The organism is Schaalia sp. JY-X169 (assembly GCF_014069575.1).
Taxonomy (GTDB): domain Bacteria; phylum Actinomycetota; class Actinomycetes; order Actinomycetales; family Actinomycetaceae; genus Scrofimicrobium.
The window spans coordinates 230,687-461,372 of the sequence record NZ_CP059675.1 but is presented as its reverse complement, the minus strand read 5'-3'; the positions used below and the strand labels follow the sequence as shown (position 1 = coordinate 461,372).

The following is a 230,686-nucleotide window of genomic DNA, read 5'->3' as shown; positions in this document are numbered from 1 at the left end:
CCGGGAACCGACCTTCTGCCCGACGAGGCCGTCATCCCAACCCGCTATCACCATTCCAACACCGATAGCGAAGTCCAGCGGTGCACCGCGATCATAAGAGTTGTCGAAGACGTTCCCGCTCCACACCTTGCCCAAGTAGTTGCAGACAATCGTGTCACCCACCTCGACAACGGGTCCATCGCCCTCTTCGAGAACTTCCACCACGAGGTCCTCAGGAGGAGTGGGTGAAGTGAAGGTAATGAGTGGCTTATCTCCGAACTGTCCGGATACTGTCACGTTTTCCAAAGGTTTTCCTTGTCTTTTGGGGCGGCCTCACCGCCTGGGAGGGTCGAGTAATTTCTGTCTTTCTAGCGGGACTGCAAACGGGAGAGAATGTTGAGAATCTCCACGTACAGCCACACCAGTGTCACCATCATGCCGAATGCGCACATCCATGAGTACTTCGCGGGAGCGCCCTGAGCGACACCGACTTTGACCTGGTCAAAGTCAGAGATCAGGCAAATCGCCCCGATCAGCACTGCGAACATTGAGAGGACAACACTAAGTGGGAATCCCATGATCATTGGCCCGTCGACGCCACCGATCGGCGCACCCATCATCCCGAGTACCCAGATGAGGACGCGGGAGAGGATCAAACCGATAATGGAGATCAGGGCAAACTTCTGCATCTTTGGGGAGTTGCGAACCTTGCCCGACGCGAACAGCGCAAGCGTGACACCAAAGACCGCGAATGTTGCAACCACGGCCTGAAGAACTACGCCTGGGGCCCACATTTCCGTCACCAGGCTCAGCGCGCCAAGAGCAACGCCCTCGAGCGCAGAGTAAGCCAGGATCAGACCCGGACGAATCGTCTTGGAGAAGATGTTGACCATTGCGAGGACGAACCCAAGCAGCAGGCCGCCCATCATGAGCGGCATTGCCAAACTAAAGTTCGAGGCCACCACAAACCACGTAGCCGCAGCAGCAGCAATCAGCACACCCAGGTTGAGGGCTGTCTTCACGATGACGTCGTCGTACGTCATCCGTCCCATATCAACTGCATCAGCCGAGGGCGCTTCATACGAACGCCGCGCTTCCTCAAATGCTTTCTGATCATAAACAGGGGGGTGTGTCGCCTGAGCCGTTGCGGCCGTCGACTGGTTAGCCCACTGGCCTTCCATGCGGTTGAAAACCGGGTTCGACATTCTCTCTCCAAGTTCTAGGTAGTTCTAATCCAAGATTTCCATACTTAGCTACCTCTGCGCCAGCGTTCCGCCCTCGGCTTGATGATCGCGATCGCTCCGGCGCCTGGTTGGATTAAAGTGAGTCAATGGATGTGCACAGACTTGGGAATGTCGTCATTGAGGGCGACAACCTCGCGGTGATTCGCGAGATGCCAGATGCTGCATTTCGCCTCATCTACCTCGACCCGCCATTCAACACGGGTCGCACCCAGACCCGCCGAACGTCAACTTCGACTCGGGTCACAGACTCGGGCCGCGTCGGGTTCAAAGGGGCGCGTTACGAGCAGGTCGTAGAGAAGGTGACGTCCTATGATGACCGTTTCGCCGACTACTGGGAGTTCCTAGAGCCCCGCCTTGAGGAAGCCTGGCGGCTCTTGTCCGAGGACGGAACTCTCTACCTCCACCTCGACTTCCGCGAGGTGCACTACGCAAAGGTCCTACTCGACGCCCTGTTCGGGCGGGAGTGCTTCCTCAACGAGATCGTCTGGGCCTACGACTACGGGGCGCGATCTAAGAAGAAATGGCCGGCTAAACACGACACAATCTTGGTTTACGTCAAGGACCCGTCCTCGTACTACTTCAATTCTGAAGACGTCGACCGCGAACCCTACATGGCTCCCGGCCTCGTCACACCTGAGAAGGCGGCTCGCGGCAAGTTACCCACGGACGTGTGGTGGCACACCATCGTCTCCCCCACCGGGAAAGAGAAAACCGGATACGCCACTCAGAAGCCCCTGGGAATCCTGCGACGCATTATTCAAGCCTCCAGCCGTCCGGGCGACACCGTCCTCGACTTCTTCGCGGGCTCTGGCACAACCGGGGTTGCAGCCTCGCAGCTGGGTCGGTCATTCGTCCTCGTCGATCAGAACCCACAAGCCATCGAAGTGATGCGTTCCAGGCTTCCCGAGGCCGAGTTCATCAACTGGCCCGATCGCTAACCCTGGGATGCGAGCTGCGCTATTGCGTACTCAGCCTGGGCGGGGGTGAAGAGTTCGCCGTGTTCACTGGTGAGCAGGTCGTAAATGTCCTCCGCAGTAAGGTCTGGATCCTCACTGAGCAACCGCGCCTTCTCAACAGCGTTGGCACCCCAGTCCCAATCCAGTCGTTCAATCGCGCACGATGTCGCATCGGCGCTAAACCCATCACCATCAGGAGTGGTCAAGAGAGACTTGGCCATTGCTTCACTGACATAGAGGGTTCCCGCGTAGTACTCGGCCTGCGCGAAGGCAGCGTCACAGTCCTCTGAATCATTGGTCGTCGCGGAATCGCCCTCGGACCCACCGCTACTCTCCGGATCTTGGACTTGGGCGCCCTCGTCACTTTGCTGCGGATCAACCACTGACTCCCCAACTTCGCCTGACTGCTCACCACTCTGCGAAGGTGCGACCTGGCGGGCATTGTTGACGAGGACGACCGCGGTGACCACAGCCACCACCGCAAGCGCCACGACAACCCAGACCCACAACTTCTTGAACCAGGGTTGACGTGGGGCACCATGGTGCAGTTGTGCACGCGAAGGTAAGGAATGCTCCGGTTGTGACGTCATGGTCGCCATGCTACCCCGGTCACGCGGCCGACTGACGGACGCGGGATCATAGCGATGCTTCTCGGCGTATCTTGGGATGCGCGGCGCCATGAAGAGACCGTTCTATGCCTTACGCCGCCGGTCACACGGAGGACGCCATGTCGAAGAGCAAGCACAACCTCAAATGCGACATTGTCGGGTCATTCCTTAGGCCGGAGGAAGTGAAGCGGGCCCGTGCATCCTTCAAAGCTGGCGACATTTCCCTGGCGGAACTGCGCGAAGTTGAAGATGACGCAATCGCTGACCTTGTTGCCCAGCAGGTGGAGCATGGTTTGACCGTTGTAACTGATGGCGAGTTCCGCCGCCGCTGGTGGCACGTCGACTGGCTCAAAGAGTTCGATGGTTTCTCAACACACCACCTTGTGAAGGAGCTCAATGGGGTCAGCAATGAGATTGAGTTGGGGTACATAGACGGCAAGGTTTCTTACGATTCGGATCGTTCGCACCCAGAGGTGGAGGCGTTTGAGTTCCTCGCTAACGAGGCCGCCAAGTATCCGGGTGTGACAGCGAAGAAGTGCATTTCTGGACCGAACATGATCCTGGTCGACAACTATCTGCAGCTTGGTAAGAGGGATGTCCCCTACTACGGTGACGATGTCGACCTGCTCATCGAGGATATCGGCCTCGCTTACCAGGACGCCATCAGGGATCTTTGTGATCACGGGTGCCGTTTCCTGCAGATTGACGACACTTCGTGGACGTACCTGATTGACGACAACTTCAACCAGCGCATTGAGGCAATGGGTTACGACAAGGACACGGTCCTAGAGTGGTTCCGCCACGTGTCGACGCTGGCGCTAGAGAACAAGCCTGAGGACATGACGATCGCCACTCACTTCTGCAAGGGCAACTTCAAGGGGCACCCGCTTTTCTCAGGGTTCTACGACTCGGTCGCACCGATCATTGCGCAACTGCCGTTTGACCGCTTCTACGTGGAGTACGACGATGACCGCTCGGGATCATTCGAACCGTGGGCGGTACTCAAAGATACTGGGACGACGTTTGTCGCCGGCCTCATCTCTACCAAGAACCCAGCAATGGAGACACCCGCCGATATCGAAGCCCGCCTTGCACAGGCCCGCGCCATCATCGGCGACAACGTCACGCTGTCTCCCCAGTGTGGCTTTGCCTCAGTTGAGGAGGGCAACTCCATAGACGAAGCAACGCAGTGGAAGAAGATTGACCTCCTGGTTTCGTGTGAGTCCCTAGTCTGATCCCGAGGCGCCGTCTGGCGCCGAACGCGCGAGTTTCAAGGCTCTTCACCTGGCGACTAGCCGCAGCGCCCTGTCGCCCTCTATGACTCTGTATCCAGGCGTTGGGAGACCCGGTCCACTAGGAACTGCATCTCTCATAGAGGTAGCTCGGCGAACCAAAAGGCACAAGGTCATGGTCACGCAGGATCGTCAACGGCGCGCGACTCGGCAGGGAGCAGACGTCCTCGAACGTCATCCCAGCCTCAGCGAGCTCGTCGTCATACTCAATCTGCAGAACGTGCGGGCCATAGGTTTCCCGGTATGAGGAGCACTCGTCATACACCGCACAGGACTCAGTAATAGCAAAGTCAAACCCAATTTGATCCTTGCCAATACGACCGAGTTCCAAGGTGTTCTTTTGGCCAATCGCCAGACCCGCGTCATGGGCGCGAGTCGCGTAAGAGGTTGCCAAGGCAATGGTACCGGCGCGGTCGATCTGTCCAAATCTGGTGAAAGTATCGAGGTTATCGATCTCAACTGCATCGAAACCCTTTGCCGCACAGGCATCTATTTTTGGTCCAATAACCGCGAGTATCCCCTCACGTTGGCTTTCTGTTGAAGGATCAAGAATCTGCTCATCTGGCCAATCGGGGTCAGTTATCGGTGTCCCAGAGGAATCGGTGAGAACTAACTCGTTAGCGAACTCCGCTTCCTTGAGAGGTTGTGTCTGGAAGCCGTTGATATAGCAGATGCTGTACGCACGAGGCTCGGGAGAGTCCGTCACATCCCTGACAACAACATTCGGTCTCTGTCCGTCAACTGGGGAGTATCCTCCTCCGAGCTGATAGTCGAAGACACCACTAGTCGGGAGAGTTTGCAAGTCTTTGCCGCTACTGCAGGCCCCAAGAACCCCTCCTCCGGCAAGGGTCAGACAAAGTCCTACCAATACACTCGTTCGCAGCGATCGCTCCCAGTTTATGCTGCAACGTATCAGGACTCTCATTGCACTGCTCTCCTTCTCTCCGATAAAACTCGCCACAATTTGACTCTCACGTAATAGCACGGCACAACCACGAATGTCGCAATCAAAACGTTAGATTCATTCGCCTGCCTGCCTGTCCGTGATCCGGAAAGATTGAGATAAGTCAACTCAAGGAGGAGCCATGACGCGGACACGCAAACTACTTACAACCGTGCTGTCACTACTAGGAACCACACTGTTTGTTGCATGTTCAAGTGGCGCCCCGACCTCGCAGACATCGGGTGATGCGGTGCAGTCCGGGGAGGACACAGCGGGCGACACCGTGGTGTCGCAGTCAGTGGACTTCCCCGGCACCTGGATCATGGTCGAAATGGAGATGGACGGTGTTGCAATTGGCTCCGAAGAGTTGGCCGCACTTCAAGAGGACGGGTTCACCGTGTCCCTGACTTTGGCGGTTGACGGCAGCGGGGCGTTCAGTGACGGCGAAACGGACACATCACTTACATGGGAAAAGATCGACGATTCTCACATCAAGCTGCTAACTGACGACGGCGCAGAAATAATCGGCACCGTTGAAGGGAACCAGCTATCCGTTGACGATGGGGAAGAGACTCGGATGGTTCTGGAGAAGGATAGTTAGGGCCGAAACTGCGGAATCATCATAAGGCCAGTTGATCTACAAGTCGGAGGTGGGTGCTGTGAAACGTTCGAGTATTACACCAATTGTGATCACGGTAGTGCTCGGTGTGGTTGCCTTGTTGGCATGGGCGGGCGGAGCACTGCTTTGACTCACCAGGTCCAACGCAACAGAGGGCGCAACTATCAGTGTTGCTCCTCCGGCAATTGTAGAACTGGGTGGTGCAGCGGCTGGGCAAGCGGACGAATCTGACCCCGTCGAGGGCGGTGACACAGCCGACGTGAAGACAGACTTCGTCTTCTCAGACATCGCCGGAACGTGGGATATGACGTTTACTCGCGGGTACTTCGATAGCGAGGACGCAGCCGGGAATCCCATGGCTGAAGAGCTGGTCACCGGCGTACTTACCATCCCCGCAGATCAGAGTGAAGCTGGCTTTGAGGCATTTCTCAGTTCCCTCACCGCAACCATCAACGGGGATGCAGACCCAGGTTACGTGGCTACGGGGGACGTGCTAGTGACCGGAGAGCTGCATGGATCTGAGCTCCTCTTGTATCTAGATATTGATTCTTTCTATCTTGACCTCACTGCCGAAGTTCTGGAAACAGTCGAGCCAGCCTATTTCCCTGTGGTTGTGCAGGATGTTGAAGGGCTCATGGTTGGCTACGGCCAACAGGCAAATGAGATCGAGGTCGGTGGTGCCACTGTCTACTCAGTTGCAACCATAGAGCTAATCAGAAGGGCAGGAAGCTAGTCATGTCAGTCGCTCCCGACCAGGCCCCATCTGTACGCCGCCCAGTCAACTTGCTGCCCGCTCAAATCGTTCTGGCCGTGCTGGCTGTGTGTGGCCTCGTGTTCGCAGGACTGGGCTTTCGCGCCCACATCAGCGCCCCAATTCCCACCACGGACACGCAGGTGGTTGAGCCGGTCCAGTTTATTTACCCAGAGCCATCCGAAGAAGTCGAAGCCGCAAACGTCGCAGCAACGCTTGCCATGCAACAGTACGTTGACGCACGCTTGGTGACGGAGCGGTTCTTAGTGGTGGATTTTGCCGAGGAACCAAACATAGACGAGGTCGCAACGATAATCGACGAAGCCCTAGCTTCGCTAGCGGATGCAGACCTAATCATCAGTCAGGGCCTTCAAATCATCGACGCGGCCGTAGGAGAGGAAGCAACAGCCCCGTCGGAGAATGCTGGTTCAGATTCAACAGATTCAGATGCGGCCAGCTCAAACGCGCCACCGTCGGATGTTTTTTGGGGTCAGCCGACAGCGTACCAAGCGACTTCGCTACCCAAGCTCCTTCCTGCTACGCCCGGGGACCAACAGCAATGGGCCGAAGAGTTCACCAAAGCGTACGACCAGACCAAGGGCCCTAAAAAGTTGCAGACACTCGCTCGACAATTGGGTCAAGACGTAAAGGACATCAAAGCCCAATTGGATGCAGCGCAAGAGATCATTCATTCTGGGGCCACCAAAGATGCCTCGTTCTGGGACAAGATGACCAAGGCTGCGATGGCCACCAAGACAGTCGCGAAAGTCGGGTTATTTGTGGGCGCCACAATCGCCACTGCCGGCGGAGCTGCAGCGCTGGCAGCCCCAACAGCGGCTGGTTCCCTGGCGGCCGCTGCCTCCACCGGGGGTGTTGGGCTTGCCGGAGCGGCCTCAATCGTGATCAACGGCGCCGACGTGATGGTGGAAATAGGGGAAACTACCAGTGCGATAACGTTAGGCGAAGACCATAAACTCACCGCCGCGTTCGGTTCCATGCAGGACACCACGGGACCGTTGTCCGGAGCTACCTTCGTCGCTTTCCCGAACCCGACCGACACCGTAGGCCTGATTGCCGACCTTTCAGGCAACATCATGGACTACTTTGCTGACGGTCGCCTCTGGGGCTTCAAAATGGAACGCTATCAGGAAGGCGAAGTCGCCCTCGACAAACTCCTTGCTGGGGATAACTCCCCCGTCCTCACTGTCACACCCCTAACGGAGGCTAACACGGAGGCGGAACTCGAATCGAACCTAGCTGCCGCTGGCCTGAGCCTTCCACCACAACAGGTTGAGAGCCTCGATGAGGCAATAGCCCAAGTGGATGTAATGGAACTGAGCAAAGCGTTGGAGGTCCTCGACGCGCTGGCACAACAACTAGAAATAGAACTGGCAAGCCCCGATCAACCGGGAGAACCCGAGGCCGAACAACAGGCATCCGACTCTCCGGTGGTAGGCGTCTACCAGTATCGTGGGACCTATTCTGCACACCCCTTCGACCCCGGGGATGAACCGATGGTGACTGAGTTCGACCCGCACCAAGCGGTCATCACTCTGGACGAGAACAAAATGACAATCACAATTGATGATGGCAGACCAACGGTCCTGCAAGGTACTTTTGATTCGCAGACAAACACCTTCACGGGAATCGACAACTCACCGGCATCCGGGGAAGCGTGGGACATTCCCCTATACCAGCGAGCGCAGACAACTGTTACTTTCGACATTGGTGCCGAACCCGTGGTGGGAATAGGGTACGCGGGAGACGAAATAGAGAATATCTCGATGGTTTTCACCCGGACCGGGGACCTACCCTAGAAGCACCAATACTTCGACCGTGCACGAGGTCTGTATGGTGCCGGACCAGCATTTTTTGCTCTAGGGCGTTTGCCGTGGCATTGGTCTGGTAGTGGTCTACTTCGAACTCTTGGGGTTGCGTCCAATCGACAACACCTCGACAAGCTGTGTTTGTCATGTCGGATCTGATAATCCGATGATGTGAGAGCAAGCAGAAATGTTCCCTCTGGTGGAGGGAACTCGGATCGGCTCGGAGAGCATCCCCGCTCGGCCGCCCAAGAGTCCAACGTCGACTCTGCCATCGACACCTCCACGCTTCACCCTGTGCTGCGAGAGGTTGGGAATGACATCTTAATTCGGTCTTTTCCTCCACCACAGGTACCAACAAATTACCACGAGCTGAATAAGGATAAGAAAGCCTAGATAGAGCCAACCCAACAAGCCTCCCCACAGCCCCGGCAGTACAAGAAGTCCGCCAAAGAAGACCAACACTTGGGCAGCAATGACGACACCCTTGTCTCCACGGTTCATGGACAAGAGCCCTTAATGCCGATTGCTCCTAAGAGAGCAATCGATGCCTTCAAAATCAGCCTCCAACGGACGCGGGTTGACCAGGAAGGCTCAACACGAAAGATGCCCCGGAGGCCACACAATACCAGTTGACGTTCGCGGGCGCTGCTGGCGAATTGGGTATGAACATACGAGAGGCTTCTTTTTTCAGCGTCTTATCCCAGATAACCAGCGTCCCGCCTCTACACTTCGACATTGAAGTTACGTCGTATTGCAGATAGCAAATCCATTGGTATCTGGAGCCATAGTCGTGCCATGTCGGCGCAGCTCGAGGCTTTAATGGAGGGACGGTTGTTGCCTCATTTGCTTGCTGCGTTGCCTCGACTCGTTGAGCTTCTTCGGGGTGTACGGCACTCGCAAACCCGCTCAGCGAAACGGTAAGTGTCGGAGCAAGAAACACAGCTGCAAGAACGTTAGTTACGGACCGCATAGTGCCAGCCTTCCCTCTGATAAACACGTTTCGCCGGCGCCAATCGTTGCTTGTCTAGTGCCACGATATCATTCGATTTGTGACACATGTTGTTTTTTGGATGTAGTTCTGTCGAGACTGCGTCATGCGCACCCTATGCCGTCAACGGCTGGAATGGGGACTATGCAAGGAAGTGTGTGACTGGCCTGGTTCGCTGACTGGTTGTCGGCACGGCAGGTGGGCATGAGAAATGCCTGTTGCAACACTGGTGCCTGTGGCATCGAAAACAAAGAAAACGCAGGATGAAGATCGAAGTGCGGAGATGGATGCTGCGGTGGAGTTGGTCCGTCAGGCTATTGGGGGCCTTGACCCTCGATCGTGGACACGGTGTCGTTTCGGTTATGCCGCTTCCGCGAGGGTAGCAGACGTGGTTGCCGTGTAGGCGATCTCGTAGGTGTTCGGTGCGATCTGGCCGATCGCGGAGTGCCGCCTTCGGGTGTTGTAGCGGTTCGCCCACCGGAACACGGCCCGGTAGGCGGTGGCCTGGTCCGGGAACGCGGACGCGCCTTCGAGGAGCTCGCGCTTGAGCGTGGCGTTGACGCTCTCCGCCAAGGAGTTGTCGGCGCTCGTGCCCACCGCCCCCATGGACTGGGTCACCTTGAGCTGCTCGCAGAGCGCGGCGTAAGCCTTCGACGTATAGACGCTTCCGTGGTCGCTGTGGAACACCGCCCCGGCCAATGACCCACGGTCGCGATGCGCGGCACGGAGGGCGTCCTCGACGAGTTCAGTGCGCATGTGGTCGGCGACCTGCCAGCCCGCGAGCTTCCGGGAGCCGAGGTCGATACAGGTCGGTAGGATGCCGCGAACCCGTGGGATCATTCCCCCCAGCGATGCGCCCGTGGTTCTACAAGGCGATTTCCACTAACGTCGTCTCAATTGCTAACTCCGCGTCCTCCACCGCTCTCACTGCCCGCCCCGGGGCCGCCGCGAGCCAGGCGTAGAACGACGACCTGGCGACCTCGACGACCTCACACAACCGCTTCACGCCGTAGGCGTCCTTGTGGTCCTCGACGAACTGGAAGCGGTTCACCAGTTCGTCTCCCCCGCGAAATACTTCGCCGCCTGACGGAGGATATCCCGCTCCGTCTCAAGCTTGACCCGCTCCGCCTTCGACTCGGCCAGTTCGGCTTCCAGCCGCACAATCCTCGCCGACTGCGACTCCGGCCGACCCGCCGGCGGTGCCACTGTCAACTTCGTCGTCGTCCCGGAGCCCAGCCGCTCAACCCACTCCTTCAACGCGCCCCGGGAGATCCCCAGGTCCGCCGCGATGCCCTTCAGCGTCGCCCCCGGCGTGGACTCGTACAAGTCCACCGCCCGCTGCCGGAACTCGTCCGTGTAGTTCTTCCTTGCCATCCCTAGATTCTCGCTTCCCCAGCCCAGTGCTGGAATCAGCGTGTCCAAGATCAGGGGTCAAGTCCCGGCGTACTACTCTTCGTCGCCGGTCTAACGATCTGCACTTTCTCCCCATCCATGCAGATCTTTGTGTTGGGGAGGGCAATACAGGGATTCGGCGGCGGTCTCTCTATGGTTCCGCTCTACACCATCATCGGCAACCACGTACACCCGCTTCGACAACCACCATTCTTCGCCGCTTTCGCGGCCGCCTGGGTCCTGCCTGCGCTAATCGGTCCGGGAATTGCGGGCCTGGTTGTTCAGTATGAGAGCTGGCGGTGGATTTTTGGTTTTGTCCCTGTCGTCTTCCTGATCGCGTTTCCGGTTCTGGTCAAAGTCACGGCCGCGCTTCCCCGGACAGAACCAGCGGACTCAGATGGTTCAACTAAGCGCAGAGTGTTACTTGCGGTCGGCGCCGGCGTATCGGTGGCGCTTCTCCAGGTGATGTCCGGGACAGAGCCAGACGAGTTCACCCCCTTGATCCTCCTCATAATCGCGGTATCGGCGATCCTCACTTTCGTGTTCATGAAGCCGCTACTCCCCGCGGGAACCTTCACCGCAAAACGAGGGCTCCCCTCCACCGTCCTACTGCGCGGACTGGCCAACGGGACTTTTATCGGGGTAGAGACCTTTCTCCCGCTCTTACTTCAACTGGTACACGGGTGGGATCCCGCCAGCGCCGGCCTCGTGCTAACAGTTGGTTCCATTACCTGGGCTATCGGATCAGCCGTTTCCGGGCGTATCACCGACCAAGCGAAGCGCGCGCAACTCCCAGTGATCGGCACGCTGGTGCAACTTGTCGGTACCGCGATCACCTTCGCAGGCGTGTTCGAGGGCGTACCCGGCGCAGCAATCATCATCGGCTGGACCATAACCGGACTTGGCATCGGCCTCATCTACCCCACCATGACTGTTCATGCGCTCGCCATGACCAAGACACGAAACAAAGGGAAGACCTCATCCGCTCTGCAGATGGCCGACACTCTTGGCGGCGCATTCTGTGTGGCAGCAGCGGGAATCGCCTACGCCCTGGTACTACCGAGCCTATCCCCCGCCTTCGCGGCCGCAGTCGGACTGATGGTTGTCCTCCTGGTGATGGCAATGCCAATTGCCAGGCGGATCAGTCCGGTCCCAGACTCCGACGAGGCACTCCAGTTACAACAGACCCAACAACTGTAAGAGGAGACGACAGCGTCGCGAAATGTATACGTTGGGAACCGATGCGGCCGTGGGGTACCTACCCCAGACGCAGTTTGGTTCCCAACGTAAACACTTCAGGGCTGTGGAGGGCGTGCACGCCCAGTCGCTTAGAAAAGTACTAAGAATGTCATCCAACACAGGACAACGGCTCCTTCAGGGGCGGAAGCTACTCAAAAACAATGAGAAACGTCCAGAACCTGCCGAACCTCGTGAAACTGCACGTTCTACACCTAGAACTTCTCGATTGCCTCAGCGCCCTCCCCGCTACAACCGCCACATTACCAAGCCTATGCTTGAAGCAATGGCGTCGGAGTATCGTGCTGGGGCTACTGCGGTTGATCTATCCAAGAAATATGGATTCCACCGGGTGACGATCATGAATCATCTAGAAACCGTAGGTATCAAGCCCAGAGCGATGAAACCAACCGAAGCTGAAGTTAGTCACTGGCGAAAACTCCACGCAGATGGATTAAGCGGTTCGAAAATAGCTGAGCAGGTCGGATGGAGTCCATCGACAGTGCGTAGGTACGTTCGCGCCACTACCTCCCCACGCCAGTGATTAAGGCTCGGGTACTACTGGAAATTGCTTCCAGAAAAATTGTTCTTGGTGCAAGCCAGGCGCGACAGCGTACCTGACCACGCCCTATTATATGTGACGTAGCTCACTTTGTCGAGTGTTTTCTAAAGGCCTAGGTCCAGCACCCCAGTAGCCTGAAGCAGACGGATTGCGTGCGTCCAGGACACGGCCTTGCACGTGTTCACGCTTATGGAGGTGCACCATCGCTAAATCAGTGGAAGGCCTCGAGCCCTCGCGACCCGGACAAACAAAGGCCCTGACGGAAGCGTCCAAGCGCTGGATGCAAAAGGCCATCGCGGCTTGGCACGAAGATGACTGGGAAGCAGTCTGCCTAATGGCACCGCAGTCGATCGAACTCCTTTCTAAGGCTGTTCTCTGGGAAGTAAATCCAGCGCTGCTCGCCCCCATGGGCGCGCAAGACGGTGAAGCTTCCCTACTCAAGCTGGTGCGCGGCGACCCGCTCTCCAGCAGCGGTATGAAAACAATCGGACTCGGAGCAGCTCTCAAGCGCCTGGCCACGTTGGACGACTCCTTTCCAATACCGAAAGCCCGCTACGCGCGAATCGCGGACGTTAGAAACGGGCTGGTCCACATTGCCCAGGGAGCAACGGAACCAAGAGCAATCCTCGTAGATTGCCTACGTGTCGCCGACTACTTGATTCCAAAGCTCTCAACTGACCGCAGCGACTTCTACGGCTCTGGGTTCAACACTGCGGAGGCACTGCTAATCCAGCATCAAGAATCCGTCGAAGCAACCGTGAAGCTGAAACGCGCCAAGTCCAGCAAGGAACTTGCGGATCTCAGAAGCAACCTAGACTCCTCAGAGTTCGAGGAGGTCGTCGCCATGCGTGAGAGCGAAAAGTTCAGCGTCGCCCAAGACCACTTCACGTCAGCAGATGCGACAAGCGTCGACCAAGACTGCCCAGAGTGTGGCTTCACCGGACGCCTCATTGGAACTCCTCAGGTTGAAGGAGCAGTTGACTGGGACGTCGAGAAGCTCGGCGATGGATCGTGGATTCCCGTACCGATGGGCTACTGGGAGATCTACTTTGACCCAAGCGCCTTCGCATGCCCGGTCTGTCGCTTGAAGCTCCTAGGCAGAGACGAACTCGCTGCCGCGCATCTGCCGTCAAGCACACTCGAGGTGGACCGCCCGGACCTGGATGACCCCGACTTCTCACTTGACGAACTTATCGAAGCCGAATCTCACTACGACGTCCACGGCGTCTAACGCTGCAAAGCGACCCCCAGCTTGTTGTAGTTTTCGCAACGATGACCTCTGGAGAGCGCCCCAAGATGGCTTTTCAGGTCTTGACTTCACACCCAAATGCTTCATAGTCAGTAGCAAAAGTGCTTGCGCTTACACCCAAGCAACAAACCGGTGAAACCGGGTCAAACAAAAATAACAAAAGCAAACAGGAGAAAGCAGGTGATGCAAAGAAAACAAACCCACAAACCAAAACCAAATGGTCTAAACCAAGGATTCACAATCATTGAGCTACTTATCGTCATCGTGATCATTGCCATCTTGGTAGCAATAGTGACCGTTAGCTACAACGGAATCACAAGACAAGCCAAAATAGCCTCATTGAAGAGCGACCTGAAGAATGCCTCAACTCAGATTGAACTGACCAATGCCAAGTCGGGCTCGTACCCAACGAGCGAGGCCGCCATCGACGGAGGTCTCAAGGCCTCGCCGAACAACACTCTAAGCTACGCAGGAAGCGAAAGTGCATTCTGTGTGACGGCCACGAACTCTCAGGCGAACCTAACATTCAGTATCACGCAGGATGGCACGATCAGTGAGGGTGCGTGTCCTCTGCAGTTCTTCACTTCAGCTAGTTGCCCTAGCGAAAGAACGCTCGCCGTGGATGCTAGGGATAACCGTACCTACTGGATTCAGAAGCTAGCTGACGGCAACTGCTGGATGCTAACCAACCTGGCCTACGGAAGCGGGGGCAACAACATCTATGGCGATACAAAAGAGATATCAAATGGTACAGCAGACACCGTCGGAACCAATATTGAAGCCAAATACTATGTACACCCAAACGCAAACTTCACCGCCTACCCTAAACCCCCGTCAGTCGCCATGGATGGGGGTATGAGCACCTCAACTAGACAGTACGGATACTTATATAACTGGTGCGCCGCTATGGGTAACCAACAAGGAACGAGTGCCTGTACGAGCTCTACCACGCCAGCTGCAAATACCGCCATATCCATTTGTCCCGCAGGTTGGCGCTTACCCACAGGGCAAGGAGGTTCTCCAGTCAACGAATTCAAAGCACTGAACGATGCCGTAAACGGTGGCCTAACTAGTACGGATGCGGGACTAAGAGGAATATGGCTGGGACAATATAGCGGTAGCTGGTATGGCGGAAGCTTCAGTAACTCAGATTTAGGGTATTATTGGACTTCCAGAAAGGTGGCTGGGAGCACCGCTTATAGCTTGAGCTTCCGCAGTACTGGCATCATCGGATTAGGTAGCAATAACAGTAGTTCGGAAGGCGGACTAGCAGTTCGTTGCGTATCAAATCAATAAATCGATCCACGGATTGACAGCGGCCATGGGACTTTTGTGCTGAGGCGCACGTCACATGGGCTTACTGTCCGTACCCCAAGAGTCGTAGCTTGGTCCATCTGATGCCGGTGGCGATGCAGGCTTCTGGATTCGCACACTAACTGGCACCGGAAAGTCCACGCCCATCAGAATCGCTTCACCAGGTACCAATCCCGGGAGTAGTTTCGTTGCCGAATGGTCGAGTTCAGCTGCTGCCTGCTCCACTCTTTGACGGTCGCGGCTATCGGCCAAGCGGTGAACAATAGTCATGCCAACCTGACTGAGAACGCCTGCAGGGAGATCACCAGGCCGCTGCGTGGCCATACATACAGTCAACCCATACTTACGACCCTCTTTGGCAATCGCATCGAAAGCGTTTAAGTGCGTGCTGGAAAGTTCGTCCCCCACTGTCACGTCGAAGAACTGATGAGCCTCGTCTAAGGCCACCACGAGTGGTCCCGTTTGGAAGGATCCCGCCCTGGCCCAACTAAGAAGAGTCTGTCCGAGAATATTTACAACGATCTCCCGCAGGTGATTGGCGAATGTCAGATTCCTCAGGGATACGCGAAGGATATGGCTGTCCGAGTTCTGAACCCAGTTGAACATTTCGCCTACAACGTTGGTCGTTCCAGGTTGTGGGTCGATTACATTCATAATTTCTGGTGTTTGGAGCAAGTCGTTGATACGGCTAATCAGAGAAGAGACATAACCGACCTCGGTGTCATTGGATTTCCCAAACAAGTGGCTATTCTGCCCGAACCCCGTCGGCCAGATACACTCACACTGCACTTGTTCCGCAAGCGCCCTGATATTGAACGGAGCGAACGGATGCTCTATCGCTTTGGTGTACCTTGATGTCGCAGTTTGGTACTCCGCCATTGGTTTCCCGGCCTTAATGATGGGACCGTTCGTAACCGCGAATTGCTGGTGCGCAGGATCTCGATTCTGATCAGAATACACCGCATGAGCCAAGCGTAATGTTCGCACTGCTTCACGGAGTTTCGGCAGTTGAGCGCCTGAGGACGGGCTTAGGAAAGCGTTGCGATCTGTCTCCCGCATCATGTAATGCGGAATACCCACGAGTTTGGTGTTAGATGGCTCGTTGGCCGTGGACCCGAAGGCCAAGTGCGTTGCACGATCCCCAAGGGTTCGAAATTCCCCTGTTGCATCGATCAGAATCATTTTTCCCTTTAGCGATGAAACGCTCTCGGCGATATGGCCAAGAGTCCAGCTCTTGCCCGAGCCGGTCGCTCCGACTATCGCCATGTGTCGACCGAACAGACGAGACAATGGCACATCCACAGGAATAGAGTCATCGAGAGACAACCGTCCCAGACGGAGGGTGCGAATGCTCGGATCAGGAAGTGCGCCAATGATTGCTAGGACAACCTCTGAGCTGGCCGCGAAGACAACGTCCCCTATTCTTGGATACCTAGCGATTCCCCTTTCAGCGCGCCCATTGAGCTCAAGCGTAGAAAGTAGCTGTACGCGCCCTTCAGCCGAGATCCTTGTGTACGGTTCATCCGCAAGTGTTTCGGCTCGTCCGGCTGGCACCCCAACCCGCAACATGCGCCCGAACACTGCGACGCCGCCGACGTCTATAACGACAAACTCACCAACCTCGCCTCTGCCGAGCTTCTCCCCATAGTGAGCTCGAGGAAGCTGATTGGCTGCCGACAGCGCCACGTCAACAAACGACCCATCAACCTGGTGAACGCGCCCGATCTGGCGGTCGGGACTAAACGGGTGCGCCTCCATCACGGCCTCCGACCGGGAGTAGAGAACCGTTCGGCATGAACCTCTCGTTCCTCACGAGGAGGTACGTCCGGGAGCAACTCGACAAGTTGATCGAACGTTGCCTCCAGCAAGGTCAGTCGCCTGTCTCCCTTCATGATCAACTGCTCGATCTCCTTGAAGGTTCCCGAGGCTCCGGAAGTACGAATTCCGGGAGAGACAAAGGCTGCACGAAGTCCTATGTTGGCGCGGAGTGCTGCTTTGATGGGAGCAGTCAGATGGTCGTCGTTGAAACCGAACCCCACCACGAGCAGCCCAACGTCTGGCTGCCGTAGAGCCATTTGAAATCGCGACATGAACTCCAGATATGGCTGCTGGTAGGACAATTGGTATTTGGTAGCTGATGGGTAGATCAGCACGGGATTATCTGGCTTCATGGAGCCGCAAACCTTCTGGACCTCCTCGTCCTCGAGGTTCCAGTTGACTGATCCATGAAGCTTCAGGAGATGGAAGACGCTCGGGTCCAAAGTGAGTGGCTCGTGCGGACGGCGCTGCACGTAATCCAGATCGAACGAGCCACCGTCGAATGTCTCTCCCCCAAACCCAAACCCGTCGATGACATTAAAACGGGCATTCTTGGCCGCAGCCTCAAAGGCCAAGTCGTAATTGGTTGTGAAAACCTGGGCACGCTGAAGGCGGGTAGACCGCCTCGCCACCTTCCGAAGGAAGAGTTCGTGACTGACTAGGTCAGTGTTTCTATCGACAAAGCTGCATTTGGTCCAGATGATGCCCTCTGCTTCAGAAACGAACTCACTCAGGGCCGTGTTGACAGGATCAAGAGCTAGTCTGGCTTGAGCGTCGGACAAGACATGCTCGAGATTCTTCGAAGCCACCGGTCCGGGAGTGAGAGTCTCCTCGACTTTGCCAAAAGATTGAAGCATATAGACATCAGTCCAAAGGTCACCCATGCTTGGTGCTAGGCGTTTCCCCTTGTTATCAACAATGCCTAATGAAGTCCCAGAACCCGCTAGAACCACAAGGCTCTCACAATTAGTTATGGATGACAGCTCCTCCGTAAGTGAGGTCAGAGCTGCCTCTCGACGAGCCTTCTCGTCTTCGTTATTCGGCGAAATGCTATCGATCTCTTGCCAGCCCCTAGCGAAACCACCAAGAACTGCTCGGTCACCCACACCCACCGCTCCTCCTCAGGATCTAAGCAATACGTCGACTCCACAGATGAAGCAGCTGCGATTTCCCATTCGCTCCACAAAGCACTCAAACAACGCCTCACTTTTCATGTGCCAATGGCACCACATGGAGCTAGACGTCAACGCGAATTGGGCAGACCATCTAACCACCGTGACCTAGAGTGAATTAGCACTAGCGATAGCAAAGTGAGACTCACAAAGCTCTATGTCCTATGCCAACAACCACCAATCTACACGCACGTCACCGCTTCCGCTTCATGTGGACCCGAAGATATTCTCCCTCCGAGTTGACGGACGCAACCGTCCCGAGTGTCTTGAGTTTCTCAAAGAGCTCCTGGTTCGACTGAGTATCTGCAAACTTGGGGCTCGCGTGGCCTATGACCGTCAATTTCGCATAGTTACCACCGAGGTACTGCAAGATCGGGAACAGCTCACCTTGGTCGATGTCCTCTAGGTGAGTGCTCAGCAGTGGCACAACGACTTCAGGATGTTTACCAGCTCTCGCAAGTCGCCGAACCACTGTAAGTGGCACGTCAAAATTATGTGATTCCGCGTATTTTCCAATCTCAGCTAAGCCCGCGTCTCCGGAAGCTGACAGGTATAACTCAACGCCATCGACTACCCGCTCCTTAACCACATCGCTGACTCTCTGACTTTCAAAGAGATTCGCCAAATCGGTGCCTACCAGTGCGGGAGTCATGTACTCGTGGAACTTCCTCGACTTGGATATGTATGCCTCCCGACTAGACCAGTCGAGGCCCAGCAAGCGCTTGTAGCTAGCTTCGTCATCTTCGATCTGGTCCTCCTCCAAGAGAAGTGCGTAGAGGTAACCATTCTCAAGAGGAATGCTCCCGACTGGAATCCAATCATCTAGCGCCAGGCTCTCTACTAGATCCACGCGGACATCCGCTTCAGGTAGCGTGGTGCTGGCATTAAGAATTATGGCTGCCAGTGCCGTTTTTCCTTCTTCATCTAGTCCGTCTATCTCGCTAAGTGTCTTGTTGGCTTTGAGCAGCGTGGCGATGGACTGGTCTAGAAATCCGACTTTTTCGATGTATTTATCGACATTTTCGGCAGTGGTGAGGAACCGCTTTTCAAAGGCTAGAGGCTCCCACACCTCTTGAGGAACGTCTTCCAAACTCTCAATGACGCAATCAGGAGATGCGTTAGCGATCATTCGCTGGACGTGCTCCAAGTCGGCCTTGCCCAACACCTCGCCTATTGCAGATGCATACTCGTCAGGGCGACGAACGGTCGGCGACAAGCCCTGAATGGTGTTCAGGTACTCCTCAAGACTTAGAACCAAATAGGTGAACGCATCTGGTCGCGCATCCTTGATCGTGTCCAGCGCCAGGTCCTCTTCGTCCCCCGAGATAACCTTCAAATTGTCAGCGTTAATGTCAAAGAGTCCCCTTTCGATGAACGCTGACTGCACATTGGTCCCGAGGAGCCTAAGCTCAGCAGCCTTGAAAGTCCCTTCTTCAAGCCAGGAAGCGATTCTCTTCGCTTGGGTTTTGCTTGTCGAGTCAGACGTCATAACCTCTAGCTCAGCGTAGTGGTCTTTTAGATAGTCATCGATCTCGTCATAGTCCATATCGTCCGCGAAGTTACTTAGAGCAACTCCCACCAACTTCAGCCGGGTCGAGTCATCAAGTTTGGCTGTTGAAACTAGGTACGAAGTCACTCCCTCGGAGACCTTTGTCAGGCGTTCTATAAGCTCTTCGGAACGGCTCCCATTATCCAGATAAGCCTGCAACATCTTAAGTTGCTCATCTTTGTAGACACCAAAGGAACGGATCATAGCGTCTGCCTTAGATAGGTCCTTCCTTAGGAGGTAATCAAGGATGTGGATGTTGTAGTAGACCGACTCCCTCATGGCATCATCGGGCTTTCCCTTTATCAGGGCAGCCACGTCGGCTGGGCTGAGCTCGAAATACTCGTCCATAAGATTGCGCTTTATGTGATGAATAGTGAAGTTCGTAGCAGCAGGCCCAAATGTCGTGCCATGGAACATGGACGTGTATAGCGTAAAGTTGCTGTCAATATAGCCTGCCCTAACGAGGTTGTGAGCTAGCCCTTTCGCCTCCAAGACATCCTCGGCGACTGCAGCGAGGGACTGGGACTCGCCATCATAGCTAACCTTGAACGTCTCCTCCTTTATCAGGTCTCCCATGTCGGCGCTCTTGAGGAAGTCCAGGTCATTCTGCTTTTCACGAATTCTCGAACGTACGCGCGCGCGTTCTTCTTCGTGCCACACTGCACGATCGATCGTGACCCCCAGTGCGGCCTCAATACTGTCCCAGCCAAACGTGAGTTGGCCCCCTCGATAAGCGGCATTCCTCCATGTCAAGCTCGTGTCTTCAGGGGCGCTAATTAGCGCTGCCCAAAACTCTCTGGTCGTCAATGCCCCTTCATCATAGAGAACACCTTTCACGATGAAATCAGGGGTGCCCCAAGCGTACGGCACCTGTCGCGTGGAACGCTTTATATATTCGAGCAACGTAGCACCAGATCGAGCACTCCAGCCCGCATCGGGTCGAACCGAACGTAGGTCGTCACGAAGCCCCCGTATTTCATCTTGGATCGACCGGGTGTTCTCGCGAATCAGTTCCCTTTGCTTCTCGTAGAGCTTGTCAAGATTGCTTTGCTGGTATCGAATGGATTCAAAGTCCGCCAGATGCGTGCTCTTGTAGATCATCATCGCGAAAAGCTGGGGATCTTTCAGTTCAAGCCTCTCTCCGTCCCCAGAGAAAATCCGCTCCCTAAAGACGACAAACTCATTACGAATATTTGTAAGCAGACGCATTTCGGGGATGGTTTGAACAGCTATGTCAAGCAATCCCTCGAAACTAAGGGTCTCGTCATCCTTGTAGTCGACATCTTTCAACACTCGGAGTGTTAGGTCTCCTGCGCTCTGGTGGCTTATGAACGGAACGACTGGGATGACCAGGTCGAAGAACTTGGTGCGGTTGGCTCTGATGGCTTCTATCTGGGCTGGATCCTTCAGGTCTTTGACGGCTTGATCAGAATCACGGTCTTGCTTCTCTAGGCTCTTGTGGTCAAAGATACTGTCCCGCGTCGCGTAGATGAATCGAACTGGGTCATCGCGACTTCTTAGCTTGGGGGAGGCGTTAATCAGGATGTTAAGTTCACGAAGAGTCTCGAAGATTCGAGCGTCGTCAAATCTATCAATATCCTCAAAAACAACTATATTCCGCTTTTTGTGAGCTTGGAAAAAGTAAACAATTTCGTCGAGATACTGGTCAAAATACGAGGCGACACCATCTCCGAGGGTGACAGTGGCTGGACCAGTTGAGAACTGCTTGATGTGGATCCGTCCGAAAGTTAGGTATTGAAGCAGACTCGAGCCAAGTAATGTGATGACGAAAAACCAGAATGGAAGCCAGTTGCCGAGGTCTACGAACGGCGCAGCAGCTACCGCAAGCTTTTCCATCCAGCCTGTTATTACAAACAAGATCGTCAAGACAACTGCTGAGATCAGAGATATCCCCGCCACTCTCCAGAATCTCAGAGGCTCAATTCTTCTGAACCTAGAGGCTGGCATCTTGGAGGGGTCTTCGCGGTACAGGAGTTGCTTAACGATCTCTTGTTGAATCTGGTTCGTTTTACTGTCAGTACGACCGTCAAGTGACGTCCCGGCCTCACCTTTCTTGATCGGGGCCAGCGTAGGCAAAGAGAGCATCACTGCTCGTTTGGGATACTCTTTCAGCAGCCCGTCGAGGATACTGCTCTTACCCACGCCATAGCTGCCCGATAGGGCAATGTTTCGGACGCGCTTATCCTTGTCCTGGTCGATTACCTTCCGCAGCGTGTCAACATAGACCTTATGCTCTCCCTCTTTATATTCGGGCGTAAGCAAAAGCAGGTTCCAACCTGAACCTTCAGCAGAGTCATCTTCAGTGCTGCGAGGCTCCGTCATTCCAGATTCCATTCCTCATCCGCCAGTGGCGCTCCGTTGAGTTCGTCTCTACGGAGCCTCCAATCAGGGAGGTACTCGTCCATCAGCTCAGTAAACCTTGCGTTATGTCCGCGTTCAAGCAGATGAATCAGTTCGTGAACAACGATGTATTCGAGGGAGCGCGGGTCTTTCTTGGCGAGTTCTGGATTCACGGCAATCGTTGCCGACTCAGGGATACAGCTCCCCCACTTAGTTTTCATGCGTCTTACTACGACCTTATCGGCTTCGACACCGATAACTGATTGCCACTTTTCGACTAGGTCAGGCAGCACGGCCTTTAGTTCTCTGCGGTACCAGCGGTCGAGTGCAGCCCGCTTACCGTCAGCGTTCGCGGTTTCAGGTGCGATAAGCCAAAGCGTCTTGCCTTTTACTCTCACCTGATAGCGGCCTGATGTTTCCGAAGCATTCAAGCGGTAGCGCTGCCCCCAGACATAGTGAGTCTCCCCGGTTTGCATTTCGCGCTTGGTCTGGCGTTCGGCATGTTGTAGACGGTTTCGTTGATCCTTGATCCAAGAGAGTCGCTCAATAATCGCTAGCCGGATCGTGTCCTCACTGATGCTTTTTGGAGCTGCAACCCTGATTCTTCCTGCTGGCGGGTAGACGGAGATATGTAGGTTCTTGATGTCCTTATAGAAGACATCAACTCCGAGTCCGGAAACGGTCAAAATGGCGTTAGCGGTACTCATCGTGCTCCTTGAGAAGATTCACGAGATCATCGAGCTGTTCGTTAGAGAACTCGTTGGGAAGCTCGCGGCGCAGGACTCGTTTCAAAGCCCGCTCCTTCATTGGATTGCCAACCCAACCGTGGTCTTTGTTGCTCTGGATGAAATCAGAGATGTGCTCAAGCTGAGCTTCGTAGCCCTCGGGCCAGTCAAAATCAGCGAAGGCGCGCTGGGCAGGACTGGTCACCCATGCCGGGTAGACCCTGTCAGACTCCTTGTTGCCTACCTTGGTTGTTAGATCTAGGAGATCCTGCAGGTAGTCGGCATACTCGTCGGCCTGTTCGCGTCGCTTCTCGATGATCGCGTCAAGCAGGGCTGACATTTGGTCGTAATACTTGGGATTGAGCGCTCGCTCATCAACGATGGTCTTACGGACGTTGTTGATAATCGTTTCGGCGACGGCTTCCTTGTTGTCCTTGATGCCTTTGGGAAGAGTATCGATTGCTTCGTCGCCGCGCTCGACGATCAGCTCAACGAGCCCCTTCTGGAGGGTTGCAACGTTCTCCGACGGTTCGGCCAGGATGTAGGTGTCAAGCAGGGAGCGCATGCCGGCCTCGAACTGCTTCATGTCAATGTTCTCGCCCGCGCCACGCTCCACTTCATTGCGAACGGCAACGAAGTGCGCCACTTCTTTCTTGATTGAAAGTGCTTCGGAGGCGCTGTAGCCAGCTTCTTCCATGTCGTTGGCGAGTGTCGCGTAGGAGCGAACCAACGATGCAACAGATTTGTAGAGCTGGATACGTTTCGGTTCGTTCTCTTTGATTTGCTCAGCGTCACCCGGCACCTTGGAAACGAAGTAGTGCTGGTACTCAACAGTGCCCTTGGGTGGCGCAACTGGCTCACAGAGTGCCCGAACTTTTTCTAGAGCTTCGTCTAGGTCTTTGCGATCCTGCTCGGTTCTGTCTTTCAAAAGACCGTCGATGTCCTCTTTGGCGTAGCCGTCCAGGGCTCCAGCGGTGTAGTCGTGAATGGCTTTATCTAGGGATTTGAAGAGGTCGCGGTAGTCGACAACATAGCCATAGGTCTTGTCCTCCCCATCGAGGCGGTTGACTCGGCAGATGGCCTGGAACAGACCGTGATCCTGCATCGACTTATCTATATAAAGGTAGGTGGCACTTGGGGCGTCAAACCCGGTCAGGAGCTTGTCGACGACAATCAGCAGGCGCATCTGACCCGGCTCTTTAACGAAGCGACGCTTGACCTCGGTCTCGAACTCATCGATTCGTAAAACTGCTTTATCAGCTGGCTCCTGGAAATAGTCCGACAGCATTTGGCGGTAGATGTCGTACTTCATCAGTTCTTCATTAGCACCGGCTCCCGCATCTTCTTTGGAGATCGCAGTAGCGCTCGGCACGTAGCTGGAGACAATCGCGACCTTGTCCTTGAACCCAGCCTGAGCGAACATCTCGTAGAACTTGCAGGCTTGATAGACGCTTTCGCTGACCAACATGGCGTTGCCGCGACCAGAAACCAGACGAGGTTCGCGCTCAAAGTCCATCAGGATGTCTTGAACAATCATGGAGGCGCGAGAGCGAGCCGAAACGACCTTCTGAATCGTTCCCCACTTCCGCTTCAACCGAGCTTTAGAAAGATCAGTCAGCCCCTTGGTCTTAACGTCGAACCATTTATCCACTGCCTCTCGGCCGACTAGTTGCTGGTCGATGTTACGAGCGGTGTAGCGCAGATCCAGGACGACACCATCGCGAACTGCCTCATCGAACTTGTAGGTGTGGATGAAGGAGCCGAACGTCTCGATGCTCGTCATCTTGTCCGCCTTAAGAAGCGGAGTGCCGGTGAAACCAATGAACATGGCGTTCGGCAGAAGGGTTGTCATTGCCTTATGGAGCTTGCCACTCTGGGTGCGATGAGCCTCGTCAACAAAGACAAAGAGATTTCCTTTCGCCTTCCAGTCTGCTGGAATGCTCGAACCGAGCTCAGCAATAAAGGCATCCGTCTCGCCATCATCCGACTCATCATCTCGCTCCGCAGCGCGAAACTTATGAACTAAAGATGCCACCAGCCAAGGTTGACTCTTGCCAAGAGTTTCAATCAGGTCAGCGCCGGAAGAGGCTCGGTAGATCGACTCGTTGACGCCGCCGAAGACCTCTTCAATCTGATCGTCCAGTTCGGTACGGTCAGTGATGATTAGGACGCGGGCATCGTCTTGGTTCTCTCGAATCCACTTGGCAAGCCAAACCATCGTCAGGCTCTTGCCGGAACCCTGCGTGTGCCAAATGATTCCGCCATCGTGGGACCTAACCCGTTCCTGGGCGGCTTTCACTCCGAAGTACTGGTTGTGGCGGGCAACCTTCTTGACGCCAGAATCAAAAACAATGAAATCGTGGATTAGTTCAAGGAAGCGCTCCTTAGAGCACATCTGCAGTAGCGCTTGATCAAGAGGGTTCGGCTCATCGCCTGGTTCGCGCCACTCCAGCCAGTACTTCTCCGGTGTATCGATGACGCCATAACGCAGACCTTCAACATCGTTGCCTGCGAAGAGGAGCTGGACAGTGGTGAAGAACGGACGGACAAAGTGTTGCTTCTGGTTGCCAATGTTCTGGCGGATGCCCTCACTGACGCTAACCCAAGAGCGCTTCAACTCAGTGACCCCAAGAGCCATGCCGTTGACGTAGATGACGACGTCTGGGCGCTTGGTGTGCTCACCCTTGATCGTCACCTCTTCAGCCACCATGAAATGGTTCGCTCCAGGATTGCTCCAGTCGATAGGCCAGACGGTCTCTGTGGTCTCGCCAACGTCACGCTTGATCTTCACGCCATAGCGAAGCAACTCGTAGAACTTGCGGTTGGCATCGTAGAGGTTCTGTCCCGCACCCAAAGAAGCAGCCGCTGTTAGCTGCTTGACGGCTCGGCGAACCAGTTCATCGTCGTAACCACGAGCCTTGAGGTTCTGTTCCAAGACCGGGACGTCGATGTTCCGGTTGTCCCAGTCCTCCCGATTTCCGCCATAGTCATAAGCAAGGCGCGACGGGTCACGAAAGAGGTCGACAGCGCGATTTTGAGTCTTGCGTTCAATCTGGCCGACGTCACTCATGAAGCCACCTCCGGAACCAGCCGAGTCCGACCCGTCAACAGCTCCTGCATCATGCCTTCTTTGATCGCACGAGCAGACTCAAGCTGACGCTCCAGAGCCGAGATCTCCTTATCGGCATCAAGCAAAACCTCAGCGATAGCTTGCTGCTCAACAACACCCGGAAGAGAAAGAGTCATCTTCTCGACATCGCTGTGAGAAAGATGCTTTACCGTGGTCGCTCCGGTCGAAGCTTGTAGCTCCTTCAACGGGGACCAGAGTGCATAGGCAAGATAAGCTGAACTAACCTGAGAAGAGGCTCTGAGCCGACCGACTCGTTGGTTTAGTAATGCGCCTTCGGAACGCCATATCACCGGCTCAAAGTCCCCATCCATACCGACCAGAACGTCGCCGCTTCGCAAGACATAATCTGCAGAGTATGGCCCCTCGTAAAAAGTGATCGAGTCGTCCGCGCGCAAATCTCTATTGCGGACAAGGCGCACTCCTCGTGGCGTCGTTGCGAAATATCTTGATTCAAATGGAAAGCCAGCCTGAAACTTCAGAACACTACCCAGCTGGGTATCAACCCACTCCCCTGCGAAACCTGGCAAGCGCGTTCTACCGGACAACAACTCCTGCATCAGACCCTGCTTGATATCACGTTGCTTTCGGAGAACCGCATCCAAGCTAGAGATAAGATCGTCTGTCTCCCAGAGAGTCGTTCCAATGCGTTTCTGCTCTTCTTTGGAAGCAGGTATCCGGACTTCAAACTCACGCACAATGTCCGAGTTGATATTGGTCTGCGAGCCTGACTGCCCTGCTTCTCGGAGCAAATGCTCAGACGATTTCAGTAGGTAGAGCAAGAATTGCTGATCGGCCTGGAGCCTTTGGAGACTTACAAACCCGTCGTGGATGCATGACTGAACAGCTGTAATCACCGGGACTCCGACGGTTGCGGCGATACTCATAATGAGAGTGCCAGGCTCCAAGTATCTGCTTCTCACTACTCCGTCTGGAGACAGCGCCTGCGTAGTTGACGTCAACAACCTTCCGTCTGACCGATTCACGTCAGCTATCCGTACCCAGCGAACCTCACTACTGGCGTCGAACCATCTCGGCGAGGCGATCGGGCGAGGCGACGCTCCGCGCCTGACCGTAGCTAAGTCCCCTAGGGTAGTCTCGATCCAGCGGCTATTACTCATTGTCGAATCCCATCCTGCCCAAATGCATCAAGACTTTGCCGGTTAGAGACTCGACATCAGCTCGAAGCTGGTTGAGCGTCGATTCGTACCGAGTAGCAAGTCGCTCTAACCGCGCGGTGAACCGTCGAAGCGTCCCGGCTGTCTCGGACTGAATTGCGGTTTCGACTGCATACGACCACTTGTCATCAATGACCAACGATTGGATCTCGTCCGTCGTTAGCTGGCCATATTTGGCCAATACGCGCTCGTCGAGCTCTGTTTGTGCTGTCTTGAGATTCCGCTTCGTAGCCGCCTGATCTGTAAAGAGCAGAAGAACGGTGTTCAGCGCTGTGATCTCGTCTTGTCCTGCACCGTCAGCCTTTGCCACTTTCAGCCGGTCTTGGATGGATTTCTTCGTTATCTTCTCGTCGACAATTGCTTCCCAAAGGAGTCCGTCCTCGATTGAGTTTTCCTCGATGAACTCCTCGAGCTGCTGAGACACCACCTCTACCCGCGATTGAAGTTCATCAACCCGGTCTTGCTCGTTGCTGAAGAAGCGCTTGACCAGGAGTGTTGGTGGAATGAGGTCCATAACCCATCGTCTGGCCTTGGCTCCGGAGCCAAGGATAAGGTCAGCATCCTCGTACTTAGTCTTGTTGCTCCTGTCTTTCCATGTTCGCGCAACGCGAGGTGTGGCTGCTTCGTTCCATCCCTCGCCGACGATGAGCGTGACATCGTCATGCATCGTGGTGTTCCAGTAACTCATAAGTTGTTCGTAGACGGCGTACTCGTCGAGAAGCCTGTGGGATCGGAACTGCTCAAGTAGTGACTCACTGAGTTCAGCGATCAATTCATTCGGTCGAGTCTGCGTCGAGATACCTTCAAGTAGGTGCCTGTTGCTGTCCCACCACGTTTTGACGAGGTCTGTGGTTCCAGCGACAACAGATTTGTATGGTTCGAACTCTGTTAGCGTCTTCTCAATGTCACTCTTGCTAACCCTGAGCTCCGAGTAGCCGTCCCTAAGCGGTGAAAATAGTTCTTCCCTAAGACCCGGAAAGGCCTCCCAATAAAGGTCTAGCGCGTCGAGATCTCGATTGGGAATCCCACCCTGTAGGTGAGCTCGTAGGTCTTGGACATCTTCGGGTTCAGATGTATCTATGTAGCGCGGAATGTTGAGGTTGCAGTCGTTCTTCGGATCTTCGATCTCGCTGAGAGGCACAAACCGGGAGTAGTGATCGATGCTCGCCTGCTTTGTGTAAGCATCGACGATCTTGTGCATGTCGCGAGGGCGAAGACGGTTCTTGTCGCCGTCTTTTTCGAAACCCTTCGACGCATCGATCATGAATATGCCAGAGCGGTCTTTGGCGTTCTTCTTGTCAAGCACGAGGATGCAGGCAGGGATGCCGGTGCCGTAGAAAAGGTTTGGTGGCAACCCTATGATCGCTTCGATATAACCACGCTTGACAAGCTCCTTCCGGATTCGTCCCTCAGCGTTTCCCCTGAATAAGATTCCGTGCGGCAGAATCACAGCGCCACGTCCGGTCGACTTGAGTGACTTGATCATGTGGAGCAAGAAGGCGTAGTCACCGTTCTTAGCTGGTGGTGTTGGAAACCCGTCGAATCGCCCGTAATCCTTCTTGACGCCGTTGGTCCAGGTCTTGACCGAGAAAGGCGGGTTAGCGACAAGGTAGTCAAAGGTCTTGAGGTTGTCGCCTGTTCGGAACTTGGGATCAGAGAGTGTGTTCCCTAGAGCGATCTCATGGGTCTCGTTGCCGTGGAGAATCATGTTCATGCGAGCGAGCGCCCAGGTCGCGTTGTCGTTCTCTTGCCCGTAGATGGACAGACCATTCGGTGCTGCGTCAGCCACCTTGATCAGTAATGAACCAGAGCCGCAGGTTGGATCGTAAACAGTAGTGGATTTCGGAGTGCCTGCCGGAATCTTGAGTAGCTGCGCCATTACTCTCGAAACTTCTGCAGGAGTGTAGAACTGTCCCTTGCTCTTACCGGACTGGGTGGCGAAGTGGCGCATCAGGTATTCGTAGGCATCACCTAAGAGATCATCGCCTTGTGCGCCAGAACGGGAGAAATCGAGGTCTTGAAAGATGCCAATCAAGTTCGTCACGGTATCTTGTAGATCTTGACCTGAACCGAGTTTTGTCGGGTCATCAAAGTCCGCGTTGTTGATTACGCCTTGGAGTCCATTGGCTTCAGCGAGCTTACTAATGGCGACATTTACCTTCTCGCCAACATCTGGTTTTCCTTTTAGAGAGATCAAATGGTCGAAGGAGCCGTCTTCGGGAACCTCGATAAGAGAATATGGATCAGCCTTAGCCTTGTCCGACACATACTTAACAAAGAGGAGTGTAAGGACATAATCCTTGTATTGGCTGGCATCCATCGAGCCACGGAGCTCATCGGCGCTACTCCAAAGCGAACTGTAGAGATCAGATTTCTTGAGTGCCAATGTCACGCCACCACCCTCGTCAGCGCTTCTTGCGCCTTGTTCGTTCCCCGCTCGGTATGACTCATCGCGATATATTCTCCTTTGCGCGGCAGCGCAAGTTAGTGCTTGTCTTCATTGCTCTACCGTCTACAGTACCGGCGACCTCCGACACATAGGCGATTACTCAGTAACCGGGAGCTTGTGGCTCGAACCTGACGCTACTTTCTAGGTTCCATTATCGCACGAACGGCAATTTTCGTGAAGCATAGAGTGAGGCTAAAAGAGCAGGTCAGCATTTGTTTAGACGAATAGCTGGGGGTTAATCTGTTTCCCAGCGGAGCCGCCAAGCTGCTTCAAGCATTGCTAGATCATCGGAGATACTCCGTACGGCATCAACCGCATCCACGAGCTCAGCACGAGTCACCTTGATGTCGTGCTCCAACATCTGACGTTCATCGGGTTCTGGCTCCACAATATTCACCTTCCCAGCTCAAGCTTGCTCAAGCATCGCACTCGGCGCATTGACTGCTTCTAGCGCCATTTGTGCCTCTGATGGTAAGCCCATGACCGGTCAGTTAGACCCCATGGGTTCGACGTCTTCGGCATAGGCGGAGCGTTGTATGGTGTCCACTCGCCGTCGCCACTGTTTCTTTCTCGGTACATGGTTGTTTGCGCTTCGCTGAAGGACATTCCGACGTCTTCCATCAGGAACTTGAAGCGCTGCAGGGACTTCCAGGGCACACGATAATGGTGGCCACCATCCGTGTAGTAAATCCTCCCCAGGCTGTAGCAAAGCTGCTGGGCTTTCCAAATTTGGATGTCTAGTTCTTTAGCAACCCGCCGAGCACTTACCAGTAGCTTGGGAGGGTCTGGTGGTTCCCAGTGTTCGGCACGAATTGGCTTGTTCATCGCCACCACAGCTTTGAAACGCCCGGCTCGCGAGGCATCGAATCAACCCAAGCAAGCAGCGAACCGTAAACGACCCTATAGTTCATGGTGCCGCGTCCAATGAAAACCCGTTGAAGATCTCCGTCTTTGACAGCTTCGCGGATTGCTCCTTCCGTCAGACTGAGCATCCAAGCGGCTTCCTTTACCGTAATTAGGATCTTCTCGTCCCAAGGATCGACAGTCCCTCCGGTTAGGCGGTCACCTCGCGGTTTTCCTCCACGGCGGCGAGCCTCGGCTGGAGAAACGACTGTAAACTCGGGCTCCGGAACTGACTTGACCACTGCTTTTCGTCGACGCGTCCCAGCAGATTGCTTATCAGCTCCACCGCGAGGCAATGTCCTGCCCGAACGAGCCTTTTGTTGCGCTTTCTCGGCCCGTTCAGCGTCCTCCTTGGCCTTTGCCGCAAGCCTTTGCTGTTCGGCCTGCACGCGCGCAGCTGTGCGCTCACGCTCCAATCTGATTAAGTCGTGATCCGCCGCTTCTGGCCAAGCCTTGCCGCGTTCTGTCAGCGCAGCAGACCAAGTAGAACCCTGTCCAGATATTCGAACCAGACCACGGTTATGCAGTGCCCGTGCTGTGGTCTTATGCCCGAGCTCTTCTGGAAGGTAGACCCCTTCAGGACATCCATCCTTGATCCAATTCAAGACTTCTTGCTGTCTTTCGGTGAGCTTCATCGTGCTCTGAGCTGTATCGTTCATAGCCTCATCGCTACCTCTCCGAGACTCCCAAACCGTGGCTGTCTGCGGCCATGATGGCTGCGCACAGCGCAACTAGTCAAGTGAGGCAGTTTGTGAAGCTGTCGTTGTAGTTTTTGCAACGTCGACCCCATGACGAGACCGGAACTTCACCAAAAGCCTATTGACAGAAAAACCAAATGCTTCATAGTCAGTAGCAAAAGTGCTTGCGCTTACACCCAAGCAGTCAGCCGGTGAAACCGGGTCAAACAAAAATAACAAAAGCAAACAGGAGAAAGCAGGTGATGCAAAGAAAACAAACCCATAAACCAAGACCAAATGGTCTAAGCCAAGGATTCACAATCGTTGAGCTTCTGATCGTCATCGTGATCATTGCAATCCTGGTAGCAATAGTGACCGTTAGCTACAACGGGATCACAAGACAAGTCAAAATAGCCTCATTGAAGAGCGACCTGAAGAATGCCTCAACTCAGATTGAACTGACCAATGCCAAGTCTGGCTCTTACCCAACAAATGAGGGTCAGATTGATGGCGACATCAAGTCCTCACCAAACAACACCTTGAGCTACAAGGGGGGAGGCACCGCGTACTGTGTTACGGCTACCAATACCCAAGCTAACCTGTCCTTCAGCATTACCCACGACGGCGAGATCACGGAGGGGGATTGTCCGTTCATGTCTGGAGGACCCATGCAACTAGTCACCTCAGACAATTGTCCGACCACCAGGACCCTTGCCGTTGACGCCAGAGACAATCACACCTACTGGATCCAAAAACTAGCTGATGGCAAATGTTGGATGCTAACTAACCTGGCTTATGCAGGTGCTGGCGATAATACCTACGAGGATGTCATCCCAACTGGCGACGGAATAACCGGACTGCACGGTCCCGATAACGACGGCATAAGAACCTACACCGAAGCCAAATACTACATACCGCCGGACGCGAACCCAACAACTATCCCACAAACCCCCTCAGTCAATTCGGATGGTGGAGTTAGTGAATCAACCAGACAATTTGGCTACCTGTACAACTGGTGCGCGGCGATGGGGAACCAGCAGATACCGGCGCAGTCAATCAATTTGCCAATCTTAACAACGCAGTCAATAGCGCTAAGTGGTACACGGATACCGGCCTAATAGACAGCCCATGGCTCGGGCAGCGTGGTGGCTACTGGAATAACGGCTTCAGCTACCAGGGTGATTATGGCTACTACTGGGCTCCTTTTCAAGACAGCGGAATGTTCACAGCCAAGTATTTGAGCTTCGGCGCCAGCCACGTCTACCCGATCAATTATTCCATCAACAAGAGCTTCGGGCTTGCGGTTCGTTGCCTCTTGAAGTGATCAGGAAGATGGACCAAACCAGCCCGTGGCCCAGCCAAACGCAGTGTTCAAGGTGTTGCTCGGATTGGTTTGTCGCCCTTGCCACTGAAGGAAAGTAACAGATTCCAAGCACGCTTGTTCTTGAACAATTTTCGGTTTACTTCGCGACAATATCAATGGTTGCTAGGGTGCGGTAGGCCGTGAACTGGAGGCCGATGTCAGGGTCTGGCTGGCTACTATCAGCGAAGGTAACCGTTCTCATTGGGGCGTCTCGTCCTTCAATCGAAATGCTGTAAAAGACAGTTCCTGCGGTCACCTGCTGTGCATCACGCACGTCCTGGGGTAGTTCGATGTGCACGAGGTGCCGTGCCGATCGGTATTGCTGGTTGCTTGCTACGGTCGCCGGAACCTTCTCAAGGTCAACGCTGATCTTTTTCTCTTGGATCTCGTCGCTGTCGCGGGCGTGTTTCCAAAGACGAATTAGTGGTGCTGTTTCATCGAGGTTCTTGGTCGTTAGTTGGTAGATACTCAAGAAGAGCCCCTCGTCGAAGCCCCCATCGATCTCTATAGTGAGCATTTCTGTGCCGAGTCGTCCCTTGACTTCGGCTATGTAGACCAAGTCTTTTGCAATGGTGGAGATTCCATTGTCTGACCAGCGCCTACCGGTGCGTTGGTCACGGATCTGTCCGCGCTCTTCAAACACTCCGACTACGTATTCGAGCCGGTCTAGGACTGTTTCGGCTGGTGCCGTGATAGATAGCGCTGCGGCGGCTTCGTTGCGGTTACCTTCGCTGGCATAGCGACGCATCTCGCGTCCAAACATCAAGAAGGCTTCTAGCAGGTCACCACCCCCGCAGACTCGAACCAGGTTGGGGTAGTTGTTGAATTTTTGGGCATCTAGGATGCCTTGGGCTCCTCGAATGGCTGTCAGCTCCTTTTTCACGGTGGCGATGAGGGCGTCAGATTCGTCCCCTAGATCACTTTGTTTGCCCAACTCTCACCTCCGGCACGAGGCGTTTTCTTCCGTGCACTTTTTTGTCATGACCAACGCTATCCCACCCAAAGAAACTAGAGGCACTAAAAGACAACGACACGAACGGAGTAGAAAATGTCTAGCGAGGTTTCTTTGTTTGGGGGTAATTCCCTGACAACACAGCAAGGCAGGCGGGTTAGCGGCGCGGTTGCTCGGGCCACTCAGCGTGAAGTTGAGCAGGTCTCGGCGCGTGCTGAGATCCGGGCGGTCGAGGAAGCGGGTCATGCGTTCCTGACATCTTTGGCGATGACTAATGTGGCAGTTTTGGTTGGTCAGGCTGAGATGCATGTTCGCACAAACCCGGGGGTTGCCCCTTTGATGGAGCAACTAGTGGGTACCTACGCGCTGGGCGCTGCCCAACGCTTGAATCAGGGTTTCTGATGCCTGTACGGATATCGGAGTTCATCAAGGCTTTTGGGTACATCTTCCCAAGGATCCTACTTGTCCTTGTCATTGCAGCTTCTGTGGTTTGGCTTGTTCTGACTGTCATTGCTAAGGCGCGAGATACGTTCCAGTGGTGGCAAGAAGAGCAAGCCATAGCCGACGTTCGTGAGCACACAGTCAGGATGGCATTCGACCTGATGTTGGAGCGTCAGCGGATACTTCGTCAGATGGCAGAAATTGCTTCGCGAGCGCCACGTTCGGTAACAGATTAGCCCCTTGTTTTGTCGGTGTTGTGTATTTGTCAACGGTTACTTTCACAGCCCCATTTATGCCCTGTAACCCCGGTCATTTGCTTGGATCTTCGAGCAAATGACGGGTGTTACCGGATATTTATCTTCCGTCGTTTCTGACGTATAACCATTAGCAGAAGCCAGACCGCCTGCCGCCCAGTTTTTTGGGGCATCAAAACAGTGCAGGATCTGTTGGTTTGGCTGACATCAACTTACTAGCCCAGGACTTTTGGGCGATTGAAGGGAGCATTTGTCATGCCAGAAAACGAGCAGATTAGGAGCAGGACGCCACGGACTGGAACCTACCAGGTGGTTTTAGCTGACCCACCTTGGGGTTTACACCAGACCCGCAGAGGGAAAAAGAAGGGTTATGCCGCCGCTGAGGACCATTATCCGGTGATGAGTGATGAGCGCATCCTCGGTCTTGGCGAGCCAGTCAAAGAAATCATGGGCGAGAACAGTTTCTGTTTCTTGTGGGTCACCGCTGGGACGGTGCCGCTGGGGATCAAGGTTCTGGAGGCCTGGGGGTATCGGTACGTGAACTTCTTTTTCTGGGCCAAGCCACGCTTCACCCTCGGTAATACCTTCCGTAATGCTGGAGAGCTAATGCTACTTGGCGTGCGCGGTAAGGGAACCAAGGTTGCTTTTCATTCTCAACCGAACTGGAGCTTCTACCCCTTGCAGGAACACTCTCGCAAACCAGAAGAGATCCACCTGATGATCGAGCGCCTCACGGGTGCTGATCAGTCGACACGGATGTTGGAGTTGTTTGCTAGGCGTCCGGCACCGAGCCGGTTGAACTGGGATATCTGGGGCGACGAAATACCCCCAACCGAACCGTCACGGATCTCACTAGCGAAGTGGGGGTACCCGATCCCCGGAGACCCAACCACAGAAGAAACGGCTACTGGCCCTGCAACCGGGGTTACTGGCAAGGAGGCATCGTGATGAGGGGTGTAAAGCATGTCGGAAGATTCCAAGCCGAACTCTTTAGCGGCGAGGCTGCTACGTTCGAGCGCTTACCTGTTTCTCGCCGTCGTTCTGCTTCATCTGACCTGGATGTTAGTCAAGCAGATCTGGTGGATGTTCCTCATCCTCGCCGTCATCGCTCTCATCATCGGGGGCCTGCGGTTGTGGGTTTGGTGGAGGAACCCTTGGCGTTGACGGGGCGGGACTATGCCAGGCGGAGGCGCAAGTGAGTGCGGCCCGTCCACGCAAGAAACGGAATGTTGGGCAGTCACGGTTCCGTTTGATCCCAGTGTGGAACCAGGAGTTCGACCAGTCAGAATACGCCCGCATCCTGCTGCTACTGGCCATGCACATGAGCGAGCAGGCAACTAAGAAACCTGAGAAACGTCAAACCAAGAAAACGAAGGGAGGAAAAGACGATGAGTAGCAACCAAATAACCGATGGACCGAAGCAGGTGTTGGAGTGGAAGGAACTGGTGTGGCAAGACACGATCGCCACCGAGCAACTCACCGATGTCTTAGAAAGGTTCGCGACCGCGCCGGAGCTTGGACGCATCGTCCTGGAGTTTCGCGTAGATAAGAAAGGCGCCCAGTGGCTCATCGGGAGTGAACCGCACCGGCTGCCAGCGATCAAAGACGCTTTGGTTTCGCATCTGCCAGTGCGGATGGTGAGAGCCAGACGCACCAGAAAAGAAATGAATGATGCTGCTGCCATTCAAATAGTTGGTGGTCACTCGTTATCGAGTAACAAGGATCGGATCACTGCTGGAATTCGAGCTCTATACGGTACCGTGTCTAGGCTCCAGGACGGTGAGCAGGTTGCCCTGCAGTTGATGCTCGGCCCTCGCCTCTCACCTGCACACTGGAGTCCTAACGCCAGCCCTTGGCTGGAGCTGTTACTGGCTGGTGGCAATACGCCACGGTCTCGCCCCAACAAAGTCCCGGTTGAATCTCGTGAACGTCATGGCTTCAAGGTACATATTCGCTTAGGTGCTACAGGGAGTCCGGCACGTAGCGCCTTCCTAGTTCGTCAAGTCTTTGGCTCATTTCGCACGGTTGAGACCGGTGAAGCCAAGCTACGTCTAGGTGTGGACAGCCCGACTCGCCTACATGAGGGGCGTTCTCCCTGGCGCTGGCAACAAAGCCTGCGCTCCAGCGAGCTGCCGGTCTTCGCCGCCTGGCCTGCGGGTGAGCCACCACTTCCACTCATTGGGTCACTCCACCCCAAGATCCTGGCCCCTAAAACTGGACTGGTGCGTGACCCACGGAACTTGGGAGTAACCGCCAGTGTCGGCACGGAGGAGAAATTCGCTTTACCGATCCAAGATGCGCTTTTCCATACGGTGCTTGTCGGGCCAACTGGTTCAGCTAAGTCAACGGTCATGCTGGGCCTAATCGAGGACGCCATGACGGCCGGTAGGGGCCTAATTGTTTTTGACCCTAAAGGAGATCTAGCCACTGACGTGCTCGCCAGAGTCCCAACAAGTCGCCGTGACGACGTGGTCGTTATCGATCCGACCAGCACGGCTCCTGTCGGGTTCAACCCGCTCAGTGGGCCACAACGGCTCGCTCACGTCACCGCTGACTCCCTCCTCGGCATCTTCGAGTCCCTGTTCAAGGACTACTGGGGAATCCGCACCGCCGACGTCCTTACGGCCGCTTTTCTGACCTTGTCTAGGGTTCCGGAAGCGAACCTATTGTGGCTCCAGCCCTTGCTAACCAATCCCGCGTTCCGGAAGAAAGTCTTGAAAGGCCAGTCCGACCCTCTGGGGACGGATGTTTTCTGGCGGCAGTACGACGCTAAACGACCCGAAGCGCAAGCCGTGGAGATAGCGCCCGTCTCAAACAAGCTCCGGCAAATCATTTTGCGTCCCAACCTCCGAGCCACCCTCGGACAGTCCAAACCTCGCTTCGACATCGGCGATGTAATCACCAAGCGTCGCATCGTTGTTGTAAACCTTAACCGGGGACTACTTGGCGGTGACGCTGCCAAACTTGTTGGCACGCTCCTACTTGGGCAGCTCTGGTCAAGGCTGCTGGCGCGCCAGGGCGTACCAGTTGAGCGCCGCCACACCATTGAAGTCTTCATTGATGAAGTACACGACTTTATAGCTGGCATTCCAGGAGACCTTTCCGATGCCTTAGCCCAAGCCAGATCGTTAGGCGGAGCCTTCACAATGGCCCACCAATACTTTTCTCAGCTCGACCCCGCTATGCGTGAAGCAATGAATGCGAACGCCCGCAACAAAATCTACTTCGGCATGAACGGACTTGACGCTGCCATCGCTGCTAAGCAAGCACCTGGCCTAGAACCACAGGACTTCATGCAACTACCCAAGTTCCATGCCTACGCCAACATCTTACAAAAAGGAAACAGTACCGACTGGGTGACGATACGGACGAGGCCACCAAGCCCCGCACGAACCGATGCTGGCTTAATCTACGCCCACTCCCACGCCCGCTACGGAACCCCCGCCGAACAAACCGAAAAAGAGCTCCTTGAGCTAACCGACCTAAGCGCCGAACCAGAATTTGAGGGCGCAACTAGTGGCATCGGAAGAGTCAAACGATGACAACCCCTACCACGCACCCAAAAACGCCAAGACGTTTCGGTAGACGTTTCGCTTTAGTAAACAAAGGCTTCATTGCCGGACCGGCAGCCAGTCGTGCCGCACGGGTGGCGGTGACTGACCCCCAGTTAGGGGTCACCGGTAAGGCCGAAGGACGGGAGCCCACTCATGGATAACTCGTTGCAACCAACTGAACAACTATTCCTAGACCTGCTTCGTGATCATCGTTTCTTGACCACGCACCAACTAGGACGCTTAGCCCGACACCAATTTGGCAACCGTCGATCAGCTAAGCGACAGACCCTCCGCCACCTAGATTCCCTACGAGAGCAAAGACTCATCACTGCACTAGAGCGTCGGGTCGGTGGCTGGCAAGGCGGCTCGGCTGTGACGATCTGGACGCTTACCACTAAAGGCCTGCGCCTCTTGACTGGCAAACGCACCGGTCGAATTCGTCCGCACCACTACTCGACAACGTTCCTAGAGCATCTCCTAGCCGTCGCTGAGGTGCGGGTCTTGCTCGAAGAAACCACTCACCAAACGCCCGGGCTGGAAGCGCTGGTTGAAACAGAACCGGGTTGCTGGCGCACCTACCTAGGCAGTGCAGGCATGGCCACGACTTTGAAGCCCGACCTAGCCCTGGGGGTTACCACCACAGATTTTGTTGACTACTACTTTATTGAGGTTGATCGAGCGACCGAGAACCCCGGCCGGGTGATCCGGAAGTGCTGGCAATACGAAACATACCGGCGCACCGGAGCGGAGCAGAAACAGCTCGGGGTGTTCCCACTTGTGGTCTGGGTCGTTCCCAACCTTGGCCGGGCCCAGCAACTGAGCCAAGCAATCTCTACAGAGCCGAAATTACCTGGCCAGCTGTTCATCGTCATCACCCACGAGCACTTGAGCTCCCTGATTCGTGACGGACCAAGCCCGCACGAGTAGCTCGACGAGAGCTTCCCCAGACCGGTGCTTGACGGGGAATACCTGTCAGCCGGAGATCAATAATCAGCCCTGAAAGGAGGGAGATCATGTACAAACACACCAACGAACAATGGCGAGAGGAAATCGACAAGGCAACGCGCGTTTCCATCGATGTCCTCGAAACGCTGATGTGCAAGGAGAAGTGGCTTAGCCAAGTCAAGACCGGCTACGAGCAGCACGGTACCGCTTTCCTAGCGTTCCTTCACCTGCCCGTCGTCAAAGAATTAAGCGCAGACCAACTGCTTGAGCAGTACGAAAACGCCTACATCCTCGAAGATCGTGACAGAGAAGAAGCACAGAAGAAGCTACTGACGCTCAACAACTGGGAAAAGATCAGGCAATCCGCTAACGCCAAGCTCGAGTTCGAGGATCTCCTGCAATGGGATGAGGACGAACTCCACGCAGCTATCGAGGATCGCTACGAGTTGGTTGTCGCCTACGACCGTTGCGTCGTTTTTGATCACACCGCCATCGAAACCGATTCGGCGAGCTAAGCACCAGCGGGACAAGCCCCGGGGCCAATACCCCAAGGGTTTGTCCCGCAGCTAAGGCTTCCCTGCAACCAGCCGGGAGGAACAAATAAGTAAATAGCGCCACGTAACCAATCGTGGGCATCGCTGAAAGGAGGCGACAACTATGACCGATTACCAATCTGTCTATAACAACCATTACGGAGGCGAAACATACCGTTTCGGGGTCGCTTACCTGCGCCAAGAAAAAGAGGACTACGAGCCAGACTTCTACGCAGGCAGGTACCCCAGCCTCGATGAACAACGGAAAATCATTGCGGATCTGGCCACTAAGGCGCAGACCATCGTGATCGCGGAGTTTGTCGACAACTGTGGGCCAATCGCGGTCGAAGACAGGCTCGGACTGCTCCGGCTCTTGGAGTTCTGGAGAGAAACTCACCCGCAAGTCATGTTCGCGGCCACAGACGAAGTGCTCAGTTTCAACACGAAAGACAACTTCGCTGTGGAAGCAAAACTGGAACTTGACGAGTGTCCGGTCATCATGACCGACCGCTAGAACCAGCACTAGGTGTCGGCCAGCCTCCTCCGTGACGTTGGTCGACACCACTAAACGGCCCCAAAGAAAGGAGCAACAAAACCAAGTAACCAGAAAAGGAGAACACACTATGAACCCAGAAAAACCATCCAGGCATCCAGATATGCCCAGACTTCCAGAAGAAGAACTAGCAGGAAACGACCCCAGAGATGAAGAACTCTTCATCGAAGATGCCGTCAAGGTTTACAAGAAATACCTGTCCAAAAGCGCCGATGAGCAGAGAACTGCTGACATGAAAGAGACCTGCCCACTCCAACGCTTCTTTGACACTTATGAAGGCAGCTACGAAACACGTAGGGACTTCGTAAGTGAAAAAGCTGCCGACCTCGGTTGGTATGAAGCCTTGAACTTCGCCTGCCAAGCAGGCAACGTACCTGCAGCCGTGGTCGCCCTAGATATCAATAACGCCTTCGAGTATCTCGCCCGCTACTACCACGTGTTTGAAGGCATCGACTCTGACCGCCTACACACATTCCTAAGACCTGGCGTCATCGCGCCCGAGAGTCAATTACACCAAATATTAGAAGGAGGTGAATACGATGATGAATAACAACCCAGAAACCTACCAACCCCGCCACCAAACCCCAGAAACCCAAGCACGCCCCGCGCGAGTGCGGGAAGTGCCGAACTGGCGACGCTTCGACGTTGCCTCCGAAATAAACGCCGACATCATCATCGCCGGAATCGACCACGCCTTAGAAAGCAAGAAACAAATCGATGAGGACACCGCACTGCGCATCGCGGGCGTGCTCGGGCGAGCCATCGGCCCGGACAGTCACCTCAGTACTTACGCCAGGACTAACACCGGCAACTACGAGGAAATCCGCGAAGAATACCTCTCTCTTTACAACCACCCGGAAGCACCACCCAGAGCCACCGACCTCATCAACTGGCTCGGCTACTACGCAGTGCGTCAAAGGTTCCGCTTCGCCGAGAGCATCCAAGACCCCGAACCATACCCACCAAAGCTTGAGAACATTCTTGTCCCCACAGAAGTTGAGATCCGCGACCAACCCGGCACAGTACACGTCCCCGGTATCTACGGCAATGAAGACATCGAAGACCTGAAACGGACCCTTCGAACCCTGCGCTACGACGAAGACGCTGCCCTGCAAGCTTTCCTATCGCTACCAAACGTCAACGCTATGAGCGGAGACATCATGGGCGACTTCCACGACTCTTACATCGGGTCGTGGCACAACCACGAAGACGCAATCAGCGAGATCTGCGACCTTGATGACAAAGAACGCGAAGTCTTGGAATTCGCCAGCGAGCGAGGCTTCTACTTCGACTACCTAACACCCGACTACGACTTCCTCGAAGACGAAGCCCGAGAAGCCTACGACATAGTTCGACTCGACGATGAAACCTACGTATTCGCAAAATAAGAGCGACGCAAAATACACAACCAAAACCCTCAGAAGCGAGAGGAGTCTGCCATGAATAACCAACCAAGCACACACCCAGAAAACATCAGAGAACCTGTGGAAAACCCTGCTATCACACCAAAAAATACACTGGACTCTCCAGCGAAAAGAAGCATCAATGGGAGTATGAATACATCAACAATGCCATCTAATGTGGCGACCCCAGCAGCCTCCATAACTGACCCGTTCGCGGCCATGACCGCCGGTCTAACCCCCAAACGCGCCGTCTCGTACATCCGCGTATCGACCAAAGAGCAAGCCGAACGAGGAGGCGAAGAAGGCTTCTCTATCCCGGCCCAAAGAGATGCCAATAAACGTAAAGCGCAGTCCATGGGCGCGATGGTTGTAAAAGAATTCGTCGAACGAGGTGTCTCCGGAACGACAACCAACCGGCCAGCGCTTCAAGAGATGCTTCGCTACCTTGAAGAAGAATCCGGAAACATCGACTACGTGATCGTCCACAAAATAGACCGCCTAGCTCGCAACCGAGCCGACGACGTGGAGATCAACCAGCGCTTTGCCGAGTATGGCGTTCGGCTGGTTTCCACTAGCGAAAACATCGACCAAACGCCTGGTGGATTACTCCTCCACGGCATCATGTCCTCCATCGCTGAGTTCTACTCCAAAAACCTCTCAAATGAGGTCAAGAAAGGCATGGCAGAGAAAGTGCGCCAGGGCGGGACTCACGGCAAGGCGCCACTCGGGTACAAGAATATTCGTGAGCTAAAGGATGGCAGAGAGCACCGCACTGTCGAGGTCGACAGTCAACGTGCTCCTATCATCACTTGGGCTTTTGAGCAGTACGCAACCGGCGAGTACTCGCTACGATCCCTGTGCCAAGAACTAGTCAGCCGAGGGCTGACCATGCCCCAGACTGCGCGCCTACCCGAGAAACCAATAGAAACAAGGCAAGTCCATCAAATATTGACCAACGACTACTACCTCGGCGTGGTTACCTTCAATGGCACCAAGTATCCGGGCAACCACGAACCACTCATCACCAGTGACCTTTTCGACCGAGTTCAGCAAATCCTCCGAAGCAAGGTCAATGGCGAGCGAAGCATCAAACATGACCACTACCTGAAGTCCACCCTTTGGTGCGGACAATGCGGTTACAGGATGATGGTTCAAGTTGCTAAGACACGAAGCGACATGCCTTACCCGTACTACTCGTGCACTGGACGTCACTCCAAGAGAACCAACTGCGACCTTCGATCCATCACCTTTGATCGGGCTGAGGAGCTCATCCAAGAGCTCTACGACAGACTGGCAATGAAGCCCACCGAAGCATCGCAATTGGAGAAACTGCTAAAGCAAAGTCTGCGCGACTTGACAAAAGACACCTCCGAAAAACATGAGGCCCTGACCTCCCAGAAGCTCCAGATCGAACGCAAGCAACGAAAACTACTTGAGGCCCACTACAACGACGCCATACCAATGGACATGCTTAGACGCGAGCAAAAAGAACTGGACTCCCAGCTCCTATCCGTCATGCGGGATCTTGATGCCCTGAACACGGATCTAGCAAAAACTGATGGCCTGATTGACACGGCGATGGAACTGAGTGTTGAAAGTGCCAAAGCATACAAGCAGTCCCCAGACCACATACGCCGGATGTTCAACCGCCTCTTCTTCAAAGAACTGAGGGTTGTCATGGACAAAGACGACAACCACCAGCTTCAGGCAATCCTCGCTGCCCCATTCGATGATATCTACAGCCCTAATTGGCGACACCTTCCAGCAGGCGTACTTTTGGGACCAACACAAGTCCCCGCCAATTCTGACGGGGACTTGCTACTAATGAATTTTCGTTCTGATGTCGATGTTTCGGGTAAGACCAACGAAGTCCAATGTCCATCACTAGAAACGGGGCAAGCACATGATCGCGCCGACCTACAGGGGTCAGGGCATGCTCCAGCTGTCGTTGTTTCGAGTAAGAGCACCGTGGTACCCCCGGTCGGACTCGAACCGACACTGTACCGGAGGTTCCAAGCCCCTCCCAGGGAGCAGCCAATCGGTGCCATGTGGTGTCAGACCTGCATGTTTACTTACGCTTTACCGCCTCCATGACGCCACCAAACGAAGGAAAACGCCAGAGAATGGAGACTCCAGGGCCGTGCGGATCCGATGGCACCCCGAAGTTTCGTAATTCTTCGAGTGTCAGTCTCGGCCGAGCTCACCTCTGTCGTACTGGGCATCTCCACCTGCCATCTCTTCGGCTTTCACTAGCGTTGGCAGCGGCGCGTTTGATCGTTGTCGAACAGTGTCTTTGCCTCCAACAGCATTTCCACGAACACTCCAGCGATCTTCTCATCGGTGTCCGTCCACGTGAGCCCGAGCTTCTCTCGACTGAATCCTGCTGTGGGACCCCAGAAACGGAGTGTAATCAAGTCTCCAGGCGGAACAAGACTGAAGTCCATGTCGACGTCAGTACCACGCAGACCTCCACGGACCTGCCCGAACCGATACATGCTGCGCGCTCCATGTTTCGTCTCGGCAATATCCACCTTGAACTCGGTCAGCTCTCCGGGTGTCTGGTGTGTCCGCGTGAACCCATGCTCCAAGAGGAGATCAGTTACCATGGGCTCGACCCGAGCACACCGGATCCTCAACTCCTCGACCGATGGTTCATAAAAGTCCCGGCGTGACTCCCGGGCGGAGTCAGGTGATATTGCCTCCGACTCTTCCGGGGTCATCGCGAGAAGCTCGAGTCCTGCGGTGTGCTCACGAAGAGTCGTGCACGCGAACTTACACAGTGGCCTTGCAAGGCGGTCGGCAACCGGCACCCGCTCGTCATGACGCCCTAGTTCCTTGAGTCTCCCGCAGATCCTTCGCACCAACTCATTGGTCGCATCGTCAACATCAGTACTTGAATACCCCCGTGCCACAACCGAGTCGCGAACCAGTCGCTGATGTGGTTCACCCGCCAAATCGCCGGTATCATCATGAAAAACTCCGGATTGGTTTAAGAACTTGACCACATCCCAACGGTGATACAAGAATTCCTTCCCCCGCGCGTTATCCCCACACAAATCGATGTAATCGTCAACCGGGAATGCCTCAATATCAATGTTCATGCCGCCCACCTCCACTCACCGCCGAATCAGTTCACAGAGACTACAAGCAGGCTCCGACAAATAGGCGCCGCACAGTAGGAGCTCCTCACACGGAGCGCTCCACCCAGACCGAGTCCCTCTCCGCAAGCTTGTTCTTGCCAGATCCGACAAGCCAAGCAATTACATCAAAGGCACGGATGGTCGTGATTGAGCCCGCCACGGTCGAGGACTCCAAGACACTGTCAAGCCTCTTGTGCCAAGAGAAGTTATCAGCGCTAAGCCATTCACTCAGTGGTGCCCAATATGGTCGGGTGCCACGTACGGTGACGGCTCGCACCTTAGTGTCAACTATCGGAAACAGACCCGGGCGCTTGCGCGCCATGAGCTTAGTAGCACGGGTCGGGCCAATCCCGGGGATCTCTGTGAGAGACCTATAGAGGTCCCGGCCTGGGTAGCCTTTTTTCTTGGCCCATTCTGAAGGTGGCCTGTCGACGAATCTTTCGTCAACGTCAAACTCATGCAAGAACTCATTGTAATACTCCGGCCGTCTAACTAAGATCTCGTAGACGCCGCGGGCCTCAATCGGCGCGCCTAGGAAACTACAGGCCAGAAGATCGGAGGGGGTAAAGCAGTAGGCCGCGCTACTCAACTCCTTGTCGAAAGGGTTGAAGAATTGGCCCTCGAATCGCCCACCCGAATCTAATGGCTTGAAGTACCCATTTACCAAACTGACACACAGGCCTTTATCTACCAATGCCTCTGCCAAGTCCGTGCTCGAAATGAAATCCATGTCGCGCCTACCTCCAACAACTACGCCTATGTGACCCCTTCCAAGAAGGGTATCGCTTGGCAAGCGGCCAATTGCCGAGATTCGCACGCTCCTTGTTGATGCTGCGCCCGCCTCGAAGCAAACTCAGGTATCCCCGGTTCTATCGAGCTACGCCTAACGCAATCCCCTCCACATGGGGTGTCGGCGGGGGCGGAGTCGGAAGATGATCATTGTGTCGAGGCCGGCGTCCTCGATGCGAATGGGGATTTGGCCGCGCGTGAGGGTCTGTAGTCGTGTTTGACGCAGGGCCCGGTTGATTCGTCTAACCAGTTGTGGGGAGCGTTTCTTGTAGCCGAGGTCGCGCAGTAGTGTACGTAGTTTCATGACGCGTTGCACCCGTCCAGGCACGTGGAGTAGCTCTAAGCGGATTAGTTGGAAGTAGCGCAGGACAGGGTCCGCGCCGGCTTGGCGAACTGTGGTTTCAAGCGCGTCGCTTTCTCCGGCTAGTAGTGCTTGGTCTTCCGCGTCCCGGGTCCGTTCCTGTTTGAGCGTCTCGCGGCGGATGGCGCGCGCAAATAACGACTCGTCATCTTGGTAGCGCCTCTCAACGTGGCGGTGGTTCTTCCATAGCGTGGCGATGAGTTGTCGCTCTTTCGTCAAGGGTAGGTCAGCCCGTATCAGGACCACTGCCGCATCGGCTGGTGTGATCCTGTAGGTCACGTTCGGTCACCCTTAGCCAGATTGCAGGGCCGGCACAGCAGTTGCAGGTTCACTTCCGTGGTCTTCCCACCCCTCGACCTCGGATAGACATGGTCAATATGGAACAAGGCCCTGTACGGGCTGCGTTTCCCACAGCCAGCACACACGTATTCTGACCCTTGCTTGGCCCGGTTGAAGACCGCGTCTTTGGTTTGGTTGTACAACTGGGGTGCATACTCAGCCCAGTCGCTCAGGGCTAGGTCTTCTAACGCCACTTGATCTGGGACCACGGTGCTTTCAACCAGGGTTGGGGAGTCGCCTTGAAGCTTGGCGATCTCGGTGTCTAACTGGCTCCGGAAATACGGTTTCCGCCCGTAGTAGACCTTGAGGAGACTGGCGGGATCTTCCCAGAGTCTGTCTCTGTATCGCTTCTGCTCACTGGGACGCATGTCCTCATCAAAGATCTTGCGAGCCATCCGTGACAGGTCAACTTTGCTTCGTTCTATCTCATCGAAAGTGACAAAAACTGGCTGGGCTACCTTTTGCGCGTAGTACCTGAGTAGATACTCGATGTCCCGCTCCCGAAGCGGAGGAATCATGCCCTCATCAAAGTAGGCTTCCCGACAATGGTCGACCAGGAGTTCCAACACGTCCTCGGGAATGGTTTCCTCCTCCAATCCCCAATCTGTAAACAGGGCGGGGAGAGAATCGATGAGCGCCTGGTACATGTGCTTCGAGTTGTCGTAAACCAGGATCTGGTGGTTGTGTTCCAGCTCGCCCTCGTTAGCGTCGCCTTCACCATTGGTGGGGATGGTCAGGGAGAAGATGTACATGCCCAACGGCACACGCTTGATGAACTCGATGCCTTCCAACGCGGTGGTGTCTACCGCCTCGTTAAGGATGCTGGCGAACTCTTCCATCTTCTCGATCGACACCAGCCGCATGTCATAGTCCCGGCGCTGCGCGACACTCTCCTGCAAAATACCGTTGGCTGCTGCGATGACGGATTCCGGGCTTTCCCAAGCCACTTTCCCGTGCCAGTCATCAATGAAACTGACAATATGGGCATCACGAGTCCCCCCGGCTTTCTCCCCGCGAAGAGCGCGCCCAATCATTTGAGTCATCAAAACCGAAGAAACAGTGGGTCTAGTCAAGAACACAGTCTTGGTTCTGGGTAGGTCAGCCCCCTCAGTGAGGATGCCAACGTTGATCAACACATCCAAATCACCGCGCTCGTACTTCCTGATTTCTTCTGCGTTGTCATGGTTGGACACGTCAATGTTGGTGAACTCAGTCCTCTTGCCACTAAAGATCGCGCCCGCCCGGACGCCCTCTTCCTCAAAGACCCTGCGAAGAGCGATAGCGTGAGGAATATTCACCGCAAACACGATCGTCGGCCCGTACCTATCAACATGCTTCGCGTAAGTCTGCGCAATAAACCTGTTCCTACGCGAATGCTCCACCATCATGTCTTGCATGTCTTGAGGAATGTAGTCGCTGCGCTCGATGGTCCTAACATTCTTGGGGACCAGGCTCCCGCCGAAGTCAACCTTTGTCTCTAGGCTTTCAGGATGTGGGGTAGCCAGAATCCCCTTGGTAATCAGGTCTTGAAGGTCAGCCTTGTAAACGACATCGTTCTTAAAAATCTCTCCCAGCAAGCCCTGCTCTTGCTCCAAGGTGCGGAAAGGGGTCGCGGTCAACCCTAGGAGCTTCACCCTGGGGACCCGAGAGTGAACGCGATCCAAAATCCTTCGATAGGAACGCGCCGGAGCATGGTGAGCTTCGTCCACCACCACGAACACTTCGTCCTCGCCCGCCAACCAAGCATCCAACGCGGCTAAACCCGCACTGGAAGCCAGACTGTCCTTACTAGCGATCACCACGTCGTCATCACGCGTAATCCTCACCGGCTGATCATGACGACCAGAAACAATCCGATACCGGAAAGGCGTCAAGTTCGGGGCATCATCAGAAAACACGTTCCGCTCAAAAGCATCAGCCGCCTGCTCCAACAATAAGTGCCGGTGGGCCAACCACAACACCTTCCGCCGCGGCCCCACCCCGCCCCCATCAGCGTCACCTTCCTGCAAAGCGTTAGCAATCAGCCACTGCACCGCCGTCCTCGTCTTACCCCCACCCGTTGGTAACACCAACAAAGAACTAAAAGAAGAAGCCCGATTCAACTCATCCAACCGCCCCATCGCCGCCACCTGATGAGGGAACAGTTCCTGAGGATTGCTTCTAGGCCTTGCCTGAACCGTGTTCGCATTCTTCGACACCACTGATTCACCCGACACGTAAAGCCCCTTTGCAAACACTGTCCTATCCCTGTCTTCGAGTCTAACAAGAGGGGGTTATCGATGCAGAAGACGATACCGGCGACGCAGTGACGCACAGGTGGCCCCCACTATTGACCCAGCGGTGCGACACCATCTGCGACGCTTCAGAACAGGTACAAGGGCTCACGGCCCATTAGGCGCCAGAGACGGAAGCGACTTCCCGTACGCGGGTGGCATCTAGAATGCGTCATTCGCTCGCGAATGTGTCGAGCACTATGGCATCGGCTTGGGTAGCCTGTAACCTTTCATGCGACTCGCGAAAGGGGCACCGCAGAATGAAGACTTTGCTCAATATCATCTGGGTTGTGTTTGCGGGGTTTGAGCTGTTCCTTGCATACGTCCTAGCCGGCGTGATTGCCTGCATCTTCATAGTCACTATCCCCGTTGGGGTTGCCTCGTTTCGCATCGCTGGATATATCATTTGGCCATTCGGGCGTGAAGTAGTGAAACAACCGGGAGCAGGTGTCGGTTCGTCACTCATGAACGGACTCTGGTTCATCATTGCTGGCTGGTGGTTGGCGCTAGGCCACGTGGTCACAGGTATCGGCCTGGCCATCACCATTATTGGAATTCCCCTGGCCATAGCCAATTTCAAGCTGATCCCCGTGACGTGTTTCCCCTACGGGAAGATGGTGGTGGATCAGTCTCGGAACGGGACCTTCCCGAACTAGCTGGGACCTGCTTTTCCGGCAATAATGGGCACTTGTGGATAGCGAACGCATATTTCTCGAGGGGTCACAGGAGCGTCTGCTGAAGTGGCTTGCAGTCGGTCTTATTTCCTTAGTCGCATTTGAGACGTTGGCTGTGGCAACTGCTATGCCGACGGTGGTTCGTTCATTGGAGGGCGCGAACCTCTACGCACTGGCGATGGGCATAACCATGGCCACTCAGTTGATCGCGACAGCTCTGGCTGGGCCATGGTCTGATAATCGCAGCCCACAGTCATGCCTATACACAGGCGTACTACTCTTCGTCGCCGGGCTAACGATCTGCACTTTCTCCCCATCCATGCAGATCTTTGTGTTGGGGAGGGCAATACAGGGATTCGGCGGCGGTCTCTCTATGGTTCCGCTCTACACCATCATCGGCAACCACGTACACCCGCTTCGACAACCACCATTCTTCGCCGCTTTCGCGGCCGCCTGGGTCCTGCCAGCGCTAATCGGCCCGGGAATTGCGGGCCTGGTTGTTCAGTATGCGAGCTGGCGGTGGATTTTTGGTTTTGTCCCTGTCGTTTTCCTGATGGCGTTTCCAGTTCTGGTCAAAGTCACGGCCGCGCTTCCCCGGACAGAACCAGCGGACTCAGATGGTTCAACTAAGCGCAGAGTGTTACTTGCGGTCGGCGCTGGCGTATCGGTGGCGCTACTCCAGGTCATGTCCGGGACAGAGCCAGACGAGTTCACCCCCTTGATCCTCCTCATAATCGCGGTATCGGCAATCCTCACTTTCGTGTTCATGAAGCCGCTACTCCCCGCGGGAACGTTCACCGCAAAACGAGGGCTCCCCTCCACCGTCCTACTGCGCGGACTGGCCAACGGAACTTTTATCGGGGTGGAGACCTTTCTCCCGCTCTTACTCCAACTGGTACACGGGTGGGATCCCGCCAGCGCCGGCCTCGTGCTAACAGTCGGTTCCATTACCTGGGCTATTGGATCAGCCGTTTCCGGGCGTATCACCGACCAAGCGAAGCGAGCACAACTCCCCGTGATCGGCACGCTGGTGCAACTTGTCGGCACCGCGATCACCTTCGCAGGCGTGTTCGAGGGCGTACCCGGCGCAGCAATCATCATCGGCTGGACCATAACCGGACTTGGCATCGGCCTCATCTACCCCACCATGACTGTTCATGCGCTCGCCATGACCAAGACACGAAACAAAGGGAAGACCTCATCCGCTCTGCAGATGGCCGACACTCTTGGCGGCGCATTCTGTGTGGCAGCAGCGGGAATCGCCTACGCCCTGGTACTACCGAGCCTATCCCCCGCCTTCGCGGCCGCAGTCGGACTGATGGTTGTCCTCCTGGTGATGGCAATGCCAATTGCCAGGCGGATCAGTCCGGCCCCAGACTCCGACGAGGCACTCCAGTTACAAGAGACCCAACAACTGTAAGAGGAGACGACAGCGTCGCGAAATGTTTATGTGGGGAACCGATGCGGCCGTGGGGTACCTACCCCAGACGCAGTTTGGTTCCCCACGTATACATTTCAGGGCTGTGGAGGGCGGGCGCGCGCTGCTCCGACGGCTTGCCAGTCACTTTGAATGTCCCGCATGCGACAGTCTTACACCGTCACAAGCTGCATCAGTTCGCCGTAGTCGGTTACCACGTCGTAGGTGACGTCGTTGCCGTTCTTCTCGGTGAGCGACGCAAAGAACTTCCGAGCACACTCGATCCTGGCATCCTCGACGCCCTTGAGCTGTAGCGTGGACAGCGACCCTTTGGTCTCGGCTACAAAGTAGACGTGCTTGACGCTCCCCTCGGTGAACGCAATCGCCCAGTCCGGGTTGTAGTCACCAACCGGGGTGGGAATGAAGAACCCTCGCGGAAGTTTCGCGTAAACGGCGACCTCCTGGCTGGTGTCGAGCTCAGTAACGAAATCACGCTCAACATCGGAATCGGTGACTACATAGTCGTAGACGTGCTTCTTGAGCTTCGATCCGGCCTTTGAGAAGTCTTGGGTGGTCTGGTTCTCGGTGAAGATCGCAGAGTCAAAGCGGTCTTCGAGCGCGTCGTAGGCGAGGTGCTCAACGATGACCGTGGCCTTCTGCTCGTTGATGAGCCGGGCTGCCTCGGTTATGAACTGCTCGGGGTTGAGACGGAACTTAGCAAATGTTGCGGGCGTGACGCCGGTAAGGACCGCTGCGACCGTGCGGCGGGTGAGTTGGGTCTTCTCGGTGATTTCACCCAACAGGTCGTACTTGACTTGCGAACGTGCACTCACGGCCTCGGTATGCGTCTGCGTGGCCTGCACGGCGAAGCCGCTACCGCTCGTCAAATCGTCGGTTTCTAGCAGTTCCTTTTGCTTACCGGCTTGCACAACGTACTGTAGCGACGCAACTTTGAGGTGCTGGTCTAGGTGGCGGACGGCCTTGCGGATCAGCTCATCAGAGTCGAATTCAACCTGATACACGGCGCGGTGATTGATCCTACCCCACAGGGCTTGGAACTCCTTGCGCGCGAAGTTGGCTTCATTCAGAGGTATCTTCTTCAGCTTCTTACCATCTGGCGGCAATGGGATTTCCGCATTCAGTGAGTCAACGATTTCTGCAACCTGGTAGTGGAAGGGCCGAAGAGACTCGGGAAGTTCCGGCATTTCATCCAAGGCCCCGCGATTGAGCCACTTTTCGCTGAGGTGTTCATCGATGTCGATGAACCCGTGCTGGATCAGCCAGAAATGCAGTTCTTTGGATTCACGCTCCGTGATCGCGTGCCTGGTCTCATCAATGTCGTTGAACAGAACTTTCCCCTCGAAGAACTTGGCACTGGCTTTGCGGGGTCGTGCCGCAAGCGATTCGGAGATTTCGCGTTGCAGACCAGTCACGAAGTCGGTGTAGGACTCGTCAGTGACAACAGTTAGCTCGTTGATGTCATGCACCGTGACGGGGTTGTCCATACGTTCACCGCGCTGGTCGACGGCCAGGCGTAGCCCGCGACCGATCTCCTGGCGACGTGAGACGGTATTGTCGCTTTTCTTGAGAATGCCCATTACGAACACGTTGGGGTTATCCCAGCCTTCGCGCAACGCAGAGTGGGAGAAGATGAACCGGACGGGCTCAGCAAACGACAGCAGACGTTCCTTGTCTTTCAGAATCAAGTCGTATGCGCCGATGTCCGTCGACTGGCCCTTGTCATCGCCACGGCGAGAAATCTTGCCATCAACCTGCTGCTTAGTCTTCTTATCGATTGAGAAGTACCCTTCGTGAACCTCCCCAACAGGGTCGCGGCGCAGGTATTCCTGATACTGCCCCGCTACGGAGTCGAGGGCGAGTTCGCCCAGGACCTCGTCGCGAATTGCAGCGTACTCCTCCTCAAAGATGCGCGCGTAGTCCCCCAGCGTGTCCTCGCGACTGTAGTCGCGGTACTTGGCGACCTCATCGATAAAGAACAGCGACAGCACCTTGATGCCCTGTCCGAACAGCTCGCGCTCCTTGTCCAGATGCGCGCGAACGACCTCACGAATCTGGATGCGCCGTTTCACATCCTCTGTGACGTCCTCGGTAATCTGCCCCGCCACGACAACGTCGCCGTTACTCAGCTCGATCACATCGCGATTGGCATCCACCTCGGTAATGAAGAGGCCCTTGTATGCCTCGATCCCGTTTGAAACATCGTGGAGGTTGGCGCCCATATCGAGGCGTTTGACCTGCCGTTTGATGCCCGAGGCCGTCTGCACCTCAATCTCGACCCGCGCTCGAGGTCTAGCACCCTTGGAAATTTCTATGGCGTCCAAGTATAGGTAGGCCGTCGACCCGGCGAGTCCCTTCACGGTAATGCCACGCACGGCAATCTTCTTCACGAGCTTCTGGTTGTAGGCATCAAGCGCATCGAGGCGGTGCACCTTGGTGTGGTCAACCTTGTGGGTGGCGGAGTACCGCAACAGCATCAACGCGTTGAACCGTGACAGCGCTTCCAGCGACTTGGGAGCTCCAATCTTCTGTGGCTCGTCGATGATCACGATCGGACGATTCGCACTGATCACGTCGATTGGACGACGCGACTGGAAGTCATCAAGCTCGTCGTAGATGCGCCTGTTGTCCTTGCCGGTGGCGTTGAACGCCTGGATGTTGATGATCATCACCTGCACGCCAGCATCCGAACTGAACCGTTCCAACTCGTGCAGCTGGGATGAGTTGTAGATGAACGACCGCGGCTTTGTGCCGTACTGCTGTTGGAAGTGCTCGGCCGTCACGTCGAACGATTTCTTCACGCCCTCGCGGATCGCGACCGATGGCACCACAATGATGTACTTCGACCACCCGTACCGCTTGTGCAACTCCATGATCGTCTTGATGTAAACGTAGGTCTTACCCGTGCCCGTTTCCATCTCAATGTCTAGGTTGGGAGCCGCAGGAGCTGCAGCACTGAAAGTGAGTTTCTCTGACAACGGAAGGTTTTGCGCTCGCTGAATGGCTCGCACATTGTCAAGCAGCTGTTCCCGTGACAAGACAATCTCAGCATTACGCAGCCCTGCGTCATGCGCGTCGTCGCCTTCAGTGAGCATCCCTTGCTTGTACCCCAACACCTGCCTACCAGGATCAACCCGGTAGGAGATGCCATCAATCTTTGGTTGCCCCGCGAACACGTCAACAACGGAATCCACGGCGTCCGTCTGGTACTGCTGGACCTTGAACTGAAGCTTCATACGTTGCGTTCCTTTCTGTGTTCTTTCTGCATGGGTGAAGTCGCCACTCCGTTGAGAATCGGCCATTCTCTGAGACCTGGCGCGTCGCATAACGCCACCCCCCTCACCCTTCCTATCTGCAACCCTCCAGTCCTTTCTGCCCGGTCAGGCACGTTCCCATGTACCTTGAACTGAAGCTTCATTCGTTACGTTCACTCCTTGCGTACATGTTGGCCCCTAAACGCAAGGCACGCGTTGGAAATTAGCCGCGAACGCATCATTTGGCACGCGGACGCTTACGTTAGTCAGCTCCAATTGAGTTCCCATTTACGTAAGCTCCCACCGTGGTTGAGGTCAGTCATCGCAGAGACTGGCACCGGGTTACGGCAACCCAGTGGAACTTGCTCACTCAGCGTGTACTCATCTGTATTGTCGGCCGAGAACCGGTGTGCGGCCTCCTTGAACTCAACAACCTCGTTCTCCCCGCCGGCCAGCAGGCGGTCGAGGACCTCAGTGAGTTCGTCGTTCGTCAAGGTCATGGCGTTCCTCAGATGGTCCTTACCTCAGTCGCAGGTGACACCTCACGAAACACCTGCTCGGTATTGATACGCGCAGCATCAGACTCGAAAGCATCATCACGGAACACCGCGCGCAGCGGCTCACGGTCAGCAATAACTCTCACAACCTCGGGAGTCACAGACTCCGCAAAGCAAGCTATCAGCGCGCCATCGTCGACCGAGAACACGTCCCGGTCGTCCACCATCTCACGCACAATCGGAAGCGACAGTTCAAGGCCCCAGTCGAGGAGAACTTGGAACAGCAGGTCTTCTCCGGAGCGGTCGGGCTTGATGCTTGGTGTCAGGTCGTCGAGTTCAAGCTGCTCTGTGTCATCCCCTGTTCTCAGCACATCGGCTTTGTTGCTGCTATCAACACGAAGCGAACGGAAGCCGAGATCGAGCCCGGCACGGACAAGTCCAGAGTTGCTGCCGATCTCTGAGGCTGTACGCCGGATGCGCTCCCGCGAAAGGTCGGCGATGTTCTTTAACCCAAAGCGACCGGCAGCCCCTTGGTCGGAAATCGACTCAGCTAGCTGGACCATTACGAAGCGACGATCGCCACTGTCCTCTGCGTTCAACTTCATCGTCGCAGCACCAGAGGACCCGGATCCAGCAAATAAATCCATAACCAGATCTTTGTCGTGGACCGAAGTCGCCTGACGAATCAAGAACATCAACAGCTCCAGCGGCTTGGGAAAGTCAAATACTTTCTCGCCATCAAAGAGGGCCATCAACGACTTCGTTGCATTCTCAGTCGAGTGCCAACCCAAGCCAGTCACGAACGCTTTGCGGTCATTCACATAAGAATCAATAAACTTCTTCTGCCGAGGAGTTCCCTCCGCAGAAGCCGGGAAAAGGACCAAGCCATCCGCAACCATCTCGGTGACTCGGCTGGACGAGAAGGCCCAGTTCGCATGGAACTCGTTCCCCGTCTCGGGGTCACGGATCGCGAAGAAATTATCTTGGGCGCCGGTTGCTTTCATACTCTCTGAACGCCAGAGACCTCGTGGGTCACCATCCGGGTTGGAGAAATCGGCTTCATCGCGATCCAGACCCTGGAACCGCACATTCTCCACTGCCCGCGCATATACGACGATATACTCATGGTTCGACATTAGGAGCGTCTTGGGAGGAACTCCGCGTGCGGCGTTCTTGGTCATCCATACAAACTGTGCAACGAAGTTCTGTCTGCCAAACACCTCGTCACAGACAAACCGGAGATTCGATACCTCGTTGTCATCGATTGAGATTGCAATGATGCCTGCCTCCCTCAGCAGGTTTCGTGCCAGCTTCAGCCGCGGGTACATCATGGTCAGCCAGTCCGAATGGAAGCGACCGTTCGCCTCAGAGTTAGCGAGTAGCCGGTCACCAGACTCAGACACCTGGCCGGAGCGTTCAAGATATTCAACACTGGTTTCGGCGAAGTCATCGTTGTAAACGAAGTCATTCCCCGTGTTGTAGGGCGGGTCGATGTAGATCAGCTTCACCTTGCCGAGGTACGACTCCTGAAGCAGCTTAAGGGCGTCAAGGTTGTCCCCCTCGATGAAGAGGTTCTCAGTGCTATCGAAGTCCACCGACTCTTCACGCACTGGACGAAGCGTCTTAGCGATCGGCGCGTTCGCCGCGAAGGCGGCGGCGCGTTTGCCTGGCCAATCCAGGCGGTACCGCTCCTGAGGCCCCTCAACGATGTGATCGGATAGCTCCTGCCGCAGCAGGTCGAAATCGACCGCGGGGATGACGTTGCCGTCTGAGTCGCGAGACTCAGTCATGACCTGCGGGAACAGGTCGGCGATTCTCTCGATGTTTTGACCGATGAGGTCGGGTGTGTGCAGTGTGCGTTTCTCCATCACGCCACCCAGCCCGATAATGAGGCACACTGCAACGACTTGCGTGAGTACTGCTCGCCCAAGTCTCCAGAGTGCTCGGCAATGACGCATTTAGATCGTTCTGACCTCAGTGTGTGGTGAGAGTTCACTGAACACCTGCCCAACGTTGATGCGCTCCGCATCGTCCGCGAAGTCTTCGTCGAGGAACACGGCACGGAGGGGATGTCGCTGCGCGATAGCACGGCCGACATCCGACAGAGTTTGGAGTGGTCTGTCTGTCTGTCTGTCTGTCTGTCTGTCTGTCTGTCTGACTGACTGACTGACTGACTGACTGCGGTCCCTGACGCACATGATCAAAGCCCCTTCCTCAACGTCGTACACCTCAAAGCCATTGATAGTCTCCTTCTGAATCGGCAACGTGAGCTCCAGTCCCAAGTCGAGCAGCACTTGGAACAGCAGGTCTTCGCCCGTGCGGTCTGGCTTCACGCTTTCCGTCAGCCCAATGAGTGCCCCTTGACTGAACGAATCGGCCGTCGCCATGGTGTCTGTCAGGTTCGTTGAGTCAATCTGAAGCGTACGGAAGCCGATGTCGAATGACGATGACGCGAGACCGGCGTCAGCGGAAGCCTTCTTGCCTGCGCGACAGATTCGGTCGCGGCAGACATCAGCGATGGTGCTGTAGCGCCCGACGGCTTCTGTGCCGTTGCCTCCGAACTGCTCAGGCAGCTGGACCAGGATGAAGCGTCGGGAGCCGCCATCTGAAGCATTTACTTGCAAAACGGCGTCTGCACTCGTACCTGAGCCCGCGAAGAAATCGAGAATAATGGAGTCCGGGTCGGATGCAATCTTGAGCAGGCGATACAACAAACCGACAGGCTTTGGGGTAACGAACAGGTTCTCGCCGGACGATGCCTCCATTAGCTTGTGGAGCGCCTGCTTGGCGTTGCGGGTGCTACCAACGTCACGCCAACTCCAATACGTCTGCGGAATAACGCCATCTCGGACCTCAGAGAGAAAGCGTTTGATGCCCGGTCGTACCGACCCATCACCCCACCAGATGCGCCCATCTGCGTCCAATTCATCGAATTTCACCTTGTTGACGCGCCAGTAGCTGCCAGGTGGCGGGCCGTCAATCACCCTGCCTGCTGGGGTGACGATCGGGAAGCGGCCGTCATCATACCGATTTCGAGCTGCGAGGTCGCCGAGCAGCCATGGGCCACGCGGGTCATTGTCTGGGTTCTTGTACCGAGAAATCATGTCCTCCGTGCGCGGGAGGAGATTCGGTCGCCAGACGTCCGCGTTCCTCGCATAGAGGACGATATACTCGTGATCCTCGCTGAGGTGTCGCGCAGAGTTCTTCGGGCTATCCATCTTGTGCCAGACAACAACAGCAATGAAGTTCTGCCTCCCGAAGACTTCATCCATCACTCCACGAAGTCTTGGTAGCTCATGGTCATCAATGGAAATACTGATCAGCCCATCCTCGGTCAGCAATGATCGAGCCAACTTCAGCCTTGGGTACATCATGCTGAGCCAGTCCGAATGGAAGCGGCCGTTGGACTCGGTGTTGGCGACGAGGCGGTCACCGCTCTCAGACACCTGACCGGATCGTTCAAGGTACTCGGCACTGGTCTCTGCGAAGTCATCGTTGTAAACGAAGTCATTCCCGGTGTTGTACGGCGGGTCGATGTAGATCAGCTTGACCTTGCCGAGATACGACTCCTGAAGGAGCTTGAGCGCCTCCAGGTTGTCGCCTTCGATGAAGAGATTCTTCGTTGTGTCGAAGTCCACCGACTCCTCACGCACCGGACGCAGCGTCTTGGCGATCGGCGTGTTGGCGGCGAAGGCGGCGGCACGCTTGCCGGGCCAGTCGAGTCGGTACCGCTCTTGCGGACCCTCGACCATGTGGTCGGAAAGCTCTTGGCGTAGCAGGTCGAAGTCAACTGTGCGTACTAGGTTGCCCTCTGCGTCCTGCGACTCAGTAACGACGCTGGGGAACAGTTCGGCGATTTTGTCGATGTTGGCCTGCGTGAGGTCGGGGGACGTCATACGTAGTTTCTCCATCGGTTACCTTCTGCCCTTCATCTGACCAACTCAGTGAGTTCGTGTTGCTTCGTCTTTAGTGCGCGGCGGAAATCAACCTTGCGGTTAAACTGCGGCTCGGTTCGGAGCTTTCGCTCCAAGCTCGCGACCTCGCGTTCCAACTTCCGCACTACAGTCAGTCTCTCAGCAACCTCCGACAAGTTCTCGCCAGGGCGGACAGTGAGAGGTGTCAGTGGTTCTAGGAGTGCTGCGTAAAGCGCAGGCAAACTGATCGCTGTTGGCAGGGCCTGCCGTATCGTGTCCTCTGACTGCCAGCCGGTTGAGTAGTAGTCGCTGAGTTTCGGCGCTCCGGTTCCGAGCTGTTTGTGTGCAGCCACCATCCTGACTTCGCGGCTCTCAGTGGGGTATCGCAGAATCTCGAAGATGATGGGGAACGGGATCGCCTTGTCGATGGCGCCAAGCACGTCCTCGCCGACATCCTTGGTCTTGGCGTCTATCGTGAAGACCTGCACCTCCGGGACTGCGGGTGTGCCGGGCAGATTGACGGTGGACTCGGCAAGCTTGTACGCCCAAGTGATGCGCTGGACTTCGCTGACGAGCTTCTCACGCACGACGGTGGTTACGGCGCCACGTTCGTAGAACTTCTCTTTTGGCACGCGTCTGCCGAACTTCGCGGCCTCAGGCCACCGGTAAAGAATGTCAGTCATCGGCACCTCCCTCGCTGGGATCTACGACGGCGATGAACGCGGTCAACTCAAAGTCGTCAAGGCCGGCGATGGTTTGGGTGAGAGCTGTTGTGTGCCCGCCCGTGAAAAGACTGTCGATGTCGCGCTCCTCGGTAACATCGATCATGGAGTGAATCGCGTCTGTGAGTAGCGCCGAATATTTGTCCATCCTGGCGCCCTCGCTGGTTGCGGTGTTGAACAGGCGGACAACTTCAGTGACCGGATCCTCGTAGGGTCGGCAACCGACGCGGAGCAGGTCTAGGAGGTGCTTGGCTTCGGTGTGGTCCGCGACGACATTTCCCTGATCGTCGAGGTAGACAAGGTAGTGGGGGTGGAGCCGGTTGCCTCGGTTGCCGCCTTTGTCGCTGAACAGATCCTCGTGTGCGTCGACGTTGCGAAGCGCGAAAATCACACCGGGTACAAGACCCTTATCCGGTGCCGACGGAATCACAGCATGGAGGCCCTTGGGGACAGCCGCAAGATCACCGTGATTCTTGATGTAGCCGAGCAGGTCCATGCGGAAGTCGTTGAGGCCCAAGTCCATGATCGAGACCCCCGTTCGGACATCCTCGAGCTCGATGACCTCGTCCTGAAGCTTGCGGAGCTGCTCCTTGCGGAAGGCCGCGTCGGAGTCTTCGAGGGTAAGGACGTTGTCGTCGGCGGTACTGGCAAGGTCGGCGATGACCATGCGGTTCTCGACGCGTTCCTTGAGGTTGATGTACTCATCAAGGGAGATGTCCGGCCAGAAGTTCACCAGCTGAATCTGGCTGTTGGTGGAGCCGATGCGGTCGATGCGCCCGAAGCGCTGGATGATGCGCACCGGGTTCCAGTGGATGTCGTAGTTGATCAGGTAGTCGCAGTCCTGGAGGTTCTGGCCCTCGCTGATCACGTCGGTGCCGATGAGGACGTCCAGTTCGCGGGTCTCGCGTGGCATCGTGAGGTGGCGCTGCTTGGAGCGGGGCGAGAACAGCGACATGACCTGCTGGAAGTCGAAGCCCGTGCCGAGGGTCGTTTTCGCTCCGTGGCTGCCGCCGGTGATGACGGCAGTGTCCAGTCCTGCCGCAGTGAGGGTGGGCGCCAGCTCTCGATAGAGATAGTTGGCCGTGTCAGCGAAGGCAGAGAACACCAGCACTTTGCGGTTGCCGTCGTTGATCGGGTGCCCGGCCTTGTCCTCGATGAGCTGCTTGAGCTTGCGAAGTTTGAGGTCGTGCTCGGGGGTGACCTTGCGCATCTCGTCGAGGAGCTCGCGCAGGGTCTCGCGGTCGTTCCACAGGTCGCGTTGCCAGGACTCGATGTCGAGGTCGTCGAGGTCGATCTTGATCTTCTCACCGAAGGACAGTGCCTCGATGTTGGCGTCGTCTTCGTCATCGAGATCGAAGTCGAGGTCGGCAAGTTCGGGGCTCAGATCAGCGAGATTACCCGCGTGGTTGCTGATGCGCCTAAGCGTCTGGGTGACGGAGCCTTCTATCTTCATCAGGGTGAGGCGGAAAGCGTCAACCGAGCTCTCCAACCGCTTCAGCAAGTTCACGGTCATCAGCTTCTTCAAGCCCTCTTCGCGGCCAGCCTGCCCAATGCTGGACTGCACTCCACCTGCAGTGATGTTGTAAAGATCCTCATATTTCGAGCGCCGGCTCTTGAACACATATCCGAGCGGGGTGTAGACCGCAAGGGTCAGTGCCTGAAGTTGCTCGAAGATGTCATTAAAGTCGGGTACGTCCGGGAGGTCTGTTAGTGGCTCCCGGATCGAAAGAGGTGGGCGCCGTTCTGGGAAAGCACCGATCTCGGTGGTGTCGTAGAACGCTTGGATGTGCTTGCGTGAACGCGCGATAGTGACTGAATCGAGCAGCTCGAAGAAGTCGAAGTCGAGCATCTGGAGGATGCGCTCGGTGGTGCGCAGCTCGGGAGCGAGTTTGGACCACTCGTTGAACACGTGCTGCGCATCAGAGAACACCTTCTCAACCGTCGTGGACAGGTTGAGGTGTTTAGCGAGGTTCTCTGACTCACCCTCGTAGGCGAGCTGAAGCTGGTTCTTAAGGTCATTGAAACGGTTGTTGACCGGGGTCGCTGAGAGCATCAACACCTTGGTCTTCACGCCCTCGCGGATGACCTGGCGCATGAGGCGCTGGTAGCGCGACTCCTTTTCTTCTGCGTAGTCGGCGTTGCGGAAGTTGTGGGACTCATCAATTACGACGAGGTCGTAATTGCCCCAGTTGATCCGATCCAGCCGCAGGCCGAGCGACTCGCCCTTAGTTCGGGAAAGATCAGTGTGAGCCAGCACGTCGTAGTTGAACCGATCGGAGGCGAAAATGTTGGTCGTCAGGTTGGCGTTGTAGTTCGTCCAGTTCTCAGAGAGCTTCTTCGGGCAGAGCACCAGCACCGACTTATTGCGCAACTCGTAGTACTTGATGACCGCAAGCGCCGTGAACGTCTTACCGAGGCCCACGGAATCAGCAAGAATACAGCCGTTATAGGTCTCCAACTTGTTGATGATGCCGGTGGCCGCGTCGCGCTGGAAGTTGTAGAGGCTCTGCCAGACCTTCGTCTCCTGGTAGCCGGTGAGATCGTTGGGTAGCACGTCCTCGTTGATGTCATCAAGGAACTCAGCGAACAGGTTATAGAGGATCAGGAAGTAGATTCGGGCCGGGGAGTTCTCGGTGTACACGGTGGCGATGTGGTCGTGGACGGCCTGGGTGACATCACTGACCTGATCAGGGTTATTCCAAATCTGGTCAAACAGCTGCATATACTGCGCAGTCATTGGAGCTTCATCGATCCTGTTCACGAAGCTCGACACCGCATTACCGCGCTCGTAACCAAGATCGGCGGTGGTGAACCCTTGCAGCTGCGCATAAGCAGCCTTATCGTCGACCACGGCGAACTGCTGCATCTCGTTTCCCGTGGCATTCGAACGGAAGGTGACCTTGCGGCGAACCCAATCCGCGCACTCACGCGCGATCGCACGCTGAGTGAGTTTGTTGCGTAGCCTAATCTCGAACTCCGACCCCGCGAGGCTCGACTCGGCGCGGGCGCCCGGGATGAAGAACTCGCGACGCTCCTTACAAAGCTTATCTGTCACCTTCTCAGTCACGAATGACGGCGAAGTGAAGATGAATTCCAGCGCGCTGACGTTCTCGAGCTCATCGCGGAGCGCTTCAAACGCGAAGATTGAGAACGTCGACGCAGCGATGCGCACCTTCGAGCCCGGCGCGATCTCGGACTTAAGGTCGTCTCCCAAGAGATCGGAGACATTATTGATGATCCGCATGCGACTACCCGGCGTCCCTATCTGCAGTCAGCCCCGGCACAGTCACGTTGGTCGTCTCCCTCTTGTTGGTCCGTGTGGACCAACATCCACGATAATACCGGTGGAGGTACGGTTTGAGGGCTGTTTCTAAGGGCGTTGCTGGGCTCCAAGAGCGGTCCAGGTGTGGTTGCGCGAAGAAAAAGTACCCCCGGTCGGACTCGAACCGACACTGTACCGATTTTAAGTCGGTTGCCTCTGCCATTGGGCTACGGGGGCGTGTGCGCCAGATGCGGCCCTCCGATTGTAATTCACAACCGCTGGGACCGTGAAACCGGGATCAAGGCGACGGGACCGTGAAAACCGGGATTAGTCCCGCAGCGCCACCGCAACGCTCAACGCCAGCCCGTCCAGGATGTCATGCTCGGAAACGACCACTGTGGGAGCCGCGGTAGTGGGGCCCGCCGCGTGATCCGGGATGACCCCCAGTCGAACCAAAATCCTCTCCCAAATCAGCGCACCCCCCGCAATGACATCAGCACGCCCAGGTGGCATGGCAGGCTGTCGGGACTTCTCCTCCACCGAATCGTTGACCATGTGGTCGAGGGCGGAGGCCCACTGTTCGACCGTTGGGATCAAGCCGTGGGTGGCGTCCGGGGAATACTCCGGGACCTGCGCGATCAGCGCCGCCAACGAAGTCACTGTGCCTGCCACTCCCACGACGGTCCGGGCAGCCGCGAAGTCCACGGAACCCTCAGCCACGTCGAGTTGGGTATCGATCCAAGCCCTGGCGGCCGCCTGTTTGTCCGGCGTCCATGGTTCCGGACCAAATCTCTCCGTGACTCGAACCGACCCCATATTCACCGACACGGCCTGTTCTACTTCTGAGTGGCCGAGGACGAACTCCGTTGATCCCCCACCAATATCCACAACCAGGTAGGGCGTCTTGAGGTCACGCGGCAACGAAGAAATGGCGCCAACAAATGACAATGCGGCCTCTTCCGCGCCTGTGATGACCCTCGGTTCAATCCCCGTGATCGCGCGAATACCTTCAACAAAGTCGGCCCGGTTGGACGCATCTCGACTCGCAGAGGTCGCCGCGATGATCACGTCCGCCACGCCGGCATCCTCAATACGCTCCTGGTATAGGCGCGCAGCGTCCAAGGTTCGCTGGATTGCTGCGGGATCAAGCATTCCGGTGCGGTCAACACCCTGACCCAACCTGGTGATGATCATGTCGCGCTCAACATCTGCGAGGTCGCGCGCGTCCTCGGCCCCCTGCGGCACATCGGCAATCAGGAGGCGGATCGAGTTTGTCCCGCAATCGATTGCGGCGACGCGGACCACGTCAGTCGTCATTGCCGACGCCCTCAGCAAGTTCTTGTGCCGAGACTGCCCTGAAACCCGCGGGAATCAAGCCCCGACACTTCATCTCTGCCAGAGAGGCGTCCCCCGCAGGGTTAACTCCCGGTCCTGCCACGAGGGCGTGTCCGACGAGGGCGTGCAGGCACTTCACGCGGTTCGGTAACCCACCGGCACTGATACCCGCAACTTCGGGGACCTCCCCGGTTCCCGTGGCGGCACCGACCTCGGCCCTGCGGGAAAGGTAGTCCTGGTGAGCGGCTTCATGGAGGGTGGCAAAGCCGGCATCTTCTTCCAAAGATGCGTTGAGCTGCTCCATGAAGTGCTCTGCCTCCAGCCGTGAGCATGCGGCTGTGAGCGTCGCGTCTGTCAGGTAGAAGGTGGTCGGGAACGGCGTTCCATCGGGCAGCCTCGGGGAAGTGACGAGGACGAGAGGGTGTCCGTCCGTGCCTCGCGCCCCCACTCCGACGACGCCCCGCGGTTCGCGACCCAGGTCCGAAATGACTGCCTCTCGGTCCGCTTCGTCCCACCGAACTCCCTGCAACCACGTCATCTCTCATCCATCCTTCCGCATCGTCGTAACTATCCGCCCTCGCCGTTCCTAGAAGAGTCAACGAGGCCTGCTGAGGCCGGTGGCTGATCAGCATTCTTGAGGGACTCCAACACAGTCCAGGCCCACGGCTTCTCCGGCCCCGTCGCATTGTTATGTGCGACCGCGTGCTCCTTGTCCTCTTCAGGTTCTGGCGCATCGGTAATCACATACTGGGTTTCGCCGGGTCTAACGTATCCCAGTCTCTCCCGAGCCTGAGCAGCTATGTAGTCCTCTTGATTCCACTGCTCCAACTCGCCTTGTAGCTCTTCGACTCGCGCCTGGGCAGTCGCCACCTCGTTAACGGCAGAATGATATGCCTGCTCCTGTTTCACCCACTGCAAACCCAAGGGTACGAGTGTCACAACGAGGACCCCAACGACCGCTAGTACTACCAACAACCTCACCGAAATGGTCAGTCCCCCAAAAGTCCATTTCATTGGCGCGCGCTTGGTGTGAATCTTGATCGGGCGCCGGGGTGCTTTCGCAGCATCCGCAGGCCTCTGAGCTGCTGGTTTGGAATGGTTTTTCGTCCCACTGCTTCCGGGACGCCCCGTGCCGCCCTTTCGACCACCCCAAGTGAAGGAGGTTTCCTTCCAGGGGGTAGAGGAGCGAAGAGACGCGGTAGTGGGCTTCCTGGCCCGGGTTGCAATCCCACTTGAGGTCGTCCGCGGCGAGGTCGCGGTCTTCAGTGTCGAGGACGAAGGCGCCCTTCGTGATACTTCTCGTTCCGGGGCCCCCACCGTCTGCTTCTCCGACGCATCCAGCATGGCGCGCGCACGAGGGCGCTGCGGGGGGCCGGATGTGGAACTCATAGTGTCCATCTTGTCGGAAGTCGGGTCATTGCCAAATCCACCACGCCAAGGGCCCCCGGTAAAAACCGGGGGCCCTGACGACTACGCGTTAGTTCACGCGCAACGAGACACTAGAACGAAGCGCGAGGAAATGCGCTGCGGCCTGCGTAAACAGCATCCTGGCCCAGTTCCTGCTCGATGCGGAGCAAACGGTTGTACTTCTCAACACGCTCTGAGCGGGCAGGTGCACCAGTCTTGATCTGACCGGAGTTGGTAGCAACTGCTAGGTCAGCAATAGTGGTGTCGCCTGTCTCACCACTGCGGTGGGAGGTCATGGTGCGGTAGCCATTGCGGTGAGCATCCTCAACAGCCTCAAGGGTCTCAGTCAAGGTACCAATCTGGTTGACCTTCACAAGGAGGGCGTTTGCAGTACCGGTTTCGATACCGCGTGCCAGACGGGTCGGGTTGGTGACAAACAGGTCGTCACCAACGATCTGGACACGGTCACCAATGGCGTCGGTCAGTGCCTTCCACGCATCCCACTCATCTTCTGACAGCGGATCCTCAATGGAAACCAGCGGGTAGTCGGTGATTAGCTTCTCGTAGTAGTCGACCATGTACTCGGTCGAGCGCGGCTCGCCCTCGAACTGGTAGGCGCCGTCCTTGAAGAACTCGGTAGCGGCAACATCCAGTGCCAGCGCAACATCTTCGCCCGGCTTGTAACCAGCGCGCTCAATCGCTTCAACGATGAGGTCAAGGGCTGCCTGGTTGGAAGGAAGATCGGGAGCAAAACCGCCCTCGTCACCCAAACCGGTGGAGAGTCCACGCTCCTTGATGACAGCCTTCAGCGTGTGGTAGACCTCTGCACCCATGCGCAGGGCCTCACGGAATGTGGGGGCGCCAACGGGAGCGATCATGAACTCCTGAATGTCAACGTTGGTGTCCGCGTGGGAGCCACCGTTGAGGATGTTCATCATCGGTACCGGCAGGACGTGTGCGTTCGGGCCGCCCAGGTACTCGTAGAGAGGTAGCTCAGCGGACTCAGCAGCGGCGCGTGCAACTGCAAGTGAGACGCCGAGAATGGCGTTTGCGCCAATCTTTCCCTTATTGGGGGTGCCATCGATTTCCAGCATGACACGATCAATTTCGCGCTGATCGCGAGCATCAAGTCCGATGATTTCGGGGGCGAGGACTTCACCAACAGCGTCAACGGCGTCCTGGACACCCTTACCCTGGTAGCGGTTCTCATCACCATCGCGACGCTCTACTGCCTCAAATGCGCCGGTGGAGGCACCGGAGGGAACACCTGCGGTGCCCTCTGCACCGTCTTCAAGGTAGACGGTAACTTCGATGGTCGGGTTGCCGCGGGAGTCCAGAATCTCGCGTGCTTCAATGTCTTCGATCATTGCCACGGTGTTTCTCCTTATTTAGCAGTGGATTGTCGAACAGGTTTAGTAGGAACAGCTTAGTTGGCCTTAGCCGACAGGGATCTCTTCAAGCAGATTTCCCGTTACCGTTCCCGGCAGGGCACCGGGAGCTTGAATCTGCCCGTCGGTGAAAGTGCCGTAACGCGGGTTTAGTGTGATGGATGCATCCGAAATCAGGGTGTTCATCTCAGTGATCTGCTCTTCACTCACAGCGCCACTTTGCACGGTGTTGACCAGTAGCAGGTCGCGGAACATTTCACGAACAGGGGGAATAATCTGACTGGCTGACAAGTCACTGTTCGCCTGCGCCAGCGTACCCTCTAGGGTCTGCTGTACATCTTCCTCACTCAGCCCAACCCCAACTTCATCTGCTGCCTGAAGTCGGACAGTGGTCTCAACAAGAAACCCAGCCATCTGATCACGAGGAACCTCAACCCCGGACAATTCAGCCCACTGCGTAACAGTGTCTGTCAGGTCCGTTTCTGAGAAGCTTTCACCATTCACAATGAACGCAGTTCCCGGACTACCTGATGTGCCACAGGCAGAAAGTCCTAGTGCAACCGCCGAAGCGAGTGCCGCTGCGGCCAGTGTCTTACCAATGGATCGAAATTTGTAGGCTCGAGCCACTTCGCCCCCTTCGTGGAAATCTCCGCTTCCCAGTGTACGACAAACTTGGGCCCCTAACTCCGCGCTATTGGAGCACTGAGGACTTTCAACAGGTTCTCAACCCACTCTAGAAGCTCCTCATCGGCCGGGGATGACTCTGAAGCCATGCTCGGTCGTGAGATCGGCACAAGGATTTGGCGAACCGCCGGCTTGATGGTGGTACCAGGATAGAGACGTTGCAGTCGAAGTGCCTTCGATTCGGGGAGCTGCACCGGTCCGAGCCGCAGGTAACGCCCCTGTGTCAGGGCCTCCGTTATACCGGCCTGCCGCAGCTTCTCTCGCAGTCTCGCTACGGCAATCATTAGATCAACCTCGCGGGGAATCGGACCAAATCGGTCGGTAAGCTCCTCGCGCAGTTCGGCCTCGGTGCCATCACTCGTCACCGCCGCGATGCGCCCGTAGGTTTCTAGGCGCAAGCGTTCGCCCGGCACGTACTCTTCCGGAAGGTGAGCATCCACCGCCAGTTCAACTCGCACATCCGTCGTGTCCTCTACCTTTTCCCCCTTGAAGGCCGCAACAGCTTCGGAAACCATGCGTATGTACAGGTCAAAGCCCACCCCTTCAATGTGACCCGACTGAGCGCCACCCAGCAGGTTTCCTGCCCCACGGATCTCCAGGTCCTTTTGTGCGATGGCAAGCCCTGCACCCAGATCGGTGTTGGAAGCGATTGTTCGCAGTCGTTCGAGGGCAGTCTCAGAGAGCGTCTTGTTGGTGCCGTAGAGGAAGTAGGCATACGCCCGCTCCCGTCCTCGTCCAACGCGACCCCTCAACTGGTGCAGCTGTGACAGTCCAAACGTGTCTGCCCGATCAACGATCAGGGTGTTGGCGTTAGAGATGTCGAGGCCGGTCTCAATGATGGTCGTGGAAACTAGTACGTCAAACTCGTGATTCCAGAAATCGATGATTGTCTTCTCAAGTTCGGCCTCGGACAGCTTTCCATGCGCCACCCGAATCCTGGCTTCCGGCACCAGCTCCTGAAGTCCTGCCGCGACCTTATTGATCGAATCGACTCGGTTGTGAACGAAGAAGACCTGGCCGTCCCGCAGTAGTTCCCTACGCACTGCCGCGGCGACCTGGGCGTTCGAGTATGGTCCCACGAAAGTGAGGACCGGTTGCCTCTCTTCTGGAGGGGTCTGCAACACCGACATCTCGCGGATGCCAGAGATCGCCATCTCCAGGGTCCTGGGGATTGGCGTGGCGGACATGGACAGCACATCTACGTTGGTTCGCAACGCTTTCAGGGTCTCCTTGTGTTCCACCCCGAATCGCTGTTCCTCATCAACCACAACCAGCCCCAAATCCTTGAACTGGACTGACCCTGTCAACAGGGTGTGGGTGCCAATAACGACGTCAACGGTGCCGTCGGCAAGGCCCGCCTTGACCTTGGTGGCGTCCGAGGGCGAAGTGAAGCGGGACAGTTGTGCAACCTTGATGGGGTATCCGGCATAGCGTTCAGCAAAGGTGTCGTAGTGCTGCTGGGCAAGCAGCGTTGTGGGTACGAGGATCGCAACCTGTTTCCCATCCTGAACGGCCTTAAATGCAGCACGCACAGCGACCTCGGTCTTGCCGTAGCCAACGTCGCCGGTCAGAAGCCGGTCCATCGGGACCCGCTTCTCCATATCCGCCTTCACCTCATCAATTGTCGCCAACTGATCGGGGGTTTCCGTGTACTCAAAGGCATCTTCAAGCTCGCGCTGCCACGGCGTGTCAGGAGCGAAAGCGTACCCTTCCGCCTTTGCGCGTTCCGCGTAGAGGCGCACGAGCTCCGCGGCGATCTCCATAACCGCCTTGCGGGCCTTCTGCTTAGTCTTCGCCCAGTCAGCCCCGCCCATCTTGGATAGCTTGGGAGCGTCCGACCCGGAGTAGGCCGAAACCTGGTCCAACGAAGTTGTCGGAACATAGAGGTTATCCCCCGGCTGACCGCGCCGCGCGGCCTGGTACTCAATCACCAGGTAGTCGCGCTGGACCCGATCCTCACCCTTACCCGTCGTTCTGGTCTCTATACCGAGGAACTTCCCGATGCCGTGTTGGGAATGGACGACAAAGTCACCGATTCGCAGCGTCAGAGGATCGATGCCCTTCTTTCGTTTAGCGGCAAGTTTGCGCATGTCCCGAGTGTTCGCGCCAGCACGCCCCGTCAGATCCTGCTCGGTGAGAATGGCGAGGTTCTCGGAGTGCATGACAAACCCGGTGTTACCCGGAGCGGGAATAACCGCAACCACACCCACCGGATCATCAGCGGTGACATCTTCAACCAGTCGGGCAACAACGTCACGTTCGCGCAGCACCTCAACAATGCGGCGACCAGCCCCAGGAGCTGGCACCGTAACGATGAGGCGCCACCCACGCCCTGCCAATGAACGCAAGTCATCTGTCGCGCGATCGAACTCACCGCGGTAGGGCTGCACGTCGCGCCCTCCGACGCGCGCGAGTCTGGGGCTAACCACCACTGCTTCCACCGACGCACCGGAAGCATCACCACTGTCACCCTGATCTGGAATGGTGGTGTCTTGCTCATCCACCATGGCGTCGGCGAGGGCGGGTGGCGGCAACGCCGTGAACTCCCACCACGCCCTTGAGGGACCGCGCCCCCATATGTCCTCAAAAGGCACAAAAGAAGCATCCTGGGCCAAGAGAGGAATCGCCCCACCGGCGGCAGCGCTACCCCAGGCAGCAGAGAGAAACTCGTCGGCCGTGCGCAGGAGGTCGGTGCCCCTGGCCAGCGTTTTTTCCGGCTCATCAAGGATGAAAAGTGAGTCCTGCGGAATCAGGTCGCTGAGCATCTCCATACCGGACACCAACGAGGGCGCCAACGCTTCAAGACCAGGCGCATAAATTCCCTCAGCTGCCAACTCGAGTATCTCTCGCGCTCCCGGCAGGTCGGACTGCGCCGCAAGCGCTTTCGCCCGAGCCTGCTGGGTGAGGAGGAACTCTCGGGCGGGGGGCGCCCACAGTCCGCCCTCGGCGTCCCCAACGGTCCTTTGGTCGGACAGGTTGAAGTGGCGGATTTCCTCAACTTCGTCGCCAAAGAGCTCCAGGCGGAGCGGGTGGGGGCTGGTGGGAACAAACACGTCGACGATAGATCCACGCACAGCCACCTGTCCGCGCTTCTCCACCATATCCACTGCTTCATATCCCAGTGCGACCAGCTGCTCCTGGAGTAAACCTGGATCGATCCAGTCTCCAACGTGTGCGGTCACCGGAGTGATCTCACCGATTCCGGCAATGAGGGGCTGCATCAGGGTTCGAACTGGGAGCACAAGAACCGAGATGGGACCCGCGCCTGGGACATCATCCTGCGGATGGGTCAGGCGACGAAGAATAGTGGCGCGTCGAGCCATTGTGTCGACCTGGGGTGAAAGTCGCTCGTGCGGCAGGGTCTCCCAAGAGGGCATCATGGCCACCCCGGTTGTCCAGGCGGATGCTGCCTGGGCGAACTTCGCGCCTTGGCGCCCCGAGGACGTCACCACGACCACGGGTGACTTCACGCCCCGAGAGACTCTCTCTTGAACCGCAAGCGCAACCGCTGCCGGGCGCAGTCCATCGGGGATAACTAGAGTGCCAAACCCTGGTTGCGCCATAGTTGGCAGGGTCGCGGCAAGGGCACCGTCATTTTGGACGACCTCTAGTAGCGCAGAGAGCTCCATGCTGTGTTCGTCGCTCATTCGTCCCTACCTTGCCGAGTGTAGAAGTTGCTGGGTTGGGATGAACCCGCGTGTCACGACATCACAAGCCACATCCGCCGCCATTTCCTCAGTCACCGTCCACTCGGTTCGCTCTGCCTTTGGGATTGGCGCGAGGACGAAGCCTGCCGCATCTTGGCGACCCTGCGGACGTCCAATGCCGATGCGTAACCTCAAGTAGTCTTTGGTGCCCAGAGCAGCTGATATGGACCGCAGTCCATTGTGTCCACCTTCTCCCCCATCTCTCTTGAGTCTGAGGGTGTGGGGTTCGAGGTCGAGGTCGTCGTGGATTACTAGGATCTGCTCGATTGGAATGCTGAACCTGCGGGCAAACGCAGCCACGGGAGGGCCCGTAACGTTCATGTAGGTGGTCGAGTAGGCGAGGTAGGTGCGGCCGTTGCCCGGACCCGGCCCGAGAAATGCGTCAGCCACCATCAATCCGCTCCTGTCCCTTGAGAAGCTGCTGGCCTCCCTAGCGGCAAGTATCGTCACAGCGTCCCTACCGACGTTGTGACGGGTGAACTGATAGGTGGAACCGGGGTTGCCAAGGCCGACAATCAGCCACGGCGACTGCTTATCCAACGTATGCTCCGTTCATTTACCTGCGGTTTGGGACCTCTACGCCAGGATCCACCACGGCAAAGCTTACCGATTCTCCCCCATCGACCCCTAGGTCCCACAAGTGGGGATGAACCATCCCACTGCGCCGGGGTAGACTCAATCAGTCCCCTGCAAACCGTTCCCACCATAGTCTTGAGGTTCGATGTTCCTCCCCACACGCGATGAATCAGAAGACTGGCTTGGTGTAGTCATAGCGGTCCCTGAACCATGGCTATCGCGCATTAGTGAAGCACGTTTGGCACTGGGGGACGAGGCCGGGGCAAGCGTTCCCGCTCACATCACAATCATGCCGCCACTCGCGGTTCCCATTGATCAGCGCGAGGCCGTTTTTGAGCACCTCGCTCTTGTCGCGAAGCGCCACCATCCATTTCGGATTACCGTTAGAAGCACCGGAACATTCCTCCCGGTCAGCCCCGTTGTCTTCCTCTCTGTAGAGGAAGGATCGCGCCAATGTGAAGACCTCGCAGACGACGTCCGTTCGGGGCCCCTGCAGTATGACTTACGGTTCCCCTATCATGCACACATCACACTTGCTCAGGGTCTAGACGAACCTCAGCTCGAGACAGCCCTTGCCCTGGGGCAAGAATTCGAAGCCACGTGGATGGTTCCTGGCTTCCGACTGGACCGCCTTGATGCAAGCGGCTCCTACAACTCGGCGGCGCTGTTCGACTTCTCCTCCTAGAAACGGATTTGCCTATGTCAAACCCCGACTCCGATGCGCAGTCACCTGACAGCAAGGTTGCTCAATCTGGGGACGTCTCGTACGTCCTCGTGCACGCCAAGCAGTGGAAGTCAGGGGTGCGGGACATTGGGCCAGCATTGCGACAGCAAGGCCTCAAGTCGAAGATCGCCTCGCTAATTGATGTCTACCAGCACAGCAGAATTGGACGCGGTCTGGCGCGGTATTCCATGCAGAAGGGGAGAATTGCCGCGGGTGCAATCTCCTATATGGCAATCTTCTCGCTCAGTGCCGTGGTCACGGTCGCGTGGGTGATCTTTACTCACTTCTTCTCCGCAAGCGCTGCGTTCCAGTCTCTGGTTATCGATACGGTCAACAGGTTTGTTCCCGGACTGATTGCAAACCCGGCGACGGGCACGAGCGGGATTGTTGATCTCTCCGACATATCTCTGGGCAATGGGACCCTTGTCGCGGGCATCATTGCATTCGTTGCTGCGTTCTGGACGGCGATGCAGATTATCCGCTACATCGTGGACGGACTCCGATCCATGTTCGGCCTTCTTGACTACCCTGGCACGGCAGTGACCGCATACCCCCGGTACTTTGCCGGGTTGATACTGCTCTTCCTAGGAGTGATCACGACCGCTGTCCTGACGGTTATGACCGGACGCTTCGAAGAATGGGTCGTGTCGGTCTTCCCGGGAGTCCGCGAGATCCTCGAAACGCACACCTTTGGGGCCATACGTCTCGGAGTTCCCTCACTGGTTGACTTCCTCATGTTCATGGTGATGGTGACATTTGTGGCGCGCATCGCGGTGCCTCGCCGCACCCTCCTTGTTGGGGCCGTCATGTTTGCAGTTGCTTCCACCACCCTCCGTTTTGGTGGTGAGGCACTGATGGGCGCGTCTAACGACCCCGTCATCGCTACCATCGCTACGGCGGCAGCACTGCTCCTCTGGGTCAACTTTGTGGCACGAGCTGCACTAATGGTCTCGGCGTGGATGGCGGATCCGCCTGCCGTGGTCATGAAGGTTAAGAAGGACTCAGTCCACGCTGACAAACGGCCGAACTACGTCACACTCAGCCGACCCGCGACGCTGGCGTGGCCACACAACCCGGTGACGGGGGACCTTATTCCGGCACATCCATTAGATGCGGATGGGCACGCAGATCCTGATGAACTCGAAGCGAGCGAGGACGATCAGGCTTCAAACTGAACAACTACCGGCGCGTGATCTGAGAACCGCGTGTCCCAGGAAATTGCGCGATCCACCCTCGCTGCGAGCGCACGTACCGCCAGTCCTGGTGTTGCATAGTGGTAGTCGATGCGCCAACCAGTATCATTGTCAAACGCCTTGCCGCGCCAGGACCACCAGGAGTAGGGCCCCGGAGTTGGCCCGGTGAGTGTTCGCACCACATCGCACCAACCAGCGTCGACCCAGCCATTCAAGTAGGCCATCTCTTCATCAAGGACACCGGAGGTCTTGTTGTAGTTGGCCTTCCAGTTCTTGATATCCATCTCTGAGCGAACAACATTGAAGTCCCCGGCCACCAGCGTCTGCGGACCGCCCTCACCACTGCGGGACAGCAGGTCCCGAACGCGGGCATCAATGCTCGCCAGGTGCCGCATCTTGAAATCTTGCTTCGGGTCGTTGATTTGGCCCGAATGGAAGTATGCGGACACCATTCGCAGCGGAAGCCCGCTCGCGGTCACAAGGTCGACCTCTATCCAACGACCTGAATCAACCAGCTCTTCTTGCTGTGCCAGACCAATGGTGTGCTGTGCGCCGGGAGCCAGCCCAATCTTGGTGGAGTCTTTGGCAACGGCAACCCCCACTCCCGCGCGTCCCTTGATCAGTGAGGGCGCAATGAAAGTATCAAACTGGTCGCCAAGAAGATCAGCCGCGATTTTCTCCTCGGCACGCACTTCCTGGAGCAGGAGCACATCGGGTTGTGCTTCTTCAATCCACTGCCCCATCCCTTTCCGGTATGCGGCGCGAATGCCGTTGACGTTTACAGAGGCTACAGAAAAACTGGTAGAAGTCACCGCCCCAGTATGCCAGGTGGTGCAGGTAGCCCAGGAACCAAATATGGGATAGCTTGAATCACTATGAGCAACACCCCGGGAGATCTGCCGGCCCCAAGCCATGGTCACTCTCACACCCACGCAACCGCCACCATGTCACGGAAGCGCCTTGCTTGGGCCCTAGGTGTCACAGCATCCATTCTCTTTGTCGAGATAGTCGGAGCCATCTGGAGCGGCTCCCTAGCGCTCCTCGCTGATGCCGGCCACATGGCAACCGATTCAATCGGCCTCGTTGTTGCGCTCTTCGCAGCTCACCTGATGACCCGCCCTCGAACAGACAAGTGGACCTGGGGGTTTGCGCGGCTAGAGATACTGGCGGCTGGCCTCCAGGCTGGTCTTCTCATTGTTCTCTGCGGGTTCATTGGGTGGGAAGCGGTCGGACGCTTTATGAACCCCACGGCCGTCGAGGCCGGGCCCATGCTCCTAGTTGGTGTCATCGGGCTGGTGGCCAACGTGATCTCCATGTCGATCCTTTTTGGAGGACGCGGAGCTTCCCTTAACATGAAGGCAGCTTTCCTTGAGGTGAGCGCGGATGCCCTGGGTTCCGTGGCTGTCATCGTAGCTGCCCTGGTACTGATGTGGACAGGGTGGCCTTACGCCGATTCTCTGGCTTCCCTTCTAATAGCCATCATGATTGCGGCGCGCGCCGTGGCTATCCTGCGACAGTCAGTCGACATCCTCCTGGAAAAAACACCAAGCGGGCTTGACCTCAACGAGGTCCGCAAGAGGATCTGTGAGAATCCGGCTGTGCGCCAGGTTCACGACCTCCACGTCTCCAGCATCGGCACAGGACTGAACATCCTCACTGCACACGTCATCGTCTCCGAAGAGTGCGTGTCATCTGGTCAAACAGTAGAAGTACTCCACGACCTGCAGGAAGCACTCAAGTCCGGGTTTGATGTCGATCTGAACCACGTCACGCTTCAGATCGACTCAGACCTGCACGCCTCACACGAGGATCTGGCCCACTAACGTTCTGCTCTATGCTTGCAGCTCCGCCTGGTGGACCACATTCTCAAGAAGCATGACGCGCGTCATCGGTCCGACTCCACCCGGATTGGGTGACAGCCAGCCCGCAACGAACTGAACACCGTCTGCCACATCCCCGGCAATCTTCCCGTCCCGCCTTGATACCCCCACGTCAACAACTGCAGCACCTGGCTTCACGTCCTCGGCAGTGACCAGGTCGGGAACCCCTGCCGCGGCGATAATGACATCAGCTGCTCGCATCTCAGCCCGGAGGTCACGGGTTCCGGTGTGGCAAAGAACCGCAGTGGCACCAACGCTACGCTGTCCCAGCATCAAACCTAGAGGGCGACCCGTCGTCAGACCACGCCCAACAACGCAGACTCGCGCCCCGCGCAGTTCCACTCCATTGTCACGGAGGAGTTCCACAACGCCTCTGGGCGTACATGGTTGAGGGGCCTGTGAAGTCCCCGCAATATCTTCAACCAGGAGACCCAGGTTGTACGGGTGGAGGCCATCCGCATCCTTCGCGGGGTCCATGAGGTGCAAGATCGCCGACTCGTCAATGTGATCCGGCAAAGGGAGCTGCACGATGAAGGCGGTACAGGATGGATCTGCGTTCAGTCTGCGAACCGCAGCCTCCACATCTGCCTGCGTTGCATCTGCCGGGAGGCGGACGTCGATAGAGCGGATCCCCACCTCTTCACAGTCGCGGTGCTTCGCGCCAACATAGATGTGCGAGGCCGGGTCTTCCCCAACCAGGATCGTCCCCAGCCCGGGCGTCACGCCCTTGGACTTGAGGATCGCCACTCGATCTCGGAGCTGTTGCTTCTTCCTTGCAGCGAGCGACGACCCGTCAAGCGGTAAGGCAACATCTCCCCCTTCGCCTGCGGAACCTGTCAGCCAAGGAAACCTCATGCCATGACCTTGAGATCAGCGATGTCTTCATAGAGCGGGTGCGTTGAAGCGAGAGCTGCAACTCGGTCACGCAGTCCGGCCTCGTCGACCTCTCCGCGAGCACCCTGACGAAGCGCGGTGGCAACGATGTCGGAAACCTCCACAAAGTCTCCCACTTGGAATCCGCGGGTAGCCAAGGCGGGGGTGCCGATCCGCAAGCCCGATGTGACCCTGGGCGGGCGAGGATCGAACGGAACAGCATTGCGGTTAATCGTCACGCCGACGCGGTGAAGCAAATCTTCCCCATCCGCACCACTCAGGGGACTGGCCTGCAGGTCAACCAGCACCAGGTGAACATCCGTGCCGCCTGTGAGAACCGAGATCCCCTCCGCAGTCACATCATCTTGTAGCAGGCGGTCAGCAAGGATCTTGGCGCCCGCAAGGGTACGGGTCTGCCTCTCACGGAACTCCTCCGAGGCCGCGATCTTCATTGCGACGGCCTTCGCCGCAACAGCCTGCATCAGCGGACCACCCTGCTGTCCCGGGAACACAGCCGAGTCGATCTTCCGCCCCCACTGCTCACCCCGTGAAGTGAGGATCATTCCTGACCGAGGTCCTCCCAGTGTCTTATGCACAGTGGTGGTGACGAGGTCGGCGTACGGCAGGGGGTTTGGATGCAGCCCCGCAGCGACTAGGCCGGCAAAATGTGCCATATCCACCATTAGTGCTGCCCCGACCTCGTCCGCAATTGAGCGGAACGCTTCAAAGTCCAGCTGCCTCGGATAGGCAGACCATCCGGCAATAAGGACGCTAGGACGGACCTCAAGAGCGCGGTCACGTACCACGTCCATGTCGATCAGATAGGTGATGGGGTCAACGCCGTATGAGTGCGACTCGTAGAAACGCCCTGAGAAGTTGATCTTCATTCCATGCGTGAGGTGACCACCGTGTGCCAGTTCGAGGCCGAGCAAACGATCGCCGGGTGCTGCAAGAGCCTGAATGGCAGCAGCGTTGGCTTGGGCTCCAGCGTGGGGTTGAACATTGACATGATCGGCACCAAACAGCTCTTTGGCTCGACTAATCGCCAGTTCTTCGGCAATGTCTACCCATTCGCAACCGCCATAGTAACGGCGTCCTGGGTAGCCTTCCGCGTACTTGTTCGTCAGAACGGAGCCCTGCGCTTCCAAGACTGCATACGGCACAAAGTTCTCTGATGCGATCATCTCAAGGGTTCCGCGTTGGCGCCCTAGTTCGCCCTCGACGACGGCATGGATCTCTGGATCTACGATTGACAGCGGCTGGTAGAGACTAGAAGACAAAACGATACTTCCCCTCGATACTTGCGTGGCTCCCGAACAATGGAACGTCCCTACCCTACTGCCCAAACAAGTGCGGGCGGCGCCAAGGTTTGCAGTGGAAGACAGTTAGTCGAGGAGGGCCGTCGCGGTCTGCGAATCAGTGATCAGCACGGTTGCTAAACGGCCTTTCAGCGTAGCTGCCAGCGGAGTAACTTTGTCTGGACCCGTGCAAACGGCTATGGACCACTGCGCCTGCGCTAGTGATCGCAGCGACATTGCGGGAATGCGCTCCTCAAGCCTGTCTGACACCGGCTGAGCCTCCGCATCAACCAACCTGCCGAGGACGTTCGCCCTCGCGCCAAGCTCCCACAGTTCCTTAAGCTCCACGTGGGACAGGAACCCCGACTTGACGATAATCGATGATGAAGGAATAGATCCGGGTGAGAAGATGACGACGTCAGCACTCTCAGCCTCGTCCACAACGCGTCGTGCTGCGGGTGAGATATCGCTACTCGCTCCCCGCAACGAATTCTCCAAAACCTCGTCAAATAGGGAGACTGTGCCGGGGGCTTTGCGGGCCAGGAGTCGGGTAGCTCCAGAACCAAGCAGCTCATCAACCCCTCCGGGTGCAGCATTTGCTTGAACGACGCGGGTACCTGGGGACCATCGTGGTGCTGCGGCGCGTGCCACCGCCGAAGTTGTTCGACCCCATGCGAGGGCTACCGCCGTCGGACGAGGGCGAATGTCAGCAAGATAATCAGCAGCAGTTTGGGCAACCAGTGCCAGGGTTTGTCCGGTGGTCTCCTGGGTGCCAACAACCTGAACGTCAGCCAGGCCGAAACGTGATTCCAGTTCAATCTCGAGTGAACGGACCCGGGCCTGTGCATGACGAATACGAATGTCGACAACTCCGGAGTCCTCACCTTCTTTGAGGAGGCGTCCCACGGTCCAACGAGTGCACCCCATTCTCTCCGCAACAGCTGCTTGGGTAAGGCCATCGAGAAAGTAAAGTTGGGCGGCACGAAGTACAGCCCGCTGGCGCTCACTTGTTGGAAGCTTTGCCACGGGTGCAGCGCTATCTGCTGGTGTTGTCACGGCTCCTCACCCAAAACTCAATGTCGTTGGTCGAGTGTACGCAGGTGGCCCCCACTCGACGCAAGGCAATTTGTTGCCGCTAACATCATAGGCGCAAAGCTGCAGGTCAGAACACGTGAGGAGATGACAGGTCGGGCGCCGGCCCACCCGGTCCACTGCCCTACCCAACCTCTCTATCCTGCCCGGCCAAGCGCCCAGCCCAGCCTCGGCCCCGACCACGGACGCCTGCCCAGCCTCGGCCCCGGACGCCTGCCTCGAACCCCCGCCCCGGCCAAGCGCCCAGCCTTTCGCGAAATGTATACGTGGGGGCGAAATGTTCGTCTGGGGTACGTACCCCAGGGGCGCTTTTCATCCCCACGTATACATTTGGCGGCGTCCGCCTCTCAACTCATGAGAATCCTGTACGTGTCGCACTGCCTGTGGGTTTGGGTTGGGAGCTGGGGCTGGTACGCCATAGCGAGCCGGTTAGGCTCGCATAACGGTGTCATCCCTGGCTGCGCTGGGCCTATCGGGCTCCCTATGGCTTAGGCGGCTCCGCATTGCTGGGGAACCCCGCGGGCGCCTTGCACCTGGGCCGCCCCACGCACACCCGCGGCACCCACACCGGCCTCCGCCTCCGCCTCCGCGAGATCGAATAGTATCGACAGTTCCGGGCCCAATAACAGTGTAATGTATCGATACTATTCGATCTCGCGGTTTGGGGCGGGTAGTGGCGGCAACGGTGAACGGTCGTCGAGGCAAGAAGGGTGCCCACGGCCTCTTCTGCGACCAGCCAATAAACAACTTACAGAAGAGCCACCAAACCGGGTCACAACACATGAGGAGGGGGTCGAACCAAACCGGGTCACAACACATGAGGAGGGGGCCGAACCCAACCGGTCCGGCCCCCTCCAACAAATCTGCTACTACTTGATGAAGCCCATCGCCTTCACGGCGTCGTACTCCTCAGTAAGCGCAGCAATGTTCTCTTCAATGCCGCCGCGCGTGCCAGCGTTGATTTCAAGGTCGTCAACGATCTTGTATTCGCCATCCACCGAAACACAGGGGAAGCCGAATGACAGGCCCTTCGGGACACCGTAGTGGGTGCCATCAGAGTAGTGTCCAACCGTCACGAACTCGCCATCCTTGGTGCCATTGACCCAGTCATGCATGTGGTCAATTGCAGCCGAAGCAGCCGAAGCAGCCGAAGACGCACCGCGCGCCTCGATGATGGCCGCACCACGCTTGGCAACTGTTGGGCGGAAGTAGTCCTTCAGCCACTCTGCCGACACCAGCTCGTCAGCGGGTGTGCCGTTGACAGTTGCGTAGGAAACATCCGGGTACTGATCTGCGGAGTGGTTGCCCCAAACAGTCACATTCTTGATGTCACGAACAAATGCATCTGTCTTAGCGGCGAGCTGAGCAATAGCCCTGTTCTGGTCAAGGCGCAGCATCGAAGTAAAGCGCTCTGCGGGGACGTCCGGCGCTGCATTCTGAGCAATCACAGCATTTGTATTGGCCGGGTTGCCAACAACTAGGACACGAATGTCCTCAGCGGCATGGTCATTGATTGCTTTGCCCTGCGGGCCGAAGATTCCAGCATTCGCCTCAAGGAGATCTGCGCGCTCCATACCTGCGGTACGAGGGCGAGCCCCAACCAAGAACGCCATGTTTGAAGCTTCGAATGCCTTGTTGGCATCGTCAAACACGTTCACTGAATCAAGCAGGGGGAACGCCGAATCCAGCAGTTCCATTGCGGTACCTTCGGCAGCGCGCACGCCCTGGGGGATCTCCAGAAGGTTCAGCTTCACAGGCGTGTCATCACCGAACACAGCGCCCGACGCAATGCGGAACAAGAGGGCATAGCCAATATTGCCAGCTGCACCAGTGACGGTTATCGTGCGGGGTTCCAACATTTAATAACTCCTCAGTGTTTGTGAAAAAACAAGTTGATTTCTCTGGTCAATCATAGGTCTGACAACCGCGGTCCCGCAGGGCCCTTAGACCCCGGTGGGAACCGAGCCATCCGGTCACTTCTTACGGTTGGCCAAGTAGTATTCGATGAGCTCCTTGGTTGAAGGATCCTGCGCATCCAAGACTTCACGGTCGCCTTCAATAGCGGGAAGAAGTCCCATAGCCAAGACCTTGCCCAGCTCAACCCCCCACTGATCGAACGAGTCAATTCCCCAGACGGCTCCTTCGACAAAGGTCAGGTGCTCATAGAGGGCAACCAGCTGGCCAAGCACGCTGGGGGTCAATGCTGGCGCCATGATCGAGGTCGTGGGGCGGTTCCCCGTAAACACGCGCGCTGATACCAACTCCTCTGCCGTTCCTTCCGCACGCACTTCATCCTCAGACTTACCAAATGCCAGCGCTTTGGTCTGTGCAAAGAAGTTGGAAAGTAGCAGTTCGTGCATGTCCGCATCACCGTCCGCAAGCGGCCAGACAGGATTTGCAAACGCGATGAAGTCGGCAGGAATCAGCCTGGTGCCCTGATGAAGCAGTTGGAAGAAGGCGTGCTGTCCGTTCGTTCCCGGTTCACCCCAGAACACTTCCCCGGTGTCATAAGAAACTGGCGAGCCGTCCCACCGCACCCCCTTACCATTCGATTCCATGGTCATCTGCTGCAAGTAGGCCGGGAAGCGATGCAGGTACTGGGAGTAGGGCAGCACCACGTGGGAAGAAGCGTTGAGGAAATTCACGTACCAGACGTTCAGTAGTCCCATCAACATCGGCACATTTTTCTCTGCTGGAGCGCTCAAGAAGTGCTCATCCATCTTATGGAGCCCGTCAAGGAACTCAGAGAAAACCTGCGGGCCGAGGACGATAGCCAGGGAGGTTCCAACGGCCGACGAAACAGAGTATCTTCCCCCCACCCAGTCCCAAAACCCAAACGCGTTCTGAGGGTCGATCCCAAAGTCGGCAACGCGATCCAGTGCCGTCGACACGGCGACAAAGTGCTTGGCAACCGCTTCTTGCGCCTTCGCGGAGTCGGGACCATCAATTACGCCCTCTTCAGTCAGACTATCGAGGAACCACTGGCGGACAACACGCGCATTCGTGATGGTTTCCAGCGTTGTGAAGGTCTTGGAGGTTACAACAACCAACGTCGTCTGAGGATCAAGGTCGCGAACCGTATCCGCCGCGTCGGTCGGGTCAATATTCGAGATGAAACGTGCTTCCATCCCCTCTTTTGCGAAAGGCCTCAGCGCCTCATAGACCATGACGGGGCCGAGGTCGGAACCCCCGATGCCAATGTTGACGACCGTTGTCAGAGGTTTGCCTGTGATTCCCGTCCAGGACCCGTCCCGGACCTGGTCTGCAAACGAGTAGACCTTCTTGAGTTCGGCATGCACCGCCGGCATCACATCGGCTCCATCGACCAGCAGGGCCTCCCCCTCAGGTCGGCGTAAAGCCGTGTGGAGGACGCTTCGGTCTTCCGTTACATTTATCCGCGCGCCTTCAAACATCTGGTCCCGGTGCTCTGTCACGCCCGTCTGCTCTGCCAGAGCCATGAGTTGGGCGAGGACGGAGGGCGTAATCAGATTCTTCGAAAGGTCCACATGCAAATCACCGGCAGTGAGGGTGTACCTCTGCGCCCTCTTCGGGTCCGCAGCAAACCACCCACCGATGTCAGGCACGAACTCTTGAGCAGTTTCTTCCAGGGTGTCCCAGGCAGCCGTTGTCGTGGGATCAACCGGTGAGCCAAGTACGGCGTCTTTGGTCATTTCTTTCCTTCTCTCATAGCTTCCTTCATGACCCGTTGTTCGCCCGGTGCAGCGGGCGCTGAACCAGCGATTTGGATGCGTCGCACCTGCAGTTCGGCGTTCTCCAAAGAAACAGTTTCACTCATGAGTCGCAGCGGCAACCACCACTGCTCCCTGGGTCGTCGGTGAACCATATCCAACAGTTCCGACATCATGGTCACGGGCTGCGCTGTGATACCGTCATCGGCCATTCCCATGAAGACCGCATCCGTGTTTCCTCCACGGAACGCCTGCTCAAGGTAGACCACGGCCCTATGGGTTAGCCGAGTAGCGAGAATGCGGTCAAACGCCGAAGGCATCCCACCTTGCTGAATATGACCGAGGGCGGAGTCACGGACATCAAACAACCCTTCACCAGCCGCCTCAATGGCGCGAGAGATAAACTCGCGATCGTAATGCGTTGAAGTCTCCTCATTCATGACTACCATGAACACCCGACGACCGTCCTCGAAAGACTTCCTCATAAGTGTCAAGTCGTGAGATAGGTCGTCAAGAGCCAAATCTTCTTCATTGAGGTAAATGTATTCGGCTCCCGAAGCGATACCGCTCATCAGCGCCAAGTAGCCGCACTTGCGCCCCATGGCCTCTGCAACAAAGCAGCGTCGTGAGGCAGCAGCAGATTCCTTCATGCGGTCCAGGGCCCACACCGCATTGTTAATGGCCGTATCTGCCCCAATTGTTAGCTCCGTGCCCGGCAGATTGTTGTCGATAGATGCGGGGACGAGGACGATCGGAATATTCAGGGCTGGGAAGTGCCCCCGCGCCGCGTTGAGGTCGCTGACTGCCATGTAGGCGGAATGCCCGCCGATGACAAGAAGCGCGTCTATGTCATTGCGTTCGATGGAGCGTCCCAACGCGTAGTACTCTTCCGGTTTCGGAACGGGACGGCGCGTCCCGAGGACGGCACCCCCATCAAAGGCCCATCCTTCGACTGCTTCCCAGTTCAGAGGGCGGATACTTTCATTGATGAGGCCGTCCCAAGAGCCCTCAATACCCAGCATTTCCCAACCACAATCCAAGCCAAGCCGAACCGCGGCACGAACGGCGGTGTTCATTCCGGGTGCCAGGCCGCCCGCATGCAGAATCGCAACGCGCTTGGTCTTCTTCCTGTCCTTGGTCAACTGTGGTGGTGCAGAGAGAGTGAAAAAGACATTCCCCATCTGGTAGTAGCTTCTGCCGCGAGCACGCCGAGCAGCGATGTACTCCCCCTCTTCGATGAGTCCAGCAACAGCCTTCGTGTCCTGAATCGACTCTTCGAGGGGTAGTCGGGTCACGCGGTTTCTCCGTACACCGAGGATCACCCCGCGCCCGTACGCGGCGGGATCAAACAGCTCCTGCACCGCGGCGTACCCCAGAAGCGTCGACATCCAACGGTCGTAAGCCGTGGGGGCGCCACCACGCTGAATATGACCCAGGATCGTCACCCGGGCGTCCTCGTCCAACCCCTCTTTTAGTGCTGTCTTGACATCCTCTGTGGTCAGCGATTTACCATAAATATCCCGAGCACCTTCTGCCACAAGGATGATCGATTCACGGCGGCCAGCCTGCCTTCCCAGCTGCAGCTTCCTGCACATGTCTTGCTGCCACCCGTTTCCAGCGGGTTCTTCCGGTGTGAAAACATAGTCTGCACCGCCAGCAACGCCCGCCATAAGAGGCAGGTACCCGCAGGCACGCCCCATCACCTCAACAACGAATGTGCGCTGGTGGGAGGCGGCTGTGGATGCAAGCATGTCCATCGCGGCAATGATGCGGGTCAGTGCGGTGTCAGCACCAATAGTCATGTCGCTGCCGACGAGGTCGTTGTCGATTGACCCGACCAGGCCGACCAGCGTCAACTCCGGGTAGTCCCGAGCGACCTCAGGGGTGATCTGCCCCTCTTCCACGAGTTCGGCCAAGTGCTGGCCCCACTCGCGACGGAAGTGATCAGCTCCGGTGAGGGAGCCGTCCCCACCGATGACGATGAGCCCGTCGATGCGCTTATCGATGAGGTTCTTGGCTGCCCTGTGGCGCCCGTCATACTCACGAAACTCGGCACTTCGCGCCGTCCCGATGGTGGTGCCGCCCTTACCGAGGATGGAGGATACAGAAGACCAATCCATCTCCTTGATGAACTGCCCACCCCGGACGGCACCATCCCACCCCTCCAATACCGCGAAGGGTTGAGCACCTGCGGCCAGGGCCGTGCGCACAACAGCTCGAACCGCGGCATTCATTCCCGGTGCGTCCCCACCGGAAGTAAGCACCCCGAGTCTGTACGGCTCCCCGGTCCTCTCGTTGATCCCACTAATGAGTTCAACGTCTGATGGTTCAACGAAGTTGCGGATGGACATTTCTGGCTTCCCTTCCCGAGAGAGGCTTTGCTTTCAGGCAGTCGTCCTAAGAGAGTCGCTCACGCAGATTCTCATCAATAGCGCCAAGGAACTCTTCCGTTGTCAGCCAAGGCTGCTCCGGCCCGATCAGGAGGGAGAGATCCTTGGTCATTTTGCCGGACTCAACAGTCTTGATGACCACGTCCTCCAACGTGTTCGCGAAGTCCGCGACCTCGGGCGTCTCATCCAGCTTCGCACGGTGGGCAAGCCCGCGGGTCCAAGCAAAGATGGATGCAATGGGGTTGGTCGAGGTCGGGTTCCCAACCTGGTGCTGGCGATAGTGGCGGGTCACCGTGCCGTGAGCGGCCTCGGCCTCAACAGTCTTGCCATCCGGTGTCATCAGTACCGAGGTCATCAAGCCCAGGGAACCGAAGCCCTGCGCGACAATGTCAGACTGGACATCGCCATCGTAGTTCTTGCAGGCCCAGACATAGCCCCCCTCCCACTTCAGGGCAGACGCAACCATGTCGTCGATTAGGCGGTGCTCGTACGTGAGGCCGGCGGCCTCATACTGGTCTTTGTATTCGGCATCAAACACCTCTTGGAAGATGTCTTTGAACTGCCCGTCGTATGCCTTGAGAATAGTGTTCTTTGTCGACATGTAGACGGGGAAACCGCGCTGCAACCCATATGCGAACGAGGCGCGCGCAAAGTCGCGAATCGAGTCGTTAAAGTTGTACATTCCCATCACCACTCCCCCGGACTCCGGGATCTCAACGACCTCGAACTCCATTGGTTCTGAGTCGTCGTTAGGAGTGAACGTTAGAGTCACCGTCCCACCCGTGGGGGCTTTGAAGTCCGTGGCACGGTACTGATCACCAAATGCATGACGCCCAACAACGATCGGCTTCGTCCACGTTGGGACCAAACGCGGAACATTGTTGATGATGATCGGTTCCCGGAAGATGACGCCACCCAGAATATTGCGGATAGTCCCGTTCGGGGAACGCCACATCTTCTTGAGGTCAAACTCTTCAACACGGGCTTCGTCAGGTGTGATGGTGGCGCACTTAATGCCGACACCGTACTTCTTGATTGCTTCCGCAGCATCAACTGTCACCTGGTCATCGGTTGCATCGCGGTTCTGGATCGACAGGTCGTAGTACCGCAGATCGATGTCCAGGTAGGGGAAAATCAAACGGTCCTTGATGAACTGCCAAATGATCCTTGTCATCTCATCGCCATCTAGATCAACAACGGGACCGATTACCTTGATTTTCGCCATTTTCACTCCTCTGACCGACACTGGTTAGCAACTGTCAGCTTACTGGAGTCAACCCCGTCTCTGGGCGATCAGATTGAGATTCCCACTTGAACGGGTTCTGGCTCGAGGCGAATTCCGAAATGCGACTCCACACCGTCACGCACCGCTCTCGCAAGTTCAACCACATCCTCACTGGTGGCATCTCCGCGGTTGGTGAGGGCGAGGACGTGCTTGGTTGAGAGTCGTGCCTGCGCGTTCTCCGTGAGGCCGAATCCTTTCGAGAAGCCCGCCTGCTGAATAAGCCACGCAGCAGAAGTCTTGATCTTCCCCTCAACTGTCGCGTGAGATTCATCCACGCCCGTAAGAGGAGCGTTCGATCCCACTTCAACGGGAAAACGTGGCGCCTTGAAGGGCAGCTTCTCATCTGCCTCACGCTCCGTGAGGATCGGATTGGTGAAGAAAGAGCCAGCAGACCACGTGTCATGATCTTCAGGGTCCAGAACCATTCCTTTGGAGGAGCGCAGTTCCAGAACAGCGGCCCTCACGTCGACCGTAGAGGCCCTGGATCCGACCTCGACTCTCAGCGCGTTTGCTAGCTCCGTATAGCGGATGGGTGCTGACCTGTCGTCCTCGAGCAACTGGAGAGCGACGCTGAGAACAACCCATCGCCCCGTGTGCTGCCAGGTTCGGCCACCACCAGCCTTGCGGTTCGATAGCGACTTCTTCAAAATTGAACTACGGTACGCCAAGTCAAGGCTTGCGCGGGAAAGTAACTGGACCCGGCCCGTGAGCCTGTCATAAGCACGCACGTAGGCCAGGTTCTCACCAATCTCCCTGCCGTACGCCCCAATGTTCTGCACGGGTGCGGCACCGACAGTTCCGGGGATCCCGGAGAGGGCTTCAAGACCCGACCAGTGCTGCCCTATCGCATAGGCGACAAGATCATCCCACGTCGTTCCAGAGGTTGCCTCAACTGTGATGCCACTTCGCTCGCTACGATCGTGAACCGCAAAGTCCCTTCGCGAGTCACGGATGACAGTTCCAAGGTAAGGGGCGTCTGAAACCACCAGATTCGAACCGCCACCCAGAACAAGCAGTTGGTTTTGGGACTCCTCTGATTCTTCGGGGAGGCGATACCACTGCTTACCGCCCTCCAAGACGCTTGGGATCGCGCGTCGCTCCTTGAGGATCCCGACAGCATGATCGTGGTCTGCCACCACATCGATGAAGTCACTCTCTGTGTCTGCATCGATCAGGGTTCTCGGCACTCCCCCGATCCTCAGCGTTGTTAGCTGAGACAGGGGGGCGGCTTGGCCTTCCATCGCTGCTCCTTGAAACCATGTATCGAGCGTGGGACCGCTCGGCTTGTGTGAAGTTTACTAGGACAGTGTGTCCTTCACCCCGCGGTCCATGCCTGGCCGCTGCGGGCAACAGCGGTTGAAAAATCAAACGCCCCAACCTTACCGGAGGGGCGTCTGAGATAGATCGAAGCGCTTAGCGGGTTTCGCGGTGCGCCGTTGACTTGTTGCAACGCGGGCAGAACTTGTTCAGTTCTAGACGGTCCGGGGTGTTGCGACGGTTCTTCTTGGTGATGTAGTTACGCTCCTTGCACTCCGAGCATGCGAGAGTGATCTTGGGGCGAACATCTGAGGACTTGCTGGCCACGATATTTCCTTAACGTTTCCGCAAGGTGCCTTGCGGGATATAAATAAGCACAAGCGATTCTACGAACGGATTAGGCATCACGCCAACTACCGTGACCCATAACTCACCATTGTAGCGAGGCGGGGACTCGAACCCCGGACCTTACGATTATGAGTCGTACGCTCTAACCAGCTGAGCTACCTCGCCACAACTGTTCCTTGCTTGCGCTAGGGACAGTCAGAGCCCCGAAAGGGAATTGAACCCTTGACCTTCTCCTTACCATGGAGACGCTCTGCCGACTGAGCTATCGGGGCAACAGAGGACAGATTACTTCAGGCACACCATCCCTTGCAAACCGCGAGCGGCCGCTATGTTCGAGATCACGAGCTCGGGTTGGGGTCGACTCTCTTCTCTGAAAACTGACCCCAACCCAAAGGCTGCAACGACGTCACAACACCTAATCGCTTGAGTGCTATTGGTTGCCCTTTGCCGCGACCTTCAGAAGCGGTGAGCCGAATGTCGCATCGCCATCTGCTCGCGCATCAATCGAACCAAACTTCTTATGGTTGGTCACCAAGACGGGTGTTATTGGTGAATACCCCGCAGCTTTGATTGCAGCGATATCAAACTCAACCAAAGGATCCCCTTCACTGACGATGTCACCCTTCGACACCAAGACCTTGAAACCGGACCCTTCCATATTGACTGTATCTATGCCGATATGAACCAATAGTTCAACACCGCTGTCCATCTTCAAACCCACTGCGTGGCCAGTTGGGAAAGTCATGATCACCTTGGCGTCTCCGGGAGCAACCAGCCGACCCTCGCTGGGATCGATGGCCACACCCGCACCAACCGCTCCCGAGGCAAATCCTGGATCCGGAACATCCTTCAACGGGACAACCTTTCCCTGCAATGGGCTAGACAGGACTGTCACGGTACCCGGTACCATCCCGGGAGCCTGCGTCCTCGGCCGCTCCTTGACTGCGGTTGCAACAGCTCCGGCTTCGAGGAACGGTTCTGCGTCCGCAGCAGTGATACCCGCCTGCTGGGCTGGTGTTTCGAATCCGTCCTGGGCCTCTTCCTCCTCAAGGATGTCCACATGCGGACCGCCCTCGGCCTTCTGCTTAGCAATGCGCGCCAAGGCTTCGGCCTTCTGTTCCGGCGTGCGGTAGTCGGTAATGACAACCAATGCCATTGCGGTGCAGAAGGCAACGGCAATCGCGATGACGTACAGGGACATCGGGGAGAAGAGCGGGATGGTGAGAAGCGAAGTGAACGCGAATGCACTGGCTGTGACCCCCGCAGTTCCGAGCAACATCGACCCCACACCAATCGTGAGACCGCCTAGGAAACAGCCGACAAGCATGCGCGGATAGATCCGCGCGAACCGCAGGTGAATGCCGTAGAGAGAAGGCTCTGAGATCCCACCAAAGAGTCCGGCAATCAGGGCGCCTGTTGAAGTTTGTCTCATCTGAGCGTCACGCTCACGCGCAGCGATGAATAGAACCCCGGCGGTTGCCCCAAAGCAAGCGAAGTTCCAAGCGCCCATGGGGCCCTGGATGAAGTCGTATCCCAACGTGTCTATGTTCATCAGCATGAGGGCGTTCAGTGGCCAGTGCAGGCCAAGAGGCACCAGGAATGGGTAGAGCATTGGGATAAGCACCGCAAACAGAAGTGGTGCAGTTGTGTTCAACCACGCGAGTCCCGTACCCAGGATCCCACCGAGCCACACACCGAGCGGGCCCAAGATGAACCCTGTGATCGGGATCATGATGATCATTGAAAGGAAGGGGAGGAACACTAACTGAAGGCTCTCAGGAACAACCTTCTTGATGCCGTGATAGACGACTGCGAGGAGTGCCGCCATCATCAATGGGACGAACACATTTCCGCCGTAGTCTGACAGCAGAAGCGGAATCCCGAAGATATCCGCACGGCAAGACTGAGTTCCCAGGGCCTCGTTGGTAACACAGGTGATGTCATCACGTGAAGAAAGGTTGATGAACTCGGGCGTCATCAGCGCGCCCATGATCGCCGCACCTAGCCAAGGGTCGACGTTGAGCTTCTTCGCAGCGTTGTAGGCCACCATGATTGGTAGGAAGTAGAAGACCGAGCGCCACATTGTGTCTAGGAACTGCCAGCCTGCCGGCTTCACCTCAGCGCGGAAGTCTTGGACTCCGAAAGCGTCCATCACCGCGGCAAAAGCGATAATTAGCGAGGCTCCCAGCAGCACGCCCAAGATGGGCCTGAAGCTGTCTGCCAAGTATTCAAAGAACCCGTCCATCCACGCGTGCTTGCCGCGGGGACCTTTCGAACGCGCTTCGGCCTTCACATCGTCAGCCGACTTGGCAGCGGTGGTTCCCATAGCTGGAAGATTGTTGATCTGTTGGAACACGGTGGCTACACCACCGCCGATTATGACTTGGTAGCGATTCCCGGCTTGGGGAACCGATCCCATGACCACGTCAATGTTATCTAGTGCTGCGGAATCTACAAGTTCTGAGTTGACCAGTTGAAAACGCAGACGCGTGGCACAGTGCGTCAGGCTCTCGATGTTCTCTGGTCCCCCTACTGCATCCACAATTGCTTGCGCAGCTAGTTCAGCCATGATGGTTGCCCTCCAGTTGTCCTCCCAAAGACGTCGGTGTCTTCGGCTAGCAGTCTCATTATGGCGCGAATCATACTTCTGTGGGGGCTGGATCGCCCAGCTTCAATGAAACGGACGGGAACCACCGTGCGCGGCAAACTAAAACCACCGTGCGCGGCAAACTAAAACCACCGTGCAGGCCTTGGGATAACCTGCCGATGCTCACTAGATTCCGGCCGTGCGGAGTCAGCAGGGCTTGCAGAGCCAGTGGGCTGTGCAGAGCCCGCTACGCCATAGCGAGCCAGCTAGGCCCAGCGAGCCGACCAGGGCTTGCAGAGCCCGCTACGCCTTAGCGAGCCAGCCTGGTCGAATAACGCTGTTTTATTGACTCGAACTAGGCCTAGTCGGCTCGCTATGGCGTAGTCGGCTCCGTATCGTCCAAACCTCAGCTGAGACATGGAAACAACAAACAAGCACGCAAAACACGCAATTTCAAAGTCGCTCTCCACGCAAAACTAACAGGCGCTTGACACCCCCTCAATGCCCGCGTCCACACCGTCTAAGACACCACGTTCTGGCCGACATCCCCAGAATAATTGTGCGCGTTTGGCGCAGTCTTGGATAACGGTGCGAGTTTGGCGCAGTCTTGGATAACGGTGCGCGTTTGGCGCGATTTCGCGCATCATTACGCCGTTATTCAAGCCAAACGCGCACCGTTGCGCCAAGCGCGCACCGTTACGCTCGGGGGCGGCCCCAAACAGTACGACACCGGCATCACCACCGAAGACGGACTCTGGGCCAGAAAAGGATGGGCAGGCAAGTGGCAACCCTAACGACACGCCCAAACCCCGGAGTTTAGACACCAATAATGGCCGCTATCCCCCAATAATGGCCGCATCCCCGAGTTTAGACACCAATAATGGCCGCATCCCCACCAAAACCCCGGGCCGGGCAACGGAAAAGCCCGGTTCCGTTAGGTTCCGGGCTTTCCTACTGTGGCGGATGAGGGATTTGAACCCCCGAAGCATTCCGCGGCTGATTTACAGTCAGCTCCCTTTGGCCACTCGGGCAATCCGCCTTGCACCCTCAAGTGGGTGCCGTGAAAGATTACCAGCTTTTGGGCCCAATCTTCCACTCCATCCCGGAGGTAGTGCGTGATCTCTCGCACCTCATCCGAGCCCCTCTAGGAGCATTACTAACGCATGACTAGCGATAGTTCACAAACTGCAGGGCAACATCCAGATCCGCCCCTTTGAGCAGTGCAATCACGTCCTGCAGGTCATTGCGAGACTTAGAAGAAACCCGAACCTCATCACCCTGGATCTGAGCTCGTACTCCCTTTGGCCCCTCATCACGGATCAGCTTCGTTATCTTCTTCGCGGTGGGTTGATCAATCCCCTCCTTCAAAGGGACAACCAACCGGTAGATCTTCCCGGCTATCTGCGGCTCACGATCCGTCAAGTCAAGCACTTTCAGCGACACACCACGGCGAACAAGCTTCGACTGCAAGACATCAATGACAGCCATGGCCCTCTCTGCAGAGTTCGCCTCCACAACGATCGTCTCCCCGACCTGCTTCAGGGATGCGTCCACTCCACGGAAGTCATAGCGGGTGGACACCTCCTTGACCGCCTGGTTGACCGCGTTGTCAACCTCTTGCGCATCTATCTTTGAAACAACGTCAAATGATGAGTCAGCCACTGGCATTTCCTTACTGTTGGTTCATCTCTTCTTGCATTGCATGGAGCCGGGCAATCCGATCCTCCATAGGAGGGTGCGTCGAGAACAGCTTCGTCATGTCCTTGCCACGGAAAGGATTGGCAATCATCATGGCAGAGGCGCTCTCACGGTCCGGAGTTCTCTCCATCGGAGCCTGGCGGCCCAGGTTGTCGATTTTATTCAAAGCCATGGCCAGTCCGACCGGATCGTTCGTTAGTAGCGCCCCGTCCTCGTCCGCGTCATACTCCCTGGATCGCGAAATACCCAACTGGACGATCGACGCAATCATCGGCGCAGCCAGTGCGGCAATGATTGCTGGAAAACCTGCCCCCCGGTCGCGGTCGCGGCCACCAAAAAGAAGTGCCCACTGTGCGAGACTCGTGATCAGTCCCGCCATCGCAGCAGCGACCGAGGACGTGAGGATGTCGCGGTTATACACGTGCATGAGCTCATGTCCGAGGACGCCCCGTAGCTCCCTTTCGTCAAGAACCTGCAGTATGCCTTCCGTACAGCAGACTGCGGCATTCTGCGGATTGCGTCCCGTCGCAAATGCGTTCGGGTTCTGCGTCGGAGCAATCCAAATGGATGGCATCGGCATTCCGGCCCTGGATGTCAGGTCTTCAACAATCGCGTAAAGTCCCGGCGCGGCCTCCCGAGTGACGGGATAGGCGTTCATCTGCTTGAGCGCAAGAGTCGCCGAGTTCCAGTAGGTGACGAATGTTGAGATCACTCCCATCCCGGCGAAGATCCACAGCCACAAAGAATCGTTGGTCCCGGCTGAAATTGCAGCACCGAGGGCCAGCAGGATCGCCCACATCAGGGCAAACAGACCAACGGTCTTCGTTGTGTTCGATAGGCGACGGTTCATGGCCTATAGCCTAGCTCTCCCTATGAGTTTGGCCCCGTGAAGTCTTCAAACCGCTGCGGCGCCGTCGGGCTGCCGAGCTCACCCGGCTCACCCACAAACGGGTCAGCCGCCCAGTCTTCACCCGAAGCAAGACCGAGGGACTCAACATCTTCCCCGGCAGCGATCTCCATCATCTTCTTTCTGGAAATCACCTTGACGCGTTCTCTCGTACCACCGCTGGGGAGAGGACCCCACTGCGATCCCAGCTGCTGCTCGTAGGCATCAAGCAGCTCCCACCCCTGCCAGTCAGTGAATGACACACCGCGGGCCTCTAGCAGATCTTCAACAGGGCCGGCAGTTGGTGCGCGCAAGACACCCGCTTCAGCGTCGGCCACCAGGTTTGCGATGGTCTCTTGTGCATCTGACTTAGTTGATCCAATGAGGCCAACCGGTCCACGCTTAATCCAACCCGTTGCGTAGAGGCCGTCCACCGCAGCGCCGTCTCCGGTTGCCTCCACAACGCGGCCCGCAATGTTAGGGACGACACCTCTGAGACTATCGAAGGGCACTCCTGGAATCGGCGAAGAGAAATAGCCCACCGCCCGATATACGGCTTGAACGGGCCATTCCGTCAGGGCCCCGGTCCCCTCAACACTTCCATCCCCGGTAAGTTCCGTGCGCTGTGTGACAAGTGCCCGGACATTTCCGGCCTCGTCAGCCAAGATTTCTTCCGGCGCCTCAAACATGTGCAGGTAGATCCGCCTCGACGCCTTGTGGTCTTCCGGATCCCGAGAAGCATAGGAGGTGAGTGTCTTTACTACCTGGCGTTGCTGGTTTGATGACTTCAGGGTCCGCTGTGAGCCCTCATCAAAATCAAAGTCTTCTTCAGACACGATGATGTCGACGTCCGAGACATGCCCCAGCTCACGCAATTCAAGCGGAGTGAACTTGACCTGCGCGGGACCACGCCGCCCGAAGACATGAACTTCCTCAACGGGGTTTGCAGCCAACTGAGCTGCCACGTTTGAAGGAACATCCGTGGTGATCATCTCGGGAAGATGCTTGGTGAGGACTCGCGCCACGTCCAAAGCAACATTTCCAACGCCGATGACCGCCACTTGACGTGCTTCTAGGGGCCAGGTGCGCGGATAGTCGGGGTGACCGTCGTACCAGGAGACAAAGTCGGCCGCACCGTAAGACTGTGGGAGGTCCACGCCCTCGATATCTAGCTTGGCGTCACGGTCGGCACCCGTGGCAATGATGATGGCGTCGTAGCGCTGACGCAGCTCCTCTACGGAGATATCCCTTCCGACCTCGACATTTGCGAAGAGACGAATATCGCCGCGCTGAAGAATACGGAAAAGTGCAACAATGATTTGTTTGATGCGCGGGTGATCGGGGGCGACCCCGTACCGAACAAGACCGTAGGGAGCGGGAAGGCGCTCAAACAGGTCGATGGAGACATCTAGATCAGACTTGGCGAGAATATCGGATGCGTAGATCCCAGCGGGACCCGCGCCGATAACGGCCACTTTCAAACTACCGGACACGGATTTTCTTCTCTTACTCAGGCTAACGAAACTGGCCCCAATCCTAGCTGGCTTCAGGCAGCCCGATCCACCATGAGCACCGCGAACGCGACCAACGCCTCTTTTGCCTCTGACTCAGGTAGCGGGTCGAGGGCGTCAAGCGCGCGCTTCGTCCATTCCTTTGCAAGACCACGGGTTCTCTCAATGACGTCGTGCTGTCCCAGTAGGGTAACGACCCGGCTCAGTTCCTCATCAGACTGTAAGTTGCCATCAAGTAGTTCGAGTATGACCTTCCCGTCCTCGTCGAGGACGCCACTGGCAAGATCTTGCCTCAGGAGTAGCACCGGCATGGTGTCCACGCCCTCGCGAAGGTCGGTTCCCGGGGTCTTCCCGGTCACCTCGGATGGGGAAACGATGTCGAGGACGTCATCGGCCAGCTGGAACGCGACTCCCACATACTCACCAAAGTCTCGAACACTCCGTGAGATCTCCGGTCCCGCCCCCGCGTGGAGCGCGCCGAAATACGCAGCAGCTGACACTAGTGAGCCTGTCTTGTCCGCGAGCACCTGCAGGTAGAACTCGACCGGGTCGACCCCTTCGGGCGGCCCAAAGGACTCGTTCAGTTGGCCAAGGCACAGCCTCTCAAACGTGTGTACGTTATAGAGAATGGTTTCCTCACCGAGGGCCGCCATTATTGATGAAGCACGCGCAAAGAGCAGGTCGCCAGCGAGGATCGCCCGGTTGTTTCCCCAAATCATTTGTGCGGAGTCAACCCCCCGACGCGAGGGGGCAGAGTCCATGACGTCGTCGTGGTAGAGCGAGGCCAAATGGGTGAGTTCAACTCCGGTTGCTGCCTTGAGCACAGACTCTGACTGCGCTCTGTGCGGAGCACCAAGGTGACTACACACAAGTGTCAGCATCGGACGCAACCGTTTACCGCCTGCAACAGCAAGGTGCCGGGTCAGGTCTTCGACAAGATCCCGTTCGGTCGAAACGGATTGGCTCAGGAGAACCTCGACCTCGTCAAGGCCCTCCTGAACTGCAAGTTCCAACTCCCCATCCGAAGCAGAATCAAGCGAGGCGATCATGGAATCAGGATCGTAATTTGGTTGAGTAGATCAAGCACAGGGGCAGGGAAGATTCCCAACAGCACGGTAAGAACCGCGGTAACCCCAATGGCTACCTCTGCAAGACCTGCGGAACGCACCACGGTCACGCCCTCGGCGGGCTCACGGAAGAACATCACCTGTACGACGCGGAAGTAAACCGCGGCCGTAACCACGGAGGCCGCAAGGCTGATGCCAACAAGCCATCCGAGGCCGCCTTGTATACCAGCGGAGAAAACAACAAATTTTCCAATGAAACCAGAGGTAAGCGGAATACCCGCAAAGGACAGCAGGAAGATCAGCATCGAGAAGGCGAGGAAGGGTGACCTCTTACCGAGGCCCGCCCATTGGGAAACCAGATTAGCTTCACCACCGATTGCACCATCAGCAGACTTGACGCGTACCAGACCGACGATGCCGAAGGCCCCCACCGTGGCGATGCCGTATGTCAGGAGGTAGAAAGCAACTGCACCCGCGGAACCTTGGACCAATGCGAGTACGCCGATGAGGACGAAACCCGCGTGGGCTACCGACGAGTAGGCAAGAAGACGCTTGATGTTCTTCTGTACTAGGCCGCCAAAGGTACCGAAGATAACGGTTGCCGCCGCGAGCACTGCGAAGACCAGCGCGAAGTCCCACTTGAGGTGACCCGCAACCGAGAAATAGAAACGCACGAGTGCGCCGAAGGCAGCCACCTTGACGCCTGCAGCCATGAAGCCGGTGACGGGAGTGGGCGCACCGGTGTAGACGTCCGGAGTCCACTCGTGGAAGGGGAAGGCAGCAACTTTGAAAAGGAGGCCAACCATCACCATGAACACACCAATAAGGAGGATCATGTCCATTCCTGCGACCGTCGGCACGGCTGCGGCAATGGCTCCAAGACGGAGTGAGCCACCGGAGAATCCGTACAGAAGAGCCGAACCCATGAGGAAGAACGCAGATGCAAACGAACCCAGGATGAAGTACTTGATCGCGGCTTCCTGCGACAGGTCGCGACGCCTACGGGCAGATGCCACCAGGATGTAAAGCGGTAGCGACATGACTTCCAACGCTACGAACATAGTCAGCAGCGAGTCCGTTGCCGGGAACAGCATCATGCCACCGATGCTGAAAAGCACCAGGGGGAAGAACTCGCTGCGCTGGTAATGCTTAGCGAGGCTCAGCGCCTCTTCACCAGAACCGGGTCGATCTGAAGGTTGGGCCGCGAAGGCCCCATCACGAAGTTCTGAGCGATCAGCCAGCACCAGCAGCGCCAAGAAACCAATCAGCGTGATGATGACCTGCATTGCAACGGTCCACGTATCGTCTACGTACTCCCCAACCACTATCGGGTCGGTGCTAGCGCGCAGCCACTCCGCAACTGACGTAACAAACGCGGCTGCCACAACCAACAGTGACCAGACAATGTTGATGACTCTGCGGTGCTTGACCGACGCAAAGGCCTCGATGAGGACCCCGATAACCGCGCCACCCAGAACGATAATGACCGGCACAAGCGGCACCCAATCGATCTGGGGCGCAGTGAAAGTAGGCTCCATTGGGATCAGCAAGTTCACTGTGCATTCCCTTCATTGAGGTCAGCGGTGGAAGAGGGCGAGATGATCCCCAGGGCGGGGCTACCCGTCACCTCGGGTGCCGTCTCAGACACAAACGTAATGTTGGGTTCCAAGTTCTCTGAAATCTGCTGTAGCGACCCAACGAGTGGTGCAGACCAGATGCCTAGGACGACCATTCCAACGATCAGCGGCGAGACTACCAACTTCTCGCGCCCGTCCAAGTCGGCCAGCCCTGCGCGCTGAGGATTGATTGGACCCGTGAACATCTTCTGATACGGCAAGAGGATGTACATGGCTGCCAAGATAACGCCGGTGACGGCAAAGAGTGCCAACGGTACCGAGACCTTGTAGGTCCCCATGAGCACCATGTACTCGGGGACGAACCCGGACAGACCAGGCAGTGCAATCGAGGCGAGCCCCGCAAAAAGCCAGGTTCCAGCCAGCACCGGTGTCACACGTTGGAGACCGCCGTAGGAAGAGATCTGTGCACTGCCCCCACGCTGCACCAGGAACCCTGAAATCAGGAATAGTGCGGCGATCGACAGGCCGTGAGCAACCATGTAGAACATTGCACCGGTCAGTGCCAGGTCTGAGCCAATGAAGATGCCGAGGACGATGAAGCCGAAGTGGGACACCGAGGTGAACGACACCAGCCTCATGAGATCCTTCTGGCCATTCGCCGCAAGCCCGCCCCAAATAATGGAAATCACTGCAAGGACAAGGATTGTGGGGCGCACCATTGCGGTTGCACCCGGAAGGAAGGACACCGCCATGATGATCATGCCGTAGGTGCCGATTTTGTCGAGGATACCCACCAGCAGAGTGGATGTCCCAGGTCGTGCTTCCGCAGCCGTGTCGGGCAGCCAGGTGTGAACCGGCACCATTGGGGCCTTGATTGCAAATGCAATGAAGAGGGGAAGGAAGATTGCCATCTGCCATCCCACCGAGAGAGTCGGCAGGGTCTGCTGCAGGAAGTCGTAGCGGAACAGAGTGCTGGTTCCGCCCATCCCGAGGGCGCCAATCACAACGATTCCACCCAGCATGACCAGGCCACCCGCTAGCGAGTAGAGCAGGAACTTCATGGCAGCTCGACGGCGGTTCTCACCGGTTCCGTAGCGCGAAATCATGAAGAACACAGGGATCAGCATGGCTTCAAAAGCGATGTAGAAGAGGACGAGGTCGTAAGAGGCAAAGATGATGACAATGAATGCATACAGGGCCATGATCAGGGCCGCATAGCCTCCACCACGTACCTCGTCGTCGTCCTCGTTCTTAGCAGCAATTAGGACCAGCGGCACCAGGAGTCCCGTCAGGAGCAGCATCACAAGTCCGAGGGCGTTAACTCCCAGAGACCAGGTGATTCCCAGGGGTGGGATCCATTCGTATGACTCAAGGAGTTGAGTCGTTGAGGAAGCTGCCCAATCGAATGTGAACGCGATAACCACGAAGGCGATCAGTTCAAGCACTGAAGCACCCAGAGCGATGACGCGACCTTTGGCGCGAGCGGCGGGGACCAACCAGATCACCAGGGCAACGAGCGCCGGCAAGACCACCAGCAGTGTTAGCCAGGGCCCTGTCGAGGGTGTGGCAACCGCCGATGCAAACATCTGCGTAGCAGCGGGAATGAGATTCAAACTTTCCACGATTCTCCTCCGGCCCTAGAGCCTGAATCCTAGGACGATCGCAACTATTACAACGACGCCACCAAGCATGTAACCGGCGTAGGAACGCAGGTACCCGGTCTCGGTCCAAGCGATGACTTTACCGGTCCAAACACTGAGTCGTCCCAGCCCATTGATGCCCCCATCAATGCCGTACCGATCAACTGCGGTGACGCCTTCGACGGCGGCAGTGGTGGGTGCCACTGCAATAACCTCATTGATCTCGTCCTGGTAGAAGTCATTGCGCGCCGCGCGACTGAATGCGTTGCCGTAAGGCGCGGCCTTCGGTACTGCTTCTTTACCAAACTTGACCCAGGCGAAGGCCGCAGCGATCAACACGAGTACCAGTGTGATGATCTGGATCCAGATAGCACTCAGCACGGGCTCAGCGTGATCTACCGGACCAATGGCCGGAGTCAGCCAGGTAGTGAAGACATCATTGATGGAGAGGACCCCGCCGAGGCCGACTGCGAATACCGCCAAGATGATCATTGGAACAGTCATTATCGGCTTCGATTCGTGCGGGTGCACTGCACCGCCATCGACATCAGATGTCCACCGGGCCTTGCCGGAGAACGTCATGAAGAACATTCGTGACATGTAGAAGGCGGTCATTGCTGCGCCGAGGACGGCCACGGATCCAAATACCCACGCGGCCCACGGTGCATCCGCACCGGCGAAGGTCGACGTGGAGAATGCGGCTTCGATGATGTGGTCCTTTGACCAGTATCCTGAGAATGGTGGGACGCCAAGGATTGCCAGCCAACCCATCATGAACGTTATCCAGGTAACCACCATGAACTTGCGCAAGCCACCGAAGCGACGCATGTTGACCTGGTCGTTCATGCCGTGCATGACGGAACCTGCACCAAGGAACAGGAGCGACTTGAAGAAGCCGTGGGTTAGCAGGTGGAAGATTGCGAAGGCCCAGCCAATCGGACCGAGTCCAGCGCCCAGCATCATGTAGCCCAACTGGGACATTGTGGATGCAGCCAGGGCCTTCTTAATGTCGTCCTTGAACGAACCGATCAGGGCCCCAAGGATCAGTGTTATCAGGCCGACCACCGCAACGCACGCCATCGCGATTGGAGCGTAGATGAAGATGGTGCCCGAACGAACGATGAGGTAGACACCGGCAGTCACCATGGTTGCAGCGTGGATGAGGGCGGAAACCGGGGTGGGGCCCGCCATCGCGTCTCCAAGCCAAGCCTGAAGGGGGAACTGGGCGGACTTCGCACAGGCGGCGACCAGCAGGAAGATGCCGATTACCGTTGCCGTGCCCTGGCTCGCACCAGCGACACCAGCGTTGACATCATCAAATGTCGTTGAGTTGAACGCCGCAACCATCGCCATCATAGCGATCAAGAAGCCCACGTCACCGATACGGTTCATGATGAATGCTTTGTTGGCCGCAGAGGCGTTGGATGGCACCTGGTTCCAGAACCCGATTAGCAGGTATGAGGAAAGACCTACACCTTCCCAACCGAGGAACATGGCCGTGTAGTTGTTGGCCAGGACCAGCACCAACATGGAAGCGATGAAGAGCACCAGGTATGCGAAGAAGCGGCGTCGTGCGGGATCATGCTCCATGTATCCCACCGAGTAGACCAGAATCAGGGAACCAACCAGGGTCACCAGCATGACAAAAGTCATTGACAGTGGGTCAACCAGCAGACCGAAGTCAACCTGGAAGTCTCCCGCTGGAATCCACGTGAAGAGCGTCTGTGTGAAGCGACGGTCTGACGCGGGAAGACCCATCATCTGAATGAGGATTGCTACACCCAGAGCGAAGGAGAACCACGAGGCAGCAACCGCAACCCAATGGCCCCACTTGTTGGTGCGATTGCCCCCGAGCAGTAGGAAGGCAGCCACCGCCAACGGAACAACGAACAGCAACGATGCAAAGGCTGCGGGGCCTGTGGCTTCCTGTGTTGCGACGGGCCCGACCCAGGCATCAGAGGCGGGAAGTACGGCGGCTACGGCCGCGAGCATAGAATTCATCTCTCCACTACTTCCTCAGTGCGACGTTCTGGTCGAGGTCGGTTGTGGCTCGACTCTTGAATATCGCCACAACGATCGAGAGTCCCACCACCACTTCTGCCGCGGCCACGATCATCACGAAGAATGCCATGACCTGTCCGGAATAGTCACCCAGGACTCGTGAGAAGGTTATGAAGACAAGGCTTGCTGAGTTGAGCATCAGCTCAACTCCAAGCAGTGAAATGATCACCGATTTACGCACGACGACGGTAACAGCGCCGATGGAAAACAGGATCCCGGCTAGCGCGATGTAAAATGCGAGACTCACTTTGCCTCCTCCGTTTCCTCTGTAGCGGTGTCCTCAAAGTGCATCTGCATCATGCCGGTCGGAGCTCCGTCACCGCGCATACCCCACGCCTTGGACTGCTTGACCTCAACCTTGCCACCCCACGGGCTCACCGAACGATCATCCGTTCTTGCCAGCCGCAAGGCTTCTGCCACCTGGGGACTTACTTGGCCCATGGGCTTCTCAAGTCCACGCAGACGCAGCACACGTGGGATTGATTCTTCGGAAACTTCCAGCGTGTCACCGGCGATTGCTGGGTTGTCTACAGCGTTGCCCGTAGCCCAAACACCGGGCGGCGGCATCTGCCCGACATGTCGACCAGCCTTCTTGTAAAGCATCATCCGTGCCTTAGCGACCGATCGCTGTGACAGCTTCGGTCCCAGATTGTCGCTGTGCGTCAGCAAAACCGCGCCGACTGCAGCGGTAATGAGCAGTGCCGCCACCACCTGAATGGTCAGCCAGTGTTCTTGGAACAGATTCACGGCAAGAGCGGTAACGGGAACGTTTGAGTACGGGTCATCGGCTATCTGGCCAGGCCCCGGAACAGTTGAGATTACAACCGTGGAGACCAGAAGCACCGCTAGGGCCCCACCAAACAGCACGCCCGCCCAGATGAACCCACGTCTCTGTTCAAGGTATCCGTCCGTTGCACCCAGACCAATCATCATGATGACGAATAGGAAGAGCATCAAGATCGCGCCCGTATAGACGATTACCTGCACGGAAGCATTGAATGGGGCTTCAAGCGCGAAGAAGAGGATGGCCATTCCTACCATGACCACGACCATGCTGAGGACGGCGTAGGCGGCCTTACGGAAAAGCAGCACCCCGAGTGCGCCACACACCATCAGTGATCCGACAATCCAGAAGAGGACCGCCTCCCCCGTCCCGCTCATTTGGGGCCACGCCCCCATGGGCAGCAGAGACATCAGTTGGCCTCCTTCTTTGCTGGTGCTTCTGCGCGCGCCGGTACTGCGCGCGCTGTCGCAAGAGAGGGATCATCGGGACGGTTCTGCTTGACCCAGTCAACCTGTGCTTGGGTCGGTCCGGTGATTTCACCCTCGTAGTAGTCGATGTCGCTTGTCCCCTCAACCATTGGGTGGGGGGCTGCCAGAGCGCCCTCGGGAAGCTTTGCGAGCAGCATGTCTTTGTCATAAATGTCGGCGATGCGCTCGTACTCGGCCAACTCAAAATCGTTGCCCATTGTTAGCGCTCTGGTCGGACACGCGTCGATGCAGAACCCGCAAAAGATGCATCGCAGGTAGTTGATTTGGTAGACGCGCCCAAACCGCTCCCCTGGAGAGAACTGTGCATCCGGTGTGTTGGACGCGGCCTCAACCAGGATTGCATCAGCCGGGCATGCCCATGCGCACAGCTCGCAGCCGATGCACTTCTCAAGCCCATCCGGATAGATGTTGAGGTTGTGACGCCCATGGAACCTAGGTTGGACATGTGGCGCTTCGAACGGGTACTGCTCGGTGACCATCGGCCGGAACATTGATGAAAATGTCACGCCGTATCCTGCAACCGGCGCGAAGAACTCACCGATGGGGCCTTTCGGGTCCCTCTCGTAGCGCATCTGCTTCGGATCGTCAGTCATTGCTATCCTCCTGAATTGCGGGAATAGTTTCATCCGTTTCAGCAACGGCAGTCACGGCCACTTTTGCGCGACCTGCCCGAGGCGAGGGCGGCAGCTTCTGACCCAAGACAGGCGGTGCCGGATAGCCACCCAGGAAGGCGTCGAAGGGAGCATCCGGGTCAACTCCTTCTTCTTCACCCTGGTCTGAAGGTGTAGCAACCAGATAGACCACAACTGCCACCAGGATGACAACCGCAAGCATGACCGTAAATAGGACCAACCAGGATCCAGAAACCCAGGTCTGCACGCCACGCATGACGGCAACCAGAACGATCCAGACAAGGGCGACTGGAATGAGGCCCTTCCAACCCAGGTTCATGAACTGGTCGTAGCGCAGACGAAGCAGCGTTCCACGAGTCCAGATCATTGCAAACATCAGCACCCAGATCTTGAAGATCAGCCAGAACATTCCCCACCAGCCGTCATTGAGTGGTGCGATGTGGCTGAAAGGCCACGGGGCATGCCATCCGCCAAGGAACATGGTTGCTGCGACCGCTGAAACATTGAGCATGTTGATGTACTCAGCCAGGTAGTACCAGCCGAACTTCATCGACGAGTACTCAGTCATATGCCCGGCCACCAGCTCGCCCTCGGCCTCTGGGAGGTCGAATGGGAGACGGTTGACTTCACCGACCATAGAGATCAGGTAGATGACGAATGCGGGTGCGAGGGCGAATGCCCACCAGACACTTCCCTGCGAGGCAACGATCTCTGATGTGGACATTGTCCCAGCCATGAGGAACACGGAGACCAGAGCCATTCCCATTGAGAGTTCGTATGACACCATCTGGGCTGAAGACCGCACTGCGCCGTAAAGCGGGAGTGTTGAGCGTGCTGACCAACCGCCGAGGACGACCCCGTAGACGCCGAGTGATGTGATCGCCAGGATGTAAAGAGTGGCAACAGGCATGTCCGTAACCATCAGCGGTGTGGAGTGGCCAAACATGTTGACATTGGGCCCAAACGGAATCACTGCCAGTACGGAGAAGGCAGCGAACGCCATGATGACGGGTGCCAAGAAGTACAGAAACTTATCGCTTCGTTTCGTCCAGATCTCTTCCTTGAAGAGCATCTTTCCGGCATCGGCAATAGCCTGGAGTAAGCCGAGTGGACCCGCTACGTTGGGGCCGTGTCGGGTTTGCATCCGGCCAAGCGCCCGCCTCTCAACCCACAGCGCCATGATGACGGAGAGGATCAAGAAGAGGACAATGAAGATTGCCTTAATCAGAACCAGCCACCAGGTCGTATCTGAAAAGTCAGCAACCGTGTATTCAGGGACGCCCCAGGCCGGGAGAAGCCCTGCCGTGGAAGTCCCAAGTGCTGTGATCGTCAGCCCGCTCATCACTGGGCCACCTCTCTTGCAGGAGTAATTGTCACGGAGCCGCCGGCCGGAGCCAGGTCCTGGTTGATTCCCTCACCAGTTGAGCATTCGGGAAGCCAAACTGTCCCGTCGGCAACTTCAGCCGCCTCAATAGGGACTGTCAAGGTACCTCTGGGGCCGGAAATCTCAACCTGGAAGTCGCCGGGAATGGCAAGTGACTCCAGAGACTTCTTCGATACCAGGGCGACGACTCGGCGTGCGCTGAGCCTGAGGTCGTCAGCGCCATCGAGCATGCGCCCGAGGTCGACCATCACCTTATGGGAAGCGAGAACAAACTTGTCATCTGGCAGGGGTACAGATCCTAATTGGGGATCCGCCTGTGTCTTTGTCCTAGCTCCACGCCACGACATGAGGGGGTTGACCTCCGCATACACGTGGTTGAGGCTCTCAACACCGAGATCAATTCCAAGTTCGCTGGCAAGCATGCCCAGAACTTCACGATCAGGCATGGTGCGTGATGCAATCGACTGGCCGAAGGGACGTAGGCGACCTTCCCAGTTGATAAACGTGCCGTTCTTCTCGACGGGAGGCGCGACCGGGAAGACAACATCCGCTAGGGAAGTCACTTCCGTATTGCGAACCTCCAGAGCCACAACAAAGCTCGTCTTCTCAATGGCATCGCGCGCTGCGGCCGGGTCTTCCCAGTCGCGCAGATCGATTCCACCGATGACGAGGGCGTCTAAGCGACCTTCGGCTCCAGCCTTAAGCATCTGCGTCGCGGTCAATCCTTCGGCCGCTGGTAGCGCCCCCCAGCCAAGTGAATCCCTGGCTTCAGCATCTGCCACGGGACGCCCGAAGGGCAGCAGGTTGGGTAGCAGACCGGCATCAACCGATCCCCTGTCGCCGCTTCTGCGAGGAACCCATGCAATCTTGGCTCCCGTGCGTGAGCAGAGGCGTTCAAGTGCCGCAAAGAGCCCGGGAGTCTGCGCGGCGCGTTCACCCACCAGGATGACACCGCCGTCGGCAAGTCCTTGGAACAGGTCCGCGTGTGCGCCATCTTCCGCGATCGCATCAACGGCCGCTACTTCGTCACCTGGGCGAGCTGCAATAAGCTGCGCGTCCAACTTTTCGCTTCCGCGTGACAGTAGTGGAGCGATGGTTGCGACCTTCACCGTTCCGGCGCTCAGCCCCTTACGCAAACGCAGGAACAGCGAGCCACATTCGTCCTCGGCCTCGAAGGCCACAAGGAGTGCGGTCCCGCTCTTCTGGACGTCCTCGTATGTAACGCCGAGGCCGCGTCCCGCGACGTGGGCTCCGAGGAAGCCCAGTTCCTCGTCACTCTGTCTGCGCCAACGCGAGTCCACGTTGTTGGTACCGAGGACCACCCGAGCAAACTTTGACCATGCCCAGGCATCCTCAAATGCGCTACGTCCCCCGGGGAGCAAGCCGACACCGTTCCCCTTAGCGGCTTTTGCGAGGCCCTTGGCGGCGCGGTCAAGCGCATCAGACCAAGAGGTGCTAACGAGTTTTCCGTCTTCACGTACAAGGGGAATGCTGAGGCGATCCTGTTGTTTGTACCAGGGGAACGCGAACCGGTCTTTGTCGGTAATCCACTCCTCGTTGACCTGGGGATCATTCCCGGAGAGCTTCCTGGTCACCTCCGCGCGACGAACGTCAATGCGTACCGCGCTTCCGGAAGCATCGTGCTCGGCGACCGAAGGCGTTGAGACGAGGTCGAAGGGGCGGGCACGGAACCGATAGGTTGCCGATGTCAGCGCACCGACCGGGCAGATCTGAATGATGTTTCCCGAGAAGTACGAGGCAAAGGTGCGCCCCGCCATGTCCTTGTCAGACTTCTTTTCAGGACCCGAGTAAACGGAAGAAATGATGCCTTCGCGCCCGTAGGGGCCGGAAATGTCGGTACGTTCCGGGCCTGCGACGCCCTCGACGAAGAAGTCAAGAACTTCGGCGTCAAAGGTACCGACCTGCTCACCCATGAAGTGGTGGTGATCCTCTGGCGAGGAGCCCCCACCGCGACCCTGGAGATCGAGGAAAGCATCCCCGGGGATCTCTTTGGCAAACCTGACGCAACGCTGGCAGAGGATGCAGCGGTCCCGATCCAAAAGAATCTGGGTGGTGAGCCGCATCGGCTTCTTGTAAACGCGCTTGGCACCGTGGAAGCGAGAATCCGGCTCGCCCTCGGTCATTGCCTGGTTCTGCAGTGGGCATTCGCCGCCCTTATCGCAGATTGGGCAATCAAGGGGGTGGTTGATGAGCAGGAACTCCATCACGCCGGTCTGTGCCTTGAGCGCAACCGCAGAGGTGTGCTGCGTGTTGACAACCATCCCGGGGCTGACTTCGATGGCGCATGACGGCTGAGGCTTCGGCATCATCCTCAAGTTGCCATCACGGTCGGGGGTTCCCACGTCGACCAGACACTGTCGGCATGCGGCGACCGGCTTCAAGAGCGGGTGGTCACAGAAGCGCGGAATGCGGATACCAGCCTGCTCGGCAGCGCGAATAATCAGCGTTCCCGCGGGAGCTTCAACCTCGGTACCGTCGATGGTGAGCGTCACCATGTTGTTCTCAGTCACTGAGCACCTCCCTGGGGAAAGATCGTCGAACGCTCATAGGGGAAGAGTTCCCATGCGGGCGTCGTCATTCCGGCTTCGAACTCCTCGCGGAACAGCTTCAGAGCCGACATGACCGGGGTAGCGGCAGCGTCACCGAGGGCACAGAATGAGCGGCCCGCAATGTTCCCTGCAACGTCGTCAAGTAGTTCGAGGTCGCCAGGGCGTCCCTCACCTCTCTCAAGACGCAACATGATCTGCTTGAGCCAGTAGGTACCCTCACGACAGGGGGTGCACTTGCCACAGGATTCGTGCTGGTAGAACTCCGTCCACATGCGGATTGTTCGCACCACCGAAGTGGTTTCATCAAACATCTGCAAAGCGCGGGTGCCAAGCATGGAGCCTGCCGCTGCAACGCCCTCGTAGTCGAGGGGAACATCGAGATCCTTTTCGGTGAACAGCGGGGTTGATGATCCACCTGGCGTCCAGAACTTCAACTTGTGCCCCTTGCGGATCCCACCGGAGTATCCGAGGAGTTCCCGCATGGTGACACCGAAAGGTGCCTCGTATTGGCCTGGCTTCTCTACGTGTCCTGAAACGGAGAAGAGGCCGCATCCCTTCGATCGCTCAGTCCCCATTGAGGCGTACCACTGTGGGGAGTGACGGAAGACGAGGGCGACATCCGCGATGGTCTCAACGTTGTTGACAACGCTGGGTCGGGCGTAGAGACCGGCGACGGCCGGGAATGGTGGCTTCAATCGGGGGTGTCCGCGCCGCCCCTCTAGGGAGTCGAGCAGTGCTGTTTCTTCACCGCAGATGTAGGCTCCTGCACCCGCGTGGGCAGTGACTTTGAGTCCGTCGAGCAGCCCGGCTTCTTCAGCTTCATGGATGGCTTCCAGCAGACGCCGGTAGACGTGGACGACCTCGCCCCTCAGGTAGATGAAAGCATGGTGGCAGTTGATCGCGCGTGATGCGATGGCCACACCTTCAACCAGCAGGTGAGGGTCCGCCATGATCAGCGGAATATCCTTGCAGGTGCCCGGCTCAGATTCGTCGGCGTTGACCACCAGGTAACGTGGCTTGCCATCATCGGGAGGAAGGAAAGACCATTTCAACCCGGTGGGGAATCCAGCGCCACCACGGCCCCTGATTCCCGCGTCCTTAACGGCTTGTGTGATGTCGGCGGGCGCCATCTCTTTGGCCCGCTTCAGACCCTGGTAGGCACCATTGCGAAGCGCGGTCGCCAGAGTCCATGATTCCTCGGTGTCCCAGTACTTGGTCAGTGCCGGGGTCAAGGGGTCGGGGGCTGTGAAGGTCTCCATCACTTGTCTCCCTTCGCTTCTGCGGTATCTGCCAGCCAGACATAGTCGGATGGGTCAACCGGTTGTGGTTCCTGCCAGTCGTTGGCAGCTGCGACGTCAAGACCCTGGAAGGTAGGTTTGCCGCCACTGGGCCCCTGGTTCGCCAGTCCATCGCGGAAGCCAGCCAGTGTGCGTTCGTTTTCTTTGAAGGTCCGCATCACGTTTGGACCGCGCGTGGGATGAACCGGGGTGCCGTCCTGCAGGTCGGAGACCAGCGCCTGTGCGGATTCCGGGGTTTGATTGTCGAAGAACTCCCAGTTCACCATGATTACCGGGGCAAAGTCGCAGGCAGCATTGCATTCGATGCGTTCCAGCGTGATCTTCCCATCGGCGGTTGTCTCATCGTGGCCCACCGCTAGGGTCTGAGAGAGTTCATCGAAGATCTGCTCCCCGCCCAGCACGCCACACAGTGCGTTGGTGCAGACACCCACGTTGTACTCACCGTTGGGGTGACGCTTGTACTGGGTGTAGAAGGTCGCGACAGCTGAAATCTGCGGTTGGCTCATGCCGAGGACGTCCGCACACAGCGCGATCCCATCGGGACTCACGTAGCCTTCCTCCGACTGCACTAGGTGAAGCATCGGAAGCAGGGCTGAGCGTGCGTGACCTTCAGGGTAGCGCGCAATAATCTCACGGGCATCGGCCTCAAGCCGAGCCTTCGTTTCGGGAGCATAGGTCATCTGTCAACGCCTCCGGCTACTGGGTCGAACGAGGCCAGGGAGACAACGACGTCGGCCAGCTGGCCGCCCTCGGTCGCCATGGACAAGGACTGAAGGTTTGAGAAAGAAGGGTCTCGGAAGTGAGCTCTGAAGGGGCGGGTGCCACCGGCTGAAACAAGGTGGGTGCCGAGTATGCCCTTCGGGTGCTCCACCTGCTGGTAAACCTGTCCCGCTGGCACCTTGAATCCTTCGGTTACCAGTTTGAAGTGGTGGATCAACGCCTCCATGGACTGTCCCATGATCTTGGCGATATGCTCCGGGCTGTTGCCCTGACCGTCCGGGCCAACCGAGAGGCTTGACGGCCAGGCAATTTCCTTGTCGGCGATCATCACCGGCGCGCCCTCGGTCTCATCGAGACGCTTGAGAACCTGGTCGATGATGCGGAAGGACTGGTAGCACTCATCAAAACGAACAAGTGTGCGGTTGTACGCGTCTGAGGAGTCGTACGTCGGCACGTCAAACTCGTAGTTCTCGTAGCCGCAGTAGGGGTCATCCTTACGCAGGTCTGTCTCAAGGCCACCCGCGCGTAGCGAAGGACCTGTAAGGCCCAGAGCCATCATCGCGGACATCGACAGGTAGCCCGTACCGATGAAGCGCTTCTTGAAGATCGGGTTCGCGAGGGTGAGATCTTGAAGCTCGCCAATATCGCGTCGTACGTTGGGCATGAGCGAACGAACGTACTCAACGGTTCCCTCAGGCATGTCGAGTGGGACGCCGCCCGGACGCACAAACCCGTGGTTCATTCGCAAACCGGTGATTCGTTCAAAGATGCGGAGGATCTCTTCGCGGCCGCGGAATGCGATGGTCATCATCGTTGTCGCGCCCAACTCGTTACCGCCGGTACCGATGGCGATCATATGTGAACCAATACGGTTCAACTCCATGAGGAGTACGCGAATCAGCGTTGCTCGCTCCGGGATCTGCTCTGTGACACCGAGCAGCTTCTCCACACCGAGGCAGTAGGCAACCTCTTGGAAGAAGGGCGCAACGTAGTCCATCCTGGTAACGAAGGTGGTGCCCTGGGTCCAGTTGCGGAACTCCATGTTCTTCTCAATACCCGTGTGCAAGAAGCCGACATCGACCCTTGTTTCACGGACCTGCTCGCCGTCCAACTCAAGAATGAGGCGCAGAACGCCGTGTGTTGACGGGTGGACAGGACCCATGTTGAGGACGATGCGCTCCGTGGAGATGCGACGCACCTCTTCTATGACATCTTCCCAGTCACCGCCTGCGGCCATGACATCCGGGTAGTCTTCGAGCCTGGGGTCATCGCCGCCGGGCGTCGCGAAAATCTTCGCTTGCTGGCTCATTAGTTGTATGACCTCCGTGTATCGACAGGGGGAATCGTTGCCCCACGGTACTCAATCGGAATACCCCCAAGTGGGTAGTCTTTCCTCTGCGGGTGACCGACCCAGTCCTGGGGCATTTCAATGCGGGTAAGGCCGGGGTGTCCCTCAAAGATCACACCCATCAGATCCCATCCCTCACGCTCGTGCCAGTCGTTACCCGGGTAGATATCAACGATCGAGGGGATGCGTGGATCATCCTCGGAAACCGCGACCTCAACATAGATGGTGCGCTTGTGCGTAAACGAACGGAACGGGTAGAGCCCATGCAGTTCACGCCCCTTATCTCCGGGGTAGTTCACCGTGGAGACACCAAGACACATTTCGAAACGCAGGTCCTGGTCGTCGCGAAGCTGCTTTGCAACGAAACGGAGGTGATCGCGGGTGACGCCGATGATTAGCTCGTCTCCCTGGTTGACGACGACCTTTTCTATGACGTCCTCAACCTTCAGCCCCGCCTCGACAATCAGCTCTTCGAGGACGTCAACGGCCTCGTCAAACCACCCACCGTAGGGGCGCTGGCTGGCGCCGGGCAGAGAGAATGTTTCGACAAGGCCGCCAAATCCGGTCGTGTCACCATCGTCGATAACCCCAAACGAGCCGTGACGAACCGAGATCACCTCGGGGCTTTCAAAACGATTGTCGGGCCGCTGCAGATCCTTTCCAGAATCTGGGCCGACATTATGCCGATCCAACTCACTCATGCGAGAAGCCCTTTCATCTGACTTGTCGGGGTAGCAGCCAGGGCAGCCGCCTCTGCTTTGCGCGCGATCTCTTCACGGTGGGCGCCCAGGGGTTCTTTTCCGATCTGCTCGCGCAACGTCAAGACCGCGTGGATCAACGCTTCGGGGCGCGGGGGGCAACCGGGCAGATAGACGTCAACCGGAACTATGTGATCGCACCCTTGAACAATGGCGTAGTTGTTGAACATCCCGCCGGTAGAGGCGCACGCACCCATTGAGATAACCCACTTGGGTTCGGGCATCGCGTCATAGACGCGGCGCACAACCGGCGCCATCTTCTGGCTGACACGTCCCGAGACGATCATCAAGTCCGCATGACGCGGTGATGCACGGAAGACTTCAAGACCAAACCTTGCCATGTCGAACCGGGGCGTTCCTCCGGCCATCATCTCGATGGCGCAGCAGGCTAGTCCCATGGTGACCGGGAACTGTGAGTGCTTTCGAGCCAGACCGAGCACGTTCTCCATGCTGGTGAGTCCAACCCCTGCGGGCAACTTCTCTTCAAGACCCATGATTATCTCTCCTTAGGTCCAGTCCAGGCCCTTGCGGCGCAGTTCGTAGATGTAGGGAACGGTGATCAACCCTAAGAATAGGAGGATTGAAAACAACCCGAAGAGGCCAAGTTGATTGAACGTTACGGCCCACGGGTAGAGGAAGACGACCTCGATATCGAAAATGATGAACGTCATCGCGACCAAGTAGTACTTGACCGGAAAGCGGCCATCTTCAATGTGCTGGGGTCCCGGGTCGATACCGCACTCATAGTTCTGCGCCATGACGCGGTTCTTCTGCTTCGGACCCAGAATGGCCGAAGCACCGAGACCGCCGACAGCAACCGCGAGGGCGACTGCCGCCATGATCAGAAGCGGGACATAAGGATTAGTCATCGTTCCTCCCGGTGGCTTGGTGCACTAGGTTCATACTTTTGCCACCACCTTGGTGAGCATGCTGATTAGCCGGTCGTCAACGTCGCCACCGCTTCGTTCATAACCGTCGGATAGAAGCTTGTTTACAAGTTTCATGAGCCTGCGACGTGGCAAACCGTAGTAGGTGCACAAACGCATGATCTTTGGGTTCTCAATAAGAGCCACAAAGATTCGGCCCAAAGAGTAGTAGCCCCCGTACGTCTCAGTGAGGGATTCAGGATAGGAGCTCATGGCAATATCGAAGCCTGCCTCTGAGGACCTCGAGAAGGCAGAAGCCGCGGAGTCTGCTAGGAATCGCCCAGCCTTGAGTGCTGGTGCTATTCCCTCCCCATTGAACGGAGAGACCATCCCGCCGGCGTCGCCCACCAGTGCTAAGCCGTTGGTGTAGTGCGGCTTGCGGTTGAAGGACATTGGAAGAGCTGCGGAACGAAGTGGTCCGACCTGGTTCTCCGGGGTGAACTCCCAATCTGCCGGGAGGTGCGCAACCCACTGCTTGAAAACCTGCTTGTAGGGAAGTTGGGTGGCTGTTGCATCCGATGACACGGATCCGAGGCCGACATTGACCAAGCCGTCGCCGACGGGGAAGATCCAGCCATAACCTGGTAGTAGCTCGGAGTTGCCGGGTTCGCCATTCCATAGCTCGAGGTGGGATTCCATCCAGGAATCATCTGCTCGAGGAGAGCGGAAGTAGGTCCGTGCAGCGACACCAAGGGGCCTGTTCTTCTTCTTTTCGATTCCGAGCGAGGTGGCCAGTCGTGCCGACACTCCCCCGGCGTCGACAACCAGTGGCGCCTTGAACTTGACAAGTCTGGCATCGTTGCCGCGACCCACCCGAGCCTCAACCCCGATAACACGGCCGGTCGCAGAATGTAGCGCACCGATCGCCACATGGTTCTCATAGAGACGAGCTCCCGCACCCTGTGCCTTAGCAACGAGATCCGCATCAAGTTCAAGTCGGGTTCGAGCCATGCCGTATCCAGGCAGTGTCGCCTGCTCCGGCCACTCAAAATAGACCTCATTACCGCCACCAATGACCCGCAAACCACGGTTGCGCATCCAACCGGTGGTGTCCACACCCATGAGTGACAGTTCAGCGACCGCGGCTGGTGTTAGCCCATCACCGCAGACCTTGTCGCGAGGGAACGCCGCTTTGTCTAGCAATGCGACATCAAATCCCAGGGATGCGAGGTGGTATGCGGCAGATGCACCACCGGGACCCGCGCCAACTATGACGACATCTGCTTCTGCATCGAAGCGAATATCGTCGGCCACCGGGAACTCCTCACACTTATGACGCCACGTGGTGCCACGCAGCCCGTCACCTACAGTACCCACATGCAACATGAAAGGCAGAAGTGGCAGATTCGCAACGAAAAGACCTACTGCAACGACAGGCGTGGCCGCGAAATTAGCAAGACGTAACTATCTAATTTCGCCTCACGGTCGGACGTCTGGTTTCACACCCCTGTGAAGAGCAACCGTGCCGTAGGTGAGATTTCTGTAGGCGACATCTCTCCACCCCGCGTCAAGCATCATTTCCCCAAGGGTGTGTTGGTCATGCCACTGCAGAATCGACTCAGAGAGATAGTCGTACGCACCGCCTGCCTGAGATGCCATACGCGCGATCCTGGGGGCCACGTGACGAAGATAGAAGCCGTGCGGAACCCGAGCAAACGCGACAGGCGTGGAGAATTCGCAGATGACTATGCGTCCGCCCGGTTTAGTGACCCGATACATCTCATTGAGGGCGAGGGGGACGTCCTCGACGTTCCTAATTCCGAAGCTAATCGTCACGGCGTCGAAGGTGTCGTCATCAAACGGCAGGTCCGTTGCACTTCCCCAAACAAAGGAAATCTCCGGGTGTTTGCCGCGCCCAACTTCAAGCATTCCTTCCGAAATATCGCAGACAACAACGCTCGCACCAGCTTCGTGTAGCGGCATTGACGACGTCCCCGTCCCACCGGCGAGGTCAAGGATTTTCCATCCGGGCTTGGGATCAATAGCTGCTCGAACGGCACGGCGCCACAGGTAGACCTGCCCCAGGGAGATGACATCATTTGCCAAGTCGTAGTTCGGTGCCACGACGTCAAACATTGCCGCGACCTCGTCTGGCTTCTTTGTTTCATCCGCGCGAATGGTCCCAACCTCAAGGCTTTTCTTCACGACCGCTCCATATGCATCTAGTAGGGGTTGTCCGCAGACATTGTTGCATCTCTTGGCGTGGGTGCTTGACGCGGGTGGCCGTAAGGTGTGGTTAACGCCTGCGACAGCGCCGCACCGCTAGGCTAAATGCACGCGCCGAGGGGTTCGACGCTAGAACCGACGATGAAGAGGCTTCTGAAATGGCACACGATTCTTTGCTTCAGCTCCACGTACGGGTGCGGGAGCTTTCGTCAGCACCCGAAAACCTCCTTGATCTTGTCCCTGTCAGCGAGGACGTATCGGCCTGGCTCGGCATGGACGTGTCACTTCTCGGGTGGGGCAATGCCGCTCTCCTCGAGTTTTCAGGTTCCCACGCCATGCGCGATGCTGCGCGCGCCTGGGATTTCCTAGCTGCGAACGCCCTCGTTGAAACAGACTACGAGGGCGCCCCGCCACCCGTGCAGTGGCCACTCTCACTTGCGTCGTTCGGGTTTGCGGCTCAGTCAACCGGCTACCTGATTGTGCCGGAGTTCTCAGTGGTAACAGCCGGTGAGCAAATCTGGGCAGTCACTGTCGCGTCCGGCGTGCGTCCTCCCAACCCTCTTGAGGTGTTGGCAGAGGACCCTGCCCGTGTTCCCCGCCCCTCCGGTCTGTGGACTGAACCCGGCCGCATGACACAGACCCGCTGGAAGGAAGCAGTACGACGCCTTGCGAAAATGTTGCAGTCGGGCGCGGCCTCAAAGGTAGTTTTAACCCGAGACATAGTCGTTTCCGCATCGCAGCCAATCGATGAACGCTTCCTCCTTCGCGAACTGAAGGAACGCTATCCATCCACCTGGGTTTACGCGGTTGAGGGCCTGGTTGGCGCCACGCCGGAGATGCTTGCCTCCCTTCGCAGCGGGCGCTTTACCTCCCGGGTCCTTGCGGGAACGTCTGAGCCGGGTGAGGGAGAGAGCTTGCTCGCCTCCGTGAAGAACCGAACGGAACACCACCTCGCAGTGGAGTCCGTCGCCCGCGCCCTGGCGCCACTTGCCGAAGCGATGACCGTGCCCGCGGAGCCCTCCCTTTTGGACCTCCCCAACGTCACGCACCTGGCCACCGATGTTGAGGCAGTTGTCAGCGGCGCCAACGTCCTCGACATTGTTGGGGCCCTGCACCCCACAGCGGCTGTTTGTGGGACTCCCACGAGCCTCGCGTTCAGCATTCTTGAAGACTTGGAGGGCACCCAGCGAGGCCGTTACTCCGGACCCGTGGGATGGATCGATGCCGCGGGTGATGGCGAGTTCGGAATCGCCCTGAGGTGCGGCCAGCTCTCAGAAGATCACAAGCAGATCCGCGTTTTCGCAGGTGGCGGCATCATGCCGGATTCCGTCCCCGACCTCGAGCTCGCGGAAACCCGCGCCAAGATGAGGCCCGTCTTGGAGGCACTGGGCGTGGAATAGTCAGGCCCCACGCGAGGGCGGGGGCCTGACTCCCGTCGCTACCGCTGCTGAAGGGTGACGAGAACCTGCTGCTGCACGCCGTTACGCACCACATCCAACGTCACTTGGTCGCCCGCGCTGTACCTGCGCACGTACCCGGTCAGTGAGGGCCCGGAAGTTACAGAGCTACCATTGATCCCAACGATCACGTCACCTTGGATTAACCCCGCTGCTTCCGCTGCACTGCCAGGGTTCACTGTGGCAACTAACGCTCCAAGTCTGTTGTCTTCCCCAACGAGGACGGAAGATGTGCTGATTTGAACTCCAAGCATCGCGTGCTGTGCCGACCCCGTCTCGATGATCTGACTGGCTACCGACTTCGCTAAGTTCACAGGAATGGCAAACCCCAGTCCGATTGAACCGGCTTCCGAGGACGAGGAACCCATCGACGCTATTGAGGAGTTAATTCCAACCACGGCTCCCTGCGCGTTGAACAGTGGGCCGCCCGAATTACCGGGGTTTATGGACGCATCGATCTGGATAGCGTTGGTCACAACGACCTCTGTCTGTGCCTGTGCCGAACTATCCGCGGAACTAGATACCGCCACGGGTCGGTCGAGCGCAGAAATGATACCTGTGGTCACGGTGTCGGCCAGTCCAAGCGGGGCACCAATGGCCATGACGGGCTGCCCAACTTCGAGTGTTGAAGAGTCCCCGAGGAGAGCTGCTGTCAGGTCAGTTGGAGGGTTATCTAAAGTCAGAACTGCAAGGTCGGTCGTCGGATCCGTGCCGGTGATTGTCGCCGAGTAAAGACGTCCGTCATGCAGTGTCACGGTGATGTTTCCGCCTTGTGCGGCGCCGGAAACAACGTGATGGTTGGTGATGATGTGGCCGGAAGAATCGATAATGACACCGGAGCCACTAGCCGCTTCAGTTGCACCTTCGACGAGGATGCTCACTGTTGCGGGACGCACAGCCGCGGCAACTGCCTGCCAGTCTGGGGCACCTTCTGTTGCCTCGACCGGTTCGACGACGTCTGCGGGCTCCGAATCCGTAGTCTCGCTACTTCCACCTGTCATTGCGGGAGCGGTGTCAAAGGGGGACTGCGCACCCCAGACCCCAAATACAACTGCCAGTGTCACCAAGACAGCCAGAATCATTGCCAAAATCAAAGATGCCCACCCGGGCCCGCCCCTGCGTCCTCGATGACTCTCTTGAGCCCGAGATGCGGGGGGTGGGGTGAACCGTGCGGTATCCATACTCTGCGCGGGGACAACGGCCACTTCTTCCAACGGAATGCGTAGCGGGCGCTGTGGTTCAGTCATGATTCTCCCTTCAATCTACTGGTGTAAGTATGCGGTTCCTACCCCGGTCTGGTCGAGATGATCCAGGAATTTCGGTAACAGCGAAGAACTGGGATTTGCCCCTGACCCGTAGTATCAGATAGCACGCCCACGCAGAGCGGCGAACACTTCGGTTGGCCTTTCCAACGGAACGTGAATCACGCTGCGTCCCACTATCGGCACGGCCAGTGCGCCGCGGAGTTCCCCCACCGTTGCGACCGTCACGGCTTCCCAGCCGCAAGCGCGGGCAGCAGCCGGTATGTCGATCCTTTGCGCCACCGCAAAGTACTTTTCATAGAGCTCTTCGGGTGCGCTGCCATGCTCAAGGGAAGCAAAAATTGAACCTCCCCGGTCGTCCAGAACTATCACCTGGATATCGGGATCGTAATCCGGTCGAGCTGCCAACGTTGGCAGGTCATAGCAGAACGTCAGATCGCCAACCACAACTCGCATCGGCCTGTGCCTCATCGCCTGCACGCCAAGCGCAGATGCGATGCTCCCGTCGATGCCAGCTAATCCCCTGTTCGCAAAAACACTCGCTCTTCCAGGCGCCCTCGCCGCAATATCAAAGGCTCTCACCGCATTCGATGCGCCTAACCACAGGTCTGTTCCCTCGGCCTGCCCCCAAATCTCTTCGGCCGTAGTGACGTGGTCAAGTTTTTCATCGCGACTATGTTGGTCGAGGACGCGATCAACTCGGGTAGCCGCATCCCTCCACGTTGCAAGCCACCGTTGTGCATCATCATCCCCCTCAGAACGGTCGGCCGCAGCGATGGAGGCAGCCTCAACCAGCCCGCGCACCTCCAGTGGCACCACGACCTCGACCTTGCCCCAGAGGTCCGTCCATTCATGGTGGTTTGCCAGTGCCACAATTCGCACATCAGGCCGTTGCAACAGCCTCATCACCTGGCGGGAAAGCGTTGGCTTTCCAAGCACAAGTATCTGCTCCACTTGCGCGCCGCACATCTCAATAACCCAGGGGGAATGCGGGATCCATGTCTCACAGTCACAGAGTCCCGACGTCGGTTCAGCAATCACAGGAATCATGCGCTCACCTGCTTGTTTCGTGAGTTCCCGCGCCGCCGCCAAGTCGCCCGGATCAACGCTGCCCGCGACCACAATGGTGGACAGTCCCGGCTGCACCAGCTCTTCCCAACGCGGAATCTGCGTGCCTGCTGCCTCACGTCCGAGGGCGTAGAGCGCCGGATTCTCACGTTCCTTCCCCTCGATCTGCCCCTCCGTGACAGCGGTGGCAAACGCAGAAAAGTCTGACGGCACCAGCGGGTCAGCTAAAGCAACATTTATGTGTACGGGACCACTACGCCCTCCCATGCCAAGTCCGCGCGCCAGCGCCCGCCACAACCGGTTGCGGACCCCTAAAGCATCAGAGCCCTCTGGAATGTCCACTCCAATGCAGACAGTTGACGAGAACATGCCGGCCTGGTGCGTTGCCTGCGAGGCCCCCACGCCAACCATGTGAAATGGTCGGTCCGCTGTGACCGCAATGACAGGTAGGCCCTGATGCCGCGCCTCTTCCAGTGCTGGGTGAAGTTCGGCGACAGCTGTGCCCGACGTGGTGATAACTGCGACCGGCACGCGTCCTCCCAGTGCCTGCGCCGCACCCAGAGCCCAATAGCCCGCGCCCCTCTCTTCAGCAAACGTGTGAACGTTGACCCGCCCGGCAGCTTCTTCCGCCGCCAGAACGTATGCGAAAGGCGCGTTTCGTGAGCCGGGGCAGTACGCAAACTCAGTTGCTCCCGAAGAGATCAGCGCACTCACAACCGCACGCGCCACTTTCAAACTAGGGGGCTCCATTAGGCTCACCTCTGCTCCTCCCCTTTTCGCAGGACACTAGCAACCCTCTCCAGGCGCTCGTGCCAAAGCTGCTTCACTGAACTCTCAACCTCATCCGCATGGGGGTTCAGTGCGGAGAGCGTCGCCACTTTCGCCTGCTCCACATCAATCTGTCCATCTACCGCAACAAGGGGCTCGGCAAGCACATCACCGACAAACATGGTGGCCGTGTTCAGGCCGCAGGCATGCTGAAGGTTCGGTAACGAGGCAGCAAGCGCCACCCCAGCGGCGATTCCAACTGAGCTGTCAAGGGCAGACGAGACAACAGTCGGAAGCCCGATCGCTGAGCCGAGCCTACGCGCCTCCGCGATTCCGCCCAGAGGGGCAACCTTCAGCACCGCAATGTCTGCTGCACTCATGTCGCGTACCGCTTGCGGATCATCTGAGCGCCGTATCGACTCGTCTGCTGCCAGGGGTACCCTTGTGTGGCTTTTGAGTTCCGCCAAATCCTCGGTTGAGCCAACGGGTTGTTCAGCGTATTCCAAGCCACCCAGCACTCGAGCCGCCCGGTTGAGAGCGTCAAGCATTTCCACGGCATCAGGAACACTCCAGCCCGCGTTGGCATCGACTCTGATCCGTGCTTCTGTCCCATGGTTTTCGTAGAGGGCATTCGCAACAGCCTCCACCCGCGCTACGTCCTCCGCCACCAATTGGCCACGCTCGGCAACTTTCACCTTGGCTGTGCGACACCCACGCTGCTTCTCAACTCGTTGGAGTGCTTCTTTGACGCCGCAGGCCGGAATGGTCACATTGACGGGGACGGTCGCGCGAACCGCAAGCGGGGTGGGAACGGTCGCGGATGTGATGCCGCTTGCGAGCCACCGGGATGACTCCGCGGCACCGTAGTCCCAAAAGGGCGCAAACTCACCCCACCCGGCAGGGCCTCGCAAGAGGATGCCTTCACGGCTTGTGATGCCGCGGAAGCGAATGTTCATGGGCAGAGTGAATACGACGACCTCGTCAATTTCCCCCAGTGTCGCCCGGGCGTCATCATTGAGCCCAGTCAAGGGTAGAGCGGAAAGACCGGGACGTGGGTAAGTTGTCACCACCGAAGTCTATATAGTGAGCTCATGATTCTCATTGCTCTTCTGGCAGGTGTACTTGGCCTTGCGGGATCTCTGGCGCTGCGCAGAGACACGGCCCGAGCCCGATCGCTGCGCAACTCGAAGGGTTTAGCAGACGAACGCTTTATTCTCCTCGCTCTACCCGGCGTCTCACTGTTTCTTCTGGGGGCAGGACTCCTGGGCCTGATACTTCCAGGAATTGGTGGCGCCCTGGGAAACGTCCTCGGCGTCCTCCTCGCGATCCCATGTGTCGCCATCATCGGGTTTGGCGCGTACCTGGCAATCCTGGGGTTTGGTTCGGGCCCGGCTCCGAGTTGGGCCAAGCCAAAGTCAGACCGTTAGTCAGCCGTGTAGATTGTCTTGGTCCGCCATCCTTCTGGCAGATTGAAAACGTACTCGACTTCCGGAGTTGGCCCGTAGAACCCGTTATCCGGCAGAGTGGGGTACTGCGTCCCAAACTCAAAGTGCCAAGGTTCAGGCCGCAACGTCCCAAAAGCCTCATGTGTTGGGTTTCGCCATCCGTAAGCGGGGCCATTTTCGATCAGCCAGACCACCTCAGGATTGTCGTATGAGGTGTAGAGGTCAATGTCGAAGTCGACGGCTACCCCCCAGCTGTGGTTTGAAGTCCCTGGCAACGTCGTCATTTCAGGCGCATTCTCGTGGGCCCAGACCTGGTCGGCGTACGTGCGATACCCACTCTGGATGGCCAAGTCATGGCCAAACTCCGCCTTGAAAGCCACGTTCAAACGCTCAAGGTTCGGGACCGTCGCGCAAAGCAAGCGGTAGTACGGCGCCCAAGGAATCGGGCAGAGAAGTGACTCGTCAATGTAGCCATTCTCAGCCTGGGAGAGATCCGGAAGGGATGCTGCAAAGCGTCGCTCTTTCTCAATCTGGAATGAACTTCCAAAACCGCCTGCGATTAGTGCATCCAACTCCTCGTCAGTGAGTGAGGTGGAATCAATGCTGTCAGGGCCCAGGACGACTGCCCTGTCCATCACGGGAAGTGAAGCCAATGCAGTCGCCAACTGCTGCGCTGCCGTTGCCACCTCATCAACCGCGGCGGTCTTCACCGGGGCAACAATCCTTGAGCTCTCCGTGTCTTCAACAACATCGGCGGAGGGCACAGTCTTGATGCTGGTTGCGGCCGTGAAGAGTTGCCGAATTGGCGCCGACGTTGACCTGTAGGAGTCCACGAGTTCATCCGGAACACCCTCGAGGACGAGAGCCGTTCCGGTCGCCTCCTCGGCTGATTCAACAGCGCTTTGCAAGGCTTGGAACGCCTGCACTGCTTCCTCACTGGAGGGGCCCTCGGGAGCTGTCGCAATTGCATCAATGTTGAGGGAATCGCAGGTTGACTGCGCCGCGGAAATGACCGCGGCCTCTTGTATCTGAGGTGCAAACGTCACGACAACTGTCTGAGATGAGCTGGTAGCGAGGTTCTGCGTGGGGTCAGATTGACCATACGTACCGACTCCCCATGCGGCGCCGACAATCACCAACGTGGAGGCAACAGCGCCCGCAACAAGTGTGGGGGGAACCTTATGACTGGTTGCCCGCCTATATCGCCCTCGCCCGATAGCGTGCTGGGGCATAACACCTAGGGGTTCAGTTGCTTTCATGGCCGAGGCCGACTTGGCATGTGAGCGCGACGGAGGACGTCCAAACCAGTCTTGCACCAGCGCCCCCCGTTGCTGAAGTTATCTTCTGCGCCCCTGTCAGGGCTAGCCCAGCTTACAACGAACCCAGTGACCGGACCATGACTGCTTTGATGGTGTGAAGCCGATTCTCCGCCTGGTCAAAGACGACTGATCGCGGCCCCGAGAAGACTTGGTCAGTGACTTCGATACCGTTCAAGCCAAACTCCTCAAAGACCTGTCTGCCCACGGTCGTGTTGAGGTCATGGAAGGCAGGCAAACAATGCATGAACTTCGCATTTGGGCCGGCAAGTTCCATAAGGGCCTCATCAACACGGTAGGGCCTCAGCAGCTCTATTCGTTCAGCCCAAACCTCTTTGGGCTCCCCCATCGAAACCCAGATGTCGGTGTGGACAAAGTCTGATCCCGCAACCAATCTGATGTCATCTGTCACGGTAATGCTCGCACCTGTGGCAACTGCGATTTCGTTGCCACGCTCAATAACTTCCTGGTCCGGCCACAGCTCACGGGGCGCGACAATACGCACGTCACAACCTAGGAGAGCGCCATTAATGAGGAGGGAGCGGCCCATGTTGTAGCGCGCGTCCCCAACATAGGAGTACGTGATCTCAGAGAACGGCTTCCCTCCGGAATGCTCTGCCATTGTCAGGGAGTCAGCCAACATCTGGGTTGGATGCCACTGGGCTGTTAGGCCGTTCCAAACCGGAACTCCGGAGTCTGCCGCCAGGATGTCAACCTGGCTTTGATCGTCGCCACGAAACTCTATGGCATCAAAGAAGCGACCGAGGACGTGAGCGGTGTCTGAGATCGATTCCTTGTGGCCCATCTGGGAGCCCTGGGGATCAAGGTAGGTTGTGGAAGCACCCTGATCTGCCGCGGCCACCTCGAACGCGCACCTCGTCCTCGTCGAAGTTTTGGCAAACACCAGGACAATATTGCGTCCCCGAAGATAGTGGACCTCAGTTCCGGACTTCTTCTGCTTCTTCAAGATTGCGGCAAGCTCGATGAGTCGGTGCCAGTCACGCGGTGTCTCATCATCCTCTTTGAGGAGGTGGGAACCCGGCTTGAGGTATTCAGCGATGTCAGTCATGACGTCATCCTACGGGTTATCGTTGTTTACGTGAGCTCCTTAGAATCAGTTTCAGACACTTTCGATCCCTCGCGTTGGCGCCCTGTTCAGGGCTTCTCTTTTGGCGACATCACCTATCACCGCGGCATCTCGAGAGGTGAGAGTGATGGGGCGTCGGCCGGCGCTAGTCTGCCGTGGGTACGCATCGCATTCGATCGACCAGAGGTGCGGAACGCCTTCCGTCCCCAAACAGTCGATGAACTGCTGGTTGCGTTTGAGGACGCCCGAACTGACGCAAGTATTGCCGCGGTGATCCTGACAGGTAATGGACCGAGCCCCAAAGACGGGGGATACGCATTCTCATCCGGCGGAGATCAAAGGGTCCGAGGACGTGACGGGTACAAGTACTCGGTCCAGGTCCCTGGGAAGAGTGACATTTCGGAAACCGCCAAATCACCCTCCCAACCTTCGGATGGTGATTTGGGGGCAGTGGAGAGAGCCCGTGCGGGGCGGCTGCACATCCTTGAGGTTCAGCGACAGATTCGCACGATGCCAAAAGTTGTAATTGCAGCAATCAATGGATGGGCTGCGGGAGGAGGACACTCGTTAGGGGTGGTTTGTGACCTGGCAGTGGCTTCACGTCAACACGCCCGGTTCAAGCAGACCGACGCAGACGTGGGGTCCTTTGATGCGGGCTATGGGTCTACACTCTTGGCGCGTCAGGTGGGCGACCGCAGGGCACGTGAGATCTTCTTCCTGGCGCGAACCTACTCAGCTGAGCAGGCGGAACGATGGGGTGCGATCAACGAAGCCGTCGACCATGATGTCCTTGAGGAAACCGCAATCGAGTACGCCCGCCTGGTGGCGGGTAAGTCACCGCAGGCTCTGCGGATGCTGAAGTACGCATTCAACCTGGCCGATGACGGCCTGGCTGGGCAACAGCTTTTTGCTGGCGAAGCGACCCGGTTGGCCTACATGACGGATGAGGCTCGTGAGGGACGTGATTCCTTCTTGGAGCGTCGAGAACCTAACTGGTCAGCATTCCCCTACTACTTCTAGAGACTAGTAGCGGCTAATTACCTTGGTGCCCACGTTGGCCCAGTTGTAGAGATCCCGCGCGCTTGAAACCGGCATGTTCACGCATCCGTGTGAACCGGCCGAGCCCGCATCATACCCAAAGCTCGAACGCCAGTATGCGCCATGGGTCGCATATCCTCCGTGGAAATAGAGGATCCACGGGACATTCTCGGTTTCATACTTCGTGCCGTCGGCATTGTTACCGCGCATCGTCTGCGTGGGAACTTTTGCCCACACACTGTACTCGCCAGTGACCGTCGGCGTTGCTGGAGCTCCGGAAACCATGGGAGAAGAGAGGACGGGAGTAGCACCCTCATAAGCCGTAACTGTGTGCGCGGAGAGGTTGATATCAATCCACTTCTCTCCCGGAGCGGCCTGGTACGCCAGATTTTCAGCACCCGGGGCGATGAGTCGCTGTTCGGTAGCACGCGGCTCGACCACATACTCAATGACTCCTACGAAAGGCTCTGTGGATCCCATCGTTTGCACTATTGCGTCTGCCAGTGCTTGCCCGTTGTTCGCTACATAGCCGTCCGCACCCTCGCGGGCGGTCGACAGCACTGTGCCCTGAGCATTCACATTCTGCACCATGGGCTCCGAAGCAACATTCGTTTCCGCGGAATGCTCATCAACCCAGGCCTTCACCAAGGTTGGATCCAAGGTGGCAGCCAGAGACTGATCCTTAGCCTCAAACACTACCCACGACGCCTTTGTCGGTACATCTGCATCATGGCGGATCTCTTCGCGATCCAGCAGGGCAAGCTCAGTCTGCAACCACTGGTTTGCCTGATCAGCGGCCGCAGAAACCACCGCAGAATCATACTCGGGAGCCACTTCCACGACAGAAACCGCGATGGGTGTGAAGCTCATGGCTTTGGCGGCCCGGGTCACCTGATCGGCTAAGGCATCGAGGTCAACCTCAGAGCCAGATTCTGACGCACCGGCGACAAAGACCTGCTGGTCTGCGTCAAACGTGACCTGGCCATTGGCTGCCTCCCGAACCGAATCGCCTTCAAGCCCTCCTACAGCCACCTCGAGCTGCTTCTCATCAACCGTAACGACAGGTTCGATATCACGTGAGTCGAACAGCCCGCTGACACGGGTTATCAGACCCCTGTTCGGCGCAAAGGCTTCGTCAACCGTCTTTTCAACGTCAACTTGAATGCCTATGTCCGCAAGAGCAAACGTTGCGGGAGTGACTTCTCCCTCTAGCACCACTGATTCCTGGGCAATCTGAGCGTTGATTCCCTCAGTTGCCTGCTCACGAGTCATTCCTGAAATTGACTGACCTGCAATGGATGTTCCAGGAAGTGCGTGACTAGCATAAAAGACTGTGACTCCAGCAAAAACTGCAACCAGAAGGGCAAGCAAGCCAACAAGACCTGCAATAACGACTTTTTGCTTGGAATCAAACAGTTTCTTCATAACGCTTACATCCTAGCAATCCCCCATTTTTGGAGTCGATGGGATGTGCATTACGAACGTGCTGCAGATCATCTGAGACGGCGTCTGGACGGACCTACATGAGCGTCGATCTCCAGTTTCGGATTAGTGTTGCTAACTATGATGGTCCAGCTGCTCTCTACGTCTGATCGCGACGTCGCGGTAAACACGCTTGTCAAGCACATCTTTGCAGGACAAACTACCCTGGCCGTCTTGGATCAAGACAACGAGGTGCTGCGTAACCGACTCAAGGGCTCCACCCCCCATCGCCAAGTTGGCGGTGAGCAACCCCACGAACTCATCATCGCGACTTCTGGCTCGACAATGCAACACCCACACCTTGTCTGCCTCAGCACCGATGCTCTGCTTGCCTCAGCAGAAGCGACGAACAACGTCCTCGGCAGTCCGGGGCAGTGGATCACAACGCTCCCACTCAATCACATTGCCGGCATTCAAACCGTCGTCCGAGCAGCTATCAGCGGACACACTCCGATCCTTGCTCCATCGGGCAAGTTCAATGCCAAGGACTTCGCCCAGTTGGTCACCGAGGCGCGTGCGTGCACTCCTTCTTCTGTTCCTCTCTACACGTCCCTCGTTTCCCCCCAACTTCTTGCATGCCTCAATGAAGCACCGCAGGCATTGTCTTGCCTGGATTACGTCCTCGTCGGCGGGGGCTTCATAGACCCGTCCCTAACTGAGCGTGCCAAGCAAATTCGGGCCCGTGTCGTTCGTACGTACGGGATGACCGAAACTAGCGGAGGATGTGTTTACGACGGGATTCCACTGGAGTGCGCAACGGTGAAAATCGACTCTGACGGCATCATTCTCATTGCGGGATCCATGCTTATGAGCGGATACTTCGACGAACCCGCGCCCCTGCTGTACGAGGACGGTCAAGCCTGGTTCAGAACCTCTGACCTTGGGGAAATTGCCGAGGACGGAACCTTAAGAATCACCGGTCGCGTCGATGACATCATCAAATCCGGAGGTGTCAAAGTGAACCTACGGGCGGTAGAGGAAGCTGCTTCATCTCTGGGAATGGGCCGAGTTTGCGCCCTCGCGCTGCCCGACCCAATGTGGGGGCAACAGGTCGCGCTGCTGGTCGAACACGATGATGCGTTATCCCTTCCCCAGAGGGAAATGCGCGCCCGGCAGCTGCGCGAAGCGGTCCGCGGTAACCTTGGCAATGCCGCAGCCCCCAGGACGGTTGGGTTCATCAAGCAGATCCCACTCACATCCCTCGGAAAAGTGGATAGGACGTTGGCAAAGCAACAAATCAATGATTTGATTCGCCAAGGAGACGTGTGGCGACGTTAGATAAACCCATGGCTTCTGCAAAAGACTGGCTCGAGGGCGCACGACTGCGCACACTCCCCGCCGCGGCCGCACCCGTCCTCGTCGGTGGAGGTGCTGCCTTCAATCTTGGTGCGTTCTCAATAGGGAAATCCCTCCTCGCCCTCGGCGTCGCACTGGCCCTGCAAATTGGGGTCAACCTAGCCAATGACTATTCAGACGGAATTCGCGGTACAGACCAGGACCGGGTCGGTCCCACGCGCCTCACTGCAAGCGGGTTGGTTCCAGCCCGCCAAGTGCTTGCCTTCGCCCTCTTCACCTTCGGTGTTGCAGGTGTTCTAGGACTCGCGCTGATCGCTTGGTCCGGACACTGGTGGATGGTGGCCGTAGGCCTTGCTAGCGTCGGCGCCGCGTGGTTCTACACGGGAGGCAGCCGCCCCTACGGCTACATGGGAGTTGGACTGTCGGAACTATTCGTCTTCGTGTTCTTCGGCTTGGTTGCAACCGTTGGCACAACCTACGTTCAAACCACCAACCTGCCGTGGTGGGTGTGGTGCGCAGCGAGCGGGATAGGGCTGATCTCTGTCGCTCTCCTTATGGTCAACAACATTCGCGACATCCCCACGGACTCCCAGGTCGGCAAGAACACCCTGGCTGTACGGCTGGGAGACGGGGCATCCCGTGTCGCCTACACGGTGATGATCGTCGGTGGTCTGCTACTTGGGGCAGTCGCGCTTGCCGGTGTCGGGAACACCTACTGGTGGCTCATCGCGGCGGCGCTCCTACTTGCTGGGCTACCCGGGGCAGTGACTATCGCCAAGGGCGCAAAGGGCCTGGCCCTCTTGGGTTCCCTACGGAATACCGGGCTTTATGCGCTTGCCTACGGAGTTCTTGTGGGTGCTGGCTTGGCACTGAGCTCTGCTATTTAGTCGGGACCGTTTAGAGTGGAAGCATGGCACGCATCATGCTGGTGGTACTCGCCCTCGCGATAACGATTTACGCAATCTCCGATTGGGTATCTCGGTCACGCACGTGGACGCCCGGCCGCGTCAATCGTTGGGTTTGGTTAGCCGTCATCGTGCTCATTCCGATAATCGGGCCACTTGCATGGATCATCGTGGGGCTTGTTACCCGTGCGGAACAGCGCAGGGTCGGCACTTCTCCCGACTCGAGCCCACCCCGGTCCTCGCGCCCCGACGACAATCCTGAAGCACTTTCCGACCTTGCGGACCGCATCTCTCGACGTCAGCACCGCAGCCGCCCAGTTCGCAGACCCAACGATTCTCCTCAGATGCCACCTTCAGACGAGGACGACGACACCAACCAGACGGGTGACGAGGACGAAGAGGACGCCTAGAGGCTCTGGCGCGTTCCACCCAGACTTATCGGCGTACCGCAGCCTTCGAGGCCCCCGGTGTCATGTCCTGAGCCGCCTCCAAGAGCGCCAGTGCTGGCTCTTCATAGTTCCATCCCACTAGCACGTCGCCGTCAAAGGTCAGCGACGTCAATGAGGCAAGTGAACACTGCCGGTTGAGGGGATTATGGGAGAGCGGTTTGCCATCCAAGAACCTCTGCATCATGACGACCGGCATCTGGTGTGACACCAGTAGTGCTTCGTGACCCCGGGCTTCCTCAACCGCTGAGGCCACCGCTGAACTCATGCGCCTCGCGATGACCTTATAGGGCTCACCCCAGGAGGGCTCATGAGGACGGGTGTAGAGATGCCAGTTCCTTGGGTGTGCAAGCGCCCAGCGGTTCTTGTTGATCTGGCGCCCTTCAAACTCTGATCCGGCCTCAATGAGCCTTGGATCCGCTTCAACCCGCAGCCCATACGCTTTCGCGGTGGGCGCTGCGGTCTGCTGGGCCCGAAGCAGCGGTGAGGCGATGACATGGGTGATGTCAGCACCTTCCGCAACTAGGAACTCAGCAACCGTCTGTGCCATCTCCTTGCCCAGAGTTGTTAGCCCGAACCCTGGAAGGCGCCCGTAAAGCACTCCAGCTGGGTTATCAACCTCGCCGTGGCGCATCAGATGAATGGTCGTGAAGCTCATTGACTGCTACTTCCCTTGCTCCAGTTGGCTAGGCATCCAGAAGCCACGCTGTTGTCTCACCCGGCAGACGTCCATCCTCAAGTGGGCGCGAGGAAAGAAGGAGGTCTCCGTCAGGCAGATCCACAGCATCCTTTGAGAAATTCATGATCACTCGCCAACCGTTGGGCCGCACAAACTGCAAAACGTCCTCGGACCCGGTCTCTTCCCAAGTCAGCCGCTCTTCGGTCAGCAGCCTCTTCCGCAGAGACAAGGCTTGCCGATAAAGGTTCAAGGTTGAGTGCGGATCCCTATCTTCCACGTCCACCGCGTGGTCCGCAAACCACGTTGGCTGAGGGAAATGTGGCGTTTCAGAGCCGAAGCCATAGCCTTGAGCATCCGCCACCCAGGGAAGAGGTACGCGGCAGCCATCACGTCCAATATCGACCCCCGGACTACGGAAGAAGGTAGGGTCCTGGCGGTCTGCATCAGCGATATCGCCAACCTCGTGCAATCCCAGCTCTTCTCCCTGATACAGGTAGGTGGCTCCAGGAAGCGCCAAAAGCAGCATGGTTGTCGCGTCGGCCCGGCGATTGCCCTGCTCGACATCAACATCGGCTAGCGAACCACCGTCAAGAAGCCACTTCTGACCCACAACGGACTCTTCGCCCTCGAGCAAATCTGGCAGACCATAGCGAGTAGCGTGGCGAATAACGTCGTGATTGGAAAGAACCCATGTCGTTGAAGAGTCAGCTCGAGCCGCCAACTCCAAGTTGTGATCAATGATCTCTTTGAACTGGGGAGCGTGAAAATCGGCGCGCAGTAAGTCAAAGTTAAACGTCTGACCGAGCCCCTCAATGCTGGCGTACTTGGCGCGCCTCTGAGGATCTTCCACCCAGGCTTCTGCCACCGCGACGCGCGGGGGATCGTAGCGGTCAAAGACCTTACGCCACCCCCGGTAGACGTCATGCACCTCATCCCGATCCCACACCGGATGTGTGCCATCCCAGGGCAGCTTTTCCATCTCTGCCCAGGTGGGAAGCGGATCAGGCCCAAAGATGACCGCCTGGTCCTTGACCAGAGAGTGTGCCACATCGATGCGGAACCCGTCGACACCCCTGTCCGACCAAAACGCCAAGACGTCCTCAAACTCTTCACGCACCTCAGGATTGTCCCAGTTCAGGTCAGGCTGCTCCGGCGCGAAGGTGTGCAGGTACCACTGGCCGTCCGCAAGCTGATCCCACTGCGGTCCCCCGAACATTGAGATCCAGTCGGAGGGGATTTGCTCATTCCCGTCCTCGTCAATTCGGCTGTCCCTAAAGATGTAACGATTACGAGCAGGGGACCCCTTGGGTGAGTTAACAGCCTCCTTGAACCAGACATGCTGGTCGGAGGTGTGGTTGGGAACGATGTCGACAACGACGCGAATTCCGGCCTCATGCAAGGCTGCCGTCATCTCATCAAAATCTGCAAGCGTCCCCAGCTCCGGTGCGACATCACGATAGTCCGCGACGTCATATCCGCCGTCCGCTAGTTCCGAAGGATAGAAAGGACTGAGCCAGACAGCGTCAATCCCCAACTCCTTCAAATATGGCACCTTCTCAGTGATTCCGCGAATGTCTCCCAGACCGTTTCCATCGAGGTCGTAAAACGACCTCGGATACACTTGGTAAACCACCGCCTGACGCCACCATTGAGCGTCGGGAACATCCACAGGAACCAACTCTTCAAACTTCGAAGGAAGCGGCAATGAAGGCATTGAGGCACGACCCTTTCACGTAGGCACTCGGTCTCCCAAGCGTACAGGGAAGCACCGACTTTCGACCGGAAAGGAACCTCAGATAGCTGAGTACAGTGTCCTCAACGCGTCATCAAACTGTCTGTCTTCAACACCGATGAGGATCGATAGCTCGGAGGCGCCCTGCGTGATGATACGAATATTGATCTTCGCCCTGGCGAGTTTCGTGAATACCCTTGCGGCAATACCGGGTGTCGAAACCATGCCACGACCAACGACAGCGATCAGAGAGATCCCCTCTTCAACACTAACCGCATCTGGGTGGCAGAAGATCTTGATCTCTTCTACCACCTTAGCCAACTTGAAGCCGATCTCCTCGCTTCGAACCACAACAGAAACTGAATCAATCCCGGATGGAATATGCGCGATCGAAACACCATTGGTTTCAAACACCGAAACCAGCTTCCGCACAAAACCCTTCTCTTCGTCCATCAGGGTCTTCTCAAGTGTGAGGACCGTGAAGTGCTGCTTACCAGCAATACCCGTGATCCCGCTGTGTCCCACCCTGTCGCTATCAGGGACAATAAGTGTGCCTGGATCCTCCGGACGCTCGGTGTTGCGAACGTTGATCGGAATCGACTTCTCACGGACCGGGAAAATTGCTTCCTCATGGAGTACTGACGCCCCCATGTATGACAGTTCGCGCAGTTCCTTGTAGGAAACCGTCTCAATGGGCGCTGGGTTATTGACAACGCGCGGATCCGCCTGGAGAAACCCAGAAACATCCGTCCAGTTCTCATAGAGGTCGGCACCCACCGCACCTGCAACTATCGCGCCAGAGACATCGGAACCTCCCCGTGAGAATGTATGGATACTTCCATTCTGGTCGGCACCATAGAAACCTGGAATCACGGCTCGGTGGATTTCGCCGAGGACGTCCCCCAAACGCATCATCGTTGCATCAGCGTCATAGACTCCGTCACTGGAGAACACAACCACATCCGCTGCGTCGACAAACTCATAGCCGAGGAACTCTGCGAGGAGCAAACCATTGAGGTACTCCCCGCGACTAGCAACATGACCTTCCGAGGCTCCCTCGATGATCTCAGTACGAACCTGTTCGAGGGCGGCTTCCAGATCCTGCTTAAGTCCCAGACCTGTGTAGATATCGCGATACCTGTTTGCTACCAGGGTGAACACTTCCCCGAAATCGATGTTGTGTTCTGCGAGTTGGTGGCACATGTACAGCAAATCTGTCACCTTGTGGTCATCCTTGCGGCGCTTACCCGGAGCAGATGGAACGACGTATCGTCGCGCTTCGTCGCGCGCGATAATTTGCTTGGCAGCCGTGAAGTGCTCAGCGTCCGCCATGGACGACCCACCAAACTTTGCGACAACTACGCGTGACATCTAGAGACCTCTCCCATTGTGTATTGGCCGAGCCAAGTCTAGGGGGATGCCTGCATCGCGGGCGCTTGAGTTCGATTATTGGTCGCTTGCGGGGTAAAATCACCACGATCAACCATGTTGCACGGGCCATTGGACCCACGATGAAAGGACTGCGAGTGAGCGATAGCCACCACAGCGACCACAAAGAAAACTTGAACCGAAAAGAACGCCGCGGGGAGGCTCACGCGCTGCACGTCGACGCAGTTGACCTAAATACCGAGCTGCAGTCGGATCCAAACCTCGGGGAGTTCACCAAGGACAACATCCAGACGGGCGCGGGTGAACACACACCGGGATCAAACCCCAACCGCGAGTGGGCTGTCGATGAGCGCCAGGCACAGGACGACCTCGACGATCGTTCCTAATTTTCTCTCAGAGAGGACCCGCTACCCATGTGGTGGTGGGTCCTCTTTGATTAACCCCGGGACCACGTTGGTCCGGAGGAGTAGGACAAACTTTAAGTAGGGAAGAGGTGGGCTCAAGAATGGCCAAGCATCGCATTCGTAAGGCGTGGAAATCAATCACGGCACAGTCGCGTCTCTCCGTACCCCAGGTCAGCGCCACGGCCCTAGCGGCAATTACCATGGCGGTGGTCTCTTCCCGATTGACCTCGTTCTCTTCTTCAATTCTTATCGTCGGCCTCATTTCGGTTGTTTCCGCCCTCGCCAGCGAGTTTTACCGTATCCTTATCACCTCCAGTGCTGAGAAGACCAAGCAGGTTGTCGCACCAATACTGCCGGTTCTCGCAGGGGAGGAAAGAAGTCAGGGTGCGGAAGCCACTGCGGATGGCACTGAGACTGCGGTCCACACAGACCTGACGACAGCGCAGCCAACCACCCTGGACGACACGGTCGTCGCTCCGGTCGCTGATGTTGTATCCGGACACGTCACTGAGCCGTCCCACGAGGGGACCCCCGAACAGCAGTCCAAGCACCCGATTCTCAGCGCCGTCTTTCACAATCAGGTTGTCCAGATGTCTCTGATCTTCCTTGTTGTCGCGCTGATAACAGTTGGTATCTCATACGGCGTAGCGCGCGCTCAGGGCGGCGACCAGTTCAACAGCTACACAACTAACACTGTGGAGCAAACGCTCACGGATGAGCAGCGCCAAGCCCTGGTCGATGAGACGGTGCAGCGGGTGCAACAACAACTAGCCGAGCAGGACCAGAGCGCCGGACACACCGACGGTGACTCGGGCAGCCAAAGCGGAGCTGCCCCTTCGGATCTGACTCAGATTCTTCAAGAGAACGCACGCCTGCAAGAGGAAGTTGCGTCTTTGAGCGCGCTTCTTGAGACAGAGCAGCAGAAGACCGATGACCTTGCAGCCCGACTTGAAGCCCTGGAGCAACAGTTGGGCCAGCAACAGGAGACACCTAGTACCACTCCTGGCACCGGCACCGGCGGATAGCGGGCGGCGGCTACGCGCTCGCTACTGCCTCACCGAACCACTGGGTGATCGAGGTCGGGTGCGTGATAGCAGTTCCGACAACCGCGGCCCACGCACCAATCTCCATGACCTTCGCTGCCTGGGCGGGGGTGTGAACCCTTCCCTCACAGATGATCGGCAGCTCGGGGAACTCGGCAACGGCCTGCTCTAAGAGCTCAAAGTCCGGACCGTCGGTCTTGGGACGGGAGCCGGAGTAGCCCGACAGCGTGGTGGAAAGGATATCGAAACCAACCTCAGCTGCGGTGCGAATGTCCTCAATCGATCCGCAGTCTGCCATCGTTGAAATGCCCTGATCTCGAAGTGCTGCCACAGTCTGAGCCAGTGTCAGCCCATCGGGACGTGGGCGATCCGTGGCATCCAAAGCGACAATGTCGGAGCCCGCATAGGAGCAAGCGACCGCATGGCGCAGGGTGGGGGTGATGAAAACGCCCTCGTGTCCTTCTTTCCACAGGCCGATGACCGGGACCTCAACGCGGGTCTTGATGGCGGCAATATCTGCCAGACCTTGGCAGCGAATGGCGGCAGCTCCACCAATCTGTGCTGCGTGAGCAATCTGGGCCATGGTCTCTGGGTTACGCATTGGCTCACCCGGGTATGCCTGCACAGAGACGATAATGACGTCCGGATCCCACACGTTTGCTAGTGCCCCCAGGGTTTCCCCTGTTGCCAATCCTGCTTCAGTAACCACGGTGACGGCTGCCTCTTCGCCGGCCTCGGCGAGGTCATCAACCGTCTTCGCGTCGCGCTCTTGGCCCGTGGCCTCCGCGTATGCGCGGGTAATTGAGGGGCCGGAGGCGATCGCTTCAATATGCCCGCTTGTTCCGCACGAACACGGAATGCCGACGGCCCGATGTGCGGGGATATGTCCGAGATGCCCTGCAGCCCCGTTGGCGCCAAAGCGGACAGAGTCACCCTCAACGACTGCGCCGCCTACACCGGTACCAATCCCGATTAGAAGGGATGACGCGTAGCCATCACCGGCACCATAAACATGTTCACCAAGCCCGTGAGCCTGGACATCCCCGAGGACGTACACCGGGAGACCAACGGCCTCGGACACCTGTTGTGCCAGTGCGGTTCCTGCCCAGCCTGAGATCAGGTCGGTGGCGGAGACAATCGTTCCGCTAACTGGATCAACCACTCCGGCACTTGCGATCGCAACAGCCAGAGGGCTAACCCCAGCCTCTCCCAGGACCTTGCGGACCAGGGTGATGACGGCGCCTACCACTGCCTCGGCACCCTCGGTCGCCGGGGTGGGGAGCTTCGTCTGGTTTGAGAGAACTGGCTGGGACCCCAGGGTCACCAGTGCCGCAGCGATCTTGGTCCCCCCGATATCGACCCCAACAAACGAGGACGGTCCCGCGTCAGAATTTCTCTTCATCACAAACTCCCCACCCTTCGCCGACATCCCTACGCTTCTTGGCTCAGTCGAGCAAACCGACCTCGGCCAAGACCTCCGCGATTGCCTCAACATTGCTTCCTGTCAACGAGGTGACGGGCTCGGGCATGTTGTTGGTTTCGAAAATGCCCATCAGGTTGAGGGCAGTCTTGAATGCACCGACACCTGCCCCAAACCCTGCAACGCCTTCGACCACCTGGGTGATCATCATGAGGCGGACCAGGCGATCCTGCTCCTCACGTACTGCGTCCCAATCGCCACGCTGGTAAGCATCCCACTGACGCACGTAGCCGTGCGGGTCGATGTTGGCGAGCCCGGGAACGGATCCGTCCGCACCAGACATGTATGCCCCATCAACGACGACCTCGTGCCCCGTCAGAAGCGCCAGCGGACTGCCGGCATCGCGGTTCTTGATGGAAAGGATGCGGAATGACACGTCATCGCCTGAGGAATCCTTAATTCCGGCGAGGACGCCCTCTTCACCGAGACGCATCAGCATGTCGACACCAAGCTTCGTGTGAACGCAAACGGGAATGTCGTAGGCGTAGAGCGGAAGATCGATGTTGTCCGCGATCACCCGGAAGTGACGCTCGACCTCAGCAGGACCGCCGAGGGCGTAGACACAAAGATGATGACCACCAGGGAGTTACCAAACACCGACACGAACACGGCTGCAAGCGCAATGCCCGGGAAGGACATGATGACATCCATGATGCGCATCGTCACTTCGGAAGCGGCCTTGTTGGTCACTGCTGCGAAGGAGCCAATTACGGCGCCTAGGACCAGCGCGAACAACGTGGCTCCGAGGCCAATGATCAGTGAGAAACGAGCTCCGTAGATCATGCGGGAGAGGACGTCTCGCCCCTTTTCATCAGTTCCGAAGAGGAACTCTGACGAAGGTGGCTGGCGAGCAGTGAAGATCTCGATTGGGTTATGTGGCGCGATAACGGGAGCGAAGATCGCACAGAGCACGATCAGTGCCAAGACGATGAGGGAGATACGGGATCCCCACGACATTGCGCGCCAGCGCTTGAAGCGGACTTTCCCTCCGCTTTCTTCCATTCGCTTGGTGAGATTCTTTCTTAGCACGTCACACCGTCCGAATCCTCGGGTTGATGAGAATGTAGAGCATGTCAACAACAATGTTGATGATGATGAAGGCCAGGGCAACCACGAGGGTTACACCCTGCACCAGGGTCGGGTAGTTCTGCTGCACGCCCTGGAGGATCGCCATGCCCATACCTGGAAGGTTAAAGATGACCTCGATGACAACCGCGCCACCAATGAGGTAACCGATGCGTAGGCCCAGGACTGTGATGGGGGTGATGAGTGCGTTGCGGAACACGTTGCGAGCAACCACAACCGGCTTGGGAACGCCAGCACCGAGTGCGGTGCGCACGTAGTCCTTATCCAGTTCCTCGACCATTGAGGTACGGATAACGCGAGTTAGCGAACCCGCGACGGGGACTCCAAGAGCGACAACTGGCAGGGTCATTCGCGCCAGCCAGGCACCGGGGTCCTCACTAAATGAAGGAAGTGGTCCAGAAGCCGGAAGCCATCCGAGGGAAACTGAGAAGAAGAGGATCATCAGGACAGCCAGCCAGAATGAAGGCGTTGCGATAAAGGCTGTGGAGATGACGCGGATGACCTGGTCTGGCCAGCGGTCGCGGAACAGTGCGGCAATGACGCCGAAGATTACTGCGATGATGACCGCGAAGATGAGGCCGAGGAAGGTTAGCTGCATCGTGACAACAAATGCGCTGCTGACCTTATCCGCAACGGATGCTTGGTTGGCGCCGTAGGTACCGAGGTCTCCGGTAAAGAGCCCACCCACGAAGCTGATGTAGCGAGTAAACCAGGGATCATTGAGGCCATGCGCTTGGCGGTAGGCCTCAAGGGCTTCGGGTGAAGCGCCTTCGTCAAGTGCCGAGTAGGCCGGGTCGATCTTTGAAAAGGACATGAGGAAGAAGACCAGGAAGGTTACGCCCAAGATCATGATTGGCAGGGCGACCAACCGTCTTCCGATTAGACGGATGAGATTATTCAAGCCAGTGCTCCAGTGACAGTAAGGGGTGGGGCGGAGCATTTGCTCCGCCCCACTTGACTACTTACTTGGTCGAAACTCCGATGAAGTTCAGGCCAGTCGTGCCGATCGGCACGAAGTTGTTGAGTTGATCAGCGTGGTATCCGGTGATCATGTTGCGGTGGAACAGTGGGTAGAGCGGAACCTCTTCAGAGAGGAGGTCGTATGCCTGGTTCCAGCCTTCTGTGCTTCGCCCTCGGACGCTACAGCAGCGTCAAGCAGCTCGTGGAGCTTGTTGTAGCCATCAGAACCGAACCACTGGGTGCGGGAGTGGGTCCAGGTGTTGTCGCCGTACCACCAGTTCATCAGCAGATCGGGGTCGTTACCGAAGACCGAGGGGTCACCCGGTGCGAGAACGGCGTCGAACTGGGGATCCTCAACGTCGGTATTGTTGGCGTAGAGGGAAGACGATGCTTCGGACTGAATGGTGGTGTTGATGCCCACGGCGTCGAGGTCGTTCTTGACCTGGGGTGCCAGAGCGGTGATCCACGGGTGATCTGTGGTCAGAAGCGTGATGTCGATCGAGTCAACGCCGGCTTCCATGACCTGAACAGAGCCCTCTTGAAGAGCGGTGGTGCGTGCGGTGTCATCCTTGATGATGTCGACGACCATTGCCTCATCTTCGGCTGGGAAGTCACCGTTGTAGTTCTCATTCGGTGACATGTGGATCTTCTGCTCGTCAATCGAGTCGTACTTCCACGGGCCGGTGCCGACTGGCATCGCGGTCATTTCTTCCTGGGTCGAGGAAGCAGGGACGATCTTGATCAGTGTGAGACGTTCCTTCACTAGGCCGAATGGCTTGGAGAGGCTGATCGTGACTGTGGTGTCGTCCTTCGCGGTGATGTCGTCAATGAAGTCGAGCATCGAAACGTAGAGGTTGCCCTCTGCGGTAGCGCGCTTGTAGGACTCAACAACATCGGCGGAGGTGACTGGAGTTCCATCAGAGAACTTCGCGTCATCACGCAGCGTTACTTCGTACTCGGTGTCTGAGACCTATACCAAGTCGTCATCCTTGGCGAGAGCCTTGAATGGTTCGTAGGTGTGCAGGTCGAGTTCGTAGAGACCCTCCATGACCTGCCAGTTGGTGCCCATTGCCAGCGCCGAGGACGTGGACGAAGGATCGTAGTTGGTGGTTTCGTATGCTGCGGCAGCGGTGATTGTGCCGCTTCCTGCTGCGCCGCCTTCTGAACCCGCATCACCACTTTCCGGTGTGGCCGGGGCGCTTCCCCCACCACTGCACGCGGCAAGTGACAAGGCTGCGGTTGCCGCGAATGCGGTTAGCGCAAAGCGTCGTTTCCTTGATACTGACATCTTGGGTTTCTCCCTTATCTCTCCATTGAGGCCGCCGAGCGTGATTTCAACATATGCTGAACCCAACCCAGTCTCTAAATGCCCTGGTATTATGAATCATAAGATGTCTGACAAATATTTACAACAGTCCGTTGCCGAGTTGTTATCAAGTGTTGCAGTGCCACAGCCGGCACCGATCAATACCTTGAATCGATCCGCCGCGACGATGAACGCTGTCAAAGCGCATATCCTTTCTAACAACCTCGCGCCGGGAGACCCCCTCCCTACCGAGGCTGCACTTGCCGCTGATCTCGGCGTTTCCCGCTCTTCAGTCAGGGAGGCGCTCCGCAAACTGGAGGCTCTCGACATCGTTGGAGTCAAGCAGGGATCCGGAAGCTTCGTCGGCAACATGTCACTCGAACCCATGGTTGAAACCCTGGTGTTGCGTGCCTCACTGTCTGAGGCCGGCAACCGTGACTTCCTCCGCGAGGTTGCGGAGGCTCGCCAGGCAATGGACCTGGGAATGGCGTCCACCGTCGTCGATGCACATAGGGGCAGACCTGACGAAGCCCTGCAAGAGCTGGTGGAAGAGATGGTGGCCCGTTCAAAAGAGGGCCACGGCTTCATGAACCAGGACATAGCATTCCATCGCACGCTTTTGGCACCGCTCAGCAACCAACTGCTGCGCCAGATGTATCAGTCCTTCTGGTTGGTGCACACGTCAATCATTCCCAACCTTGAGTCTGAGACGGAAGGATCGGGCTTGCGGACTGCCTACAGCCACCGCCATATGCTCGACGCTGCAACAGACGGTGACGTTGATGCCTACCGCGCCGCGGTGGTGGAGCACTACGAGCCACTACTAGATATTCTCAGCTAGGCCGGCGGCCGAACGCGCGCACAAAAAGTGCCCCGAACAGGATTCGAACCTGCGACCTTCCGCTCCGGAGGCGGACGCTCTATCCACTGAGCTATCGGGGCAAGCGTTGGGTTGTCCAACGCCGCTCTACTTTACCAGTTTTCCAGCCCCACAAAATCACGTGGCAGATATAAGGGATTCTGATACGACTGACACTTACCGATCAGTCTTTGCTGGGAGGCCACTGTCCACGTTCAATGAGGACCTCTTTGAGTAGTGAGGGCTTGTCCGTGACGATTCCGTCTACACCCCAGTCAAGCAGACGCTCCATCTGGGTCCGGTCGTTCACGGTCCACACATGAACCGCCAAGCCAGCTGTATGCGCTGTGGCAATGAACCTTGGTGAGACTACGCGCACACCCTTGTTCTTCTCCGGAACCTGGGCGGCTCTTACGCCATGGCGCGGTCCAGGAACGTGCCAGCTCTCCGCATTCGACACAGTTTCGGAAGCAAGGAGCAACCGCACAATTGTTGTCACGCCAAGTGAGGTCGACAGCTCCGCGCCACCAAGTTCGCGAACTTTCTCAAGGCGCTTCTCTGAAAACGAGGCCACCATGACACGACCGCCTGCCCCCGACTCTTCAAGAACATCTAGAAGTGGCTCAACGACCTCATCCGACTTCGCATCGATGTTGAAATACAGGTCTGGGAACATCGCCAAGACATCAAGCAACCGGTGCGGTGGCTCTCCGGCCTCGTTGTGAAACTCTTGGAGTTCCTCGAAAGTGTAGTCCGAGAACTTACCTGACGCTCCGTAGCATCGGTCCAGGGTTTCATCGTGAGAGATGACCACGACACCATCTGCGGTGCACTGGACGTCAGTCTCGATATGCTTGACGCCGATCTCACGCGCATGCTCGAACGCAGCAATGCTGTTCTCAACAGCCTCTTCCCCACCTCCGCGATGAGCGAAGATCAGGGGGTACGGCGCCGCCACAACGGGAATCACTAGCAGCCTTCACCAAGGAAGACCGCACCATAGGACTCTAGCCACTGTGAGGGAGGTAGGGATGATCCTGAAGAATCGCGCACCTCGAAATGAAGGTGGGCTCCAGTTGAAGAACCAGTGGAACCAACCGCACCTATTTGTTCACCCGCTGTGACAGTCTGGCCAACCGCCACGGTGATACCACCGTCATTCTGGTGCAGATATAGGGAATCGTAAACCGAACCGTCTTCCATATGGTGTTCGATTTCTACATAGTTCCCACGGCTAGAGTCATAAGAAACCGTCTTGACGACACCATCAGCAACCGCATAGATCGGTGTCCCCGATTCAGCCGCGTAATCGTCGCCCTCGTGTAGCTTCAGGTATCCAAAAATGGGATGAATTCGGTACCCGTAATACGAAGTACCAGAGAAGGTGCCTTCACGCAGCGGCATGTAGACCATCTGCTGCGTGGTCATTTGACGTGACCCGTTGGCTGCGACATCCACCTCAGCGGCACACGGCTTTACCTCAACCGGGACGCGGATTCGTGCCCGGGAAGCGGCTGCAGGATCACGGCGCAAGTCCGTGGAAGTATCTTGAACGCTGGACTTGACGTCTGCCCATGACTGTTCGACACCGAACTTTCCCGTCACTTTGTCAGAATCGGGGGCGGTGGTCGCGGGCATCGCGGCAGTCGCTACGGGAACCGCAAGAATTGCTGCAAGCATTCCAGTTGTGGCGGTAGCGCCACTCCAGCGGAGCGCTACACGACCCCGCGATGCAGGCGTACGACTTGAACGCTGACCTCGCGAGTGCGCGCTCAACATGGATTCCTCAGCCAATCGGTCATGCACCGAACTGCGCTTGGGCAATGGGCACGCAACCTGATCGCCGTAAGACATCCGCTCTCCAACTACTGAAACAATAAGTCGGCGGCCTCGAAAGACCGCGATCTAGAGTCTACGGCTTGGCAAGAGTTCGATCAGTAGTGTTCATCACTAACGTGCAAAATTTGGGTGGAAGATATGTCACCCCAAACACCCTTCCGGACCAAGGTCACCGTTTGGTAACGAGAATGCGGTCAGCTGCCTCACTGTAGCTGGGGTCCACGCTGCAGCGAATCCCGCACTTGTCCCACCAGCTCTTCCCACAGGTCTTCCATGAACAGGGCTCCGACCAGCACACCCTCAGCCTCACTCACAACGCCCACAACGTGGCTCGAGGTTGTCTGCATCTGCCGCAGCGCGTCCTCGGCGCCCAGGTTTGAGGGGATGTACTCAAGGGAGCGGACTCTCCACGGAGGCAGCGGCTCACCACGTTCTTCCGGGGTCTGCGCATAGAGCACGTCTTTGAGGTGCACATAGCCGACAATCTGCCGGTCATCACCCCGGCCCTCGGTCACGGGGAAGCGCGAAAACCCTGTCTTCGCCACCATGGACTCCACGCTATCCGGATTGGCAGGCAGCGCGATGGTTGCAAGCTCGTCAAGCGGAATCATCAGGGCGTCCACAGTTGTCTCGGCAAACTCCAAGGTCCCGGCAAGCAACCCCAACTCATCACTGAGCTTGCCTTCCTCCCGCGACACTTCAACAATGTTCGCCACCTCTTGGACCGTGAATGTCGCCGCTATCTCAGACCTCGGCTCAAACCCAAAATGACGGATAAACCAGTTGGCTGTGTTGTCCATCAGGACCACGACGGGGCGCAACACGCGCCCAATTGCAACCAGTGATGGAGCAAGAGCTAGAAGAGTTACGGTGGACTTCGCGATCGAGAGGTTCTTCGGAACCATTTCACCGAAAACAACGTGGAGGAAGAGGACGATAAGCAACGCGACTACGAAAGCAATTCCGTGTGCAACATCCATGCCCAACCCAAAGGCGGACAGCGGGCGATAGATAAGGTGTGCAATGGCGGGCTCTGCAATCGCACCCAGAGATGTCGACATGACGGTGATGCCCAGCTGGCTTATCGCCAGCATGAGAGAGACGTGTTCGAGGGCGTACATCGCTTGCTTGGCACCGCGAACCCCGTCATTTGCCAACGGTTCCAGCTGGGAGCGACGCGAGGAAGTCACCGCAAACTCTGCTGCTACAAAGTAAGCGTTGACCAGGAGGAAGACAACTGTCAGGGACAGTCCGAGGACGGGACTCATTCGACGTCCCCCTCTTCCGCTTCTGTGCGGTTCGGATCCAACACCGGCGTGACATGAAGGCGTGTCACACGCCTCCCCTGCATGGCAACCACCTCCACGCTGACACCACCAACCGTGACCACATCACCGATCTCGGGAATCTCACCTAGCTCATTCATCACGAAGCCGGCCAGGGTCTCATAGGGCCCGTCCGCATCGACATATATGCCCGTCTGGGACGCGAGCTCATCGGGTCGCAACGTACCTGGCACCATGTATCCGCCGCGCGTCGTCGCCTTAATTCCTCGACGGCGTCGATCATGCTCATCGCTGACTTCGCCAACCACCTCTTCAACAACGTCTTCCAGTGTGACGATGCCCGAGGAAGACCCGTACTCATCCACAACAACAGCCATCTGTACACCGTCACGCAACTCAACCAGAAGTGGCAAGATTCCTACCGATTCGGGCACCTGGTCTGCCGCAATAGACACCGACCGGGACGACACCGACACATCGCCGCGTCGATCATGCGGGATAGCGATTGCGCGCCGCAACAACGCAATGGAAATGAAGTCTTCCCCGTCCTTGTCCATGACTGGGAAGCGGGAATGACCTGTTTCCCTGGCGAGGTTGACAAGGTCGGCCGCCGTTGCGTCCTCGGGCAGCGACTTGACCCGGCCACGATCAGTCATGACGTCGATGGCCGTGAGGGACTCCATCGAGACGGATCTTGTAAATAGCTCTGCCGTGTCCTCATCAAGAGTTCCCTCATCAGCGGAGTGTCGCACAAGGGCGGCCAGCTCAGAGGCAGAACGCGCACTCGAGAGCTCCTCCACCGGTTCGACACCGAACCGGCGAAGTATCGCGTTGGCGGTTCCATTGAGCAGGCGAATGAGGGGGGCGAACAGCCAGGTAAACACCAACTGGGCCGGGGCTGTCAGACGCGCGGTGCGCAATGGTTCCGCAAGCGCCATGTTCTTCGGGACGAGTTCGCCGAACAGCATTGAAAACACGTTGACGATAATCACGGAGGCCAACGCACCTAACGTGGCTGCCAGCGCAATAGAGACACCCAGGCCAGTCAGAGAAGAGCTGAACATTCGCACCAGCGCTACCTGGGTCGTGTAGCCAAGCAGGATGGTTGTGAGAGTGATACCGACCTGCGCCCCAGACAACTGGGTTGATAGAGATTTGAGGGCTCGTAGCACCCTGTTGAGCCGCTTGTCCCCGCCGGTTACTTTGCGTTCTACAGACGCGGGGTCCAGGGCGACCAGTGAGAACTCTGCAGCCACAAAAATTGCTGTGCCCAGAGTGAGGAGGATTCCGAGGAGGACGTAGAGGAGGTCAACGAGTGCCGAGGGCATAGTAATAACACTATATAAGGCACCGGCCTCGGTGCGAATAGGGCACATGCAACAACTATTGGCGTGGTTGCTCCAAGACTTAAGTCCGGTACGTGCCTACACTTGGAAGTCGAGCGATCCACCTCTAGTCGAAGGAGCCTTTGTGGTAAGCAGCAGGGATGATGGCTTAGGCCCAAACGACTGGTACATCTCAAACATGTACGAGCAGTTCGTAACCAATCCAGAGTCGGTTAACGATGAGTGGCGAGCATACTTTAAGGCCTATCCCGAAGTGGGGTTGCGCGCAGCTGCCACAACTGAGGCGAACCGCGATGCTCAGATCATTGCAGAAGCTATCACGCCCTCGGCGGAACAGTCCTTCAGCGCGGAAGACAACAACCCGGGTCTCCCTTCGCCGCAAGGTCCGCCGCGCAGCGAGCAGCCAAACCTAGAGAACGTTACGCGGTCCGACCTTCCACCAGCGCCGCCCACCAGGGTTCGCGAAGCCACTTCTCCCTACACCCGCTCCAGCGATGCCGCTTCGGCCGCTTGGGGGGATGTGGATGCGACAGGGAAGGATCGAACCGAACTCATTCGCGGCGTGGGCCGGTCGATCGTGAAGAACATGGAGTCATCCCTGGGGGTACCCACAGCAACCTCCGCTCGTGAGATCCCTGCGAAGCTAATGATTGAGAACCGTGCGGTCATCAACGCCCATCTCGACCGTACTGTTGGCGGCAAGATCTCTTTCACCCACCTCATCGCGTACGCCCTCGTCGAAGCACTGGTCGAGATGCCGTCGATGAACGTTCGTTACGTGGAAAAGGACGGGAAACCGCACATCGAACACCTAGCCCACGTTGGGCTCGGACTGGCGATTGATGTTCCGCGCGAGGATGGTACAAGGTCGCTACTGGTGCCGGTTGTGCGCAATGCGGACACACTAACTTTCCCACAGTTTGTGGCAGCAATGAATGACCTGGTTGCCAGGGCGCGAACCGGCGATCTCACCGCTGGAGACTTCCAGGGCGCTTCCGTATCGCTAACCAACCCGGGAACGATTGGGACCACCTTCTCCGTTCCTCGTTTGATGACAGGCCAGGGCGTCATTATTGGTATCGGTGCGACCGACTATCCGGCGGAATGGTCTGGAGCCCCAACGGAACGGCTGGCCGACCTCGGGGTCGGAAAGATCATGTATGCCACCTCAACCTACGATCATCGAGTGATCCAAGGTGCCGCATCGGGGGCCCTCCTCAAGGTACTTTCTGCTCGCTTGCGGGGCGAGGACGGATTTTACGACCGTATTTTCGATGCACTGCAGGTCCCATATCCGCCGTACCGCTGGGAGCGGGACCTGATCTATGACTCGGCAGCTGAGAAAGGCAAGCAAACCCGCATTGCGGAGCTGATCCACGCCTATCGCTCACGGGGCCACCTGGCGGCCGACACCGACCCCCTCGCCTACCGTGTGCGTCGCCATCCCGACCTAGAGCTGCGTCGCTATGGGCTGACCTTCTGGGATCTCGATAGGGAGTTCCCAACAGGGGGCTTCGGAGACGCACCAAGCATGAGGCTGCGCGATCTCTTGCGCCGACTCCGTGACACGTACACACGGTCAGTCGGGATCGAATACATGCACATTCAGGACCCCACCCAGCGCACTTGGGTGCAGTCTGAAGTGGAGGCGCCCTATCAGAAGCCTTCTCCAAGGGAACAGCGTGAGATCCTTTCGACACTGGTCCGCGCGGAGGCCTTCGAGGCGTTTCTACAGACGAAATACACGGGTCAGAAACGGTTCTCCCTCGAGGGTGGAGAGTCTCTAATACCGTTCCTCAACGCGGTACTGACCGACGCAGCCAACACTGGTCTCTACGAAGTCACGATTGGTATGGCTCACCGGGGCAGGCTCAATGTTCTGGCCAACATCGCGGGGAAGTCCTACTCGCAGATCTTCTCGGAGTTTGAAGGTAGTCCACATCTACGCGGCACAGAGTCCTCCGGCGACGTCAAGTACCATCTGGGCACAGAGGGTTTCTTCAGAGCGGGCGACGGAGTTGGTACGCGCGTCTACCTCGCTGCGAACCCTTCGCACCTTGAAGCTGCTGACGGGGTGCTGCTCGGTATCAGCCGGGCTATGGAAGACCGTTTGAATGAGCCCGGCTTCCCAGTCATGCCCGTCCTCGTCCATGGTGACGCTGCGTTCATTGGGCAGGGCGTCGTCTACGAATGCCTCAACATGAGTCAGCTCAGCGGATTCAAGACGGGTGGTACCCTGCACGTCATCGTCAATAACCAGATAGGTTTCACGACGGGGCCGACTTCGGGGCGGTCGACCCGCTACCCGACAGACTTGGCCAAGGGCCTACAGATCCCTATCTTCCATGTCAACGGTGACGATCCGGAAGCCGTTGTTCGCGTGGCAACACTCGCGTTCAAGTACAGGGAAGAGTTCAACAAGGACGTCCTCATCGACCTCGTCTGTTACCGACGTCGCGGTCACAACGAGGGCGACGACCCTTCAATGACACAGCCTGTGATGTACGAGATGATCAACTCGCTTCCCTCAACCCTAGAGGTCTATACCAGCAACCTAGTTGGTCGTGGTGACATCACAATTGAGGAGGCGAGGACGGTAACCGCGGAGTTTGAAACTGAGCTCGGCAAGATTCTTGAGGAGACTCGTTCGCGCGGTGGTCTGCCCGATCCCTCAGAAAGGTCCAACACCGACGTCAAGGACCGAGTCCAAGAGCGCTATGGTCTGGAGGTTCCAGAGTCTCAAAAGCCGGGTGCGGGCATGATGATCGGTTGGGAAACCGCGGTCACAGCAGAGCAGCTGGAACGAGTCGGAGAGGCATACAACGCATTCCCCGAGGGTTTCACCCCCCACAAGAAACTCCGTCAACTGAGCGAACGTCGACTCGCTATGTCGAAGGGTGAAGCGCCAATCGACTGGGGCTTCGCCGAGCTGTTGGCATGGGGCACGATGCTGATGGACGGGACGCCTGTTCGCGTCACAGGTCAGGACACGAGACGCGCAACCTTTGTTCAGCGCCACGCAGTGCTCCATGATCAAAGTGACGGACGGGAGTTCACTCCCCTGGACTTCCTCACTGAAGACCAGGCGAAGCTCTCCATCTACGACTCCCCTCTTTCCGAATACGGGCCACTGGCATTCGAGTACGGCTACTCGGTTGAACGTCCGGAGGTGTTCGTGGCTTGGGAGGCACAGTTCGGCGACTTCGCCAACGGAGCGCAAACAGTAGTTGACGAGTTCATCTCTTCAGCCGAGCAAAAATGGGGCCAGGCCTCATCTGTGACACTGTTGCTTCCACACGGCTACGAAGGCCAAGGCCCTGACCACTCTTCCGGAAGGATTGAGCGCTACCTGCAGTTGGCTGCCGAAGACAACATGTGGATTTGCCAGCCTTCCACCCCGGCGAATCACTTCCATTTGACGCGCCACCAGGCGTACCGTCGACCGCGAACCCCTCTGATTGAGTTCACCCCCAAGCAGCTGCTGCGCCTGTCGGCAGCGACCTCTTCGGTTGATGAATTTACTTCGGGGACTTTCCTTCCCGTAATCGGAGAGGTAAGCAGGGACGTGGGCCAGAACGCCAGCGGCGTGCGCAGGGTCCTGGTTTGCTCCGGGCGTATCTACTATGACCTGATCAAGGAACGCGACGCGCAAAATCGCACGGATGTCGCAGTTGTGCGGTTGGAGCAGTTCTATCCTCTGGCGACCTCGGAACTGGCTGAGGCACTCGCTCCATATGAGAACGCCGAGGTCGTCTGGGTTCAGGACGAGCCGGAGAACCAGGGGGCCTGGTTCTTCTTGGCGATGAACTTGTTCCCCCGCCTTGGGCTGCTACCCAACTTCAGTGGCCTGGCAGGAGATCTACCTTCAGTTCGGGTCATATCGCGGCATGAAGGAGCATCGCCAGCTACGGGGTTGTCATGGCGCCACCAAGAGGAACGAGCCGCTCTCTTGACGGAGGCCTTCGCGTAGCGCACCCGTAGCCGCTGGTGAACTCAATGCAGCGGGTATGCCAACGGCCCACGAGTTTTCGTGGGCCGTTACAATCTCACAGAGATCGAAAGATCAGCTGTTTGGGCGCTTACCGTGGTTCGCTGCCTTCTTGCGACGATCACGACGCTTCCGTCCTCGCGTACTCATATCCAAATCCTTCCGTCTGTACCCTTCTGGGTGCACAACACTGCTAATAATCGCACATCTGGGGCGCAGTACATAAGCCTGAAGCCGAGGTTTCACTCACGGTTTGCGGATTTGGCGGTCCAGTTTGCGCCACCGCACTACTCGCTCTGCCCACACTCCGTCTGAATTCGAAGGATGATCCGGGCCCGCAGCTCCGGAGGTGGCGACACGCAGAGGCATTCCCGTAGCACGGTGACGACCTCAACCTCACTGATCCAGCTGTCACAATCTTCAGCGCAAGATTCCTGATCACACATTCTTTGCCTCCGTCCCGCTGGTTACCTTGCCATCAGTCTGGTTTAGTCCCCTGGCCGCTGTAATCTCTCGCAGGCGGATTCTTCCGCGATGGATACGACTCAGCACCGTGTTCTGGGGAACGTCCATAAGTTCCGCAATTTCTTTGGTGGTCAGGCCCATAACGTCTGCCAGATACACTGAAGTTCGCTGGTTCTCCGGGAGCGAACCCAGAAGCGAGTAGGCCTCATCCCGCTCAAAATGCTTGAGTGCCTCGCTTTCTGCAGAGGGCGCGTACGCGCGACTCACCGCCCCACCTTCTGAAGCATCTCCGGTGCCCGCACCGCCTTCGGCATCGCTACGCAACTGCCAGTCCTGGGGTAGGGGTTGCCCAATGTGGTTGAGGTCGCGCGATGATTTGCGATAGTTCGAAATGAACGTGTTGGTCAAGATGCGGTACAGCCATGCACGCACATTGGTCCCAGATTCGAAAGTGTCAAAGGCCAGAAACGCCTTTAGGAACACCTCCTGCGTCAGGTCCTCTGCGTCAGCAGGGTTCCTGGTCAGCGCGAGGGCGCCCCCGTAGATTTGATCCAGGAATGGCAGGGCTTCGGCCTCAAACCGCTGATCTGAGTCCGAGGACGCAGGTCTCGCTCTCACTTCCACCCCGAATCCTCTCTCAACGCCGCCTGCTCTGTGATCCGTAGTGGCAAAACGTCTCTATTTTGAGCACAATGCTAACCAACACCCATATTCTGTGCTCGAGTCTACGCCCACAGCCCAATGACCTTGGAGGTCGAGTGACTATAAGTAACGCTGGTGGCGACGAGTATTGGCCCGCTCCCACGCCAAGCGGACCAGTGAATGCGACCGTCCTGCTACCCGGATCGAAATCGCAAACGTCACGCGCATTTGTAATTGGCACGATCGCCCAGAATCCAACGAAGATCTCGGGCGCCCTCGCCTCCCGGGACACCTACCTGGCGGCAAAGGCGATGGTCGCACTCGGCGCAGAGTTTGTTTTCGAGGACGATCCCCGCTCCCTCACCATCATGCCGGCATCCCGACTGCGTGGCGGGTCAACGATTGACTGCGGGCAGGCGGGCACCGTCATGCGTTTCGGTTCGGCGCTGGCGGCATTCGCGGACGGAAAAACCACCCTGGTCTGCGACCCGTCAGCCGAGTCACGACCGATCACCCCACTCATGGACTCCCTGCAGGCGCTGGGAGCACGAGTCAAATACGGCAAACGCAAGGGCTTCCTGCCGGTGACCATCACGGGTATTCCTGCCCGTAAGAAAAAGGCCACATCCACAAAGTGCGACGGAAGCGACCAGGTTGGTATCGATACCTCCAGTTCTTCGCAATACCTCTCAGCCCTACTGCTCGCATCCCCCCTCATCTCCAAACCCACTGTGCTCCGTGCGGAAGGTCGTCTGCCGTCATGGCCCTATGTCGCAATGAGCCTTGACATGCTGGCTGAGCAGGGTGTCGATATCCAGAGGACCACTTCTTGGAGCTGGAAGACAGACCCAACCCGTCCCGCGGGTAACCCCATCCAGATCGAGCCTGACCTTGCCAATGCCGGACCTTTCTTAGCGGCCGCCCTGCTTTGCGGGGGAACCATCACGATTGAAGACTGGCCCGCCCATACGGATCAGGTTGGCAAGTACTGGGTGGAGCTCCTCCCCCAGTTTGGTGCCACAGTGGCCCTCAGCGCTCAGGGACTTACGGCAAGTGCCCCGCTTGGGTTGACTTGGCCCGGCCTCGACCTCGACATGGGGGCGTATGGCGAGCTGGCACCAACGGTGGCCGCCCTCTGCGTCTTCGCCACATCACCGTCAACCCTGCGCGGAATCGGCCACTTGCGAGGTCACGAAACTGACCGTCTTGAGGCGATGGCCACTGAGATACGACGCCTCGGCGCCAATGCCCGTGTCATGCGCGATGGTATCCACATCATCCCCGCACCAACGCATAGTGCGGACATACAGACTTATGAGGACCATCGCATGGCGACATTCGGCGCCATCGTGGGCCTCCGCACGCCTGGGTGCAGGGTTGCAAACATCGGAACCACCGCAAAGACACTCCCAATGTTCACCGCGCGCTGGCATGCGATGCTCCAGGGCGCCGACTCTCCCAGCACATTGACCATGGCGGAGGTCTTCGCGAACCCGGCGCTGATTTCGGGGGCAGAGTAGTCTCGACATCAGACCAGATCAACCGGGGCGAACCCATCTGCCTCACTCGGCGAGAAAAGGAACGGCGTGGCCAGACTCGATACGGGAACTGATGATGAACGCGTCCGCGTCCGACCGACAAAAGGTTCCCGTCCTCGAACCAAACGCAGACCGGACTATTCAGCGCGTCCCCTGGGCCGCGTTGTAGCCGTCGACCGAGGGCGGTTTGCCGTATCCACATCTTCAGGCCCGCTGCTGCAGGCGGTGAAGGCCCGCGAGATTCCGCGGGGCGCAGTTGTCATTGGAGACTTTGTGCGCCTCACCGGCGACCTCAGCGGCCGGGTGGACACGTTGGCACGAATCGCGCACGTCGAGGAACGCACCAACGTCCTGCGACGCAGTCTCGAAGAGGCCGAAGACGGGCGTGGGGAAAAAATCATTGTCGCCAACACGGATCTCATGGTTATCGTCACCGCTTCTGCGAATCCGACACCTCGCGTGGGAATGGTGGAAAGGTGCCTGGTCGCAGCACGCGAAGCAGGTGTCCCAGCCCTTCTGTGCATGACGAAAACCGATCTCGCCGACCCTGGTGATTTCACGGCATTGTTTGACAGCTTCGATCTGGAGATCGTTACCGCAAACTTGGTGACAGGCGACGGCCTCGACAAGATAGCAACCCTGCTGAAGGGCCACTTCTCCGTCCTCATCGGTCATTCGGGGGTCGGTAAGTCGACTCTCATCAATGCCTTGATTCCAGGATTGGGGCGCAGTGTGGGTGAAGTCAATGTCGCGACGGGAAAGGGGCGCCACACCTCTACCAGTTCCGTGGCACTAGAACTCCCTAAAGGGGGATGGTTGGTTGACACGCCAGGTGTTCGATCCTTCGGCCTTGCCCATGCTGACGTCGAGGACGTTCTGGCGGTATTCCCCGACCTTGTGGCCGTAACTGAGTTCTGCCTGCCGAACTGTACGCACACATCATCGGAGGTGTCGTGCGCCCTCGATGAGTGGGTGGCACAGGCCGGACCGTTTGCAAAAGTTGGCGAAGCAGACGATTCGCTGCTAGCCCCTCAGCGCAGGGCGGGCATCGTGGCACGTGCGCGGACACTCATCGCCGGTCTCCCCCAGGACAACTGGTAGCACCTATCGACGCATCATCGCGGCTTCAGGGCTTCGATTGCAGCCTCATGAATGAGCCCATTGGAAGCGATTGCATTTCCGCCCCATGGGCCAGGTTCACCATCTAGCGACGTGAACCGTCCTCCGGCCTCCTGCACAATGGGAACCAACGCCGCCATGTCATACAGTGCCAGCTCAGGTTCTGCGGCAACATCAACGCTGCCCTCAGCAACCATCATGTAGCTCCAGAAGTCCCCAAATCCCCTTGTTCGCCAGCAGGACGCCTGAAAGTCGAGGAAGCTCCGTCCTCGTCCAGCTGCCAGCCAACCCTGCAGAGACGAGTACGAGAAGAATGCGTCATGGACATGCGCTACACGTGAGACCTGCAGTTGTCGTGACCTCATAAGTGACGTCCCTGCGAAAGCGCCCATACCTTTCGCCGCCCACCACCGACGCTTCAGAGCGGGAGCGGATACCAGTCCGACTACGACCTCGCCGTCCTCGACAAGGGCGATAAGTGTCGCCCATACCGGAACCCCTCGCACAAAGTTGCTGGTCCCGTCAATCGGGTCAATAATCCATTGCCGACTTGAGGAACCGCTTGTTCCACGTTCCTCACCGAGGACGGAGTCCCGTGACCGGGATGTGCCGAGCTGAAGGCGGATCTGGTCTTCCACGGCCTTATCGGCATCCGAAACCAACGTGTAATCTGGCTTTTCTTCCACGAGAAGATCATCCGCTTGGAAGCGGTTCATGCTCTGGTGGTCAGCCTGGTCTGCGAGGACGTGTGCTAGGCGGAGGTCGTCGATGTATCGTCGCGTTTGAGACATGTGTAGAGACTATCTTGATGGTGCCCGAATGAGGGCCAGACGCCCCCGGGCTGACTAGACTGCAACCATGGCCAGACGCTTCCTTATGTTCACGACGCGAATTTACGAGAAAGTTGCGATTTCGGAACGTCAAGCCATGCTCAAGTTCACGGGATTGCGCGACGATGAGCTTGTCAATGTCCGTCTTGAGCGGGATCCGTTCCCCGATATTAACTTGCAGCACTGGGACGGCATCATCATGTGCGGTTCCCACTTCGATGTGTCAGCGCCGGAAGACAGCAAGAGCCTGCGGCAACTCGACGTGGAGCAAAACCTGACGCGGCTTTCGGAAAGGGCCATCGCAGAAGATTTCCCGATTTTGGGGATCTGCTACGGCCTGGGGATTATGGCGCGCATGCTTGGCGGGAGCGTGAGTCCAGCCATTTCAGAGGACATTACGGCGCCGCAGTTGACCGTGACCCCGCAGGGTCGGGTCGATCCGATTCTCAATGGCATTCCGGATACTTTCCGCGCCTACGTCGGGCACCATGAATCGGTTGTCGAGCACCCACCGCAGATGGTGCCGCTAGTGACGGGCACGGTCGCCCCACTTCAGATGGCGCGCATTCGCAACAACATCTACCTGACGCAGTTCCATCCTGAACTAGATTTTGAAGGCATTTCGGTGCGCATCGACGTGTTTGAGGATCATGGCTACTATCCGAAAGAGGAACGGCCCAGGGTTGAGGAACGGGTGCGCGGCGTCGATGTGTCGCCAGCCCACCTAATCCTCTCCAACTTCGTCGACCGGTTTGGCACGAACGAGGGCGTCGCCTAAGTCAGTACGCTCGCTGATGTCGTACCACATCAGGGCCTCCTCAAAGAGCTGCCCTATTAGCAGGTCCGCCTCCTCTTGCGTCTGCGCCAAGAATAGCTGCGCGCATACCTCCCGCCCCCTTGTGTCGTCCGCATAAATCTCGTCGACCTGTTGCCAGGAACTGAAGCGTGCGTCCCGGGAGGGGAGGGCGCCCCCCACAACCAGCCGAGTGGGGGAGGATTGTTCTTCGCGCGCAAGGTGGAGAGACTCTAGCGCGGCATCATCCCGCGCATCCTCAGTTGTTTCCTCCCAGGTTGAATCTGGGGAAACATCCCTATCTTCAACGCAAATCGCATCGCGATTCGGTGGGGTCTGGGCAAGTAGTTCGGACGCTGTGAGCGCTAGATAGTGCTGCATGTGCCCAGCTTGCCACGGCCGAGGTACCCGCGTCTCTCATCTGCGACAAACTGCCGCTGACATGGGAACCTTTGCGAAGACCGGCGCAGTCATAGTGCAACTGTTCCATATCCTTTTCCATCAGACGTTATCCCCAAATTCTAAAAGAGGCTGGTTTCCACAGACAACGCTGTAATCTCTGCACCACTGTTGTTTGTCAGAGTACTAAGGAGCGTAGACACAACAGAATGGAAAGAGGTAGGTCAGTGATTACATCAACCGATTCACAGTCCCCAGGAATGCGGGACGACCGCAGAGGAACCGTTCAACGGCAAGCACGTAAAGCCTTGCTTCGTGAGCTTGCTGGGCTCCTGGTGTCCTTCGGCGCAGTGGCCATGGCGCTTCACCTTCAAGGCGTCGGCTCAGCTCAGTTTGCTTACGTGACGCTCGTCCTCGCGGTTCTTGCTGAGATCCTCTTCCTCTGGCGCTCCGTCTGGGCCGCGCTTGCACTAGTGGCAGTGAGTAGAACGCTACCTGGGCGGCTTCACCTAATCTTGGGCACGGCTGTGGCAACTTGGGGGACACGGTCCGCACGTCGGTCGGTTGCGGGCATCGCCACGACCACGGCCCTGGCGGGCACCCTATTCTCCGGCGCTGCGCTAGCGGATACGGGAACCACCACAGACACTACCGAATACCTGTGGAGCTCTTCTACGACCACCGCAGAATACGTACACCCCCTTGACACTGCTCTTTCGGGTGGGGTTCCCTCTAGGACGGCAGCCTCCGACAGTTCACCTTCAGCGAGTACAGACAGTGTCTTCCCAGGCTCGGGAGAGTTCGAAGCGGCACGTGAAACTGAGGTTGCGTCTCAACCTCCGGCTCAGAGACTTGAGCCAGCTTCCGATCTTCAGCAGATGCCACCTTCCACACCGTCTTTGACCGCGACTCCCCCGCCAATCTCCGACACGCTGTCCTCCCGACTCTCGACAAAGCCTTCGACGCGAGACATGTCCACACCGGTACTGCTTCCAAGTTCAAATGGTGATTCCGTCGACCTATCCACGGCATACACGGTTGCAGAGGGGGACTGTTTATGGGACATTGCGGCAACAATGCTCGGTGAAAATGCTTCAGACTCTGAGATTGACGCACTTTGGAGGGACATTTATGACGCAAATGAACTTGTCATCGGATCCGACCCCAACCACATCGAACCAGGAATGATCTTGGAAACTATCCCTCTTCCCGCATCTTCGTCGAAGTAGAAGACCATGCACACCCCAGAGCCAGCCAAGACCATCCAGGTAGCCAGTTCTTCAGAACACCCCAACCGCACTGCCGGTCCTGCTCCCAGAACGCAAGTCAGGGGTCGGCCCTATGCACGTGCCATTCACATAGCGCCAACCCAACGCAGAACCGGTCACCCGAGCGATACAACACTGGCCGGGCTGCCCAGCCCCGAACAGTGGGCTCAACAGATTGCTGTGGCTGTCGTTGACGTCATTGCCGGGAGGAAGGACCCTCGAAGTCTTCAACGGTGGATGACAGCGGACGTTTACGGATACCTTCGCGCCAGCACTAGTGCCAGTACCAGTGCTTCTCGGGGTCGAGGCGGCTCACTTCCGGCCCTGGCGATGACGTCACGCATTTGTCCGGTCTCAAATGAGACATTCGAGTTTGCGGTAACGGTGTGGGATCAGAACCGAGCAAGGGCAGTTGCCGGACGCCTGGTAAGGCTGCGAGATCGATGGCAGCTTTGCGAGCTCGAAACACACTAGAGTCCAGGAAACGTAAAGCGGTTATCACGCGCGATCATCAATCACTGGGCCCCGCACTAACGGCGGGCAGCTACCCCTTCTTCTTGCCCTGAGCCCGTCGCTGTGCCCTGTTAAGTGTTTGGGCCCCTGCCGCCGCAGGTACCGCGGGCCCCCTGTTCGTTCCTGCCACTGGCTCTGACTGCTTGGCCGGTCCCTGCATGGTGAGCCTGTTAGGTACAGACTGACGTCCCACATCTCCCATGACGGTCTTGGGAGTCGATGCTTTTTTCTGAGCTTTGATCTGGCTCTTCGCAGGCTTCACTGCCTTCTTAGTCTGTGGAGCTCCACTGGCCTGGCCAGATGCCGCGGCTTCCACTGCTGCAGAGTTATCGCCACCTCCATTGGCAATCAGCTCCTCGCGCTGCTCATTTGCTTTCTCAAACTGGTAGTGGTAGGCAAAGAGTTGCTGGACTGATTCTTCGCGGATCCGTTCCATCATCGCTTGGAACATCTTCGAGGCTTCATCCTTGTATTCAACCAAGGGGTCACGCTGACCCATCGCACGAAGACCGATTCCTTCTTTCAGGTAGTCCACCTCGTAGAGGTGCTCGCGCCACAGGCGGTCAACCGTCGACAGCACGACGCGCCGTTGGAGTTCGTCGTTAGCAGAGTCACCCAGTTGAGAGATCGCAACGGGATTGGCGTCTAAGGCCTCAACAGCCGCGGCGTATGCAGCATGAATATCGCCCTGAAGCTCGAACTCCACATTCTCCCGCGTCAGATTCGCCCGTCCACCGTACTCAGCTTCCACGTCTTCAATGGACACAGACACGGGATAGTATCCACGTAGTTCTGTCCAGGCAGACTCCAGCTCCCAGTCAGCAGGGTCGTCGGCGACAGTGAACTGCCGGACGATGCCCGCAACCAGCTGGGACTGGAAGTGATCGATCTGCTCCGAGAGGTCTTCACCACGCATAACTCGCGCACGCTCATCGTAGATAAGTTCGCGTTGACCGGTCATCACATCGTCATACTTGAGGACGTTCTTGCGGATCTCAAAGTTGCGCGCCTCGACCTGGGATTGCGCTGATGCAATCGACCTGGAGACCATCTTTGACTCAAGCGGAACGTCCTCGGGATACGCACCCGAAGTCATGATTCGCTGTGCCATTCCGGAGTTGAACAGCCGCATTAAGTCATCTTCCATGGACAGGTAGAAACGCGACTCACCGGGGTCACCCTGACGCCCGGAACGACCACGCAGCTGATTGTCGATTCGCCTCGACTCGTGCCGCTCCGTTCCAAGAACGTAGAGCCCTCCGGCCTCAGCAACCTCATCGTGTTCTTCGGCGACGGCGCGGCGGGCATCCTCAAGTGCCTCAGCCCACGCCTCCCGGTACTCTTCCGGGTATTCCTCGGGGTCAAGCCCTCGACTCTTCAGGTTTGCCTGGGCAATAAACTCCGCGTTGCCACCAAGCATGATGTCGGTGCCGCGCCCAGCCATGTTAGTTGCAACGGTGACTGCACCTTTGCGTCCGGCCATGGCGACCACTTGGGCCTCCCGCTCATGTTCCTTCGCGTTCAGTACCTCAATAGGCACGCCCTTCTGCTTCAGAAGCGAGGCCACTTGCTCTGATTTCTCAACAGATGTTGTGCCAACAAGGACCGGCTGCCCCTTCTTGTGACGATCGACAATATCGTCGATGATCGCATTCAGCTTGCCCTGCATTGTCGGATAGACAAGATCCGCTTGATCTTTGCGGATCATCTCCCTGTGGGTGGGGATCGGAATGACACCGATCTTGTAGGTCGACGCAAACTCGGCCGCCTCAGTTTCGGCTGTACCTGTCATGCCAGCGCGAGACCCCTCGGGGTACAACCTGAAATAGTTCTGCAACGTCACTGTTGCCAGAGTCTGGTTCTCCGCCTTAATTTCAACGCCCTCTTTGGCTTCAATAGCCTGGTGCATTCCGTCGTTGTAGCGGCGTCCTGAAAGCACGCGGCCCGTGTGCTCATCAACGATCATCACCTCGCCACCCTGAACAATGTAGTTGTCGTCGCGGTGGTAGAGCTCTTTGGCCTTGATCGCGTTGTTCAGGAAGCCGATTAGCGGGGTATTTGCCGCTTCATAGAGGTTATCAACGCCCAGCTGATCCTCAACTTTTTCGATACCGGCTTCCAAGATGCCCGCATTGCGCTTCTTCTCATCAACTTCATAGTCGACATCACGCTGGAGTATCTGCGCGATCCGCGCGAACTCCTTATACCAGTGGTTGAGGTCACCCGCGGCCGGACCTGAGATAATGAGCGGAGTCCTCGCCTCATCGATGAGGATCGAGTCAACCTCATCCACAATCACGTAGTTGTGTCCACGTTGCACCATATCTTCGGGTCGCTGCGCCATGTTGTCGCGGAGGTAGTCAAACCCGAACTCGTTGTTGGTGCCATATGTGATGTCGCAACTGTAAACCTCATGGCGTTCAGCGGGAGTTTGCCCGGCAAGCACACACCCAACGGTGAGCCCCAGGAAGCGGTAGACGCGCCCCATCATCTCTGACTGGTACTCAGCCAGATAGTCGTTCACCGTAACGACATGGACGCCTTTTCCTTCGAGTGCGCGAAGGTATGCGGGCATCGTCGCCACAAGCGTCTTACCTTCACCGGTCTTCATTTCGGCGATGTTTCCTCCGTGGAGCGCAGCTCCACCCATCACCTGCACGTGAAATGGGCGCAAACGCAGTACGCGCCATGCTGCTTCACGTACCGTCGCGAAGGCCTCAACCATGAGCTCATCAAGAGTCTCGCCATCAGCAACCCGTTGCTTGAACTCTTCGGTCTTCCCGCGAAGCTCCTCGTCCGTTAGCTTCTTGAAATCCTCTTCGAGGGCGTCGACCTGGTCCGCTATACGGTCCAGACGCTTAATCTGGCGTCCCTCGCCAGCCCTGAGGATCTTGTCAATAATCGACACGGGTACTCCTTGATTTTGCCTACGACACCCAAGTTTTGGATTGCGGCGTGCCCTTCAGTTTACGCAACTTACACCCACAGTGTGGTGGGCCCCAAGCCATATCGGCATGGGGCCCACCACACATCATAGGTTGCGGCAATCACGTCCCGATAGAGACCGATGCGTTCTCTACTCCGCACCCTCCGGCATACGAGTGTTCAGTCTGAGGATGCCGTACGTCCACCCCTTCCGGCGGTACGCAACGCAAGGTTGCATCGTGTCCTTGTCGACGAAGAGGAAGAACGGGTGTCCGACAAGCTCCATTTGGTGCAATGCTTCATCCACGCTCATCGGCGGAGCCTCATGAACTTTCTGACGCACAATCACGGGAGAATCCCCCAATTGTTCTTCGCGCACCTCACCTGGTTTCAGATCCTGTGCGGAACGCAGCGCCCAATCTTCTGCATCGCGCAGATCCGCATCGACGCCCGGAGTGATCGGCTGGTCGAAGTTCGGGTCCGGCACACCGTCGTACTGGAACCGGCGATGATCCTTTACTCTGTCGCGCTGGCGACGCAGTCTTTCGAAGAGTTTTGCGCTAGCAAGGTCGACTGCCGAATATCGGTCAACTGAATCTGCCTCAGCCCGGATCACCGGGCCCTTCCCATAAACGGTTAGCTCTACGCGCTCTGCACTAGCGGCCAAGCGTGGGTTACGCTCACGCGTCAGAACCACATCAACCCGTTGCGCACGAGGATAGAACTGGGTGATTTTCTCGAGTTTACCCTCGACAAATTCACGGAAATTAGGATGAATGTCGGCATTGCGGCCGGTGACGACGATGTCCATGGGGATCCTCCAGGAGCCTTTGGAATGAATATGCACAGCAAGCACAATTTGCTTGCTTCTTGTAAAAAACCCTCCTTAAGCCAAATGAGCCGGGCTACCCTCTTGCCCACTGAGTGAACGAAAGAGAGTCCCTCAAGTCTACGTCACTGAGACGCCCTTCACATGCTGTCGGCGCTGAGCGAACGCCACAAGCTGACAGTCGAGTGATGTCAAGCGGCAGCCAAAGCAACTGCCATGACACCATGACCACCCAGTGCGTCGAGGACACCGCGCATAGTAGTTCCAGTGGTGACCACGTCGTCAACCACAACCGCAAGGCTTTGCTCCGGAGGTGGAATCACAATGTCCATTGCACCCAGTCGAGCGCTACTCCTGGATCCCGCTGACCTTCCGCTCTGTCCACCAACCCCACGGTGCAGCGCGACAGCTGGCACAACTACAACCCGGGCAACCAGTTCGCGGCGAACTCCTTCTGCCACCCCATCCGCTATCTTCGGAACAACTTCAGCTCTGCGCCGCCTGCGTGCGTGTGAGGACGGGGCGGGGACAATCCACAAGGGCGTGAGCATCGGCTGCTCAGCCACTGCCGCTAGGCGTTCACCCACAGCGCGCCCCAGGTGGGTTCCTGCCTCGAAGAGAAAATCTGAGTAGTCTCGATACCGATCATGCTTGGCGGTAAGGATGATGGAGCGAAGCACCCCGGCGTAGTCACCCAAGCACAGCAGCTCAGTTGTGGGGTACCCCGCAGCGTCCTCAATAATCTTAGAAGCAATCGGTTTTGTCGCAGTACCTCGACAATCCTCACATAGTTCGCTATCCCACTTTCCACACCCCCCACACTGGACCGGAAACAGGAGATTCTTCGCCCCCTGCAAAAGATCTGCTTGCCGTCTCATTGTGGAAGCATTGCGCGACGGACACCCCGGATCAACCGGCTCTCTCAGCGAATGTGGAAAGGACCGCCTTAGTCGCGTTGGGGATAGACCCGGACCTAGCTAGCCTGCGAAAGAAATCTCTTGGATAGAGTTGTCCAGTTCAATCCAGGCCGCACCGGCGCGTTGGAACGCTGTTCCATCCGGGCGTTGAACAAGCAGAGACCCCAGCGTTGAGCCCGCCGTAATTCTGGAGACATCCGGGGGTGCCGACAGAACCTGTTGCCACCCTCCTAGACTGAACACTTCAATTGTTGATTCTTCGCCTTCTGGAACCAGGGCGGCAACAGTCGTCTCACCAACCCACGTTAATCCTTCAACTTTCGGGGGGAAAAGGTCCAGCTCCGTGACGGCTTCGAAACTGTACTGAGCCTCCACATCGTTACGCCGAATCGTTGCGAGCCAAACTTGGGATCCCGCACCACCGCGGGTAAGCAACAGCGCCCTCGACCCATCAGGAGAGACCCGCACCGCCGCGACCTCCCCGTCGAACGGGACCGGAACTTGCAGAGGCTCCCGACCCGGCGCGACAGCCCAAACCACACCCGGTGAGTCTGTGGACGATACCCACACCACACCGAACCTATCGACTGAAGGCGCCGTAGCACCTGCGATGGGAGTATCACGCGGCTGTGCTGAACCAAGCGTCATTACCGCAAGGCGACCCGGTTCGCTGTTCACCCACGCCACTGGCGCACCCTCGACAGGACCAACCGCAGGGTTTTCCACCCCAACACCCGCCGCTTCCGGGTTGGCAACCTCTGTGGACAGTGACGTAGACCCAAGCACAACTGATCCCTCAAGCAAACCAATAGCTCGATCGAGGCGATATGACGGACCGGAGGGGACGTCCGACTCATCAAGCTCAACACCATTGAGTCGAATCTCTACCGACTGAACTGAAGCTACCTGGGTGACAGTCTGGGAGATCTGCCAGATCAACGCACTCCTCTCTGCTTCTGATGAAGAAGAGTTTCCCTCCAGGTCGATCATCGCGACCCTATCTTGCACCTCCACACCCGCGGTCGGCAACGTCAGATCGGCGGCCAGATCACCAACGACGGCCGGGACCAGACTCTCAATGGGCCCCTCGATCAACCCCTGCACCAGGTAGGCCGCCACACGCGAGCGGGGATACCAACGAGGATCTGGCACCAGGCCCGACAGGTCCGAAGAGGGGAAGAGGAGATTAACGTTCTGGTAGGCGTTCGTGAATGCTGACTGTGAAAGGATGACTCCGTCCGCCAACTCCGCGATGCGCCATTCCCCGTCCTCGTTCAACGTCAGGGTGAATTCAGTTGACACGGAGCCCGGGGTCACAGACACACTGAGGACGCCGGATTCGTTCACTGTGCCCACCGTTGTGAGAGACAGTGAGACTTGAGCCGATTCGCCCTGCCTGTCCTTCAGTTCGGGCGAGGGCGAAAAGTCGGAGGGAAACACAGCCACCTGCAGATTCGGCCGCCATGTCGCTGATGCCTCCGGCTGCAAGTAGAGGCGCGCGGTCGCAAAGTCGTCATACATGCCGGCGGCAGTTGCCCGGAGGAAGTCTTCAACCAACAGCGTCGGACTGGAACCCACCTGGGGAGCAGACCCGAACTGACGGACAGGATCACGCTGGGGGGCTTCAATTGCGAATTCGTGGGGTTCACCAGTCTGCGGCAAAGATGAACATGCCGAGGGCGCCAAGAGGGCTACAACGCCCAGACACACCCAGAGAATCTTCCGCAATCTCATGCGTGACCCTCCCAAACAATCAGGGGAAACTCTGTGACCGCACTCCCGGCGACGCGTGGCAACGTCACGACGAAGGAGCTTCCGCGGCCCGGCTCGCCCCAGGCATTGATGACGCCGTTGTGTAGCGTGACGTCCTCTTTTGAAATTGCCAGTCCCAGACCAGTACCACCGGTGCTGCGAGTTCGCGCGGGGTTGGCTCGGTAGAACCTGTCAAATACACGTCGCACCGTGTCGGGCTCCATACCGACACCGTAGTCTCGCACTCGGATGGCGACTGAGGTCTTCCCTGCAGCAACGGTGACACGAACTGGCATTCCTTCTGAGTACTCACATGCATTGACCAGCAGATTGCGCACCACACGCTCGATACGAATTGCATCCACCGGCACTGAGCAACGTTCCGGCCGGGGCCCAAGTTGAACATCAACGCCGAGGTGGTCCGCAAGCTCCGCGTTGGCGCTCACCACCTTCTCAACGAGGCTATAGATATCAGCGGACTCGGGGTCGAACTGGGCGGATTGGGCATCGTAGCGAGAGATTTCCAGAAGATCCGCAAGCATTTGCTCAAAACGTGCCACTTCGACGTGAAGGAGCTCCGCAGACCGCTTGGATGCGGGGGGAAGTGCATCCCGGTCATCAAAAATGACCTCATCCGCCATACGAATTGTTGTCATGGGGGTGCGCAGCTCGTGTGACACATCCGAGACAAAGCTCTGTTGGAGTTTTGACAATGAGTCGTAGTCGGTAATTTTGGATTGCAGGGACTCCGCCATGTCATTGAAGGTGGCCCCCAACTGTGCCATCTCATCACGACCGGAGACACGCAACCGACTTGAGAGATTCCCAGCCGCCAGGGACCGAGCCGCGCCCGCCGCCGCTCTGACAGGGCTCAGCAGCCTGTACACGAGGACGAAGGAGACCAGACCCATCAGGAGCAGGACGGGAACTGAGCCCACGGTGAAGACTTGAATAATTGAGTTCAACGTAGATTGTTCTTGCTCTAGCGAGTACACGACAAACATTTCGTACGGACCCGCGGAGGGCACGTCGATCAGCGCCCCAACGACGATGCCAGGGATCGTATCCGCGCCGTTTGCGAGGGCGACTGACTGCCAAAGTCCCACATCGTGAGCTAGTTCGTCGCGGATTCCCCCACCGATAACGGAAATGTACTCAGGATTCACATACTCGTTGATCCGAAAAGCTTCCGAGGAATCGGGAGAACGCAAGAGAAGGACCTCAACCGCTCCGGCACCCGCGGCGGACTCACGAATCGCGGTGAGGGTCTGCGTGACCGCGTCTTGAACCTGGTCGGTCGTGACTGCGGTGGATTGGTCAAGCGTGTTCTGGACCTGTGAAAATCGCACGGCGGCGTCGGCAAGAATCATGTCGCGCCTGGTTGAGAAGAGGTCGGAGCGCAACACGTTCGTTGCAAAGAAAATAAACACCAGCAGGATCACCGTCAGCACCAGTGACAGTGTCACCGCGATCCGCAGAGACAGGGATCCCCCAAGGAACTCCCACATTCGCCGCCTGCTGGTCTGATCCCCTTCAAGAGGGTGAGCGCCAGTCTTTGCGCCGGCGTCACCAGCCTGGGTATCGCTCAAGACCCCGTGCCGGCACGGTATCCGACACCCCGCACCGTAATTACTAGCGATGGACTCTCTGCATCGCGCTCAATCTTGGAGCGGAGCCTCTGGACATGCACGTTGACAAGGCGCGTGTCGGCCGCATGTCGGTAGCCCCATACCTGTTCCAGCAGTTCCTCCCGCGTGAAAACACGCCACGGTGCCCGTGCGAGGGCGACAAGGAGGTCGAACTCCAGCGGGGTCAGCGGGACAACGTCGTCGCCGCGGCGCACCTCATGTCGGGACTGATCGATTGTGAGGTCACCCAGCACCAACTGCTCTTCTCCGGTGTCATTCTGGCTGCGTAAACGTGCGCGAATCCGAGCAACCAGTTCTTTGGGCTTGAACGGCTTCGGGACATAGTCGTCAGCCCCCGCCTCAAGACCAGCAACCACGTCCGCAGTATCCGATCTGGCGGTCAACATGATGATGGGGACATTCGAAACCTGTCTGATGTCCTCACAGATCTGGATTCCACTGCGCCCCGGCAACATCACGTCCAACAACACCAAGTGCGGGTCGGAACTCTCAAACACTCCGAAGGCTTCAGCCCCATCGAAGCACTCAAAAACCTCAAACCCCTCGGCGCGCAAGACAATTCCAATCATCTCCGCAAGCGAGGCGTCATCGTCGACAACTAAGATCCGTGGTGTCATGAAGTGATCGTCCCATGATCGCGGTCGCCTGTCACGTCCACAGACCGGCACAATAGAGATATGAGTTCTTACCCGAATGCTCCGTGGCCCTCCGACCCGAACCAGGGACAGTGGGGTGGACCGGCTCAGCCGAAGCCTCCTGTGATTCCCTTCCACCCGTTGAACTTGGGAAACCTGTTCGATGGCACCTTCGCAGCGATACGCTCGAACCCCAGAGTGATGTTTGCGATTTCCCTTGGCGTCATGGGGATTGTCGGAGTGCTCTCTGGCATTGTTTCCGCCCTAGTACCCGAGACAAGCATCGATCAGGTGACATTTGGTAGCGACACCGAGTTCGCCGTCGGGATGTCCGAGGTTTACCCGGCAATTTCCGATCTGAGGTTGCAGGGAATCGTTGGGCTCATCAGCGCTGGCGCTTCACTACTTGTGACCGGGATGCTGGTCCTGTCCGTAATGCCTCATGTCAATTTGCCCGCGAAAGTTGGTTTGGTGCCTCATATGTTTTTGCCCGCGAAAGTTGGGTTAGCTGGCTTGGGGTAGTTTGATGCCTTTGGCGGTGTTGGGGAGCTTGTTTCTGGCTTCGGTTTGAGCGATGAGTTTCACGGTGCCTCGTTTTGCCAGAGCGGTCAGTTCAGATTGGATGCGGGTGATGTTACGGGCTAGCGCGGCAGGGTTCAATGACGCCTTGTACGCTTCCATTTCCAGGGTTTGAGCCTTGGTGAGGGCCCCAGAGTCCTTGAGCCTGTCGAAGGGGGTTTTGGGCGTGTCGTAGACGCGTTTGCGCCGTCCCCTAGTATCGGTGTCCCACCCTACTGGTTTGGTGGTTGGCGTGTAGTAGTTCATGTAGTCATTCACGTTTACCCATAGCCGCTCCAGGAGGGAGAGTTGGGCCTGTGTGTCATAGCGCCAGTAGAAAGCGTATTTGCGTACGACGTGGTTATTCTTGGACTCGATACTGGCTTGATCATTCTTCTTATAGGGCCGACTCCTGGTGAAATACAGTTCCAGGTTTTGAGCCCAGGCCACGACATCGTAGTTGATGAACTCACTACCGTTATCAAAATCCACGCCCTCTAAGGGGATGGGGCAGAGGTCAATGATCCGGTTCAAACCAGCAATGATGTGACGCGAGGAGTTATTCCTGATGCTGGTGGTGACACTCCACCCCGTATACACATCGGTCAGGTTCAAAGTCCGGGCGAACTCACCAACCAAGGTTGGCCCGCAGTGAGCCACCGTATCGCCTTCAAAGAAGCCGGGACGGTTCTCCATTTCATCGCCTGCCTTACGGATCTTGATCGAAGAACGCAACAAGGGTGAGGGCTTGGTTGTTGCCGCTCCTTTCAGGTTTGTTCCGTCTTTCAAGGGCTTCAAATACCGATCAATCGTTGCCGCGCTCATACTCAAGAGCTCTTCTTTGACCTCACTGGAATACCGGTCCACCCCAGCAACAAGCTCCCCATGAGCCTCAAGGGCATCAAGCAGGCCTGGCAAGGATACAACCAGGTACTTCCCACACTGACCCAAACCCATCGCCCACACTCTTTGCAAAGTCTTACGCGCATCATAGGAATACTTGAAAGGCCGAGGCTTGCGCTGCCTTGATGGGCCGCCGCGGATCTTGGGTTTGGGCGCTGCCGCTTGGGACAAACGTCGACGAGCGTTATCCCGACTCCACCCCGTCACCGAGACCACCTCATCCAACAATCGTCCCCGATCCTTCTTAGATAGTTGCTTATACTCACGAGCATATTTAGCGGTAATCTCCGCACGAGTAGCCATACTCAACTCCGTCCCCATAACCAACCATGCCAACTTTCGCGGGCAAAAACCAAATGAGGCATGGAACCCATTTCACGGGCCTTTTACGTGAGGCTAGTCGCTGTCTGTTACCAATGCTGTGGTTGGGATTAACCTTGATCTCAAGTCCACGTGGGAGGCTCTGAAGTCTCACTTCTGGCGTCTGGTTGGCACCGCGGTTCTCGTTTGGCTGATTGTGGGTGTGGTTGCCGCAGTTATCTTCATTGTGCCGATTGTCCTGATTGCTGTGGTTGCTTTTGCGTCGTCCTCGGGAGACTCACTGTGGTTCCTTAGCTTCCTTCTTCTCATAATTCCACTCGGGATCGCCGTCACGGTGTGGGTTAGCGTCCGACTGTACTTCGCAACTTTGATCGCTGTGGTCGAGGGCGCGACGCCCCCAACGGCACTTCGCCGCTCATGGGCCCTGACCAAGGGCGCGTTCTGGCGCATCTTGGGCAGGATGCTTCTTATGAGCATCATCGTCTCAATCGTCGTGGGACTTCTTGGCGGGACGATTTCAGCGGTGATCATGTTTGCAACATCTGTGTTGCCGTGGGCTGTGACCGCTTTCCTCTTGGCTCTGGTCTCTGCCCTGATCTCAGGTCTGGCCATGCCGTTCTCTGCGTCGTATACCTCGCTTATGTACGTGGATGAACGCGTAAGGAAAGAGAACCTGGGACCTGTCCTCGCGCAGGCGTTTGAAACCTCACGCGGTTCGCAGGCCTGAGACAGTCTCTCCAAGAAAGGGTGGGGACCTAGCGAGTGTCTCCACCCTCCCCCGTGATTACTGTGAAGTGATCCCGACGGCGCAGGGGGGCATATTTATCCTCCCTGCTTCCCTGGTCGATGACCACTGGTTCGCGAAGCATGTCGGGCACCTCCGGGTCGTGTTCAACTCCCGCCACGTCACGAATCACTTCGACGAGGGCGAGGAGGTCGTCACTGGATGGCGGCGCCGGCTCAAAACGTGTCTGGAGGCGGACAACCTGCCACCCTCGAGGGACGGTGAGCGATTCAGCATGCACTTCACAGAGGTCATACGTGTGCGGCTCTACGGAGGTGGCGAGGGGCCCAAGGACCGCAGTTGAATCCTGGTAGTCATACGTCAGGGTTGCTACGGCACCACGAGTGCAACTCGGTTTGGAACACAATCTCACGGGATCTCCTCAAGTCCAGCCGTGGCAGCCAACACCACCAGCTTGCCACGGTTACCCAGCCTACCTTTGTCGGCGACGAGTTCGCGCTAGCCTAGGCGTATGTCCGATGGCTTCGTCTCCCCCCACTCCGATTATCTGCGCCGCGCCGCCGTCGCAGCCGGCATTCCTCCGGTTGCAGACTCGGGTGTCAGTCGGCGCCGGAAAGATCGTCATGGCCGCGGCCCTCGGGGACCCCGTTTCCATCCTGCGCTTCCTGTCTGGACAACCCGGAGGGAATCCTTTTGCGAAGAGATGCAGTTGGCGTTGGCGCAGATGGCAGCCCGGGAACCGGGCATTGCCGATATAGAGTTCGGCGTGGAGGAAGTGCCGCCCTCAAATCCGGCTGAGTGGGAGTCACATGATGTTGTCTTGGCTCGCTCGTTTCCTAGGGATCGGCGCAGAGGACTTCGGGATCGCATTGTGCTGTATCGCAGGCCAATTTGTGCCCGGGCTACAGAGGAAGAGATTCCTCTTGCCCTTCGAGTGATCTTGGCGGAGCGCATTTGCGACATTCTTGCGCTGCGCCCGGAGGACCTTCTCGACTAGGCCCACCGAGATGTTTGGCTGCTAGTTTGCTGGGAAGAGGGACACTAGGCGCGATTGGGCAAGCACACCTTCGGTCCCGAGGCTGGTCACTGAGCGAACCGCACCGGCAGGGGTGTCAGCCGTAACCACGTATGAGGCGTAGACCGCTGAGGTAGCAACCAGGTCGGCATCGTTCATGCTGCCGATCAGCGGGTACAGCTGCGAGGAATGCGGCGAGAGGGTCTTGGCCGCCCCTTGGAGTTCCACTTCAATGGTTTCGTCTGTGGGATTGGCGAGCGCAACCGCCACTTCGATGTTCGTGAACCCAAGCGACTGCGCCGCCGCAATGACTTCGCTCTTGTCTACGAGGCCAGTTCTCATCACTTGACGCGCACCTCCCACCACGGTTCGTGATGAATATTTGGCATCCCGAACATCCGGGTGGTCGCTACCCTCCGTCACTTCGGTGACGGTTGCGGCCAACGGTTGCCCTCCTTCAACAACAATGGCGTTGACATCGCTGGGGAGTGCCGACAAGTCGATGCTCACGGTGGATTGCGCCGGAAAAGGAAGCCCATCCGCCCCACTGAGGATCTGTTCACCGTCACTCCCGAGTAACCTCACGGTCACCCGCGTGTTCTCGGTTCCGAGGTTGCCGACGCGGAGAGTCGATTGACGTGAGGCAGTCACGCCTGGAATAACGACGGTCTCCGCCGGGCGTGTTCCCTGGATGCGGGCCAGACCCTGCGGGACCTCACCGTTCAATCCGGATGTTTGAAGCCAGGCGGCAACGCCAAGGCCTTCCGCTGTCAGTGTGATGACGGGATTCTCTTCTGCCTGTGCCCAAGAGCCAGGCAGCACGGACAGGGTTGAACCCGCAGGAATGGTCAGTGTCGCTGGAGACTCAAGTAATGCTCCCGCTTCCGAATATACCTGGGCCTGAACGCTCAGTGCCATGTCTCCCGGATTGGCGAGGACGAGGACGGTGTCCTCACCCACGGTGGTTGAGCCGGCAGCAAATGCAAGGTTCTGACCCGGTATCGCACAGGACTCAATGTCTAGTGAGAGAAGGTCCCCGGACTCTCTGCCAGCAAGCGAAACACCGGTCACATCCCCACTGCTGGCCTCACTACCAAGTAGGTGTAGTTCCCCGCCGCCCGCGAGGGCTGTAGCGTGGCCCGGGGCCCAGGTTGCCAAGGCTGCTTCTGTAACCGGTTCAGCGTCGGAAGCTGAGGATGCCCGCAGGGGGACAACGTCCTCGGGAGCGATGATTCCAGGCGGGCATACCAGCGGTATCTCATCCATGATCACCTGTACGGCCTCGGTCTTCGCTCGGCTCTGAGTTGTGGTGGCGCCCTCGGGGGTCCCCAGCGCCAGAGAGCCAACGGTGAGCCCAACGCACGCGCACAGCCCAATGCCAAGTGGGACCCACCGGGCCCGACCCACTCCGTCTTGTCTACTCATGTGCTTTCCCCTCGGTGAAGCTACCCTCCGAGGGGTCTGAGCCAGCGTCCTGGTCACCCCATGGTTCAATGCTGCGGCGGCGGAAGCTACGTGGAAGTGCCATCAGCGCGACAATCATCAGTGTCAGGCCCGCCCCAGCCCACCACCAGTAGAGGTAGGGAGCGCGGTATGTAATCTCCAGTTCGCCGCCACCATTGGGTAGTTCGAATGCCTGCCGCCACCCCTCCTCCGAGGAGGGATCCTCGACGGTCGTAAGAGGAACTCCATCCAAAGAAGCTATCCACCCCGGGTCAGCTGCTTCTGCCATGACGATGAAGCCGGTCGCATCCTCAGCGATTGTGGTTTTCACCCCGACGGAGCCAGAATCCACAGGGCTGGTTGTAACTTCCCCTCCCTCGCCTGCGGTGAGGAGCGAAACGCGAGCAGGAAGTCGCCCGTCAGGTCGGACTCGCCACATCGTGGAGCCCTCGAGGTTCCCGATCCTTTCGAGCCCCCCTGTTGCGTCAAGGACACTCTGGATGGCGGAGAAGTCCTCAGAGTGGGCCGACAGCATGACTATATCGATCCCGTGATCAGCCAGCCCAGATGACGTGCGGGCCGTTGGTCGAGCAGTCATGGTTGCAACAATGCTCGCCAGACTTGAGTGTGCTTGTGTGACAGCCGACGTCACTGTGCTGGTCGGGGCTGGGAAGACACGCAGATCAGCCTGCTGAACCGCCACTCCCCTCATCAGGTCTGCTTGAACTTCACCGTCAGTGAGTGTGACAGTGAGGAAACGGGCAGCTCTGGGCCCATTCTGCGATTCTTGAGCAATTACCGGTATCAGGGGGGAGGGCGCAGGCTGCACAAATTGTGATCCACTAACTGCGGACCCAACCGGACCTAGGACCAAGAGGCTGACAGCAGAAAGAAGTGCCGCAACCGAACCAATCCCGGCTGGAAGACCCCTGGCCCACCTGCCGGCGTAGTCCGTCACCGGTACCAGCTGGGAGACAGTGAGCGAGTAGTTCGCATACGACGCACCCACCGCGACAAGAAAGGACAGCGACGTCCCGGCGATAAGGAGTGGGGATACCCGCGCTGCCTCGGCCCCCAACCACGCCTGAAGTAGGGCGAGGACGGAGAGGGTGAGCCCGAAACCCCAGCTGCCCACGACCACGGGACTCATCTGTGAGGGTTTCCACGAGGCGTGGATGACGGCTGCGAGAGTCCAGACCGTAAGGGCAATGCCCGACAGTGATCCTCCCACAATCAACAACGCAGGGAATGAACCTGCAGTCACCGCTTCCAAAAAGCCGGAGTCTGCACCCGCGAGTGGAAGTGCGGCCGGAAGCCCCGCGAGGAGCCCCAGATCGGCATTCCCCAATGTTGTACCCAGAGCCCATCCCAGGAACGCCTGCGGGTCACCACGAAGCAGCTGTGTGACAAGCGATGGAGCAATGACAACCAGGCCGGGTACGGTGACCGCTACAAGCGCTGCCCAACGCATCACACTTCGTGGGCGCTCAGTGCCGCGCCACGCTCCAATCCGCAGCCACTGCGAGTCGGTCCCCACGAACAGAAGCAGCGCTACGACCGGCAGAATCATCAGTGCAATGGGAGCAGCTACCACAACGAAAACTGAACCTAAACCAGCAAGGCCCAGCCAGGACACAGTGTTCCTAGGCGCGACGGCCACGAGGTCCTCGATGCCGTGGGCAACGAGTGCGACCGGGGGTCTAAGCCCTCTGACCAATCCCACGACAACCGCCGGGAGTGACAAGTACGCACAGAGCGCAGCCAAGTTCCCAAACATTAGCGGCATCAGAGCGGAGCCAGATGTTGCCCACAACGCTGCCAACCCAACGCGCACAGTTGTGGATCGGGTGAACGAGGACGCAACGGACCATCCACCCCATGCTGCTAAAGGAAGTGCGGCAAAGACTAGGAGATATGCGAAGGTCTGGGGTGAAATGCCGAGCAGCGCAAACGGGGCAGCGACGATGCTGAGGGGCGCCAAGAGCGGTGATGACGGGCCAACAAGTCCATCGCCAGTGATCTGCCACCCACTCCAAGCCTGAGCGGCCAGGACACTCCACTTGGAGGGTAGCGCCCCCCACTGCCCTCCGATGAGACCCTCTCTGAACGGGTACCAAGCGAAGACCGAGACAATGATCGCGGCGCTCATCAGCCCAATAAAGCCACCTGCGGCCCGCGCGTGATGTCGCTTCAGGGCGGCCAGAGCTGCCGGGTCAAGAATGACCTCAGTATCAACACCTTTGGCGCGGATCTTACGACTGTTGCGCCTGTGTTTGGTGATCTCCAACGGACTGGCTTCGAGTGTTGAGAGGGCGCTTCTTGGCACGGTTGCCACACGTTGGAGCCGCGCCCGCCCTCGTAGGAGGGCAGGCGTCATGCCCACTAACCGCACATAGGCGGCGAGTTCACCAAACGCCAAGCTTGGAGTCCTGCTAAACAGCCGCGCAAAGGAGCGTCCCAGGGAAAGAAATGGAGCCCCCACGATGAAGGCAACAAACTGGAGCCGCGTAAGAGCCAGACCCCAGTTGTACATTTGCGCGGTACGCCGGGCAGCGAAAGAGGAGCGACCCTCAGTGTCGTGACCGTAAGATGCCTGCGCGTGCTCTACGACAGCCCTGGGTGCCACGACAACGCGGTACCCGCTTTGCCACAGTCGGCGGCCAAACTCGAGGCCATCCCCGAACGGCCCCAGCGCGGGGTCCAACCCCCCAACGGCATTCCACGCGGCAGATCGGACCAGCATCCCAGCCGTTCCAACGGCTAGGACATCATCGCGACGATCGTGCTGCCCCTGATCAATTTCATCTGGCTCCACCACGTAAACGCGGCGCCCCTTCGATGTGGCATCGATACCGATCTCCAAAAGCTGATCGGGGGCCCCGTAATGGACCTGCTTTGGGCCAACTGCGCCAACACTCTCTCCCGATTGCCCGGCTGCGAGCAGCGTCTCAAGTGCATTGGTGTTCGCCACCATGTCGTCGTGAAGAAGCCACATCCAAGAGCACTTCCGCGCCTCGGGTATCGCATCGAGGGCTTCCCGGATCGCAGAACCGAAACGTTGAGCTCCCCTAGAGTAGAAGCGAATGACGCGTGGGCTCTCTTCATGCGGAAGACCCCCACCATCCTTCGCATCTGGAAAAAGGCGAGGAAGCACCTGATCAGAGACGTCCTGGACCACTTCTGTTTCGAGCGTTGCATCCAGAGAGGTCTCAACAACTATGACAAGCCGCGGCGGCGTTGCTTGTCGTAGTACAGACGCGAGCGTCTCCCACCTTCCAACGACGCGTTCACCGCGTTCTTTGGGGGCTAGGACTATCAGTGCCACAACGTCGCTTAGCGATGCCTGCACCGCGTCTTCGGCGGGAAGAAAGGACGACATTTGTCCTATTTTACGCTCAAGACGCAGCTCGTCGTAGGCGCCGCCGCTCACGTTCGGACAGTCCGCCCCATATTCCAAAGCGTTCATCGTTCACAAGGGCATACTCCAAGCACTCAGCCCGAACTTCGCAAGACGCACAAACACCTTTTGCCTCCCGGGTGGAACCGCCCTTTTCCGGGAAAAACGCCTCCGGATCCGTTTGCGCACACAGCGCATCTTGTTGCCAAGAAAGTGGGCCTTCATCGGAACTATCGAGGGCTTCAGCGCCCTGGACCACGGTAAACGTGATGGCGCCTTCACCAAAGATGTTCCACATGTGTCCCCCGCTAAAAGAATGGCCGTCACGCGTCGCAACGTCCCCTAATTACATGCGTGTAGTCCCGCCCCTGTCAAGTGGAACGGACAAAAACCGCCCGAAAACAACGGTTCATCCCGCGTGTCGCAGTCCGGGGGGCTCGGCTTGGAAGTATCATCCCTTGCGACCAGCTAGTCTACGAGGATGAAACAGCTTGATGCCACCTCACTGACTGCTCTCCTTTCTCCCCGACCGGGTCCAGTCCTGACTTGGTTCCTTGATCCGGGCAGCGCCTCGAATCCCCCCGGAACCCCGTCCATTCGGGAGCGGGTCGAACTGTCTGGACCTGTGGCGCGTCGATGGCTTGCCAAGACCGACAACTTCCTAGCCAATGAGTTCCCATTTGGGGCGTCGTCGTTTGCAGAGTACTTGACCACCCACTGGCGGACGCCCCTGTGGATCGCAGCGTGCTGGTTACGCGGGCTCCGTCAGCGCCCCCCTCGCAACCTAGACCAGATCGATCTGGCAGTGAGCACTGATCTGGACTTTTTGATGACCATGCGGATTGAACTTGGCCCAGACGTCCTCGTCGCCCAAACGCCTGAGTCCTTCGCATTCTCCTGGCCAGGTGACCTTCCTTTCGGCATCACGGACGGCACCGCCGACGTCATGTCCTACGGGGACGAGGTCGAGATGCCGCACACCGCACCCGGCGCCACAGTCATTGTTGGAAACGACATCGACTGGCTCCCACCGAACCTCCTAGAAGACCCGCAGAAGACGCTTCTCCGCCTCGACGACCTCCTCACTCGCGACTACCTGGGTCTTGAAGGGGAACTTAGCAACCCCGCAAGCCGACTCGACCAACACAGGGTGCTGGTTACCACCGCGAACCCCACGCTCTTCACCGCGCAGCTCATCCAACTGTGGATTCGCGGAGCATCGGTTGTGTGGGTGCCGGGCGGGGTGGACGCGGAAAGCATCGCGACCACTGAGAAGGTGACCCTCACGGTGCTAAGCCGGTAACTACCACACTCCAAGTAGACACGACGCGGCAAGCTTCACCTGCTCGATAGGGCGCCTGCGCATCCCTCGCGCGTTGCGCGCAACCGCAACCCGACCTCGCCAGGAAGTATCACTAAGCCACGCCTTCCATTCTGTGAGGCCGCGCAGGAACCCTTCGTCCCGACCTGCGGCATGGGCCGCCCGATTCGCCACCTCGGTCATCAGCAAGAACTGTCCACGGTAGTGGCCTGAGCGGAGCAGTTGCCAGCGGTTCACGGTTGCTTGCAGGCCTTTGTGGGCTCCCGCCACATTGCGTTCGTGCTGTCGGTAGGCCACATGTGGTCGAGGGTCAATAACCCAGGACATCCCAGCCCCGCGTAGCACCGCATAAACGAACCAGTCGTGGACAGCCACGCCCTCCGCCCCCCACGCGTCAAGATAGTCGACCAGGATCTTCCAAGCCTCATAGTCAAAGACGTAGGTTGAGCCGGCACCCGGAGCTTCGAAAAGGAAGTCCCATTCCACCTGCGGCTGATCCTTGCGGATCAGGGTCCGGCTCACCTCGCCGTCCGCACCCACGGTGAATGCCGTGACGTTGGATGACACTGCGTGCGCTCCGGCCTCGTCCATGAAGTGGATTTGTTCGATGAGTTTATGCGGCTGCCACAAATCATCCTGGTCACAAAATGCCGCATACTCACCGGGGCGGACATCCAAGTGTGTCAGCGCGTGGAGGAAGTTCGCCGCTACCCCGGCCTCGCCGTCACGCTCAGGTAGCACCACCACCCGCGGGTCACGTTGCGCCAAAGCTCGGGTCCAGTCCCGCGTCCCGTCGGTCGAACCATCATCGGAGATGACCAGCCGCACCTCTACACCGTCCTGGTCGAGGACGGTTGCGACCTGGCGACCAATCCACGGCTGCCCGTTGTAGGTGGCCATCGCCACGTGAACGATGGGAGGCGTCATAAACAAACTCTAGTGGCCCTTCTTGGCGTAGTCGGCTTCAACCCGCTCCTTCTCACCCTTCCACCAGTCCTCATGATCCGTGTACCAACGCACGGTTTCTTCCAAGCCCTCACGGAAGGAGGTGAACGAGGGGTACCATCCTAGTTCTTCGTTCAGTTTCGTGGCGTCGATCGCGTACCGCAGGTCATGTCCCGCACGGTCGCTCACATGGTCGTAGTCGTCCGCAGGGTGCCCCATGATCTCATTGAGCATGTGGACAACCTCCTTGTTTGAGGTTTCTCCGTCCGCCCCGATCAGGTAGGTGTCCCCCAGGGTTCCGCGCTGCAGGATCTCCCAGACAGCGTCGTTGTGGTCGAGGACGTGGATCCAGTCCCGCACGTTCGCGCCCTCGCCGTAGAGACGAGGACGGATACCAACCAGGCGGTTGGTGATCATGCGGGGAATGAACTTCTCGATGTGCTGGTAGGGCCCGTAGTTATTGGAGCAGTTGGAAATGGTCGCGGGGATCCCAAAGGTGCGGATCCATGCGCGCACCAGCATGTCGGACCCTGCCTTGGATGCCGAGTAGGGCGAGGACGGGTTGTAAGGCGTCTCCACCGTGAACTTCGCGGGGTCGTCAAGTTCCAGATCCCCGTACACCTCGTCTGTGGAGACGTGGTGGAAGCGGGTGTCATGCTTGCGCACTGCCTCAAGTAGAGTGAACGTCCCCACCAGGTTTGTCTGAATGAAGGGGGCTGGCCCGCTGATTGAGTTGTCGTTGTGGGATTCGGCGGCGAAGTGCACCACGGCATCCGCGTTCTTCACGACCTCATCCACCAGGTCGGCGTCAGTAACTGACCCCTTGATGACGGTGAGCCGCTTGGCTTGCTCGGGCGTTACATCGGTCAGTGACTTTTCATTTGCCGCGTACGTAAAGGCGTCCAACACCTCTACATCCACCTCTGGATGATCATTCAAGAGTGTGTGAACGAAGTTGGCTCCGATAAACCCTGCTCCGCCGGTTACGACAATGCGCATTTGTGCTCCTTCAATGAGGCCGGTCAGCGTTCCGCCAAGATCAGGCAGGAACTAAGTATTACTCCCACTAGGCTTGAGGTAGGTCATTCCCAGTCTAGCCGGGCTTACGCGCCGGGAAATGGAGGTCTGATGACCCAGGGCCAAAATGTGATTGCAGTCGTGGTCACATACAACCCAACGAAGGATGAACTTAGGTCGTTGCTGGGCTCACTTTCCCCGCAGGTGGACGACGTAGTGATCGTCGACAATGGCTCTGCGAACCACAAGGATGTGGAGGAGGAAGCAAGGGAGTTTGGAGTCCACTGGCTACCTCTAGGTAGGAACCGCGGGATCGCTGCGGCACAGAATCAGGGGATCATCTGGGCGCGCAACGAGGGCGCCACCTATGTTCTGCTTTCTGACCAAGACTCAACTCTGGCGCCCAACATGGTCGAAGAGCTTCTTGACTGTTTTGAGGAACCTCCTTCGCCGGGTCAGCCAATGCGGCTCTCTCTGCTTCAACCAGATGACCGTGAGGCCATGGCATACTTCCCATCCTCAGCCGCTAATGGACCCGTGGCGGCTGTCGGCCCGGTACCTCTAGATGGTCGTGGCGGCGATGTCGGGAACGCCCTCGTCTATTCCTTCACCAAGTGGGGGGCGATCCGCACCCGTGTTCCTCAACGCGGGGAAGCCCTGGCAGTGCCGTTTGTTCTCGCCTCTGGCTGCCTGATCTCCATGAGTGCACTGGACGATGTCGGGCCCATGAACGAGGCTCTGTTCATTGATCACGTTGATCTAGCATGGTGCCTTCGCGCAGTTGAGAAGGGGTACCGCATCCTGGTTAGCGGCAATGCCCGCATCTACCATTCGTTGGGAGACGAGGTCGCTCAAGTCCCAGGACGCAAGAAGCCCGTGCACGTGCACTCTCCCATCCGCAACTACTACATGATGCGAAATACCCTGCTTCTACAGTCAGCCAGTTTCCTCCCGAAGAGGTGGAAGCAGCGCTATCTGTGGTGGATGACAAAGTACATGGGGTACTACCTGCTCACTCCCGGCCGCACCACGCGTGTCGTCCCCTTCTCGCGGGCTTTGCGCGATGGGCTCCGCGGTGTGGGAGGGCAGTACTAGGCCGGTCTGGAAAGCCCCTTGAAGCTCAAGTCCTTCCAGTTTGGGGATGCCGCCAATACTGTGCCAATGAGAATTGCGATGCATGCGAAGATCTGCAGGAAGCCCGGTACCGTGCCCATGAGTATCAAGCCGAAGATGACGGCCCATGCGGAGTAGGAAATGTTCAAGGCCATACCTCGCGACGCCCCCACCGTCGCAATTGCCTTGTAGTAGAACAGGTACGAGGCCGTCCCCGCCAGTGCAGCAACGGCGAGTACGCCCATTGCCGGGGTGATGCTCGCCTTCAGGGCAAAGCCAAGAACGCCGAACACGGGAGCCACCACCAGCATGTAGACGAGGGCGGAGGTAGTCTGGCGGATCTGCAAAGCTGTCTCGTTATCTACATTGTCATCACGCATACCCCACGCGAGGATGACCGCCTCTGACCCCCACCCGAACACGCACAGCAGTGCGGCGAGGATACCCAGCCAGGCATTCCCTGGAAGGTCCGCGGTCGCGGAAGAGTAACCAATCGCGATGATTCCAGACAGCGCAACCGCCAGTGCAGCTACTTGGCGTGGATGCATGCGCTCCTTAAGGAAGACAACCGCCAAGACAGTTCCAACTGCGGGATAGAAGGAGGAGATGATAGCGGTGTAGCCCGGCCCAATATTGTTGATAGCGATCAGATATCCGGTCATACCTACTGGTCCACCCAACAGTGCCGCCACCATGACGGCGCGTCCGCTCTTGGTACGAGCAGCCGTGAGAGTGTCACGGAGGCGCCCTTTGAACCCCATGAAGACCAGAAGGAGCAGCGCACAGACGGTGTCATGTAAAGCAGCACTTGCAAGAGCTGCATCGGGAGATCCCAGGAAGGGGATGAGCAAAAGGGCCATGCCAAGAATGACAGTGTCAAGGCCCCAAAGTGCCCCACTTGCGAGTCCAAACTTCACGGCGCAACCACCTCTGACACGTCCTCGTACTCACTAAGGAGACGGTCAACATAGGTAACAGCATGCTTGTAGTAGATGTACAGCCACTCTCCGACGTTGTCGCCCTCCGCTTCCTTGACGAGAGCCCAGATGTACCAGCACCATCCCGCGAAAACAACGTAAGACCAGAAGTGGCGCCGCTCGCGAGGAGAGGCTTCACGTCCGAAGTAGTACTCCAACGCCTGGTTGGCTTGGTCCTCAGTTAGTTCCGAGCAGACAGTGAGTGTCCCAAAGTCATTTGCTTCGTCCGACATTCCCGCATACTCCCAGTCGATCAGGTGCATTTCATTGCTTGATTCAACGAGGAAGTTGAGGTGGAAGAAATCGTTGTGGCCCGGCACCAGGGGGAAACCGTCCGCATTTGCATACTCCTTGAGCCGCAGGACTTTGGTCCGCAACTCCTGGTATCCGGGCAGGTCAATCGGCCCGTGCTGTAACAGGAGACTCTCATACCTCAATCCCTCGTCAATAAAGTCGAAGTGCCGGTCCAACGTCGCATCGGAGTGGTGAAGCGTCCGCAGCATCTTCATTGCGTTTGAGAGCTCCTGCGGGTTTGATACATCGAGGTTTCGTGCCTCAGGGATAAATCGTGAGATTTTCCAACCTCGCTTCGCGTCCATGTGCATAAATGTCGAGTCCAAACCAAGGTCGCTGGCTAGTTCAAGGGCGGCCTGCTCAGCACCACGGTTGATCATCTTGTCGGTCCCGACTCCTGGATAGCGGTAGACGTACTCCTCGTCACCCACGCTGAAGTGGCATGACAGATTGGTGATCCCCTGTTTCAGCGGATAGAAGTTGCCGACCTCTGATCTCGTGGTGTCGAGCACTTCAACGATGTTGTCGAATACCTCAGAATCGACGTTTTCAATGAAGAGCGGGTCGAAGCCTTGTAACTCATCCAGTGAGTCGAACTCGTTGATCAGCCCCTCCGGGTACGGGCGAACAACCATCGGAAGGACATCAAGGTGGTCTATGAAGATCTCTTCCCACAGCTTGCCCACTGTCTCCGGGCGGGTGTAGACCGTTTCGAGAATCTCTCGGAAATGCTTGGAGAACTCCCTGTCGAAGTAGGCGTGTCCGAGCATGATCCAAGAATCCTCGCCACCGATCTCGACTCCGGTGATCAAACCGTTCTGAGCAGTCTCGATGCACCACTCATCCGTTGTTCCCTCAACAAACTGCGCAGAGTAGTACGACTGGTAGACGTAGGTTTCGAAGGGGTTGGATGTGAAGTAGTTGTCTGAAGAACAAATGTATGTGTTGGCAAGCCTGTTTCGAACTGCCCAGAGTGTGCCGTTGTTGTTGCGAGTTGCGTACTCATCATTGATGACGATCTCCACACCATACTTCTCGGCCAGGTAGAAGAAATACTCCTTCTTGTACCCAACAACAACTGAGATGTCCATGATCCCAGCCTCATGGAGCTGTTTAATCTGTCTCTCTATCAGCACGTCGCCGCGGACACGAAGGAGGCCCTTCGGTTTCTCATAGGATATGGGTGCAAACCTCTGGGAGAGCCCCGCGGCCATTATCACCGCGTTCTCAACCCGGTACGGTTGCAACGCTTCGAGACCTTTCGAGGACAGTTGGCGGTCAACGATGTATCCGAGGGCGGCGCACTCACGGACGACTGCGTTGACTGTTCCCAGAGCTAGTCCCGCATTCTCTGCTATTTCCCGCTGCGTAAGACCTTCGTGCGTCTTCTGGAGGGCAAACAGCACTGAAAACTGATTTTGTGACAACAAAGAGGACACCTCGTTCACCAGAATCGAACATCGAATCACGTTCGAATATAACGCATTTGTGAACAGAATCGAACATCTAGGTTACGACACTGTTACAGACTCGCGAGATTGTCACAGTTCATTCCAGATGATCACCGGATAGATGTAGGTGCAACGTCAGCCAAGACACCGGAGAATTCTCTCAGCCGCTCTTCCCAGGTCCAGGGAGAAAGGGCCCCAGCACTCGCCGCTGGCGGCGGATCATCGAGCAGCAATTCGAGCGTCTCAACCAGCGAATCGGTTGACTTTTGCGGAGCTATCAACACAGGCATGCCCTGCGTTCGAAGCAGCTTCGCGCCTGGGACATCGAACGTGACCACACGCCCGTCCTCAGCGAGCGCTTCCAGCATTGTTGTTTGGAACCCCTCGGACAGCACAGTCGGGTTCACGAGAGTAGCTCCGCTGATCTCGCTCCGAACATGCTCGGGTGAAACTCGTCCACGGAGCTGCACCACATCGTCCACTCGGAGCTCCTCGGCGAGGCTTCGCGCTGCGTCAAAGTCAGATCCGTCTCCCAGGATGATTCCTTCAATGTCGCGGCCATGGTCGCGGAGGCGAGCGACAGCCCGTAGGAAGGTATCCCATCCTTTCCCATCAACGAGACGCCCAACGAAGACTAAGCGTTCCGGACGATCCGGGACTTCGGCCGGGGAGAGACGCGGCCCAATCGCGTTATAGAAAACCTTGGGCTCCTTCGCCCCCAATCGTCGCGCAAAGGAAGCAGCCTCTTGCGAGACACCAAGTACTCGCTCCGCATGGCGCAAAACGTATCGACCAAGCGTGTTGTCCACGACCCTGCTTGCTAGGACGATGATTGTGGAAGAGCTCGCAACGTAGCCGCTTCCATGTTCGGTGTGTACCACGGGAATGCAAGCCATATGCGCAGCACGCAGACCCACGAAGGTCATCGGGAAGAAGCGAGTATGGACGGAGACCGCATCAAATGCGCCCTCACTGAGAAACGATGCCAATCGCCTCGTGGTTCCGAGTGTCGGGAAGCTAATGACGCCGGAAATCGGCAAGTGTGCTTTACCGATCAGGATCCGCACGCCATTCTCAAGTCGAGTTCCGGGTTGCTCGTCGATGGTTATCACCGTGACGTCATTGCCTAGCTTTGCCAAGCCAGTTGCTAGCTGTTGCAGATGTTGCTCCAACCCACCAACCCTCGGCGGATACGTGTTTGTGATGATTGCGATTCTCATGGGGCTCCTCAATGACCACCCAGACGAAATGCCTGCCCGTTACAGTTTTGGGGGCGTCTGCGCCACTCCCCGGGGTGCCCCTCGATTCATGAGCATAAATGATAGAGCGAACACAAGGGCTAGAACCATCATGGCCAAGGAGTATGAAAGAGCAGCTCCCATAATCCCGCTAGTTGGCACAAGGACTCGGGACAACACCCATACCAGACCCGCGCTGGCGAGATACCCTCCCAACAATAGATGTTGCTGCCGCATAGTTGTCAGCGCGTAGTAGAAAATGACTGCTAGAGAGTTCATGGCGCCACCTACGACTATGACTAGCAACTCCCGGCGATACTCGGAAAGGTCTACGCTGTAAAGCAGGTTCAGTATTGGCACGCCAAGGAAATAGACCACAATGAAAGTTAGGGCAAAAGCTAGTCCCACACCCAGAATGCCCCTCTTGACTAGCCTTGTGAACCCTGCACGATTTCCCGCGGCCCAGTATGTTGCCATACGAGTGAGTAGGGGACGGAACACAAACATGGCAAGAATGTTGATTGCCAATGCCGGCATGAAAAGTATGGCGTAGTAGCCCTGCTGTGCTGAGTCCATGAATGCCTCAATGGCGAAGCGTGGTGCGTTCGTCAAGTACATTGCCAGGAAGGCTGCCAAGAAAAGAGGTAGGCAGGCGATCAAGAGAGAGCGCACCGGACCCACACTAAATGCAGGCCGCAGTGGAAACAGGCCCTTGGCCGGAGGCACAATCAAGAAAGCAACGGCCAAAGCGGTCACAATGATGGTCACAATGGTCGTAGTCGCAAGGTCGCGCGTAACGAAAATCAGGACAGTGAACACCGTTGTGGTTACCAGCACTCGGAAGAAGTTGGCACGCCCCGCGATATCGAGCCGACCGATCCTCTGAAATTCCCCATAGAACACATCCTCGAATGCGTCGAACACACGAAGTGAAGCAACGAGGATCACCACGATGGCGCTCTGTTGGCCTTTGCCGGTCACCAGAGCATAGGCCACAATTCCCACGACCATTACAACGAGAGTGACCAGGCGCGTAGCATAGTAGGTTCCGAAGGAAAAGCGGTGGCGAACATCGGTTGCCTGGTAGGGGCGAACTTCATAGGCGCCCACGGTTTGGAATTGCTGACCCACCGCTGTCGCCAGAGAGTAGACGCCAGCGGCAGCGATACCGGCCGCCCTCGTCACCACGATGAGCATCAGCACCATCGATAGCGATCCCATGAGGCTGCTCGCCGTGTTCCAGAAATAGTCCCGTCCCAGTTGGGACTTGCCGCTAGATCCCACTAATCCGGGTCGACTTCTGCGTAGCGGCCCAAGTCCACGTGGTATGGCTGGTGGTTCTTTCTCTTATTCTCTGGTGGTAGCTCCATGTAATCGCCGTAGCCGCGGGTCAATATCGCCTCATAGTTGTTGGGGAGCTGCACCTCGATGTCCCCAAATGGAGCTGACACTGATGGAAAGAGATCACCTTCTGCGACCTCCCATGCCATTGGATTCATATCCGTGAAGTCGGTGTGCCTGTTCCCAGGCTCTTGCTCGAAACGTCTCGCTGCCTTCTCCCATCGGTTCTGCAGGACTGTGGGACCCACGTGAAGGCCCTTTAGTGCCCGATACACAAGGCCCGTCACAGAATGCACTGCCCTTGTTACGGCAGGCTCGAGGCTCAAGTACGGGCGTGGAGTCCCCTGCAAGTACATCATGCGCCCCCAGAACCAAGCCTCCCGAGCTTGCAATCGGTACCGCCATGTCTCCCGCGGAACCTTGTCGAGGGGGAATATATCGATCGAGAGCCGCATCTTGTACGGACTGTCTTTGATGAATTCGGAGATGAACTCCGTGTCTCGGAGTCCCAGAACAGAGAACATGTTGGGAAACTCAGCGTCTACGCGAGAGTTCGAGAGTACATACTCTGGCTTTAATACGCCCGGAGCATGCGAAAGGAACCGCTCGTAGTCGCGTCGCAGCATACATACGTCGACGTCATCATCCCACGGGATAAATCCGCCGTGGCGAACCGCACCCAGAGCGGTTCCCCCGTAGACGACATAGGGAGTCCCAACCTCTGCACATACACGATCGAACTCTTTCAAGATCCTCGTCAGTAACTCTTGGATGCGCCGAAGCAAATCCGGGTCATCATAATCCTTAAACACGGTTCCTCCTAGCGGGCACTCCCACGTATCATCTCGAACTGGGCCTAGAACCCCGCGTCGGGCTCCTCCTGGCCGTTCTCCTCCTCGACGTCCCGCACCTCCTCTAGCACCCTCACCCTCTCGGATACCAGTGCGATCTCCTCAGCCAGCCTTCTGTCCGAGTCCGAATTCTTCGACAGGTCGACACTGAACTGCAGCGTGATGAGCAACAATACGATACCTCCGGCAAACAACCCGAGGTTGAAGGGGACTTCGACACCGAGATGTCGTGAGAGGAAGGAGAGTACTTGAGGGAACACGGAAATCAGTACCACGGCGATGCCGATCACAATCCACCAGGTCGCGTATTTCTCCTTCATGCGTCCTGAGCGAAGGTTAACGAAAATCGCTGCGAAGACTACCAGCGAGAACACAATGCCGAAAATGTAGCTCGTGCTGCTCATTTTCCTGCGCCCCCCACAGATAGAGGTCTCTGCGTGAGCGCTATCGCGAGCGCAAACCACGCTCGAAGTAGGAAACGCGTTGACTTTAGTGCACCGTGGGACGGCTCACCGCCCGCCCTGGGCCTCATCTCCACTGGAACCTGAATGATCTTGAGCCTGCGTCGCGCGGCGATTGTCAAAGCACCGATCGTGTCTCCCAGGTACTCTGCCGGGTAATCCACCGAGAACAACTCAATTGCCTTCTTGGAATTTAGCTTGAACCCTGACGTGGTATCCGTCAATTTGGCTTTGGTGACCGGCGAGAGGACAGCTGACAACAAACTCATTGCCCATCGACGAGGGCCCTTAGTCTGGTAGCTTCCAGTGCCCGCGAACCTCGCCCCGATCACAATGTCTGCATCCGCCGCTCTTGCTGCATCCAGGAGGCGAGGAATATCAGCGGGATCATGTTGACCGTCTGCATCCAGCTGTAGGGCCCAGTCATAGCCATTGCGACGCGCATATAAGTACCCCGTGCGCATGGCCGCACCAACCCCCAGGTTCAACGGTAGCTCGAGCACCTTCACACCACCGTCCCTAGCGATTTTCGCCGTGTCATCCACAGAACCATCGGAGACGACAACGACGTCTGCCCACGGTACTGCTGTACGGAGCTCAGTGAGAACGTCACCGATCACGCTGGCTTCGTTCCAAGCTGGAATCACGACCAAAAGTCGCTCTCCGGAGGCAATCACCTTCTCATTCATTTGATCCCCAACACCGTCGTGAGACGCGCTTGGGCCCCTAGTCCCGACCCTGCTCAATCAGGTCGAGGAGGTATTCTCCGTAACCTGACTTGACCAGGGGAAGAGCTACTTCTCGCAGTTCCTCATCCGTCAGAAATTCCTTACGCCAGCCCACTTCTTCGGGGCAGCCAATCTTCATTCCCTGACGATCTTGAACGGTACGAATGAATACCGCGGCATCTGACAGATCGTCGAAAGTTCCGGTGTCAAGCCATGCGGTGCCCCTGGGAAGGACCTCGACAGCGAGATCCCCCCTATCAAGGTAAACCTTGTTGACGTCCGTAATCTCGTACTCGCCGCGGGCAGATGGCTCCAGATCCTTAGCTATCTGGACAACCGTGTTGTCGTAAAAGTACAGGCCCGGGACCGCGTAATGCGAGCGGGGTGCAGCCGGCTTCTCTTCCAAAGAGACCGCTCTGTTGTCGCGGTCAAACTCCACGACTCCGTACGCCGAAGGGTTGGACACGCGGTACGCGAAGACGGCGCCACCCTTGATATCTGTAAGGCGTGAGAGTCGAGACCCCATACCGGGACCATAAAAGAGGTTGTCGCCGAGGACGAGGGCAACCTTGTCATCACCAATAAAGTCCGCCCCGATGACGAATGCCTGTGCAAGACCATTGGGAACAGCTTGTTGCGCGTAAGTTATCTTGATGCCGAACTGGGACCCGTCTCCCAGCAGCCTCTCAAATCCGGCAGCGTCATGAGGGGTGGTAATTATGAGGATCTCATTGATTCCCGCCAGCATCAGTGTCGTCAGCGGGTAATAGATCATCGGTTTGTCGTACACCGGCATCAGCTGCTTCGATGTGCCCAGCGTGAGCGGGTGTAGCCGCGTGCCCGACCCGCCTGCCAGAATGATTCCCTTCATAGCCATTCCATCCCCTTGAGTTTGGTTGTTCAGGTTCCACACTACCTAAGGTGTCGCGCACCGAGGCCCTTTGACGGGTTACCAGCAAAAGTAGCAGCGTGATTCCGATAGCCATGGCGAGGGCGCCACCCATCCACACCACTTTTGGTCCGACCACCCAGGGCCACCAGGTCAGACTCCCCGCGCTCAAATGGTTCCCAGAGTTCACACCGGTCGAAAAACGGTAGGTCGTCGACCGAAGTGCCAGCGCATTCGCGATTGAAGCAACTGCCGCGATCATCGCAAACTGCCCGGGAGCGAGAACCAGCGGCTTTCGATCGGAGCTGCGTAACCAGACAAACAGGGCCACCGCCAGCAACGGGAGCATATAACGTCCCTGGTAGTACGTGAGCGGCTGGACGTGGCGCAAGGTCATACTCACTACAGGTATGCCGAAAAGCGCACCAAAGAGGACTAGCGCGGCAAGCCCCTTACGCCATGAAACGTAGTCGGCGCCAGCAAACACAAGTCCCCCGAACAGCACCACCATTGTCAGCGTCGACCAGCCATACAGCGGCACGTCCATCCAACCCGGACCCATACCGAGTCCCCAGAAGCTCGCGGCGTATTCCGGAAGTGACAGGAGGTTCATTAGGAACACGCGCAGTGCTGACAGGTTCTCGTCCACAGGCCAGCCGCCATCGCCGGTGAGGCTTGAAGCTTGATTCGAGCTCATGAGCACGATTAGGCCGAGCAGTGAGGCAGCGACAGAGACCACTAGTTCTGGAATCCGTTGGCGGCGCAGTGGAATGAGCAACCACGTCGCAAGTGTCACGACGAAGATGAAGAATGCGGCATCAGGCCTGCTCATCATCGCCATCCCAGCCCCACTAGCTGCCACCAAGAGCAACGCCCAGCGTCGCCACCGCTCTGACTCGACAGAGCAGAGTAGCCCCGCCGCATAGATTAGGGTGCCGCTAATCGCCCAACTGGTGGGATTGTTTGAGGCTACAAAGTAGACGCCCATCGGCACCCACGCAACGACGGTTGCAAGCAGAAGGTCTTGTCTGCGTCGCGGTAGTGCAAGTGCCCCAACAAGCGTCAGCGCACCGAGTCCGAGTATGACGTTTGCAACCCGCATCACCATGATGGATCTGTGGACGTCAGTTCCCACAAACGTGTGGTGGAACTGGTAGAAGCCAGGGGGGTAGGATCCCGTGTCGAACCGATAAGAAGGGACCAGGTTCTGATCAGAAAGAGCGTCTGAGCAGGCAGCCGACTGTTCCGGATGGAATGCCCAACAGTGCTGAGACATGTAAACCGTCTCTGGAACGATGACGTTGGTGACTTCACCATTACTTACTACGACGTCGCATGAGCCACCCTCGACGGGGTCGGGACACCAGATACTGCCGAGGTGGTAGTCATCGTCCGGGGCGCCGCCAGTCGGAGAGACCATGGCCCAGGCGACCATGCCAAAGAAGACGCCCAGGATACCGACGATTGCCAGGACCCAAGATGAAGACGCCCCTCCTCCCGTGTCACGCGTCCGCATCGTCTGTCCCCTCAGGTGGTAACAGTGAGCCAACTACTCTGGAGTAGACGGTCCCTATGCTCTCTTCTCCAGACTCCGCTCGGAAAGCGGCGGCCCCCTCACTCCTGCAAACCTCGTGCTGAAATTCGTCATAGAACACAGCAGTGAGCGAGTATCCCCCATCTGTCAGAGAAAGGCTCGGCAGTTCAAACCGGACTATCTGAGTACCTTCGATTGGCGCATTCTTGAGGCCCGCAGCATGGGCGCTGGTAATGAGGATCGTCGAACCAAGCGAGTTGTTGATGGAGAGCGTCAGGTCCCACTTTGGCATTTGCCGAGGAACGTAGACCTCCACGTCAACGGTGAGGTCCTCACCCGGCCGCAATGAGCTGTCTACAGTCGAGGGAGCAATCCGCAGGATGGTGGTCTGTCCCAGCGTCTCAACTTCGTCCCGACCTGTGGCAACCGATACCCCATCAATGCTGTCAAGAAACAGCCCAGTCCGCATGACTTGGACGGCCTCGATGGGATCCCCATCGAAGGCAACAGTGCCCTTATGGAGAACAATCGCGCGGTCACACAGCGACGTGATGTGCCCCATGGAATGGGAGACGATGATGATCGTCCGCCCTTCTTGCTGGAACTCTTGAATTTTGCTCAGGCACTTCTCCTGGAAGGCTTCATCACCGACTGCGAGAACTTCGTCTACAAGGAGAATATCCGGGTCGACGTGGATGGCGACGGCGAAGGCCAAGCGGACGTACATACCGGAAGAGTAGAACTTGACCTGGGTGTCTATAAACTGCGAGATACCGGAGAAAGCAACGATACTCTCGAACTTCTCATCAGTTTCTTCGCGCGACATCCCAAGGATCGCAGCGTTCAAGTAAACGTTCTCCCGGCCTGTCAGGTCCGGGTGAAAGCCTGCGCCGAGCTCAAGGAGGGCAGCAAGCCGACCTCTAGTCTCGACGACTCCATCGTCGGGCTGGATTATCCCTCCAATCATCTTGAGAAGGGTTGATTTTCCCGAGCCGTTGGGCCCGATGAGCCCAATTGTTGTGCCAGCGCGGATCTGAAGGGAGACATCCCTAAGCGCCCAGAACCGGTCCTCGTGTTTCCGCGATCGCCCGGGGTGGAGTAAGCGATCCTTTACGGACTTGTCCTTGCGCAGAACAAAGAACTTCGACACATCGTTAATGACCGCAACCTCAGGTCCGGGAAGCACCCGAGCATTCGCGTCGTGGCCCTCAGAAGGTGAAATATCGTGTGCCATTAGAGTTCCTGAGCAAAGTTAGGCTGCAATCGGGAGAACACGCGCTGACCCCACCAGAGGACGAGGACGCCAATCAATGCGGCGACTCCCATTCGAAGGAGTAGGTCATCCGGCATGATGCCGTCGCTCGCATCTGCCCAGAACGACTTCTGGAAACCTAGAACCGCGAGGGTCACAGGATTGTTGATGTAAATGTTCGTCAACCAACCAATCCCTCTGAAATTGAACGCGTCTGCCACAAACGTCCACGAGTAGACGATCGGACTGAACCACATGAGCAGCATGACGATTACTTCCACCATGAACTGGATATCACGCAAGTACACATTCCAGGCGGCGAGGAAGAGCCCCACTCCAACCGCATACAGCAAGACGATTAGCACGGAGAGGAGCGAGAACAAGAGGTTCGCACCGAAGACAATGGTTCCGACAAGCGCCGCCGCGACCAACAGAATGATCATTTGGAGGCCGAAGTTGACGAGTGCCGCACCTACTGCGGCAATCGGGAAAATCTCACGCGGGAGGTAGACCTTCTTGATCAACCCTGAGTTAGCAACAATCGAACTCGTCATTGTGTTGACTATCTCGGAGAATAGCCCATAGATGGTGAGCCCCGAGAAGATAAAGATCGCGAAATTATTGATGTTTCGCGCGGCCCCGAGGAACTCTCCCATCACCAGGTAGTAGATGAGCAACTGGGTTAATGGGCGAACCATTGACCACACGAGGCCAAGCGAGCTGTCTTTGTACTTACCCACCAACTCGCGCCGCACCAGTAGGCCAAGCAGCTCACGACGGGAAGCCACCTCACGAACTGCGTTGAAGAACCCCGTAACGGCATTCTCTTTTCGTCGGTATGTAGCTAGAGGTAATTTCTCCAGACGACTGTAGCGGGCCGCTACGATCTGAGATTCTTCAGCCATAGAGCCGCCTGTCGTTGGAGTGTCGTACACCGCGCGGTGTGGTCGCTGCCATGAGGACCATGATAGCGACCCCGCGCTACCCCACGGACAAGTTCCGAGCGTAGTCCCGGAACAGCGCCAACAGTTTCGGTAGGCTGGCACCAAGCGTTGGCGTTGCCAACCCCAAATTATTAGGGCGGTGTCGGAGTGACTTCTGAACATAGTAGTGCACTGGTCTTCCTGCTTTATGATCCCGACGGGATCTGCGACAACTCCGTACTAGACACGCTGATGGGTTTTCGTCCCTTTGTGGACACGATCCTGGTGGTGGTCAACGGGTTGCTGAAGCCGGACTCTTTGGAAGCAGTCCAGAACATCGCAGACCGCGTACTCGAGCGCCCCAACATGGGCTACGATGTCGGCGCATACCGCGATGCGCTCAACCTTCTGGGCTGGGACTTCATTGGGAAGCTCGACGAGCTCCTGCTTGTCAACTACACATTCTTTGGCCCAATCGGCTCCTTCGAACCACTCCTAACTCGTATGGGCAATGAAGACGTAGATTTCTGGGGTGTAACTGACCATCCCGCCGTCACTCCCCACCCCTACACGGGTCGTGGAACCATGCCTGCGCACTTACAGTCCTACTGGCTCGCAGTGCGCGGAAGCATACTGCGCGACCCAGCATTTGCAAGCTACTGGGAATCCCTGCCGACACCTACTTCATACTCCGATGTCGTCACGCTCTTCGAATGCCAGTTCACATCGCACTTCGCTGACTTGGGGTACACGTGGAAGGCAGCTTTCCCCGCCGCGAACTACGGCGTTGCGAATTCCACCATGGAGGCGCCGCTTGCGCTGCTGTACGACGGATGCCCCCTTTTCAAGAAACGCCTCTACTTCCACGATGTTCCCGCACTTGTCGACCAGGGTATCGTGACTGCCGCAGTCACAAAGGAAGCAATGCGTCTGGGCTACTCAGAAGACCTCATCGTTGAGGGCGTGGTTCGCCGAGCAACCACGCGGGAACTCACCGAAGGAATTGGGGCAAGTTACATTCGTGTTCCGGATTCCGACCACCAGGTCACTGCAAGCCCCGAAGGCACCCCTAATCCAGGCCGCGTTTGTCTTGTACACCGCAAAGAAGACCCCTGGAGGATTCTCGCCGAAGATGGAGTGACCGCACTAATGGGCGATGCGGAGGTCCTCATTGTCGCCCCCAGACCTCCCAAACCTGGGCTTCGTGCAGACGGGATCCACCTGCGGTACCGGAGCGCCTCCGAAGCGGTTGTTGCTGATCCGCAGTTCATTCTCGACTTATTTGATATGCACGGGAAACTCGGCGCACTCTACCCGTACATTCAGGTCGTCGGCACGGCAGTCCGAGGACGTAAGTGGTTCTCGGACTCACTAAACGCAAGGAATCTCGCCTCGGAACTTGGAATTGCCGGAAAATTCAGCCATACATCTCCGGTTGCTCCTTACCGTGGTGGCGCAGCCTACCGCCGAGAAGTTGTCGAGCTAATCGGTCTTGCAGTGCAGCGCGCCGGAGGCTGGGGGCACATGGTGGAGTTGGTTGGGGATGCCGATTTGCTTCACCACATGCTCGATCTACTCACCGCTGACATTGCTCGCAACGGTGGCTACTTCGTTGGGGAGACCGGCGGCCTCGCGGAAGCCCAAATGGATCTGCTCCTGGTAGTCGACCTTTACTCACACTCTCCGAAGGTGTTCCGAGATTACACGCACTACCCCTACTCGGGGCGGGTCATCGCTCCGACGCTGAAGAACCGCATCGGCAAGGCAATACAAAATCTCTCGCCCGATGCGTTCGACCGCGTTCATGATCTCGAGCTTCAAGCACGTTCCGCCCTCGGCAAACTAGGAAAGGTAGAGAAGTGACCACCGTGGAGAACCAACAACGGTCCCGAACTCTTGTCTTCTCCCTATCGGCCTCACCTGACAACAGTCGGGGCCGTAGGGATGCGGCAGACCTTCTCCTCTCAGCCCTTCTGCCCTACTGTCCCGCAACGCTCCTCGCAATTGATGCGACGTCCGTTGAGGCAGGAGTGGTGTCGGCGGGCATCGAGCTGGCAACCCTACACTACGACTCGGGTCGTGGGCTCGTCGGTGTCCTAGAGGCGTTGGCAGAAACTGCAAGTGGCCGACCCGAAAGACTCGGAGAGGAAATACTCATCGTCAGTGACGGCCTCCTCGGACCACTTTCCGACCTCAACGGCCTCTTCGAGAGTCTAGATGGTCCCGGCACGCCAATCCGCCTGCTGAACAAGCCTGACCCGACTTTCTCTGGAGAGCAGGGAACGGAAGCCTTGACTCTTGAGCCTCTACTGATACAGGTCAACCGTGAAGCACTGTTGTCTGAAGGATTCCTCTCTGCAGTCAGCAAGGCATCCGACATTCGCGACCTTCTTACCCGTGCGGGCAAGGTCGGATTTGATACCAGTTGGGTGTACGAGAACTCGGATGACGATTACCTGCTACGTTCTCCAAGCTCCCGCGTCCCCCTGATCCCGTGGGCAGTTTTCGTTTCGGATCCCCTTCTTCTGGAGCGCTGGGCAGTTAGTGCTCGAGATGTCTACGAGCGCGTTGCACTTAGCGGCTATCCCCTTGGTGTTTTCTGGAACTACTTAACGCACGCAGTTCCCCCACAGGTCTGGTACACAAACCTTGCCCTTCTTGACATTCCAAGCGGCGCCCGGGACGGTCGTGAACCAAACACTCTCGCAACAGCCGTCTGCGCGCATGTCTTCTACCCCGACATGTTTGCAGAAATGCTCCGCTACGCGGCCAACGTGCCAAGTCCGGTTTCGTTGTTCGTCACAACTGACACGACCGACAAGAAGACAGAGCTCGAGGCGCTGATTCAGTCAAACGACGACGCGGCGTACTTCGATGCCATCGAAGTACGGACTGTATCAACGAACGATGGGCGAGACATCTCAGCGTTCCTGGTGGATTGCGGCGACGTAATTCAGAGCCCACGCTTCGATCTGATCGTCAAGATGCACTCGAAACGGTCCGTGCAGGATCCCCAAAGCGTGAGTTCCTGGTTCCGCAGCCATCTCTTCGAGAACCTGTTTGCTTCCCCGAGTCATGTTGCCCACATCTACGATCGCTTTGCTGATGAACCACAATTGGGCATGGTTTTCCCCCCGGTCATTCACATGGGCCTGCCGACAATGGGAAATGGCTGGACTGCTAATCGCCTTCCAGCCGAAGCTCTCAAGAACCGTCTCGGGATCGACATTCCCTTTGACACGAACACTCCCCTGTCGCCGTACGGCAGCATGTTCATCGCTCGTCGAGAGGCACTCCTCCCCTTAGTCAACGCCGCCTTCCGACCCGATGAGTTCCCCGCAGGCGGCAACTACCGCGACGGCTCTCTCGCCCACGTCCTCGAACGCCTCTACAGCTACGTCATCTACAGTCAAGGTCTCTTCTCGCGCTGCGTTCAGACCCCGGCGCTCGCAGAAATTTCCGCCGTGACGCTTGAGTACAAACTGGACTCGATCTCGTCCTTCCTACACCCCCACGTGCTGGAACAGGTGAAGATGCTCGGTGCATCTGAAACGGGAGCGCCCTCGGCAGCATCAATTCGCTCACTCGTTCAGCGGCGCATTAGCGACCGCTTCCCGCGCCTCGGTGCCACGCTGACCACCGGTTGGATGGCCGGCAAGTCCGCAGGAGCAGCGGTCACAACGCGTGTAGCTTCGATCCGTGGGACTCGCAACTCCTAGTCGCACGCGGTAATGCGCCACAGCGTCAAGTCGCCTCGGGTTTCGATTAGTTCGAAGCCCTCGGAGGTGTCTAGCCGACTGAGCCCACCACTGGATGCGGTTTCTTCACCCTCCGCTGGGGCATCCGTCAGAAGGACTGCCGAAACATCGGATTCTCTGACGGCCGCACACACTTCGGGGTCGGCGGCAATAGAGTCGATGTTCTCCATCAAGAACGTCACGGTAGGATCCGAGACCCAGCGGGTGAAGCCGTACTGATCAGAGAAGGCCACTGCAAACGCGGCACCTGATGATGGAACGCCAAGTATGTAGGACCCAGCAGGGAGATCACCATCCAGGTTCCTCAGGAGGTAGGCAGCGTCCTCGCTGAGCACCGTGTCGTCATCCAGCTCAAGGTCGTAGCCTTCTTCTATCGACTCACGATATGAGGCGCGTGGGCCTCCGATTCCGAGGACGGGAGAGAGGACCGCGAAGATGGCGATTGCGGAACCGAGTGCTAGTGCCATGAAACGTCCTCCGCTCCACGTGCTTCCAAAGAGGCGTCCCATCCAGGTACCGATTGCTGCCCCAGCCGCCGCGGCAACTAGCGCTATCACGAAGACGGCGAGTCGCGTGTAATCCTTGTACCAGGGGCCCGTCAGGAGGCGGAAGACGTTGTCAGGGCCGGATGACGCCATGTAAATCAGCAGGAACGCCAGAGCGGTTCCTGAGAAGATCCAACGTGCCTGGGACCTCAGCGACCAGATTGCCCAGACAGCTCCAACTACGCAAATCACCGCCCACGGTAGGAAGCTGGTTGCTGTCTGCGGGTAGGTTGGCCCACCCCGAGCCAGCTCATACAATGAACCCCAGTAACCAAGTTGGGCGCGCTGAAAACTTCCAAGCGACTGCACATACGACAGGCGAGTGGCTGCCTTCACTGCCACGGCACCCACGATCACGAGTACCAGGATTGTTCCTCCACTCAGTGCTGAGCGGACCCAGGCACCTCTGCGAACTGCATTTATGCCGCTCCAGGCAAGTGCGGACACCAGAGTCACCAAGGGGATGACGGCAATCAGAAGGGCAGTGCTGGGCTGCGCGGCAATGGCTCCGACGAAGATCAATGCGAAGCAAATCAACAGGGGTCTCGAGGTTGCTGCTCCCTCTTGTCGCCCTCGTTGCCACCAGATCATCACTGCCAATGCGGAGGCGACAAGCGGCACGGACATTCCGAAAGGATCCATCGACCACCGAAAAAGGATGCTCCCCGGGAACAGTGAGGACGTCACCGCAAGCATGGGGGCCCAGAACGCTGCAGACGGGGCGGAACGCGTCAGGGAAACCGAAAGTGCAGATAGTGAAATGGGCCAGAACACTAGTCCCACGGCGACGATAGCCGCGTTCGTTGCCGTGCCCACCAAAGAGAGCGGGATCAGAAGTGCTACAAAAGCATGCCAGAGCACCGGGTAGTACACCCCGGTTGCGGCGACAGGCGTTCGAACTTCCGCCAGAGCTGTAAGCGGGCTGACATCACCGGTATCGGCGACAAGCTTGGCGCCGGTCAAATGGAATGCCGCATCTGCCAAGTTCAGGGTCTGTGGCAGGCCAGGATCAATCACCGTAGCTACGAAGACCGGCATGTACGCAGCGACGAAGACGCTCACCCCGGCAGCTGCCCATAGAAGTGTCGCCTTGCTTGAGCGTCCTCTCAGAACGGCCTCGCCTGCAACTGCCGTGCTGGTCGCACGCCCTCGTTCTCGCGCCCTCTGTAGGATCATCGCCGCCAGAAGCAGGGCGATCAAACCGGTCGGATACACCCATGACCAGCCACCGATAGGCGCCGCAATGAACGTGAGAAGACCTAGAAGGCCAATTCCTACCGCAGGTGCGAGCAGGACAGTGCGGAAGTCGCGAACGCGCATCAACCACAGGGCCTGGGCTCCGGGAACCATTACGACCAGAACCGCAAGTGCGGCAAGCAGCGAGAACTCAACCCAAGCCATACGGGTGATCTACTCCCCGATAACTAGCCGGGGCGTTCCCACCCAGTTGTCTGGGTTGGTGATGCGACGCCCGTCAAACAGAAGCTTGATGCCGGGGAAGTCCCGTGGGGAAAGGTTCGCATAGCTCTTGTGGTCGGCCTGGACGATCACCACGTCAACGTCTTCGCCAACGTGGTAGGGATCCCAGCCAAAGGCGGCCAGTTCTTCGTCCTCGTACATGGGATCTTCAACCATCACATCGGCACCCTCACGTCGCAGTGCATCCACGGTCTCAAAGACGCCACTGAACGCGGTCTCTTTGACGCCGCCACGGTAGGAGGCACCCAGCACGGCAACCTTCTGGCCCTTCAAGGAACCAACCAGGTTCTTCACCTGGGACACCACGTAGTCGGGCATTGCCGCGTTGAACTGGCGCGCGGTCCGCACGATCGAAGCATCGGGATCCGTCGACAGGTAGAGGCGCGGGTAAACAGGAATGCAGTGACCACCAACCGCAATTCCTGGGCGGTGAATGTGGCTGTAGGGCTGGGAGTTGCAGGCGTCGATGACGCGGTTGACGTCAATGCCTTCTTTGTCTGCGTAAACGGCAAACTGGTTGGCCAAACCAATGTTGACATCGCGGTACGTGGTCTCAGCCAACTTGGCCATCTCCGCGGCCTCGGCGCTGCCCATGTCCCATACTCCATTTTCACGGGGCAGGTCGGGACGCTCATCAAAGGACAGCACCTGCTTGTAGAACTCAATGCCTGCCTTGGTTCCACGGTCCGACAGTCCGCCAACCAGTTTGGGGTACTTGCGCAGGTCGGCAAACACGCGACCGGTCAGGACACGTTCGGGGCTGAAGACGAGGTCGAAATCCACGCCCTCTTTCAAACCGGAGATCTGCTCAATCATGGGCTTCCAACGGTTGCGAGTCGTCCCCACGGGGAGGGTTGTCTCGTAGGAAACCAGAGTTCCGGGGGTGAGGTGGCCCGCAAGCGAAGCGGTAGCGGCATCCATCCAGCCAAAGTCGGGCTCCCAAGTCTCATCATTGACAAACAGGGGAACGACGAGGACGACAGCATCCGCACCAGGAATGGCTTCTGCGTAGTCGGTTGTGGCCCGCAGCCGTCCGGCAGGGACGAGGACGGAAAGCTTCTCCTGAAGGAAGTCCTCCCCGGGGAAGGGTTCAATACCTGCATTGACCAGATCAACCGTGTGCTGATTGACGTCAACACCCACCACTTCGCAGCCTGCGTCAGCAAACTGAACTGCCAGTGGCAAACCGATCTTTCCAAGAGCAACAACTGCTACGCGCATGAAGCATGCCTTTCATTCTGTGCAAGTATCCGCGGATGAACCAGGGCCAAGTCTACCTTTGGGCACTTGGCGCCAATCCTGCTTGTGACCAGATAAACCCGCTCTTGCCTATAATCACATCATGCGAGTTCTTTCCGTGGTCGGCGCACGCCCCCAGTTCGTCAAGTTGGCACCAATCGATAAGGCCTTCAAGAAAGCGGGCATCGAGCACGTCATTGTCCACACCGGCCAGCACTATGACCCGATGCTCTCTGATGTCTTCTTTGAGGACCTGGGGATCTCGGCACCTGCCGAACACCTAGGGGTTGGTTCGGGATCACACGGGAAGCAAACCGGTGCCATGATGGGCGCCCTCGACGACGTTTACGCGAAGCACAATCCCGACTGGGTGCTGGTGTATGGCGACACAAACTCAACGCTTGCAGCGGCGATCTGCGCGGCGAAGATGCATATTCCCCTGGCTCATCTTGAGGCAGGCCTACGCTCTTTCAACCGGCGCATGCCGGAAGAGCACAACCGCGTCCTCACCGACCACGCCTCTGACTTACTCCTCACCCCAACCACGGTTGGTGCCGACCACCTTGCCCATGAGGGAATTACCGAAGGTGTTGTCATCACGGGTGACGTGATGACGGATGTCCTCTACGAGACCCGCGACAAGGTGAAAGGCAAGAACTCCCCGTTCCAGGACAGCCTGGATCTGATGCCTGGCACCTATTCGGTCGCCACCATCCACCGTGCCGAAAACACGGACGACCCGGCCCGCCTAGAAGCGATCCTTGAGTCGCTGGGCAACGTGGACCATCCAGTGGTGATCCTTGCGCACCCACGACTCCTGGCCAAGGTTGAGGAACATGGGTTGACCCTTGCCCGCGGCAATCTCATTGCGCACGCGTCCATTCCCTACCCACAACTTGTTTCAGCCGTCATGAACTCCCGCGGCGTCATCACTGACTCGGGAGGACTGCAGAAGGAGGCGTTCCTGCTCGGCGCCCCCTGCACCACCGTGCGCCCGGAGACCGAGTGGGTTGAAACGGTGGAACTCGGCTGGAACGTCCTCGTTGAACCCGGCCCCGCCCTCACCGCGGCAGCAACGCGTCCCCGTCCCACCACTACCAACGCCGCGCCTTACGGGAACGGACATGCTGCCGACGCGGTGGTGGCGGCGCTGGTGGAGCGCGGGTTGGTTGACCTCCCAACGGATGAGCGCGGTCTCTGGGAGATCGACCTTCCACAGATTTCTCTGCCCGAGGGGCTCTCCTCGGAGATGCTGCTCAGCGATCAACGATCGGATCGATTGTAGTGCAGGGTGTTTACATCGACACCTCGGCACTTGTGAAGCTTTTCGTTCCAGAGGCAGAGTCAGTTCCTCTGCGCCGCTGGTCGAGCCAGCGACTCTCCGTACCTTGGATGCCATCCACATCGCGACAGCCACCAAGCTGTCGCCCGACGTACGCGGCATCATTACGTATGACAAACGCATGGTAGATGCTGCGATGAGCCAGGGACTTCAAGCCATAGCACCCGGCGCACTCGACTGAGACTCCCCGTCAACTGGTCAGAGCCGCCCCGCCCAGCGCAGCAAGCACGCTGATCACCAAGGTCCCTAAGCCGTAGAAGAGAGCAGTCCCCCACCGCCCGTCCTCAGCGAGCGACACTGTCTCGAGGCTGGCTGCTGAGAACGTCGTGTACCCGCCGAGCAGCCCAACCGTAAAGATCGGCCCCCACACCACACCAGTGAGCGGACCAGCGATGAGTCCGAGGACGAATGAGCCTGTGATGTTGATGAGCCAGGTGCCCCAGGGAAAGCGTGCTCTAGCCTTCGCGGGAATGGACATGTCGATGACAAACCTCAACGTCGCACCCAATCCTCCGGCGACGGCAACCAGAAGCGCGAGAAGCAGGCCGTTCATCGTGTTTCCCCCAGGACCCGACCGAGCCTGCGCGCACGCACAGCGCGCCTTCCCGCCAACACCCCGGCCACGCTGAGCAGTGCACCAACCAGAACTGTCCCTAACGAGTACACCAGCGCGCTCGTCCAGCGTCCATCACCTAGGTTGTGCGCAGTTTCAACCGCAAGCGTCGAGTATGTTGTGAAGCCTCCCATCACGCCGGTACCCAGAAACAGTCGCAGACGTAGTTCATTCCGTGTCGGCTCCCCTGCCCCCGTAATCCACCCCACCAAGAACGCCAGTATGAACGCACCGACAACGTTGATGATGAAGATGTCGAGGGCGAACCCAGAGACGCGAACAGATGCAACATCAATCAGGTAGCGCAGAAGAGTGCCGAGCGCACCACCACAGAACACCAGTGCCGCACCGGAGTACCGACGGTTGCTTCCCATGCTCCCACCTAACCTTCCACGCAGAGCCGACTTCTATAGTTTCTCTCGCCAGTCGCTCCCGCCCAACTGCCGCTAACCGGCAGACGCTGGTAGCGTCAGAACCGGCAATGCTCTTACACCCAACCGCACCTGGAGTGACATGTACAGCAACGACACCAAGGTACTTCATCTGGGCGATGTTGCATCAACTGGAACCAACCTGGTGCACACAGCTCGTGCCAACGGCCGCAGCTGGGCCCTGCGCAATCTCCCGGCCGCACCCTCACTCACGTCGCTTTCCGCTTGGGCTAGACGCGGCACCGATGCGCTCCGCTACCTGAGCGATGGAACCAAGCCGGAGGTACAGCACATTCACTACGGTCCTAACGGATACTACGGCTGGCTAAAAAATGCACCCTACGTGTTGCACCTCCACGGCACCGATCTGCGCCAAGACCTCCACCGCCCCCTGATAGGACACGTCGAACGTGCAGCCGTGAAGCACTCGGCACAACTTGTCGTAGCAACACCAGATCTACTTGAAGCCGCACAAGAGCTGGACTCCTCTGCAACTTATGTCCCCAACCCACTCCCGCCAGAAACGTACCGCCGCTCCATGCGGGCTCAGGAGAGTCCCAAAGCACGGACCGGTCGAGTCTTCTTCTCGGCACGCTGGGACGATTCCAAAGGCGGGGAAAGCCTGGTCGACCTCGCGGGAGACCTTGTGGCAGATGGAATCGAGGTCGTAGGGGTGGACTGGGGAACGCATGCCAAAAGCGCGAAGGAGGCGGGCGTGAAGATGCTCCCAAAGATGACTTCAGAGGATTTTGAAGGCACGCTGAAATCTGCTGATGTTGTCATCGGCCAGTTCTCCTTTGGCTCCCTGGGAATGTCAGACTTGCAGTGTCTCGCCCTCGGTCGCCCATTAGTTGGGTGGATTGATCCGGCTCTGGAAGTCGGGGTGCCGGGTCCTGGAACCCCAATTGCTAATGCACGTGAGCATGTCGAGGATCTGTTGAATCACCCGGAGCATGCTGAAAGTAGCTCACTGGAATGGCGTGACTGGGTGCTTGCGGAACGTTCACCTCAACGCGGCCTCCATGAGCTTGAGGAAATCTACAAGACAATTCTTACCTAGTTCGACCAATACTGAGCAGGAAATCTGCCGCCTTCTGCCCCACCCACCGAACAGATAACACCCATCCTGCCAGCCAGTCCCAGACCAGCCAATAAACAACTTACAGAAGGGCCGCTAATCCTCAAGTAAGCATGGGGCAAGTGGATACTCTTTTTAGAATAGTCTGCGTGCGCCTCGATGTTTCTTCGACTCTGCACCCATCATTTTGTCTACCAACCCACTCGTTAGATTGGTCGTATTTGCTAGCCGCATCCACTGCTGTCTTGGAGAGAAGCCGGAGCGTTCCTCTATCACCTTGAGCACCGCGACGGCTGCTTCCTTCGCGGTCGGATCCGCTGGAAGGAGGACACCTGATTCGCCATCTACCCCAAGTAGTTCCGCTACCCCACCAACATCGGTTGCGACGATGGGAATCCCATAGGACATGGCCTCCATGATGCTTACGGGTACGCCTTCACTTTCGCTCAGGTTCACGAACGCTGTAATCGGGGTGCTCTGGTAATACTCCAGGATGCTCAAGTTTGGAACGCGACCACGCAGGCCGACTGAAAGGCCGGGGTGATCATGCTTTGCGATCAGTGACTGTAAAGATGCAAAATCCGCTCCATCGCCAAAATGAACCCACTCAATCGGGCTGGTTAGCGCGGCCTCCCTGAGGCTCTCAAAGATCATTGGAACGCGCTTGAGAGGGATCACGTTGGAGCAACTCACGATGCGACTGAGCCCAGGTTGGGGCTCTGGACCCAGTCCGCGGTCAACCGTGCCGAGACGCTGCGTCACCACTTTGTGAGCCACACTTGGGTAGCGCTCAACCAGATACGAATGTCCGTGGTCAGAGATGGGGAGCACCAGGTCCACACTGTTGAATAGGCCTCGTCTAAACGGTATGTATCCCGTCATCTCCTCATAGAGGTCATAGCGATGCACGCGGACAACTGCTGACTTCGTCCTCCTACCCAGCAGTGCTAGTGGTAGTCCCCCATGGACACCCCAGAAGCCATAGGCATACACGTCTTCGAGCTTCAGCCCATGTCGTTTGAGGCCGACCTCCACCCTTTCAGCACCCCGAACAGCCCTGATTGCGGTGTTGAGCGCGACATTGAACTGAGATTTGCTGCGGATCACCCCGGCTTGAATTTCCGGGACCATCAGTGGCCGTAGCATGCGAAGAACCCGACTAGCGGTTGCAACCTTTCCAGTCGTCAGGGGTTCTGCCGGTCCTAGTGTTCCCATGTAGGTTACATTTGCGGGAAGTGGGACGGTGTCTTGTTCAGGAGTAGCGTGGCTCCAGACATAGATTCGGTCAAAAGCATCGGAGAGCTCACCAATCTCATTTGATATGAAGGCGTAGTCCCCGCTTGGAATCGGAAATTGGTTGGTGAGCAGTACCAGAACCCTTTCATTGGTCGCCATACTCCGAACTCCTCCAAACCCGTCGCAGTGTCAGATGTTCACCAAGAATACGTTGCACCCGTTCCTAGCACCTACCCTTACAATCGACACCCGCGAGTTCTTTCCGTGGTCGGCGCACGCCCTCAGTTCGTCAAATTGGCACCAATCGATAAGGCCTTCAAGAAAGCGGGAATCGAGCACGTCATCGTGCATACCGGTCAGCACTACGACCCGATGCTCTCTGATGTTTTCTTTGAGGACCTGGGGATCTCGGCACCAGCCGAACACCTGGGGGTTGGTTCGGGATCACACGGGAAACAAACGGGGGCAATGATGAGCGCCCTCGACGACGTCTATGCGAAGCACAATCCCGACTGGGTGCTGGTTTACGGGGACACGAACTCGACGCTCGCAGCGGCGATCTGTGCGGCGAAGATGCACATTCCCCTGGCTCATCTTGAGGCTGGCCTCCGCTCTTTCAACCGGCGTATGCCGGAGGAACACAACCGTGTTCTTACCGACCACGCCTCTGACCTTCTGCTCACACCAACAACGGTTGGCGCCGATCACCTTGCCCATGAGGGCATTACCGAGGGTGCTGTGATCACTGGTGACGTGATGACGGATGTCCTCTACGAGACCCGGGATAAAGTGAAGGGCAAGAACTCCCCATTCCAGGACAGCCTGGATCTGATGCCGGGCACCTACTCGGTTGCCACCATCCACCGTGCGGAAAACACGGATGACCCGGCCCACTTAGAAGCGATCCTTGAGTCGCTGGGCAACGTGGACCATCCAGTGGTGATCCTCGCCCACCCACGACTACTGGCCAAAGTTGAGGAACACGGCCTGACACTGGCTCGCGGGAACCTGATTGCCCACGCTTCCATCCCCTACCCACAACTTGTTTCAGCCGTCATGAACTCCCGCGGCGTCATCACTGACTCGGGAGGACTGCAGAAGGAAGCGTTCCTGCTCGGTGTACCTTGCACCACGGTGCGCCCAGAGACCGAATGGGTCGAAACAGTGGAACTCGGCTGGAACGTCCTCGTCGAACCCGGCCCCGCCCTCACCGCGGCAGCAACGCGTCCCCGTCCCGCGCCAACAGATGCGGCGCCTTACGGGAACGGACATGCTGCCGACGCGGTGGTGGCGGCGCTAAAGGAGCGTTGCTGCGCCACCTGCTAGATCGGGACCGAAATACCGGGTGGAGTTGCTCAGATCAACTGCCGCTCGCTGCGGCAGCATCTTCTTCCAATGTGTCTGCCATGTTTAGGAATGTGCGGTCGCCTGTCATGAGCGCGAGGTCCGTAAGTTGGTATGTTACCCCGCGATGATAGTTCTCCGGCCTCAGGTCGATATCCTTACAAACTTGACCCGCACAGTAGAAGGACCATTGATTCTCATATCTCCACTCAGAGAATGAGTCGCGAATCGTCGTCGCACCAGCGTCGAAGAGCGCTGCGGCCCGCTCGTTATCGAACTGAATGGCGTAATCAAATAGTCCCCACATCGCGTACATATGCCCATTGATCACGTGGCTGGCCGGGTAGTCAGGCTGTATGTACTCCTCGAACCACAGATTCCCGTCATCGATGTTTAAGAACATCCTGTCAGCAGGCGCATCCTGGGTAAACGAAGCAAATGTCTCGTCGGCCGCGACTTTCCATTTGTCTTCCCCTGTCGCCTCGTACATGCGCGTAAACACAGAGAGCGCCATGCCCTGAGCCATGCCCGAATACCATGGTGCCTGCAGGGGAATGACGCCGTGAAATACGTGGTCGAAGTCGTAGGGGAACCATCTGACACCATCGACAAGTTCTGAGTCGTCAAGCAGCTTCTGGGCGTTGAGTTCCGCTCTGTTTAGGTACTCGGGATCACCTGAAGTGAAGTAGGACTCTATGGCATACACGATGTACCAGGACAAACCTACTGGGTGCGTCACGAAGCCCTCGTGATCCGGCCATGGCTGCACGACTACGCCGTTCTCATCGTACTCGCGCCTTGGATCGTTAAGATCGGCTAGGTTATCCAGGCTCCTCCCGTAAGGACGAATGGCCAGCGGGGAAAGAGTGACACCAGACGTTGCCACCCCATCTGGGAGAGAAGCGGCAGCGACGTCTCCATATTGAAGCGATGTGGAGCTAGATTGCGCTGTAATTCTTGGTGCACGCTCCGTACCGTGGATTACCAAAACCACGAGAACTACGCTCACCAATACGACGACAGTTGCTGCGAGCAAGCGCCAGTACGTATCTGGCTTACTCTTGGATACCCGTGTGGCATGGCGTGGTGACATTCAATAATCTTGGCACATCCATTTGGAGGGAAGTGTCAGATTGCTTTGTCAGTTCTATAACACGTTTTTGTAGTGCCGGTTCGGTGTGAAGCGCAGGACTCTTTACGCGCGGCGAGCAGATGACCGCTGACACCAAGACCGTGGGGCTCGCGACTAGATCTCAAGTCGTCTAGACCGTCAGGGTGATTCCGCCCAGCGCAGCAAGCACGCTGATCACCAGGGTACCTAGCCCGTAGAAGAGAGCCGCCCCCCACCTCCCGTCTTCTGCGAGTGACACCGTCTCAAGGCTGGCTGCTGAAAAAGTCGTATATCCGCCGAGCAGCCCAACCGTAAAGATCGGTCCCCACACCGCACCAGTGAGCGGGCCCGCGACGAGTCCGAGGACGAATGAGCCAGTGATGTTGATAAGCCAAGTGCCCCAAGGAAAACTAGCTCTGGCCTTAGCGGGAATGGACATGTCAATTAGGAACCGCAACGCTGCGCCCAGTCCCCCGGCGACGGCAGCAAGAAATGCCAGTACCAGACTGCTCACGGTGCTTCCTTAGACACTCGACGAAGCCGTCGCGCTCGCACGGCACGTCTTCCTGCAAGTAACCCCGCCACGCTGAGCATTGCACCACCCAAGACTGTCCCAAGTGAGTACGCCAATGCTCCCAGCCAGCGTCCGTCGCTCAGGGAATGCGCGACTTCAACCGCAAGCGTCGAATAGGTCGTAAAACCGCCCATCATGCCGGTACCGAGAAGCAGACGAAGGCGCAGTTGCTTCCGGGTTGGTTCCCCCGCGCCAGTAATCCAGCCCACTAGGAACGCCAATAGAAACGCTCCAACCACGTTGATGATGAAGATGTCTAGGGCAAACCCAGCGACACGCGTTGGCGCAACATCAATCAGATAGCGCAGCAGTGTGCCGAGCGCACCACCGCAGAACACCAGCCAAATGCCGTGATATCTCTGGGTCGCCATTGCGTGCTACTCCGATATGGGCTTCTGGGGAATCATCGGGATAAGTTCACTGTTCGGGAGGCTGCGCGACCAGCGTGTCTAGACCCCAGAGCGCGTCATAGAAGTCTTGGGACCGTGAGCGGATGATGGTTTCATACTCGTCCGCATTCAACGAGCGCAGCGACTGGATGGGGATTCCGTGGTGGAAAGCTGAGACTCCCAAGCCTGCTTGTCCATCTTGCAACTGAAACCCAAGGGCATCCAGAATGGTTGGATACACACCCAGCTGATCCACAGTGGCTTCTTTGATCTCCAGTTCGGAAGGAACCGATATCCGGTTGAAGATAGTGCGGTTCTCTGTGGAGGTTAGCTCCTCAAAGTAGCTGTTGGCGGTGGCGGGAAACTTGAGGTGGTCACCCATGACGACTACCACCGTGTCGTCAAGGAACCCCTCATACTCAAGAAATGTAACGAAGTCAGCGACGACGTTCATTGAACAGGTGGTTACAGAGGTCGTGTCCAGATCGCTCACAGGCTCGCAGTACGGGAAGAGATGAGCAGGTTCGTGGCTGTCGAGGGTCAGCATCGTCAGGTTGAATGGTTCTCCTGACTCCCGAAGTGAGAGAATCTCGCTCTTAGCGTTCTCTAGCAGGCGGCGATCCGATAGTCCCCACCGCTCAGACTTCTCTACTTCGCCCTGGGCATCCCAGTGCTCAAGGTCCAAGACCTTGTCGTAACCATGGGTAGTAAGGAAAGACCCTTTTCCTGCAAATGCCGCACGCGCCCCACCTAGGTACACATTCTGGTAGCCATTCTCTGCGAGCACATCGCCAAGGCACTGCGCCCCGGCCATGTAGCTCTCTCCTTGGAACTTGTTGAGCACGCCTGCCTGGTCCGTAGTGTCAGTCGAGGTCACCCCACTGGCCGAGGACGATCGAAGTGGGACACCGCATTGGGTAGAGACGATCCCGGACATTGTCCATCCGCCACCGGGATACTGCTCCAGCGCGTCTATCGTGTCCCAGTTTTCGGTTGCCCGCGTCAAGTCAGCGAGCATGTCCACCCCAAAAAGACCCTCATCCTGGAATGTATCTTCAATCGACTCAAGGTAGATGAGGACGAGGTTGGGCTTGTCTCCACTGGGTTGTTCCAGGCGCTCGGGTTGCACGTAGTAGGCCCCGACATCCAGGGACGGATCGCTTGAGGCAATGTACTGGCGGACCTGTAGCGCCGAATCAATCGAGCCTGCTCCTGCGACCGGCATAGCTACGGCCAATACTGTCAACGCCGCGGCGAACCCGTGAGAGGAGAGCTTTTGGTTGACGTTCCTGCGTACGACGCGTCGGCGTAGGAAGTAGAACCCACCGCAAACCAGAGAGACCAGTGCCAAAGGAATTACCGCCGACGCGACTACGGCCTCTACGATCAGCTCACTCCCGCCGCCACCTTCTTGCCCCGCGCCGCGCAGATTCAACAGTGCTTGATCAGGGGTGATTGATCCGAACGTGCGAAGTGTCCATCGCGCCAGCCCAATAGCAACTGCCGAGAGGGCGACGACCACCCAAGCTAGCACCTGCAAACTGACCGATAATGCTCGGGGAAGACGGCGTGCCTCTTGCGGAGCACGAGGCTCAGGCATTCCGTCTGTCAAAGTTCATCTCCCTATTGCAATGGATCGATGTCGATACGCTTTTGATTAACCACCGTATAGGCCCACGTATGCCCGTGCCACCGTCTCTGCTGTGAATCTGCGCTCGACTGTGGCGGCTATCTCTGCAGCAGTAACACCACGGGTCTTGTCGCGGAGCCTAATGATCGCTTCGGCATAAGCCCCCGGCGTCTGCTCTGACACAATCTCGCTGAATGCCGGATCAGCGTATTCGGTGTGGCCCCCTTGGTCGCTAGCACAGATGGGCCTGCCACTCACGAGCGCTTCTGCGGCTGCAACAAAGAAGTTCTCCCCCTGGGTGGGAGCAAAGAAGATATCGGCACTAGCCAACTCTTCTTGTACCTGCTGGGGACTCAGTGCGCCAAGGAATTTCGCATCGACACCGAGGTCACTTGCGAGCCGAATAGCCTCACTCTTTTGTTCGTCTTCCCCGATCCAGCGGAGTGAGGCATCTACACCACGGTCTCGAAGCTCAGCCAGAGTGTGGACGGCGAGCAAAGGGTTTTTTCGCGGGATAACACCACCGGTTGAAACAAGCCTAATGGGCACTGACCCAGTCGGATCGCCTCCTTCATTTCGCCTCGGGACAAGTTGGTTCGGCGCTGGAACGATACAGGGGATCAGCTCCACTGTTCTGTTACCTCTAAACTGCCGGATCGGAGCTGCCAGTCGTTCACTCTCTGCAACGACCACGTCCGGAAGACGCAAGAGAGCCGCAAACCCTGGCCGGACAGTTCTCAAGAGCGCCGATGCAGACTCGGGAGAGCTAAGCGCAGACCAGTGTTCTGTGTGCACCCAAGGCACCGGAAAACGCGCTGCTGCTGCAACGGGAAGTGCGGAGATGGCGTGCGTGTTGACGACATCGACACCGACAACAGCCGCACGCAGAGGCGCGACGGCCTTCATGACGGAGAACGGGTTCGCCGGATTCATACCTATTCTGAGCACCTTGACTCCGCCCACGGTCTGCCGTGCTTGGGCGCCATCAGGCAAGTCGCGATCGAGGTGAATGACTCGTACCTCTTCGCCGATTCCATCCAAGGCGTCAACCTCGCGCTTTACGAACAACCCGGAGACAGGACGTGCCTGGGATGGATACCAGGGCGTAACAACCGCGATGATCACTTGACGAATCTCCCTACCTGCGGTGATGCGCCGCATTTCGCAGTTGAAAGGATGAAGTCGGCGGCTCGCGTGCCCATTGCCCGCATCGACTTGTTATCGATCACCCAGGAACGAAGGCGTTCAGGACTAAACAGCATCGCCGAACGAGGCGCAAGTCGAGTCATTGCGTCCGCTACCTTGATCGGGTCATAGTCGGTCACGATGCCAAGGCCAAGCGACTCAATGTCGGATGCCGCAGGCCCTGTTCCTGCAAATACGACTGGCTTACCGGAAGCAAGCGCCGCGAGAACCTTCGTCGGGTACGCAAAGTCATATCCTTGCCCAGGCACGATTGAAACCAGAGCACCCTCAGCACCCGCAAGGAGTTCAGCTACTCGCAATGGTGAGACAGGTGGAACCTGAATGATCACGTCTCTACCGTATGTTGCCTGGAGTTCGGCAGAGATCTTCTGAATCGAGTCCCATTCGGTTCCCTGACCCACAAATACCACTTGTAGCTTAGTTTCTGCGGAAGCGATGCTTCGCATTGCCTCTGCAAAGATGCTGGCCCCCTGCCACTCCGAGGCTGTACCTGCATAGATCAGGTAGGGGGAGACGATTCCCGACTCTGCTAACTCACCAGCCTCAAGTGGCTCCACACGAGTCGTGTAAACATCCGTGTCAATCCCATTTGGGATGACGCGAATGTTCTTTCCCCCCAGCTCCGCCACGCGCTTGCCGACCCCGTCACTGACAGCGATAATTCCAGCCGCTCCACGAATCGAAAACTTCTCAATAAAACGAAGCATGCTTACAACTGGTTTTGGAGCTCCGGTGATTTCAGTAGCATCCGACCAGATGTCAGCGGCGTACCAAACATATGGAACTCGTTTCAGCGCAGCAACGACACGGGTGACTGCGCCGGTTGTCGGAGGCGGCTCCACCAAGATCACATCGGGTCTACGCTCTGCAAGCAACCGGAAAAACAGTGGGATGTCGAATGACATGTAGGGCAGATAGCCTCGCACATAGCCTGTCTTATCCCTCAGTACAGGCCAGCGTTTGATCTGAGGCGACTCCGCGGTCAAGACCATCTCAGGAGTCAGAGCCGGCTCGGTTGTCAGAACAGTCACTTCAGCGCCTTCTTCGACGAGGGCTTCGTACACCGCCCCCAGCCGGAAGGATGCTGCGGCAGGTTCGGGGAGGAATATCCGACTGGTCATCACCACACGAAAATCTCGCGCCAGTGGCTTTCTGTTCGGGGCTGTCAAGTGTTCCTCCACTTCGTCCACCTCAAATGGTAATAGCTCCTCAACTTGTTGACTGCACACTAATCAACTTCCAGCATTGAATGCTCTTTCGAGTACTGCTTCATTCTCACCGCACTAGGGCCGACGACGCCATGAACCTCAGTGGTGCTTCCCGATTAAAAATCTGACTTAAGTCTCTGGGGATTAGGGCCGCCAATGTGTAAAATCGGCGGCGCGCCAAAGCCAAACGGCTTATGACGTGGTCAGGGGTTGTCGTGTCCAGCGCAGCGACCAGAAGGCTTCGATCTGCGATGGAGAGGGCCCTGTCAGCACGCGGAGCTCGCCGGAGGATCAGAGCCGTTGCTCTGGAAAGGGTTAGTCTGTCCTCAGCAGTCCAACAGTTCGCTGCTGCCCGATAGTATGCCGCACCAAAAATATGGATTCTCAAGTACTTTGTAGCCAATGCGTCTCGTTGGCCCAACGTTAGCCGTCGCGCCCAGCCATGTTCACCCCAGGCTCGATCAACATGGCTCAGTTCATCGTCAAGTGGTGCGAGCCTCATAGTGACACGGTCACCAGCATCCGCCCCAATCACGTACCCGGGTCCCATGGTTTGCGTAACCACCCTCCCAGAGGACCACAGCATGGTGGAGAGCCGCAGATCCCCACCGGAAGTTAGATCAGCATCCCAACGCAGATCGTGGGCCTCGAGGAACTCGCGCCTCATCAAGCCTAGCGGCGCACTGCGATAGTAGAGGCGGTCGCTGACTGCATCACGGAGCCCTTGATGAAAGGGGCGCACCGGCGGGGTCCTCACCACCACGCCCGTGTCGTGCATTAACCTGGTAATCACGGCGTCCGAGTCAGCGGCGACGCTTAACCAGTCGGCTACGGCCCCCGGCTGAAGGTAATCGTCTGACCCAAGCAGGCTCACCCATTCGCTAGTGGATCCTGCCGTCCCATAGTTGTAGGGGTTTGCAGGAGAGTGGGTCCCATCGTTGAGGCTAAGCCAACGCACTTGACTGGCATGCGCATGTGGAAGGACCGCACGCAACTCGTCCACTGCAATGTTGTGGGCAACCACAGTGACGCTAGCGGCGTTAGCGTTTCCATCGAGGACAGACGCTACTGCTCGCGCAAGAGGGCGCGCAGTCGAGTGACAGGCAATAATCACGTCGACCGTCGGGTGCTCTCTTTGAATTTGGTCGTCATAAGCTTGTGCATCAGACATCTGTTCTGTCTCCCAAGCTTGCTAGGACCTCGGAAAAACCAGAAAGAAGACTCTCCTCAATTCGAGGGTTCACGCGATCGAGACCAAAAGGCTCCAAGAACCCCGACACCTCGTACCCCCCCTCACGAAGCATTGCGCGTGTTGGTGCGTATCCGAATGGAGTATCAATACATCCGACCAACATAACCCATCGCGAGCCTAGAGCCGAGCGAGTCATCCTCCTCACCGGTACCGCGTACTCTGCAACCAGTTCTGCGCTGGCTGCGACGATTGCAAGGCTTTTCCCAAGCTTGATCGCTTGAAAGGACACGTTCTGCGGCGGCGACACAAACTGTTCACCATGAATGACTGTCCGTGAAGCCAAAGCGCTAGTCACCTCCACAACCTTGGGCCTTTCCGAGATCCTCAGCACTGTTGCTACAAAGCTCTCCAACCAATCGTCATACTGCTGGAGCGTAATATGCTGCCATGTCGGCGGTCTGCGCCTCTGAAGTCGGAGGAAGCGCCCAAGAATCCGACGAGGAGTATTCAGGACTGCCAGTGATCGCGGCCTAGTATCACCCGAGAAACCTTGGAAGTACACAATCGGAGTACCAGCTCCCCACTTAGTGCGCAACGCGGACCTCACCGCGCCAGGGAAGTGCGCTGAGACTGTGTCCCCCAGCGGGAATCCAACAGGGTGGCAGGCGTAATTCCACACTGCCGCACGAACCGTTCCCTCAAGGTCGCGAAGCTCTAGCATCAGAACTTGTTCGTTGGTAGTTCCACGCCAATCCGGGCGCATCACAACTGTCTCCGAGCCAGCAGCAAGCTCCTGTCTTGAGGCCTTCAGTCGACGACTTATGGAATGCTTGGCATGGCCGAAGCACACCGTCGTCGTCACAAACTGACAATTCTTTGGATCAAGAAGCTCAGCCATCGAAGTCTGGACGGGAGCGACGAGTGACGAAAGATGCTCTTCGTCGGGGACTCCCAATTCCGGTTTTGAGTGATCCGTCATCGGCGCAGAGTGCGTGTGAGAAGCCCCTATGAGGATGTTCTCGCGGGGCACCGGTGAAAGAGCAGAGACGATCAACTCCTCCAGCCAACTTCCGACATATAGCGTATCGACGCTTACGAGGACTACCTGGGGTCCTTGACCCCAAAGTGCCACCGCGTTGATCTCAATGGCATCGTTCACGCTCCAAGCCGAGGGTGTTCCCTGCGGGCAACCAAGTGCTACAGGTCGCGTTGGACTCACTTCGAGGGTCACCCAGGACGCCAGAATTTTGGTGTCCTCCCTGCGAGAGCTAATCAAGTCCTCCACCTCTCCTCACGGCAAACCTCCACGCCTGTGTGACCAAACCGCGACGAAGCAGGGAGTCATGGCGGAGCGCATCAAGAGGGTTTCTTGGAAGTGCCCTCTCCCGCAGAGGACTGCTCCGTCGCCTAGCAAGTGCACGCTGAATGCTCTCTGGATTTCCACTCCTTATCTCATCAATGATTCGGCTTTCATTGGCTGACAGAGCCCTGATCGCCACTCCGGACAGTTGCATAATGTCATCCACGAGACAGCGGAGTAGGACCTCATCGCCGTGGCGCCACGCTTGATGCGCGCTATACATAGCTGCATAGTCGATCATGTTGCTTCTGAGTAGTTTCACTGCCAGACCGTATCGCTGTTGCTTTGGCAGTTCCCAAACCCAGCGCTGCTCGAGCAGTAGCCTTGGCGCCTCCGTAATTTCCTCGAGAGACCGGCGGCGGCTGGACACTCGTTCTGCTGCATCCGAACCAACGACATAGGCGGGATCCATAGATTTGTACGAGATCCTTAAACCATCAGTCCACATTGCGACGCTGGCTTGAAGATCCATTCCAGACGTTACAGATTCGGTCATTTTGTATCTGGGATTGTTCATGACTTCCCTACGCCCAATACCTAGGGGGGCGGTTCTGTAAAAGAGCCGGTCTCGCTCACCACTGAGATTCTGACTTCTGAGAGTGATGGGACGCAACCCTCGTTCACTTTTGGCCTTACCAAGAGGTGCTAAAACGAAATCAGCCTCGTCACGGTAGGCAGCCTCCAGCATCGCGGTTAGTGCACCTGGGTTATACCAATCATCGGACCCAAGGTGTCCAACAAAGGGTGCCGAGGATCGTTCGACACCGTAGTTATAGGCAACCCCCGGCTTACCTCGACCTGAGCGGCATTCCAGGAGAGTTACCCGAGGATTGTCCAATGGCACGTCCAACAGACCTGGATCGATCCCGTGGGCCACAACAATGGCATCCGCAAACTCATCCGATATAACGCTCTCGATAGCTCTGCGCACCGGACGGCGCTCGTCGTGAACACCAATGACGATCTGTATTCGTCTCATCGGTCTCTCCAGTTCGGTTGCATAGGCACACCTAGAAATGGCGCTAATACTTCGGCGACCTTCTGTGGGGAGTGAACTGCCTCCACAAACTCAATGCCCCGCTTTCCTAGCTGTGCACGTTTCCCTCGATCTGCCGCAAGCCCGCGAATTACAGACTCCAAGGTCTTTGGATCTGCCTCAACAATCGGCAGTTCCTGACCGAATTCAGACTTCAGCAACTCTCTCGTGGAGGGCCAAACCCCCGCAACAACGACACGTCCATAAGTCATTGCTTCCAGCGAAGCAACTCCATAAGCGCCGGTACCTATCTGGTCAACTACCACATCTGCACCTCCCACGAGCTCAGGCATTTGTGCCGATGGTATTCCCTGAACCCTCACGTACTCAACTACCCCCTCTACATCGAGTTTCGTGAGCACCGCGTCTATCATTGCGGACCCCTTCACCCCCACCTGGCTGGGCGCATGAAGTACCATGGGGCGCTTTCTGTCCGGCGAGGCGAGAAACCTCCCCTTGCGAGTTGACCACCGATGGTCATCCACGAGCGTCGGTAGCCAAGTAGCGCCCGGACAAAACTCCAAGAGATCAACTGTGGACACAAACTCTGGGACTCGAACGCTCTCCAGCACCGACAGGTTTCTATCTGCTTTGCGCTCATAGTGCCGCAGGAGCTCGGCATCCATGTCGAGAAATGGTGAGAACGGATCCCGTTGAGCATGCTCAGCCGGCTTCCGCACGTCTGAGCCATGTGCAATGTAACCCACGGTCAAACCCGCTCTCTTGAGGTCTTTGATTTCACTGACCAGGTCGTTACCAAACGCGGCACCAAAAACTGGGTAGCCAGCCTCCACGAGCACATGCGTATATTGGTCCTTGACTAACTCAAGGTTCCTCTTGGCCCAATGTCGCGAGTGTGCCGCCATATGGGGGCTGACAGTCAAGTCTGCTTCATATCGAATTGGGCCGACCGCTCGAGGCTGCACGCTAACTGCTTGGACCGCCGGTAGCATTTCGGCAGCGCGCGCCCAGAGGTTGCCCTGCCCTGCAAAGTTAGCCGGGCCAATCAGGAGCCGCACTTCGCCTTCTAGACGCGGCAGTAGACCATTAGCTTCAGTGCTGCCCCACTTCGACCATTCTGGGGCGCGAGCCCTCCACAACCTCTCAGGAAACATGTTCATCCCCGACCATGCTGCTTTTCGAAAGGACCGTCCCACTCTCTCGGGAATATTCACCATATGAATACCAACTCTTCACAACCGGTTACTATGCTCATCTTGCTAAACATCTCCAAGTCTAGGCAGTCGGCCATCCCCACACCTCTACACTAGGATATGGGTGAAAAGAACACCCTGAGGAGTAGCGATGAAGGCCGCCTTTGTGCAGTTCAAACGGGTTCAGAAGTATTTACCTCCCGGAGCCACCCGGTACATCCGCATTTACGTACTTATATCGTGCCTCCTGACACTTCTGGATGTCGCCGCACTAATGCTCCTGGCACTTTCACTTTCGTCGATGCTTCAAGGCTCCGAGATCAACATACCCGTAGTAAATCTTTCAGTTGGGCCCGATGGGTACGTCTGGCTCATTCTGGTTGTTTCGTGCCTAATTCTCATGAAGTCGGCGCTTTCGCTCGCTCAGCAATGGGCTGCCACGAGGAAGTTCACAGAATTCGAGCTTGGCCTAGGCCTCAGATTGTTTGACGCCTACATTGGTGCGCCGTGGGTCGTCCGGCTAGGACGCACCAGCTCCCGTTTGGTGAGAATGGCCGACGTTGGAGTGTCTGCCGTGGTCTCGGGCCTGATCCTTCCAATAATCGCTCTACCAGCTTCGCTGTTATCATCTGTTTTAATCCTGGTAACTTTGGCCGTGGTCCGGCCTTTGACCGCCGCGATCGCGGTGGTTTATCTGGGTTTGATCGCGTATCTTCTGTCAGCGGTACTGACGAGGAGGGCCGTTGTTGCGGGGCGTGTTAACCGCGACTATAGCTACAAAGTTGCATCGCTGATGACGGATATGGTCGGCGCTCTAAAGGAGATAACGCTCAGGAACAAGTTCGACGAGGTAGCTGAGGAAGTTCGCAGAAACCGCAAACATGCTGCGCGGGCGCGTGCCAACATCCAGTTCTTAGGTTCCGTTCCCAAGTTCGTCATGGACGCGGCCCTCATAGGAGGATTCCTCCTTGTCGGCGTGATTTCCTTCGTACTCACACACGACATGAACGAGGCAATCAGCGCAGTCGTCCTCTTTGCCGTAGGTGCAATGCGTCTGATACCGACGCTCATCAACTTGCAGACAACCAACAATAATCTGAACGCAAACCAAGCTCAGATTCGCGCAGTGCTTCGAGACATGGAAGATGCTGAGGACTACAAAGCACAGCGGGAAGTCTTGGGTAAAGAACCCCTTGACGGTGACCCTCAGGAGCTCCGGCTCAAGTCTGTTTCCTTCATGTACCCGACAGGAGAAGAGCCCGCAGTACGCGACGTTTCAATGACTATAAAGCTTGGCACACGCGTCGGCCTAGTTGGAGAATCAGGATCTGGAAAGTCAACTCTGGTAGATATTATCCTCGGTCTACTCGAGCCGCAGGAAGGTTCTGTCATGCTCGATAATCAGCGACTTTCCGACGTGCTGGCTGCATGGAGATCCCGCGTGGGGTATGTACCCCAAGATGTGTCGCTTTTCGACGGTTCTGTGGCGCAGAATGTTGCGCTTACGTGGCAGGGAACAATCGATCGGGAGAAGGTCATTGAATGTCTCAAGCGCGCTCAACTTTGGGACGCCATCGAGAAGCGTCCCGGTGGACTAGACGCCGGTGTAGGCGAGCGTGGAATGGGCTTCTCCGGCGGCCAACGACAACGCCTTGGTATAGCTCGGGCGCTCTACTCGGATCCATATATCTTGATAATGGACGAAGCAACCTCTGCGCTTGATACGAAGACCGAAGCCGAAGTCTCCAAGGCAATTCGGGCGCTGCACGGGGACGTAACTGTCATTTCGGTTGCGCACCGTCTGTCAACAGTTAAGGACGTGGATCAGCTGTTCTTTATGGAGGATGGACTCCTCTTGGCCTCAGGAACTTTCGATGAGGTAGTCAGGGAAGTGCCGACGTTCAGAGAACAGGCAAGGCTCGCCGGACTGGTTGCGGATGCCACCTAGCTCCCCATGCGCACAGGAAATCCCGCTCTGGTCAGCTCAATAGGAACGGTGCTAGACGTCCAGCTACGACCTCCATGTTGTGGACCTTATTGGCGTAAATCCGCGAATCCCCTCCGACAGATGAGTACGCTGTTGGATTTCGCGCGATTTCCCGCACCACAGAATAAACGCTCCGAGCGTTAGCTTCTATAATCGGCAGTTTCATCCCCGTCTGATCAAGAATATATTCCCGAACAGATGGCCAAACCTGGGTCACAACGGCCCTGCCCGCGATCATCGATTCAAGAGCGAGAGTCCCATAGGCGCCAATGCCGACCTGGTTCACAACTATGTCAGCTCTCTCAACGTAGCTTGGCATTGACTCGTATGGAACGCCGTTGACTTCTAGATACTCAATCACGCCCTCTTCCTGCAAGGCTACGAGTGCATCATGGATTGGCTTTGAGCCCTTTAGTGCGGGCCGCGATGATGGAACGTGTAGCACCACTGGCAGACGATCACCAAGTTGCGAAGGCGACAGCGTACTCCACTTGGCGGCGTCTGTAAGGAGTGGTAGCCAAGTAGCGTTTGGGCGGAATTCGAGGAGGTCTGGTGTTGAGACAAACTCGGGCATAGCAAGCCGATCCAACACTGCGATATTGCCCTTGGCGCGTGTTTCCAGCGTCTGTGTTCGTCCGTTCATCGGCTCAAAGAACGGCGACGATGGCTCGAGTTCACGGTGCCGCGACGGCAGTCGAACTTCGCTGCCGTGGCTGATAAGACCTACCTTTATTCCCCTGCGGGTCAAAGCAAGCACTTCCTTTTCGAGCGCCGCGCCGTGGAGTCCACCGAGGAGAGGAGTCGAGGCCTCGAGAAGCACATGCGTGAACTCTTCAGCAAGTACGTTGCGTTGCTTTCGCGCCCACTGCCGCGAGTACTTACCAACCCGATGATTCACCGAGTAGCTCGCCGGGCCAACGACACGCTGCCCATCTGCAACGAACTGCAGATTCACACAGTACACACCGTCCAGAAGGTTCGCTGCCTGGGCCCAATAGTAGCCTTGAGATCCGAAATTTGCAGGGGCGATGAGGCACCGAATCGGAGCATCCTCTGCATGTGCGAGCGGCTGAGCGTCTGACCGGCTGAACCCATACTCGGGCCCAAGCAGCCGTGCACGAATAGGTCCGGGAAGTCGTGCAAGGACGACATTTGACGCTTTGCGACGCACACGTCTGTACAAACCGTTGACCGGCTGCATTTTAGGTCCTTTCTGTAGACCATATCCTGCCGCTAGCGTTAGTCTAATGATCCGATAGCAGAGCACAGGACTATGATCGTAAGCAATCGTCAGAAACACTCAGCCCTTAGGAGGGTAGCTTGCGAAAGATCCTCCAGAAACGCACCAATTTGATCTATGAGCTGGTTGGCCCAAGCCCCCAAGTACTCGATCTACCGGCAGGGTACAGTTGGACAAGGATCGACAGGGCCGCTCTGGACCGCTTCATAACGCATGCCGGAGACGCTCGCAGGAGCGCTCGCTACACTGACTATTTGGAAGCAGGCTGCGTGGGCTTTCTTGTTTTTGCTGACCAAGAATGGGCCGCAGCTGCGTGGCTTGCACCTGCATCCGTGATGACCCAACCATCCCACCTCCCACCGTCCATACGAGGAAGTGCCCCGTGGCTATTTGAGGACCACACCCGCGCGACTCACCGGGGAAGAGGGCTCCATCGCTTCTTAATCGCAAAGCGCGTTCAGTATGCAACAACACACTACGACCCTGTATCCTGCGTTGCCGCGACCGACATTAATCCCGGTAATCTCCCGTCGAGGCGGTCATACCTGTCGTCAGGGTTCTCCCCGGCGGGACGGTACACGGCTCTTACCCTTTCGATCCCGCTGACCTCGACTACTTTCGTTACGGGATGGCATCAGCGACGATACACTCACCCCTATAACCCACAGGTGCAAGATGAATAAGCCACGATACTATTCCGTCTTTCAGGAACCGTGGTGGCTCGACGCAACCGCCCCGGGACAGTGGGAAGAAGTGTCGATCCAGTCCGGAGGAGAGACGATCGCGCGCCTCCCGTTTACCCTTGAGGGTCAGTCCAAGAACCGGCGTCTGACGCAGCCGGCCCTGACGCAGACACTTGGACCGTGGCTGAAAGATACCGGTGCGGGCTACGCAAAGGCTCTCGGAAGAACCAATCAGCTGCTTGCAGAGCTTATCGATGCGTTGCCTCCACACGACAGCTTCTACCAGGTTTTCCCGCCCGAGATGACAAACTGGCTACCGTTCTATTGGAGCGGATACACAGAAACGACTCGCTACACATATCAGATAGGACTAGATGCGAGTTTGGATGTGATCCTAAGGGAAATGGATAAGCGAAACCGATCTCAACTTCGCAAGGCAGAGCGAACACTGGCTGCTCAAGTCGAAGATGATCTCGAGACATTTCTGGCTCTGAATCGAAGCACGTTCGAACGACAAGGACGTGCAGTACCTTACTCTGACGAGTTTGTTAACCAGATCGATGAGGCTGTGGTTAAGAATGCAAGTAGATCGATAGTGATCGCTCGCGACCAGAGCACGGGAGTTCCCCATGCAGGAATATACATGGTTCACTATGGCAATGTGACTCACTCGCTTATGAGTGGCGTGGACGAGGCGTTGCGTGACCAGAACGGGATGATTATCGCCCGTTGGAAGGCCATCGAGATAGCAAGAGGGCGCTCAAGCATCCTTGACCTCCAAGGATCCATGATGAAGTCCATCGAGCGACGAAATCGTAACTACGGAGCGCACCAAGTCCCCATAATGGCCGTATCCAAGCGGGGCCCCTACGCGCTTCGCGCCGATAAGGTTCAGCTCTCAAAGCGGCGTCTACGCGGAGCTTGGTCTGGACTCAAGAGCAGAGCTGGAGCCCTATCACGGTAGGAATCGAAGACCGCTCAGCATCGTCCGAAAAACGCAGATCCCGGAACGACAGTCTCCATCACGTAGCCACTATCTGCCATCAAGAATCCTGGAATCTCAAACAATACACAGCGCTTATCTAATGGATCTTGTAGGACATCAACGCCCCGTCATTGCGCACTGCCCACAGGGCACTCTTCGACTTGGTTGCGTTGGCTGGGCCAATGGTCCTCATCACATTCCAGCCAGTACCAACCTGAGCTCTGGTTCCAGGAGTCCCTGCAGCGGTCCCTGAGTAGAGGAACAGAAGCCCTTTGGAGTCACGCACTAGGAGGTCAGGAATCTTGTCTCCAGTCCAATCGCCCGCAGGAATCAGTGCAGTCATGTTCTTCCATCCGAATCCCAAAGCGCGTTTGGCATTAAATCCGCCACGGCCATTCCCCGGGTAGTAGAGCATTTGGTCACCGCTGATCGCATAGATGCCAGGCCCCTTAGCGGTCTGGGTCACGACAAGGTTCTTGAGGTTCTGCCACTTGACCCCGATACGGACTTTTCCATTAAACCCGCCTCTGCCATTACCCGGATACATGTAGAGCTCACCGGTCGACTTAACGCGAGCCAGGAGGTCCATGTTTCCGTCACCATTCCAGTCAACCCCGCCTTGTACCCAATCCATGACATTCCAGCCCTGGCCGATCTTCACCGGAGATTGGAACCTCTCCCCCGGGAGGCCTCGATAAAGAATGAGGTCACCCTTGGCATTGATGAGCATCATGTCGGGCTGGCCATTCTTATCCCAGTCACCGGGGAAGATGGATTTTGTGGGCCAACCTCTGCCGATTTGGACAGTCTTTTGCCAGCTCACGGCTGGCTTGGGCTGCGTCACAACAGGAGGTGTTACAGGGGGTGTCGTCGGTGGCGTTACCGGGGTGGTTGTCGAGGCCGGAAAATACCGGTTCATCAGGTCCCAGAACATCTTCTGGCCGATTGTGGAACAGCCAGCCTTGCCTGCGTTGCCAATGTATGGCGTGTACTCGTAAAGCGAAGCCGTTGCGACGTTTGCAAACTTCAGACTCGATGAGCCGCAGGCCGTCCCAGGATTCTGTAGGACAGTCATGGCCTTGCCGGACTTGAATGCGTCAACATGTCCAGCCTGTGACTGGATTTTGTACGAAACCAGCTTGTCGGCCCCGTAGTAAATCTGCTTTTGGAACCCTCCCTGCGCAGCATCACAGCCACTACCGTCGGGGCAACCGCTACCCATTGCTTTGGCCCATGAGGCTGCAGACCTAGGCTGAGTAAGGCCAGACTGTTCCTTCTGTAAGGTAACCAAGATGACTTCGGGGCTCAAACCACAAGCCTTGGCAGTCTTGTCGATGATGGTCCAGGGACTTTGGTTCCCGGACATGCTCAGAGCAGCACATCCGCCGCGCAATGTCTTGAGATTCTGCGTTGGAAAAACGGTGTCTTTCAAGCACGTTGTCCCTGACCCGGGTTTGCAATCTTTGCCCGTTGTTTGAATGAAGTTTTTGATTTGAGCCTCAGACATGGCGTTAGAATCATAGAATCGACTGTCAGAAATGACGTTCGCAGCATCGAAACTCGTGGTTGGCGCCGTTGGCGGATTGGGTGTGGGAGTAACAATCATCGACTCCGTCAAGTACTTCTGCACTGCTGTGCGAACGCTGGGCATTCTTGTGTAGAACGCATCGCCCGGGCAGTCTGTCCATCCTACGTCACGATGTGCAGAGACAACTGGGACCGAAACGTACTTTCCACTTTGGTGCAGTACCGAGATTTTTCCGTCGACAGAGTTGATGCCGTGCAGCTGCAGCTTCCAAGCAATCGTCTTTGCAACCGAGTCTTGTGCAGCAGCGATCGGGGCCACATCCATGAAGCCACCCATGACAGTAATCCCAAAGGTCGTCCCGTTTGCGTTTCCGGCATGCGCCGCATGGATCTGGTTCGTCAGTCCTCCGGCGCGACCTTCCCAAACTCCACCGAACTGATCGACAATGACGTTGTAACCGATGTCGCCCCACTTAAGTTCCACCGCATGGTATTCGTAGATATTGCGGATTTGCTGGGCTACCTGAGCCTGCGTGTAGTTGTTAGAGCTCTCAGTGTGGTGAATTACTGCACCCTGAATCTTGTTGGCCTTTGGCGTCCAAGTCATCAACGATTCGTTGGCACCCCACGCCTTTCGGGTGTTGATCTTCAAGCCTGCGTAACCGGTGTCAAAAACCGTGCCAGCTGAGTTCAAAGCTGCAGGAATTACACCGCCAACACTTGAACTGAGAACGGATGTCGATGCGCTGCGGAATGAGGCACCAGTGCCTTCAACAGCACCTTCCAGCTCAAGCAGTTCGTCACCGACGCTTGTCTCCGATTGTGGGTTACCCTCGACTGGCTCTTCTTGGTCCGGCACTGTTTCTTCCACAGCAGTTTCTTCCACTGCATCTTCGTCCGAGGCCTCTTCCGCAAGTTCAGCGAGGTTGTTCTCAAGTGGTTCAGTTGACTCGGCATCAATGACAACCAGCGTTAATCCGGGAATCGACACGTCATCCGTGCCGCGCGCTACCACCTCAACTGCATCCGCAAAGAACAGTGAGAACGGCTCTGTCCCAGCTACGGTAGCTGCGCCTTCCGTCTCATCCCCTGGTTCTTCTGCAACCTCCAGAGAGACCCACTCAGACCACGTTCCATCAAGTAGATAGCGCAGAGAGACCAACTCCGGATCTGTCGCCTGCGGATCCCAAGTGACAGCAATCAGAGCGTTATCGGTCTTGAGATCAGTGCGAACGATATTGACGTCTACTTCACCTTCGAGGGCGCGACGCGCCTGTGCGTCAACGTCCGCATCCAACTGTTCCACGGAACCGGGGGCAACGGCTTCCACCTGTTGAAGGTCTCCGACCTCCTCTGGAACCGCTTCACCATCCGTGTATCCGGACTCAACCGCAGCTTCGACGAACCCGACTTCACTGACCGTAGGTTCAACAGACACAGGACTATCGTCTGCTGCGGCAGCCGGGGCGCTTAGCCCCACCAATGCTGTCCCCATCACAAGGGCGCAACATGCGCCAAGTGAGGCTATTGCGGCACCTGTCCGCCCCGACCCGGTTCTCCGTTGCGGCACTGCTGCCATGCGGAATCACACTCCAATTACGCCTGCTGTTGAGCTGGTGATAGACAACAATCGTCACACCAACAACAACCGTAACACCCCTTGACTAGGGGCCACACTCACTAATGAAAACTACACTGATGTATTTATTGGGCGCCTTCCAAGGCGGGCAGGACCCAGGGCATGAGGAGCTTGGCGTAGTCCGGAGCCAGGTGGCTATAGTCCCTGTAGACGACCACATCTCCCACCACCGGGTAACACCAAGTGTCATCGCAGAACTGGTCATCAAGGTCCACAATGCGAACGTCGGGTCGGTCAAGCTTTTCGACGGCAGCAGCCATGAGATCGTCGGGAAGGGCGTCCTCGCGAAGCAGTCCACAGGACTCCAACGTCCTGCCATTCGAGACTAGACAACCGGGAACGGGACTGCCAGCGGTCCGTGGGACTGCTTTGATCACCACGACATCCTTACCCGTATCGGCAATTTGGGCGAACACTGCGGCAAATCCATCGACAGGATCTCCGTACCCTGGCACATCTGCTCTCTCAGCCCACTCATACGCGCTCTGATAACTGGTGAGCACAACGGCGTCAGCGTCACTCTGTTTGACCCTCTCTAGGACCTCGGCGCTCCAAGCCTCACACGAGTCACCGGCTTCCGATGTCTGCTCACTGTCCAAAACCCTCCGCGAAAGTGTGAGAGGACAGGAAGACTTCATGAAGGTGTCAACCGTCCATTCATGTTCGTGTGCCGCCTCGCTCAACCCAGGCGCCCATTGAGTGGCGTGCGAGTCCCCTACCAGCATCAGGTGACGCGTTGCCTCCGAGGGGTCCACACCAAGCGCGCACTCGATGACGTCGCTTGTCCTTATACCTACCTGGCATTCTTTGAATGGCACGTCCTCGTTCTGGGTAGCCACAACCTCGGGAGCGACCAGGTATTCCCCTGTGCCCATGGGGTCGCCGCAGCCATTGTTGGGGTCGAGGGCGGAGGGGCCGATGCATGGCTGTGCTACGCGCTCAGCTACCGCTAGTTCAGCTGCCTCTTTCTCTCGAACCAGCTGCCAGGTGCCGACCGCAGTGATGCCAACGAAGATGATCGCACCAACAATCGCAAAGGCAAACGCGCGTACAGGAACCCCCAGAAGACGCCCTCTACGCATCGGATCTTCAACGAACTTGGTGCTAACTTGCGCCAGTACCAACGTGGCGACGCCGATGGCCAGTTTCTCGAGAGTCGTAAGTTGATGTCCGGTCACAAACGGAATCATGACGACCAGAGGCCAGTGCCAAAGGTACACAGCGTAGGAAATTCCCCCAATCCACACCATGGGCCGGAGTGACAGAAATGTTTTCGGGGACCACGCCGACGTGGAGTTCCCAAAGTACAGAACAAGCATTGTCCCCACGACTGGAACTAATGCCGCATACCCGGGGAACATCGTCAGGCCAGAGTAGTTGACTGCAGACCAGATGATGAGGGCGATCCCCAACCATCCGGCAAGAGCTGCCCCCAGACTACCCAGGATCCGGTGTCCCACCACCCCCGCTGTCAAGGCCACGATGCCGCCCGCTGCGAACTCCCAAACACGGGTAAAAGAAGCGAAGTAGGCCCATGACTGCTGACGATTGGTAGCAACGACCGAGTACCACAGAGATGCTGCGACCACAGTGGACAGTAGAACCAGGAGAACGGTTTGCGCCTTGTATGCACCAGCAAACCGCTTTACGACGAACAGGGCGAGGACGAGGAGAAGAGGCCACACAGCATAGAACTGCTCTTCAACGGAGAGGGACCAGTAGTGCTGAACCGCCGTGGGCTGTGAATCCGCAGCCATGTAGTCCACAGCGTCCCACGCCAGCTGCCAGTTCTCAAAGTAGAGCGCACTGGCGCGAATCTGAGCGAAATAATCAGTCCAACGATCTCTCGGCACTATCACGAACGTCGCGATTGCAACTAAAAGGAGGACCAGGAAGGAATCGGGTAACAGGCGCGCAATGCGACGGGACCAAAAGCGCCCCAACCGTATAGATCCCGTCAGGTTCACTTCCCGCAAAAGGTGGCCGGTAATGAGGAAGCCGGATATGACGAAGAATACGTCGACGCCGACAAAGCCTCCCGTAAGCCGCAGAGGCCAGAGGTGAAAAAGAACGACAGCACCGACAGCAATGGTGCGCAGGCCCTGAATGTCGAGCCGAAAGTGCGAGGCACCCGCCCCCGTTTGTGATCTGGGGGCGGGTGCTTGCGAAAGTACTTGCGTCATCTACGGGATGCGGACGCTGTTACCCGATGCTGCGCTTTGGAGGATGGCTTCGGTGACTTTTAGTGCTTGGAGGCCTTGTTCCATGGTGACGTGGTTGTTTGCGTCTCCGTTGATGGCGTCACGGAAGTTGGCTTGTTCCACGGCTAGGGGTTCACGCTTTTGCAGGGCGTAACGGGTTACCTGTCCCTCGCTTACGCCGCGGAAGGCAGCGATCTGGTCCCATTCGACAGGGAAGGAGCCATTCTCGTAGAACGTCAGGTCTCCCAGGGCAGTATCCGCGACCAGGGCGCCGTGTTCACCTGTTACCACGGTGAGGCGTTCCTTGAAGGGGGTCAGCCAGTTCACCAGGTTAGAGACCAGTACCCCGTTTTGGAAGCGGCCTGAGACGGTAACCATGTCCTCATGGGCGCGGCCTGAGCGGTGCGCGGTTTGAGCGAACACCAACTCATAGGGTGACCCGGCAATCCACGCGGCTAAATCAACATCGTGAGTGGCCAGATCCTTAACCACACCGACATCACTGATGCGCGCCGGGTAGGGAGACTGCCTGCGGGTCACGACCTGGTAGACCTCACCTAACTGGCCCTCAGCAATCCGCCTGCGCATATCAAGTAGGGCCGGGTTACAACGCTCCACATACCCCACCGCACCAACTAGGCCAGCCTCATCAAAAGCCTTCGCGATGCGTTCGCCTGATTCCACACTGCCGGAGAGGGGTTTTTCAATCATGGTGTGAACGCCAGCAGCCGCCAACTTTAGTGCCGCATCCTCGTGATACACGGTTGGCACCGCCACAATGGCTGCATCCAGACCCTCTTCAATGAGGGACTCCACGTCCGGTAGCACGGTTAGACCACCAGCGACACCAAACCTGTCACCGGAAGGGTCAGCCACGGCAACCAGTTCAAACCCGTCCAGGGCGCGGGCGTTACGCACATGGTGACGCCCCATGGAACCAATCCCCAACACACCAACCCGCAACGCGGCCTGCTTTGCTGTTTCACTCATCAGTTATGCTCCAGCCTTCGCAGTCTCATTCACAGCGGTAACGATCCGCTCCAAATCAGCCTGCGACAAGGAGGGATGCACCGGCAGGGAAATGCACTCCTTGGCAACCTGCTCAGTTACCGGCAGATCCAAACCGGGAGCATACTTCTCCAAAGACGGCAGGCGATGATTCGGGATCGGGTAATACACGCCCGAACCCACGTTGTACTCATTACGCAGGGTCTCAACAAACTCGTCACGACCCTCAGGAACACGAATCGTGTACTGGTGATACACATGCACCGCACCATCAGCCACCGGAGGCACAATAACGCCCTCAAGGTTTTCCGACAAGAACGCCGCGTTATCCTGACGCTGCTTGGTCCAACCCCCAACCTTACCGAGCTGGACGCGACCAATCGCCGCATGAATATCCGTCATGCGATTATTCAAACCAACCAGCTCATTGGCGTACTGCTTCGCCATCCCCTGATTACGCAGGATACGGGCCCGACGCGCTACCTCTTCACTACCGGTAGTGATCATCCCACCCTCACCCGAAGTCATATTCTTCGTCGGATACAAGGAAAACGCTGCCGCTAAACCAAACGTGCCCACCTTACGACCATGCAAAGACGCATTATGCGCCTGGGCGGCATCCTCAAACAAAGCAATCCCATGCTTATCAGCAATCGCCTCAAACTCACCCATCGCCGCTGGATGCCCATACAAATGCACCGGCATAATCGCCTTAGTACGCTCCGTAATCGCCGCCTCAGCAGCCGAGGGATCCATGCAGAAATAGTCAGCCTCAATATCAACAAACACCGGAGTCGCACCAGTGATCGCCACCGAGTTCGCCGTCGCCGCAAACGTAAACGACGGAACAATCACCTCATCACCCGGACCAACACCAGACGCAAGAAGCGCCAAATGCAAGGCAGAAGTACCCGAATTCACCGCAACAGCAAACGCCCCATCAACCAGCGCCTCCGAGAATTCCTCCTCAAAAGCAGCCACCTGCGGACCCTGCGCCACCATCCCCGAGCGCAAAACAGCCGAAACAGCAGCAACCTCGTCCTCACCAATAATCGGCTTAGCAGGTGGAATAAAATCTAGGACACTAGGCTCATTACTCATTGCGAATCCTCTCTCGCGGACACTTCTAGGTGGTTGCTCGCGTTGCGAGCGGTTGCATAGTGGGAATCAAACTCAAGCGAGTTCGGAAAGACTACCGGCCTCGTCCTCGACATATAGAGTGCCGGACTGGGGGCAGCGGAACTGGCCCACCGCGCCCTCGACGGGTTCCAGAACCTCACCCGCGCGACCAACCCAGCCGTACTGGCGGGCAGGAACACCCATGACCAACGCGTACGGCTTGACATCTTTGGTGACCACAGCCCCGGCCGCGACAGTCGCCCACTTCCCAATCGTTACGGGGGCAACACAAACTGCCCGAGCACCAATCGCAGCACCCTCTTCGATGGTGACCCCAACAGGCTCCCAGTCGGATGCGTCCTTTATCGAACCATCAGGGTTGATGGCGCGTGGGTTGTGATCATTGGTGAGAACCGCTGCTGGACCGATGAAGACCCCGTGGCCAAGCTGCGCGGGTTCATACACGAGGGCGTAGTTCTGTACTTTGCAGTTGTCCCCTAGATAAACGCCCGTGCCGATGTAAGCTCCACGACCAATCACGCAGTTTTCACCGAGTACGGCGTCCTCACGAACCTGGGCCAAATGCCAAACGCTGGATCCCTCACCAATCACGGCTGAGGGCGAAACGTCAGCTGATTCAACGATGCGAACCATACTTCTCCTTGATCTATGTGCCGCACTCAGTCTTCGTTAGGCAGGACGTGAGCACCACGCTGTGTCCATCGTATCGCCCACAAAACCCTAACAACTGGGAACTAAGCCATTTAAGGGACCGACTGTGATGAACAAGGTCATCCTAGCGATACGGCGGTATGTCTGAAAATGCCGCCTAATGACACAATGGGGGCATGAATGAAGCTGGCCCGAGGTATGACGACAGCTGGCTTGTGGTGCCTCTTTACAATGAGGCCACCGTAATAGGCCAGGTTATTGAGGATGCCAAGGGGACATTCACCAACATCGTTTGTGTCGACGATGGATCCTCCGATGGTTCCGCTGCAATCGCCCGCCAGCATGGGGCGCGCGTTATCGAGCACCCCTTCAACCTCGGGCAGGGCGCCGCACTACAAACCGGTATGGAGTTTGTGCGCCGACAAACCAATGCTCGATATATCGTCACCTTCGACGCCGATGGGCAGCATTCTGTCGCCGATGCGGCGGCCATGGTTGACCGGGCGAGGACGGATGATCTAGCAATTATTTTCGGCTCGCGGTTCCTTGACGACGCAACCCAGGTCGGTTGGTCAAAGAAGCTTGTTCTGAAGACAGCGGCAGCGGTCACCAAGCAGCGAACGGGACTGAACCTAACTGACGCACACAATGGTCTACGCCTACTTCGCCGCGATGCCCTACAACAGGTTGAACTGCGCCAAGATGGGATGGCCCACGCCTCAGAAATTGTCAGTCAGTTAGCAGACACCGGACTTCCTTGGGCTGAGATGCCCGTACACATCGCATATACGGACTACTCAAAGGCGAAGGGGCAGTCTCTACTTAACTCCGTGAACATCCTGGTCGACCTGGTAATGAGGTAGTGAAATGTCCAGCTATTGGCTAATCAAAACCCTTCTCATAGTCGCAATGATCGGGATCACCTACTTTCTGGTGCGACCGACGAAAACAGCGAACTCACTGGCGGTGCGCAGAATCGGGATGCTCCTGGTCATCGTCAGTGCCGTCTTCGCAATCCTCTTCCCATCGGTGTTCAACACCTTCGCTAGATACATCGGTGTCGCGAGCGGGATCAACCTTCTGGTGTACCTGCTGACAATTACACTCTTTGCACAGATGGCCTCCTCATATCGCCGCGACAGGATGCTCAATGAGAAGCTCACGACCTTGGCACGTGAAGTCGCCCTTGCTCGTCGAGACGACGAAAGGCCCGAAATTGACTCGTCATCGGGGCCGCAACCCCCTCACGCTGGCGATTTGCACCACTAGTTGAGTAAATCCCTGGGATTCAAGGTTTAGACTCTTTTTCGATGAGTACGAAAGATACGGAGCAGCCAATGTCTGCGACCCCCGCACACTCCGCGACTAGGCGTCGATCCTGGATGTGGCTGTCCGTTCTGCTTGCCGCAGTCTTGGGTGTAGTCCTGTTTGTGGGAACAGCAGGAGCGATTCTCTACAACAGCTTGAACCATCAGGCCGCAGACTCGGTACTGGACACATCGCACCTTCGTGCTCAACCTCAATCGGCCCAGTCTGCCGACGAAGAACCTGAACAACTGACTGACAGCTTCGCCGGGCGTGAGGTCAACATCCTCCTCATGGGCATTGATTCGCGGAAAGATCAAGACGCCTCAATAATCAACCCGGAAGACAACGACGACACCATCCGCTCAGACACCACTCTGATGCTGAATCTCTCTGCTGACCGTCAACACGTCAACATCATTTCAATTCCCCGTGATATGTGGGTCTACCTGCCAGAATGCCAGCGCACCGACGGTTCGGTCAGTTACGCTCAATGGGGGCAGTTCAACTGGGCCTTCTCATACGGTTCGCTCGGATCGGACCTTGCAGGCGGCGTGAACTGCACAGAGGCACTCACAGAGGAAATAACCGGTATCTCATCGGACGGCTTCGCAGTCATTGACTTCACGGGTTTCAGCCGGATGATTGAGGCGCTCGGTGGCGTTGACATCTGCCTTCCGGATGAAATCAATGACCCCGAATACCTCGACCTTGTCATTCCTGCAGGATGTCAACGGTTGGACCCAACCACAGCAACCCAGTTGGCGCGTGTCCGCCACACGGGCGATGGATCTGACATGGGGCGTATCCAACGCCAACACCTGTTACTTGGTGCGATGGTTCAAGAAGCCATGGGCCAGAACATCCTCACGGACACACCGAAGCTTTATGCCTTCCTGAGTACGGCTCTGGACGCCCTGCGCCTCTCGCCATCCCTTTCAAACCTACGCACGGACGCAGGGTTGGCGACCTCCCTGACCAACACGCCTCCTGAGAACTTCCGCTTCCTCGCGATGCCCGTCGTCACAGCCGATTTTGATGCCAACCGTCTTCTGCCTAAGGAACCGCAGAACGCCGAGTTCTGGCAAGCCATCAAAGATGGGACACAGTTGCCGGCCGGGACCGTCTACTCCGACCTCAACGGCAACTACTTCACCATTGGTGAGAATGGTGAAGTCATCGAGGGTGGCAACCCAAGAACAGACGATGAAATCGGGAGCTTGACCTACGGTGATGACGGCTACTAAATCCGAGGTACCGAACCTATGACAGGAAATCCTCCTTCATTCACACCCGGGCAAGGTCGCGCGCGACCAAAATCTGCCTCGGCCCCCGCGGCTCCGGCTATTCCACCAGCAGACGCCTCAGCATCGCAGCCTCCACCGTCAATATCTCCCAAAGGTGCATCACGCCGGCCCCCTCAAAGACAATCTGTCTTTCCACCGGTCAGTCAAAGTGCGCAACCGCCCCCTCCTATCGAGCCGACTCTGGTTGCCGCACCTATGCCGGCAGCAATTCCCCCGGCACGCAAGAAGAGTCCCTTCACCGAGCAACCTGCGGCTTCTCCACAGAGTCAGCCTTACCATCGCGGTCCATCAGGGCACGCACCTGCAGGGACGAGGGCGTCCCAGCCGCAGTCAGCCCCCAAAGGCAGCACCCCAAAGAGGCGCCGCCGGGGATCCAGACGTCGCAAAGTGATGGGGGTGCTCACCCTCGTCCTCGTCGTCATCATTGCGTGGCCGACATGGCTGATTTGGCACACCAACGCAAGTATGCACAGGGTCGATGCCACCTCCACTGCTCCGAACACACGCGGTACCACATACCTGTTCGCGGGTTCGGACACCCGTGACGGGTGGAATCCGGACGACCCAACCGAGGGACAACGATCAGACTCCACGATCCTGGTGCACCGCGCGCCCAACGGACAGGCGTCCATGGTGTCACTTCCGCGTGATTCCTACGTCAATATCCCCGGGTACGGGATGAACAAGCTCAACGCTGCCTTCGCCTATGGGGGCCCATCTCTGCTCATCGAGACCGTAGAAGAAGCAACCGGCCTCCACGTCGACCACTACGTGCAGATCGGAATGGTTGGAGTCACAGACACAATCGACGCCCTCGGAAGCGTGGAACTGTGTTGGGATGCGGATGTTTCCGACGAATTCTCAGGAATGCAGTGGACGGCCGGGTGTCACCGCGCGAACGGCGAGGAAGCGCTTGCGTTCAGCCGTATGCGCTACTCGGACCCAACCGGGGACGTTGGCCGTCAGCAGCGCCAACGTCAGGTCATGAATGCGGTAGTTTCTGAAGCACTCAGCCCCGCTGTGCTGGTCAACCCGGTCAAGCAGTACCGGCTGTCCGAGGCCGCAGCCAATGCGCTGACCGTTGGGCAGGACACCAACATCTTCAACGTCGCCACACTGATGATGGCGATGCGTAAAGCCACTGCAGATGGCTTGGTCGGCATGCCGCCCATTGCATCAGTGGACGCAATGAACGAGGCCGGAGCGGTGATGCTGTGGGATGAGGCCGCTGTTCCGACCTTCTTCGAAAACATGAAGAACGGAACGTTGACACAGGAAGATTTCGTCCTCCCCCAGTAGGAGGAGGACGCCCGCAATTACTTAGTGGGAACCTGAACCTTCTTCGACCCAAGCTGGTTTGCATCCCAGGCGGACTGCAGAATATCAGCCAGACCGAACTGGGCCTGGAAGCCCATGTCTTCCTTAATCCGTGAAGAATCCGCGACAAGGTATCCGGGGTCGCCCTCACGGCGGGCAGAAACTTCGATGGGGAAGTCCCAGCCAGAAATCTCCCTGATGCCGTCAACGACCTCAAACACTGAGCTCCCGGTGCCGGTGCCCACGTTGTATGCGCCATGCTTGGCGTTGCCGTTGCGAAGCGCATCGAGTGCAAGCAGGTGAGCATTCGCCAAGTCCATGACATGAATGTAGTCGCGGACGCACGTGCCGTCAGCCGTATCGTAGTCGTCACCGAAAACAACGGGGGTCTTGCCCGCGTGTAGGCGATTGAGAATGATCGGCACCAGGTTCAGCGCAGCTGGATCCTCAAGATCCGTCCAACCTGTGCCAGCGGCATTGAAGTAGCGAAGAGCGACACTCTTCAGACCCCAAGCCACGCCACAGTCACGCATCATCCACTCGCCGATCAACTTGGTTTCACCGTAGGGGTTGATGGGGTGCTTCTCCACATCCTCGGGAACCATGTCCACGTCCGGCAGTCCGTAGACCGCAGCGGATGAGGAGAAGATCATCTCTTTGACGCCCGCGTCATACATGGCACGCAACAGGTTTGCGAGGCCGCCAACGTTCTGGTGGTAGTAGGTGGCCGGACGCTGCACAGATTCGCCAACCTGCTTCTTGGCGGCAAAGTGGATGACCGCGTCAACGTCCTTGTCGATCATTGTGTCTGTAAGGATGCGGTAGGCCTCATCCGTTGCCAAGTCGACCTCGACCAGTTCTGCATCCCCGATTCGGGAAGCTGAGCCGGTCGAAAGATCATCAACAACGATGACTTCTTCGCCGCGTTCTTGTAGTAGTCGGACAACGTGCGCGCCGATATATCCAGCGCCTCCTGTAACCAATACGCTCATGGTTTTATCCTATCCCTCCGTGTTGGCGAATCTATCTGGGTTGCTAGAACTTTCGAGTACGACGGCTCACTGAAACGATTGGCGCAACAGGCATGACAAGGTTGGGGTCGAAATTAGTGGGGATTGCGGAAAGTGAGAGTGTGAAGACCGGGGGGCGTCTGCCAGATAACTCAAGGCGTGCACCCATTGACTGTGCCAAGTCTTTCGCAAGCGCCAAGCCAATCCCCGAAGACCCATGACCTGAAAAGCCCATGTCGAAAATCTCAGATGCATCCGCATCTGAAATCCCCTCGCCCTCGTCAGAAACATCAACCAGCACCGCCCTCGACGAACTAGCCTTCCGGGTCTTCACCGTTGTGGTTCCAGCCCCGTAGTTGAGGGAGTTTTCAATGAGGATCGCCAAAATCTGACTGAGCTTCCCATCTTCTGCCAGTGCCAGCAGGGCGGCCTCATCCACAAACACCAAGTTGCGACCCTGCGCCACAAATCGGGGTTCCCACTCTTCACGTTCAGTATTGAAAACTTCGAGCAGCTGGACCACTTCCGTGTTGCTTGCAACCCGACGGCTACTATCAAGCAACTCATTGACGACGCTGGTGAGGCGCTCCACCTGCGCAAGACCGGCCTCGGCCTCATCTCGCACTTCTTCTTCCGCAGAGATCATTTGGATCTCTTCCAGTCTCATCGACAAGGCAGTGAGAGGGGTACGAAGTTGGTGGGACGCGTCCGCTGATCGTTGACGTTCGGCAGCGAGACGCCGCGCCATTTTCTCACCTGTACGGACCAGCTCTTCTTGGACGAGGTCGATCTCCTCAATTCCCGACGGCCGCACCTGGGCACGCACCTGACCTGAACCAATTTGCTCGGCCTGCGCAGCAAGGTAGATCAGGGGGGCAGAAAGTCGCCGGGCCATGACATTCGCCAAATACCAGGCCAAACCAAGAGAGGCTATGACACCCAGCAGAACGAACGCTTCAACAATCACAACATCCCGGACTGCCTTAATTGCGCTGATTTGCATCTCAACACGAACACCCTGGGAACTGGTGTAGTAAGTCTCTAACGTCGGACCAACTCGGGGTTCACCTGAGACGATCTTGTACCTGCCCGGTAGCGTCACCACCGTGTACGCGGGGCCTCCCTGCCCATCAACGGGGCGAGACCAGGCTGCAACGATGCTTTGCGGGACAAAGTTATCATCAGCCAAACGACGGTCAACAGCGCGCGCTACGGTCTGGGCGCGAACGTCCAAAGCCGTCTGATTGCTGTTCCACATCATCACACCCGCCATGATCCCTGCGGGAACGCCCAGCACGAAAATGACGGCGACAACCGCCGTCATGATCATTCTTGTGGCCCTGCGTCGCATAGCAGACCTACCTCAGTGCTTACTGTTCGAAGCGGAATCCTAGGCCGCGCACCGTTGTAATGTAGTGCGGCTCAGTGACGTTGTCGCCCAGTTTCCGGCGCAGCCAAGAGATATGCATGTCCAGTGTTTTTGTTGACCCCTGTGGGTCCTGAGCCCAGACATCCCGCATCAGGTCTTCACGCGGAACCATGTTGCCGGCCTCTTTGACAAGGACCCGCAGGAGCTCAAATTCCCTTGCAGTCAGTGAGAGTTCCCTTTCACCAACGTAGGCGCGGTGGGCTGGAATGTCGATTCGCACGTCCTGGGCAACCAGCTCAGTCTCTGCACCTTCCCCTGCCCCACGTCGCAGTAGCGCACGAACACGCGCGAGCAGCTCCGCCAGTCGGAATGGCTTGGTTACATAGTCGTCAGCTCCGGCATCAAGGCCGATGACCATGTCGGCCTCATCCGTCCTCGCTGTAAGAATCAAGATTGGAGTATCCAGGCCCCGACTGCGGACCTCACGAGCGACATCCAGACCATCCATGTCAGGAAGGCCGAGGTCAAGGACAATCAGGTCCGCCTCTTCAACTTCCGAGAGCCCGCCACGAGCGGTTCCGTGTGAACGAACGTCGTAGTTCTCTCTCCCAAACGCACGTGCGAGGGGCTC

The 230,686-nt window shown here is 57.4% G+C and carries 193 protein-coding genes, 5 tRNA genes and 2 pseudogenes (2 of these 200 cut by a window edge); 58 read left to right on the top strand and 142 right to left on the bottom strand.

The window, feature by feature from the left end; genetic code table 11:
* Positions 1-285 carry the 5' portion of an FKBP-type peptidyl-prolyl cis-trans isomerase gene (locus H2O65_RS01975; protein WP_182141944.1) on the bottom strand. Its footprint begins 120 nt before the window's first position, so the window shows 285 of its 405 coding nt (coding positions 1-285); it begins with the start codon at positions 283-285; its stop codon lies off the left edge, out of view.
* A gap of 62 nt (positions 286-347) precedes the next feature.
* Positions 348-1,184, bottom strand: a complete 837-nt coding sequence (locus H2O65_RS01970) for a Bax inhibitor-1/YccA family protein (RefSeq protein ID WP_182141943.1) — start codon at positions 1,182-1,184, stop codon at positions 348-350.
* 125 nt (positions 1,185-1,309) lie between these two features.
* On the opposite strand from H2O65_RS01970, the gene H2O65_RS01965 reads away from it, so the two are divergent.
* Positions 1,310-2,161, top strand: coding sequence for a site-specific DNA-methyltransferase (locus H2O65_RS01965; RefSeq protein WP_182141942.1), 852 nt, complete (start codon positions 1,310-1,312; stop codon positions 2,159-2,161).
* On the opposite strand, the gene H2O65_RS01960 is transcribed toward H2O65_RS01965, so the two are convergent.
* On the bottom strand, positions 2,158-2,769 hold the full coding sequence (locus H2O65_RS01960) for an Ltp family lipoprotein (protein WP_182141941.1): 612 nt from the start codon (positions 2,767-2,769) through the stop codon (positions 2,158-2,160). The two genes, H2O65_RS01965 and H2O65_RS01960, sit on opposite strands and share 4 nt — an antisense overlap.
* A gap of 137 nt (positions 2,770-2,906) precedes the next feature.
* Between H2O65_RS01960 and H2O65_RS01955 the strand changes: the two genes are divergently transcribed.
* The gene (locus H2O65_RS01955; RefSeq protein ID WP_182141940.1) at positions 2,907-4,022 is read left to right on the top strand and encodes a 5-methyltetrahydropteroyltriglutamate--homocysteine S-methyltransferase; all 1,116 of its coding nucleotides are present in this window, start codon (positions 2,907-2,909) and stop codon (positions 4,020-4,022) included.
* A gap of 118 nt (positions 4,023-4,140) precedes the next feature.
* Here the strand turns inward: H2O65_RS01955 and H2O65_RS01950 are convergent, their stop codons facing one another.
* The gene (locus H2O65_RS01950) at positions 4,141-4,881 is read right to left on the bottom strand and encodes an endo alpha-1,4 polygalactosaminidase (protein ID WP_220458764.1); all 741 of its coding nucleotides are present in this window, start codon (positions 4,879-4,881) and stop codon (positions 4,141-4,143) included.
* Positions 4,882-5,164: 283 nt separating this feature from the next.
* Between H2O65_RS01950 and H2O65_RS01945 the strand changes: the two genes are divergently transcribed.
* The 3 genes from H2O65_RS01945 to H2O65_RS01935 all read left to right on the top strand — a co-directional run bounded on the left by H2O65_RS01945 (position 5,165) and on the right by H2O65_RS01935 (position 8,209).
* Positions 5,165-5,623 carry a hypothetical protein gene (locus tag H2O65_RS01945; RefSeq protein WP_182141938.1) on the top strand — a complete coding sequence of 153 codons (459 nt, stop codon included), beginning with the start codon at positions 5,165-5,167 and terminating at the stop codon, positions 5,621-5,623.
* Between the two features lie 277 nt (positions 5,624-5,900).
* Positions 5,901-6,374, top strand: a complete 474-nt coding sequence (locus H2O65_RS01940; RefSeq protein ID WP_182141937.1) for a hypothetical protein — start codon at positions 5,901-5,903, stop codon at positions 6,372-6,374.
* 2 nt (positions 6,375-6,376) lie between these two features.
* Positions 6,377-8,209, top strand: a complete 1,833-nt coding sequence (locus H2O65_RS01935; protein WP_182141936.1) for a hypothetical protein — start codon at positions 6,377-6,379, stop codon at positions 8,207-8,209.
* 1,357 nt (positions 8,210-9,566) lie between these two features.
* Here H2O65_RS01935 and H2O65_RS10610 read toward each other — a convergent pair.
* Genes H2O65_RS10610 through H2O65_RS10600 form a run of 3 tightly spaced genes read right to left on the bottom strand, consistent with a single transcriptional unit; the run spans position 9,567 to position 10,580 of the window.
* Positions 9,567-10,046 (bottom strand): transposase, encoded by a 480-nt coding sequence (locus H2O65_RS10610; RefSeq protein WP_398396718.1) that lies wholly within the window; start codon positions 10,044-10,046, stop codon positions 9,567-9,569.
* Positions 10,047-10,071: 25 nt separating this feature from the next.
* Positions 10,072-10,257 (bottom strand): hypothetical protein, encoded by a 186-nt coding sequence (locus H2O65_RS10605; protein ID WP_398396715.1) that lies wholly within the window; start codon positions 10,255-10,257, stop codon positions 10,072-10,074.
* Positions 10,254-10,580, bottom strand: a complete 327-nt coding sequence (locus H2O65_RS10600; RefSeq protein ID WP_398396712.1) for a transposase — start codon at positions 10,578-10,580, stop codon at positions 10,254-10,256. The genes H2O65_RS10605 and H2O65_RS10600 overlap by 4 nt, the downstream gene beginning before the upstream one ends.
* A gap of 6 nt (positions 10,581-10,586) precedes the next feature.
* On the opposite strand from H2O65_RS10600, the gene H2O65_RS01925 reads away from it, so the two are divergent.
* From H2O65_RS01925 to H2O65_RS01915, 4 genes are all read left to right on the top strand, one after another.
* On the top strand, positions 10,587-11,798 hold the full coding sequence (locus tag H2O65_RS01925; RefSeq protein ID WP_182142609.1) for an MFS transporter: 1,212 nt from the start codon (positions 10,587-10,589) through the stop codon (positions 11,796-11,798).
* A 22-nt stretch (positions 11,799-11,820) separates the two neighbouring features.
* Positions 11,821-12,378: a helix-turn-helix domain-containing protein gene (locus H2O65_RS10595; protein WP_398396709.1), complete on the top strand. Its 558-nt coding sequence runs from the start codon at positions 11,821-11,823 to the stop codon at positions 12,376-12,378.
* 298 nt (positions 12,379-12,676) lie between these two features.
* Positions 12,677-13,627 carry a hypothetical protein gene (locus H2O65_RS01920; RefSeq protein ID WP_182141935.1) on the top strand — a complete coding sequence of 317 codons (951 nt, stop codon included), beginning with the start codon at positions 12,677-12,679 and terminating at the stop codon, positions 13,625-13,627.
* Positions 13,628-13,777: 150 nt separating this feature from the next.
* A complete protein-coding gene (locus tag H2O65_RS01915) occupies positions 13,778-14,941 on the top strand; it encodes an FISUMP domain-containing protein (RefSeq protein ID WP_182141934.1) in 1,164 nt (387 codons plus the stop codon).
* 51 nt (positions 14,942-14,992) lie between these two features.
* Here the strand turns inward: H2O65_RS01915 and H2O65_RS01910 are convergent, their stop codons facing one another.
* The 9 genes from H2O65_RS01910 to H2O65_RS01870 form a co-directional block, all read right to left on the bottom strand.
* The gene (locus H2O65_RS01910; protein WP_182141933.1) at positions 14,993-16,717 is read right to left on the bottom strand and encodes an ATP-binding protein; all 1,725 of its coding nucleotides are present in this window, start codon (positions 16,715-16,717) and stop codon (positions 14,993-14,995) included.
* Positions 16,717-17,883 carry an SIR2 family protein gene (locus H2O65_RS01905; protein ID WP_182141932.1) on the bottom strand — a complete coding sequence of 389 codons (1,167 nt, stop codon included), beginning with the start codon at positions 17,881-17,883 and terminating at the stop codon, positions 16,717-16,719. The genes H2O65_RS01910 and H2O65_RS01905 overlap by 1 nt, the downstream gene beginning before the upstream one ends.
* Positions 17,884-18,142: 259 nt before the next feature.
* Positions 18,143-21,853 (bottom strand): DNA-binding protein, encoded by a 3,711-nt coding sequence (locus H2O65_RS01900; protein WP_182141931.1) that lies wholly within the window; start codon positions 21,851-21,853, stop codon positions 18,143-18,145.
* On the bottom strand, positions 21,838-22,566 hold the full coding sequence (locus H2O65_RS01895; protein ID WP_182141930.1) for a M48 family metallopeptidase: 729 nt from the start codon (positions 22,564-22,566) through the stop codon (positions 21,838-21,840). Before H2O65_RS01895 ends, H2O65_RS01900 begins: the two co-directional genes overlap by 16 nt.
* The gene (locus H2O65_RS01890; protein WP_182141929.1) at positions 22,553-25,654 is read right to left on the bottom strand and encodes a type I restriction endonuclease subunit R; all 3,102 of its coding nucleotides are present in this window, start codon (positions 25,652-25,654) and stop codon (positions 22,553-22,555) included. Before H2O65_RS01890 ends, H2O65_RS01895 begins: the two co-directional genes overlap by 14 nt.
* Complete coding sequence (locus tag H2O65_RS01885) at positions 25,651-26,832, bottom strand: restriction endonuclease subunit S (protein WP_182141928.1); 1,182 nt, start codon at positions 26,830-26,832, stop codon at positions 25,651-25,653. The genes H2O65_RS01890 and H2O65_RS01885 overlap by 4 nt, the downstream gene beginning before the upstream one ends.
* Positions 26,825-29,281: a class I SAM-dependent DNA methyltransferase gene (locus tag H2O65_RS01880; RefSeq protein WP_220458763.1), complete on the bottom strand. Its 2,457-nt coding sequence runs from the start codon at positions 29,279-29,281 to the stop codon at positions 26,825-26,827. Before H2O65_RS01880 ends, H2O65_RS01885 begins: the two co-directional genes overlap by 8 nt.
* A gap of 292 nt (positions 29,282-29,573) precedes the next feature.
* Positions 29,574-29,726: a hypothetical protein gene (locus H2O65_RS01875; RefSeq protein ID WP_182141927.1), complete on the bottom strand. Its 153-nt coding sequence runs from the start codon at positions 29,724-29,726 to the stop codon at positions 29,574-29,576.
* 433 nt (positions 29,727-30,159) lie between these two features.
* Positions 30,160-30,900, bottom strand: coding sequence for an excisionase (locus H2O65_RS01870; protein WP_182141926.1), 741 nt, complete (start codon positions 30,898-30,900; stop codon positions 30,160-30,162).
* 230 nt (positions 30,901-31,130) lie between these two features.
* Here H2O65_RS01870 and H2O65_RS01865 point away from each other — a divergent pair, with 230 nt between their 5' ends.
* Positions 31,131-32,036: a type IV pilin protein gene (locus H2O65_RS01865; RefSeq protein ID WP_182141925.1), complete on the top strand. Its 906-nt coding sequence runs from the start codon at positions 31,131-31,133 to the stop codon at positions 32,034-32,036.
* Between the two features lie 342 nt (positions 32,037-32,378).
* Here the strand turns inward: H2O65_RS01865 and H2O65_RS01860 are convergent, their stop codons facing one another.
* Positions 32,379-33,215, bottom strand: coding sequence for a hypothetical protein (locus tag H2O65_RS01860; RefSeq protein ID WP_182141924.1), 837 nt, complete (start codon positions 33,213-33,215; stop codon positions 32,379-32,381).
* 114 nt (positions 33,216-33,329) lie between these two features.
* Here H2O65_RS01860 and H2O65_RS01855 point away from each other — a divergent pair, with 114 nt between their 5' ends.
* The 12 genes from H2O65_RS01855 (at position 33,330) to H2O65_RS01800 (ending at position 43,010) form a co-directional block, all read left to right on the top strand.
* Complete coding sequence (locus H2O65_RS01855; protein WP_182141923.1) at positions 33,330-33,635, top strand: hypothetical protein; 306 nt, start codon at positions 33,330-33,332, stop codon at positions 33,633-33,635.
* Positions 33,635-33,910 (top strand): hypothetical protein, encoded by a 276-nt coding sequence (locus tag H2O65_RS01850; protein WP_182141922.1) that lies wholly within the window; start codon positions 33,635-33,637, stop codon positions 33,908-33,910. The genes H2O65_RS01855 and H2O65_RS01850 overlap by 1 nt, the downstream gene beginning before the upstream one ends.
* Positions 33,911-34,183: 273 nt before the next feature.
* Entirely contained in the window at positions 34,184-34,876 is a 693-nt protein-coding gene (locus tag H2O65_RS01845; protein ID WP_182141921.1) for an MT-A70 family methyltransferase, read from the top strand.
* A gap of 15 nt (positions 34,877-34,891) precedes the next feature.
* Positions 34,892-35,092 carry a hypothetical protein gene (locus tag H2O65_RS01840; protein WP_182141920.1) on the top strand — a complete coding sequence of 67 codons (201 nt, stop codon included), beginning with the start codon at positions 34,892-34,894 and terminating at the stop codon, positions 35,090-35,092.
* A 31-nt stretch (positions 35,093-35,123) separates the two neighbouring features.
* Positions 35,124-35,324, top strand: coding sequence for a hypothetical protein (locus H2O65_RS01835; protein WP_182141919.1), 201 nt, complete (start codon positions 35,124-35,126; stop codon positions 35,322-35,324).
* Positions 35,317-37,470, top strand: a complete 2,154-nt coding sequence (locus H2O65_RS01830; protein ID WP_182141918.1) for a type IV secretory system conjugative DNA transfer family protein — start codon at positions 35,317-35,319, stop codon at positions 37,468-37,470. Before H2O65_RS01835 ends, H2O65_RS01830 begins: the two co-directional genes overlap by 8 nt.
* Before the next feature lie 165 nt (positions 37,471-37,635).
* A complete protein-coding gene (locus tag H2O65_RS01825) occupies positions 37,636-38,409 on the top strand; it encodes a replication-relaxation family protein (RefSeq protein WP_182141917.1) in 774 nt (257 codons plus the stop codon).
* A gap of 86 nt (positions 38,410-38,495) precedes the next feature.
* Entirely contained in the window at positions 38,496-38,942 is a 447-nt protein-coding gene (locus H2O65_RS01820; RefSeq protein ID WP_182141916.1) for a hypothetical protein, read from the top strand.
* A 142-nt stretch (positions 38,943-39,084) separates the two neighbouring features.
* Positions 39,085-39,474 (top strand): hypothetical protein, encoded by a 390-nt coding sequence (locus H2O65_RS01815; protein ID WP_182141915.1) that lies wholly within the window; start codon positions 39,085-39,087, stop codon positions 39,472-39,474.
* Between the two features lie 109 nt (positions 39,475-39,583).
* Positions 39,584-40,063, top strand: a complete 480-nt coding sequence (locus tag H2O65_RS01810) for a hypothetical protein (protein ID WP_182141914.1) — start codon at positions 39,584-39,586, stop codon at positions 40,061-40,063.
* Complete coding sequence (locus H2O65_RS01805; RefSeq protein WP_182141913.1) at positions 40,053-40,901, top strand: hypothetical protein; 849 nt, start codon at positions 40,053-40,055, stop codon at positions 40,899-40,901. The genes H2O65_RS01810 and H2O65_RS01805 overlap by 11 nt, the downstream gene beginning before the upstream one ends.
* Before the next feature lie 165 nt (positions 40,902-41,066).
* Positions 41,067-43,010 (top strand): recombinase family protein, encoded by a 1,944-nt coding sequence (locus H2O65_RS01800; protein WP_182141912.1) that lies wholly within the window; start codon positions 41,067-41,069, stop codon positions 43,008-43,010.
* A 155-nt stretch (positions 43,011-43,165) separates the two neighbouring features.
* On the opposite strand, the gene H2O65_RS01795 is transcribed toward H2O65_RS01800, so the two are convergent.
* The 4 genes from H2O65_RS01795 to H2O65_RS01780 all read right to left on the bottom strand — a co-directional run bounded on the left by H2O65_RS01795 (position 43,166) and on the right by H2O65_RS01780 (position 47,761).
* Positions 43,166-44,017 (bottom strand): hypothetical protein, encoded by an 852-nt coding sequence (locus H2O65_RS01795; protein ID WP_182141911.1) that lies wholly within the window; start codon positions 44,015-44,017, stop codon positions 43,166-43,168.
* An 85-nt stretch (positions 44,018-44,102) separates the two neighbouring features.
* Entirely contained in the window at positions 44,103-44,786 is a 684-nt protein-coding gene (locus H2O65_RS01790) for a DUF6308 family protein (RefSeq protein ID WP_182141910.1), read from the bottom strand.
* A gap of 153 nt (positions 44,787-44,939) precedes the next feature.
* On the bottom strand, positions 44,940-45,485 hold the full coding sequence (locus H2O65_RS01785) for a hypothetical protein (protein ID WP_182141909.1): 546 nt from the start codon (positions 45,483-45,485) through the stop codon (positions 44,940-44,942).
* Positions 45,482-47,761 carry a DEAD/DEAH box helicase family protein gene (locus H2O65_RS01780; protein WP_182141908.1) on the bottom strand — a complete coding sequence of 760 codons (2,280 nt, stop codon included), beginning with the start codon at positions 47,759-47,761 and terminating at the stop codon, positions 45,482-45,484. The genes H2O65_RS01785 and H2O65_RS01780 overlap by 4 nt, the downstream gene beginning before the upstream one ends.
* A gap of 317 nt (positions 47,762-48,078) precedes the next feature.
* On the opposite strand from H2O65_RS01780, the gene H2O65_RS01775 reads away from it, so the two are divergent.
* Entirely contained in the window at positions 48,079-48,474 is a 396-nt protein-coding gene (locus H2O65_RS01775) for a YccF domain-containing protein (RefSeq protein ID WP_182141907.1), read from the top strand.
* Positions 48,475-48,508: 34 nt separating this feature from the next.
* Positions 48,509-49,912 (top strand): MFS transporter, encoded by a 1,404-nt coding sequence (locus H2O65_RS01770; RefSeq protein WP_182141906.1) that lies wholly within the window; start codon positions 48,509-48,511, stop codon positions 49,910-49,912.
* A gap of 170 nt (positions 49,913-50,082) precedes the next feature.
* Here the strand turns inward: H2O65_RS01770 and H2O65_RS01765 are convergent, their stop codons facing one another.
* From H2O65_RS01765 to pth, 14 genes are all read right to left on the bottom strand, one after another.
* Positions 50,083-53,163 carry a type III restriction-modification system endonuclease gene (locus H2O65_RS01765; protein ID WP_182141905.1) on the bottom strand — a complete coding sequence of 1,027 codons (3,081 nt, stop codon included), beginning with the start codon at positions 53,161-53,163 and terminating at the stop codon, positions 50,083-50,085.
* Between the two features lie 284 nt (positions 53,164-53,447).
* Positions 53,448-53,681, bottom strand: a complete 234-nt coding sequence (locus tag H2O65_RS01760) for a hypothetical protein (protein ID WP_182142778.1) — start codon at positions 53,679-53,681, stop codon at positions 53,448-53,450.
* Between the two features lie 8 nt (positions 53,682-53,689).
* On the bottom strand, positions 53,690-55,546 hold the full coding sequence (locus tag H2O65_RS01755; RefSeq protein WP_182141904.1) for a site-specific DNA-methyltransferase: 1,857 nt from the start codon (positions 55,544-55,546) through the stop codon (positions 53,690-53,692).
* 90 nt (positions 55,547-55,636) lie between these two features.
* On the bottom strand, positions 55,637-57,589 hold the full coding sequence (locus H2O65_RS01750; RefSeq protein WP_182141903.1) for a site-specific DNA-methyltransferase: 1,953 nt from the start codon (positions 57,587-57,589) through the stop codon (positions 55,637-55,639).
* A gap of 17 nt (positions 57,590-57,606) precedes the next feature.
* Positions 57,607-58,275 carry a DUF4391 domain-containing protein gene (locus H2O65_RS01745; protein WP_182141902.1) on the bottom strand — a complete coding sequence of 223 codons (669 nt, stop codon included), beginning with the start codon at positions 58,273-58,275 and terminating at the stop codon, positions 57,607-57,609.
* Complete coding sequence (locus H2O65_RS01740) at positions 58,268-61,558, bottom strand: helicase-related protein (protein ID WP_182141901.1); 3,291 nt, start codon at positions 61,556-61,558, stop codon at positions 58,268-58,270. The genes H2O65_RS01745 and H2O65_RS01740 overlap by 8 nt, the downstream gene beginning before the upstream one ends.
* Positions 61,559-61,740: 182 nt before the next feature.
* A tRNA-Leu gene (locus H2O65_RS01735) sits at positions 61,741-61,813 on the bottom strand.
* 90 nt (positions 61,814-61,903) lie between these two features.
* Positions 61,904-62,893 (bottom strand): Ppx/GppA phosphatase family protein, encoded by a 990-nt coding sequence (locus tag H2O65_RS01730; protein ID WP_310649233.1) that lies wholly within the window; start codon positions 62,891-62,893, stop codon positions 61,904-61,906.
* Positions 62,883-63,449: a DUF501 domain-containing protein gene (locus tag H2O65_RS01725; RefSeq protein ID WP_182141900.1), complete on the bottom strand. Its 567-nt coding sequence runs from the start codon at positions 63,447-63,449 to the stop codon at positions 62,883-62,885. The genes H2O65_RS01730 and H2O65_RS01725 overlap by 11 nt, the downstream gene beginning before the upstream one ends.
* Before the next feature lie 29 nt (positions 63,450-63,478).
* Positions 63,479-64,300, bottom strand: coding sequence for a septum formation initiator family protein (locus tag H2O65_RS01720; protein WP_182141899.1), 822 nt, complete (start codon positions 64,298-64,300; stop codon positions 63,479-63,481).
* 110 nt (positions 64,301-64,410) lie between these two features.
* Positions 64,411-65,691, bottom strand: a complete 1,281-nt coding sequence (gene eno / locus H2O65_RS01715; RefSeq protein ID WP_182141898.1) for a phosphopyruvate hydratase — start codon at positions 65,689-65,691, stop codon at positions 64,411-64,413.
* Positions 65,692-65,754: 63 nt separating this feature from the next.
* A complete protein-coding gene (locus tag H2O65_RS01710) occupies positions 65,755-66,333 on the bottom strand; it encodes a hypothetical protein (protein WP_182141897.1) in 579 nt (192 codons plus the stop codon).
* A gap of 53 nt (positions 66,334-66,386) precedes the next feature.
* Positions 66,387-70,019, bottom strand: a complete 3,633-nt coding sequence (mfd, locus tag H2O65_RS01705) for a transcription-repair coupling factor (RefSeq protein ID WP_182142606.1) — start codon at positions 70,017-70,019, stop codon at positions 66,387-66,389.
* A gap of 24 nt (positions 70,020-70,043) precedes the next feature.
* Complete coding sequence (gene pth, locus H2O65_RS01700) at positions 70,044-70,637, bottom strand: aminoacyl-tRNA hydrolase (RefSeq protein ID WP_182141896.1); 594 nt, start codon at positions 70,635-70,637, stop codon at positions 70,044-70,046.
* A 181-nt stretch (positions 70,638-70,818) separates the two neighbouring features.
* On the opposite strand from pth, the gene H2O65_RS01695 reads away from it, so the two are divergent.
* The gene (locus tag H2O65_RS01695; RefSeq protein ID WP_182141895.1) at positions 70,819-71,358 is read left to right on the top strand and encodes a 2'-5' RNA ligase family protein; all 540 of its coding nucleotides are present in this window, start codon (positions 70,819-70,821) and stop codon (positions 71,356-71,358) included.
* Positions 71,359-71,372: 14 nt separating this feature from the next.
* Positions 71,373-72,572: a YihY/virulence factor BrkB family protein gene (locus H2O65_RS01690; protein ID WP_182141894.1), complete on the top strand. Its 1,200-nt coding sequence runs from the start codon at positions 71,373-71,375 to the stop codon at positions 72,570-72,572.
* Here the strand turns inward: H2O65_RS01690 and H2O65_RS01685 are convergent.
* On the bottom strand, positions 72,557-73,402 hold the full coding sequence (locus H2O65_RS01685; protein ID WP_259349555.1) for an exodeoxyribonuclease III: 846 nt from the start codon (positions 73,400-73,402) through the stop codon (positions 72,557-72,559). The two genes, H2O65_RS01690 and H2O65_RS01685, sit on opposite strands and share 16 nt — an antisense overlap.
* Positions 73,403-73,465: 63 nt before the next feature.
* Between H2O65_RS01685 and H2O65_RS01680 the strand changes: the two genes are divergently transcribed.
* Positions 73,466-74,413 carry a cation diffusion facilitator family transporter gene (locus H2O65_RS01680; protein WP_182141892.1) on the top strand — a complete coding sequence of 316 codons (948 nt, stop codon included), beginning with the start codon at positions 73,466-73,468 and terminating at the stop codon, positions 74,411-74,413.
* 9 nt (positions 74,414-74,422) lie between these two features.
* Here the strand turns inward: H2O65_RS01680 and H2O65_RS01675 are convergent, their stop codons facing one another.
* The 33 genes from H2O65_RS01675 to H2O65_RS01515 all read right to left on the bottom strand — a co-directional run bounded on the left by H2O65_RS01675 (position 74,423) and on the right by H2O65_RS01515 (position 112,782).
* Positions 74,423-75,325, bottom strand: a complete 903-nt coding sequence (locus H2O65_RS01675; RefSeq protein WP_182141891.1) for a bifunctional methylenetetrahydrofolate dehydrogenase/methenyltetrahydrofolate cyclohydrolase — start codon at positions 75,323-75,325, stop codon at positions 74,423-74,425.
* Entirely contained in the window at positions 75,322-76,623 is a 1,302-nt protein-coding gene (gene glyA, locus H2O65_RS01670) for a serine hydroxymethyltransferase (protein ID WP_182141890.1), read from the bottom strand. Before glyA ends, H2O65_RS01675 begins: the two co-directional genes overlap by 4 nt.
* Positions 76,624-76,728: 105 nt before the next feature.
* Positions 76,729-77,697 carry a sugar-binding transcriptional regulator gene (locus H2O65_RS01665; protein ID WP_182141889.1) on the bottom strand — a complete coding sequence of 323 codons (969 nt, stop codon included), beginning with the start codon at positions 77,695-77,697 and terminating at the stop codon, positions 76,729-76,731.
* A gap of 905 nt (positions 77,698-78,602) precedes the next feature.
* The gene (locus tag H2O65_RS01660; RefSeq protein WP_182141888.1) at positions 78,603-79,592 is read right to left on the bottom strand and encodes a malate dehydrogenase; all 990 of its coding nucleotides are present in this window, start codon (positions 79,590-79,592) and stop codon (positions 78,603-78,605) included.
* Positions 79,593-79,706: 114 nt separating this feature from the next.
* Entirely contained in the window at positions 79,707-81,404 is a 1,698-nt protein-coding gene (gene pgi / locus H2O65_RS01655) for a glucose-6-phosphate isomerase (RefSeq protein WP_182141887.1), read from the bottom strand.
* Entirely contained in the window at positions 81,401-83,773 is a 2,373-nt protein-coding gene (locus H2O65_RS01650; protein WP_182141886.1) for a 6-phosphofructokinase, read from the bottom strand. The genes pgi and H2O65_RS01650 overlap by 4 nt, the downstream gene beginning before the upstream one ends.
* 46 nt (positions 83,774-83,819) lie before the next feature.
* Positions 83,820-85,037, bottom strand: coding sequence for an NADP-dependent isocitrate dehydrogenase (locus tag H2O65_RS01645; protein WP_182141885.1), 1,218 nt, complete (start codon positions 85,035-85,037; stop codon positions 83,820-83,822).
* 68 nt (positions 85,038-85,105) lie between these two features.
* Positions 85,106-86,338 carry a UDP-N-acetylmuramate dehydrogenase gene (locus H2O65_RS01640; RefSeq protein WP_182141884.1) on the bottom strand — a complete coding sequence of 411 codons (1,233 nt, stop codon included), beginning with the start codon at positions 86,336-86,338 and terminating at the stop codon, positions 85,106-85,108.
* Positions 86,339-86,510: 172 nt separating this feature from the next.
* Positions 86,511-86,681 carry a 50S ribosomal protein L33 gene (gene rpmG / locus H2O65_RS01635; RefSeq protein ID WP_182141883.1) on the bottom strand — a complete coding sequence of 57 codons (171 nt, stop codon included), beginning with the start codon at positions 86,679-86,681 and terminating at the stop codon, positions 86,511-86,513.
* 112 nt (positions 86,682-86,793) lie between these two features.
* A tRNA-Met gene (locus tag H2O65_RS01630) sits at positions 86,794-86,867 on the bottom strand.
* Between the two features lie 34 nt (positions 86,868-86,901).
* Positions 86,902-86,974 (bottom strand) — tRNA-Thr (locus H2O65_RS01625).
* A gap of 158 nt (positions 86,975-87,132) precedes the next feature.
* Positions 87,133-89,271 carry a glucose PTS transporter subunit IIA gene (locus H2O65_RS01620; RefSeq protein WP_182141882.1) on the bottom strand — a complete coding sequence of 713 codons (2,139 nt, stop codon included), beginning with the start codon at positions 89,269-89,271 and terminating at the stop codon, positions 87,133-87,135.
* A gap of 975 nt (positions 89,272-90,246) precedes the next feature.
* Positions 90,247-90,328: transfer RNA gene (locus tag H2O65_RS01615), tRNA-Tyr, on the bottom strand.
* 128 nt (positions 90,329-90,456) lie between these two features.
* Positions 90,457-90,951: a YajQ family cyclic di-GMP-binding protein gene (locus tag H2O65_RS01610; protein WP_182141881.1), complete on the bottom strand. Its 495-nt coding sequence runs from the start codon at positions 90,949-90,951 to the stop codon at positions 90,457-90,459.
* A gap of 10 nt (positions 90,952-90,961) precedes the next feature.
* Positions 90,962-91,837, bottom strand: a complete 876-nt coding sequence (locus H2O65_RS01605; protein WP_259349554.1) for a M48 family metalloprotease — start codon at positions 91,835-91,837, stop codon at positions 90,962-90,964.
* Between the two features lie 20 nt (positions 91,838-91,857).
* Positions 91,858-93,366, bottom strand: a complete 1,509-nt coding sequence (locus H2O65_RS01600; RefSeq protein WP_182141880.1) for an FAD-dependent oxidoreductase — start codon at positions 93,364-93,366, stop codon at positions 91,858-91,860.
* Positions 93,367-93,419: 53 nt separating this feature from the next.
* Positions 93,420-94,433: a polyprenyl synthetase family protein gene (locus tag H2O65_RS01595; RefSeq protein ID WP_182141879.1), complete on the bottom strand. Its 1,014-nt coding sequence runs from the start codon at positions 94,431-94,433 to the stop codon at positions 93,420-93,422.
* Complete coding sequence (gene nuoN / locus H2O65_RS01590; RefSeq protein WP_182142604.1) at positions 94,430-95,989, bottom strand: NADH-quinone oxidoreductase subunit NuoN; 1,560 nt, start codon at positions 95,987-95,989, stop codon at positions 94,430-94,432. Before nuoN ends, H2O65_RS01595 begins: the two co-directional genes overlap by 4 nt.
* A 14-nt stretch (positions 95,990-96,003) precedes the next feature.
* Positions 96,004-97,614, bottom strand: coding sequence for a NuoM family protein (locus H2O65_RS01585; RefSeq protein ID WP_182142603.1), 1,611 nt, complete (start codon positions 97,612-97,614; stop codon positions 96,004-96,006).
* Between the two features lie 51 nt (positions 97,615-97,665).
* Entirely contained in the window at positions 97,666-99,660 is a 1,995-nt protein-coding gene (gene nuoL, locus H2O65_RS01580; protein WP_259349597.1) for an NADH-quinone oxidoreductase subunit L, read from the bottom strand.
* A gap of 16 nt (positions 99,661-99,676) precedes the next feature.
* Positions 99,677-99,976 (bottom strand): NADH-quinone oxidoreductase subunit NuoK, encoded by a 300-nt coding sequence (gene nuoK / locus H2O65_RS01575; protein WP_182141877.1) that lies wholly within the window; start codon positions 99,974-99,976, stop codon positions 99,677-99,679.
* Positions 99,973-100,923: an NADH-quinone oxidoreductase subunit J gene (locus H2O65_RS01570; protein ID WP_182141876.1), complete on the bottom strand. Its 951-nt coding sequence runs from the start codon at positions 100,921-100,923 to the stop codon at positions 99,973-99,975. The genes nuoK and H2O65_RS01570 overlap by 4 nt, the downstream gene beginning before the upstream one ends.
* The gene (nuoI, locus tag H2O65_RS01565) at positions 100,923-101,594 is read right to left on the bottom strand and encodes an NADH-quinone oxidoreductase subunit NuoI (RefSeq protein ID WP_182141875.1); all 672 of its coding nucleotides are present in this window, start codon (positions 101,592-101,594) and stop codon (positions 100,923-100,925) included. The genes H2O65_RS01570 and nuoI overlap by 1 nt, the downstream gene beginning before the upstream one ends.
* On the bottom strand, positions 101,587-102,975 hold the full coding sequence (gene nuoH, locus H2O65_RS01560) for an NADH-quinone oxidoreductase subunit NuoH (RefSeq protein WP_182141874.1): 1,389 nt from the start codon (positions 102,973-102,975) through the stop codon (positions 101,587-101,589). Before nuoH ends, nuoI begins: the two co-directional genes overlap by 8 nt.
* Positions 102,975-105,533 (bottom strand): NADH-quinone oxidoreductase subunit G, encoded by a 2,559-nt coding sequence (locus tag H2O65_RS01555; RefSeq protein ID WP_182142602.1) that lies wholly within the window; start codon positions 105,531-105,533, stop codon positions 102,975-102,977. The genes nuoH and H2O65_RS01555 overlap by 1 nt, the downstream gene beginning before the upstream one ends.
* Positions 105,534-105,544: 11 nt before the next feature.
* Positions 105,545-106,846, bottom strand: a complete 1,302-nt coding sequence (gene nuoF, locus H2O65_RS01550; protein ID WP_182141873.1) for an NADH-quinone oxidoreductase subunit NuoF — start codon at positions 106,844-106,846, stop codon at positions 105,545-105,547.
* The gene (gene nuoE / locus H2O65_RS01545; RefSeq protein WP_182141872.1) at positions 106,846-107,565 is read right to left on the bottom strand and encodes an NADH-quinone oxidoreductase subunit NuoE; all 720 of its coding nucleotides are present in this window, start codon (positions 107,563-107,565) and stop codon (positions 106,846-106,848) included. Before nuoE ends, nuoF begins: the two co-directional genes overlap by 1 nt.
* The gene (locus H2O65_RS01540) at positions 107,562-108,914 is read right to left on the bottom strand and encodes an NADH-quinone oxidoreductase subunit D (RefSeq protein WP_182141871.1); all 1,353 of its coding nucleotides are present in this window, start codon (positions 108,912-108,914) and stop codon (positions 107,562-107,564) included. The genes nuoE and H2O65_RS01540 overlap by 4 nt, the downstream gene beginning before the upstream one ends.
* Entirely contained in the window at positions 108,914-109,654 is a 741-nt protein-coding gene (locus tag H2O65_RS01535; protein ID WP_182141870.1) for an NADH-quinone oxidoreductase subunit C, read from the bottom strand. Before H2O65_RS01535 ends, H2O65_RS01540 begins: the two co-directional genes overlap by 1 nt.
* Entirely contained in the window at positions 109,651-110,205 is a 555-nt protein-coding gene (locus H2O65_RS01530; RefSeq protein WP_182141869.1) for an NADH-quinone oxidoreductase subunit B, read from the bottom strand. Before H2O65_RS01530 ends, H2O65_RS01535 begins: the two co-directional genes overlap by 4 nt.
* A gap of 12 nt (positions 110,206-110,217) precedes the next feature.
* A complete protein-coding gene (gene ndhC, locus H2O65_RS01525) occupies positions 110,218-110,580 on the bottom strand; it encodes an NADH-quinone oxidoreductase subunit A (RefSeq protein WP_182141868.1) in 363 nt (120 codons plus the stop codon).
* A gap of 30 nt (positions 110,581-110,610) precedes the next feature.
* A complete protein-coding gene (locus tag H2O65_RS01520; protein WP_187994375.1) occupies positions 110,611-111,891 on the bottom strand; it encodes a geranylgeranyl reductase family protein in 1,281 nt (426 codons plus the stop codon).
* Positions 111,892-112,056: 165 nt separating this feature from the next.
* Positions 112,057-112,782: a class I SAM-dependent methyltransferase gene (locus tag H2O65_RS01515; RefSeq protein WP_259349553.1), complete on the bottom strand. Its 726-nt coding sequence runs from the start codon at positions 112,780-112,782 to the stop codon at positions 112,057-112,059.
* A 179-nt stretch (positions 112,783-112,961) separates the two neighbouring features.
* On the opposite strand from H2O65_RS01515, the gene H2O65_RS01510 reads away from it, so the two are divergent.
* Positions 112,962-114,203 carry an isochorismate synthase MenF gene (locus H2O65_RS01510; protein WP_182141866.1) on the top strand — a complete coding sequence of 414 codons (1,242 nt, stop codon included), beginning with the start codon at positions 112,962-112,964 and terminating at the stop codon, positions 114,201-114,203.
* A gap of 38 nt (positions 114,204-114,241) precedes the next feature.
* On the opposite strand, the gene H2O65_RS01505 is transcribed toward H2O65_RS01510, so the two are convergent.
* The 3 genes from H2O65_RS01505 to H2O65_RS01495 all read right to left on the bottom strand — a co-directional run bounded on the left by H2O65_RS01505 (position 114,242) and on the right by H2O65_RS01495 (position 118,425).
* The gene (locus H2O65_RS01505; protein WP_259349552.1) at positions 114,242-115,507 is read right to left on the bottom strand and encodes a S1C family serine protease; all 1,266 of its coding nucleotides are present in this window, start codon (positions 115,505-115,507) and stop codon (positions 114,242-114,244) included.
* A gap of 114 nt (positions 115,508-115,621) precedes the next feature.
* On the bottom strand, positions 115,622-117,340 hold the full coding sequence (menD, locus tag H2O65_RS01500; protein WP_182141865.1) for a 2-succinyl-5-enolpyruvyl-6-hydroxy-3-cyclohexene-1-carboxylic-acid synthase: 1,719 nt from the start codon (positions 117,338-117,340) through the stop codon (positions 115,622-115,624).
* A gap of 5 nt (positions 117,341-117,345) precedes the next feature.
* Positions 117,346-118,425, bottom strand: a complete 1,080-nt coding sequence (locus tag H2O65_RS01495; RefSeq protein ID WP_182141864.1) for an o-succinylbenzoate synthase — start codon at positions 118,423-118,425, stop codon at positions 117,346-117,348.
* A 24-nt stretch (positions 118,426-118,449) separates the two neighbouring features.
* Here H2O65_RS01495 and H2O65_RS01490 point away from each other — a divergent pair, with 24 nt between their 5' ends.
* Complete coding sequence (locus tag H2O65_RS01490) at positions 118,450-118,785, top strand: hypothetical protein (RefSeq protein WP_182141863.1); 336 nt, start codon at positions 118,450-118,452, stop codon at positions 118,783-118,785.
* Here the strand turns inward: H2O65_RS01490 and H2O65_RS01485 are convergent.
* Positions 118,782-120,062 carry a D-alanyl-D-alanine carboxypeptidase family protein gene (locus tag H2O65_RS01485; RefSeq protein WP_182141862.1) on the bottom strand — a complete coding sequence of 427 codons (1,281 nt, stop codon included), beginning with the start codon at positions 120,060-120,062 and terminating at the stop codon, positions 118,782-118,784. The two genes, H2O65_RS01490 and H2O65_RS01485, sit on opposite strands and share 4 nt — an antisense overlap.
* A gap of 112 nt (positions 120,063-120,174) precedes the next feature.
* Positions 120,175-121,188 (bottom strand): ornithine carbamoyltransferase, encoded by a 1,014-nt coding sequence (gene argF / locus H2O65_RS01480; protein ID WP_182141861.1) that lies wholly within the window; start codon positions 121,186-121,188, stop codon positions 120,175-120,177.
* A 30-nt stretch (positions 121,189-121,218) separates the two neighbouring features.
* Between argF and H2O65_RS01475 the strand changes: the two genes are divergently transcribed.
* Positions 121,219-122,226 carry a 1,4-dihydroxy-2-naphthoyl-CoA synthase gene (locus H2O65_RS01475; protein ID WP_182141860.1) on the top strand — a complete coding sequence of 336 codons (1,008 nt, stop codon included), beginning with the start codon at positions 121,219-121,221 and terminating at the stop codon, positions 122,224-122,226.
* A 3-nt stretch (positions 122,227-122,229) separates the two neighbouring features.
* Here H2O65_RS01475 and H2O65_RS01470 read toward each other — a convergent pair whose 3' ends face one another.
* On the bottom strand, positions 122,230-123,669 hold the full coding sequence (locus H2O65_RS01470; protein WP_182141859.1) for a L,D-transpeptidase family protein: 1,440 nt from the start codon (positions 123,667-123,669) through the stop codon (positions 122,230-122,232).
* Between the two features lie 138 nt (positions 123,670-123,807).
* Between H2O65_RS01470 and H2O65_RS01465 the strand changes: the two genes are divergently transcribed.
* Genes H2O65_RS01465 through H2O65_RS01455 form a run of 3 tightly spaced genes read left to right on the top strand, consistent with a single transcriptional unit; the run spans position 123,808 to position 126,337 of the window.
* The gene (locus tag H2O65_RS01465; RefSeq protein ID WP_182141858.1) at positions 123,808-125,004 is read left to right on the top strand and encodes an AMP-binding protein; all 1,197 of its coding nucleotides are present in this window, start codon (positions 123,808-123,810) and stop codon (positions 125,002-125,004) included.
* A gap of 8 nt (positions 125,005-125,012) precedes the next feature.
* Positions 125,013-125,909 (top strand): 1,4-dihydroxy-2-naphthoate polyprenyltransferase, encoded by an 897-nt coding sequence (locus tag H2O65_RS01460; RefSeq protein ID WP_182141857.1) that lies wholly within the window; start codon positions 125,013-125,015, stop codon positions 125,907-125,909.
* Positions 125,910-125,932: 23 nt separating this feature from the next.
* Positions 125,933-126,337 (top strand): PLD nuclease N-terminal domain-containing protein, encoded by a 405-nt coding sequence (locus tag H2O65_RS01455; protein ID WP_182141856.1) that lies wholly within the window; start codon positions 125,933-125,935, stop codon positions 126,335-126,337.
* Between the two features lie 25 nt (positions 126,338-126,362).
* Here H2O65_RS01455 and H2O65_RS01450 read toward each other — a convergent pair whose 3' ends face one another.
* The 3 genes from H2O65_RS01450 to H2O65_RS01440 all read right to left on the bottom strand — a co-directional run bounded on the left by H2O65_RS01450 (position 126,363) and on the right by H2O65_RS01440 (position 130,155).
* Positions 126,363-127,031 (bottom strand): histidine phosphatase family protein, encoded by a 669-nt coding sequence (locus H2O65_RS01450; protein ID WP_182141855.1) that lies wholly within the window; start codon positions 127,029-127,031, stop codon positions 126,363-126,365.
* Between the two features lie 28 nt (positions 127,032-127,059).
* The gene (locus H2O65_RS01445) at positions 127,060-128,766 is read right to left on the bottom strand and encodes a glycoside hydrolase family 13 protein (protein ID WP_182141854.1); all 1,707 of its coding nucleotides are present in this window, start codon (positions 128,764-128,766) and stop codon (positions 127,060-127,062) included.
* A 78-nt stretch (positions 128,767-128,844) separates the two neighbouring features.
* Positions 128,845-130,155, bottom strand: a complete 1,311-nt coding sequence (locus tag H2O65_RS01440) for an aspartate kinase (RefSeq protein WP_182141853.1) — start codon at positions 130,153-130,155, stop codon at positions 128,845-128,847.
* A 155-nt stretch (positions 130,156-130,310) separates the two neighbouring features.
* Here H2O65_RS01440 and H2O65_RS01435 point away from each other — a divergent pair, with 155 nt between their 5' ends.
* On the top strand, positions 130,311-130,559 hold the full coding sequence (locus H2O65_RS01435) for a hypothetical protein (protein WP_182141852.1): 249 nt from the start codon (positions 130,311-130,313) through the stop codon (positions 130,557-130,559).
* 119 nt (positions 130,560-130,678) lie between these two features.
* Positions 130,679-131,602, top strand: a complete 924-nt coding sequence (locus H2O65_RS01430) for a hypothetical protein (protein ID WP_182141851.1) — start codon at positions 130,679-130,681, stop codon at positions 131,600-131,602.
* Positions 131,603-131,612: 10 nt separating this feature from the next.
* Here H2O65_RS01430 and H2O65_RS10435 read toward each other — a convergent pair whose 3' ends face one another.
* The 7 genes and pseudogenes from H2O65_RS10435 to H2O65_RS10540 form a co-directional block, all read right to left on the bottom strand.
* Positions 131,613-132,275, bottom strand: a complete 663-nt coding sequence (locus tag H2O65_RS10435; protein WP_259349596.1) for an N-acetylmannosamine-6-phosphate 2-epimerase — start codon at positions 132,273-132,275, stop codon at positions 131,613-131,615.
* Positions 132,258-133,022 (bottom strand): annotated as a pseudogene (locus tag H2O65_RS10430) (ROK family protein); the annotation flags it as partial. The gene H2O65_RS10435 and the pseudogene H2O65_RS10430, both read right to left, overlap by 18 nt.
* A gap of 43 nt (positions 133,023-133,065) precedes the next feature.
* Positions 133,066-133,659: pseudogene (locus H2O65_RS01420) on the bottom strand (dihydrodipicolinate synthase family protein); the annotation flags it as partial.
* A complete protein-coding gene (locus H2O65_RS01415; protein ID WP_259349595.1) occupies positions 133,614-134,057 on the bottom strand; it encodes an ABC transporter permease in 444 nt (147 codons plus the stop codon). The gene H2O65_RS01415 and the pseudogene H2O65_RS01420, both read right to left, overlap by 46 nt.
* Before the next feature lie 73 nt (positions 134,058-134,130).
* Positions 134,131-135,087: an ABC transporter permease gene (locus tag H2O65_RS01410; RefSeq protein ID WP_182141848.1), complete on the bottom strand. Its 957-nt coding sequence runs from the start codon at positions 135,085-135,087 to the stop codon at positions 134,131-134,133.
* A gap of 147 nt (positions 135,088-135,234) precedes the next feature.
* Positions 135,235-136,089: an ABC transporter substrate-binding protein gene (locus H2O65_RS01405; protein ID WP_310649248.1), complete on the bottom strand. Its 855-nt coding sequence runs from the start codon at positions 136,087-136,089 to the stop codon at positions 135,235-135,237.
* 27 nt (positions 136,090-136,116) lie between these two features.
* Positions 136,117-136,434, bottom strand: a complete 318-nt coding sequence (locus tag H2O65_RS10540) for a hypothetical protein (RefSeq protein WP_310649232.1) — start codon at positions 136,432-136,434, stop codon at positions 136,117-136,119.
* Positions 136,435-136,537: 103 nt separating this feature from the next.
* Here H2O65_RS10540 and H2O65_RS01400 point away from each other — a divergent pair, with 103 nt between their 5' ends.
* Entirely contained in the window at positions 136,538-137,293 is a 756-nt protein-coding gene (locus tag H2O65_RS01400; protein WP_259349551.1) for a FadR/GntR family transcriptional regulator, read from the top strand.
* 28 nt (positions 137,294-137,321) lie between these two features.
* On the opposite strand, the gene H2O65_RS01395 is transcribed toward H2O65_RS01400, so the two are convergent.
* The 5 genes from H2O65_RS01395 to H2O65_RS01375 all read right to left on the bottom strand — a co-directional run bounded on the left by H2O65_RS01395 (position 137,322) and on the right by H2O65_RS01375 (position 141,764).
* Positions 137,322-137,394 (bottom strand) — tRNA-Arg (locus H2O65_RS01395).
* A 101-nt stretch (positions 137,395-137,495) separates the two neighbouring features.
* The gene (locus H2O65_RS01390; RefSeq protein ID WP_182141847.1) at positions 137,496-138,281 is read right to left on the bottom strand and encodes a glycerophosphodiester phosphodiesterase; all 786 of its coding nucleotides are present in this window, start codon (positions 138,279-138,281) and stop codon (positions 137,496-137,498) included.
* Positions 138,281-139,087 carry a M23 family metallopeptidase gene (locus tag H2O65_RS01385; RefSeq protein ID WP_182141846.1) on the bottom strand — a complete coding sequence of 269 codons (807 nt, stop codon included), beginning with the start codon at positions 139,085-139,087 and terminating at the stop codon, positions 138,281-138,283. Before H2O65_RS01385 ends, H2O65_RS01390 begins: the two co-directional genes overlap by 1 nt.
* 266 nt (positions 139,088-139,353) lie before the next feature.
* On the bottom strand, positions 139,354-140,418 hold the full coding sequence (locus H2O65_RS01380; RefSeq protein WP_182141845.1) for a hemolysin family protein: 1,065 nt from the start codon (positions 140,416-140,418) through the stop codon (positions 139,354-139,356).
* A complete protein-coding gene (locus H2O65_RS01375) occupies positions 140,415-141,764 on the bottom strand; it encodes a hemolysin family protein (protein ID WP_182141844.1) in 1,350 nt (449 codons plus the stop codon). The genes H2O65_RS01380 and H2O65_RS01375 overlap by 4 nt, the downstream gene beginning before the upstream one ends.
* Before the next feature lie 142 nt (positions 141,765-141,906).
* Between H2O65_RS01375 and H2O65_RS01370 the strand changes: the two genes are divergently transcribed.
* Complete coding sequence (locus H2O65_RS01370; RefSeq protein ID WP_259349550.1) at positions 141,907-145,752, top strand: multifunctional oxoglutarate decarboxylase/oxoglutarate dehydrogenase thiamine pyrophosphate-binding subunit/dihydrolipoyllysine-residue succinyltransferase subunit; 3,846 nt, start codon at positions 141,907-141,909, stop codon at positions 145,750-145,752.
* A gap of 93 nt (positions 145,753-145,845) precedes the next feature.
* On the opposite strand, the gene H2O65_RS10590 is transcribed toward H2O65_RS01370, so the two are convergent.
* Positions 145,846-145,920: a 50S ribosomal protein bL37 gene (locus H2O65_RS10590; RefSeq protein WP_398397221.1), complete on the bottom strand. Its 75-nt coding sequence runs from the start codon at positions 145,918-145,920 to the stop codon at positions 145,846-145,848.
* A 288-nt stretch (positions 145,921-146,208) separates the two neighbouring features.
* A complete protein-coding gene (locus H2O65_RS01365; protein ID WP_182141842.1) occupies positions 146,209-146,859 on the bottom strand; it encodes a sigma-70 family RNA polymerase sigma factor in 651 nt (216 codons plus the stop codon).
* A gap of 134 nt (positions 146,860-146,993) precedes the next feature.
* Between H2O65_RS01365 and aroA the strand changes: the two genes are divergently transcribed.
* Together aroA and rsgA are read left to right on the top strand one after the other, a co-directional pair.
* Positions 146,994-148,397, top strand: a complete 1,404-nt coding sequence (gene aroA, locus H2O65_RS01360; protein WP_182141841.1) for a 3-phosphoshikimate 1-carboxyvinyltransferase — start codon at positions 146,994-146,996, stop codon at positions 148,395-148,397.
* A 66-nt stretch (positions 148,398-148,463) separates the two neighbouring features.
* On the top strand, positions 148,464-149,516 hold the full coding sequence (rsgA, locus tag H2O65_RS01355; RefSeq protein ID WP_182141840.1) for a ribosome small subunit-dependent GTPase A: 1,053 nt from the start codon (positions 148,464-148,466) through the stop codon (positions 149,514-149,516).
* Positions 149,517-149,530: 14 nt separating this feature from the next.
* On the opposite strand, the gene hisN is transcribed toward rsgA, so the two are convergent.
* On the bottom strand, positions 149,531-150,325 hold the full coding sequence (hisN, locus tag H2O65_RS01350) for a histidinol-phosphatase (RefSeq protein WP_182141839.1): 795 nt from the start codon (positions 150,323-150,325) through the stop codon (positions 149,531-149,533).
* Between the two features lie 67 nt (positions 150,326-150,392).
* Here hisN and H2O65_RS01345 point away from each other — a divergent pair, with 67 nt between their 5' ends.
* Entirely contained in the window at positions 150,393-151,142 is a 750-nt protein-coding gene (locus H2O65_RS01345; protein ID WP_182141838.1) for a glutamine amidotransferase-related protein, read from the top strand.
* Here the strand turns inward: H2O65_RS01345 and H2O65_RS01340 are convergent.
* Positions 151,089-151,538 (bottom strand): hypothetical protein, encoded by a 450-nt coding sequence (locus tag H2O65_RS01340; protein WP_182141837.1) that lies wholly within the window; start codon positions 151,536-151,538, stop codon positions 151,089-151,091. The two genes, H2O65_RS01345 and H2O65_RS01340, sit on opposite strands and share 54 nt — an antisense overlap.
* A 245-nt stretch (positions 151,539-151,783) precedes the next feature.
* On the opposite strand from H2O65_RS01340, the gene H2O65_RS01335 reads away from it, so the two are divergent.
* Both H2O65_RS01335 and H2O65_RS10585 read left to right on the top strand, forming a co-directional pair.
* On the top strand, positions 151,784-152,785 hold the full coding sequence (locus tag H2O65_RS01335) for a LysM peptidoglycan-binding domain-containing protein (protein ID WP_182141836.1): 1,002 nt from the start codon (positions 151,784-151,786) through the stop codon (positions 152,783-152,785).
* A gap of 6 nt (positions 152,786-152,791) precedes the next feature.
* Positions 152,792-153,298: an Rv3235 family protein gene (locus tag H2O65_RS10585; protein WP_220458762.1), complete on the top strand. Its 507-nt coding sequence runs from the start codon at positions 152,792-152,794 to the stop codon at positions 153,296-153,298.
* 70 nt (positions 153,299-153,368) lie between these two features.
* Here the strand turns inward: H2O65_RS10585 and secA are convergent, their stop codons facing one another.
* The 6 genes from secA to mtrA all read right to left on the bottom strand — a co-directional run bounded on the left by secA (position 153,369) and on the right by mtrA (position 162,026).
* Positions 153,369-156,245 (bottom strand): preprotein translocase subunit SecA, encoded by a 2,877-nt coding sequence (secA, locus tag H2O65_RS01330; RefSeq protein WP_182141835.1) that lies wholly within the window; start codon positions 156,243-156,245, stop codon positions 153,369-153,371.
* Between the two features lie 168 nt (positions 156,246-156,413).
* On the bottom strand, positions 156,414-157,073 hold the full coding sequence (gene hpf, locus H2O65_RS01325; RefSeq protein ID WP_182141834.1) for a ribosome hibernation-promoting factor, HPF/YfiA family: 660 nt from the start codon (positions 157,071-157,073) through the stop codon (positions 156,414-156,416).
* 209 nt (positions 157,074-157,282) lie between these two features.
* Positions 157,283-157,969 carry a phosphoribosyltransferase family protein gene (locus H2O65_RS01320; RefSeq protein WP_182141833.1) on the bottom strand — a complete coding sequence of 229 codons (687 nt, stop codon included), beginning with the start codon at positions 157,967-157,969 and terminating at the stop codon, positions 157,283-157,285.
* Positions 157,970-158,068: 99 nt separating this feature from the next.
* Positions 158,069-159,742: a GerMN domain-containing protein gene (locus H2O65_RS01315; protein ID WP_182141832.1), complete on the bottom strand. Its 1,674-nt coding sequence runs from the start codon at positions 159,740-159,742 to the stop codon at positions 158,069-158,071.
* Positions 159,739-161,349, bottom strand: a complete 1,611-nt coding sequence (mtrB, locus tag H2O65_RS01310; RefSeq protein WP_259349549.1) for an MtrAB system histidine kinase MtrB — start codon at positions 161,347-161,349, stop codon at positions 159,739-159,741. Before mtrB ends, H2O65_RS01315 begins: the two co-directional genes overlap by 4 nt.
* Complete coding sequence (gene mtrA / locus H2O65_RS01305) at positions 161,346-162,026, bottom strand: MtrAB system response regulator MtrA (RefSeq protein WP_182141831.1); 681 nt, start codon at positions 162,024-162,026, stop codon at positions 161,346-161,348. Before mtrA ends, mtrB begins: the two co-directional genes overlap by 4 nt.
* Before the next feature lie 60 nt (positions 162,027-162,086).
* Here mtrA and H2O65_RS01300 point away from each other — a divergent pair, with 60 nt between their 5' ends.
* The gene (locus H2O65_RS01300) at positions 162,087-162,566 is read left to right on the top strand and encodes a hypothetical protein (RefSeq protein WP_182141830.1); all 480 of its coding nucleotides are present in this window, start codon (positions 162,087-162,089) and stop codon (positions 162,564-162,566) included.
* On the opposite strand, the gene H2O65_RS01295 is transcribed toward H2O65_RS01300, so the two are convergent.
* Complete coding sequence (locus tag H2O65_RS01295; protein ID WP_182141829.1) at positions 162,549-163,808, bottom strand: DDE-type integrase/transposase/recombinase; 1,260 nt, start codon at positions 163,806-163,808, stop codon at positions 162,549-162,551. The two genes, H2O65_RS01300 and H2O65_RS01295, sit on opposite strands and share 18 nt — an antisense overlap.
* A 118-nt stretch (positions 163,809-163,926) precedes the next feature.
* Here H2O65_RS01295 and H2O65_RS01290 point away from each other — a divergent pair, with 118 nt between their 5' ends.
* Positions 163,927-164,553 carry a glycerophosphoryl diester phosphodiesterase membrane domain-containing protein gene (locus tag H2O65_RS01290; RefSeq protein ID WP_182141828.1) on the top strand — a complete coding sequence of 209 codons (627 nt, stop codon included), beginning with the start codon at positions 163,927-163,929 and terminating at the stop codon, positions 164,551-164,553.
* 28 nt (positions 164,554-164,581) lie between these two features.
* Here the strand turns inward: H2O65_RS01290 and H2O65_RS01285 are convergent, their stop codons facing one another.
* Positions 164,582-164,983 carry a DUF3499 domain-containing protein gene (locus tag H2O65_RS01285; RefSeq protein WP_182141827.1) on the bottom strand — a complete coding sequence of 134 codons (402 nt, stop codon included), beginning with the start codon at positions 164,981-164,983 and terminating at the stop codon, positions 164,582-164,584.
* Positions 164,984-165,082: 99 nt separating this feature from the next.
* Here H2O65_RS01285 and H2O65_RS01280 point away from each other — a divergent pair, with 99 nt between their 5' ends.
* Positions 165,083-165,568 carry a metallopeptidase family protein gene (locus H2O65_RS01280; RefSeq protein WP_259349548.1) on the top strand — a complete coding sequence of 162 codons (486 nt, stop codon included), beginning with the start codon at positions 165,083-165,085 and terminating at the stop codon, positions 165,566-165,568.
* Between the two features lie 21 nt (positions 165,569-165,589).
* On the opposite strand, the gene H2O65_RS01275 is transcribed toward H2O65_RS01280, so the two are convergent.
* The 3 genes from H2O65_RS01275 to H2O65_RS01265 are packed head-to-tail and all read right to left on the bottom strand — an operon-like array spanning position 165,590 to position 170,724.
* The gene (locus tag H2O65_RS01275; RefSeq protein WP_182141826.1) at positions 165,590-167,011 is read right to left on the bottom strand and encodes a DUF5719 family protein; all 1,422 of its coding nucleotides are present in this window, start codon (positions 167,009-167,011) and stop codon (positions 165,590-165,592) included.
* Entirely contained in the window at positions 167,004-170,408 is a 3,405-nt protein-coding gene (locus H2O65_RS01270) for a glycosyltransferase (protein WP_182141825.1), read from the bottom strand. Before H2O65_RS01270 ends, H2O65_RS01275 begins: the two co-directional genes overlap by 8 nt.
* Before the next feature lie 16 nt (positions 170,409-170,424).
* Positions 170,425-170,724 carry a WhiB family transcriptional regulator gene (locus H2O65_RS01265; RefSeq protein WP_182141824.1) on the bottom strand — a complete coding sequence of 100 codons (300 nt, stop codon included), beginning with the start codon at positions 170,722-170,724 and terminating at the stop codon, positions 170,425-170,427.
* A 183-nt stretch (positions 170,725-170,907) separates the two neighbouring features.
* Here H2O65_RS01265 and H2O65_RS01260 point away from each other — a divergent pair, with 183 nt between their 5' ends.
* A complete protein-coding gene (locus H2O65_RS01260; protein WP_182141823.1) occupies positions 170,908-171,729 on the top strand; it encodes a TIGR03089 family protein in 822 nt (273 codons plus the stop codon).
* On the opposite strand, the gene H2O65_RS01255 is transcribed toward H2O65_RS01260, so the two are convergent.
* Positions 171,730-172,674, bottom strand: coding sequence for a glycosyltransferase (locus tag H2O65_RS01255; RefSeq protein WP_182141822.1), 945 nt, complete (start codon positions 172,672-172,674; stop codon positions 171,730-171,732). It lies immediately after the preceding gene.
* A 9-nt stretch (positions 172,675-172,683) separates the two neighbouring features.
* Entirely contained in the window at positions 172,684-173,691 is a 1,008-nt protein-coding gene (gene rfbB / locus H2O65_RS01250; RefSeq protein ID WP_182141821.1) for a dTDP-glucose 4,6-dehydratase, read from the bottom strand.
* A 129-nt stretch (positions 173,692-173,820) separates the two neighbouring features.
* Between rfbB and H2O65_RS01245 the strand changes: the two genes are divergently transcribed.
* On the top strand, positions 173,821-174,804 hold the full coding sequence (locus H2O65_RS01245) for a glycosyltransferase family 2 protein (RefSeq protein ID WP_182141820.1): 984 nt from the start codon (positions 173,821-173,823) through the stop codon (positions 174,802-174,804).
* On the opposite strand, the gene H2O65_RS01240 is transcribed toward H2O65_RS01245, so the two are convergent.
* The 11 genes from H2O65_RS01240 to H2O65_RS01195 all read right to left on the bottom strand — a co-directional run bounded on the left by H2O65_RS01240 (position 174,801) and on the right by H2O65_RS01195 (position 186,743).
* A complete protein-coding gene (locus H2O65_RS01240) occupies positions 174,801-175,739 on the bottom strand; it encodes a DMT family transporter (protein ID WP_182141819.1) in 939 nt (312 codons plus the stop codon). The genes H2O65_RS01245 and H2O65_RS01240 overlap by 4 nt on opposite strands.
* Positions 175,736-177,532: a phosphocholine cytidylyltransferase/choline kinase family protein gene (locus H2O65_RS01235; protein WP_259349547.1), complete on the bottom strand. Its 1,797-nt coding sequence runs from the start codon at positions 177,530-177,532 to the stop codon at positions 175,736-175,738. Before H2O65_RS01235 ends, H2O65_RS01240 begins: the two co-directional genes overlap by 4 nt.
* Positions 177,533-177,654: 122 nt before the next feature.
* Positions 177,655-178,764: a glycosyltransferase family 4 protein gene (locus H2O65_RS01230; RefSeq protein ID WP_182141818.1), complete on the bottom strand. Its 1,110-nt coding sequence runs from the start codon at positions 178,762-178,764 to the stop codon at positions 177,655-177,657.
* 39 nt (positions 178,765-178,803) lie between these two features.
* Positions 178,804-180,003 carry a lipopolysaccharide biosynthesis protein gene (locus H2O65_RS01225; RefSeq protein ID WP_259349546.1) on the bottom strand — a complete coding sequence of 400 codons (1,200 nt, stop codon included), beginning with the start codon at positions 180,001-180,003 and terminating at the stop codon, positions 178,804-178,806.
* 62 nt (positions 180,004-180,065) lie between these two features.
* Positions 180,066-180,935, bottom strand: coding sequence for a phosphorylcholine transferase LicD (locus tag H2O65_RS01220; RefSeq protein WP_182141816.1), 870 nt, complete (start codon positions 180,933-180,935; stop codon positions 180,066-180,068).
* Between the two features lie 44 nt (positions 180,936-180,979).
* On the bottom strand, positions 180,980-181,378 hold the full coding sequence (locus tag H2O65_RS01215; protein WP_182141815.1) for a DUF2304 domain-containing protein: 399 nt from the start codon (positions 181,376-181,378) through the stop codon (positions 180,980-180,982).
* Complete coding sequence (locus H2O65_RS01210) at positions 181,375-182,124, bottom strand: glycosyltransferase family 2 protein (RefSeq protein WP_182141814.1); 750 nt, start codon at positions 182,122-182,124, stop codon at positions 181,375-181,377. Before H2O65_RS01210 ends, H2O65_RS01215 begins: the two co-directional genes overlap by 4 nt.
* Before the next feature lie 37 nt (positions 182,125-182,161).
* Complete coding sequence (gene rfbA, locus H2O65_RS01205) at positions 182,162-182,980, bottom strand: glucose-1-phosphate thymidylyltransferase RfbA (RefSeq protein WP_259349594.1); 819 nt, start codon at positions 182,978-182,980, stop codon at positions 182,162-182,164.
* Positions 182,892-184,568 (bottom strand): DUF2142 domain-containing protein, encoded by a 1,677-nt coding sequence (locus tag H2O65_RS10425; protein WP_259349545.1) that lies wholly within the window; start codon positions 184,566-184,568, stop codon positions 182,892-182,894. The genes rfbA and H2O65_RS10425 overlap by 89 nt, the downstream gene beginning before the upstream one ends.
* Positions 184,555-185,820, bottom strand: coding sequence for an ABC transporter ATP-binding protein (locus tag H2O65_RS01200; protein ID WP_182141813.1), 1,266 nt, complete (start codon positions 185,818-185,820; stop codon positions 184,555-184,557). Before H2O65_RS01200 ends, H2O65_RS10425 begins: the two co-directional genes overlap by 14 nt.
* Entirely contained in the window at positions 185,820-186,743 is a 924-nt protein-coding gene (locus H2O65_RS01195; RefSeq protein ID WP_182141812.1) for an ABC transporter permease, read from the bottom strand. The genes H2O65_RS01200 and H2O65_RS01195 overlap by 1 nt, the downstream gene beginning before the upstream one ends.
* A gap of 186 nt (positions 186,744-186,929) precedes the next feature.
* On the opposite strand from H2O65_RS01195, the gene H2O65_RS01190 reads away from it, so the two are divergent.
* Both H2O65_RS01190 and H2O65_RS01185 read left to right on the top strand, forming a co-directional pair.
* Entirely contained in the window at positions 186,930-188,624 is a 1,695-nt protein-coding gene (locus H2O65_RS01190; RefSeq protein ID WP_182141811.1) for a rhamnan synthesis F family protein, read from the top strand.
* Positions 188,621-190,480, top strand: a complete 1,860-nt coding sequence (locus tag H2O65_RS01185) for a rhamnan synthesis F family protein (protein ID WP_182141810.1) — start codon at positions 188,621-188,623, stop codon at positions 190,478-190,480. Before H2O65_RS01190 ends, H2O65_RS01185 begins: the two co-directional genes overlap by 4 nt.
* On the opposite strand, the gene H2O65_RS01180 is transcribed toward H2O65_RS01185, so the two are convergent.
* Together H2O65_RS01180 and H2O65_RS01175 are read right to left on the bottom strand one after the other, a co-directional pair.
* The gene (locus H2O65_RS01180; RefSeq protein ID WP_182141809.1) at positions 190,477-192,465 is read right to left on the bottom strand and encodes a DUF6541 family protein; all 1,989 of its coding nucleotides are present in this window, start codon (positions 192,463-192,465) and stop codon (positions 190,477-190,479) included. The genes H2O65_RS01185 and H2O65_RS01180 overlap by 4 nt on opposite strands.
* A 9-nt stretch (positions 192,466-192,474) precedes the next feature.
* Positions 192,475-193,764, bottom strand: coding sequence for a nucleotide sugar dehydrogenase (locus H2O65_RS01175; protein ID WP_182141808.1), 1,290 nt, complete (start codon positions 193,762-193,764; stop codon positions 192,475-192,477).
* A 121-nt stretch (positions 193,765-193,885) separates the two neighbouring features.
* On the opposite strand from H2O65_RS01175, the gene wecB (H2O65_RS01170) reads away from it, so the two are divergent.
* Entirely contained in the window at positions 193,886-195,067 is a 1,182-nt protein-coding gene (gene wecB, locus H2O65_RS01170; protein WP_182141807.1) for a non-hydrolyzing UDP-N-acetylglucosamine 2-epimerase, read from the top strand.
* A gap of 247 nt (positions 195,068-195,314) precedes the next feature.
* Here the strand turns inward: wecB (H2O65_RS01170) and H2O65_RS01165 are convergent, their stop codons facing one another.
* Both H2O65_RS01165 and H2O65_RS01160 read right to left on the bottom strand, forming a co-directional pair.
* The gene (locus H2O65_RS01165) at positions 195,315-195,677 is read right to left on the bottom strand and encodes a CrcB family protein (RefSeq protein ID WP_182141806.1); all 363 of its coding nucleotides are present in this window, start codon (positions 195,675-195,677) and stop codon (positions 195,315-195,317) included.
* Positions 195,674-196,111, bottom strand: a complete 438-nt coding sequence (locus H2O65_RS01160) for a CrcB family protein (protein ID WP_182141805.1) — start codon at positions 196,109-196,111, stop codon at positions 195,674-195,676. Before H2O65_RS01160 ends, H2O65_RS01165 begins: the two co-directional genes overlap by 4 nt.
* Before the next feature lie 139 nt (positions 196,112-196,250).
* Between H2O65_RS01160 and H2O65_RS01155 the strand changes: the two genes are divergently transcribed.
* Positions 196,251-197,228, top strand: coding sequence for a glycosyltransferase (locus H2O65_RS01155; RefSeq protein WP_182141804.1), 978 nt, complete (start codon positions 196,251-196,253; stop codon positions 197,226-197,228).
* Positions 197,229-197,381: 153 nt separating this feature from the next.
* Here the strand turns inward: H2O65_RS01155 and H2O65_RS01150 are convergent, their stop codons facing one another.
* Positions 197,382-198,641, bottom strand: coding sequence for a glycosyltransferase (locus H2O65_RS01150; protein WP_182141803.1), 1,260 nt, complete (start codon positions 198,639-198,641; stop codon positions 197,382-197,384).
* Positions 198,642-198,746: 105 nt separating this feature from the next.
* Between H2O65_RS01150 and wecB (H2O65_RS01145) the strand changes: the two genes are divergently transcribed.
* On the top strand, positions 198,747-199,808 hold the full coding sequence (gene wecB, locus H2O65_RS01145; RefSeq protein WP_259349544.1) for a non-hydrolyzing UDP-N-acetylglucosamine 2-epimerase: 1,062 nt from the start codon (positions 198,747-198,749) through the stop codon (positions 199,806-199,808).
* 34 nt (positions 199,809-199,842) lie between these two features.
* On the opposite strand, the gene H2O65_RS01140 is transcribed toward wecB (H2O65_RS01145), so the two are convergent.
* From H2O65_RS01140 to H2O65_RS01095, 10 genes are all read right to left on the bottom strand, one after another.
* Positions 199,843-200,919, bottom strand: coding sequence for a D-glucuronyl C5-epimerase family protein (locus H2O65_RS01140; protein WP_182141801.1), 1,077 nt, complete (start codon positions 200,917-200,919; stop codon positions 199,843-199,845).
* Positions 200,920-201,088: 169 nt separating this feature from the next.
* A complete protein-coding gene (crcB, locus tag H2O65_RS01135; protein WP_259349543.1) occupies positions 201,089-201,451 on the bottom strand; it encodes a fluoride efflux transporter CrcB in 363 nt (120 codons plus the stop codon).
* On the bottom strand, positions 201,448-201,882 hold the full coding sequence (locus H2O65_RS01130) for a CrcB family protein (protein WP_182141800.1): 435 nt from the start codon (positions 201,880-201,882) through the stop codon (positions 201,448-201,450). Before H2O65_RS01130 ends, crcB begins: the two co-directional genes overlap by 4 nt.
* Positions 201,883-201,928: 46 nt before the next feature.
* On the bottom strand, positions 201,929-203,500 hold the full coding sequence (locus H2O65_RS01125) for a sulfatase-like hydrolase/transferase (RefSeq protein ID WP_182141799.1): 1,572 nt from the start codon (positions 203,498-203,500) through the stop codon (positions 201,929-201,931).
* Positions 203,501-203,557: 57 nt separating this feature from the next.
* Positions 203,558-204,655, bottom strand: coding sequence for a glycosyltransferase family 4 protein (locus H2O65_RS01120; protein WP_182141798.1), 1,098 nt, complete (start codon positions 204,653-204,655; stop codon positions 203,558-203,560).
* Positions 204,652-205,917: a glycosyltransferase family 4 protein gene (locus H2O65_RS01115; protein ID WP_182141797.1), complete on the bottom strand. Its 1,266-nt coding sequence runs from the start codon at positions 205,915-205,917 to the stop codon at positions 204,652-204,654. Before H2O65_RS01115 ends, H2O65_RS01120 begins: the two co-directional genes overlap by 4 nt.
* Positions 205,918-206,011: 94 nt before the next feature.
* Positions 206,012-207,115, bottom strand: a complete 1,104-nt coding sequence (locus tag H2O65_RS01110; RefSeq protein ID WP_182141796.1) for a glycosyltransferase family 2 protein — start codon at positions 207,113-207,115, stop codon at positions 206,012-206,014.
* Positions 207,108-208,295 (bottom strand): hypothetical protein, encoded by a 1,188-nt coding sequence (locus H2O65_RS01105; protein ID WP_182141795.1) that lies wholly within the window; start codon positions 208,293-208,295, stop codon positions 207,108-207,110. Before H2O65_RS01105 ends, H2O65_RS01110 begins: the two co-directional genes overlap by 8 nt.
* Positions 208,296-208,404: 109 nt before the next feature.
* On the bottom strand, positions 208,405-209,475 hold the full coding sequence (locus H2O65_RS01100; RefSeq protein WP_182141794.1) for a glycosyltransferase: 1,071 nt from the start codon (positions 209,473-209,475) through the stop codon (positions 208,405-208,407).
* The gene (locus tag H2O65_RS01095) at positions 209,472-210,551 is read right to left on the bottom strand and encodes a glycosyltransferase (protein WP_182141793.1); all 1,080 of its coding nucleotides are present in this window, start codon (positions 210,549-210,551) and stop codon (positions 209,472-209,474) included. Before H2O65_RS01095 ends, H2O65_RS01100 begins: the two co-directional genes overlap by 4 nt.
* A 286-nt stretch (positions 210,552-210,837) precedes the next feature.
* On the opposite strand from H2O65_RS01095, the gene H2O65_RS01090 reads away from it, so the two are divergent.
* Entirely contained in the window at positions 210,838-212,634 is a 1,797-nt protein-coding gene (locus H2O65_RS01090) for an ABC transporter ATP-binding protein (protein WP_182141792.1), read from the top strand.
* Positions 212,635-212,665: 31 nt separating this feature from the next.
* Here H2O65_RS01090 and H2O65_RS01085 read toward each other — a convergent pair whose 3' ends face one another.
* A complete protein-coding gene (locus tag H2O65_RS01085) occupies positions 212,666-213,874 on the bottom strand; it encodes a glycosyltransferase (protein ID WP_182141791.1) in 1,209 nt (402 codons plus the stop codon).
* A 714-nt stretch (positions 213,875-214,588) separates the two neighbouring features.
* On the opposite strand from H2O65_RS01085, the gene H2O65_RS01080 reads away from it, so the two are divergent.
* On the top strand, positions 214,589-215,560 hold the full coding sequence (locus H2O65_RS01080; protein ID WP_182141790.1) for a GNAT family N-acetyltransferase: 972 nt from the start codon (positions 214,589-214,591) through the stop codon (positions 215,558-215,560).
* 118 nt (positions 215,561-215,678) lie between these two features.
* On the opposite strand, the gene H2O65_RS01075 is transcribed toward H2O65_RS01080, so the two are convergent.
* The 5 genes from H2O65_RS01075 to H2O65_RS01055 all read right to left on the bottom strand — a co-directional run bounded on the left by H2O65_RS01075 (position 215,679) and on the right by H2O65_RS01055 (position 223,729).
* The gene (locus H2O65_RS01075; RefSeq protein ID WP_182141789.1) at positions 215,679-218,546 is read right to left on the bottom strand and encodes an N-acetylmuramoyl-L-alanine amidase; all 2,868 of its coding nucleotides are present in this window, start codon (positions 218,544-218,546) and stop codon (positions 215,679-215,681) included.
* A gap of 266 nt (positions 218,547-218,812) precedes the next feature.
* Complete coding sequence (locus tag H2O65_RS01070) at positions 218,813-220,930, bottom strand: acyltransferase family protein (protein WP_182141788.1); 2,118 nt, start codon at positions 220,928-220,930, stop codon at positions 218,813-218,815.
* On the bottom strand, positions 220,931-221,938 hold the full coding sequence (locus H2O65_RS01065; protein WP_182141787.1) for a Gfo/Idh/MocA family protein: 1,008 nt from the start codon (positions 221,936-221,938) through the stop codon (positions 220,931-220,933). It abuts the gene before it with no gap.
* Positions 221,939-221,941: 3 nt separating this feature from the next.
* Positions 221,942-223,057: a DegT/DnrJ/EryC1/StrS aminotransferase family protein gene (locus H2O65_RS01060; protein WP_182141786.1), complete on the bottom strand. Its 1,116-nt coding sequence runs from the start codon at positions 223,055-223,057 to the stop codon at positions 221,942-221,944.
* A gap of 72 nt (positions 223,058-223,129) precedes the next feature.
* A complete protein-coding gene (locus tag H2O65_RS01055; protein WP_182141785.1) occupies positions 223,130-223,729 on the bottom strand; it encodes an acyltransferase in 600 nt (199 codons plus the stop codon).
* A 194-nt stretch (positions 223,730-223,923) separates the two neighbouring features.
* Between H2O65_RS01055 and H2O65_RS01050 the strand changes: the two genes are divergently transcribed.
* The 4 genes from H2O65_RS01050 (at position 223,924) to H2O65_RS01035 (ending at position 227,658) form a co-directional block, all read left to right on the top strand.
* Complete coding sequence (locus H2O65_RS01050) at positions 223,924-224,610, top strand: glycosyltransferase family 2 protein (protein ID WP_182141784.1); 687 nt, start codon at positions 223,924-223,926, stop codon at positions 224,608-224,610.
* 4 nt (positions 224,611-224,614) lie between these two features.
* The gene (locus H2O65_RS01045; RefSeq protein WP_182141783.1) at positions 224,615-225,016 is read left to right on the top strand and encodes a DUF2304 domain-containing protein; all 402 of its coding nucleotides are present in this window, start codon (positions 224,615-224,617) and stop codon (positions 225,014-225,016) included.
* Positions 225,017-225,057: 41 nt separating this feature from the next.
* Entirely contained in the window at positions 225,058-226,299 is a 1,242-nt protein-coding gene (locus tag H2O65_RS01040; RefSeq protein ID WP_182141782.1) for an LCP family protein, read from the top strand.
* 450 nt (positions 226,300-226,749) lie between these two features.
* Positions 226,750-227,658 carry an LCP family protein gene (locus H2O65_RS01035; protein WP_259349593.1) on the top strand — a complete coding sequence of 303 codons (909 nt, stop codon included), beginning with the start codon at positions 226,750-226,752 and terminating at the stop codon, positions 227,656-227,658.
* A 17-nt stretch (positions 227,659-227,675) separates the two neighbouring features.
* Here the strand turns inward: H2O65_RS01035 and galE are convergent, their stop codons facing one another.
* The 3 genes in view from galE to H2O65_RS01020 are tightly spaced (at most 46 nt apart) and all read right to left on the bottom strand, a layout consistent with a single transcriptional unit that may run on beyond the window.
* A complete protein-coding gene (gene galE, locus H2O65_RS01030) occupies positions 227,676-228,668 on the bottom strand; it encodes a UDP-glucose 4-epimerase GalE (RefSeq protein ID WP_182141780.1) in 993 nt (330 codons plus the stop codon).
* Positions 228,669-228,711: 43 nt separating this feature from the next.
* Positions 228,712-230,010, bottom strand: a complete 1,299-nt coding sequence (locus H2O65_RS01025; protein ID WP_398396584.1) for an ATP-binding protein — start codon at positions 230,008-230,010, stop codon at positions 228,712-228,714.
* Between the two features lie 46 nt (positions 230,011-230,056).
* On the bottom strand, positions 230,057-230,686 hold the 3' portion of the coding sequence (locus tag H2O65_RS01020) for a response regulator transcription factor (RefSeq protein WP_182141778.1). The gene runs 42 nt beyond the window's last position; only the last 630 of its 672 coding nucleotides appear in the window; the start codon falls outside the window, past its right edge; the stop codon is at positions 230,057-230,059.

What these genes read in the sequence shown, in the direction of transcription:
- H2O65_RS01970 (WP_182141943.1), bottom strand. Translation starts at nt 1,184, where the DNA reads ATGTCGAACCCGGTTTTCAACCGCATGGAAGGCCAGTGGGCTAACCAG.
- H2O65_RS01965 (WP_182141942.1), top strand. Translation starts at nt 1,310, where the DNA reads ATGGATGTGCACAGACTTGGGAATGTCGTCATTGAGGGCGACAACCTC.
- H2O65_RS01960 (WP_182141941.1), bottom strand. Translation starts at nt 2,769, where the DNA reads ATGACGTCACAACCGGAGCATTCCTTACCTTCGCGTGCACAACTGCAC.
- H2O65_RS01955 (WP_182141940.1), top strand. Translation starts at nt 2,907, where the DNA reads ATGTCGAAGAGCAAGCACAACCTCAAATGCGACATTGTCGGGTCATTC.
- H2O65_RS01945 (WP_182141938.1), top strand. Translation starts at nt 5,165, where the DNA reads ATGACGCGGACACGCAAACTACTTACAACCGTGCTGTCACTACTAGGA.
- H2O65_RS01935 (WP_182141936.1), top strand. Translation starts at nt 6,377, where the DNA reads ATGTCAGTCGCTCCCGACCAGGCCCCATCTGTACGCCGCCCAGTCAAC.
- H2O65_RS10610 (WP_398396718.1), bottom strand. Translation starts at nt 10,046, where the DNA reads ATGATCCCACGGGTTCGCGGCATCCTACCGACCTGTATCGACCTCGGC.
- H2O65_RS10600 (WP_398396712.1), bottom strand. Translation starts at nt 10,580, where the DNA reads ATGGCAAGGAAGAACTACACGGACGAGTTCCGGCAGCGGGCGGTGGAC.
- H2O65_RS10595 (WP_398396709.1), top strand. Translation starts at nt 11,821, where the DNA reads ATGTATACGTTGGGAACCGATGCGGCCGTGGGGTACCTACCCCAGACG.
- H2O65_RS01920 (WP_182141935.1), top strand. Translation starts at nt 12,677, where the DNA reads ATGCAAAAGGCCATCGCGGCTTGGCACGAAGATGACTGGGAAGCAGTC.
- H2O65_RS01910 (WP_182141933.1), bottom strand. Translation starts at nt 16,717, where the DNA reads ATGGAGGCGCACCCGTTTAGTCCCGACCGCCAGATCGGGCGCGTTCAC.
- H2O65_RS01900 (WP_182141931.1), bottom strand. Translation starts at nt 21,853, where the DNA reads ATGGAATCTGGAATGACGGAGCCTCGCAGCACTGAAGATGACTCTGCT.
- H2O65_RS01895 (WP_182141930.1), bottom strand. Translation starts at nt 22,566, where the DNA reads ATGAGTACCGCTAACGCCATTTTGACCGTTTCCGGACTCGGAGTTGAT.
- H2O65_RS01890 (WP_182141929.1), bottom strand. Translation starts at nt 25,654, where the DNA reads ATGAGTGACGTCGGCCAGATTGAACGCAAGACTCAAAATCGCGCTGTC.
- H2O65_RS01885 (WP_182141928.1), bottom strand. Translation starts at nt 26,832, where the DNA reads ATGAGTAATAGCCGCTGGATCGAGACTACCCTAGGGGACTTAGCTACG.
- H2O65_RS01870 (WP_182141926.1), bottom strand. Translation starts at nt 30,900, where the DNA reads ATGAACGATACAGCTCAGAGCACGATGAAGCTCACCGAAAGACAGCAA.
- H2O65_RS01855 (WP_182141923.1), top strand. Translation starts at nt 33,330, where the DNA reads ATGTCTAGCGAGGTTTCTTTGTTTGGGGGTAATTCCCTGACAACACAG.
- H2O65_RS01850 (WP_182141922.1), top strand. Translation starts at nt 33,635, where the DNA reads ATGCCTGTACGGATATCGGAGTTCATCAAGGCTTTTGGGTACATCTTC.
- H2O65_RS01845 (WP_182141921.1), top strand. Translation starts at nt 34,184, where the DNA reads ATGCCAGAAAACGAGCAGATTAGGAGCAGGACGCCACGGACTGGAACC.
- H2O65_RS01840 (WP_182141920.1), top strand. Translation starts at nt 34,892, where the DNA reads ATGTCGGAAGATTCCAAGCCGAACTCTTTAGCGGCGAGGCTGCTACGT.
- H2O65_RS01830 (WP_182141918.1), top strand. Translation starts at nt 35,317, where the DNA reads ATGAGTAGCAACCAAATAACCGATGGACCGAAGCAGGTGTTGGAGTGG.
- H2O65_RS01825 (WP_182141917.1), top strand. Translation starts at nt 37,636, where the DNA reads ATGGATAACTCGTTGCAACCAACTGAACAACTATTCCTAGACCTGCTT.
- H2O65_RS01820 (WP_182141916.1), top strand. Translation starts at nt 38,496, where the DNA reads ATGTACAAACACACCAACGAACAATGGCGAGAGGAAATCGACAAGGCA.
- H2O65_RS01815 (WP_182141915.1), top strand. Translation starts at nt 39,085, where the DNA reads ATGACCGATTACCAATCTGTCTATAACAACCATTACGGAGGCGAAACA.
- H2O65_RS01810 (WP_182141914.1), top strand. Translation starts at nt 39,584, where the DNA reads ATGAACCCAGAAAAACCATCCAGGCATCCAGATATGCCCAGACTTCCA.
- H2O65_RS01805 (WP_182141913.1), top strand. Translation starts at nt 40,053, where the DNA reads ATGATGAATAACAACCCAGAAACCTACCAACCCCGCCACCAAACCCCA.
- H2O65_RS01800 (WP_182141912.1), top strand. Translation starts at nt 41,067, where the DNA reads ATGAATACATCAACAATGCCATCTAATGTGGCGACCCCAGCAGCCTCC.
- H2O65_RS01795 (WP_182141911.1), bottom strand. Translation starts at nt 44,017, where the DNA reads ATGAACATTGATATTGAGGCATTCCCGGTTGACGATTACATCGATTTG.
- H2O65_RS01790 (WP_182141910.1), bottom strand. Translation starts at nt 44,786, where the DNA reads ATGGATTTCATTTCGAGCACGGACTTGGCAGAGGCATTGGTAGATAAA.
- H2O65_RS01775 (WP_182141907.1), top strand. Translation starts at nt 48,079, where the DNA reads ATGAAGACTTTGCTCAATATCATCTGGGTTGTGTTTGCGGGGTTTGAG.
- H2O65_RS01765 (WP_182141905.1), bottom strand. Translation starts at nt 53,163, where the DNA reads ATGAAGCTTCAGTTCAAGGTCCAGCAGTACCAGACGGACGCCGTGGAT.
- H2O65_RS01760 (WP_182142778.1), bottom strand. Translation starts at nt 53,681, where the DNA reads ATGACCTTGACGAACGACGAACTCACTGAGGTCCTCGACCGCCTGCTG.
- H2O65_RS01755 (WP_182141904.1), bottom strand. Translation starts at nt 55,546, where the DNA reads ATGGAGAAACGCACACTGCACACACCCGACCTCATCGGTCAAAACATC.
- H2O65_RS01750 (WP_182141903.1), bottom strand. Translation starts at nt 57,589, where the DNA reads ATGGAGAAACTACGTATGACGTCCCCCGACCTCACGCAGGCCAACATC.
- H2O65_RS01745 (WP_182141902.1), bottom strand. Translation starts at nt 58,275, where the DNA reads ATGACTGACATTCTTTACCGGTGGCCTGAGGCCGCGAAGTTCGGCAGA.
- H2O65_RS01740 (WP_182141901.1), bottom strand. Translation starts at nt 61,558, where the DNA reads ATGCGGATCATCAATAATGTCTCCGATCTCTTGGGAGACGACCTTAAG.
- H2O65_RS01730 (WP_310649233.1), bottom strand. Translation starts at nt 62,893, where the DNA reads ATGACGACTGACGTGGTCCGCGTCGCCGCAATCGATTGCGGGACAAAC.
- H2O65_RS01725 (WP_182141900.1), bottom strand. Translation starts at nt 63,449, where the DNA reads ATGACGTGGTTGCAGGGAGTTCGGTGGGACGAAGCGGACCGAGAGGCA.
- H2O65_RS01720 (WP_182141899.1), bottom strand. Translation starts at nt 64,300, where the DNA reads ATGAGTTCCACATCCGGCCCCCCGCAGCGCCCTCGTGCGCGCGCCATG.
- mfd (WP_182142606.1), bottom strand. Translation starts at nt 70,019, where the DNA reads ATGGAGCTCTCTGCGCTACTAGAGGTCGTCCAAAATGACGGTGCCCTT.
- H2O65_RS01695 (WP_182141895.1), top strand. Translation starts at nt 70,819, where the DNA reads ATGTTCCTCCCCACACGCGATGAATCAGAAGACTGGCTTGGTGTAGTC.
- H2O65_RS01690 (WP_182141894.1), top strand. Translation starts at nt 71,373, where the DNA reads ATGTCAAACCCCGACTCCGATGCGCAGTCACCTGACAGCAAGGTTGCT.
- H2O65_RS01680 (WP_182141892.1), top strand. Translation starts at nt 73,466, where the DNA reads ATGAGCAACACCCCGGGAGATCTGCCGGCCCCAAGCCATGGTCACTCT.
- H2O65_RS01675 (WP_182141891.1), bottom strand. Translation starts at nt 75,325, where the DNA reads ATGAGGTTTCCTTGGCTGACAGGTTCCGCAGGCGAAGGGGGAGATGTT.
- H2O65_RS01660 (WP_182141888.1), bottom strand. Translation starts at nt 79,592, where the DNA reads ATGTTGGAACCCCGCACGATAACCGTCACTGGTGCAGCTGGCAATATT.
- pgi (WP_182141887.1), bottom strand. Translation starts at nt 81,404, where the DNA reads ATGACCAAAGACGCCGTACTTGGCTCACCGGTTGATCCCACGACAACG.
- H2O65_RS01650 (WP_182141886.1), bottom strand. Translation starts at nt 83,773, where the DNA reads ATGTCCATCCGCAACTTCGTTGAACCATCAGACGTTGAACTCATTAGT.
- H2O65_RS01645 (WP_182141885.1), bottom strand. Translation starts at nt 85,037, where the DNA reads ATGGCGAAAATCAAGGTAATCGGTCCCGTTGTTGATCTAGATGGCGAT.
- H2O65_RS01640 (WP_182141884.1), bottom strand. Translation starts at nt 86,338, where the DNA reads ATGGAAGGCCAAGCCGCCCCCCTGTCTCAGCTAACAACGCTGAGGATC.
- H2O65_RS01620 (WP_182141882.1), bottom strand. Translation starts at nt 89,271, where the DNA reads ATGGCTGAACTAGCTGCGCAAGCAATTGTGGATGCAGTAGGGGGACCA.
- H2O65_RS01605 (WP_259349554.1), bottom strand. Translation starts at nt 91,837, where the DNA reads ATGAACCGTCGCCTATCGAACACAACGAAGACCGTTGGTCTGTTTGCC.
- H2O65_RS01595 (WP_182141879.1), bottom strand. Translation starts at nt 94,433, where the DNA reads ATGATCGCCTCGCTTGATTCTGCTTCGGATGGGGAGTTGGAACTTGCA.
- nuoN (WP_182142604.1), bottom strand. Translation starts at nt 95,989, where the DNA reads ATGGAGCCTACTTTCACTGCGCCCCAGATCGATTGGGTGCCGCTTGTG.
- H2O65_RS01585 (WP_182142603.1), bottom strand. Translation starts at nt 97,614, where the DNA reads ATGTTTGCATCGGCGGTTGCCACACCCTCGACAGGGCCCTGGCTAACA.
- nuoL (WP_259349597.1), bottom strand. Translation starts at nt 99,660, where the DNA reads ATGCTCGCGGCCGTAGCCGCCGTACTTCCCGCCTCTGATGCCTGGGTC.
- H2O65_RS01570 (WP_182141876.1), bottom strand. Translation starts at nt 100,923, where the DNA reads ATGTCTCTGCTGCCCATGGGGGCGTGGCCCCAAATGAGCGGGACGGGG.
- nuoI (WP_182141875.1), bottom strand. Translation starts at nt 101,594, where the DNA reads ATGACTGACGATCCGAAGCAGATGCGCTACGAGAGGGACCCGAAAGGC.
- nuoH (WP_182141874.1), bottom strand. Translation starts at nt 102,975, where the DNA reads ATGAGCGGGCTGACGATCACAGCACTTGGGACTTCCACGGCAGGGCTT.
- H2O65_RS01555 (WP_182142602.1), bottom strand. Translation starts at nt 105,533, where the DNA reads ATGGTGACGCTCACCATCGACGGTACCGAGGTTGAAGCTCCCGCGGGA.
- nuoF (WP_182141873.1), bottom strand. Translation starts at nt 106,846, where the DNA reads ATGGAGACCTTCACAGCCCCCGACCCCTTGACCCCGGCACTGACCAAG.
- nuoE (WP_182141872.1), bottom strand. Translation starts at nt 107,565, where the DNA reads ATGACCTATGCTCCCGAAACGAAGGCTCGGCTTGAGGCCGATGCCCGT.
- H2O65_RS01540 (WP_182141871.1), bottom strand. Translation starts at nt 108,914, where the DNA reads ATGAGCCAGCAAGCGAAGATTTTCGCGACGCCCGGCGGCGATGACCCC.
- H2O65_RS01535 (WP_182141870.1), bottom strand. Translation starts at nt 109,654, where the DNA reads ATGAGTGAGTTGGATCGGCATAATGTCGGCCCAGATTCTGGAAAGGAT.
- H2O65_RS01530 (WP_182141869.1), bottom strand. Translation starts at nt 110,205, where the DNA reads ATGGGTCTTGAAGAGAAGTTGCCCGCAGGGGTTGGACTCACCAGCATG.
- ndhC (WP_182141868.1), bottom strand. Translation starts at nt 110,580, where the DNA reads ATGACTAATCCTTATGTCCCGCTTCTGATCATGGCGGCAGTCGCCCTC.
- H2O65_RS01510 (WP_182141866.1), top strand. Translation starts at nt 112,962, where the DNA reads ATGGCACACGATTCTTTGCTTCAGCTCCACGTACGGGTGCGGGAGCTT.
- H2O65_RS01505 (WP_259349552.1), bottom strand. Translation starts at nt 115,507, where the DNA reads ATGACTGAACCACAGCGCCCGCTACGCATTCCGTTGGAAGAAGTGGCC.
- menD (WP_182141865.1), bottom strand. Translation starts at nt 117,340, where the DNA reads ATGGAGCCCCCTAGTTTGAAAGTGGCGCGTGCGGTTGTGAGTGCGCTG.
- H2O65_RS01490 (WP_182141863.1), top strand. Translation starts at nt 118,450, where the DNA reads ATGATTCTCATTGCTCTTCTGGCAGGTGTACTTGGCCTTGCGGGATCT.
- H2O65_RS01485 (WP_182141862.1), bottom strand. Translation starts at nt 120,062, where the DNA reads ATGAAAGCAACTGAACCCCTAGGTGTTATGCCCCAGCACGCTATCGGG.
- argF (WP_182141861.1), bottom strand. Translation starts at nt 121,188, where the DNA reads ATGACTGACATCGCTGAATACCTCAAGCCGGGTTCCCACCTCCTCAAA.
- H2O65_RS01470 (WP_182141859.1), bottom strand. Translation starts at nt 123,669, where the DNA reads ATGAAGAAACTGTTTGATTCCAAGCAAAAAGTCGTTATTGCAGGTCTT.
- H2O65_RS01465 (WP_182141858.1), top strand. Translation starts at nt 123,808, where the DNA reads ATGATGGTCCAGCTGCTCTCTACGTCTGATCGCGACGTCGCGGTAAAC.
- H2O65_RS01460 (WP_182141857.1), top strand. Translation starts at nt 125,013, where the DNA reads ATGGCTTCTGCAAAAGACTGGCTCGAGGGCGCACGACTGCGCACACTC.
- H2O65_RS01455 (WP_182141856.1), top strand. Translation starts at nt 125,933, where the DNA reads ATGGCACGCATCATGCTGGTGGTACTCGCCCTCGCGATAACGATTTAC.
- H2O65_RS01450 (WP_182141855.1), bottom strand. Translation starts at nt 127,031, where the DNA reads ATGAGCTTCACGACCATTCATCTGATGCGCCACGGCGAGGTTGATAAC.
- H2O65_RS01445 (WP_182141854.1), bottom strand. Translation starts at nt 128,766, where the DNA reads ATGCCTTCATTGCCGCTTCCTTCGAAGTTTGAAGAGTTGGTTCCTGTG.
- H2O65_RS01440 (WP_182141853.1), bottom strand. Translation starts at nt 130,155, where the DNA reads ATGTCACGCGTAGTTGTCGCAAAGTTTGGTGGGTCGTCCATGGCGGAC.
- H2O65_RS01430 (WP_182141851.1), top strand. Translation starts at nt 130,679, where the DNA reads ATGGCCAAGCATCGCATTCGTAAGGCGTGGAAATCAATCACGGCACAG.
- H2O65_RS01415 (WP_259349595.1), bottom strand. Translation starts at nt 134,057, where the DNA reads ATGTCGTGGGGATCCCGTATCTCCCTCATCGTCTTGGCACTGATCGTG.
- H2O65_RS10540 (WP_310649232.1), bottom strand. Translation starts at nt 136,434, where the DNA reads ATGTCAGTATCAAGGAAACGACGCTTTGCGCTAACCGCATTCGCGGCA.
- H2O65_RS01400 (WP_259349551.1), top strand. Translation starts at nt 136,538, where the DNA reads ATGTCTGACAAATATTTACAACAGTCCGTTGCCGAGTTGTTATCAAGT.
- H2O65_RS01380 (WP_182141845.1), bottom strand. Translation starts at nt 140,418, where the DNA reads ATGAGTCCCGTCCTCGGACTGTCCCTGACAGTTGTCTTCCTCCTGGTC.
- H2O65_RS01375 (WP_182141844.1), bottom strand. Translation starts at nt 141,764, where the DNA reads ATGCCCTCGGCACTCGTTGACCTCCTCTACGTCCTCCTCGGAATCCTC.
- hisN (WP_182141839.1), bottom strand. Translation starts at nt 150,325, where the DNA reads ATGTCTCAAACGCGACGATACATCGACGACCTCCGCCTAGCACACGTC.
- H2O65_RS01345 (WP_182141838.1), top strand. Translation starts at nt 150,393, where the DNA reads ATGGCCAGACGCTTCCTTATGTTCACGACGCGAATTTACGAGAAAGTT.
- H2O65_RS01340 (WP_182141837.1), bottom strand. Translation starts at nt 151,538, where the DNA reads ATGCAGCACTATCTAGCGCTCACAGCGTCCGAACTACTTGCCCAGACC.
- H2O65_RS10585 (WP_220458762.1), top strand. Translation starts at nt 152,792, where the DNA reads ATGCACACCCCAGAGCCAGCCAAGACCATCCAGGTAGCCAGTTCTTCA.
- hpf (WP_182141834.1), bottom strand. Translation starts at nt 157,073, where the DNA reads ATGGACATCGTCGTCACCGGCCGCAATGCCGACATTCATCCTAATTTC.
- H2O65_RS01320 (WP_182141833.1), bottom strand. Translation starts at nt 157,969, where the DNA reads ATGAGACGGCAAGCAGATCTTTTGCAGGGGGCGAAGAATCTCCTGTTT.
- H2O65_RS01315 (WP_182141832.1), bottom strand. Translation starts at nt 159,742, where the DNA reads ATGAGATTGCGGAAGATTCTCTGGGTGTGTCTGGGCGTTGTAGCCCTC.
- mtrA (WP_182141831.1), bottom strand. Translation starts at nt 162,026, where the DNA reads ATGACACCACGGATCTTAGTTGTCGACGATGACGCCTCGCTTGCGGAG.
- H2O65_RS01300 (WP_182141830.1), top strand. Translation starts at nt 162,087, where the DNA reads ATGAGTTCTTACCCGAATGCTCCGTGGCCCTCCGACCCGAACCAGGGA.
- H2O65_RS01295 (WP_182141829.1), bottom strand. Translation starts at nt 163,808, where the DNA reads ATGGCTACTCGTGCGGAGATTACCGCTAAATATGCTCGTGAGTATAAG.
- H2O65_RS01280 (WP_259349548.1), top strand. Translation starts at nt 165,083, where the DNA reads ATGTCCGATGGCTTCGTCTCCCCCCACTCCGATTATCTGCGCCGCGCC.
- H2O65_RS01275 (WP_182141826.1), bottom strand. Translation starts at nt 167,011, where the DNA reads ATGAGTAGACAAGACGGAGTGGGTCGGGCCCGGTGGGTCCCACTTGGC.
- H2O65_RS01270 (WP_182141825.1), bottom strand. Translation starts at nt 170,408, where the DNA reads ATGTCGTCCTTTCTTCCCGCCGAAGACGCGGTGCAGGCATCGCTAAGC.
- H2O65_RS01265 (WP_182141824.1), bottom strand. Translation starts at nt 170,724, where the DNA reads ATGTGGAACATCTTTGGTGAAGGCGCCATCACGTTTACCGTGGTCCAG.
- H2O65_RS01260 (WP_182141823.1), top strand. Translation starts at nt 170,908, where the DNA reads ATGAAACAGCTTGATGCCACCTCACTGACTGCTCTCCTTTCTCCCCGA.
- H2O65_RS01255 (WP_182141822.1), bottom strand. Translation starts at nt 172,674, where the DNA reads ATGACGCCTCCCATCGTTCACGTGGCGATGGCCACCTACAACGGGCAG.
- rfbB (WP_182141821.1), bottom strand. Translation starts at nt 173,691, where the DNA reads ATGCGCATTGTCGTAACCGGCGGAGCAGGGTTTATCGGAGCCAACTTC.
- H2O65_RS01245 (WP_182141820.1), top strand. Translation starts at nt 173,821, where the DNA reads ATGACCCAGGGCCAAAATGTGATTGCAGTCGTGGTCACATACAACCCA.
- H2O65_RS01230 (WP_182141818.1), bottom strand. Translation starts at nt 178,764, where the DNA reads ATGAGAATCGCAATCATCACAAACACGTATCCGCCGAGGGTTGGTGGG.
- H2O65_RS01225 (WP_259349546.1), bottom strand. Translation starts at nt 180,003, where the DNA reads ATGGGATCGCTATCGATGGTGCTGATGCTCATCGTGGTGACGAGGGCG.
- H2O65_RS01215 (WP_182141815.1), bottom strand. Translation starts at nt 181,378, where the DNA reads ATGAGCAGCACGAGCTACATTTTCGGCATTGTGTTCTCGCTGGTAGTC.
- H2O65_RS01210 (WP_182141814.1), bottom strand. Translation starts at nt 182,124, where the DNA reads ATGAATGAGAAGGTGATTGCCTCCGGAGAGCGACTTTTGGTCGTGATT.
- H2O65_RS10425 (WP_259349545.1), bottom strand. Translation starts at nt 184,568, where the DNA reads ATGCGGACGCGTGACACGGGAGGAGGGGCGTCTTCATCTTGGGTCCTG.
- H2O65_RS01200 (WP_182141813.1), bottom strand. Translation starts at nt 185,820, where the DNA reads ATGGCACACGATATTTCACCTTCTGAGGGCCACGACGCGAATGCTCGG.
- H2O65_RS01195 (WP_182141812.1), bottom strand. Translation starts at nt 186,743, where the DNA reads ATGGCTGAAGAATCTCAGATCGTAGCGGCCCGCTACAGTCGTCTGGAG.
- H2O65_RS01180 (WP_182141809.1), bottom strand. Translation starts at nt 192,465, where the DNA reads ATGGCTTGGGTTGAGTTCTCGCTGCTTGCCGCACTTGCGGTTCTGGTC.
- H2O65_RS01175 (WP_182141808.1), bottom strand. Translation starts at nt 193,764, where the DNA reads ATGCGCGTAGCAGTTGTTGCTCTTGGAAAGATCGGTTTGCCACTGGCA.
- wecB (WP_182141807.1), top strand. Translation starts at nt 193,886, where the DNA reads ATGCGAGTTCTTTCCGTGGTCGGCGCACGCCCCCAGTTCGTCAAGTTG.
- H2O65_RS01165 (WP_182141806.1), bottom strand. Translation starts at nt 195,677, where the DNA reads ATGAACGGCCTGCTTCTCGCGCTTCTGGTTGCCGTCGCCGGAGGATTG.
- H2O65_RS01160 (WP_182141805.1), bottom strand. Translation starts at nt 196,111, where the DNA reads ATGGGAAGCAACCGTCGGTACTCCGGTGCGGCACTGGTGTTCTGTGGT.
- H2O65_RS01155 (WP_182141804.1), top strand. Translation starts at nt 196,251, where the DNA reads ATGTACAGCAACGACACCAAGGTACTTCATCTGGGCGATGTTGCATCA.
- H2O65_RS01150 (WP_182141803.1), bottom strand. Translation starts at nt 198,641, where the DNA reads ATGGCGACCAATGAAAGGGTTCTGGTACTGCTCACCAACCAATTTCCG.
- H2O65_RS01140 (WP_182141801.1), bottom strand. Translation starts at nt 200,919, where the DNA reads ATGTCACCACGCCATGCCACACGGGTATCCAAGAGTAAGCCAGATACG.
- H2O65_RS01130 (WP_182141800.1), bottom strand. Translation starts at nt 201,882, where the DNA reads ATGGCGACCCAGAGATATCACGGCATTTGGCTGGTGTTCTGCGGTGGT.
- H2O65_RS01125 (WP_182141799.1), bottom strand. Translation starts at nt 203,500, where the DNA reads ATGCCTGAGCCTCGTGCTCCGCAAGAGGCACGCCGTCTTCCCCGAGCA.
- H2O65_RS01110 (WP_182141796.1), bottom strand. Translation starts at nt 207,115, where the DNA reads ATGTCTGATGCACAAGCTTATGACGACCAAATTCAAAGAGAGCACCCG.
- H2O65_RS01100 (WP_182141794.1), bottom strand. Translation starts at nt 209,475, where the DNA reads ATGAGACGAATACAGATCGTCATTGGTGTTCACGACGAGCGCCGTCCG.
- H2O65_RS01090 (WP_182141792.1), top strand. Translation starts at nt 210,838, where the DNA reads ATGAAGGCCGCCTTTGTGCAGTTCAAACGGGTTCAGAAGTATTTACCT.
- H2O65_RS01085 (WP_182141791.1), bottom strand. Translation starts at nt 213,874, where the DNA reads ATGCAGCCGGTCAACGGTTTGTACAGACGTGTGCGTCGCAAAGCGTCA.
- H2O65_RS01080 (WP_182141790.1), top strand. Translation starts at nt 214,589, where the DNA reads ATGAATAAGCCACGATACTATTCCGTCTTTCAGGAACCGTGGTGGCTC.
- H2O65_RS01070 (WP_182141788.1), bottom strand. Translation starts at nt 220,930, where the DNA reads ATGACGCAAGTACTTTCGCAAGCACCCGCCCCCAGATCACAAACGGGG.
- H2O65_RS01065 (WP_182141787.1), bottom strand. Translation starts at nt 221,938, where the DNA reads ATGAGTGAAACAGCAAAGCAGGCCGCGTTGCGGGTTGGTGTGTTGGGG.
- H2O65_RS01060 (WP_182141786.1), bottom strand. Translation starts at nt 223,057, where the DNA reads ATGAGTAATGAGCCTAGTGTCCTAGATTTTATTCCACCTGCTAAGCCG.
- H2O65_RS01055 (WP_182141785.1), bottom strand. Translation starts at nt 223,729, where the DNA reads ATGGTTCGCATCGTTGAATCAGCTGACGTTTCGCCCTCAGCCGTGATT.
- H2O65_RS01050 (WP_182141784.1), top strand. Translation starts at nt 223,924, where the DNA reads ATGAATGAAGCTGGCCCGAGGTATGACGACAGCTGGCTTGTGGTGCCT.
- H2O65_RS01045 (WP_182141783.1), top strand. Translation starts at nt 224,615, where the DNA reads ATGTCCAGCTATTGGCTAATCAAAACCCTTCTCATAGTCGCAATGATC.
- H2O65_RS01040 (WP_182141782.1), top strand. Translation starts at nt 225,058, where the DNA reads ATGAGTACGAAAGATACGGAGCAGCCAATGTCTGCGACCCCCGCACAC.
- H2O65_RS01035 (WP_259349593.1), top strand. Translation starts at nt 226,750, where the DNA reads ATGGGGGTGCTCACCCTCGTCCTCGTCGTCATCATTGCGTGGCCGACA.
- galE (WP_182141780.1), bottom strand. Translation starts at nt 228,668, where the DNA reads ATGAGCGTATTGGTTACAGGAGGCGCTGGATATATCGGCGCGCACGTT.
- H2O65_RS01025 (WP_398396584.1), bottom strand. Translation starts at nt 230,010, where the DNA reads ATGACGGCGGTTGTCGCCGTCATTTTCGTGCTGGGCGTTCCCGCAGGG.